Origin of the sequence: Planktothricoides raciborskii GIHE-MW2 (genome assembly GCF_040564635.1) — a bacterium.
Taxonomy (GTDB): Bacteria; Cyanobacteriota; Cyanobacteriia; order Cyanobacteriales; family Laspinemataceae; genus Planktothricoides; species Planktothricoides raciborskii.
Map to the genome: position 1 here is coordinate 800343 of NZ_CP159837.1, position 230686 is coordinate 1031028.

Consider the following 230686-nt stretch of genomic DNA (forward strand, 5'->3'; position numbering starts at 1 on the left):
CCGACATAGCCAGAAGTCTTGTTAGGTCTTAAATCCCCAGCGCGAAAGACCTGGAGATAATCCAGCTATTCTCCCGGTCTTTCGCCGCTCTTGCTTCAGTTTTCGGTTACTGGAGTTTCTGGATTTTCCTCTGCGGCTGCCACCGGTTCTGGTGCCACCGCCACTTTCACCATTGCATGGCGCAAAATCCGCGAATCCAGAACATAACCGCGCATCAGTTCTTCAACCACGGTGCCTTCCGGATATTGATCCGTTGTTTCTCGCATAATGGCCTCGTGCAGATTCGGATCAAACTCTTGTCCTTCGGGACGCATGGGAGAAACGCCGAGTTTTTTCAGCGCATCTACCATTTGTTTGTAAACACTTTGATAGCTTTTGTGAATGTTCATTTCCGCATCATTTTGAGGCTTGATCTGCGATCGCGCCCGTTCAAAATTATCGATCACGGGCAACAGTTCGCGGATCGTCGCACATTTAGACAGAAGGTCGAGTTCTTCTTTTTCTTTTTCGGTCCGCTTGCGGAAATTATCAAAATCGGCACCTAACCGGGCATATTGAGCTTTCAGTTCTTCAACTTGTCCTTTAAGCTCTTCAATTTGGGCCTGGTATGCCTGGTTAGACATCATCAAGCTTTCTACGGCAGCCGCTTGTTCTGCGGCCCTCGCCACTGCGGCGGCCATTTCTGCCGCCGAAACCGTCCGGCCTTGATTTCCATCGTCCGTGTCAAATTCTTCTTCTTCAGAAAGATCCTGGTCTGGAACTGAGGGCGCTTGTTTGGCCTCGGTAGAGGTAGTTGGTGCTTCAACCGAGGTCGCATCACTCTGGTTCGATGACTGTTCTAAAGAGTCATCCTGTTGATTGTCCAGATTTTCTTGCTGCTTGTCCTCTTCGATCATGATTGGCTATTTCCCGTTGCTCAAAATTGCGTTCCCAGGCTGATTCTAAGATTTCTTACGATTGTATCTATGGGGCTGAAGGATGTGCCTAGTTTCATCCGCTCGGCCCTAGCATTTAGGATCATATCGCGTTCCGCGAGATTTTTTACTCACTGGATCGACTGATCTGTAGAGGAGAGAGGTTTTTCGGTTCGTAGACTCGAGGTAAGGCTGACCAAAAATCACTTTTTGGATGTTTTTTGTCCGCCGCCTGCCCTCGTTTTGGGTGTAAGCATATCGGTGTAAAGCATATCATAGATATGAATGACTAATGACTAATGACTAATGACTAATGACTGAGAGTAAATCACCAATAAATAATAAGCAATTATTAGTCATAAGCCATGATTAACCATGATTAACCATCATATATAACTTGTTGCAAACTAGCAATAATATAAAAGAGTCAAATCTTTAGGAAGATTAGGGTTTTTGTGAAATCAGGCTATAGTGAAGTTGATGTCCAGATGTTTTGGCAGCAAATCGGTTTGTGCTGGTGTGGGGTTGGGTATTTTTTGCTTCTATGGGTAAAATGCTGACTGCGATCGCACATGATAAAATGTGGCGATTTCGTGATGGACAGGCTCTCGTTGAGACTCATAGAATTTCTCACATAACCCATAAAGCCTTTTGGGATTAGAGCTTTTGATTAGCATCCTTAACCATCAGTGCAAATCCTTAATCAGTTGGAGCGATCGGATTAATGATTGCCATATTAAAAATTAGTAAGATTAGTAAGCTCGATGCGGTCTTATTTTTGCCCGCCCTCCAAGATCCCTACTCAAAAATCCCAGGAGGTTAATAAATTTCTGCCAAAAGGCCAATGTCGTCACAAGCTGCCGCGAAGCGTTGCCCTCAAAGTCCTAATTAAAGAGGAAATCCTTTGCTTAGGACTTTACCAAAATTGATCGTTCACTATCCTATATTTGCTTGAGCAATTATGACTTACGCATCCCAACGACAGGCTCTTGTCGTCCAAAGTAATTTTTCTCCCTTTGGGAATAAGCTTCTTTCATCCGGTTATGTGGATCATAACCAGATGAAAGAAGCAATTAAACAAAGCCGGGACATGAAAAAGCCCCTGCTAGAAGTTCTCCAAGAACTGACAGACAAACCACTGCCCCCGGAATTACTGCGCCAGTACAAAGTGCAGCAACTCTTTGAACTGAAGCTGATTTATGCGATCGAAGCCTTCGATCCCGAACTAACCGAAATTAGCCAAGAACAGCTAATTGATCTGATTGACAATTTGCTGCCCATTGAAACCTGTCGCCTCCATCGCATTCTGCCGCTATATAAAACCGAAACGAATCCCGCAGCTTTGGTCGTAGGGATGGTCGATCCAGACAAGTTGGATGCACAGGATGACCTCAACCGAATCTTGAAATCCCATTCCCTGGGATTCCAGCGTCGGGTAATTACCCTCGAAGATTATCAACACTTCCTGAATCAATACATAGAAGAAAAAGCGCAGGAAGAAGCCGCCCGGAAAAAGCAGGCGCAAGATAAAGCCAACCAAGTCGATCTCACCGTCGATCCGAATGCCTTCGCCGATGTGGATATTCAGGAAGCTGACGCTGAGGATCAAGATGACATGGACCTCAACAAGTCTCTGCACGCAGCCGAGTCAGCGCCGATTGTGAAGACCGTGAACCAAATCCTGGCTAAAGCCTTGAGCGATGGGGTATCGGACATCCACGTCGAACCCCAAGAAGAATTTCTCCGGATCCGGATGCGGAAAGACGGGGTACTCCAAGAAATCTATAGGCTGCCCTCAAAAGTGGTCAACCCCTTGGTGGCTCGCTTTAAAATTATTGCCGACCTGGACATTGCCGAACGCCGGAATGCTCAAGACGGTCGGATCCGCCGGATCTTTCAGGGACGCACGGTGGATTTCCGGGTGAATGTTCTGCCCAGCCGATTTGGGGAAAAAATCTGTATGCGGATTTTGGATAACTCCTCCACCCAACTCGGTTTGGATATGTTAATCAGCGATCCGGAAGCTTTGGCCAAAGTGCGGGAGTTCGCCAGTCGTCCTTTTGGCATGATTTTGGTGACGGGGCCGACGGGTTCTGGGAAGTCCACCTCTTTGTATTCGGTGTTAGCGGAACGCAACTCCCCAGAGGTGAATATTTCCACGGCAGAAGACCCGATTGAGTATGCGTTGCCGGGGATTACCCAATGTCAGGTGATTCGGGCGAAGGGTTTGGATTTTAACGCGCTGTTGCGGGCGTTTATGCGCCAAGACCCGGATATTATTCTGGTGGGGGAAACGCGGGACCATGAAACGGCCAAAGCAGCTATGGAAGCGGCGTTAACCGGCCACTTAGTGTTAACCACTCTGCATACTAACGACGCCGCAGGAGCGATCGCCCGTTTAGATGAAATGGGCATTGAACCCTTCATGGTGGCAGGGGCGCTGATTGGCATTTCCGCACAGCGCTTAATGCGTCGGGTTTGCAGCAATTGCAAAGTTCCCTATCAACCCAGCCCAGAAGATTTGGCTCGATATGGTTTATCCGCCGCCAAAGAATCCGGGGTGATATTCCACAAAGCCAATTTTATTGCTCCGAGCGATCGAAAAGCCGCCGAAGAAGCGGGCACCCTTTGTCCCAAATGTCGCGGTGGTGGCTACAAAGGTCGGGTTGGCGTCTATGAAGTGCTGAAAAACAGTGATGAAATCTCGGCCTTAATCACTCAACGGGCTCCGACCGCTTTGATTAAAGAAAGAGCAGTCCAAGAAGGGATGGTATCCCTACTGCCCTATAGCCTCAATCTCGTGCGGGAAGGCCATACAACTTTTGAAGAAGTAGACCGGGTGACTTTTACCGATACGGGCTTAGAGGCGGAACTCAAAGCCAAGCGGAAAACAGGTCTGACCTGTCAGGGTTGTGGGGCGGGTTTACAGCCAGAATGGTTAGATTGTCCCTACTGCATGACCCCTCGCTTTAAAGATTAAAGATGAAAGTTAGTCGGAAAATTGACGCTTACCTTCATGCCATCCTATTCACAATCAAGCAAAATTTCGCTAGATAATATAGATAAATAGCGGTAATTGGGGGATAAACAACAATGCCACCACAAGGTTTAGTCATTGAAGATGTTCTGGAAGCCTTGATCGAGTCAGGGGGTTCCGATATCCACATCCAAGCGGGAGCACCGATCTACTTCCGAATTAGTGGTAAATTAACCCCTCAGCCTCAATTTGGTGAAACCCTAGCACCAGAAGAGTCGCAGGCTTTAATCTTCCAGATGCTGAACAACCAGCAACGGAAAGAATTAGAACAAAACTGGGATTTAGACAGCGCCTATGGGGTGAAAGGATTAGCTCGTTTCCGGCTGAATGTTTACCGAGAACGAGGCTGCTGGGCGGCTTGTATGCGAGCGTTGGGGGCGAAAATTCCCAATGCGGACAAACTGGGGGTGCCACAAATTCTCCGGGATCTGACTCACCGTCCTCGGGGGATGGTGTTGGTGACGGGACAAACGGGTTCTGGGAAAACGACGACTTTAGCGGCTCTGCTGGATTTGGTTAACCGCACTCGTTCAGAACATATTCTCACGGTGGAAGAACCGATTGAGTATGTTTACCCAAATATCAATAGCTTGTTTCACCAACGCCAAAAAGGTGAAGACACGAAGAGTTTTACCAATGCTCTGAAAGGAGCACTCCGTCAAGACCCAGATATTATTGTCGTGGGCGAAATGCGGGACTTGGAGACGATTTCTCTGGCTTGTTCTGCGGCAGAAACGGGTCACTTGGTGATGGGAACTTTGCATACCAACTCCGCTGCGGGTACTGTCACCCGGATGCTTGAGGTGTTTCCGCCTCAAATTAAACCGGCGATGCAAGCTCAGTTGGGTAACTCTTTGCAAGGGATTTGTAGCCAAAACTTGGTGCAGAAAATTGGCGGCGGTCGGGTCTGTGCCCAGGAAATTCTGGTGAATACGGCAGCTATCAGCAACCTGATTAAAGAAGGTAAGTTTAGTCAGATTTATTCGATGATCCAAACCGGCATGAAATTAGGAATGCAGACAATGGAAATGGCTTTGGCTAAACATTACAAAGATGGCAAAGTTAGCTGGAGTGATGCGATGGGTAAAGCGGTGGTGCCCGATGAATTGGTACGATTGATTGGGCCTAATCCAGAGTTGACTGGAGCCCAGAAAAATTAGAAATCGGTGATTTCACCAACTTGAATGCGAAGAGTGAGATTGGAAATTTCCCAGTGAAAATATGCAAATGATCATATCAGATAGCCAGGAAAATCTCCAATCTCTTTACTATAGCAAGAAACGAGTTGGTTAGGACGGTTATTTTTTTAGGGAATAGGGAACAGGGAATAGGGAACAGGGAAGAGAAGTTGTCCTAAATATCCCTAACATTGGTATAATAAAATTCTATTAAACCAAGGGAAAAGATTGTTGAGCGCAAATGTCTGATATTAATTTGGCTTAAATTTTATGGTTCAAGTAGTTTAGTCAAATTCACTGGTTTTTTCGCTGGTTAAACATCCGACCCTAATAGGGAATAGGGAACAGGGAATAGGGAACAGGGAAGAGAAGTTGTCCTAAATATCCCTAACACTGGTAATTGAATGAATATTGATTAAACCTTTGATTGATTTTCATCAAAGGTTTAATCAAATTTGTTCGATCGCTGTTATCCTCAATTATCCAGAATTTAGCGAAAATTTAAGCGGGTAAATTTCCGCCATCAATGTGATTTTCATTGGATTATAATTGATGGCGGATTTTTTTGGCAGGCAAAAAAATTAGGGCTCAATTTGGATTTAGACTATTTTAAATTCTAAAAGGTTCTAACGATCGCTCCCCCTGAGATGAACGAAGTTTTTTTGGTTCATTTTTGTTGACAATGAATCAGCCCCATTGATTCCCAGTATTGGCGCGATCGCCAACTACCGGGCTAATCCGATCCAATGGTGGTTTTTTTCCTAGATTGTCAGCCAGTTGGTCAAGCGTCTGCCAATCCACGGCTTCAACAATTTAGGAACAGTGACCGGAACCGATCCAGTTGGAAAAGCGACACAAATCCCAAACAACTCTCTACAAACAACAATTAGATTTAAATTGTTGAACGCAAAGGAAAACCACCATGAAATTCTCTCACCAATCTAATCAAGTTTCTTCTTTCTCTGGCAACGCTTTCTCTCAAGGTCGTCAATTTGGTAATATGACTCTGGCTGCGAGTTTGGCTGCTTTACTGCTCTGTGGCAGCGGTGCGACGTTTAGACCAATGGCAGCGAAAGCGCAAACCAATCTCGGCCCGATCGCCCAAGCCACAGCCCAAGCCACAACTGAGCAAACTGTAATCTATGTGAACTCGGCGCAAGGCAGCGATCGCCCTGGGGCAGGGTTGAGTGAAGCCACCGCTTATCGCACTATTTCTTATGCGCTACAACAAGCAAAGGCGGGGACGATTATTCAACTGGCTGACGGCACTTACAGTGCAGAAACTGGGGAAAATTTCCCCCTGAATATTCCCTCTAAGGTGACATTGCGGGGTAAGACTTCCAGTAAGGGTCAAGGGGTGATGATTGTTGGGGGCGGTTCTCATGTGAGTGCTTCCTTTGCCCGTCAAAACGTGACTGTTGTGGCTTTAGATGAGGCGATCGTGGAAGGGGTGACGATTACGAATACCCTATCTCGTGGGACGGGACTGTGGATTGAACAAGGCAAACCTACCATTGCCAACAATACTTTTGCTAATAGTTTGCGAGAAGGTATTTTTGTCACCGGCAATGCACAACCCACGATTTCTAGTAACCTTTTTATTAAAAATGATGCCAACGGAATTTCTGTGGCTCGTGCGGCTAAGGGTGTGATTCGCGATAATACTTTCCAAGAAACTGGATATGGGATGGCGATTAGTGATACTTCCGCCCCCTTGGTGAGTAACAATGGTGTGTTTAAAAATAAGGCGGGTATTGTGGTGTCTAATTCCGCTACGCCAATTCTCCGCAATAATGTGATTGAAAATAATTTGGCTGGTGGGGTGGTGGTCATTGGCACCGCGAATCCGAATTTAGGCACCGTGAATGACCAGGGAAATAATCGCATTCGCAGTAATGGCAGTTCTGATGTGTTGAATAGCACCTCGAATTTGCTGTTGGCGATCGGTAATGATATCAACCCCAATGGGATTCAAGGGAATGTCAACTTTGTTCCCGCCGATGTTCAAGTTGCCTTTTCTGATGTGCAAGGTCACTGGGCGCAATCTTATATTACCGCTTTGGCCAAACGGGGGGTGATTTCTGGTTTCCCCGATGGTACTTATCGCCCCAATGAACCCGTGACTCGTGCTCAGTTTGCGGCGATCGTGAATAAAGCTTTTGCTCCCAAACCCGTTCGGATTAATAAGGTGTTTGCCGATGTGGTCAGCACTTTCTGGGGGGCTGATGCGATTCAAACCGCCTATCGCGGTGGGTTCTTAGCTGGTTATCCTGGGGATATTTTCCGCCCCAATCAAGAAATTCCCAAGGTGCAAGCTTTGGTAGCGTTGACCAGTGGTTTAGGATTGCCTGAAGCCAGTCAGAGTCTGCTTTCTCGGTATTCTGATGCCGCGCAAATTCCTGATTATGCGAAAAATGCGATCGCCTCTGCAACGGCCAGTCAATTGGTAGTCAACTATCCCAACCTGAGTCAATTCAATCCCAACCAACAAGCCACTCGCGCTGAAGTCGCTGCCTTTGTTTATCAAGCACTGGTTAATGCCGGACAAGCGGAAGTTATTCCTTCTCCTTATGTCGTTGCCACTCCATAATCTTCAGTTATTTGTAGTTATTCGTATGGTGGGCAATATTTTGCCCACTTTACTACTCAGATGATTAAAACTAGAACCCAGGCGATCGCATCCCTGGGTTCTTTCTCATTAGTCCTCGCAGATAACCCAGAAACCGGGTTTCTTTGGTGAAAATTACAGTTATCTGTTTTAAGCAAACAAGAAACCCGGTTTCTTAGTCCTCCGCCCCTCCGCCCCTCCGCCCTTCCGCCCCTCCGCCTCTCTCATTGTGTACATTAATAGGGGCAGGAATGCGGGTAGCAATGCCCATCCTACTTTTACTTTTACTTTTACTTTTACTTCACCTGAAGAATGCAAAACAAAATTCATTTTATATCTGGTTTACCGCGATCGGGTTCCACCTTACTCGGTGCCATTCTCCGGCAAAATCCTCGATTTCATGCGGGAATGACCAGCCCCGTAGGGGGATTAGTCGAGCAAATGCTGGCAGCAATGAGCGATCAAAACGAATATTCCGTATTCATATCCGAAGAACAGAAACGGCAACTGATCCACAGCATATTTAACACTTATTATCAGCCGCAAGCGGACAAAGCCGTAATTTTTGACACAAATCGCTTATGGTGTGCGAAATTAAGCTTAATTAACGAACTATTTCCCGAAGCTAAAATTATCTGCTGTGTCAGAAATATCGCCTGGGTGATGGACAGCATCGAAAGACTAATTCGCCGCAACGCCTTTGACGTTTCTCGCCTATTTAATAATCTGGGAGAAAGAGCTACCGTATATAGTAGAACAGAAGCCCTAAGTCAGGGCGGCAGATTAGTCGGATTTGCCTACAGTGCTGTCAAAGAAGCATTTTACAGCGAAAATAGCCATAAACTACTCATAGTTGATTACGACCTCTTGGCCAAAGGACCCCAGCAAACCATCTCCTTAATTTATCAATTTCTTGGGGAAACACCGTTCAAACACGACTTTGAAAACATCGAATATGACGAGCCAGAATTTGACCTGAATCTGAATACCAAAGGGCTGCATAAAGTACGGCAAAAAGTAGCATTTCAACCGAGACAAACCATATTACCGCCCGATTTGTTTGAACGCTACAACAGCTTATCTTTTTGGGAACAACCCAGCCCCACCAGGGCTAACTTAATTGTTGCCAAACCGAATAATTATCCACGGGTTAAATAAAAACCAAAAAGACACAAAGATCACGAAAAATACCTCTTTGTGTCCTTTGTGTCTTTGTGGTAAAATCTATTCTAAAAAAACTTGACAATCTGTTAATAAATGGATAAGATATAAGTAGCAAAATAATTCAGGTTTATTGGGGCTGGAAAAACATCCAACAAGCCCAAACGATACCTGGGAGTACCCGGCCCGGAGTGGCGAAGAAAGTAAGAGCAAAAAGCCCCTACGCTCTCCGGGCCAGGTAAAATCCCTAACTCGTTTCCAAACTCACTTCGGGGAGCCCCGGTGAGGGGCTTCCTCCTGCCCAGAAATAAGAAAGCGGGTTTCTTTTCGGGAAATCTATCATGGAAGAAAAGAAAGGGAGTCAAAATAAATGACAGCTATCCAATCAATCACAACGGCAACAACATCCCTTTATGAACAAGATTTTTATCTGTGGCTACAGACAAATATCAACTTATTAAAAGAGGGAAATTTTGCCGAAATCGATTTAGAAAACTTGCTTGAGGAATTGGAGAGTATGGGGAGAAGCGATAAAAATGCTTTAAAAAGTAATTTAAAAATACTTTTAATGCACTTACTCAAGTATAAATATCAGAATCAAAAGCGCACAAATAGTTGGCTTTACACGATTCGAGAACATCGTCAACGCCTCCGAGATACTTTCAAAACCAGTCCGAGTTTATATCGTTTTTTTGAAGATATTTTTAACGAATCCTATCAAGATGCGAGAGAACTAGCCGCCGATGAAACGGGTTTATCCATCCAGATATTTCCTCCAGAGTCTCCCTTTAGTAAAGAAGAAGTGCTTAACCCTAATTTTTTACCGGCTGATGAGTGAGTTGTTGGTGGAGGTTCAGAAACCGGGTTTCTGTGGTGAAAATTACGGTTATCGGTGGGTGGCATAAAAGAAACCCGGTTTCTTAGTCTAAGCAGACCACCCAGAAACCGGGTTTCTTTGGTGAAAATGTAGGGGCGAATGGCCATTCGCCCCTACTGTTAAATCCCAACAAGAAACCCGGTTTCTTAATCCCCGCAGCTAACCCAGAAACCCGGTTTCTTAATCCCCGCAGCTAACCCAGAAACCGGGTTTCTTATCGGCATATCACAGTTATCTTTAGGTTTCACGACAGAAACCCGGTTTCTTAGTCTAAGCAGACCACCCAGAAACCGGGTTTCTTTGGTGAAAATGTAGGGGCGAATGGCCATTCGCCCCTACTGTTAAATCCCAACAAGAAACCCGGTTTCTTATTCCTCGCAGATAACCCAGAAACCGGGTTTCTTAATCCCCGCAGCTAACCCAGAAACCGGGTTTCTTATCGGCATATCACAGTTATCTTTAGGTTTCACGACAGAAACCCGGTTTCTTAGTCTAAGCAGACCACCCAGAAACCGGGTTTCTTTGGTGAAAATGTAGGGGCGAATGGCCATTCGCCCCTACTGTTAAATCCCAACAAGAAACCCGGTTTCTTCGTCCTCGCAGATAACCCAGAAACCGGGTTTCTTAATCCCCGCAGCTAACCCAGAAACCGGGTTTCTTTTCGGCATATCACAGTTATCTGTGGAATCCCAACAAGAAACCCGGTTTCTTAGTCCCCGCAGACCACCCAGAAACCGGGTTTCTTATTCCCCGCAGCTAACCAAGAAACCCGGTTTCTTATTTAGAGTATATAACGTATTGACAACATATCATACATAAAATAGTCACCAATACCCCCGCCAGCCCGTTGCCAATCTAATTAAAATAAGCCATAAAAACCGGACAGTTCTTTTTTATCTTTTCTATTCCCTATTGTCACCTCTAATCATCCCTATTGTTCCCTCTATTGTCACCTCTAATGATCCATATTGTTCCCTATTGTTCTCTCTAATGCTCCCTATAGTTCCCTCTATTGTCACCTCTAATGATCCATATTGTTCCCTATTGTAACCTATTGTTTCCTCTCCTAAATACTGGTGCTTCACCGTCCCTCGAAGTGAACAAAATTCATCGTAAAATCACCTAAAAGCGAAAAATAAAACTTAATAAATATTAAGCTATAAATAGCTATAACGCTTTGTAAATAAAGACTTTTGCTCCTCCTGACAAGTCAATATAAGCCGCTGAGATACTTTTGAACGAACCGCGATACTGGATGAAAAAAAAAATATCAAAGATTCTTGATGTAATCAGAAAAACCTGCTATAAATTTAAATAGCTTATTCCAGAGGAGCTTTGTCAAATAAATTGACATATAACAAACTCCTTATATATAGGTGTGTCTTGGCTAAATAAATTTATGGCTCTTATGCCTCACAAGGCGCGTTCAAATTAGTTAAAAATACATCAGTCATGTCTACAATCAATCACATCACCAACCCCAACTCATCCCAGGAAAAATATGGCCCGGGCGCCGCTGCCCACTAAGGTGGGCAGCGGCGCGAATTGGTCATCATTGACCCCACCGTATCCGACTATCAAAGTCTCGCTGCCGGAGTCAAACCGGCCACCTTTGTCCATATCCTCAACCCCAACCGGGATGGTATCGAGCAAATTACGGAAATCCTTGGGGCGAAGCATTCGCGTATAGATTGGCTGGAGAATCCACAAGATGTCGGCGCGAATGCTTTGCCCCTACAATCTATCCACATCATCTCCCACGGCAGTCCCGGCAGCCTGAAACTAGGCAACAGCACCCTCAACACCGAAAACCTGGCAGCATACCAAGACCAGCTACAACAATGGCAGGCTGCTTTAAGCGAGGATGCTGACATCAATATATATGGATGCAACGTCGCCCTAGGAGTCACAGGTCAAGCATTCATCCAACAATTAGCGCATCTCACCAAAGCGGATATCGCGGCATCCGATGACCTCACAGGTAACGGAGGCGACTGGGACTTAGAAATCGCCACCGGCAATATTGAATCAGAAATTGCCGTTAATGCCCAGACCGCTGAAGAATACGAATATAGTCTGGCCAACTTTGATGTCACCGTAGCCACCGATGATGGCACGGGGGGCACCGCAAACACTCTGAGTTGGGCAATTTTGCAGGCCAACCAGACCGCAGGGGATGACACCATTACCCTGAATACCGATGTCCGATTTACGGGAGTTCCCCAAGTTCTGATTGACAGCAATATCGCCTTTATTGGTGGCGGTTTCACCGTCAGCGGGGATGTGGATAATAACGGTACAAATAACGCCGGTGACATTCGTCCCTTTGTAATTAAGTCGGGAACTGTCACGTTCTCCGATATGACTATTGACGGAGGTCGTGCTCAGGGCGGTAATGGTGGAAATGGTGACACTGCCGCTGGCGGTGGTGCCGGAATGGGTGGCGGATTGTTCATCTACGACGGCACCGTCAATCTCAGTAATACCACGTTTAGTAACAATCAGGCGATCGGCGGTAACGGTGGTACTGGTCAATCCTTGTTTAGTGGCGGAGGTGGAGGTGGCCTGAGTGGTGACGGCGGGGCTGGCATTTTATTTGGTTCTGGTGGCGACGGTGGCGACGGTGGCATCTTTGGCGCTACTGGCGGCGCGGGCGGTTTTGTCCCTGGCGGCGCGGGCGGTTTTGGCGGTTTTGGCGGCGGTGGCGGCGGCGGTAGCGGCAGCTATGGCGGCGGTGGCGCGGGCGGTTTTGGCGGTTTTGGCGGCGGCGGCGGCGCGGGCGGTTTTACAAGTAGCGTTGGTGGTGCGGGCGGCTATGGCGGTGGTGGTGGTAGTTCTACTAATAATGCCGGTCTTGGCGGTTTCGGTGCTGGCGACAGTGGTATCGCTGTCACCTCTGGTGGTGGTGGTGCTGGCTTAGGAGGAGCAATCTTCATCCGTAGTGGCATCTTGAATCTATATAACGCCACCTTTAACAATAACTCTGCTACCTGCGGCACGGGTTTCAACAACGGTCAAGGCAAAGGCGGGGCAATATTTGCCATGCAGTCCCTCACCAATCCCAATGGCAACAACCAGGGGATGCCCACCACCCTGCCCACTGTCCGCACCCTGGGAGCCACCTTCAGCAACAACACCGCTGCCGAGCAAGCAAACACCCCTGGTGCCACAACTTCCAGCGGCGGTGTTGGCAGTAATCAGGACAATAATGATGTTTACGGCAACATCAGCCCTAACACTGCCCCTGTCCTTACTGATACCGTCGTCACCCTCAGCAGCATCCTAGAAGACGCGGCGGCTCCTTCTGGCGCTGTCGGTACGCTTATTTCTTCTGTTGCGGCCATTGGTACGGGGCAAAACAACATCACCGACCCCGACACAGGCGCAGTCGCGGGGGTCGCCATCACCGCCGCCGACACCACCAATGGCAGTTGGTTCTACACCATCGATGGCGGCACCACCTGGAACCCATTAGGAGCAGTATCCGATACCAGCGCTCGCTTGCTGGCAGCAGATGCCAATACCCGCATTTACTTCCAACCCAACCCCAACTACAGCGGCACCATCCCCAACGCCATTACCTTCCGCGCTTGGGATAGTTTCTCTTATCTCAACGGCAGTACCGCTGACACCAGCACCAATGGCAACATCAGTGCCTTCAGCACCGCTACCGACACCGCAGACATCACCGTTACTGCTGTCAACGACGCACCCAGTTTCAGCAACGCAGGCAACCAAACCCTCGCCGCTTGGACAAACACCCCCCAAACCGTTGCCAACTGGGCCAACACCTTCGTCTTCGGCCCCGCCAACGAAAGCAGCCAAGCAGTCCAAGACTTTATCGTTAACGTCACCTCTGGCAGCACCTTATTTACCAGCCTGCCAGACATCGCCAATGATGGCACCCTCACTTATACCCCCAAAGGCACCCCCGGCACTGCCACCATCTCTGTTCAACTCCAAGATAATGGCGGCACTGCCAACGGTGGCGCAGATACTTCCACTGCGGCCACCTTCACCATCACCATTCCCCCACCAACAGTCAACCTCTCCATCAGTCCCACCACCGGCACCGAAGCAGGCACCACCGCCATCACGGTGACAGCCACCGCCGCAGGCCCAGTATTTGGCAACCAAACCGTTGACCTGGCCTTAACCGGCTCTGCCACCGCCGCCGACTTCGCTGGCACCATTCCCACTCAAATTACCATTGCTAATGGCACCAGCAGCGGACAAGTCACCTTCACCATTGCTGATGACAAACTTGATGAAATCGACGAAACGGCTAATTTAACAATTAGTAACCCATCGGCAGGTATTCAGCTAGGAGCAACTACCACCGGCAGTTTCACCATTACTGACAACGACACCGCCGGATTTGATATCCTGCCCATCAGCGGCAACACCAGCGAAGATGGCACCCAAGCCACCTTTGACATCCGCTTAACCAGCGAACCAACCGCCAATGTCACCATTGGCTTAAGCAGCAGCAACACCGCCGAAGCGACCGTTGCCCCGGCTACCCTCACCTTTACACCAACCAACTGGAATACTTACCAAACTGTCACCATCACGGGTGTAGATGATGGGGTAGCAGACGATGACATCGCTTACCAAATTATCACCACTCCCGACACCACCACTACTGACACCAACTACAACAACCTCAACCCCGCCGATGTCACCGTCACCAACACTGACAACGACATCCCCGGAGTCACCATAGCTCAATCCGCAGGCAGCACCGAAGTCACAGAGGGCAGCACCACAGATACTTATACTGTAAAACTGAACACCCTCCCCACCGGCAACGTGGCGGTGACGGTGACAGCAGATGCTCAAGCCCAAGTGAGTCTCGATGGCACGAATTTTGCCGCCACTCAAACCTTAACGTTTACCTCCGTCAACGGCATCACGCCGCAAACGGTGACAGTTCGTGCTGTGGATGATACAGTAATAGAATCCAACCATACCAGTAGCATCACCCACGCTATTACCACCACTGCCGATGCCAACTATCCCACCACCATGACCGTGGGTGGTGTCAATGCCCATATCACCGATAACGATATCCGCTACACTCTCACCGACAGTAGTCCTACAATTACAGAAGGCAACAGCGGCACTCAGCAAATCGACTTTACCATTGAGCGAGCCGGGGCAATCAACGAAGCCAGCACCATAGATTTTAGCTTTGGCGGCACCGCAGCCAACACCATAGACTATAACCTGGTTTCTATTACTGGCACGGGAGTGACTACTACAGGCAGTACCATTAGTTTTGCTGCCAATGCCACCCAAGCCACCGTTACTGTGGAAATAGTCGGAGACCGAATAGACGAAACCGACGAAACCTTAATTTTATCTCTGCTTAACGCCACCGCCACGGGAACATCCACCATTGTCGGTTCTCCCGTCACTACTACCATTACTGATGATGACAAGGCAGGGATTACGGTGACTCCCACCAGTGGGTTAACCACCACCGAAGCTGGGGGAACTGCTACATTTACCCTGGTACTCGACAGTAAACCCACTGCTGATGTCACTATTACCGTTGCCTCTAGCAACACCGCTGAAGGAACCGTAGACAAGTCAACCCTGACTTTTACTTCTGCTAACTGGAATACCGCCCAAACGGTGACAGTCACCGGGGTGGATGACAATATTGATGATGGGGATATCGGCTACACCATAAGTACCACTGCCAATAGTAGCGATACCAAATATTCCGGCTTAACGGGTACTAATGTCAGCGTCACCAATACTGATAATGACAAGGCAGGCATTACGGTTACTCCCACCAGTGGGTTAACCACCACCGAAACTGGGGGAACTGCTACATTTACCCTGGTACTCGACAGTAAACCCACTGCTGATGTCACCATTACCGTTGCCTCTAGCAACACCGCTGAAGGAACTGTAGACAAGTCAACCCTGACTTTTACTTCTGCTAACTGGGATACCGCCCAAACGGTGACAGTCACCGGGGTGGATGACAATATTGATGATGGGGATATCGGCTACACCATCAGCACCACTGCCAATAGTACCGATACCAACTACAACGGTATCACCGCCGCCACTGTCGCCGTGACCAATACTGATAATGACAAGGCAGGCATTACGGTTACTCCCACCAGTGGGTTAACCACCACCGAAGCTGGGGGAACTGCTACCTTTACTGTGGTACTTGATAGTCAAGCAACCTCTGATGTCACCATTGGTATTACCAGTGATAATACTGCCGAGGGGACGGTTGCGATATCGGCATTGACATTTACCGCCGTAAACTGGAATCAACCTCAAACCGTCACTATCACCGGGGTAAATGATTATCTTGATGATGAAGATATCAGCTACAATATAATTACTGCCGCTGCCACCAGCACTGATGGCAAATATAATGGGTTAAATCCTAGCGATGTGTCGGTGACAAATCAGGATATTGGGGATTTATTCCCAATTCCTACTAATCAAATTCCTCCTTTCATGGGTCTGAGCAGTATTTTGCCCTCAGAAATTAGCAGTAATAATAGCCAAAATAATACTACTTTACCCGAACTTCCGGCTATTCCACCTGAACCCACGGTAGACTTAATCAATATTTCCTTTACTGCCGTAGGAACGGATAGTGCAGAGAATATTGATGCCACACCTAATGATGATGTAATTAGTGGTCAGGGTGGCAATGATGTTATCCGTGGTTTGCCCGGACGAGATGCCCTATTTGGAAATAGTGGAGATGATGAACTTTATGGCAACCAAGGGGCAGATTTATTGCTGGGTAATCAAGGTAAAGACATTATCTATGGTGGTCAAGGCAATGATTTAGCAATGGGTGGTCAAAATGATGACTTAATCTATGGCGATTTAGGTAGCGATACCTTGATTGGTGATTTAGGGAGCGATCGCATATTTGGGGGCTCATCTAGCCCTGGTTCAGTTGCTAGTGATGCCGGTGATTTGCTATTCGGAAAAGATGGCAATGATTTCCTGCATGGCCATGCGGGAGATGACTCAATTTCCGGTGGCAATGATAATGATACCGCCCGTGGTGGTCAGGGTGATGACCTAATTCACGGCGATGCGGGCGCTGATATTTTATATGGGGATAAGGGCAATGATAGCCTGACCGGAAATGCCGATAATGATGTGGTTTATGGCGGCGAAGGGAATGATTTCCTCTGGGGAGGAGATGGTGAAGATTTCCTCTATGGAGATGAAGGCGATGATACCCTAATTGGTAATGCAGACAAAGATTATTTTGTACTGCAATCTAGCTTTGGTTCTGATACAATTCTGGACTTTACTAACGGTATTGACCTAATTGGTTTAGCCGGTGGTTTAACCTTTGACCAGTTAAGTATTACTGGCAGTAATGGGAATACTTTAATAGCCCGTGGCAATGAATTGTTAGTCACATTAACGGGTGTTGATGTTAGTTTGATTACCAGCGCTGATTTCACCTTAATGGTGTAGGTGTTTATAAACCGGGTTTCTTCTCTTTGTGTCCTTTGTGCCTTTGTGGTTTATTTTCACCACAGAACTCTGCCGGACACGAATAAAAATATCTCTCTGTGTCCGGCAGAGTTCTGTGGTAAAATTATCTCTAATTTAAGCAAATAAGAAACCCGGTTTCTTAGTCTTGGGAAGCAAACAAAAAACCCGGTTTCTTGAAGAAACCGGGTTTTTTTGTCCCAAATTAGACGGTTACGACTTTCTTGGAAACGGCAGTCAGTTCACCTTTGGCATATTTAGCGGCGAACTCATCCAGAGTCATTTGCTTGATCTTGGTGCCGTTGCCAGAGCAACCAAAGGCTTCATAGCGATCGGCGCAAACTTTTTGCATATACTTCATGGCTGGTTTCATGAAGTGACGGGGGTCAAAGTTGGAAGGATCTTTGGCAGCCGCTTCACGAATAGCCGCAGTAATGGCTAAACGGTTGTCGGTGTCAATGTTCACTTTCCGCACACCGCTTTGGATACCTTTTTGAATTTCTTCGATAGGTACACCGTAGGTTTCGGGGATGTTGCCACCATACTGGTTGATCAGTTCCAGCAGGTCTTGAGGCACAGAAGAAGAACCGTGCATCACCAAGTGAGTATTGGGCAGACGACGGTGGATTTCTTCGATCCGGCTGATGGCCAGAATTTCCCCAGTGGGTTTGCGGGTGAATTTGTATGCACCGTGGCTGGTGCCGATCGCGACAGCCAGAGCATCCACTTGGGTGGCTTCCACAAACTGAACCGCTTCATCGGGGTCAGTCAGCAGTTGATCGTGGCTGAGGGTGCCTTCAAACCCGTGACCATCTTCTTTATCACCTTTGCCGGTTTCCAGAGAACCCAGGCAACCCAGTTCGCCTTCAACGCTAACACCCACAGAGTGAGCAACTTTTACCACTTCAGCGGTGACGCTGACGTTGTACTCAAAGCTGGCTGGAGTTTTGGCATCAGCTTCCAAGGAACCATCCATCATCACACTGGTAAAACCGTGGCGAATGGCAGAGTAGCAGGTAGAAGGAGCATTACCATGATCTTGGTGCATGGCAATGGGAATGTGGGGGTAGCTTTCCACTGCTCCCTGAATCAAATGACGTAGGAAGTATTCACCAGCGTAGGAACGAGCACCACGAGATGCTTGCAGAATTACTGGGCTGTTGGTTGCATCCGCAGCCTTCATAATTGCCAAGATTTGTTCCAAATTGTTGACATTGTAGGCAGGGATACCATAGTTGTTTTCAGCCGCGTGATCCAGCAGCAGTCGCATAGGTACAAGCGCCATATATAAGCCTCCTGATTACTTGGTTGTGAGCGAGTGGTTTTCGGACAAGTTTAAATATATACGGTCAATCTTAAGATATTTTTTACATTATGTCGAATTATATCTAAGATTTTTTTGCTAGATTTATTCTATAGCTACTATATTTCTTATTTGTTATTTGTTATTGGTTATTTGTTGTTTGTTGGGTAGGGATTCTTTGGCTGTGGGTGGTTGGGGAAAGTGAAAAGTCGTAGGGGCGAATGGCCATTCGCCCGTACAAGTGAAAAGTCGTAAGGGCGAATGGCCATTCGCCCTTACAAAAAAAGTATCACTATTCACTATTCACTATTCAATATTCACTATTCACTATTCACTTTTAAAAATGGGTCGCCCGGGATTCGAACCCGGAACTAATCGGTTAAAAGCCGAGTACTCTACCGTTGAGTTAGCGACCCGTTGATGTGTTATTTAACACACCTTAATTAACTTAACACAGGCTGCGAGAAAAAGCAAGTGTTTTGCTAAAAAATTTTGGCGACTAGCTTGGTGACGGTTTCAAAGGTGCCGCCCGGTTCTAGGTGAATCAGCCGATCGCCTGTATTTAATGCATTACGCAGCCCAGTCCAGGGTTCCAAACAATAGTAGTCTTTTCCTTGAATGGTCCAAAAGACTAAGGCAGAGTAGGGGGTGTCATATTCTAAGGTAATTTGCAAATTCCGACTGGGGTCGGTGACGGTGGCTGACCGATCGCTTAACTGAGGAAAGGCGACATCTATTTCGGGCTGGTTAAAGTCAAAGGTGCCATTGAAGGGGTGATTGGTGTGAGTGATGTGATCGATATACTCACTGGAGGGAAGGTCAATTTTTAGCTGGGATTTGTCCGCTACGGCAAAGTAGGGATGGAATCCGCAGGAAAAGGGCATCGGGTGGTTGCTGAAATTGCTGTAACTCTGGCGAATGGTTAAGGTGTTGCCTTCGAGGATGTAGGTAAATGCCAGTTGAAAGTCAAAGGGGTATAGTCTGAGGGTTTCTGGGTTGCTGACTAGGGTGATGGTCATGCCCGCAAAATTTTTGCTCATGCGTTCGGTGATTTGCCAGGGCAGATCCCGGGCAAACCCATGCTGTTTGAGATTGTATTTTTTGCCTTTATATATATAGGTGTTATCGGGCAAATTGCCGCAAATGGGGAAGAGGATGGGGATGCCCCCACGGACCGATAGTTCTGGGTTGGTAAATCTTTCCGCATCAAGATAGAGGATTTCTGTGTCGTTGATGCACCAACGGGTGATGATGCCGCCCCTTTCGGGGACAACTTCTACGAGGGCGTTGGCGTCACGATCAATGAGACTGTAGGTTTTATATTGTTTTTGTTCAGCAGCGATCGCAAACATTTGATAAGTCTGTATTGGTATTGGATGATGAAAAAATTGCGGCTGGCTATTTTTACTAGCCAACCGTGAGCATTACACAATTAATCCAGAACCGTCAACGGCAAGGATCGATTATCCACGAAGATTCGGCAATAGGGGCAGTTGAATCGGTTTGCGTCCCCCCTTTTTTTTGTTAGTCGCGATCGCTGCACCAGCAGCCACGGCAATGGCAACCGCTGTCCCCGTAGCCAATGCCAGGTAATTCGATGATTCCGGTTCAGGGCTGGTCAAAGCAGGATCGGAGGTGGCTGGGGTTTTTCCTGGTTCCGGTTCCGAGGGAATGGCAATTTCCAGTCCGTCTTGTGCGGATGTAAAGGAGCTTTGTGCAAAAGTGCCCGTCTCATCAGTGGTGTTGAGGGGAAATGTAATGGTTTCGCCATCAGGGGTTTTGGCTATGGTTGAATTGTTGATTGGATTGTTCCCCGCTGCATTGGGGATGTTTTCTGCGCTGCTGGTGAGGTTGGAGGCAAAGACGGAATTTTCTGGATCGGCAATAACTTGGGATGATTTCGCATCCAAAATCATGGGGGAACTCATCGCTTGCTCAAAGATATTGGAGAACATGGCTAGTTCTGCCAGAATGCGATCGCCCCGTTCTCCTTGAACGATTTTTGGTTGATATTTCCGCACTTCCACCGGCAAAAATTCCACCTTCATTTGTTTTTCCCGGACAGATACCTTTAACACAGCGGTATCGTAATCGCTGCGAGCATTGCCACCAAAAATAAAATTCCCTAAAGAATAGGCAATTGGACGACCGCGATAAATTTCTGAACCTTGCAACACATGAGGATGATGACCCACCACCACATCAGCCCCGCGATCGATGGCGAAATGAGCCAATTTACTCTGCCAAGTTTCGGGATAGTTGGACAATTCTACCCCCCAGTGAAAATTCACAATAATCCAATCCACTTGATCGCGAATGGCTTGGATATCTTCAGCAATTCGGGCTTCTAAGGCTGGGTTGGTGCCCGCTGCATGGTCCGTCGCCTGGTGATCTTCCCCGGTATAGTAGCCAAAATAAGCAATTCGTTGACCTTTGACTTCCAGAATTTCTGGCCGTCGGGCTTCGGTGAGGTTCATTCCCGCGCCCACAGAATGAATTCCCGCTTGTTCCAAGGTGGCCAAAGTTTCTTGTAAGCCCGTGTCGAGATAGTCCATTGCGTGATTATTGGCTAAATTGACAATATCAACCCCGCCATGAGTTAAAACCTCCACTTGTTCTGGGTGGGCTTTAAAGTTAAAGGTTTTTTCGTATTCCGTTTCGGCGGTGGTCAGGGTTCCTTCTAAGTTGACCATTGCCACATCTACGTCCCGATATTCCGGCATGGCATCAAAGGCCCACTGATAGTCTTGACCGATTAAGTCCTCGAAGGCGTAACCCAGGGTGACATCACCGGCAAACATCATTGTCACCGTGGGGTCAGATGGGTTTTTGACATCGGTATGTGGAACGACTTTGACTTCTTCTAATGCCGCTTTTACTTGGTTATCTTTACGTTGGTTTTTGCTTTCGTCGGCACGGTCAACGGAGACCGGTGATTTGGGGTTTTGGCGATCTAGGTTGCTGGCTGACTTGTGCTGAAGCTGAGAGGCGACTAGGGAAAAGCCGATCAGAAACGAGACGACAGAAAACCCGGTAAATAAAAATAAACGATTAATTTTAAAATTAAGTAATTTTCTGGCTTGGGCTTGCAAGGCGATCAGGTGCTTTTGTCGCCGTCGGTTGGCTGGGGTGACAATTCGCACGGATTGATGCCAGAGCACGTTGGGCTGTCCGTTGCCTGACCATAAACCGACAATCCGCACGCCTTCAATGACTTCTGAGTTGAGTCGCCACAGGTGATGACAGATGAACTGAATGATGCGATCGCGCATTACGCCGATCAGTTCCGGTTGGTCGGGCAAGGATTCAAACTCGACTTTTAACGGCAGGCAACCGGCATGAACGGGTTGGGCTCGGACATAGATGCCATAAGGGGCTAAGTAGCTATTGATGAGACAGGCGATCGCGCGAAAATTTCCGCCCCGCGCCAGTTGAAACATGGAAGGGTAAGCAATAGGATTGAAACTGGTCATTCTCGTTTACTCCGGCAGCGCAGTTCTCTATTTTAAGAGACTTTTTCTGAATTATAGGATTTATGATTTTTTCTGGTTGCTATCTTATCTCATATTCTTATTTCTTGGTTATTAATTATTCGTTATTATTTATTTGGAGCAAATCCGCAATGCTGGCTTTCGCCCCCCGCGACTGAAGCCTCCGCTGCTGAAGTCCCGGAACCAGCGATGGCGCATCCGCGCCGCTGTACGCGAGCGCCTGAAATAAAATATTTTCCATTAACCCTGCGGCATTGGCGATCGGTTCTGGGTCGATCCACCCCGGAAATATTCTCGCTTCAAAGGTATTTTTATCGGGAATTTCATAAATAAAATTTTTGAGATTAAAATCGCAATACTTAGAAAGATTTAATTTTTTCAGATGAATTTTAGCTTCTGCCCAAGACAGTTCTCTAAATCCGGGAGTGTTGACTAATTTCATCAATTCATCTGGCCATTTGCCTAAACGACGGCATTTAGGATTGGTGCCAACTTCTGTCCGTAAGCGATCGCCCTGTTGCCACAATATATCAACTAGATTACTAAATACTGGCGTTGAACATAAAGGTGTAGCATCAAAATGAAAATGAGTTGCCGCTTCTGCGGGAATGGTAAAGCCTAAATCGTGGGCAATTTTTAATAAGGTTTCCAGCTTATTAAAATGGTCGGTTTCAATGGGCGGAGTAATCAATTCACAAGGGCGTTCTCTTTCTCCGGGAAGAGGGGCAGCAATGGCAATGGGGGAACCAATTTCATCGGTGACGCGGCACATTCCCCCGGTTCCTGCTGTCAGTTCTGTGCCAAATAATTGAGCGATAGGTAGCAAAACTTCTGATAATTCAGCATCAGGATTTGCTTGTTGTTTGATTAAGTGCAATAATCGCAAATCATCGCTAACAATGCGATACCAACCGGGTGAAGGTGGGCAGCTTTTTTCTAAGTCCTCTTGCAGGGTGATATCATCGACACAACGGGCAATTAATTGCCCTTGTTGGTTGACTACTTCAAACCCCAGAGTCAGGTTATGAAATACAGGATTTCCCGGAACTTTACTGGGTTCCGACTGGGGGTGAAAAAAGCGCCGGACAATTCCGCCATATTGATGGGCGATCGCCAGGGCTAAACTTTGCCTACTTAATCCCTTTGGGGCTAATAGTTCGATTTCAAATCCAATTTTCCAGGTTAATTTTTTCATATTTTTTATCAAAAAAATATCCCAAAAATCAATTTTAGGATTGACTAGATCGCAGATGCTTTGTGTGATTTATAGGGTGTAGGGGCGAATGGCCATTCATTGTAGGGGCGAATGGCCATTCGCCCCTACGGAATGGGATGACCCATACGAATGGTGGGCAATGCCCCTAGGATGTTTCCCACTTAATCCTATTAACGTCTGGCCAATCTTAAGGCATTTTCTACAACTTCATCTTTGCCTAAGATGAAATTTTTTTCTGCCTGAATCTTCGCTTCCCACGGACTTTCTTTAAACCAAAATTCAGCCAAGGCAACCGCATCATCGTAGGTATATCCCTTTTCATAAAAAAAGCAAGCACTCGGTTCTGGATCCGATAAAGCTTGAACTTGAGCATCAACCATATACTGTTCTAAGTAGGCAAGGGATCGCTCGCCCGCTAAAATTTTTTGACCCATCAAAACTTTGGCGTCAACCACTGATTGACCCCAATAGTTGCCTAAAATTTTGGCATCACAATAAGTATATTTTCCCGAACTAAAAAAAGCATCTAATTTTTCCTGTAGGGTTTGAGCTAATAATATCTCTGCTATCTCTGCCGAATTATCCGCGATCGCCGAAATATTTTCTATCTCTGGGGCTGCTTGGGCGGCGGCTTTCGATGGGGTAGCAGCGACGATTAAAACTGTGGAAATAAACCAGGTAATAAACAGGCTGAAAAGTTTAGTATTTAGCATGATGGATTGTGCCTCACTTTTTTAGTTAGACCAACATACCTCAACCGGATGGCTCAGGCAAAAATCAGCGGCATAAAAGTTATTATAACCATTATTATAACCATTATTATAACCGATGCATCAATTGTCGGGGTTAAGTATTTATATTGTAGGGTGGGCAAAAAGTCACCATCATATATGGTAGGGTGGGTAAAATATGCATGCCCACCCTACGAATGTTAGGGGCTTTTGCATTAATTTTTGTAAATAGTATTAAAAAATATTTGATAATTTAAGAATGCGATCGCCAAAGTCAATACAATGAGCGATCGTAAGAAAAATACCCAAAATCAAACCGATCGAATGAGTTTAAATCGTTTACAAGTTGTGGTAATTGGCGGGGGGGCGGCTGGCTTTTTTGGCGCGAACGCCTGTACACAAGCCAACCCAAAAGCGAATGTAATTTTATTAGAAGCAGGACGGCAACCCCTGACTAAAGTGCGGATTTCTGGTGGGGGTCGTTGCAATGTCACCCATGCTTGCTTTGAACCGGCAGTTTTAGCCCAAAACTACCCCAGAGGGGGCAAAGCGTTACGGGGGGCATTTACCCGGTTTCAGCCTAAAGATATGGTGGCTTGGCTGAACCAGCAGGGGGTGGAACTGAAAACCGAAGCTGATGGGCGGATGTTTCCGATTACCGATAATTCTGCCACGGTGGTGAATTGTTTGTTAACTGCGGCAAAGAATGCGGGGGTGGAACTGCGGACAGAAACCCCGGTGATGGCGGTGTATCCTAGGGACAAAAACCCAGGGTTTGAAATCGAGTTAAAATCTGGGGAAATGTTGGAATGTGATAAACTTTTGCTGGCGACAGGTAGCAGTCCACGGGGCTATCAGATCGCTAAATCTTTGGGCCATACTATTGAACCGCCAGTTCCTTCTTTATTTACTTTTAAAATTCGGGATGCGAGATTGGAAGATTTGGCGGGAGTGGCGGTGAAAACAGCGCGAGTCCGCTTGCCAGAGGCGAAATTAGAACAAACTGGCCCAGTGTTGATTACTCATTGGGGACTTAGTGGTCCGGCAGTGTTGAAGCTTTCCGCTTGGGGGGCGAGATTTCTCCACGATCGCCGATATGATACACCCCTGATGATTAATTGGTTGCCGGAATATAAGCTAGAAGTTTTGCAAGAACAAATGCAAGCGGTGCGATCGCAACTTCCCCGAAAAGCGATCGCTACCAGTTGCCCTTTTCCCGTTCCCCGTCGTCTCTGGGAAAGGCTGCTTAATGTGACGGAAATTGACCATGAAAAGCGTTGGTCAGAGTTATCTAATAAAGGAATTAATCAATTAATCACCGAACTAACTCAAAGTCGCTATCAAATCGTCGGCAAAGGTGAATTTAAAGAAGAATTTGTCACCTGTGGGGGCATTTCTTTAAAAGAAGTCGAGTTTAAAACAATGGAAAGTCGCCGTTGTCCCGGTCTATTTTTTGCGGGAGAAATCTTAGATATTGATGGAATTACCGGGGGTTTCAATTTCCAAAGCGCTTGGACAACTAGCTGGTTAGCGGGGCAAGGGATGGCAAATTAGTTAGTTGTGGTTGGTTAGTGGTTGGTTGATAATAGATACCGGGTTGCTTTAAGAAACCCGGTATCTGCCAGATATAGCACTTTTCAGGGTTATGAAGTACAAAAATACTTGTCATTCCCGCTTCAGGCGGGAATTCAGAAAACCTCTGTAATCCAGATAATAACCGCTATAAAATTAGATAAGTAACTGCAAAAAAAATTAATTATTAACTTTAGTGCTAGACTAATTAGAAGAAAGTAAACCATAAAAAAGAAGTAATCATGCTCCAACTCCAATTTGATATAAATCTGCCAGATATCGCCAATCCTGTTAATCCTGTTTTTGCCCGCCATGAGACATTTCACCCCCGCTTTGGCTGGATTAAAAAAGGCTTTGATGCGGCGAACAAAGACCCCGGAGTATTTCTTGCTGATGATGCCACGGTGCGCTTAGGGGTGGGTAAAAATATGGTGAATTCTATTCGCTATTGGTGTAAAGCCTTTAAAGTGCTAGAAAATGATTCTCCTACCGAGTTTGGTCATAAATTATTGGGCGATCGCGGTTGGGATCCATTTTTGGAAGATCCAGCATCTTTGTGGCTATTACATTGGAATTTGCTTAAGCCAACTTGTGAGGCGGCGGCTTGGTATTTTACCTTTAACCACTTTCGGGCTGTGGAATTTTCCCAAAACGATTTGTTTCTAGGAATAGGCGATTACCGCGATACTTTAAAAAATAGTATCGCCGATTCTTCCATTAATAAAGATGTCACCTGTATTTTACGGATGTATGTGGAACAAGAAGAAAAAATCGGTGCAAGTGAGGATTCTTTGGACTGTCCATTTACGGAGTTAGGTTTAATTCATTCTGCCGGAAACTCTCGGCAATATAAGTTTAGAATTGGCCATAAACGTAATTTACCAGCGGAAATTATTGTGGCAACTTGTTTAGCTTATGCTAGTTCGGTCGGACAAGGGGCGAAAACGATGGCTATTTCTCGTCTTTTATATGATATTGGTAGTCCGGGGATGGTGTTTAAATTAACCGAAAATGCTGTTTGTGATGCGATTGAAACCGTAGCCCGTCGGGTAAATAAAATTAACCTGTCTGAGACAGCGGGTTTAATTCAATTTTCTTTTAACGATGATCCATTGTTGCTTGCAGATGATATCCTAGAAAAGTATTATCGCCCGTTAGCGGGATAAAGATGTAGGGTGGGCATTGCCCACCATGCTTGTGTCCAGAAATTATGACAAAAATGACTAATTATTTATCTGATTATTTTCAAATCAACCGGCGGTATTCGCGATCGATTAATTTAGAGCGAGATTTAGAAAATATTGATGCCCTAAATGGGTATATTTTCACCGAAAGATCCCTGGAGTCACTCAGACGAATTTTAACGGGATTTCAGGATGCCAAATCTAATCGCGCTTGGACTTTGACCAGTGTTTATGGCACGGGCAAGTCAGCATTTGCTCATTATTTATCGGCGGTTTGTGCGCCAGAAAATCAGCCGATACGCCAGCGGGCTTTAGAAATTGCTGCCGCATTAGGGCAGAGAAACCCGGTTGCCGATCATCTGCTGAAAAATACGATTCCTGATTCAGGTTTTGTTCGGGCAGTTGTGACGGCACAGCGAGAACCGTTGAGTCATACAATTGTTAGAGCATTGTATCGGGGTTGTCAGGTTTTTTGGGGTAGCAAAAAAGGCAAGAAACCAGCGATCGCCCAGGATTTAGCTGAGTTATGCGATCGCGTCAAAGCTGGAGAAATAATAGATAGTAAAAAAATTCCAGCTTTGGTTCAGGAAGTGGCGAAAGCAGCCCAAACCGGGGTGTTGTTGATTATTGATGAATTGGGGAAAAATTTAGAATTTGTTGCCCAAAATCAAGGGAATGACGATTTATATTTGTTGCAGCAATTAGCGGAACTACCCCGGTCAGGTGATTCGCAAATTTATATTATTGGTTTACTGCATCAAGCATTTGCGGATTATGGGGAAAGATTAGCCTCGGTGCAGCGGAATGAATGGGCAAAGATTCAGGGACGATTTGAGGATATCCCGTTTAAAGATTCGGCGAGTCAAATGTTACGTTTAATGGGGCAAGCTATTGAACATCCCCCAACCCCAAAGGTGATTGAAGCTATCTCTAATCAAGCCCAAAAATGGTTTAAAGTATTACCAAGTAATCTGGTCAGTGATGTGACTGACCAGGGCATTGCAGCGGTTTATCCTTTACATCCAGTTGCGGCGTTAGTTTTGCCGGAATTATGCACTCAATATGCTCAAAATGACCGTTCTTTGTTTACCTTTTTGACCAGTGATGAACCTTATTCGTTTCAGAAATATTTACGGGAAATTTCCTGGGATGTGGCGATATTACCCAGTCTGAAGTTAGACCGGATTTATGATTATTTTATTGAGTCGGTGGGGATGGGGATTACTTCTCGACCGAAGCTGCAACGATGGATTGAGGTTCAAGGTCTGATTAATGATGTGAGTAAGAGTCTTGATGCTGATAGTTTGCGGGTACTCAAAACCATTGGCACATTAAATATTGTGACGACTACGGGGGCATTAAAGGCTAATCGTTTTCTGGTGACAATGGCAATGTGCAATGACCCCAACGATCGCCAACAATTCGGTTATTGGGAAAAGATAATTGATGGGTTATTAAATAAGGGCATTATTACCCATCGTCGCCAAGTCGATGAGTTGCGAATTTGGCAAGGTTCTGATTTTAATGTGGATCGGGCGATCGCCGATATTATGCAGTCGGAAAGAGGGACTTTAGTTAGTCTTTTGTCGGAATTTCGACCATTAAAACCTTTGGTTGCCCAACGTCATAGTTATGAGACAGGAACGTTACGTTATTTTGAACGGCGATATATTGATGCCACCACAGATTTATCCCAACTCAATTGTGCGATCGATGGTTGTGATGGGTTGATCGGATATTGGGTTGATGAAGAATTGGCAACGGATGGCGCAACGGATGTGGCAACGGATGGGATGATGAATGGGGCAACGGATATTTTAGGAAAAAGGGATAAATTATCCGCTGTGTCTTCTATATCCGCTGCCAAAAAAGTACCCGCCCAAACCGCAGATGGTAAACCATTTATAATGATTTGTGCTGCAAAATTGGAGAATTTACGGTTATGTGTTCGGGAGTTTGTTGCCCTGAAAAAAATTCAAGAGTCTGCCCCAGAATTGCAAAGTGATGGGGTGGCGCGACGGGAGGTGAGATATCGTTTAGTTCAAGCAGAAGAATTGTTAGATGACAGCTTGAGTCAAGGGTTTGATGTGGTGGCAAATCATAGTCAATGTTGGATTGATGGTCAGCCGCAACTTTTAAGTCGAGTGACTGATTTGAATGCCAAGCTTTCGGAATTGTGCGATCGCATTTATCCCCGCAGTTTAATTCTATGGAATGAGTTAATTAATCGTCGAGAATTGACGACCCAAGGGGCGGCTGCCAGATTAAAACTGATTTCGGCGATGTTAGAACATCAATCAGAGGAAAAGTTAGGATTAGAAGGATATGGCCCGGAAGTGGCGATTTATTATTCTTTGTTAGCCGATACCGGAATTCATCGCCAAGAAGCTGGGGAATGGGGATTTTATCCACCGCAAGAAGAGTCTGGGGTGGGGAATGTTTGGCAGGCGATCGCGGATTTTTGTGGGGAAGCGATCGACAAACAACTGTCTTTAGATTTACTCTATCAGCGGCTTGCTGCCCCACCATTCGGGGTGAAACAAGGGGCGATTCCGATCCTTTTGGCTGCCATGATGTTGTATCGGGTGGATGATTTAGGGGTGTATAAAGATGGGACGTTTATCCCGATTTTGGGATTAGAACATTTTGAGATAAGAAACCGGGCTTTTGTCGTGGGTTTGACCCAGAATCTCAGGAAAAATAGTAAAAACCCTGTTTCTGGGATTCCTGTAAAAAATAGTAAAAATTTCTCAAGTTTTTAAGATGACTCAATCAAACTCGATGCCGAACGATCCGGTTTATACAGAAAGGGCTGCTGAGAGTAGTAGCAGTGAAGATTTATTTGTCAATATTTTTCAGGAAGCATTAGGCTTTGAACGCACTCAATTACTAATTCCTCAGTATCCAGCGATCGATATATATGGAACGGGACGATTAATTGATTTTGCCTTTATTTCCAGATTGGATAAATATGCTTTTGAGATCGATGGTGAGGTCTGGCATTCTCCAGGAGGTGAAATGGTTGATGCTGAAAGCTATCGCGATCAACTTCTGCGACAAAATAGCTTGGTATATCAGGGATGGAAAGTCTATCGATGGACAGATGTTCAGTTAGCGATCGATATAGAAAGAATCAAAGAACAATTGCTGCTATTTCTTGAACGCGAGATTGCCGAAGGAACCCTTGATGGTTTTTTGCCCCGACAAGAAGGGGGTGAAGTTTCTTTACGAGAACATCAAACTGATGCTTTACAAGAACTGCAAAAATTGAGAAATGAAGGCAAGACCATCAGCTTATTAACTCATGCAACAGGTACAGGCAAAACTCATATTGCCTTGTCTGATGCGAAGAGTTTAGGACTGAGAACCCTTTACCTAGCACATAGAACTCCTCTCCTATCGCAAACTCAAGAAAGATTTGCCGAAATATGGCCTGATGCTAGTTCCGCTATTTATCGCAAAAATCAGGGAAAACCAAATACACAGATTGTCCTGTCAACGATTCAAACAATGGCAGCCAATCTAAATAATTTTGAACCGAAGGAATTTGGCTATATTATTATTGATGAAGGCCATCATGCTGCCGCTGAAACCTATCGGAAAGTCATTGGTTATTTTCAACCTAAATTTATTTTAGGATTAACCGCTACACCAGAAAGACATGATGGCCAGTCATTGATTGAGATATTTCAAAATTATGCCCATCGCCTAGATTTGTCAGAGGCGATCGCACGAGGTTTACTCGTCCCAATTCGCTGTGTGCGAGTTCAAACAAATATTGACTTAACTAAAATTCGGTTTAACGGAGTTGATTACCGTAGCAACGATTTAGGTCAGTATCTTTTTATTCCTAGTCGCGATCGCCTCATTGCTGAAACTTATGTTAATCATGCTTTAGGCAAACGGGCAGTTTGTTTTTGTATTGATGTCAAACACTCAGAACAAATGGCTGAGGAATTCCAGAGACGAGGGGTTAAAGCTGCCCATGTTTCTGGCAGAATGAAACACGATCAAAGGCAAGAAATATTAAATGCATATCAAGCAGGTGAGATTCAAGTTCTCTGTGCCTGCGATATTTTAAATGAGGGATGGGACTCACCGGAAACCGAAGTGCTATTAATGGCACGCCCAACCCTGAGCAAAGTGATTTATATTCAGCAGTTGGGACGAGGAACTCGCCCTGCACCGGGAAAAAATTATTTATTAGTTTTTGATTTTATTGATAATACCAATCGCTATGCTCAAGCCATGAATGCCCATCGGTTATTTGGTGACAATTCCTATATTCCAGGGGGACTGGTTGCGGCTCCAGATAAAATGATAGAAGAAGAAAAACGACAGATAGATCAAGGAGAAAAGTCAGTGGTGATACTAAATCTTAATATCTGGGTAGATCGTTATGAACCTGTTGATATCTTTCGTTGGCAAGATGAAGTCAAAGAAATGTATCAAGCCAGTGAATTAGAAGCTGCATTAGGGATTGGAGAAAGCGTTGTTAGACGTTGGGTAGAATCCGATCGCATCACCCCAGACCACACCATTGAACTGGGGAATAGAGTCTATCACTATTTTAAAAAAGATCGACTAGAGGAAATTAGAAGCACCTTTAACATTGCTCCCCTAACCAATGAAGATATCAAAGAAAGGTTCTTTGATTTCGTGAGCAGAATGGATATGAATACTTCCTATAAACCTGTCCTTCTGCTAGGATTACTCAAACTCGCTGACGCGGCTGGTCGGATTAAAACTACAGAACTGACTGGATTTTTTCGAGACTTTTATCAACAAAGATTGACGGAAGGTTTAGTCGTGGAAGGAAAAAAGAAAAAAATGTCCCGTGTTGCTGAACTATCAGATAACGAAATTGAGGGGATTATGCTGACCAAACCCTTTGAAAAATTTGAGCGGCGCAAATTTGTCCGCCGTCTTAAAGAACTGACGATTTTAAAATTTTCAGAACCTCTATGGCGTAGCCTAACCGATCAAGATAAAGCCGAATTGCAAAAAATGGCTAAGGCAGCTTTGCAAAAATATTATGCGCGATATTCGCAGTAGTTATCGGTGCTCAGAAATCGGGTTTCTTGGTTAAATCTCAGCTATGTTGCATAACTTATCCCAAAAACCCGGTTTCTTTGTTGCTTGGTTGCTTGCTTGAGTGGTTGAAGCGCGATTCGCGAGAGCGGATCCCTTGCGCGATCGCACCTTCAGAGAATCGACAATTTAATCAGCAAATAGCTGCAAACATTCCTAATCTGTGGTTGGTGCGTTACGGGGCTATTAGAATTAGTCGGTTAGAATTGAGAATTAATTAAGCGCAAAGACACACCCTACCAATATGCTATAATGATTAAAAACATGGAGAAAAAGCTATGACAATTGTCATCTCTAATGAAGTTTTACAAAACGTAGAAATGTCTGAAGAGCAAATGCTCCAAGAAATTGCCATCATGCTGTTTGAACAAGAACGATTTACCTTGGCTCAAGCCAGTCGGTTTGCTCAGATGAATCAGCTTGAATTTCAAAAGTTACTTGCCAGTCGCCAAATTCCTCTACACTATGATATTGCTGAGTTAAGAGAAGATATGAAAAGTTTAGAAGCAAATAATTGGCGATGATTATTGTTAGCGATACTTCCCCCATTAGTAATCTGGCAGCCATTGGACAGTTGCATCTTTTGCAACAGCTTTATGGGACAGTGATGATTCCAGCGGCGGTTTATCAAGAAATTCTCAATTCTGGAGCCTCAGATTCCGCTACTTTAGCCGTAAAAAATTTTGATTGGATTCAAGTGAAATCAGTTAGCAATCTGGCATTGCTAAAAACTTTCCAATCTAACCTAGATCCAGGAGAGGCGGAAGCGATTGTTCTGGCAATAGAGTTGAATGCAGATCGCCTGATTGTGGATGAACGAAAAGGCAGACAAAAAGCGATTCAATCTGGGATTAAGGTGATTGGTTTATTGGGGATTTTGCTGGCAAGCAAAAAACAGGGATTGATTGCAGAGGTAAAGCCATTCTTGGATGCTTTAGTCGTGCATGGATTTTGGATTCGTAATGAGCTTTATGCAGAATTACTCCAATTATCAGGAGAGTAAGCGCGATCGCCTATATTTCAGAAACCGGGTTTCTTATTTAAATCTTGGTTATTGTGGCAACAATTATCCCAGAAACCCGGTTTCTTGGTTGCTTGATTGATTGCGTAGTTGAAGCGCGATTCGCGAGAGCAGATCCCGAAGCGGGAATCGCACCTTCGGGGAATCTACAATTTAATCAGCAAATATCTGCAAACATTCCTAATCTGTGGTTGGTGCGTTACGGCGCTATTAGAATTTGCTCGTTATAATTGAGAGTTTATTGAGCGCCTAACACACCCTACGAATATTGTTCGTGACCCCTTGTTGGATTCAAATCAATTAGCCAGATATCCCCTCGTGATGGTTTTAATAAATTCATGGTTCTAAACCATCAGCTAAAGTAACATCCCAGGCTTCTCTTTCTTCGATTTCTCCTGCCCAAGCTTCTGGATTATTGCGTAAAGCAGTGTAAGCTTGATTAGCTTCTTCCAAAAATTTCTGTTTTCGGTATTGCTCGATCGCCTTATCCAGAATTTGCGGGATTGATTCCCCAGAACGGGCAGCTAGTTCTTGCAGCATTTTATAAGATGTGTTGCCTATTTCGACTGTACAAAGTTCCATTGAATTCTCTGTTGTTTTTCAAATTATAAAATGATTTTCTTGATTATATGACAAATTCAGAAACCGGGTTTCTTGGTTCAATCGAGGGCGCTTGTTGCAGAAATTATCCCAGAAACCCGGTTTCTTGATGGGTTGCCTGGGATCGGAAACCGGGTTTCTTTGTTAAATCTCGGCTATGTTGCAACAGCAACGGAGAACCCGGTTTCTTAGTTTCTTGGTTTCTTACCAATTTTTTCAAATTGCCAACCCTACAAAATTGTTAAATAAGTTTCCGTGGGACTAATGGGCAACGGCTTCAATACTTGACGATTTAAGTCAACTTCTAACCCCAAAGATTCTAAGGGAATTACTCCCAAAAGCGGGTCATGTCCTCCCGGTAACTCCAAACACTCAAAAGTTCCTTCTCGGTCAAACATGGATATTTTTGCATCTTGGAAAATGCGGGCTTTACCAATCCCCATTGCCGTAGCTACATCGACTTCTTTGAGGATTTTTAAGCCTAATTGCGCGATCGCCTCTGGGGGTAAACATAAAGTCGTTGCCCCGGTATCAACTAAGACATTTTCCAAGGTGAGCGATCGCACTTCTGCCGGTGAAATTGTCCCATCTTCGGCGCGAATTTGGTCAGCGCGATTAATAATTGTCAGCGTTGTAAAAACTTTACCCATATCCTGCTGATTTGTTGCTTGCATAATCTCCTCCTAAAATAGTCGGAGTAAATTTTTATCTTTAGTCTAGCATATATTTTTATAAATTAGCATAAGCTTAACATTTATTTATCAATTTTATTGATAATAACTTGTTAAAATAATAGCGCTTTTATTAAAAAAATCATCCGAACCGAATATGATAATGAAATCTCAGCCAATTTATCTCGACTATCACTCTACTACCCCCGTTGACCCCAGAGTAGCCAACCGAATGCTACATTACATGACCAACGCTTATGGAAATGCCAGCAGCATCGACCATAGCTATGGAGATGAAGCCGAACAAGGGATTAAAAAAGCCGCCCAACAAATCGCCCAATTAGTCAACGCTAAACCCAAAGAAATTATCTTTACCTCTGGAGCCACCGAAAGCATTAATCTAGCTATACAAGGGCATATTTTATCGGTAAATCACCAACAATCTAAACTCCCAATTATCGCCGTTTCTCCGGTTGAACATAAAGCGGTTTTAGATACTTGTCAGGCATTAGCTAAAAAAGGACTATCGGAAATTATTTATCTGTCAATTGACCAACAAGGTCGATTAGATTTAGGCGAAATTGAACAAATCTGTCGCAGCGGTATTTCTCTAATCTGCGTCATGGCCGCCAATAATGAAATCGGCAATATTTACCCCATATTAGAGATTGGAAAAATTGCCCAAACTTATAATATCCCCTTTCTCTGTGATGCCTCCCAAGCTGTCGGAAAAATCCCGATTAATTTTTCCGCCTCTAATATCACTTATCTGGCCATCTCTGCCCATAAATTATATGGCCCCAAAGGTTCTGGGGCTTTAATCGTCAGAAAAGGAACGCACCTAGAACCGATAATTTTTGGTGGCGGGCATCAAAAAGGAATGCGATCGGGAACCCTGAATGTTCCCGGAATAGTCGGGTTAGGAGAAGCTTGTGAACTGCGACAGTTAGAAATGGCCAAAGATGAGGCAAAAATTGCTCATTTGCGCGATCGCCTGCAAAGCTTATTACAAGAAAAAATTCCTGGTTTAGTCATTAATGGCGATCGCGCCTCTCGACTAGCTGGTAATCTGCATATATCTATCCCTGGAATTCCCAACCATGCGATTATTGCCAGAGTCCGCCATCAATTAGCCATTTCCACTGGCGCCGCTTGTTCCTCTGGGGTAGAAACTCCTTCCCATGTTTTAACCGCATTAGGTTTACCTTCAGAAGCGATCGAAGGTTCCCTGAGAATTGGACTGGGAAAATTTACCACTGAATCCGATATTATTCAAGGGGCAGAACTTATCAGCAATGCCGTTGAACAAATCGAGATCATAAACCGAGTTTCTTAATTAAATCTTGGTTTAGTGGTTGGTGGTTGGTCGATCGTAGATACCGGGTTGCTTTAAGAAAGCCGGTATCTGCCAGATATAGGCAATAATCAAACTAACTCAATAAAATATTACAAATATCGATGATTTCAGACAGTTGGCTTGAACTTGGCTTGAGTCGATATTCTTGACTATCAATCCAATATCGCAGTGGCTAATTTGTATTGGTATTTAAAATCTAAACATAAGGAATTATAAGTTTGAGAGATGATTTAGGGCTGGAGTTTCCCTCTGAATTAATATAGGAATGCTATATTGTCCCTTGTGGCAATTTTATTGACTAATCGAGTTGAAATGTTTTTCTTTCTCTCAAAATTTCTACCCCTATTTTTCTATCCCCTAGGTTTAGCTTGCCTGCTGCTGGTCATTACCCTGGTTTTGTTTTGGCGGCGTCCTCGGTGGGTTCCCTATTTGCTGGGCGTGACTTTCATCGTCCTCATTTTAGGGGGCAATGGTTGGCTGTCCAGCGCCTTATTACGATCGCTGGAATTTCGGCATTTACCCCCAAATCCCATCCCACAAGCGGATGTGATCGTGGTTTTAGGGGGGGCAACCCGTCCTCATCTTGCCCCTCGTCCTTGGGTCGAAGTTAATGAAGCCGGCGATCGCCCCTTGTATGGGGCCAAACTCTACAAAGAAGGGAAAGCCCCTTTTTTATTGTTCTCTGGGGGTCGGGTGACTTGGCGGGGTGGCGTTGAAGGGTCAGAAGCAGCCGATATGACCGAATTAGCGATCGCAATGGGAGTGCCAAAATCCGCCATTATCCAAGAAGACTCTTCCCTGAACACCTATCAAAATGCGGTAAAAATCAAGCAAATTTTGCAGCAGTACAATCTGAAAACCGTGTTACTGGTGACATCCGCCACTCATATGCCGCGATCGTATTTAATCTTCAAAAAACAAGGCATCGACACCATCCCCGTTCCCACCGACTTTGTATTTATTGACAACCCATTAGCATCTGAGGGTGAGACCTGGGAGGCAACTGTGCTTAATCTGATGCCAGATGCGGAAAACCTCGTCATCACCACAAGAGTCTTAAAAGAATACCTGGGAATGTTCATTTATTTTCTGCGGGGTTGGCTGTAATCTTTTGTCGCGATCGCCTATTCCCTATCCGCTATTTCTGACTCGTTTTCTCCTCGCCTCCAGCTTGCTGACTCATCCCACGGACGGTTTTCCGGTGGAACAGGGGGGAAAACCGTCCCAGCTTGAATCTCTGAGGATTCATAGGTGTGGTAAGCACATAGAAAAAAGTAGGGTTTTCTGGATTTTCAAACTCTAAAATATTCGGCAATATAGAAACTGTAAAGAGCAAAACGCCAACCCAAAAGACCGAATCAAAACTTATTTTAAATCAAAAAAGCTCGGAGGCCCAACCATGATGAGATTAATGACTTTTCCTTTGAATGAACTGGATAAAATTTATCGTCAAATCGAGCAAACTTTAGATGACTCTTATAATGCCCCTGGACCGATTCCCGTTCGTCCTCTAGTCGAATTGGCAGAAACCGCCGATAGTTTGCTACTCCGAGCGATGCTGCCGGGAATTGACCGAGCCAAATTAAATATTGAAGTCACTAGAGAAGCGGTGTTAATTTCGGGAACTTATCTAGACAAACCCGAAACCGACAAATCCCAATTTTTCCGGTCTGAATTTCCTAGAGGGGCTGAGTTCCGCCGAATGGTTTCTCTGCCATTTGCTGTAGCCAATACCGCAGTAAAAGCCAATTATGAAGAAGGGATTTTGACTCTAACTTTACCAAAAGCCCCAGAAGTGATTAACAAAGTGGTGAAAGTTTCTGTCCTGGATTCCGATCAACCGGGTGCGGAAATTACCCCTAGAGGTGCTGAAGCCCAAGAACCAACGGATTCCGAAGCGTTGGATAATCCCTGGGAATCTTAGACCTAAGCTTGGTTACGCTGCCTGGTCATGGCGATAAAAGTGCAATTTTTAGGGGAATTATGATTGCTATGTAGAGATAACCCTTTCCACAGAACTGTGGAAAGGATTTTTTTTCTTTATAGCAATTTTCTATTGAATAAACCACAAATACTTGTAGGGGCGAAGCATTCTGGCAGATATTTCTTGCCTAAAATATTAATGTACGGGCGAAGCATTCCGGCAGATAGTTTATTGCTTAAAATATTGTAGGGGCGATTCGCGAATCGCCCCTACACCCTACACCCTACACCCTACACCCTACACCCTACACCCTACACCCTACACCCTACACCCTACACCCTACACCCTACACCCTACACCCTACACCCTACACCCTACACCCTACACCCTACACCCTACACCCTACACCCTACACCCTACACCCTACTGATACTTTGCCATGCTAATTTAGCGGCGCCGACAATACCCGCTTGGTTTCCTAATTGGGCTGGTAATAGTTGCAAACCGAGGCGACATTCTGGTAAAACCCGGCGTTCGATTTCCGCCCAAGTTGACGGTAAAAAATATTTGGCACTGGCACTAATACCCCCACCGATCGCGATCGCCTCTGGGCCAAGAACATAGATCAAATTGGCCAAACCTGCCCCTAAATAATGTCCGTAAGTTTCCCAAAACTCTAAAGCTTGGCGGTTGCCTGCTTCTGCCATGTGACCGAGTTTTTCCGGTTCCAGTCCCGTTTGGTGGCGAATAGCCGAAATACCGACATATTGTTCCAAAGAACCGCGATTTCCACTATTACATTCTGGGCCATAAAGATTGATGGTGATTAAGCCCAATTCACCAGCCGTACCCATTGGGCCGGTAAACAGTTGACCATCCAGAATCACTGCCCCACCGACCCCCGTGCCCAAAGTTAGGAGGATGAAATTCCGAAATCCTTGCCCTGCCCCTAACCAAGCTTCTCCCATTCCCGCGCAGTTAGCGTCATTGGCTAAAACCACAGGTTTATGAGTGTGTTTTTCCAGCAAATCAGCCAAGGGGACATTGTGCCAACCGGCTAGGTTGATAGCAACTTTGGCAATGCGTTTGCTGGCATCCACCGGGCCTGGAGTCCCCAGCCCAATGCCTAGACTTTCTCCTTGGGGGTCAATTTTGCTCACTGCTTGGGCGATCGCTGTTACAACCGCTTCCGGGGTGGAAGGTTGGGGGGTTGGCACAGATAATGAGGCCAGACAATTCCCTTCAGCCGTAAATTTTCCCAGTTTAATCGCTGTTCCCCCAAGATCAATCCCTAAAACTGTCTGCTTGGGGTCTTTTACTTCGGTTGCTGTGATATCTGTGGCCATAATTTTTTCCTGCAATTTTGAAATGTTGCATCAATGTTAAATCACTGTTGAATCATGGACTCTTCGATGAATCCGAAGATGATTATCACTGAATGACGCCGAGATAGTAAAGCCACATATCATCATTAGAATATAAATCACTTTCGCTGGTCAGTTCTAAGCCGGTTTTCCAGGAATAGATTTTAATGTCCCTAAAATTGGGGGTGATTTGCTGTACCTGTTCTTGGGGGCGGATATAATAAGTCTGCAAGCGAAAATTGTGGGATTCATCTCTGAGGATGGCATAGCCAGAAGATTTTAGGTGATCCCAGGTAATGCCCGGATTGCATAACCGCAAAAACCCCCACATAACTAAGTTGACATAAGTTTTGATCGGGTTAAAACTCAGGTGTTTTTGCCAATTAAATTCCGGTGCCATTGCTTGAAGATTATGGCTAGAAAAATAAAAATATCCTCCGGACTTACCGACGCGGCGAATTTGCTCAAATACCTGGAGGCGATCGCCGTGAGAAATATAGTCAATGCCATTAAAGCTAAATAAAATAAAATCAAAATAATTTTCGGGAAATTGACTTAAATTTCTGGCGTCACAAACTTCTAATTGGATGGTCTGAGAATAGGCCGAAAATCTTTTCTGACAAGCGGCAATCATTTGCGGCGAATAGTCGATGCCGATATATTCCCCGACCAGAGGAGCAAAGTGTTGAGTGGTGCGTCCTCCTCCTACCCCCATATCGAGCATTTTCATCTGCGATAGTCGCGGTTTCAGCCACTTCAGAATGGTGGTTTCGGCGGGTTGTAATTGTTTCAACTGGGCATAATGTTGGACAACTCCCGGAGTTGAATAGGTTTTATGATTATTTTGGTCAATCATGGGCAAGTGCTTGGGCAAGTTCTTGGACAAGTTGGTTCTCCACTTGGTTCTCCACGGGGCTTTTTTTAGCTTAACATCCTGGAGTCAAAGATTTAGAAATGTGGATTTGCTGTTTAGGAGTAGCGGTTAGAGGGCGATCGCTCATAACTATTGCCGATATTACCGACTACTGCCGATGCCGACTATTGCCGATGCCGACTATTGCCGACAAAAAAAAGCTAAGAAAACTTGATGAGTTTCCTTAGCCGTTGCTTAAAAATAACCAGAGTTTAAATCAGGTTTTCACCGAGAATCAGTTCACTACTCACGATGTCAAAATCAATGAAATCACCCCAATGCTTAAGGATAAGTCTAGGCCAATGATTTCAGTACCCTAGCCGAATTGATCCAAGCGGCAAATTCCCGATAGTTTTATTATGGCAAATTAATCAATCAACCGGCCAATAGTCTATTGCCAATATCCAATTTATCCAAAAAGCTATTCAAAAAGTTAGTCAAAAAGCCATGAGTTTTTTGGCGGAAAGGCAATCAAAAGCAATCAGGGGTGAGGATGGGCTGTTCCCCAGGGCGCGAACCGCGAATTTTCTCTCTGCTTGGGCTTCGGCTTTTATCGCTTATGCCTGATTTTTGGCAAAAAAAAAGCTAGAGGAAATCTGGCAGGTTTCCCTAGCTTTGGTTCAATAATCAACCAGAGGCAAACTTTATTTTTTTACCAAAAAAATTAATTTTTCATTATTATTTCGGCTTGTTTGAGTTGGGCAAATGACCCCCATGGTCTGTACAGACCGTTGACCAAACAACTGGTCTTAAAAGATGAGATAAGTGATTGCGCGGATTGTTTTCTGACTCATAGCTTAATTATTACAGATACACTGTGATGAATTCAAGTGGGCTATTGCATAGACCCATTTTTTCTGAGGAATTGAGAAGTCTTCTGAGATCAGCCCGTTGGGGTGAGACGTTAATCAATCGGTTTAAATGGCGATCCTGAGAAGTCTGACGCACAAAAATAGACACACGGCAAGCATAAGCACCCAGGGTCAATTTGAGTTAGTGCTCTTGCTGCTGCTAGGTCTTGTGTGCCCTGCCAGACCCTATGGGATGGGGGTGAGTTCTCTGATTTCCAGTTGTTCCTCAATGGTGGCTAATAATTTACGCAGACGCACGGGTTTACTTAAATAAGCATTTGCACCTAATTTTAAGGCGCGATCGCGCTCTTCCCATTCAGAACAACAAGATAAGAAGACAAAAGGAATTTTGGCGGTACTCCGGTGTTCGCGCAGAGTTTTTAACACCTGATAGCCCTCTAAATTTGGCAGTTTCAGGTCACAGATAATCAAGTCTGGCTCAAATTGTTGAGCTAATTTGATTCCCAGAAACTCGTCATCAGCCGTCTTAATTTTAAATTCAAAGCCTAAAAAATCCGTTAAGCAGGACAGAAACAGCCGATCGCGATCGATAATTAAAATTTTTTTCATGGGTGGTTTTTTCCAACAAATTGGCTAATTTTTCTAAAAAAAATGCCCCTTATTACCTGAACCAAAGAAGATAATGCTGAATATTTCAAAGCTCAATAAATTTATTTTTAAATAAATTAAAAATAAATTTATCTAAACCTTTGATTATTTATTATCGCCCAAAAAAACTGGAGATTAAGAGGTCTATTGCAATTATCCACTTTTGCCGGATTGACTGGTGCCTGACTGAAAGTTTTTATTAAATAAATTTAAATCGATAAATTTTCCTGAAAATTTTCATTTTCCGGGATTTATCGCGACTTTACTATAGCTTAACATAATTTGATATTGCCTGTGACCTGATTATCTCAGAATGTTTTTCCCCAGGGTCTGACTAGATTCAGCTTGTATAATTTTCTGAGGATATCCCGCAAATCCGGTAATGGGAAAAATTCAGATCGGGTTGGCGCGATTCCCTAGGGGATAGCTTCGCTTCATGCCCTCGTGGGAATACCAATCGGAACACCCAGGCATACACCTCTTCATATACATTACCCACCATCATAAAAATCGCAAACATGAAAATTCTTTGGGCACTTGTCGCAGTTCTTTCGTTCGCCCCGGCTGCCTGGGCGGATCCCCCTCCGGGATCGGGACGGCGTTTGACTGAATATGGCGACAACTTTGAAGAACCGGGGTGGACTTATAACTACAACAATCCCAAATTGCATAACCAATATTATGACCCAGGGTCAGGGTGGACAAATATTATTCCCGCAGGCAACCCACCCCTGGGAGTTTCGGCGAATGGCAGATGGCAAGAAGGGACAGTCCGGGGACATCCCGATATGGTGGAACAGGTGAACACACCGAGAAGGGGACTCCGTGGTAGCAATTTTGCTTTGCGGTTACAGACGCGGAATTCTGGGGCTCCTGGACGAACTGAAGGCACCTTACAGCAAGATGATTTGCTTCACGTTGCCAACGGCAGAACTGGCGCCAATACGCCAGTGGGTAAAGGATTGAGTGTCGTGACCCGGATTTATTTACCGCCCCTGAAAGATTGGGAAAAGCGCCAGGGGTATCATATCGGGTTTCGCGTCGGGGCAAGTGGTCATAAACCGGGGGAAAAGCCGGGGTCTGTGGACTATTGGCCCGGTATTTGGTTGTGGTTGAATCAAGATCAGAATGGCAATAACGATCATTTCCGCATCGTTGTGCGTTCTGATAACGAAGGTCAAGATGTGATGGCCACGGAAACACAATATACTCGCACCGGATGGTGGACTATCGGGATGTCTTTTAATGCCGATGGTTCAATTAGTTATTATGCTAGACCGGGAGTTGGTGATTTAAGAAGGAGTGATTTGTTGGTGTTTCGCCAGGGTTCTCGGAGTCGGGCGGCTACTTATACCCCTTACAACTTGTTGTTTAACGACCTGGATTATCTATTCTTTTCTCTGGCGAATATCGATGGCCAATGGTCAACGGAATTTATTATTGATGATATCGCGGTTTATGCTGTTGAATAATTTATCGCCATGTTGATATCGTTATGTTGATTCCGTAGTAGGGTGGGCAATGCCCACCCTACAGTTGTTGAATTAATCGGGAGTTTTATGCAAATCTTGGATTATGTGATTGTCATCGCCTATTTATTGGCGATTGTGGCGTTGGGATTGTTTTTCCAACGCAAAGCTTCACAAGGTATCGAATCTTATTTTTTGGGCGATCGCAATTTACCGTGGTGGGCTTTGGGGGCTTCGGGTATGGCTTCCAGTATCGATCTATCGGGAACAATGGTGATTGTTGCCTTGATTTACGCCTTGGGAACGAAAGGATTTTTTATTGAAATTCGGGGTGGCATTGTCCTGGTGATGGCATTTTTTATGATTTTTATGGGCAAGTGGAATCGGCGATCGCAAATGATGACCCTAGCGGAATGGATGCAGTTGCGGTTTGGTTCGGGAAAAGAAGGAAATTTTGCCCGTTTAATCAGTGCAGTAGCTAATCTAGTGATCTCGATTTGGATTATTAGTTACTTTGCCGTAGGTGGGGGTAAATTTTTTGGTCTATTATTGGGAATTGATGACCGTTTTGCCGCAATTTTTATGATCTTCGTATCGATGCTATACACTGCTGTTAGCGGTTTTTACGGAGTAATTTGGACTGATGTTGTGCAAGGGGGATTGATTTTTGCGGCGATTATTTATATCTGCACAGTGGCTTTACAAACAGTGACGTTACCCGCTGAATTTGCTATTTCTGTACCCTTAGCCCATGATAAATTTCAACAAATTACCACTACCTTGACGGATTGGAGTAATATTTTCCCCCCAATGGAACTCAGCTTACCAGGTCAATATTCCAGTTATAATTTGTTCGGTGTCACCATCTTTTTCTATCTGTTGAAAACCTCTCTGGAAGGGGTTAGCGGGGTGGGTGGCTATATGAGTCAACGGTATTTTGCCGCGAAGAGCGATCGCGAAGCAGGTTTACTTTCCCTATTCTGGATTTTCTTGCTTTCATTTCGTTGGCCTTTGGTCACGGCTTTTGCCATTTTAGGCATTCATTATGGCATAACCAACGAAGTGATTGCCGATCCAGAATTGGTTTTGCCCAAGGTAATTGAAGTTTATGCACCCGTGGGGATGAAAGGGTTATTGGTCGCGGCTTTGATGGCCGCAGCGATGTCTACTTTTAGCTCAATCATTAATGCGAGTGCTGGTTATTGGTTGAAGGATATTTATCAACGATTAATTAAGCCCGATGCCTCTAAAAATGAACTGATATTTCAAAGTCAATTGGCCTCAGTTGTCGTTGTATTCCTAGGCTTGCTGTTTAGTTTTCCCGTGGTGAATATTAATGATATTTGGGGCTGGCTGACCCTAGCATTTGCTTCAGGTTTGTTTATGCCTTTGCTACTACGTTGGTACTGGTGGCGGTTTAATGGCTACGGCTTTGCTGTAGGAACTTTAGCTGGTATGATTGGGGCGATCGCCATCAAATTAAGCGGCGTACAATTACCAGAATCACTCAACTTTCTGATTCCCTGTTCTATTTCTTTATTAGGCTGTATTCTCGGCACCTTGTTGACCCCTCCTACTGACCATGATGTCTTGGATAATTTCTATAAAATTACCCGACCTTTTGGATTTTGGCATCCCATCAGAAAAAATCTCCCAGACAACATTCAAGCCAAAATTAACCGCGAAAATCAGCGAGATATTTTAGCCACATTGATTGCGGTTCCTTGGCAGTTAGTTTTATTTATGACTGGCATGATGTTCGTGACCAAACAGTGGGAACAGTTCGGAATTTTACTCCTGGCATTAATTTTGCTCTCCATTGGTTTATATTTCACTTGGTTTCGCCACTTATCTAGTGAGGTAAAAGTAGATTTAGTGGATTCAGGGGAATAAAAATCCAATCATCCCACGGGTTAAAACTCCTGGGATGATTTAATTCTGCCATTAATTCTGCCATCGCTCAAACTTATTGATACAATAAGATTAAGTAGGGTGGGCATTGCCCACCAACTCTCCTAAACCTGATATAATTCTCAGACGAACTATTATGGTGATTAGGTAATCAGAATTATGGCTTTAACGGCTGGCACAATTGCTCCTGATTTTACGGTTAAAGATACCAACGGCAACACCGTGAAACTCTCTGACTTTAAGGGCAAAACTGTGGTGCTTTACTTCTACCCCAAAGATGACACCCCTGGTTGCACCAAAGAAGCCCAAAGCTTCCGAGATTCTTATGATGAATATAAAGGAAAAGATATGGTTGTGCTGGGGGTCAGCATGGATGATGAAGCCTCCCACAAAGCCTTTACGGAAAAATATGGTTTGCCATTTCAATTATTAGCGGATGTGGATGGGGCAATCACCAAAGCTTACGATGTAGATGGTGGAGGTTATGCCAAACGAGTCACCTATATTATTGATAGCGAAGGGAAAATTTCCCAAGTGATTGATAAAGTAAATACCGCCACTCATGCCCAAGATATTTTGGCAGAAGTTGGTTAATTTTATCCTTTGAATTTAACCACAGAGACACAAAGAACACAGAGATAATTTTATTTACTTTGTGTCCTTTGTGTCTTTGTGGTTAATCATCTGTGCTTAATAATTAAAAAAAGGATTAATTAATGCCCCATTCTTGATAGGGATGTTCGGCTAAATAGGCATTAAAATAACGCCTATCGCTCGTAACTTCGGCCCCGATCCAATCAGGAATGGTGATTTCTTGATCTTCAGAGTTTAGCTCGACTTCTGCTAAGATTAACCCTTGATTGTTGCCATGAAATTCGTCTACTTCCCAGATTAATTCTCCCAGGGATATTTTATATCGCGTTTTTTCAATTACCGGCTGGTTGCAGAGAGTTTCGATCATTTCTTGGGCATCTTTTATCGGGATGGGATATTCAAATTCTGGCCTTGCCCCACCCATTTTTCCTGGGCCTTTGATGGTTAGATAACCGCGATCGCCCACAATTCTAACTCTGACGGTTTTACCTGCTTCGTTGGCAATATATCCTTGGGCATACAATTCACCGGAACCGAGCGATCGCCACTCATCACTTTTAACTAAAAATTTGCGTTCAATTTCTATGGCCATATTCAATTAGATTTAAGGTGAAATTATCAAAGTAAAATTATCAATCAATCCCTAAAATCGGGGCAATATGGGGTGGGCAATCCCCAAGCTTCTGAATGGGTCATTCTTCTAGTTAATGAATTTGCTCAAAAAATCGCCCCGATCGCAACATCGTCAATGGTGATTAACGGTGATTAATGGTGATTAATGACTAGCTAAAAAAGCTTCCACTTCTGCCCGGGTTGGTTGGGCGGCGATCGCTCCTGGTTTCAGCGTCGTCATTGCTCCAACTGCCGTTGCAAATTGCACCATAAGTTTAACTTTTTCCGCATCTTGGAAACTGCTAATTCCATGCTGGCAAATTTGCTGCACAATTCCCGCAACAAAACCATCCCCAGCCCCAGTGGTATCGCTCGCATTCACATCAAAAGCGGGCAGGATTCCTTCATTTTCCCCCAAGCAATAAGCACAGCCTTTATTCCCATCAGTCACTAACACCCCTTCGATTCCATCTAAACGATAAGTAATCGCCCCCGGATCGGTGGTATTAAATAACCATTCCGCTTCTTCTACGGTGACTTTCAAAAAATCAATTCTTTTGAGCAATTCAGCAATCAATGCGGGGGACTCTTCGGGATTCGGCCAAAACACATCCCGTCGATTCACATCCAATAACACTTTGACATCATAAATATCCGCTAGTTTCAAAGCCCGATTAATGGCTTCACGGCTGTGGGGATAGGCCATTTCTAAAGTACCTAAGACCAGAAATTCAGCGTGTTCAAACAACTCCACCGACAAATCCTTGGCGCTGAGATAGGTATCCGCAAATTCGTCAGGGGCGGCATCCTTAAATCCGGCAAAGGTGCGATCGCTCCTCGTTGCGGATGCAATATCGCCTTCTGCCGATCGCAGCACATAAACTTGGCGAGTGGGTGCTGTCTCATGGCGTTGAATGCCTCGACAATCAACTCCCTCCTTTGCCAACAGTTGCACCAGAGACTCCCCTGGTTCATCTTTGCCCACACAACCGACAAATCCGGCAGAAACACCCAATTTCACCAAAGCACAAGCCACATTTGCCGGGGCTCCACCGGGATAAGGTGTCCAAGACTTCACTGTTTCAAGGGGTTGACCCGCTTGATCCGCCAACAAATCAAACAAAACTTCACCGAGACATAGAACACGGGGATAGTTCATGGCGATACTCCTGCATTGCAATACAGATTAAAGGTAACAGGTCATCGAGGAAAAGTTATTTGTTGGTTGTTGGTTGTTGGTTGTTGGTTGTTGGTTGTTTGTTGGTTGTTGATTGTTGATTGTTCTCTCCTCTGCCCCTGTGCTCCTCGGTCGGTGAGCGAAGCCTGTCCTGAGCGCAGCCGAAGGGCCGAACCGCCGCTCCCCCGCTAATTACTTCGCCTCTTGCAAACCAATGGCAATGCGTTCGCCAAATTCTGGATCGATGTTGGCTAAACTTAAAAGCTGTAGATACTCTTGCCTAGATAAGCCCGCTTGCTGGATAATTTCCTCAGCTTGGGTTTCAATTTCTTTCTCCAGACCCTGAGATGCTACTCCAGTCTCCGCAGCGAGGAGTTCTCCTTGGCGCCGGTCAATTAACTCTAAGACTTGTAAATAGGCTTGGATAAATTGGCTGACTTTTTCCGAGGGGATGCTGTTGATATCAAAAATCGGGGGACTGATTTCTGATTCCGTGACCACGGTTTGAGGCGGCTGGTTGATGGGGGATAACTCCTGAGCAAGGCAAACGGAAGCGGGCAACCAGAATAGGGCAGATAAAATTAAGCCCAGAGTTAAGCCCAGAATTCTTCTGAGTGCTTGTCTCCAAGATAAAGTGAAAGGATGATTAGGCAAGTGCGATCGCATCATCATTAAGTCCTGTGCCGTCTCTGTGATGGGAACCCCCGATCTATCTGGAGTTATGGAAAACGCCATCAGATCGTCAGGGCTTTACTTTATATTGTGCCGATATTGTGCCGATATTGTGCCGATATTTTGCCCGTTGGTGCGATCGTTTCACCGGAAATTTAGGGAATTCAACACCAGCCTTGCGGATACTAGGGTATAAATATTAAAATCTAAGCAGATATACAGATATAGAAAATGCTTATGCTTGACGGGGATTCTCAAAACAATGCAACCCTTTCTGACCGGGAATTACAAGTCATTGAACAGGTCGCGGCTGGTTTAACTAACCAAGAAATTGCCGAGCGGCTGGAAATCAGCAAACGAACCGTAGACAACCATATTAGTAACATTCTGAACAAAACCAAAACCAGCAACCGCGTGGCTTTGGTGCGGTGGGCCCTGCAAAGTGGCAAAGTTTGCATTGATGATGTGAACTGCTGCGTGCTGCCACAAACGGATATCAGTGATTCTACTGAGAATATGCCAGAGGAGTCAGACACCCTGACAACTCAAGCGGTGACTACCGAAGTCAGCCCAATGGATTCGTGAGCCAAATTCCCTGAATAAAAGTCAAATTCGACCTAGATGAGTGAGATGACCAATCAAACTGTCGGACAAAATCGTTTACAGTATCAAATTCCCCGACTGCCTTTGGCGGTTTATCGGGAAGTTTTAGCCCATATCCGTCAAGTGGTTGGGGTGCAAGCGGGTTTGATGCCACAAACTTCCCCACAATTTGATTATTCCCAAAGCCAGGTGGGGGGTTTGTGGATTTCTTATCCTCCAGAGATTTCCGCAGCAGACCGCCAACGGGTTGAGCAAATTTTGCAGTATTATGGCGATCGCTTTGGAGATTGGCAGGTTTGTTAATGGTTGATCGTTGATGGTTGATCGTTGATGGTTGATCGTTGATGGTTGATCGTTGATGGTTGATCGTTGATGGTTGATCGTTGATGGTTGATGGTCGAGCGACGTAAATGCTAAATGCTAATTGCTAATTGCTAATTAGTGAGGTAGATTTGCTAAACTTAGCTAATATTTTTTCGATATTTGGCTGGCAATCTCAAGCCGATCTCTGAAATCTACCGAAATCTTAAACATAAGAGTAAAAGTAATAGAATCTAACATTTGAATGGGTACGATTAAAGCTTTACGAGGAACGCGGGATATCCTGCCGGAAGAAATTGGCTATTGGCAACGAGTGGAGGCAACCGCGAGAGAAATTCTCAACCGCGCTGCTTATCGGGAAATTAGGACGCCGATTTTTGAGGAAACTGCCCTGTTTGAACGGGGTATCGGGGAAGCTACCGATATTGTGGGCAAGGAAATGTACACTTTTAGCGATCGCAAGGAGCGATCGATTACCTTGCGACCAGAGGGCACTGCTGGGGTGGTGCGTTCTTTTATTGAAAATAAGCTGCATGGTCAAGGTGGGGTACAACGTCTCTGGTACACTGGGCCGATGTTTCGTTATGAACGCCCCCAAGCAGGGAGACAACGGCAATTTCACCAAATCGGTGTTGAGGCGATCGGCACCGCAGACCCCCGCGCTGATGTGGAAGTTATTGCTATTGCTACGGATATTTTGCAAGCTTTGGGGCTGAAAAATCTGCATTTAGCCTTAAATTCTGTGGGCAATTCCCAAGACCGGCAGCGTTATCGGCAAGCGTTGGTGGATTATTTGACCCCATATAAAGAAGAATTAGACCCAGACTCCCGCGATCGCCTGACTCGTAATCCTTTGCGAATTTTGGATAGTAAAGATCAAAGGACTCAGGAAATTGCCCTAAGTGCGCCGAAAATATACGAGTATCTTGGCCCGGACTCGCAAAAACATTTTGAACAAGTGCAAACCCTGCTGAATGATTTGGGGATTTCCTACGAGTTGAATCACCGTTTAGTCCGGGGTTTAGATTACTATACTCACACCGCTTTTGAAATTATTTCTGATGACCTCGGTGCTCAGGCAACGGTCTGCGGGGGCGGTCGTTATGATGGTTTGGTGCAAGAGTTGGGCGGCCCAGAAACTCCCGCAGTGGGATGGGCGATCGGTTTGGAACGCTTGATTATTTTATTGCAGCAGCTTGATGCTACCCAGACAACGGCGATCGATTTTTATGTGGTGTCTCGCGGGACCGCTGCGGAACACCAAGCCCTGAAAATCGCCCAAAAACTCCGGCAGTCCGGCTTTTCCGTGGAGTTAGACCTGAGTGGTAGTGCTTTTGGCAAGCAGTTTAAACGGGCCGATCGCAGTGGGGCGGTAGTTTGCCTCATTTTAGGCGACGAAGAGGCGGCTAATGGCACGGTTCAGGTGAAATGGTTGAAAACTGGCCAACAAGAGGCGATCGGGCAAACAGACTTATTCAGCCAATCATTAAATATTAGAAACCGGGTTTCTTCGGCTGCTTTATAGAAAACACACCTCTGTAGGGGCGAAGCATTCGGGCAGTTAATTCTGGGTTATCACGGTAAAGATAATTACCCGAATGCTTCGCCCTTACGCGGCATTTAATCCTGGGTTTTCACGGTAAAAATAATTACCCGAATGCTTCGCCCTACAGCGGTTTTCAGATTACTGAACCACGGTAGGGCGAAGCATTCCGGTATCAGGCTAATCTTTTCAGCAATAATTTGTTTGCCGGAATGCTTCGCCCCTACAGAAATGGCGGGGGCGACTACGAGGCGATCGCCCCTACAATTACCACAACCCCGGAAAGAATTGCTATATAATAGTTAAAAACATGGATGAAAAGCTATGACCATTGTCATATCTAATGAAGTTTTGCAGAACGTAGAAATGTCTGAAGAGCAACTGCTGCAAGAAATTGCCATTATGCTGTTTCAACAAGAGCGATTTACCCTAGCTCAAGCCAGTCGGTTTGCCCAAATGAATCAGCTTGAATTTCAAAAGTTACTTGCGAGTCGTCAAATTCCTCTACACTACGATATTGCTGAGTTAAGAGAGGATTTCAAAAGTTTAACAGAAAATAATTGGCGATGATTATTGTTAGCGATACTTCCCCTATTAGTAATCTAGCAGCGATCGGACAGTTGCATCTTTTGCAACAGCTTTATGGTACGGTGATGATTCCAGTGGCGGTTTATCAAGAAATTCTCAACTCTGGAGCCACAGATCCCGCTACTTTAGCCGTAAAAAATCTTGATTGGATTCAAGTGAAATCAGTTAGCAATTTGTCATGGCTAAAAACTTTCCAATCTAACCTAGATCCAGGTGAAGCGGAAGCGATTGTTCTGGCAATGGAGTTGAATGCAGATCGACTGATTGTGGATGAACGCAGAGGTAGACAAAAAGCGATTCAGTCTGGAATTAAGGTGATTGGTTTATTGGGGATTTTGCTGGCAAGTAAAAAACAGGGATTAATTGCAGAGGTAAAGCCATTATTAGATGCTTTAATCGTGCATGGATTTTGGATTCGTAATGAGCTTTATGCAGAATTACTCAAATTATCAGAGGAATGCGATCGCGACTGATTTAGAAATCGGGTTTCTTATTCTCTCGTTTCTCTCGTTCTCTCGTTCCCAGGCTCTGCCTGGGAATGCCCTTCTAGAGGCTCTGCCTCGCGAACAAACCGTTGAATCTAATTACTCAGTAAACGCTTTTACTAACTCTGCTTCATCCCATCCCGTTTGTTCCATTACTTTGTCTAGGACGTTGGCTAATTCATCTTTTAGACACGGATTCTAAATCATTCATCGGATAAAAATAACCAATTACTTTGCCATCGTGAAAAACCGCGATTCGCGCAGCGATCCGCGCTTTGCGGAAGCGCTTCTTTTTGACTGTGTAATATAGCTTAGGTCAGTTGGTTAAGTTCTCCATTTCAGTCTTTAACTCGTAAACTCAAGCTGACCTTTTTCTATCAGTTTCCATTGATTCGACCCGAATTTGCTAACTTTAGCGGGTTTAATCAGGGTAAATTTGCTGAATCCACGCGTGTATTTCTGACAGTTAAATAATAATTCCATCGTGTTATATTCTGTTTCCTTGCCTATTTTGGATTTTTTGGGAAATAATACCACAATAGAAGAATCTCTATGTAAAGATACAACTACATAGCGAGCATCATCGGCCTCTTTTGTTCCCAGAATAGGGGTGACACCATTGTTACGGGCTTCGCTAAAATTTGAACACTTAACGTAAACAACAGAATATTCAGATTTTTTAAAGAATTCTTCTGAGGATTCGTTAAATGTTTTAACACATTCTATAACCTCCGGTGCTATAACCTCCGATGAACGTTTATAATTGTCAGCCGGTGGCGGATTAGGGTTTGTTTCTTGAACCCGGTTATATCCTTCTGGTTCGTCTTGTTCTTCCTCCTCTGCCTTGTCTATATTATTCAGGTCAGTCACTTCTGTATGGCGATCATCTTCTTCATTATTCAAGTTATTTTCATCTGGTTGAGATTGATCGGCCAAACTATTAAGCTTTTCATCCCTATCTCTTTGTGAATCTTCGTCATTTAATGTTTCACCAGGCGAGTCAGTTAAATCCTTTTCCTTGTCCCGATCATACTGCTGAGTTGGTTGTACATCGTCGGGTAAACTGTTTTCATTTTGATTAGAGGAATTTTGGTTATGATCTGAGCCTGGCTGTAATTTCGCCATTATTTGAGATGGCAGATCCCTCAACAGAGATAGCAGATCCTTTTGCTCTGGTTGCAATTTCTTCATTATGTCAGATACCCGAGTCTCTAACTGAGACGGCAAAGTCTCTACAGTTTCTAAAGCTTTTTGCAATTCCTCAATTTTAGGCAACAGGTCATCTAACTGAATTGACAATTCTTTAGACTTTTCATCTGGCTTTTTGTTTAGAAACTCAGAAATTTTATCAGCCAATTTTTTTTGTTGGCTGGTCAGTTCTTGCTCTCGCTGACTCAGCCCTTCAATTTTTTTATTTACATCTGAAATAGTTGAGGACAATAATTCTTTAATATCCTTTAAATTTTGTAGTGGTTCGCGCATCTGCGAAATCTCATCGATTGAAGTTTTCCAGGAATCTCTCTCCTCTTTAGTGATTACGCTACTCTGAAAGCTATTGTTTGATTCAGCTAAGTTTTTAAATTCATCTTTTAGTGAATTGATTGATTTATTTATTTCACTTAATTCACTCGTTTTATTCTCAGAATCAACATCTGGGGTTTTCTTGACTTCTGCTAACTTCGACTTATCCAATTGTTTCATCAGCAATATCAATAGCAATCCCAGAGAAATGGTACTACATATAAAAGTAGAAAATACCAGATAAACAAAATCATATTGTGCTGGCTTACGATTATTTTCCTCTAATTTTTTGAGTACCGTTTCTATAGAATCCAGTCGTGGTATTATGTTGGAATCGTTGGGTAATTGATCGCTGGCAGACGATTTACTCTCAGTGCTTGTTGCACCTGTTGTCCCCAGAGACAAAGCATTCAGTTTTGCTTCGATACGCTCGAAACTTTGGTTGAGTTTTTCTATAACATTATCGTCTGGCTTAACATCAGGATCTATAGACTTAACAGTTTTGTTAACCGTTTCTAATAAACTTTTAATTTCCGCAAGTTTAGCTTTAGATTGATTTTTCGGAATGTTTTTTTTAAAAAAAATCATTAAATTTTGTGTCAAATATTGTTAAATTTTTTGTGAAATTATCATAGGCAAAATCATCAAAACTTATTGTTTTTTGCACATTCTTAAGTTGCTCTTTTAATTCATCTAAATCAGATCCGATAGTGGGTTCTTTTCCCACAATTTCGTTAGCTGTAGGTGTTGCTGTAGTATCAGGATTCTTTTGTGTGGGCTTGCTGCCGGTATATCCGCAGCCACCCAGCAGACTTAATAGAAAGACTGCTAATAAAACATTGCTGAATTTTCCTTTTCTGATTTGTCTCATTAGTCTTTTCCCGCCAAACAACATAACAGACATTTTAATCCCAAAATAAACGGAGGCTCTCCAGTGCTGATATAGTCGCGTTCTCCATGAATGTCTTCCAGAGCAATTTTTACTTTTCTTTTGATTTTTGGCAAGATTTTTTTACGCTGATATTCTCCCAGAGGCGGGATAATTTCTTTCATTTTCAATTGCTCTACAGAATTGTCAAAAGCTGTCAGAAAAGCCTCAAGATTAGTTAGCTCTGACACCTCAAATTTATTAACTATCTTCGGGAAGCTAATTCGTTGGTTAGCCTCCACAGTGATGATTTCATTTGCTTTACCAGTTACTTTACATTGTTCCCCGGCAAATACCTTATTTTCATCTTCTGCATTCATGCCTGTCAGTTGTGTGTGCTGCTGATCTGCCACCAAGCCACAAGCGACTTCTGCTTTAGGTTGCTTGCTCAGACGAGTCTCTGTCTCTTGTTGAATATCATCAATACCGGCTCCTGCACTGAGCATTCGACTTAACAATTTATTGATATCGGAATTTTGGGTAAATTTACCTCCAGAATCAAGCCAGTGTAAGAGTCGAGAACCGTTGCCACCAATCAGAACAGGAGTAATTTTTAGACTAGCAATCTTCTTTTCTTCAAATAAACCTTTGAGGATAATACCCAGATAGTAGTACAGACCAGCAATCCCGATCGCGGCTCCCTGAATAATTTCCCCAAATTCCGTTATCGATTTGTTGCCGTCAGTGTTGATTGGCTCCGTCTTTCGTTTATCTTTCAGCCATTGCTCACTCTTTCGCCGTAGCGCAGTATCTACCTTGGCAGAGAATTTTTCCTCACCTTTGGCTTCTTCATCAGAAATTTTTACTTCTGATTGGTCGTCGTTAGCCTTATCAGCATTCTTAGGATCATACTTGATAACTTCTTCGAGAAACTTAGGCTTGATAAATTGGGAGAACAAGAGTCTCCCCCCTAACTTAATCGAACATTGATGAATGATACTATTTTTTTGCCAAATGGAGATATCCGCAGTGCCACCACCCAGGTCAATGCAAGTAGTATAACCTAACGATTGCTTTTCCGCAGACTCAAAGTAGTGAGCCAGAGCGATACTTTCAGAGCGGTAATACCTGCCTTTTTGTTTCGGCAAGCAGTGATGAGTCATCCCCGTTTTTTGACCTAACTCATTAATAATGTTTGCCCATGTTGCTTCATATATTCTTTTATAATTGTTGGAAAAAGCGGTAGGATAGGAAATCGTCCACTCGATTTTCCTAACACCATTTTTAGCCGCTTCTGCCGCAATCACTAAAGCCAAATGTTTTAAAAATAGCTCCTTGTAGGGGATATCACCAGTCCGCCATTTGAGTTCGGTCTCAATATGCTCTTGAGTCGAATCGAAATTTGAAATATCTTCAGGAATATAGATTCGTCCATCAAAAATAGGAATGGTGTTACCTCGATGTCCCTCGGTGGTGAGCACCGTCGCCAAAGGAAAATCTTCTTCTTTTGGCGAGCTAAAATATCTATAAAGTGCTGCCGCTCGCCCATTGTCATCAGTGTTGGTTACTTTAAGCAACAAAGGATCCCAAGTTAGTGGCTGGGCTAGTCCCCGATCTGGTTGATAGTAAACATGGGTGAACGAAGTGCCAAAATCCACTCCGACTCTCCAAGTTTTGTTTGGATCTAGAGAATTAAATTCTTCAGGCTTTGTTAGCAAAATCACTCCCACTGCTGCCGATTGATGACCTTTCTGGCAAATCATGTAGGAAGGAAATTTTGTCAACCGAGTGATTTGGAAATCGACCAATTTCTCCGGGTGGGCTTGGGAAAACACTTGGGGAAATACCACCTGAAACCTTGTTTTAATTTTATGATCTAAATCTCCTGATCGGTCATCATAGTAGAAAGCATAGTATTCAGACCATTGAGCAGGTTTATCAGGTTTATCAGATTTATCAGATTTATCAGATTTAGACTTCACGTCAAATTCAAAATTTGGCCAGAGTTCCAAAAAAGGGATGGCTTCTGTTTCTATGGCATTTTCTTTGCGATCGCATATTGTTTAGTCACCTTATATGTTCCCCCAGAGAGAGGAAGCTTAATTGTGACGCTAACTCCAGACCGCGAATCAATGACAACTGGTTGCAACTCCAGAATTTCGTTCAACTCTGTAGCGCTAAAATAATTCAGCAGTTTGGGATTAATCGGTAATAACGGAGTTAAGTTCTTCTCATTATTCTTCTTATTATTATCTACGTTATTATCTACGTTATCATCTACGTTATTATCTACTATGTAGGTTAGCTGTTCCGTTCCCTGGGGCAACTGTGCTCCCGGAAGTTGACTGTCTCCTTTAAGAAAATAGAACTCTGCTAAAAATAAGTCGGCTTCGGTCAAGTATTCTCCTTTATAATTGCGGAGAAACTCATCTCGATTAAATGCTTGCAAACTAACTTTATAAATCCAAATATCTTTGGCATTTTGATCGGACCATTGTCTAGCTAACTTCTTTGGATCTGGGATAAATAAAACTTGTGCGCCAGCCACTTGGCTCCCAAGCTTAAGCTGAACGCTGGAAGGTCTTGATGGCGGTACGATCGGTCTGTCCAGAGCTTTTTGCTCGGGTGCATCTCAGTTAGGCAATAAGTAATTATACTCAATGAAAAGTTCCCTCGAAACAGTCCATAATTGAGGCATTGTTGACAACCCTTGACCCATGAATCCCCAAAAGCAGGCGCTCACTCCAGCAACACCTTGACGCGATTGCCGAAATTCTCTACCAGGAAGCCAACCCCTCTGACCTCACCACCCTTGAAGGCATTGAGAAAAGTGTTCGCTCTCTTGCCCAAGAACACCTCTTGCCTCAACTGGGAATTTTTTTATCCACACGGCGACCGACCGCCACAGCGGAAAACAACGCACCCTGACCAGTATCCTCGGCAAACTAACCCTCACTACAGCTCAAGCTCAACAACTGCAAGTTAAACCAGGAACTCGTTGGAGTCCATACTTTGAAAAGTGCTGTTGGACGGTCAGTGCCAATAGCTCCTACCAGAGAGCCGAAGAAGATATTGCGATGCTTACAGGGGTGAAAGTCTCCCACAGTACGCTGCAACGCTTTGTGCAACGAGAGGATTGGTGTGAGCTAAAGATAACTGAACCAATTGAGGAACTGAGCGCCGATGGCGGCATGATTCGCCTTCGCACCGGGGCGGGTCAACCCGGAGAGTGGCGAGAATACAAAGCGTTAAATGTGCATAAGCAAGGGGGTGTAGCGTTCTTCAAGGATAATCAAGGACTACTGGAGTGGGTGAATGCCCAACCCCGTCAGGCACAGTTCACCTGCCTGGGAGATGGTCATGATGGGGTGTGGAACATCTTTAGTGGCATTGGTACGCCAGAGCAGCGGATTGAAATACAAGGGTTGGTATCACCTCATGGAAAATGCCCACAAGGTGCAGGGGACACCAGCCCAATTGAAGCCGATCCGAGCATTGCTGTGGCGAGGGGAGACCGAGAAGACGATAGACTATTTGCGCCAAGAGCAATTTCGGGGAGCCACAGGGTTGATCAACTACTTGTTGCATCACCAAAAGCGCATCATTAACTATGAGGCTTGGCAAGAAGCGGGACATTCGATTGGTTCGGGTCGGGTGGAGTCGTTGGTGAAACAAATTGGGTTGAGGGTGAAGTTGCCTTGGGCACTTCGGGCTACCGGAGAATGTGCCCAAGGTGCTGAAGCATCGCTGTGCGTACCTGAATGGGGCACTCGCTGCTTGGTTACCTCCAGCAATATAATATACTTTTCCTGAGTATATATACTTATCTCATAACTGAGATGCACCCGTTCTAATCCAATGGCAGTCATGGTGATGGCGCATCTAAAAACCCAAGCGACCAGCGGCAACTCCCAAGAAAGATTACAATGGAAAATAGCGGTAGCTAAAAGCCTTTATCAAAAAGGATATAGCCGCCAGCAAATTTTGGAGCTATTTCGGTTAATCGCCTGGATGATGACCTTACCAGAAGAACTGGAGAAGTCTTTTAATACAGAAATCACGAATTATGAGGAGGAAGCTAAAATGCCCTATATCACCCCCTTGTAACGCTTTGCTATAGAAAAAGGACGGCAAGAAGGAATTCTTGCAGGAATGTTAAAAAACCGTCAAGAGGATGTAATTGAAATCCTAGAAACCCGGTTTTCTCCGGTGCCCGCCTCCCTAGCTGAGACAATTAATCTGATGGAAGATGCGGCGTTATTAAAAACTCTGCTTAAGCGGGCGATTACTATTGGTTCGATCGCTGAATTTGAGCAGTTAATTCAAGAACTAACTCAGCAATAAGCGATTCTCCCTTTAAACCCAGAAGCCAAAACCCAGAAACCGGGTTTCTTGTTTGGTATCACAGTTAACTGTTATGCCCACAACAGAAACCCGGTTTCTTTTTCGGCAGCAACCCGTTTTTGTTCCTTGAAGCGATCGCACCAAGCGGATACCAAAGCAGCGATCGCCCCCATAGCAAATTGAACCATAGAGAAATTACTTCAGCACTGGCATTTCAGGAGTCTTGACAATATGGCTATTCAGTATAATGGCTTGTTAGCAAAGTCGTTGACCACCAAGACGCGGGCAGAGTGGACATTGCCCACTTGCTGCTCTGATTAAATCGCCCTGAAACTATCAGCAGTAATTAGGTTAGATGAAACGCCATTGAGGGTGACGAGAACCTCTCCGCCAAAGGAGATTAACGTTTCCGCCGAGTCTTGGGTAATCGAAAGTTGGGCGAAAGTTAAGCCGTCTCGTAATCCCAAGAAATCAACCCCATTCTCAAAGTCAGTCACCACATCGCCACCGCCACCAGAGCGCAAGACAAAAGTATCGCTACCGGAACCACCCGTTAAGATGTCGCTGCCTAAATCCCCGAAAAGGATATCGTTGCCTTCGCCGCCATCGAGAACGTCGTTGTCTTTACCCCCGAACAGAGTATCGTCGCCACCTAGTCCGGAAATAGTGTCGTTGCCGCGATTGCCGTTGATGATGTTAGGATTGGCGGAACCCGTTACGACATCGTTACCATCGAGCGATCGCAGTCCACCCAGTCGTCCGGCGAGCAGTCCTGACGCCACTGTAAAGACATTATCAGTCTGATTTAAGTTAAAGAACTCCGAGGCTAGAGCCGTATCGCGGCGAACCGTCAAGTTTTGAATGCGATCGTCTTCGGCTGGGGGTACATCCGCTTCGTTAAACGAGCCGATCGCCGTCAGATAATCCGCCACCGCCTTTTGCTCCCGACCTGGGGTATTAAAAGTTGAGTCAGATCCTGCTGCTGCGAGGCTGACGGGGTTAGAGGTGGCAGCAAAGTCTGGGAAAGGATAGCCATCGCCTCCATCTGCCAGGAATTTCAGAGTGACAGTGCGGAAGGAGCGGTTTGGGTCGCCGACTAACTGACCATTTTCTACCACAATATCCGTAACACTGCCCGATTCATCTCGCAGGGAGAGAGAACGCAAGCGCTGTCCAGAGGGTAAAGTGGGATCGAAGCTAAACGCCATCCCCCCAACTTGTGGGAACTGACCCGGAGTTGCCCCGGCTGCTGTTTTCGCCAAGCCATGCTCGATTACTTGTTGCAGTTGCGATGCCGTTAGGGTCAGCACCGTTAACTCATTATTGAATCGCATGACGTTTTCAATATCGAGTTGGGAAACTTGTCCCGCTTCCTTCCCAGCAATAGAATTGGCGAGCGGTGGGGTTTTTTCGCCCTCGCTACTGATGGCCCCGATGGAGTAGCGGATACTCCCCCCATTTTTAATCGAGATCACCACGCTAGGATCGACTTGGCGAGCCGCAAACAAATTAGCATCCGCACCGAGATTACCCAGGTTGGTTTCTTGGGTGCGGACATCGCTGGTGCCGCCGTTGAGAAATACCTCGCTGCGACCAAAGGTATTCCCGTCTTTGGGGGCGGTGGAAAGTTGTGCCACAGCCAAGCCTACCGACAATTCCTCAAAGGGGGGGACGTTCCCGGTCTCGATCACCCCAGTTTTGTCCGTTGCGTAGGCTCCACTGATATTGGGGTCAATGCTTGAGGGAATCAGAACCCCATTATCGTCGAAATCCGCTACCAAGCGACCCACATACTTATAGTTGCCCTTGGTATTAACAATGGCAACGGGTTGCCCGGTGGCAGAGGTTGTGAGAATTGGGTAGAGACCTCCAGAGGTATCTCCGACTCGCAGGCGATCGGTAGCATCTGCCAAGATATCGTTAGATCCCCCCGCCACAATCACATCCACATCCCGCAGGCGAGAGGCGAGTTCCTGGTCGATATTCAGGTCTCTCATGTGAGACAACAGAACAATTTTGTTAATACCTTGGGCGGTGAGGGCATGAATGGAGGGTTGAATGGTGGCCGCCAGAGCATCGAGATCGTTGGGGTCTGAGGGGGATATACCGACATTGCCAGGAGACGAGAGGCTGCCCAGCAGAGGAGTCGTAGCCCCAACAATGCCGATGGGTTGCCCTTGCAAAGAAATCACCGTGCTTTTAGCAATGCTGTTGGGTTGGGGGGCTGTCCGTCAGGCACGACGAATTTTGCTAAATTATTGTCGGTGCTGAAGTCGAGGTTCGCACTCAAAAATGGGAATTTAGCACCTGGATAGTTATAGACTCCTTCGATAACGGGGTCTGCGGGAATCAAGGAGGCGAGGATACCCGTACCGAGGTCAAATTCATGACTGCCGAAGGTGGCGGCGTCAAAGAACAAGCCATTGTTAGTTTCAATATCGGCTCGTCCTGCACCGGGTTTACCAATTACAGCGCTCAGTGCCGGATCGCTACTGGCGAAAAAAAACGGGCCAGGAATGTATAAATCTCCTGAAGTTAGGGTCAGGGTTTGTTCAGGAAATTGAGAACGCAGAGCGTTGATGACGCTGGAAAAAGGGAGGATATCTTCTAGTGCTTCAACACCTGCCTCTTGGTCGGATGTATGCAGTATTTGGAGAGTGAAAGTCATAATTTAATTTTCCTGATCAGTGACAATGATTCTTTATACTTCGGGATTGTAACAGATTCAGCCCAATTTAATAAAAATCTCGGCTCGATGACGCTCAACGCGGTGCCCCTAAATTCTTTTATATTTATATTAGTTTAATAAAAACTTTTATTGTCATATGAAAATAAAAGAATTTAGGATTTATCGGCTTTTTCAGAAACCGGGTTTCTTGGAAAAATCTCGGATCGATGACGAGAAATCGAGGGTAGAAACCCGGTTTCTATCCCCCGGTTCAGAGGACCAGAAGTCCCCTAGGTGGTGACAGTTCTCGTGAGGGGGAAGAGGCAGAAGCCGCCGTCTTGATGGGAATGCGACCGGCGAGATAAGCTAAACGACCCGCTTCTCTGGCAGAAAACCGGTTTCTTTTTTGGCCTGGGGCGATCGCCTGTATATAGCCGCTGATTTCCCCACATTACCATCTTTTATCTTCTATTTAAATTTTGATAAATTTTCCTTTTTAGAATTATGATTTCACTACCACCGCCCGCGCATCCACCGCAAACAGATAGGGGGCAGCCACGGAGGGATTGCCCCCACAAACATTGCCACGAATCGCGATCGCAGAATCAATCATAAAAAGCCCCTTGTCATCCCCTGGTTTCAAATAGATTTCATACCTATCCCGAACAATTTCCAATAACTCGGCAAAATTGGTCGGGTCTGCTTCAAAAGATGGCATAGTACGCTCCTGATTTATAGCGCGGTATCTCAGCAATAAAGGCGATCGCCTCTTGGTAAAAATCTCATCCTACTACTATAAATAACTCAGAAACCGGGTTTCTGTTGTGGATATCAAAGTTATCTTTGGCAGCTAAAAAAGAAGCCCGGTTTCTTAGTCCCCGCAGACAAACCACAGCCCAGAAACCGGGTTTCTGTTGTGGATATCAAGGTTATCTGTGGCAGCCAAAAAAGAAACCCGGTTTCTAAGTCCTCGCAGATAATTGGCAGCGGATATTGGCAGCGGATAGATCGCGGATTGGCAGCGGATAGATCGCGGATAAAAGAATTATCTCATACAGAAAATAGTCACCCCATCCGCTGCCAACCACTATTCTCAAATAAAATAGTCACCCCATCCGCTGCCAACCACTATTCTCAAATAAAATAGAAGAGTCCATCCGCTGCCAATTATCTGTGGTGCGTTACGGCTGGAATTAAGGTTAATTGTTACCCCCCAAAGTCAATCGCCAGCCTAACACACCCTACCAAACTACCAAACTAATTTTCCCCCCTCCGCCTTACTATTACGATGTAGTAAATCAAAATAACAACCAACAAGAGAAAATCTTGACACCCCCTAAAAATCCTGCTATCGTACTATTACGATGTAGAAAGAGAGGCCAAAAAAATGAGTACCCCAACCAACAACCAAACCAGCACCCCAATCAGCACCCCAACCCATATCGGCACCACCGAAGCCGCCCACTACCTAGGCATTTCCACCGTCAGACTCCGCATTCTCCTCCAGCAAGGGCGGGTTAAGGGAGCCGAAAAGCAAGGCCGCAACTGGGTTATCCCCTTATTCAACGGAATGCCGGTCATCGAAGAACGGGGCAAAGGGCCCAAAGCCACCTGGTATAAGCGCCGCCGGGAAGCGGAAACCTGCATCCTGGTGAACCGGCAAATTATTGGCAAAAACGCCAAAGAAGGTCAGAACGAGCCGCCGATTGTGGTTAAAGAAGGCAAAAACCAACATGAATGCCACGAATTAGAAATCAACGGCCCCTGCCGCATCGTGTACACCCCCCATGAAACAGGCCCATGCGGTGCTCGGCTGTGGATTGAAGCAGCGGCTAATGTACCATTAGTGAGAAAGATTTTTGCCACTTTTCAGCCGGTAAGTCAAGAACCAAAAGCGGTTTTTGAACTTTAGTTTTTAGGCTTAGTTTTTAGGCTTAGTTTTTGGTCAATAACACCAGAAAAATACCCGATCGCTAATTGGCTGAAATTCTCGCCCACAGTGCCAGTCCCCCTCCGCGTCCTCTAGCCGCGATCGCCTGTTTTGTCAGCAAAAAATAAGCAAAAAAAGCTTGTTGATTAATTTTTCTTTGATAAAACTTTGCCTCGCTATTTTTGCCATCTCTAATATATCCGTTATAAAGAGTAATGCCAAACATTTGCACTTTCATGCGGGTAAAATCAAAAGCTAAAAGGCTTTTTTTCGGGTAGAATTTAGCCGGGCCATTGATGGTGAATTTAACCGAAGCAACTTGAATAATATTTTGAATGCTCCCTGGGGTAAAGTCTGGATCGTTGCCCATTTCTAATTTTTCCAGGGTTGTGGGAGAGTAACTCAGTTGAATATTGAGAAAAATTGGCAGATATTGTCCAGATTTTTTAACAGTTTGAGCGGTTTGTTTGCTGCTAACAAAGCAGAGTCGCCAATTACCGATTAATTGGCTAAAGTTAGCTTCAGGTTTATCTTTTTTTGCCGTAGACTCACTTTCTAATAGTGCAGTAATCAGGTCGGCACTTGGCGGTTTTTTTATGGTTCTATCGGTGACAGATTTAGCCGCTTGTTCTAGGATTTGGGTTGGTTCAATTAAGTTAGTCATTTTGACAGATTATGAATATTTTTTGAAAAATGAACGAGCTATCCTTAATTGCTGATTAAGGCATCTAATAATAAATCAGCGCCAAAGCGCACTACATCACTGCAAGGTAAGCCGGTTTCCGCTTGAATTTGAGCGATCGCATCTTGGGCAGCAGTTTCATCTAAATGCCCGGTATTTAAAGCGATCGCCGCCACCCGCGAACGCTCCATTGTCCCGGCAGCATTTGCCACCATTTCATACAATTTAATCACTTCTGGTAACGGTGGAATCTTCACATCAGGACAATGCTTGATCGCCGTTTGCCCCACCTTGTGAACTAACAGCAAATGAGTGGGTTGACTGCCCCGCAACAAGGGCAAAGTTGCCGTAGAACCGGGATGAAATAGCGATCCTTGACCCTCAATAAACAGAATTTCCTGGTCAGGGCCAAACTGCATCACCATTTTTTCGATCGCCCCAGCAGCAAAATCCACCCGCACCGCATCCAAAGGCACCCCATCTCCGGCAATCATTAATCCGGCTTGACCTGTCGCTAAGAATTTCGCCCGGATACCTCGACGTAAAGCACAGCGTTCTAACTCAATACTGGCGGACATTTTGCCAATCGCCATATCTGTCCCCACCGCCAACACCCGACGACAAGACAGCGATCGGGCTTTACCTCCACCCACTCCGAGTCCGGGGGGTTCCTGACGCACGTCCCAAATCCACTGACCTTCCCGCAGCATTTGCCGCAATGCCGGTTTTTGGCCAAAAAAAGTATGTAAGCCATTCACCAAAGAAAGTCCAGAGGCGATCGCTGCCTCAATTTCTTGCACCCAATCATCGGGCAAAGCGCCCCCAGATGGGGCAATCCCAATCGCCAAAACATTCGGCTGATAAACTAACGCCTCACCCACCGATGCCACAATCGGCACATCCTGGGCAACTCCTGTCAGTTCAAACAAATTTTTTCCCGCACAATCGCGATCGATCGCCGCCACAATTTGCGCTTGACTATAACGCAGTAGGGTTAAACCTGTTTTCCCTGTCTGCCCCAAAATGCCGCCATGCAGCAGAATCGCCACCCGATGACTACTGGTTAAAAACATCTCTATTTCACTCCTAAACCTGGTAAATAATTCGGCATCAAACACCCATTATCCATAATCGCGCCGGTAAAAGGATCGTCCGTTAAATTCATATGACTATCCAAATCTAGATAATCCGCCAAAGGGGACAGATGCGCCATAGCCGTATTCGCCAATATACTATCAGAATAACAACCAAACATCACCTTTAACTTACAAGCTTTTGCCGTATAAATTGCTCGCATAGCTTCCGTTAAGCCTCCACATTTCATTAACTTAATATTCACCCCATGCACCCGGTCAGCCAACTTGGGAATATCCACACTGGTAAAACAGCTTTCATCCACAAAAATCGGTAAAGGGGCTTGTTCATAAAGTTCTAATAATTGCTTTCTCTCTTTCACCGGCAGCGGTTGTTCCACATATTCCACCCCATGAGTGGCTAACCACGCACACATTTTTTTCGCATCTTTCAGATTCCAACCGGCATTGGCATCAACACTAATTTTCGTCCCTTCTGGGGCGGATTCCAACACTGCCATAAACATCGCTTGATCCGCAGCAATTCCTGCCGGAGAACCCAGTTTAATTTTTATCGCTTTTACCGGAGTAACATTCAGCCAATCTCGCAATCTTTCTTTTGCCCCTGCGGGGGAATTAATCCCAATAGTGACAGAAGTAGGAACAATATTTGCCAGTTGTAATCCCCACAATTTCCACAAAGGCATTCCGACTTTTTTGCCTAACCAATCATGTAAAGCCACATCAATGGCTGCTTTCGCCGCTGAAGGCATTTTCATGGTCTTGATAATTCTTTCTATTCTTTGGCGATCGCAGGGATCAAGACTATCAGCAATCATTGACATTCGTTGCAAACCATCGACGATATCCGCCGTTGTTTGCTGCATTTCTCCAATAGAAAAAGGAGTCGCCTCTCCCCAGCCTGAAATTCCATCTTGTTCGATTTTCACCAAAACATTTTGACTCTCAGCCGTCGTGCCCCGACTAATCGTCAAAGCAAAGCGTTTATGCACCGTAAAAGTTTCGATGGAAAGTTTCATAATTTGAATCAATTTGAAATACAATAATCATATCGGGCATCAGATCGGGTTTTAATCGCTGATGTAGGGTGGGCATTCCCCACCCATTCCCTATATACAGGTTTTAAATATAGAGAATAGAGAAAGGGTCAGTCTTTTGTAAATCAGTCCCTAGCAAATTTGCATAAAACCGATTATCTTTAAACTAACCTAAGTTTAAATCTCCATTAACCGCCAGTATGATTGCCCTTTTATCTTCTGTCATTCCCGTAGCCTTGATTGTCCTGATGGGGTTTTATGCCGGTAAAACCCTAGAATTAGATCAGCCGACTCTCTCTCGTGTAGTCCTCTATGTTCTTTCTCCCGCTTTAATTGTGGATAGCTTATATCGTACCACAATGAATACCGAAAATATGCTGGGCATTTTTGCGGGATTTATCCTCACTTATCTGTTATTATGTTTGTTGGTATGGGTAGTGGGAAAACAATTTAGCTTATCACCAGCCACCCAAAAAAGTTTACTAGCTACCACCTCTTTTCCCAATACCGGAAATCTGGGTTTGCCGGTCAATTTATTTGCCTTTGGGGAAGCAGGTTTAGAACGGGCGATCGTCTATCTTATCGCCTCTAGTCTTGTCACTTTTAGCACCGGCCCAGCTTTTTTGAAAGGGGGAAGTTTTTGGTCTGGATTGCGGTTTACCCTGAAACTGCCGCTAATTTGGGCGATGGTTTTTGGCGTATTGTTGCGGTTATTTGGTAGTGAATTACCGTTTAAATTAGATCAGGGTTTACATCTGGTAGCCCAAGCCGCAGTGCCGATCGCCTTATTACTATTAGGAATGCAAATTGCCAATAGTACCTGGCAATTTTCCCCCTATGAAGGGGCGGCAAGTTTTATGCGTTTAGTGGTGGGTTCAGTGGTGGCATACTTATCAGGCAAACTCTTAGGATTAACCGGCTTAGATTTGCAAGTTTTGGTCTTACAAAGTTCAATGCCAGCGGCAGTTAATTCCTTTTTAATGGTAAACGAATTTGGCGGCGATGCCCCCAGAACTGCTAGAGTAGTGGTGGCTTCTACTTTATTGGGATTTGTCACCTTGCCCGTGGTAATTTGGGCGATCGCTGACTTATAGCGCTTCGCGCTGGGAGGGAATAGGTAATAGGGAACAGGGAACAAGAAAAACGTCAACGGCGTTTTGAGAATTAAACTGTAATAGCAGAGGAAAATGTACAATTACATAACATTAGACTCCTGGCAAAATACCGATATCGCTCCCCCCAACCCCCCTTAAAAAGGGTGGTTTTTAGAATAAAAGCAATAATTTTATTATATTATCATATAACCTTATACAACCAATAAATTATCTACTAAAATCTAAGCAATATGAATTTTGCTCCCGCATTTCCAAAAGAAAAAATTAATCAGATTCTCTGTATTGTCTTATTATTCAGTTCCACCCTATTTCCTTTACGGATTTTACCAGGAAATACCCGGATTGATAGTCTGCTGATTCCCATCGCCGCTTGCTTATTAATTTTTCAGAATTTAACCCACTGGCAAACGGTCTGGAAAACCAATAGAAAAATATTATTAACTTTGACCTTATTTTATGGCTGGATTTGGGTTTGTGCGGCGTTTAGTCTTTATGTAAAAACGGCGATTAAATATAATATCATGTATTCGATTGATATTTTAATATTTTTAGCATTTTTGCTAATGACTGTCGCTCATAACCTGACCAACATATATCACAAATATCATAGAATTATTTTTAATTTTTTAGCTTTGCTGGGATTTATCGGATTGGTCGAATATTTTTTTCCAGAGAACTGGTTTTTTGAAGTATTCGGAGCCTATAACTATCTGGGTCACTATCCCCAAGTCAGTTCATTAATGCAAAATCCCAATCAGTTTGGCACAGTTATGGCGATTGGGTTGGGTCTGGGGATGATTTTAAAAAAAGCACGAGTAATCCAGGATTATGAGTTTTATCCAGGAATGTTTTGCTTATTTATGTCCCTGGCTTTAGCCGCGAGTCGGAATGCCTGGATTGTGTTTGTTTTATTGATGGTATTGGGATTAATTTATCGGCTACTAACCCTGAAGGAAGCAATTATTTATAGTGCAATTTTTATCTTTACCTTACTATTTTTTCCGATTCCCACCTACCGCTTGGGACTCAAAGGTAGTGAGATTTTCCCCTTGATTGATTGGTTGACCCAGACTCAGGCAGAACCCAGGGGTTCAATTCCCGATCCTCAAAGTACCGCCATGTCCAGATTTCTCCTGTGGAAAACCGCGATCGCGCAAATTATTCAGCATCCGATTACGGGCATTGGCATTGGGGTTTTTGCCGAACATATTAGCCCACAAGTGATGGGACGGGTGGGATTACACGCCCATAATATTTTTCTAAATATCGGCGCCGAAACCGGCATTCCTGGATTGTTGATTTTTTTAGGTTTGTTAGGCCAAATTATGCTTCAAGCCACTCTGAAAAATGGGCCGGTGATTATTTTTGTAATTCTCTTATTAGTGTCACAATTACCCGACTTTTTTATCGCCGATTTCACCTTTATGATAGTGGCGCTATATTTCTTGGCGATCGCCTGTCAGCAGGGGAGCGAGGGTGTAGGGTGTAGGGTGTAGGGTGTAGGGGTTTGAGGGGGTGTAGGGTGTAGGGTGTAGGGTGTAGGGGTTTGAGGATGCATAGGATGCATAGGATGCATAGGATGCATAGGATGCATAGGATGCATAGGAAAATTCTCTCTTTTCTTTTCTCTATTCTCTTTTCTCTATTCTCTTTTCTCTCTTCCCCCCACACCGATGGCGGCCGATGGCGGCCCCCCAATTAAAAACCCCCAGCGATCGCCGGGGGTTTTTAACTTTGACATTATTTTATAATAACTGCCAGATTGATCGTCAATTAAACTGGATTAAATGACTAACTCATCGAGGCACCAGAGCGATCGTAGCTCGTCCGCACATCTGAGCGGATTTGGCCTTGAATGGTGGTGCAACCGTCGTCCGTGGTATCAAGACCCACTTCTTCATTAGTGCGAGCCAACATTGCTTGTTGACGATTTTTAGCCGTGTGATGGTGACGCATCATTAAATCGCGGGCTTGATCTTCAGTAGACATAGAACGTTTCTCCAAAAAATGTATTGATAATGTTGCTTAATTGACGGCTGTAATCAAGGATAATTGTTAGCTCATGGTCGAGCCAGAACGGTCATAACTGCTGCGGAAATCCGATCGCACTTTGCCTTGAATTTTGGTGCAATAGTCAGCGGCATCGATTCCCACTTCTTCAGCGCTACGGGTCAACATAGATTGTTGACGATTTTTGACCATTAAAGAATGACGCATCATTAAAGCGCGGGCTTGATCTTGAGCAGACATAGAATTATCCTCCAGGAAATTTATTATTGTTTTTCTTCAACTCAAAAACTTAAAGTAAGGTCATCGCGGGGCTAAATTTTGCGAAAACCCGATTACATTTTGCCTTGAATCTTGCTGTTATCAGGGGCATTCAGACCCACTTCTTCGGCACTACGAGCTAACATAGCTTGCTGACGATTTTTGGCTAAATGAGAGTGACGCATCATTAAAGCGCGGGCTTGATCTTGTGTAGACATCGAATTAATCTCCAGAAAATTTATTATCGTTTTTGTTCAACTGAAATAGCGGTCAGATGGAATTAAGATGGATTAAGATGGGATGAATCCCTAGCTCATGGTGGATCCAGAGCGATCATAGCTAACGCGGAAATCCGATCGCATTTTGCCTTGAATCTTGCTGCAATAGTCGCCGACATCAACACCGACTTCTTCAGCGCTGCGGGTCAACATGGACTGCTGGCGATTCTTGACCATTTGCGAGTGACGCATCATTAAAGCGCGGGCTTGATCTTGAGTAGACATTCTAATTGCCTCCTACTTCCTGAGTGGTGCTCAGTGGGTTGTTTGTCTTGACTCTTTTACTATAAACCATAATTCTGTATTAAAAAATACTATTTTTGTTTTTGTAATAAAACTTAACATTTGACCATAAAATGACTCAAATTCTTGAATGGCAAGTGTTTTGAGTTTTTTCTGCCCCCAAAATATAAGAAAATATCAGAAAACCCTGACAATTTTTTTTCGGGAAAAAATCCCTTGATTCCGTAGCGGTACAGAGAGTTTTAGCCAAAAATATGCAAATTAAATGAATTTAAAATTTATTTTGCGCCGCTACTGCTCAAAAATTGGCTCAAAAAGCTGTGGCGCGATCGCCTCTGGTCAACCCAGAAGATGCTAGAAAAGAACCGGGGATGGTGGGATGGGGGGTTAATTCCCGCCAGTGAGTCCCATGATTCTCCGGCTTGAAATTAACTGCGAAAATTAACTGCAAACGATATTGTCTTATGGGTTTTCGGCAACTGGCAACCGGGCTACTGATTTTACTGACGCTGTTTTGCCCTTTACCAGCTTGGGCACAAGCCACCAAATACTATCCGCCGCCTGCGTCCTACTCCCACTCCGTGCAAACCGGCAAGGACTTTTCTGGGCAAAATCTGCGATCGGCGGAGTTTGCTAATTCTAGCTTACAACGGACGAATTTTAGCCAAGTCCAAGCAGAAGGGGCGATTTTCAGTGGTTCCGTAATGACTGAAGCCTCTTTATCTAGCGGTGATTTTACCAATGCCATGCTGGATTTAACGGATTTTACCGGGTCGGATTTTCGTGATGCGGTGTTTGTGGAGGCGATTTTCCTCGGTTCTACTTTCGATCGCGTGGATATCACTGGGGCTGATTTCACCGATGCGCTTTTAGATGGGGCACAGGTAAAACAACTCTGTGCGATCGCCACTGGGGTAAATTCTAAGACGGGTGTAAAAACCCGCGATTCTTTATTTTGTCCTTAAGTTATGAAACGAATCGGAGTCATCGGTGGCGGACAACTTGCTTGGATGATGGCAAGTGCGGCCAAAAAATTGGGTGTGTCCTTAGTGGTGCAGACACCCCATCTCACAGACCCCGCAGTTCCCCTTGCTTCAGACGTAATCCAAGCCGCGATCGCCGATGGGTCAGCCACGGCCCAGTTAGCCAAAATCTGTGATGTGATTACCTTTGAAAACGAGTTTGTGGATCTCGATGCTTTAGGGAAACTCGAACAACAGGGAATTTGTTTTCGACCCAAGCTATCCGTCTTAGCCCCTTTGCTGGATAAATACGATCAGCGATGCTACTTACGAGACATTGGGCTACCCGTCCCCAAATTTATCGCCGTGGAAAACCGGGAATCCTTCGCCCAACTAGGGGCGGAAATTGGTTGGCCATTGGTAATGAAAGCCCGACGCCACGGCTATGACGGCCAAGGGACGGTGATTCTGCGGGATTTGCCTGCCTTAGAAGCCGCTTGGGAAAAATGGGGCTGTCCGTCAGTATTAATAGAAGAGTTTGTGCCGTTTGAGCAAGAATTAGCGATCGTTGCGGCGCGATCGCCCTCTGGGGAAATAGCCATTTATCCCATTGTCCAAACCCAACAGGAAAATCAAGTCTGTCACCGAGTCATTGTTCCCGCAGACATTTCCCCTGCCTTGGCGACAGAGTGCCAACAGATTGCCCAAACCTTACTCAATAGTCTAGAAGCCGTGGGCATCTTTGGCATTGAACTCTTTTTAGCCCCAGGCGATCGCCTATTAGTCAATGAAATCGCCCCACGGACGCACAACTCCGGCCACTTCAGCCAAGACGGGGCAAAAACCTGCCAATTTGAGCAACATCTCCGGGCCGTCAGTGACTTGCCCCTGGGCAGTACCGAACTCATCGGCCAAGGCGCCCTCATGGTCAACCTCTTGGGATATGAATCCTCCCATGACGACTATCAAGCCAAACGACAACAACTGGCGCAAATTCCCAGCGCCCGCGTCCACTGGTACGGCAAAAGCGAATCCCGTCCGGGACGTAAACTCGGTCATGTCAATGTCGTCCTTGACCAAAAAACCGACCATGAACCCGTATCTGCCACCCTGAGTAAAATTGCTCAAACCATAGAATCGATTTGGTATCCTCATCAGGATTAGCAAACAGGATTAGCAAATATTTTTGTTGGGACTATTGCAATAAAAACCAAATTCGGTACAATAGAAACAGGTAAAGCTGCAACGTTGGTGACTGCCAATACTGTTTTATGATCTATGCTTTATCTATAAGGGAACCAAAAATAGATCCAGTGGCAGTAGACCGAGCTTGTACTCGGAAACTTTAAACAGGACATAATGTTCCCACCTGACGTTCGTCAGGTCAAAAACTGAGGTAAAACGGCGTTGCGGTGAGCCATTTCCCCTTAACTAGCAGGTGCTAGAAAGGGGCTTTTTTTTATCTTGGTTTGGGAAGAGAGGGTGTGGGGCCGCCATCGGCCGCCATCGGCCGCCATCGGTGTGGGGGGAAGAGAGAAAAGAGAATAGAGAAAAGAGAATAGAGAATTTTCCTATGCATCCTATGCATCCTATGCATCCTATGCATCCTATGCATCCTCTCTTCCCCTACACCCTACACCCTACACCCTACACGACGGCGGCTTCCCCCTACACCCTACACCCTACACCCTACACCCCGCTCCCATGCAAATAACAAATAACGAATAACAAAATTAACCGATCTTCCGTTTACGGTTCGGTAAGATTATAATCTTGGATGTTCTATCGCCGAAAAAAATTGCTTATGGCTCGGTACACTAGCTTTTATCGTATTGCCTGCGATCCAGACCGTCTTGGACTATTGGTGGCAGATATTTTGCAGTCTTGTCATTTTCATATTCTTTATGAAAGTGATGATTACATCATGGCTAGAGAAATCTCAGCCGATGTGCCATTTTCTAAGCTAGTCACCGTAGAAGTTACCCTAACAAAAAAATACAAATACGATGAGGAAGTCCGGATGAATGTGGTAGTAAAAACTGATGCTTTACCTTTGCACGCAGATAATCATTGTCGGCAAATCTTTGATTTGATTTGCGAGGTGATTCACGATACTAGGCAGTGGCAAATTCTGGAACAAGCAGTGGGATAAAATTAAAAGAGAATGATATGAACGAGCCTCTCTCATTGATTGGATCGCAAACCCTGTTTAAAAAATTGGTTTAATAGGAAGTAGAGACGTTATCGCTAACGTCTCTACATAAAATCAGAAAGATGGTTCAAGGTGGCTAATTTTTCTGGGTTGTGATTGGTGAAAGTAATTTTGCCCGCCGCAATAGTAAAGAATTGGTGACAACACTCACGGAACTAAAGGCCATCATTGCCCCGGCTGTTGAGGGGCTGAGAATGATGCCCCATTGGGGTAAAAGTAGCCCCGCCGCAATGGGAATTCCTAGGGTATTGTAGACGAATGCCCAAAATAAGTTTTGGCGAATTTTGTTAAAGGTGGCGCGACTGAGTTGGATAGATTTCACTACATCAATTAAGCTGTTACGCATTAACACAATGCCCGCAGTTTCTACGGCTACGTCGGTACTGCCATGTAAGCTAATGCCAATGTCCGCTTGGGCTAAGGCTGGGGCGTCGTTGATGCCGTCGCCAACCATTGCTACTATATGACCGGCAGTTTGTAAGGTGCCGATCGCCTGGGCCTTGGCTGCGGGAAGGACACCGGCAAATACATCATTTTCCTCAATTCCCAGTTGTTGCGCGATCGCCTGGGCAGTTTCGGGGCGATCGCCGGTCAGCATGACGACCCGCAAACCCATGTCCTGTAAATTTTTTACGGTTTCTTTAGCATCCGGTCTAAGTTGGTCTTTGAGGGCAATGCATCCTCGCAGTTGATTTTCCAGGGCAACATAGACCAAGGTTTTACCTGAGAATGACTCATTTTCTGACTCATTTTCTGACTCATTTTCTAACTCATTTTCTACAGGTTCTAAGGTAATCCCATGCTGTTGTAACCATTGGGCAGTCCCCACGAGAACCTTTTCCCCGGCAACGGTGGCAGAAATCCCTAAACCCGGTTCGGTATAAAAGTCTTTAGCATCGAGAAGCGGTAAACCTTGCTGTTCGGCGGCTTGTAAAATTGCGATCGCCAGGGGGTGATTTGTCCCTTGTTCCGCGCTGGCAGCCAGTTGCAACAGTTTTTCCTGACTTTTCGCCCCTTCGCTAACTTCCCCTAGTAAAATACAATCTGTCACCACGGGATAACCAGCGGTGAGGGTGCCGGTTTTATCAAAAATTACGGTATCTAATTGTTTGACTCGTTCGAGAATATCTCCGCCGCGAATCAGTAAACCCTGTTCTGCCCCCACCCCAGTCCCGACTAAGATCGCGGTGGGTGTGGCAAGACCGAGGGCACAAGGACAGGCAATGACTAGGACGGCGATCGCTAATTTTAAACTTAATAATAGCGGTGAGGGGTGAACGGGCATTTCGGCGACATGGGTGAGGGAATGCCCCACAGCGATCGCGTCTGGCCAAATTTTGCTGCCTGCAAAGTACCAGAATAAAAAGGTGAAAGTGGCAATGGTCATTACCCCATAAGTAAAATAACCGGCCACTGTATCGGCTAATTGTTGAACTGGGGCTTTGCGAGTTTGGGCTTGTTCTACCAAACGGATAATTTGGGCCAGGGTGGTGTCCGACCCGGTACGAGTGACCCGGAAGGCGATCGCCCCGGACTGATTCAAACTCCCCCCGGTGACTATATCTCCTGGTTGTTTGGCTACGGGGATAGCTTCCCCAGTCAGCATCGATTCATTAACGCTGGTATTGCCGAGAACCACTTCCCCATCTACGGGGATTTTTTCTCCGGGCAATACTTGCAAAAATTCCCCAACTCGGACACGGTCGGCGGGAATTTCTATGGCGGATGCGGGATTTTGCAGGGTTTGGGCGTCGGCTGATTTGCCCAAAAGTCGGGCGGTGGTTGGTTTGAGGGTCAGCAATGCTTGTAATGAAGCAGCGGCGCGGTGTCTCGCCAGTTTTTCCAGGGTACGACCGAGGAGGATGAAACCCAGTAACATTACAGGTTCATCAAAGAAACATTCCCAGCCGAGTTTTGGATAAAGCAGGGCAACGGTACTGGCAAAATATGCACTCAAAGCGCCCAAACCCACTAAGGTGTTCATGTTGGGGCTGCCATGCCACCAACCGCGCCAACCGTCGAGGACGATCGCCCGTCCGGGAAGTAATAGGGCGGCGGTGGCGAGGCCAAAATGAAACCAAATTCCCCCCAGCCAAGGGAAATGAACGATATGTCCGACGCCAGAAAGGACGATCAGCAAGGCAGCGATCGCTAGTTGGGCAATAGTGGCGCGAATTTCTTGCTGTTGGCGTTTGATGACTTCCGTGTAGGGGCGATCGCCCATTAGTGGATTAAACGCCGGACGCGGTTGGGTGGGAAAACCCGTGGCGGTGAGGCGATCGGCCAGTTCCACGGGGTTGACTGCCCCGACTTGGCATTCCACCGCAGCCATTTCCGTCACCAGGTTCACACAAGCAGAAATCACCCCAGACTGTTGGGTTAACTGACGTTCCACCGCTTTGACACAGCCCGCACATTTCATTCCCCCCACGTCCAGGACGATGGTTTCTACAGGAATTTTTAGATTTATTTCCGAATTATTCACCATTAAATTTGCAAATTTGCGATATTTTGCGATCGATTTAAGTTTCTATTGCAGTTATAGCAACCTGCTAATTATAGATGCAAATCATCTAGAGAATTTGACGATAAAATTTTAAGGGTAATCCGGTGCGCCGCTTCACATCAATTACGGTTTTATAGTCGCCCCTTTGTTCGCGTTCGTTGACAATTTTCATGGCTACAGCAGAGTCAAGTCCGCAAGCGACTAACTCGGAAATTGAATGGGTATTTAACCGCCGCCAAGATAAGTCTAATTCTTTTTTATAGTCGTAAGTAAAGGTAATCAACGGGGTAATTCGCTTGACGGTACTTTCGGGAATTCCCACCAAGTCGGTTAATTCCTCTGGGTCGGTAAAAATATAGCCTTCATTGCGTAAAGCTTCAATATCATTGGCATAGACAATGGGCAGTTCTAATTGATAAACCAGTTCGTTTTTAGAACATTGATTGATGTCAAGTTTGTCCCGCAAACCGGCAATTATTGACGAGGTTACTGCATCCTCTGGTAAGGGCAAGTGCTTGGGATAGGTTTTAATCAAAAAGGGTTTTCTGAGATAAAATGCTAACCCAATTTGCGTCAACCAAATCGGCAGAAACCAGGGAGTTTCTGTTAAAAATAATGCCCCCCCGGTTAACGTTAATCCCAAGGCGATCCAAGAGTTGGTCTTGGTTTTTTCCCCGGCAAAGGCGATCGCCAATCCGCCAAACCCTGGAACCGCAGACCACCAGACCCATTTGGGAATTTGTTGAAACCAATTTGAATTATTTTGTGGCACTTTCACTTAATCTATTTGATTCGCTATATTCTACAAGTTATTTAATAATTTTTGGCGTTTTTCTTCATATTCTTCCGCCGTAATCACTCCTTCCTCATATAATTTTTTCAATTCAAATAAGGTTTGGGTAACCCGATCAGCAGAAAGTCCGGGCTGGGAATTGCTGTAATTCTGAGGCAGCATTGACCAATTATATTTTCGGTTAAAGGCTTCTTCAGATGTGAGGACTAACCCAATAAAATCAAAAATTGCTAAAATCGCCGGAATAAATGTCCAACTAAATAGGAAGTATAGCAAACCGGCTACATTATTTCCTAAGTAAAATTTATGAATGCCAATCCCACCTAAAAAAAAGGCAAGCAGAGCAGCAACCCATTTATTTTTCATAACCTTTCCTTGCAACTGTCAGTGATTGATTTTGGACACACTCCCGATGGTGCGGACGAAGCATTGGTGACTAAATCTTTGGCAGCCAATTAAAGATGATGGCGGCCAATAGTCCCCCCTCTACTTGATTTTATTAAATTTGCTTGATTTAGCTAAAAGAAAATAAATCCCCAGCAGACCAACGGGAATTTCCAGAATAATAAAATAACTTTTTAACAGAACAGATAGTCCGGTGGCGGAAGTTAAAGAAAACGCCAAGATGCCAAACCCTGCGTAGGGGATAAACCGCCAGAAGTTTAGATAGGCTTGGGTTAGGGGATGATGGGAGTCTGCCATATTGTTGCGCGACCAATTCTATATAAGTAGGACTTACGCAAATTGCTTTATACAACTGTTATTCAACCCTTTTAGGTTGGGGTGAGAAAGCGCGATCGCGCCCTACCAGATATAGAGGTAATGCGTAAGTCCTAATAATAATATTGTGACGCTCAACTGGCTGAAACGTCAAGGGATCCCCCCTGGGCGGTAGGGGCTGGGGGGATGAGGGGCTGGGGGCTGGGGGGCTGGGGAGAGTGAATAGTGAATAGTGAATAGTAAATAATGAATAGTGAATAATGAATAGTGAATAATGAATAGTGAATAGTGATAATTCTTTTGTACGGGCGTCCTTGCGAAGCATAATCCGTCAGGCTATATGGCCAGAAAGCCCCTACGACTTTTCACTTTCCCCGCGCCCCTGCGGGAATCAAAGGATTTGCTGTTAAGCCTTGGTTTTCCTATTTTGATTAGCTAGTTTTGATTAGCTAATCTGACCCAAAAATTCATTTTTATTTCACGGTTATTTCATTTTTATTTCATTTTTTGCCAATAAAAAAATTGCCTAAATTCAGAAAAAATTTGTGTTAGATTTATAGCAGAATAAAACCAGAATCAAACTTGAGTAGGGCATCGGTAATGGATCTCGTTAGTAGTATATTAATTGCTTTTGGTTTATCCGCAGATGCTTTTGCGGTGTCTGTGAGTAGTGGCATGACCCTCAAAGGGGTGAGAATTGAGGACGCCGTAAGAATTGCGACGTTTTTTGGCGGTTTTCAAGCGTTTATGCCGGTGGTCGGATGGTGGGCAGGGATGGGATTTCGCGATGCGATCGCCACCTTTGACCATTGGATTGCATTTGGTTTACTAGCTTTCATTGGTGGTAAAATGATTTATGAGGCGCTGCATCCCGATACGGATGAAGATAATGTTCGGGATACCCGCAATCTTTATACGTTATTGCTGTTAGCGATCGCCACCAGTATTGATGCGTTAGCGGTGGGTTTAGGATTTTCTTTGCTATCAATTTCTATCTCTTTGCCAGTGATTCTGATTGGTGTGATTACGTTTATGATGTCATTTTGTGGCGTTTTTTTGGGCAAAAAATTTGGCGAATTGTTTTCTAGTCAAGTAGAAATTATTGGCGGCTGTATTTTAATTTTGATTGGCACAAAAATTTTATTTGAACATCTATAATCATCGAAGCTGAAGTTTTAGGCAGAAGAATCAGAAACCGGGTTGCCTCGGCATCACCCATATGTTACGCAAAAGGGATAAAAAAGCCGGTTTCTGAGAACACTACATCAAGGAATTACGATTAACTGGAAGATTAATTTGGCTTGGGAGAATCTTTAGGTTTATCCACTTTTGTGGATGCCTTATTCATTCCAGATAACGTCCAAACCAAATCAACCATAAGTCCTTTGGCCAATGCTTTCATTTCCGCTTCAGATTCTTTCTCAAAATCTATAGAACCATTAGAATCAGAAAAATCTTGATTTCCTTCACTAGATTGCTGGTTTTGATTTATTTTTTCAGACATATTAGACATTTTCCTTTTGCTTGTTTGGAAATAGGTGATATTTCATCAGGAGGATTCAATGATGAAATTATGACTCGATCCAAGGGTTATCAGAGATTTATGCTAACCAAAAAAAGGTTTAGGTGAATTGCAACTGAAAGATGCGACCCTTTTGTAAAAAGAAGATAAAAACCCGGTTAAGTAAGAACGATTTAAGGGTTTTACCTTTGATAGGTATCCCCCTTTACTTCGCCTTTACCCCGAAGGGGGGAAACCGATCGCGGCGATCTTTTTACGACCATTTACTCCAATTGTATCAGTTCTGCCACGGGTTGACATTTACTCTTAACAATCATTCATTAACCTATCAGGACAAGATTATCTTGGGTTAATGAATCAACGTGAACCCCGATTAAACTGGCAATAGTTTGACCACCAACCAGAAGTAATGTACTGTTATGGTCTTGGGCAATTGTCAGTTGATCGAACGTTAGACCAGGGGCTAAATCAATCAAGTCAATGGCACTTTCATAGTCAGCGATGGTATCAATTCCCCCTTGGGTGTTTAAGATAAAAGCATCGCTGCCAGCACCGCCGATTAAACTATCATTACCGATGTTGCCAGCGAGAAAGTCGTTGCCATCACTACCTATGATGGTATCGTTGCCATGACCACCACAAATGGAGTCGTTACCCAAGTCCCCAGAGAGAAAGTCATCGCCAGCATCCCCATGAATAAGGTCATCGTCTTTGCCCCCGTAGACCGTATCATCACCGTCGTCCCCGGAAATAGAATCGTTACCCTCGCTGCCAAAAATCACGTCATTGCCAGCCCCCCCATAGATTAAATCACGACCATCTTGATCTCCCACATTAATATCGCTGACCCCACCAAAGATGGTGTCATCCCCCTGGTCGCCGATGACGGTATCGTTGCCGCGATCGCCATAAATTAAGTCTTCATCTTTGCCCCCAAAGGCAATATCATCATCTTTTCCGGCGTAAATAGTATCGTTGCCCTGATTACCATTAATAACATCATTACCTCGGTTGCAAAAAATTAGGTCTTGTTCCCCAGCCAAACCTATGGGAAATTCGCTGCCATTTCCCCCCGGAAATGGTATCATTATTTAATTCACCAAAAATGATGTAATTGTCATCATCACCGGAAATGCAATCATCATCTTTGCCCCCATTAATAAAATCATTGCCCTTGCCGCCATAGATAGTATCTTTGCCCTGATTTCCGTTAATCCAATCATCACTTGGCCTAGTATTTGTCACCGTAATGGTATAAGCGATCGCCTCTCCCGGCCCAGGAGTAATATTATTGACGGTTTTACTAACTTCTAAATCCGTACCAGGGGAAATCGTCGTAGTCAGGGTGCTGTCATTATTATTAATAACCGGATCTTCTGTGTTAGAAATGCTACTGGCAATATCCGTCAGTGAAGCCGCACTAGGAACCGTTAAAGCAATCACCGGGTCAATACTCTGAATTTTTATATTCTGTAATTCGTGAATGTTAGTAAAAAAGCCAGTAGTAGCCGCAAAGCCAAACTTGAAGGTCTCAGGAATTAGGCCGTTATTCGCTGCCGTAAGCTGAAAATTGATTAACTGTTCACTCAAGTCGGTAAAAACTCCATTATTATTAAAGTCAATGGCAACGATGATGCGATTGTCGGTGGTTAACTCGATTTGAACGCTTCGTTTAATGGCATTAGAGCGAGTAATGTTTGACCCCGGAAAATCTAAAGTCTAAGCCGGGTTAGGCAGATTAATTGTTTTGAGGTCTGGAGTTCCGGCTAAGTATCGATATTGTGTACTTTGACTCCCACGAATTGCTACAGAATCAGGAATTCTTCCGGTAGCTATACCCCCGGCATTTGTGGATAAAGTTGGCGATCGCCCTACCCGCAATTCATTATCATTAGAAAAATTCCCAAATTCATCAAATCCAACGCCTAAATAGCCACCGACTAACCCTGGGATTAAAGTTGGATTCGTACTGGATGTTTGTTTTTGGGCATAGCCCAAAGACCCACCAAAAGCACCGGCAGTTGTAGGGGAAGCTGTACCATCAATCAGAAAGAAACTAAAGCCATCCCCCGCATAATTAGGGCTGCCACCATAAGCAAACAAATCAAATGTAATCTTTAAACCAGCCCCAGAAGGAAATGGGGTATTATTAATCGCAAACGCGGACTGAAATGTACTATTATTAGTTAATCTTAAAACTCCAAAACCCTCTGCATCTTGCCCAGTCCCTTCTAACCCAGGAAAACCAGGAATAAGCCCTGCCGGGGCTGCGGTCAATTTGGGTGGTTGCGATCTTAAACCACTACCAAATATCCACTCCCCTTGTGGGATACTTCCGTTAAAAATTTCAGCCACATAAGTAGCCGCTAAAATACCAGAGTAGGCTTGGATAATTGGCAATTCAAAAGCTAAACTATCGGGAATTTCGCCCGGTTTAAATTCTAATGCCCAATCGCCCCCAAGTTTGGCAGAACCAGTTAGGTTTTTCGAGGCGACAATCTTGGCATTGGTTAACGCCGCAAGCTGATATAAAAAGTCTTGGTTTTTTGGGTTAGACTCATTAGCTATTTGGCAGCCGATGAATTACGGCATTTTATGTCAGGAATTTTTGCCAATTTTGTAGGCGATCGCTGTATTGGTTTTTGCCGCACTTAACTGGGTTTTGCCTAGATGAATAAGAATAACTCCGGATCTGCCATGAGAAACGATATAAAGTGTATAAATGTACCGAATATTTGCCTTTTTTTAATGAAAATAAATTCACATATTCAAGAAAAATTAATTTTTTTATTTATCTTAATCTTGAAAAAAAGTGTGAAATAGACATCGATTAAATGGATAATTTAAATAATAGTATATTTTCAATTTTTAACCATTAGCAAAATTATTTTTTACGTTAAATATTCCTAGCAATTTAAGTCGATAATTAACAGAAAAATCACGTTAATTTAACCAACATATTAATTAATTTGCTAAAAAATTTATATTTATGGTGTAAAAAAAGAGGTAAGCGAAGATATCCTAATAGGCGATATAGAGGCGATTAATCTTTATTTTTCAAAAATAATTTTAATTTATGTTTAACATAATCCAGCATTTTGCTCTAATCAAATTACCATCATGTTTCTTAAAACATAAAACAATGATTATGCAAGCTAAAATAGCGATAATTATTATTTTTTTCACGATTTTAATCGTTAAAAAAAACAATAATTATCAGCGATCGCAGGCAATTGAATGGCTGTAAATTTGCCTTACTCATATTTTTCTTGATATAAAGATTATGCTCGATTGTACTCAATTTTTTGAGGAACAACAAGTTTTATTAAGATTTGTTACAGGAAACTTGTCCAACGGAGTCTCGATCCGTCTGTTGAACCGGCACAAGGAAAAAACCGCATCCAAATGCCGGGTCAAACAGTCAAAATCGTTTATAATCCAAACTCAAAGCGAATCAATATGAAATTAACCGGAAATCCAACAACTATTGATCTGAGTTAGATCTGAATTAGAGATGAAACCCTACCAGCAAATAGCGATCGCCGAATGTGGGGAACCATTAATCCCCATTCCTGTGGATATTTTGGCCGTGGTGTCTCCACACCCGTATCAGCAACTCGGTGCTGACTATGGAACGCGATCACCCTACATGATGCGGCAGAGTGTCGTAGAAAAACTAATCGTCGCCCAAAACCAACTCCAACAAAAACTAGGATGGCGACTGCAAATTTTCGATGCCTATCGCCCTGTAGCGGTGCAACAATTCATGGTAGACCATACCTATCAAGAATTAATCCAAGCCCAAGGACTAACCGAAACAGAATTAACGGGCGATCGACAGCAAGCAATTCTCAAACAAGTTTATGAATTTTGGGCGCCTCCGAGTTTAGATCCAGCCACTCCCCCACCTCATAGCACCGGCGCCGCTGTGGATCTCAGCATAATCGATTCAATGGGTGAGCCGGTTAACATGGGTTCGCCAATTGACGAAGTATCCCCGCGTTCTTACCCAGATTATTTTGCCACAAGTGATAATTGCATCGAGCAACAATATCATCTACACCGCCAACTCTTATCTGAAGTGATGCAGTTTGCGGGATTTGTGCGTCACCCAAATGAATGGTGGCACTTTTGTTTCGGCGATCAAATGTGGGCTTGGTTGACGGGAAAGTTAACCGCAATATATGGGCGAGTGCAATAACCCAGTTCCCCTAATTCAATAAAACCTCATGTAGAAGTTCCTGGTGCATTCTTGCCCGGTCAACGATGGATTTAATTTTTATATCCGAAAGGGCTTGGCCATTGGTGTAATGTTCCAGCCAACTTTGGCTAATCAGATTCGGATCTTCCGGCAAGTTAGATAATTCCCAGCCAGGGATATTTATTTCTTTCATTAATTGACTCACTTTGGGGTCATAACTGAGCGCAAAACAGCGACATCCTTCGGCAGCGGCCATAATCAAACTGTGATAACGCATCCCAATGACCATTTCGACTCCCGGAAATAGACCTTTGATTTCTTGAGGGTCTTCTAGGGAGAAAATATGACTTTTACCGGGCAGTTGAGCATGAATTGATTGGGCAATTTCTTGGTCAAGAGAGGCTTGAAAAGGCACCAAAAGAATGCCGGTGTTTGTGGCTTTTTGAAAATCAATTAAGGCGCGGGTTAAGGTGGCTAAACGGGCAGGGGTGAGTTGGGGGTGCGATCGCAAATTTACCGCCACACGAGGCGCAGGTAAATTGATGGCGGGTTGGGGTAAAGGTTTGGCGGCCAGTGCCCACACAGGATCCGGCGCCATGACCAGCGGCGGAATTTGCCATTCTGATAATAACTGCGCTGACCCCGTATCTCGGACACTCACGGCATCACAACCGGCAAAAGCTTGTCGGGCTAAATTCCGGATCGCCGGTCGATTTAAAGGGCCGACTCCTTGGGCCCAAGCAATCGTTTTCAGACCCATTTGCTGGGCTAATCCCATCAAGCCAATATAATAGAGGGGGCTCAGGGCGCTAGTGACATCTTGAATTAAACTCCCACCGCCCCAAATAAAGGCATCGGATTGGCGCAATACTTTAAATACATCAAAGGCAGACATCCGATTACAAGCCGCGACTTGGTAGCGATCGCGGGTCTGTTGCGGATTGCCACTCAGCACACAAGGGGTACATTCTGAGGGCAACATTTGCAACAACGACGCCATCAAAGCCTCATCCCCCGCGTTGCCCTTACCGTAATATCCACAACAAACCACCCGCATTTTCATTTCTTCGACTTGCCCTTACTGCATGAATCAATTTCCGTTCGCGGACTTCGTGCCGGAGGGCACTTTACCACTCATATCATGTTGCGGGAACAGAAATTTTTTTTCCAGCGAATCTTTACGAGCTTTTGCCCGATGGTATGATTAATGGTTTGAATCGCACCAACAAAGAGTTAACATTATCATGCACGCTTTATCAATTCCTACTTGGATTATTCACGTCTCTAGCGTGATTGAATGGGTAGCAGCCATTTGGTTAGTTTGGAGATATGGCGAATTAACCGGCGATCGCTACTGGTGGCCTTTATCTTTTGCCATGTTACCCGCTTTCGTCAGCGCCTTATGTGCTTGCACCTGGCATTATTTTGACAATCCCACATCTTTAGAATGGCTTGTCACCCTGCAAGCTGCCATGACCGTCTTGGGGAATTGCACCCTTTGTGCCGCAGCCTGGTGGATATGGCGTTCCGTTCGCTTATCAAAATAGTAATTTAATAGGAATTTAATCGGAAGTAAACAGTAGTTAAATACTAATTTAGCATTCACCTTTCCTAAACAAACATTCATGGCATCCATGATTTTTCCAGAATCAACCATCATCAGAAATGAAAAATTTACCGGAAATTTACTGATATTTATGTGAGTTAATTATGATTTCTAAAGATACTTTATTTGCGGTTTCTCTGCTTCCTTATCTCGGTTTTTTATGGTTGATCACGCGATCGCGTCAGATGCCGCGTTTAGCATTAATTGGATTCTATGGCACTCTTGTATTTGTCGGAGTCACAATTCCAGCGGGAATTTATGCCAAAGTTGCTTACGGGGAAGCCTTAGCCAATATCGACTGGTTACATGGAAGTGCCGAAGTATTTCTTACCTTGGCAAATATTTTAATTGTCCTGGGATTTAGGCAAGCAGTAAAACGCCTGGAAAATTCAAACCAATCATAAATCACCAAAAATCACCAAAAATCACCAAAAAAAAGAGCGTGTCATTCGCTCTTTTTTTGGATGAATTCACTTAAATTCACACTAACTAATTACCAATCATTCATCCGACATCATTCACGAGGTAAATAGGCCATAGGATTCACTGCACCTTGCCCTGGGGGATGAATTTCAAAATGTAAGTGAGGGCCGGTACTGAATCCCGTGCTACCCATTTCGGCGACTTGTTCTCCCTGATCGACTTCTTGGCCTTCCCGGACTAAAATCCGACTATTGTGGGCATAGAGGGTGAAACTGCCATCGGGGTGAGAGATTTCCACGAGGTTGCCATAACCGCCGTCGTTCCAAGCGGCATAGGTGACAACCCCGGCAGCCGCAGCGAAAATCGGTGTGCCCACAGGAGCGGCAATGTCAATGCCATTGTGCATCCGTCCCCAGCGCCAACCATAGCCAGAGGAGAGCAGCCCCTGCGCTGGCCAGATATAGCCATTGAAAATCGCCGGACTGTTCGGCAAATAAGCTTCCGGACCATTCAGAGGAGGCAACTGCGGGGAAACCATCTGTCCCGTAGTCGGCTGTAGCAGAGGCTGGTAGGCAGTGGTTCCGGACGAACCAGTGGCCAGTAAATCCTGGCTGTTTGCCTCTTCGTCTCTGTTGGGTTTGGCGTTTTCTGGGAATGGAGTCCCAGGACGTTGCCGTTTTTTCGGCTTATCTTCCACGGAAGCCTGCAAGAATTGCGGCGATTGCTCAGAAGAATCTTCGGAAGAAGCTTGATTAGACCGACTAGGGTCTGGCGATCGCCCGTTGGCCAATTCCTGATCGGGATGATTCTGGCGTAGCCGCTCAATGTCCGCTCTCAATCCCTGGACATAGCCATTGGAAACGGTTTCGGTGGCAGCACCTTGGCTGGCTTGTGAAATTTGATTGGGCGCTACCGTAGATGGGCGATCGGTCGGCAAATCGGGAACTGTCACCATTAATTGATTGGAAAACTTCGCCGCCGACTCAATGGGCAGTTCGGGCTGAGACTGATATTGGCTTTCCGGTTGGCCAATGGGATATTTTTCGCGTAGTTTGAGCAGATCGGACTTCAAACTATTGACAGAAGGGGTTTTGCCCTGAGATGCACTGGGTAATCCTGCCCTGTTATGGCCGTAATCTATTGGCACAGGAGTAGAATCTACCGGATTTAAATTTCCTTTGCTTCTGCGGGTTGGGGCTAAAGGATAAATCGCATCTGTACCAAGGACAACCGGAGCAGAAACTTCATTGACAAAGGCTTCTGAAGTGAATTCAGCAGTCTGAGGCTGTTCAACTTTGGCGGATTCGTTCAGACTTGTGCTGTTTTCTTGGTTAATCAGAGGAATTTTAATTTTTTGGTTGGCTTTAATGAAGTGCGGATCACTGATCTGATTTGCTTTCATCAGATCGGAGACAGACACATTATTTTTCTGAGCGATTATATCCAAAGTTTCGCCCACACCTACTTGATAAATCCTAGAGGCTGATGACACAGCGGTCGGTGAAATCACCACCGTATTGGTTAAATCAGGGGAAGCGACGACCGATGACTCTGGGGTGGCCTCTAGTGGTAAAGGCTGGGCGGTGAATTGAAATTGTGCGGGCTTGACGGTGAGCGGGAGATCGCGCTTCGGCGTTGCGGATGCAACATCGCTGGAAACTACGGAATTCATTTCCTGAATCTCGCTGTCCGTCGAAACTGTTGCCTCCGAATCGCTAGTGACTTCTAGTTCGGCTGCGGCAACTGATGTTTCTGATGTTTCTGATGTTTCTGATGTTTCTGAAATAGACTCCACGGGTGCGCTGGCGGATCCTTGTGGATGCCATAGCGCTTCTGTCTGCCCTGACAGGTCGTTAGCCGGGACTGGATTGCTAGATTCAATGCCAACCTGGGGAGAATCCAACCGAGGATTCAACTCCACGTCCGTTGCCCCTACATTTTGATAATTGGTGACTAATGGATTAGCTACTTCCATCAGCATTTCTTGATTTTCCGTGGGCGCACTTTGATGGGCTGTATAGCTGGGGGAACCGGGAATGATGGTTCGGGTTGAGGCCGGCGCTGAATTCGGCAGCGTTGCTTCGGAACCGCCCACTTCCAAGCTTTGACTGGACCACTGATTGGGCGAGGGCAAACTGACTGCCAAGCTATGGGTGCTGGGTTGGGTAGCAGAAAAGAAATATTCTGGCTGACTCGATGCACCGGGCGTCACCACGAATGAAGGTTGAGGTTTACCGATTTCCGTTGCCATTGGGACTCCGGGGTGAATCGCCGATAGATTTTCTGTGAGTGACTCTGGCTCATCGGTTTCGGCAATTTCCCCCTGGGTATCCCCGTCGGGGATAGCACCAGTTTCCCTGACATTTAGACTTATCCCTTGATTTTCGGCAATGACAAGCTGGTTGGTGTTTTCTGACAAGTCCTGAGCCAAAGAATCCTCTGAACCAGACAGGGAAATTTCACTGTCATGTCGCGGTAATGTATCCGCGATATCCAGGTCTGATGACAAATCAGGCTGGGGCGAAGTGGTCAGCCAATTTCCGCGATCGCTTGCCGGAATATGATTGGTGACAGCCGCTTCGCTTTGTTGAGGTACTAGCATATTTGACGCTCCCATTGAGATGGCCAATCCTAGCATGGCAGCAGAAGTACAAGCTTTGCTGCGGTTAACCTCTGTAAGCGCCTGTCTTGTTTGTCCGGCTACTGCATCACTACCGGCTGCACAGGAAGGAACAGGCTTCATATTGTCCTCAAATGCTCCTTTCAAAAAAAATACCTCCTAATTACCAGTAAAACTACATCTTGAATCAATCAATGTACTACCAGTCGTATGATGCTTAACATCTTCAGCCAGAGACAAGGGTCGCTGACAGATTATATCCTTTGGTCAGATTACCGTGATTTTTTAATTTCGGCAAGCGGTGAGACATGGAAAACATTGTTAAAGTATCATCGATTTTTTTCTTGGGTGTCTTTAAGACCGGGTTGAAAACTGCCTATCTGGATAAACTTACTCATTTTTGTAGCATAGTAGCAAATAAAATGCAGGCGATCGCAGTAGCATTTCACACACAATCGTGGTCTTTGTTCTCCTGATGGTGGTTCTGACCCCTCACCCCAATGGGCGGTAGATGCTTTGAATCATTGATGATAAAGTATTTCGGTCTTTTGATCCCCTTCATCTAGTTTTGTTCAACCCCAGAAAAATTTATTTTGACATTTCTGGGGATCGATCATTTTTTTATAAGTTTTGCTTATCTTTTCGCTCGGTGAATAGAGAATTTCAACGAGGATTTGCCTAGGGGGTTAATTGCCTGAATTGACCATACATAAGCTTTTCGGGATAATTGACTGGCATAGAAATCGGGTTAACGATTGCCAAAAAAATTAAAAATTGTCAAACTCTGATGAGATCGAGAGTTTGACGGTTCCCTGGTAGGGCGAAATTTTCTTTGGTGAAGCGATCGCCGCTTCACAAAACAATCATTCAATCGAATCATAGAAACACCATATCAGACAATCTAGATTAATCCTTCAGTAGAGATTTTTTGTCATCGACCAAACCAGCGATCTCCTGCGTTCTCCTGAATATATAAAACCCTCAGTCAACCGGGCTGACCGAGGGAGGAGATCGAGCTAGATTTCACAGTAAGCCCAATTGACGACGGGCTTCAAATAAACCAATCGCCACACTGACAGAAAGGTTCAGACTCCTTACTCCGGGCTGTGTCATGGAAATCGATAAAGTTGCATCGCAAGCAGCGAGAACTTCTGGGGACAGACCCGTGGTTTCACTGCCAAATAACAACCAGTCATCGTTGTGAAACTCGAATTGAATGTAATTGATTTGACCACGAGTGCTGAACCCAAGCAACCGACCACCGCGCTGTTGATGGAATGCTTGAAACTCTTCTATGGTCGAATGATAAGTGAGACGAACATAAGGCCAATAGTCTAAACCAGCACGTTTCAGATAGCGATCGCTAATTTCAAATCCCATTGGCCCAACTAAGTGTAGTTCAGTTCCGGTAGCGGCACAGGTGCGAGCAATGTTGCCCGTATTTGGGGGAATTTGTGGGTGAACTAAGACAATTTGTGGCATTGAGTCCCTAAAAATTGCAGCAATAAACCAGCAGCGGATACACAAAGACCCCACCACTGGGAATTTATATCAGAATTGGACTATAACAAAAACTGTGCTACCGCCCACCAAAAATATCTTTGGGATGTCATCTGAGGCGGCGAGGAGAAATTGTCATGGTCTGCTGACTTTTTCTGATTCGGGGCGGCGCAATTTCCCAAGTTATATCCCAGACTTTTCCCACATAAATTTATGTTTAACCAGTAAATCTCACTGGGTAATCAATTAGTTAATTCAGTAAATTTTACGCAACCCTCGCTCCCTCGCTCGACATCTATTTTTATGCCAGGGATCCGCGTAAAAACTTACGGCTATTTTTACCACGGAGGCACTTGAAAGACTAATGGCATAATGCCCCGACCTTGTTTAAAAAATGGATCGCATACCTCACTATAATCATTGCCAACCCCCACCACATGACCTTGCTCAATTGCCACAGTTTTCCCGGCATATTGATGGATCAGTTCATCCAAGTGATCGTTGAGCCACTTTTGTTCTTCTTGTATAAGTTTAGAAAATTCTTGCGGAGATATTTGTTGTTCCAATGGTTCTTTTAGGTCATGTAAGGGTTCTGGTTTAAATCTGGAAAATTCTGGCGGAGATAATTGAGTCATGTCCGATTCTCCTGTGATTTTTGCTAAAAAATCTGATATTTTTTGGCTTATGATTATGGTAACACATATTTCCAAACCCAGTAAAAAAAAATATAAAAATTTAAGATATCAATGGTCAGTTTAAGCATGGCTGTCCGTGACCCTGGGCGAAGTAAATTCTCCAATTCCATATCCAGAAACAACCCTAGTCATTCCAATTGTGCCGATATTTCATTACTGAGGCGGTTTTTTCCTCTTGAGGGCTGTTTGTGATTTAAATCATCAAAATCCCTTGGACGTCTCTACTCAAATTTATCAAACCCAGAGAATTTTGTCCCATAAGTCCCATAAGTCAGACCGGACAATTTTCCCGCACGGCGGCTCCCAATATAAATCAATCACAAGAGCAAATCCCCCTTGGGGCAGTTTTGGCAAAAAAATCTGCTGATTTGTGAGGAGTGAGTCCGGGCGATCGCCTTTTAAATGCTAACAGTTATACTTTTGGTCCCTTTGGCGTGGCTGATGTATTGCTTTCTGTATAAATACTAGCTAGATAAATACTAACTAGGCGATCGGCTTTATACCTCTAATTAAGTAGATTTACTTACGTAATTTTACTTACTAAATCAAAGAAAACCAACTATCAAAAATTGTATTTTCTGAAAATTTTATCAAGGTTTATGCGGGTTTGCTAATAATAAAAATATTGCTGCTATTTGCGCGGAATAATTAAGTCATATTTAATTATGAAAATCAATTAAATATATTTAAATATATTTAAATATATTTAAATATATTTAATCCGTAAAAAAATCCTGCAAAAAATCAGCCACTTTTTCAGGAAATTGACCAATAGCAGTCTCATCGGAGAGTACCATCCCATCAAATCCAGCTATTTTTAAATCATATAAATGGACAACTTCGCTTCTGGTAGGTTGAGGAAAATAGGTCATATATTCCAGCACTTGGCCGGCGATGAATTTGGGTTTAGATAACTGGGGAAACTGGGCGACAAACTGTGCTTGCAATGCTCCCAAAACCCGCAAACCAGCTTGGGTTCCTAAATCCCCACGACAAAACCATAAGTCGTCAAAATTCCCATCGATATCCTGAAGAAACTGCATGGATTCAGGGCGTTCTATTTTGGCAATTAACTGGCGGTCTTGAGTCAATGGTCTGAGGTGTTCGGCTTCGGTGCCATCCAAAACAAATGAGCAAGCAAATTGAACATACTCATACTGTAATCCTAACTCAATGGCAGCGCGATCGCGTTGTCCTACCTGTGTAAAAGGCACCGGATGATCCAGTCGATTAATCCCTTTATAAGCACTTAATGAACCATTGACTAAAACTTCAGCGGTGGCTTGCCTTTGACCAACTTCTGTAACTTTAATTTTGAGGCGATCGTCATTCAGGGAAAGGATATCCCCGACTTGCAAAACCTGGAATAGATCGAGATGTGGCACAGGTAAATAATCAGGAGATGCAGAAACTTCTCCAAAAAATAAGCAAACATTTGCCGGAATTTCTGCCTGGGATGGATACTGACCAATTCGCATTTTAGCCCCTTGCAAATCTAAAATCACCGGCCAGACTTTTCCCTGGTTGTAAAAAATGCTCGACAGCCGATCCAACCATGTTTTTAATCCTTCTAAGCTAAGATGAGCCACATTCAGGCGAAAGCCATCAGCGGTTTGACAAAAATACTCAATGATTTTCGGCGATTCACTGGCAGGCCCCAAGGTAAAAACTCGTTTCATCGGTCAATTTCTCCCCAATCAATAGATTTATTTGTTTACGACTTTTGACTGAGAAATGGGAATTTGAATCAAAAACTCAGTTCCTTGACCAAGCTCTGAATGACATTCAATAATCCCGCCATGTTTCTCCACAATAATTTTATAACTAATCGACATCCCCAGACCAGTTCCCTTACCGACGGGCTTCGTGGTAAAAAATGGATCGAATAACCGCTTTTGTACATCCTCACTCATGCCAGGGCCATTATCCTGAATGCGAATCGCCACCTGAGAAGGTTTGATGCATTCGGTGGGTTGAACTACCTCGGTGGTAATGGTAATAATATGTGGATTCGGTTGATTTTCCAGTGCATCCATTGCATTGGCCAACACATTCATAAAGACTTGATTGAGTTGACCGGCATAGCATTCTACTTTCGGTAAATCTCCATAATTTTTAATGATTTCAATTCCGGAATTTTTGCCTTTGGGTTTGCAGCGATTCTGTAAAATCAACAGAGTGCTATCAATTCCTTCATGGATATTCACCGGCTTCATTTCCGCCTCATCCAAACGGGAGAAATTGCGTAAAGATAAGACAATCTGACTAATTCGTTCCGCGCCAATTTCCATCGAGGCTAAGATTTTGGGCAGATCCTCCATTAAAAAGTCCAGATCGATATTTTCCGCTTCTTCTTGAATTTCTGGCACCGGATCCGGGTAATTTTTTTGATACAATTCCATCAAACCCAGCAAGTCTTCCACGTAGTTTTTGGTGTGAACCAGGTTGCCGGTAATAAAGTTGACGGGGTTATTAATTTCGTGGGCAATTCCCGCCACCATTTGCCCCAAACCAGACATTTTTTCCGTTTGAATTAGCTGGCTTTGAGTTTGTTTGAGGTTTTGTAAGGCTTCGCTGAGTTGTTGGGCTTGGGTTTGGGCAGCCAAGGCTGCGGCATGAGTTTGGGCGTAGAGTTCCGCTTGGTCAATGGAGAGGGCGACTTGATCGATAACGGCGTGTAAGAGTTCCACTTCGCTATCAGTCCAAGGACGCGGCCCGCTAGAATGACTACAAACCACAGCCCCTAGCTGTCCCGATCGCGTTTCCAAGGGTAAAAGCAGAACGGAAGTAATGCCCATTTCACTCATCAGCGATCGTGTATCTTCATCTAAATTGTCCTGGGTCATCACTTCGTCTACGCGCAAGGCTTCGAGACGCTTAATTCGATACGCCAAAGGCCCTGTTTTTTTCGGCGGATATTCGCACAACAAGCTGGGCAGTTCGGGAAGTCGTGATTCATGGGTGACGGTGAGAGAAGATTGGATCGGATTGTGGAAATACCAGACAAATTGGCAGCGGTCAATTTTTAATAAGCTGCGAATTTCCGTCACGGCGGTTTCCAGAATCGTATCCAAGTCCAAAGAATTGCGAATTTGGCTGGCTAGTCGGAACAGCAAGCCTTCCCGACGAGAGAGTAACGCTTCCCTAGCCCAAGCCCGGTCAATGGCCACGGCGATCGCCTGAGCCACCCATCCCAAGGCACTTTGAATCGAATCGGTAAACGGTTCACGACTACATAAAATCATCACTCCCGCTAACCGATCTTCAAGGATTAAAGGATAACCGGCGAAATTGGCTTGCAGTAAACAACTATTAGAAAACAGTTCTTTTAAAGCCCCACTCATGTTGGAAAAATTTCCCATCACCAGTTCACGTTTTTGGCCAATATTCCAGACTAAAGAATCACCGGGAGGACAGCGTTTGGGAAAGATGCTCTCATCTAACAAATGTCCGGCTTGGGCGCGTAGTTCTAGCAGGTTGGCCACGGAATTAAAGATCCAAATATTCGCCGAACTGATTTCCAAATATTTCACCATCGCATCGACACAATGTTGCAATAGGTTTGCTAAAGATCCTCCTTGTCCCAAGGTTAGACCCATTTCCGCGCTAAATGCACTCAGGTGGGCGCGTTCCCAAAGCATTGCTTCGGTTTTTTTGCGTTCTGTAATATCCTGAAAATAAACCGACAATCCCACGGTATGAGGGTTGGCTCGGATATCTAACCAAATCCCAAGTAAAGGTTCAAAGACTTCAAAATGAACTTTGGTGTTATCCGCGATCGCCTGGTGACATTGTTGGCCAATGGTTTCTAATAAACCAGGAAATTCTTGCCAAATATTTTGGCCGATTAATTGTTCGCGATCGAGCATAAATATTTCTTCGGCTCGTAGATTAATGTAGCTAAAATTCCAGTATTTATCTACTACAAAAAAACCATCACTAATACTTTCTAGAATATTGATTATTTTTCGATGAGATTTGACTAATTGTTCTTCGGCTTCTTGGCGAGCGTTAATTTCAAAAATTGCCCCATCAACATACAGCATTTCCCCCGACTTATTAAAGATTCCCCGGCCTTGGTCATGGACCCATTTAATTTGACCATCGGCGGCGATCAACCGATAGTCGATAGAAAATGATGGATTTTTGGGACTGATGTTGTTAAAAGTTTGTTCGACCACGATTCTATCTTCACCATAAATCAAATCATAATAATTATGATTTTCTTGACGAATAATTTCTTCGTTTGAATACTTAATAATCTCAAATATTGCTTCACTGATAAATTCTATTTTAGGCTTTTTTTGAATTTTGGATCGGTAAATAGCTCCAGGAATGTTAGAAATCCAATTGCTGAGTAAGTGTTCTGGTTCTGGCCAGGTTTGGGATAATCTATAGACCGATAAACCTGACGGGGGGGTTTGGCTATATATTTGAGAATTTACTGGTTTATGATTAGCAGAAATTAAGGATGTTTTGGCAGAAGTTTCAGAACTGTTCTGAGCCAACCCTAAAGTAATTCCAGAAATATTAATATTGACGATTAAATAGGCGAATGGTTCACCTTGACTATCTCGTTTTACCGTCCAGTGACTCGCCACGGTAATTTCTTGCAAATTTTCCTGGCGTTCGCGAAGCGGCGCGGATGCGCTATCGCTTTTATTAGATGGGGTTTGGATGCGATTTTTTTTAAGTGTTTTAGGTCGGGATGGGGGGGATGAATCTTGTTTACATTGAAACAGTATCCCTTCCCAATGACCCTCACTGAATAAGTGTCTTTTTACCTCCGCTTCGGCGATCGCAAAACGGGTTTTCAACAACAGATCCGCATTTTGACCAAGCACTTCAGCGCTGGACCATCCATATAGCCTCTCACAGCCATGATTCCAATGAATAATTCGCCCATTGAGGGCAACACCCATCATAGCTAAATGTCCCAAGTCTTGTGCCCCTGATAATAAGAGCGAACTTGGCGTTGATGGAAACTCAATAGAATGATGATTTGGTTGCTGATTTCGCATGACTTATTCCTAGTAAATATGCAAAGGTTGTCACCGTTTGCTATTCTCCTTGATCCAACATTGTCCGCTCTGCCGATTCATGGTCTCGGTGAGATATCTACATCGGTGAATGCCCGATCGATCTCTAACAGGAATTAAAGCATTAAAGATGACTGACGATCTCTTGACCAATCCGCCCATATGACCCTGATTAAGTCCAAGGGAAAATAATTCTGGGTGCGATGTTTTATTCCTATGAGAGAATTTTTTTCGGTTTTTGTTCAGAATCGGACTAAACCTATACGGTTCCAAAGAAGCTTTATCTTCCAAAGAAGCTTTATCTTCCAAACTATAGCTGCCTTGTTCATTTGTTTGCCATCAGACCCAAAGTTCTAACTTTCACCTGAGAGAAGGTGATTCGGAAGCTATCCGTATCCGAGCATTGTTTTTGGGGTGCTGTTATCCCAGGGGTTGCAGAGTCGCCGACCAAAATTATAAAAAATCGCCAACGATAACCCCCTTACACTCACAACTGACTCAAGGTGTGACGAGAATATCTCTTACTTCGATTGTAACTGTCCACTTCCCTAATCGAACAGTTGGCAACGAATAAAGGTCTGAAGTGTGGTGTTACGATTTTATGACTCGGATGGTGAATTTTACTCATGCTGAGTCAAGGGGCATCGAACTATGGACTTAACCAGGGGGCATGGATCCTTTTTGGGTTGGCTCATTGTTTCTCGGTAGGCTGAGATTCAATTGGGATGAGTGTTTTGCTGCTTTTTTCTGTTAAAAATCAGTTGAGGAAATTTTTCCTCGACTCCTAGGAAGGAGATTTTTTCCCGCTTTTTTTTTGGGGATTTTTCGTTAAAAAAATTCCCTTGAGTGGGTGATTGCAATAATCCATTTTTCCCGGTAACTATGGGAGTCAAAACCCTAACTTAAACGCTAACTTATGAGAAAATATATCAGAGATTATATCAGAAGATTATATCAGAGATTGTGAGTCTCGGTTTTTGGTTATGGGATGCCAAGACGCATTTAGCAATCGTTACTTGTAGCGGTGCTTTTGTGCAGGGAAGCGGCGGCGTGGGGATCGGGGGAGCGAGGCAAGGAGGACAGAAGGGATCGAGGCAGCGGGCAGCGGAGGAGTAATCACGAGTAATCACGAATAATCGCCAATAATCGCCAATAATCGCCAATAATCGCCAATAATCGCCAATAATCGCCAATAATCGCCAATAATCGCCAATAATCGCCAATAATAAATAAACTATGGAATAAAACTTAGTAAAACTTAGTAAATTTTGTTATAGAGAGCGATCGCACCACGCGGTTAAAGCCACGGCTAAAGCATCGGCGGCATCATCAGGGCGGGGAATTTCCGGGAGGTTTAGTTCTCGGGCAACGGCGGCTTGAACTTCATGTTTTTCCGCATTGCCATAGCCGGTTAAGGCTTGTTTAATTTGGGCGGGGGTATATTCAACTAAGGGCAGTTTATGCTGGGCTAAAACTAATAGGAGAACTCCGCGAGCTTGGGCGACTAAAATGGTGTTGCCCATGCGGTAGAAAAAGAGTTTTTCAGCGGCAACTAGGTTGGGTTTTATTTGGTTGATTAAAGCGTGTAAATCTTCATAAATGGTGCAGAGGCGATCGCCTAATTCTTGGCTGGATGTGGTTTGAATAATGCCAAAATCAATCGGTGATACCTGGGTTAAATTTGGACTTGCTTGATTTGCTTGATTTTCTTGACAAAGAATTGCCCCGAACCCTAATCTGGCTAATCCCGGATCTAATCCTAAGATACGTTTTTGCATCATTATGTTATTAGTTATTAGTTGTTCGTTATTAGTTGTTCGTTATTAGTTGTCCGTTATTAGTTGTTGGTTATTAGTTATTAGTTATTAGGGCTAGATGCCCGAATAAATAACTAACAACCAATAACCAACAACTAACAACCAATAACGAACAAAAGAATCCCTACCCACCAATAACTCCTTAAACCCCCCTTTCAAAGGGGGGCAATAACCAACAACTAACAACGAATAACAATTAACAATTAACTTTCTTCCGCCATTTCAATGCCAAAGACGCGACAAAATACTTTCTGTACTTTATAGCCAGAGTCAATGGATTCTAGGGGGTCTTTACGCAGACGGTGACGTAAGCAGAGGGTGACAACCCGACGAATATCATCTACGGTGACTGTGGTGCGACCTTCATAGGCGGCGATCGCCTTCGCGGCGCGGTTGGTGACTAAATCTCCCCGTAAACCGTCTACATCTAATTCAGCACAAACCTGAGAAATTTGGACTCGCAAATCATAGTCAATGGTCACGGAAGATAAAAGTGTTTGGGCTTCTACCAGCCGTTTTTGCAAGGCTTCTTGTTCGGTGACGTGCTTTTCCAGATAGGTTTGGGGATTTTGGTCAAAGCTTGACCGTTCTTCCACAATTTGCACTCGCAAGGCCGGATCTTTGACGGTGCGAATTTCCGCGTGCATTCCGAAGCGATCGAGCAGTTGGGGTCTGAGCTCTCCTTCTTCGGGGTTGCCAGAACCTACGAGGACAAACCGGGCTGGGTGACGAATGGAAATCCCTTCCCGTTCTACGGTGTTCCAACCAGAGGCGGCGGAGTCGAGGAGGACATCCACCAGGTGATCGTCCAGCAGGTTGACTTCATCGACGTAGAGGATGCCCCGGTTGGCTTTGGCTAGTAATCCTGGTTCAAAGGCTTTCACCCCTTCGGATAGGGCTTTTTCAATGTCAATGGTGCCGCAAACTCGGTCTTCTGTGGCGCCTAGGGGCAGGTCTACCATTGTGACTTTTTTCTTAGCGATCGGCAGTTCTTCGTGGTGGGCTAGGCGATCGCGCACCATATCGCTCATCATTTCAGGATCTCTGGGATCGCTGTTAAAGGGATCGTCAGCAACCACATCGATTTCCGGTAGCAGATCGGCTAAGGCGCGGATAGTGGTCGATTTGCCCGTGCCGCGATCGCCCATAATCATCACACCGCCAATTTTGGGGTCAATCACGTTTAACAGGAGCGCTAATTTCATCTCTTCCTGACCGACAATGGCGGTGAAGGGAAAAACAGCGCGACGGGAAGTTGTTGTCGGGTTGGGGCTTGCTAGGGCTGTCGGACTCACGAAATTACCTAAATCTTACAATATATATAATTAGTCGTTCTCATTGTGCCATAGAGTCAGACACAACAATCAATCGGATTGTTGGCGGCTGACTTTTGGTGGTTTAGCGGTTGACCCCATCCCCTTTTCCTGTGTAGGTTGGTTAAAAGAAACTGGGAAGGGAAAAATCACCGTAAGCCAAGCAATGGTGTTTGATGCCAATACGAAAACAGAATCACAGCCCAAGACGAACCAAAGACAACGAACGTAGCAACACAGCTATCTAATCCCACCAAGCGCGAAGGAAGTTGGGGTCAATGTCTAATTCATCCGCATCTTGGGCGATCGCCTCAAAATCGGCAATGATTTGATAACAAGCATCCCCACGCCATTCAATGCCATCAATACTGACGCGATAATCTTCGCGATCTGGGGAGATGACATAGCCTTGAAAAGTCCACTCAAACCCTTTACTTTTTTGGGCTTGACCAAATTGAAAAATTTCCCCAATGGTGGGTGAACAATTTTGTCTTTCTGCGGGATCGGCAAAGCCGCGATCGAGCAATTCTTGCAACTGATCCACGGTCAATGCATCAAAGTAATGAAGTCCACCCAAGCGCTGATTTTGCCAATCAATCGGTTGGCCAAAAATAATTGTATCTCTGGTGGCATAATCCCGATTGTAGTTAAAGCACTGTCTGGGGGAAAATGAGGAAAAAATAAAACTCGGATTTAAGGGGTCGATTTGAATGTTGATATCTTCAGGGCTGACCCCCAAGTTGAGAAAGTAAAGCCGCAGGGCTTCTTTTCTATCTAGCGGCGAATTCTCTAGGCATTGTTTCACATTCGGGCAATTGTGAATTACCCCGGTCATGGATTGACAGTCTAGTTGCATTGGGCAATACATGAGGACTCAGTGCGATCGCGCTTGTAGGACTATATAAAATATAAACCCAATCAGCCCGGTTTTTGCCATAAGTTTTGCCCAAACCCCAAAATTTAATTAAAAAACCGGGTTTCTGAACCCGCTGTTTTACCTCTCTTTATGCAGGACATAGCACAACTTAGCAATTTTACCATCGGGAGATTCGCTAATTTTTTGAAAAGTGATTGCTTGCAAGTTCTCTAAAAATGGCAAGACATTATAAGTTTTTGAGCCATCAAATTTATCTTTTTCGGCTAAATTCCATTTCGGCCACCAATTTCGTCCGGTGATTGATGTTGGCACAACATCCACAGTAATTTTGTAAACACCTGTTTCCATCTTTGGGGAATTAAACAACATAGAAAAATCTATGGTATTTTCTTGAATATTCCAATTACTGGCTTGCATAAATTCTGCTACGGCATTTTGATCTATATCCTCAAAATCGGGGCTATCATTATTAAATGTTCCGCCTAATTTTAGCTGAAAATCAGGGGATACAGATAAAACGTAAGGTAAAGGATTGTGTGCAAATTCGTACTGAATATCTTGCCATTGTTCAGCGGAGTCGGTATTTTTGAACATCAGCCGTTCGATGTTTCGCTCGTTTTGCACCAGGAGCATCACGTTGCCATCATTAATTGTGACTTGACGTTCAATTCCTGCTAGATTTGATTCCAAGATATCCGATTCAATGTTTAACAATGAGGGTTGTTCTACTAGGCGATGATAAAAAATTACAAATTGGTCATCGCTAAAATTGAGTCCGTCACTTTGGCTGGCTTGTTTGAGGCGAGCGAAGTAACTGGCGACATTTTCGTAAGTCCCCAAAACCATTACATAGAAGGGGTGAAAGGTTTCCGGTTTATTAGGCGTTGTCGTATAATCAAAATACTCATTGGTTAAACCCACGTCGTAAACAATGCCATCAAATTCGCTCCGCACTCCCAAAATTCCTACGGCATACTCTTTGTCTAAATAGTTGGTTTTTAAGCTATTGAGTACCGCCGTCATTTCCCCTTCTTGTTGATACAAATCGGTGACAACAATATAAACTTCGTTAACTGGTGTGTCGTCTATCGGTTCCACCGCTTTGTCAATTCGCGCATCAAGAAAGGACTCGCTGCTGCCGTCATAAAACCAAGGACTTTGGGCAATTCGAGTAGATGTTTCTTTGCTTAAGCGCGTTCGGTTGATGCCAAAACGATAGTATCTGGGGGGTTGAGACTGGGAAAAGGCAGTGGTGGTCGCCATGTCCAGCAGACGGAGGGTGCGGATATAGCGGCTGTCGGGAATGTTAACAAACCCTTGCATGGATGGGGTGCCGTCTATTTGAACGATCGGGGTGATTGATACTGATGTTGATGCCTGGTTTTCCAGTTCCCCGGTGGTCGGCAGGGTGCATTCCCAGTTATCTTGCTTGATACAGCCAGTCAGAGTTAAGGACAGGATGGTGATTCCTACAGCATAGATGGCTTTGTTCATGGTAATTCCTTGCTCCCTCGCAGGCAGCGATAAATTTTAAATGTAAATTTTTGTAAAATGTAGCAAAATATACAGAAGAAAAAAAAAAAATATGAATACTCTCTAAAAAAGAATAACAAATTCATCAAATTTATTGCATAAAAGAATCATTAAAAAAAATCAGACTCGATAATCACAAGTCAACATGATTTCAAAAAATGACCGATGATATTCAAGCGCGAGGGTGGGAAATATGTCGGCTATTCGGGGCAATTTTTTTGGGATTTATTTTGCTCCAGATAGGTGGTTGGTTATTTTCTACCGGCATGATTCCTTTGACAGCAATCAAACCTGATGAATTTGTGAAGAATAATTATGGTCCTGCCGCTTTGATTGTATTCTGGGCTTCATCGATCGCGGCAGCAATCTGGTGGGCGATCGCTGTTTTTTATTTCCGACCGAAGTTCTATCCTAAAGAAGACACCAGCATTGGTCAATTGATTTGGTGGGTAATCTTCATATTTACCATCTGTATTGCCGGTTTATCTCTACATTCTTATGGAAAAACTATTCCTGAAGCAATTCCCTCAATGTTAGGGAGTTTAGTCATCATTATGGCGATCAATTTTTGGTTAGCTACAGCAGTGAGTACGCCTTTGCTGCTGACTTATGTAGTTCCTGGTGCTCAATGGTTGCAACGTTTTTTGAGGATAAACTAGACTGATGACTCTGTATATTATCGCTATTGGCGGAACTGGTGGTAAAATTGTCGAAGCTGTTGCCCATTTAGCGGCAGCAGGAATTTATTCAGTCAGTGGATCAGATAATTCAGAAAACATTAACGTTTTATTTGTAGATCAAGATCAAGCGAACGGCAATATAGCGGCGTCCAAGAAAACTATTGACAACTATGAAAAATGCTCCAAAATTTTTGATGGCAATAATGATCTGCCTTTGATGCAGTCAAAAATCGAATACCTTGAAGAATGTTTACAGTCTACATCGGGTGAAAACAAGGTTAAGCTTCAAGAAGAGTTTTACCATAGTTATCCTGAAAATGATCGAGTGCGTAACTTATTTCATGTTTTATATTCTTCAGACGAAAGAGATGACGAGCTTGGGGGGGGATTTCATGGCCGTCCCGCAGTTGGTGCGGCGTTTATAACTCGGGTCATTGGAGATCGGCATAACCAAAGTAATTGGCAAAAGTTTATTGACAAAATTTTAGCAGATGTAGCTACAGGAAAAGCACCGAGGGTGTTTCTCTGCGGTTCGATTTTTGGTGGCACCGGAGCGGCTGGATTTCCGACTTTGGGTCGATTACTGTTAAATAAGTTGCAAGCAGAAAAACTGCGGAATAGTGTGAAGGTGGGCGGAGTGCTTATGTTGCCTTACTTTCAATTTACAACATCAGAGCAACAAAAGTCTCCGCAAGCCAAAATCTGCGCGAAGTCTGAAGAATTTATTCTCAGAAGTGAGGCCGCTTTACGATATTATGCGACGAATAAAGATTTAAAATTCGATCGATTCTATCTGCTGGGAACGCCGGGACTTACTCAGGTTTCTAACACTGAGCCCGAAGGCAGTGAACAGCGCAATACGCCTCATTTTCTAGAACTTTATGCAGCCTTAGCGTTGCTAGATTTTTTGCAAATTGGCAACAACAATCAAAACGACAATCAACGAAATCAGGTGTTTCTGATCAGCCGCGAAAAAGCAAACGCGGTGACATGGAGCGATATTCCAGATGAAGATAAAGTTAAGAAGAAGCTGGAAAATGCGGCTCGATTTGCTTTTGTCTGGAATTATGCGATCGCTCACGATTTGGAATATGCGATCGAAAGCAAGGGACCGAATGTTGTCCCTTGGTCGTTAAAGTTTTTCGATCGCGCTAAACTGAAGAGTGAGCATAAGCAGATCGAGGAAATTAATAACTGGTGTCAAGATTATTTGCGATGGCTGGCGATGATTCATTCGGAAACCGGAGTAGAACTGTTTAATATCGATTATTTTGTGCAGGATAAAGCTGAAAAAACACTCAAATCAGACAGCAAAGAAGTAAGAAATGAGTTCAGCAATTTGCTAAAAAGCAGTAGTAGCGTGTTGATTAACAATATTTTGGAACGGCTACCTCGAATGGCTAAAAAGATTAAACCTCCCAATGGCGGCGTCGTGCGATTAGCCAAAGCACTGTACCTCACAATTGATGAAAAATAATCTTAGAAAGGGTGCATCTCAGTTATGAGATAAGTATATATAAGTAGGTAGGTACAAAAAATCCAAAGTATGTAAAGATAAGTAAAGACCAGTCAGCTCGTTGGAGGAAAAAATTATGGGCGCTCGTCTGAGAGTATTTCTGACCCCGGAAGAAGATCGAACCTTGTTTGAACTTAGAAAGGCAACCACTCTACCTCAAAGGGTAAAAGATAGAGCCTCCGTTGTCCGGTTGAATGCTGATGGATGGTATGTTGAAAAGATTGCGAGTCACTTTAACTGGTCTGTTGAGAGAGTCAGGGACACACTGCATCGTTGGGAGAAGAAGGGACTAGGGGGACTGTGGGACAAACCGGGGCGCGGAAACAAACCGAAGTGGAAAGAGGCTGATATAGCTTATGTAGAAGAATGTCTTAGGCAGGAGCCACGCACCTACAACAGTAAACAACTGGCTAAAAAACTGGCGGCAGAACGGCAAGTTTACCTAAGTCCAGATCGCCTCAGACGGGTTCTAAAAAAAAAGGGAATAATTTGCAAACGAACAAGAATCAGTCATAAAAGTAAGCAAGACCCTGAAGAAAAAAAGATAAAACAAGCCGATCTAGATATGCTGGAATTCGCCGCAGCAGCGGGAGAAATTGACTATCAAGTATTTAGACGAGTCGGGGTTTTGTTTATGGAGTTCAGTCGGTTATACCTATTTTCCGTCCAAGGAACAGAAACGTCAGGAACAAACGCCAAGACGAGGGAGAAGACTGAGCATTTTAGGAATAATGCAACCAAAAGTGAGCTTTAATTATGGCCTTGCTATTGGAAGTTTTACCAGTAAATCTTATATGAAAATGATGGAAATAGAAGCGGATGAAGCGGCGGAAGCGTTAACCAAAACCGGACGAATTAGAGTAATAGTGCAAGACAATGGTCCGATTCATAAAAGTTTAGAAGTTCAAAAGAAATGGTCTTCATGGGAAGAGAAAGGATTGTACATTTTTTTACTCCCTAAATACTGTTCTGAAATGAACGAAATTGAATTAGAGTGGCAGCATTTGAAACGTGATGAATTGGCCGGACGTATGTTTGAAGATGAACTAGACCTAGCTTATGCGGTTATGGCAGGTGTAGAGACCCGAAGCGCAGAGGGAAACTATACAGCCAAACGGGTTAAGTTTAAGTCTGGCCTATCTTCTTAACATATCTTTACTTAGTTTTGATTTTTTTCACCTACCTACTTACTCAGGAAAAGTATATTATATTGCTGGAGGTAATTAAGCAGCGAATGCCCCATTCAGGTACGCACAGCGATGCTTCAGCACCTTGGGCACATTCTCCGGTAGCCATTAGACATCTCCGAAAATCCCTAAATACCCTCTATGGCTACTTTTGAGGTTTCTATAACTACTGTGCCTGGTTCTCCAAAAGTAACGAATTCATAGGCTTTTTGATTTTTGTTGATAATAATTAATCAATTTTGTTTCTGAATGCCAAGCATTTATTACAAAATTTATTCACAATTCTTAGCTCTAATGACAATGGCTCCTATTCGCCATCTTATTAGTCCACATACTGTTAAGATAACTCATTCGTAATTTTGGCGATTTAACCGAAATCTTTCTGACGCAACTCGATAAATTTTTATCAGCCTTATTAAATGTTCGACCACAATCCTTTCTTTGGCTTTTAATCGGTTTTCTTCTTTTTTTTCCACCGATATCTTTTGATGAATTGGTTTTTTATGCGGTGTATTAATTGCTGCTTCTCCTACATAAGCTAGATCCCCTATGTATTTTTGCTCTTTTCCTAGTTCCTTCCTTCTTTCTCTCCACAATGTAATATCACTTGTTGCGCCGGGATAACCAACAACTACATCTACTATTTCTTTCCCGTTTGGCATGACAATTACTTGATTTTTAAAGCTATGTGTTTTTTTCTTTCCCGAATAATATTTTTTCTGCTCTTGACTGTCTACAGGTCTTTCCCGAGGCTGTTCATAGCTATCTACTACTAACTCAACTTCCAGCAGAATTTCTTCGATCCACTCCCAGTCACTCTCGTTTTTTTTGACTTGTTCTAATAAACTGGCTGGCAGTAAGTCTCTCAAAATTTTTATCCAAGGATGGAAAATATCATTCGCTGTCGATTCACTTACGTCAAAAATCCTAACATTTGAAATGTCGGCATTTGATGCAGATAAATTAGAGTTAGTAAGATTTGTGACTCTACAGATAATTTCTGGCGACGCCCCCCACCTCCTTTAATTAACCTGATTTTAGTTTTTTCTTTTTCCTCTCGGATTTTTTCCTCTAATAACTGCGCGGCTTGAATCAGTTCTATAAGTTGCTCATATTCCATCCCTAATAGCCTTTTTGCTTCTTGGGGATTTTTGTCCAGATAGTCTTTTAATTTACTCATCTATAATCCTCGCTAAAATTCTATTGTACCATAAATCATCCCGCATAGTTTTTATTTCGGAGATGTCTATTGTGCCCAAGGCAACTTCACCCTCAACCCAATTTGTTTCACCAACGACTCCACCCGACCCGAACCAATCGAATGTCCCGCTTCTTGCCAAGCCTCATAGTTAATGATGCGCTTTTGGTGATGCAACAAGTAGTTGATCAACCCTGTGGCTCCCCGAAATTGCTCTTGGCGCAAATAGTCTATCGTCTTCTCGGTCTCCCCTCGCCACAGCAATGCTCGGATCGGCTTCAATTGGGCTGGTGTCCCCTGCACCTTGTGGGCATTTTCCATGAGGTGATACCAACCCTTGTATTTCAATCCGCTGCTCTGGCGTACCAATGCCACTAAAGATGTTCCACACCCCATCATGACCATCTCCCAGGCAGGTGAACTGTGCCTGACGGGGTTGGGCATTCACCCACTCCAGTAGTCCTTGATTATCCTTGAAGAACGCTACACCCCCTTGCTTATGCACATTTAACGCTTTGTATTCTCGCCACTCTCCGGGTTGACCCGCCCCGGTGCGAAGGCGAACCATGCCGCCATCGGCGCTCAGTTCCTCAATTGGTTCAGTTATCTTTAGCTCACACCAATCCTCTCGTTGCACAAAGCGTTGCAGCGTACTGTGGGAGACTTTCACCCCTGTAAGCATCGCAATATCTTCTTCGGCTCTCTGGTAGGAGCTATTGGCACTGACCGTCCAACAGCACTTTTCAAAGTATGGACTCCAACGAGTTCCTGGTTTAACTTGCAGTTGTTGAGCTTGAGCTGTAGTGAGGGTTAGTTTGCCGAGGATACTGGTCAGGGTGCGTTGTTTTCCGCTGTGGCGGTCGGTCGCCGTGTGGATAAAAAAATTCCCAGTTGAGGCAAGAGGTGTTCTTGGGCAAGAGAGCGAACACTTTTCTCAATGCCTTCAAGGGTGGTGAGGTCAGAGGGGTTGGCTTCCTGGTAGAGAATTTCGGCAATCGCGTCAAGGTGTTGCTGGAGTGAGCGCCTGCTTTTGGGGATTCATGGGTCAAGGGTTGTCAACAATGCCTCAATTATGGACTGTTTCGAGGGAACTTTTCATTGAGTATAATTACTTATTGCCTAACTGAGATGCACCCATTAGAACTGGCTTCTAAGGCTGACCAATTGGCTTCATAATCTAGTAATTTTACCACGGGAAACTGTATGCTTGTCTGAGTTCCCCAAATTTGATAGTCATAGTTTTGGGGACGCCAAGCGGGGCGTTCGTCCGCTAAAATTACTAAGGTAGCAACGGGCAGACGATAGCGGTCAAAGATGCGGTAATTGTAGACAAAAATCCGCTGCTGAAAATCTGTTTCATATTGACTTTGGATTTCAATATGTATCAAGACTAAGCTTTGAGAGTTATCTCGCCGCCATACTTTTACCAGTTTATCCGCTAGACGCTTTCCTACTTCCGCATCTCGGACTATTTTTGGCAGTTCTTTGTCGAGAAATTCATATCCTCGTGACCAATCAATGTCGGCGTAAGCTTCAGGCAGAAAGAATGCCATGAATTCGGGAAAATATAAATCCAAGGCTTCTTTCCAAGGACTGTCATATTCGGCTGGGGTTGAATTAGCCATGTATGATTTTGATTGATATTCTGAGACTATTTTAGCATTAATATTTTAGGTATTTTAAATAAAAAATAAATTTTTACTTTGAAAAAATATTCGACTTTACTTATTAATTAATATGGGCGATCGCGCCAATCAAAAAACCGGGTTACTGGGTTCTGGTTGCTGCTGTGCAAAAAGAAACCGGGTTTCTGTTAGGCATACAACAGTTAACTGTGATATCAAACAAGAAACCCGGTTTCTGATTTCCGGTTTATGGGTTCTGGTTGCTGCCGAAAAAGAAACCGGGTTTCTGTTGTGGACATAACAGTGATCCCGTAGGGTACTGCCTTCGGAACGAAGTGCAGCGTAACGCACCATTAACTTATATTTGGCAACGGATTGGCAACGGATGGGATAACGGATGGGGCATTTAAGAAACCGGGTTTCTGGGGATGGGGGAAAGAAACCCGGTTTCTGAGTCTAATTCCCGGTTCCCTCATCTAAAATTGAACTTATTCCACCACCCAAGTAATCAGATGCAGGGCCAACTCCTTAAAGGACGCTATCAAATTTTACAACCACTCGGTCAAGGTGGGTTTGGTCAAACCTATCTTGCTGCGGATACCCAACGCCCCAACCACCCCCAATGCGTAGTCAAGCATTTACAAGTTCAGCCCCCGTCCCCTGGGGCAACAATTTCTCCCGCTGTTTTAGCCAAAGCCCAGCAGCTATTTGCCCAAGAAGCGGAAATCTTAGAAAAATTGGGCAAACATGACCAAATCCCGCAGCTTTTGGCCTATTTTGAAGAAAACCAGGAATTTTATTTAGTTCAAGAATTAATCACCGGCAACACTCTCAGTCAAGAAATTATTCCCGGTCAGAAACTCAGCGAAACTCAGGTGATTTCTTTGTTAAAAGATACTTTAGCAGTTCTCGCTTTTGTTCACCAGGAAAACGTGATTCACCGGGATATTAAACCCGCTAATTTAATCCGCCGTCAAGCTGATGGAAAAATCGTCTTAATCGACTTTGGGGCGGTGAAAGAAATTAGGAGTTTGTCCACTCATCAGCAGACTACATCTCTGACAGTGGCGATCGGTACTCCAGGCTATATGCCCAATGAACAAGCCGGGGGTAAACCGCAACTGAATAGCGATGTTTATGCCCTGGGGATTATTGCCATTCAAGCCTTAACCGGGTTAAATCCTGACCCCAGAGTTGGGGGACTGCCCCAAGATAGTAATACCGGGGAAATATCCTGGCAAAATCATGCTACAGTCAGCGACGATTTAGCCCATATTATTGATACAATGGTACGCCAAGATTATCGGCAAAGATACACTAATGCCGCCAAAGCTTTAAAAGCTATTATAGGTTTATCTCAGCCGAATGTTCCGACAACAGCGGTATCTTTACCCGCTGCTTCTGGGACTAATGCTACTGTGAAAGTAAATCAATCTACTCTTATGTCAATCTTACAATGGCCACGGGATCATAAAATTGGATGTGCTACATTAATCGTGACAATTGTGGGGATAATAGTAGCAGTTCGTGTCCCAGAAGTGCGAAACTTTTTCCACTTAGATGACATAAAAGATGTCACCTATACAACAGAAAAAGGGATTATCCTCCAATATCCCGGTAATTGGGAAGTGCAAGAAATTAACCCGCCTGTGGGAGGAGACAGAGCCGTTTTTCAATTTCCTAAACAAGACTCTTCTGACCCCTACCAAGAAAACATTACTTTGACCATCATTGACTTACCTCAACCCCTGAGTAAAGAGCAATATTATGAGCAGTGGTTGCGCCCGCAACTGGAAAGCGAATATAATATTAAATTAGTGAATACTCCCAATAGCACTACTCTGGATAATCGGGATGCAAATACGGTCATCTATACGATTAAAGAGGGAGGAATTGAACTGAAACGTCAAGCTTTTTGGACAGTGAAAAATGGCACGGTTTACCAGCTTACTTATAGTGGCGAAGTGGCTAATTTTCCCACTGACCAGCAGGTAATGAAAAAGGTGCAAGACTCTTTTAAAATCCCGTAAAAACAAAAGCCCCCCTTTTTAAGGGGGGTTGGGGCGATCGCTCACCATATAGTATTCACGGTGGAAAGTTGAATTTTTCTATCGCGGCTGATTAGTGGAACCCCACAATATAAAGCGGTAGCCGCAATGATGCGATCGGGAAAGTCGGGAATTTGAGTGCGATCGACACTTAGCATGGTTTGAGCAATTTTGCGATCGAAAGGAATTTCAACTAACACCGGATCCTGTCTGTCAACTTCTCCCAACAAGCGAGTCAAAGTCGAAGAGGGAATTCTACTTTTCTCGATTAAATAAATAATTTCAGCTAGGGTAATTGATGAAAAACCTACGATGTCACCATCCGCCGCTATCTGTTCTATTGTGGCTTGGGCAGTGACAGAAAGACGAGGGTCAGCAAAAATATACCAAATCACCGCATGGGTATCTACGATGGCTCGCAACATTAGATATCCTCCCGAGGAAAATTTGCCCAAATATCACGGCGAGCATCATCAATTTCCTCTGCCGAAGGTGCCGTTCCCAAGTCCGCACAAATCCCCCACAAAGAGCGGCGGGGTTGGGAATGGTTAGGCGGCAATTCTCGCTGGATTTCTGGGGCAAGTTGCTCGATTAAACGAACTTTGTCACTAAGAGAAAGTTGTTTGGCTAATTGTAAAACTTGTTCTAGGGTCATAGGAATAAATATTAAATGCGGCTAAATATTACAGCGTTTTTCAGATTAGTGAACCAAAAATCTTGGGTTCGGGCGAAGCATTCCCGTAAAAAATTTACGCTTTCAGAAACCGGGTTTCTTGTAGCCCCCTAAACGATATGCCTCCGGCACGCTGCGCGATTCGCGTTCGGGATCCGCTTTGCGGAATCGCCCCGGTATGAACCTAGAAACCCGGTTTCTTCTGCGGGAATGCGTTCATCCCCTACGGATATATTTTTCTCGTTTCTAGGCTTTGTCTGGGAACGAGTCAACACACATTATGTTTGGGGAAGATTTTACGCCGCGATTATTTTATTCTAGAGGTCGCTTTAAAATTTGCTTGACAGATCCGTACATCTCACTGGTCAAACCATCTAGTTCATGCTCTATATCTTCCCAACGTCCCAGTTTACTGGTCCACTTGCCATTAGGTAATTGTCTGGCAGCGTGTGTGGGTTCTCCGTCAGGGGTCGCATAGATCGCTATTTTCTCAAAGCCCGATTCTAGGTCGGCATTCTCGCAAGGTTCATATCCCAGGGTTTGATCAGCCTGGATAAAAGCAGCGATCGCCATTTCCGCAGGCACCCCATCAGGCCAATAGTAGGAATTATTTGATTCTAGAGGATTCCACCAGCGGTCATCTTCACCCGCAGCCCAAGCAAAACAGTTATACAATCGCGATCGCTTGCTGGTGATGCAATATCCCGTAGCAGCTAAATTAGGAAAATCTTCTTCTTGGTACGGTTCAAGCCTACCATCTGTAGCCATTTTCTCTGCCCCATTGTATCCAAGCCGCCGCCATCTGGGTTAACCGTCCCCGCTGTTCTGGCTGCACCGGATTAGCCCCTGTAATTGCTTGCAATGCCCAAAACCAATGGTCCGGCTCCTGTTCTAATTCCCTTAAAATCAGCGGGACAACGGGTTGACCCATGCCAATTATTCTTTGGTAAGCTGGGTGCATGGACATTTTTGTAACTAAAGACATCATGCCGGTTTCCCGTCGCCACTGTTCCGCCAGTTCTAAAAATCGGGTTTCTATATCCGTTGTTGCTAAAATCGGATAAGCCCAATTTGCATTGACCCTTGAAACTGAGTAATAATTTTCCATTTCTCCTGCCTTTTTTCTGCTAACATCAACAATTATTGAAAATTTGCCCAAATATCACGGCCAGCATCATCAATTTCCTCTGCCGAAGGTGCCGTTCCCAAGTCCGCACAAATCCCCCACAAAGAACGACGGGGTTGGGAATGGTTATGCGGCAATTCTCGCGCTCATTTCTGGGGCAAGTTGCTCGATTAAGCGAAATCACTAAGAGAAAGTTGCTTGGCTAATTGTAAAACTTGTTCTAGAGTCATAGGAACAGGACCACCGCAAAAATCGGATTTATAATCTATATATGGCGTCAGGTGGGCAATGCCCACCCTACATATAATGTCAATGCGTAAGTCATAAGGAAGTTTAACTTATTTTATACAATAATCTGGCCGGTTATCCTCATAATTTATTCTCGTTCCTAGGCTATGCCTGGGAACGGTTATTTAGAGGCTGTGCCTCGTGTGAATTTGAATTTGTAAAAAAACCCGATCGCCTCTATTTGGGGAACTATAATTTGGGAAAAAATACTTTTTTATATATGTTGTTAATCTGGAGGCAGAGCCTCTAGACAAGCATTCCCAGGCGGGAGCCTGGGAACGAGAAAACGAGGAAATTTGGGTTTTTCTAATTTGGGGCAAAAACGCGATCGCAAAACTCCGATGGCGGCTTTCCACAATTTCCACACTTCAACCCCATACCTCACGCAAATCCAACAGAAAACCGGGTAATACTTCTTCGCCGGATAATTCGGAGGGATTTGCCAAGACTTCCACCTCCAAACCCGCTCGATAAATTTCCACGGTTCTGTTTTGCGGGTCAATTAGCCAACCAAGGACAGCCCCATTGTCCATATACTCGCGCATTTTTTCTTGCTGGGAGATGAGACTATCGGAACCGGAACGCAACTCCACTACAAAATCGGGACAAATATTAGCAAAAGTTCCCTTTTGTTCTGGAGTCAGGGCATCCCAACGTTCTTGGCTAACCCAACAAGCATCGGGAGAACGATTGGCACCATTGGGTAAAATAAATCCAGTAGAGCACTCAAAAACCTCTCCAGGTTTGCCTGCATTCCGCCACCATATATACAACTCTCCAGAAATGCTTCTATTGCGTTTTCCGGTTTCCCAACCCGTTGGTGGATTAACGATTAACTCTCCTTGCGCGGTTCTTTCCAATCGCAATTCTCGATTGCTGGCTGCCAGGGCAGCAAACTGTTCTTGGGTAACGTAAAGCCCAATGGTTTTGGGCAGGTAAATTAAGTATTCTTCCGTTTCCGGCTTAATGAGCGTCTGTACCATGTTGACCTCTTCGACGAGTCATCGCCACAACATCATTAACCCACACTTCCCACACCGCCCACACTGCGATGGCGGCTTCGATGGCGGCTTCCCACCCTTCGATGGCGGCTGCCCACCCTTCGATGGCGGCTTCCCACCCTTCGATGGCGGCTGCCCACACTGCCCACACCCCCCACACTCCCACACTCCCAAAACCTCATCTCCCAGCTTCCATCTTTTTGAGGTCATCTTTTGCTGTTTGGCATTGCGGGCTCCCCTGCTGGCAAAATAGCTGTTCCGCTTTCTGCATATCCTCTATGCCACCCTGTTTATCTCCTGAGTCATAACGAGCCCACGCCCGACTATCGTAAGCCTCGGCTAACTGGGGATTGAGTTTAATTGATTGATTGCAGTCAGCGATCGCCCCCGGCAAATCTCCTGACTTATAACGAGCCCAACCCCGACCGTTGTAAGCCTCGGCATACTGGGGATTGAGTTTAATCGCTTCGGTGTAATCTGCTATTGCCCCCTGCTTATCTCCTGAGTCATCACGAACAACACCCCGGTTGAAGTAAGCCAAGGCAAACTGGGGATTGATTTTAATCGCTTGGTTGTAGTCAGCTATTGCCCCCTGCTTATCTCCTGAGTCATAACGGGCAAGACCCCGACCTAAGTAAGCCCAGGCATCCTGGGGATTGAGTTTAATCGCTTCGGTCCAGTCATCCATCGCCCCCTGCTTATCTCCTGAGTCATAACGGGCAAGACCCCGACTTAAGTAAGCCAAGGCTAACTGGGGATTGATTTTAATCGCTTGGTTGTAGTCATCCATCGCCCCCTGCTTATCTCCTGAGTCAAAACGGGCAAGACCCCGGCTGAAGTAAGCATTGGCAAACTGGGGATTGAGTTTAATCGCTTGGTTGTAGTCATCCATCGCCCCCTGCTTATCTCCTGAGTCAAAACGGGCAAGACCCCGGTTGAAGTAAGCATTGGCAAACTGGGGATTGAGTTTAATCGCTTGGTTGTAGTCATCTATTGCCCCCTGCTTATCTCCTGAGTCAGAACGGGCAAGACCCCGGTTGAAGTAAGCATTGGCAAACTGGGGATTGAGTTTAATCGCTTGGTTGTAGTCATCTATCGCCCCCTGCTTGTCTCCTGAGTCAGAACGGGCATTACCCCGGTTGTAGTAAGCATTGGCATCCTGGGGATTGAGTTTAATTGCTTGGTTGTAGTCTGCTATCGCCCCCTGCTTATCTCCTGAGTTAGAACGGGCAAGACCCCGGTTGAAGTAAGCCTCGGCATACTGGGGATTGAGTTTAATCGCTTGGTTGTAGTCAGCTATTGCCCCCGGCAAATCTCCTGAGTCATCACGGACAAGACCCCGAACGAAGTAAACATCGGCCTCCTGGGGATTGATTTTAATCGCTTCGGTGTAGTCATCTATTGCCCCCTGCTTATCTCCTGACTGATAACGGGCAGTACCCCGACCGACGTAAACCACGACAAGCTGGGGATTGAGTTCAATCGCTTGGTTGAAGTCAGCTATTGCCCCCGACAAATCTCCTGAGTCAGAACGGGCACTACCCCGACCGACGTAAGCCTCGGCAAACTGGGGATTGAGTTTAATCGCTTGATTGTAGTCAGCGATCGCCCCCTGCTTATCTCCTGACTGATAACGGGCATTACCCCGGTTGTTGTAAGCATCGGCATACTGGGGATTGAGTTTAATCGCTTCGGTGTAGTCTGCTATTGCCCCCTGCTTATCTCCTGAGTCAGAACGGGCAGCACCCCGGTTGTTGTAAGCCTCGGCTAACTGGGGACTGAGTTTAATCGCTTGGTTGTAGTCAGCTATTGCCCCCTGCTTATCTCCTGAGTCAGAACGGGCAGCACCCCGGTTGACATAAGTCTCGGCAAACTGGGGATTGAGTTTAATCGCTTGGTTGTAGTCTGCTATTGCCCCCGGCAAATCTCCTGAGTCAGAACGGGCAACACCCCGGTCGTTGTAAGTGAAGGGATCGGGTTTAATATCAATGGCTTTGGTGTAAGCCGCCACCGCTTCCTGATGGCGGTTTAACTCTTGCAGTATTATCCCACGGTTTATATAAAGTAAGGCATCCTGATTTTGGCGTTGAATGGCTTGGTCAATAGATGCCAGAGCTTCTGGGTGTTGTTTTAAAAGTGACAGCGTAACACTCTTCTCCCGCCATGCTTCATAGGCTGTGTTGTCAATGACAATGGCTTGCTCAAAAGACTGCACTGCTTCTTTATACTTGTCTGCTGCCCTCAATGCTAAACCCCTGGCGTACCAAGCCGCATAAGATTTACGGTCAAGCTGGATAGCTTTATCAAATGCTGCTACCGCCTCCTCGGAGCGACCCACCCGCCAGAGTTGGTTGCCATAATTTATCCAATCCCTAGCAGGGGCATTTTTTTTAGGGGGTTCTTTTAAGGTGACAAGCTGAGATTGAATCAAGTCGGTATTATTCTTCACCTCTGGCGGTGGGGTGGTTTCTACTTGCAACCACCGCCGCTTGATTCCCCACAGTTGCAACTGACCTAACAGAGTATTTCCGGGAATGCCCAAACTCAGCCCCAGTTGCACCCCGCCAAATTCTGCGCTTTCCACCCGTCCGTGAATCCCCACTACTCGCCCTTGGGTATCCAACACCGGCCCACCGCTCATCCCTCCTTGGGTCATATTGGTATAAACCATCTCATAACCCTCGGTGAGGGATGCGGTGTTTTGAGCAATCAACGAGCTTGCTTCTGAACTGAATCGCAGCCCTACAGTAAACTGGAATCGCTGATTTATCAGAGATTCTCCCTTGGGCCATCCGGCTGTAAAAACCCACGGGCGGTCATCTGCTTGAAGCCGATAATCGGCAATAGTAGCCACAGAATAGGTGGCGTCACTGGTGAACTGCACCAATGCCAGGTCTTGACCTTCCTGTTGTTTGATTTGGCTATAGTCGAGGGCGTAGCGGCGACCATCCGGGGTGATGAGTTGATAGTTTTGGTCTGAGTATTGCACCACATGGCGAGCCGTCACCACATAATAGGTTTTCCCTTTTTTGGCAATAATCACCCCAGAGCCTTGGTCTGCATCCAGTTGCTGGGATTTTGACCGGGACTCGATGCGAACTGTCACGGCTTTGGCATTGTCATAAACTTGTTTTACCAGACCCGTGAAAGCTGGTTCTACTTCTTTCATCATTTCTGGGGCTGCTTGGGCCAATACGGACAGGGGCAAACCCCAACTTAGTCCTACCATTTTTTGCCGTTCCGCGTCCGTGGGTTTGCTGCCATCGGCATATACAAACGGGTCGCCAAATAGGGGATTCCCATGTCGTCCATTAAAGCCGATGACATCCCCTTGGCCGTTGATAATCGGGCCGCCGCTCATGCCGTTTTGGATGGGATTTGTGTATCCCAGTTGATATCCTTGTTCTAAGGCTTGGTTGGGGATGAGGGATATTTCCCCGGTGGTGACGATAACCCCCCCTTGCCCCCCCTTAGCAAGGGGGGGTTCTGAGAGTTTCCCTTCGGTGACTAACCCCCCCTGCCCCCCCTTGCTAAGGGGGGGTTCTGAGGAGGATTCGGAGGAGAATTGCTCCCCGTTACTAAGGGAGATACCCTCCTGCCCCTTAGCAAGGGTTTGACTTTGTTGGCTTTGCCCCCCCTTAGCAAGGGGGGGTTGGGGGGGTTCCGCCGGGGGTTCTGAGGGGAATTGCCCCCCCTTAATAAGCTAATCTTGTAGGGGTTTGCTCAACACACTCACGGTCTTAAGCAAACCTCTGCGTGTAGATCCGCGATTGATCCGATATAGCAGTCCTATATCAGTTGTGGAATTGTAGGGGTAACAGGTTTGGCAAGCGTGAGCTTACCCCTAAACGCGCAGGGGCTTGCCACCGCGCAAAAGGATTTGCCCCGACAAAAATATTACGATTGAAATAGGATTGCTATATCAGCTAAGATGAAAATTCCCGGAGTGCTTGAGGCAATCATCCCATGACAGAGTTTATCACCCAAGGAAAATTTCGACCCCAGGTAAAAAAAGTCTAGAAAAAGCATACAACTTGGCGATTAACAAGCCGAATCTATCTTTTTCCCAGTGTATGGGTAACAGTTTTCGTCAAACAGTAGCGGGTATATTTGCTCATCCAGAAATGAATCAAGAGATCATGTTGTCAGGACACATTCAGGCAACGATGGAACGAGCCGAAGCAACGGTTGGGGAATATGTGATCGCCGCGCAAGACACAACTTATTACAACTACTCAGGACATAAAAAAATGTCTGGGTTAGGGGTAATACAAGGGAATGTCCGAGGATTGATGCAACATAATGTACTACTGCTCAATGAACAAGGTTTACCCCTAGGACTCTTAGGACAACAATACTGGACTCGAGACGGAGGTTTAGACCTGCCAGAAGGAGAAAAAGAAAGTAGTAAATGGCTCAAGGGGTTGAATGCCATCAATCAGCAAGCCAGTCAATCGAGCAAACGCTTTGTGACCGTAGAAGATAGAGAAGGAGATGTTTTTAGTTTTTTTAAAGCCGAACGAAAGACAAATGTAGATCTGCTCGTCAGGGTATATCAAGCTCGTAATTTGGAAATCGTCAGCAGTAATATAGTCTGCCAATTGCCCGATGTGTCGTCTCACTTGCCCGACTATGGAACCCAACGAGTACGCATTTATCGTCAAAACCGGGAAGTAGAACTGATTCTTCGCTTACGGGCAGGGGCAGTCAATGTTTATCCAGATAAAAATTTGAGTGCCAACAAGCATAAAACCCAAGGTTTATCTTTGGTGGTCGCCCAAGAGATCGGTTGTATCGATCCCAAAACAAACGAAGATATCTTCTGTTCAGAAGATGCAGCCACATGGTATTTACTGACCAGTCTTCCGATTGCCACTACCAGTAATGTCCAAAGGGTGACTCGATTTTATGCCCTGCGATGGCGGGTAGAACGCTTTCATTACACTCTTAAGTCTGGTGCTTTACAGGTGGAAAAATTACAAGCAAGATGATATTCAGACATTGATTAACTCCTTGGCTTTTTATTCGGTCGTGGCTTGGCAGATTCTCGCTCTTACTTATGCCGTCAGAGAAAACCCAGACCAAAGTGCCAGTATTCTGTTTGATGAGTCTGAGGTGATTCTGTTAGAAAAAGTATCTTCTAAAAAAATCATCTCTATACGTGATGCTGTCTTAGCTGTGGCCAAAATTGTCGGCTTTGCACCTACCAAAAAGCAACCATACCCTGGGGTTAAAGTCCTAGCTACTGCAATCGAAAGATTTTTCTTTATTAAGCTTGGTTCTACTGCATGAATCAAAACCCCTACAAGATTAGCTTAATAAGGGGGGGTTGGGGGGGTTCCGCCGGAAAACCCGCTGCCCAGACTTTTTCCCCTGGTTTTAATGCCACATCGGGTTTAGCAAATGTGCCCACGTCATAAGTTCTATCCGCGTTAAATTCCAGTAAGCCTAAATCTTTATCCTGAAAGTTGATATTTTCCCCTTTAACAATAGTAGCGGGATAATCTAATCCGTCTGAGGTTTGAATGCGGATATTTTTCACAAAAGTTAATTCATCATCGCTGTTAGTTTCAGCGCGATATTTACTGGTTCCCTGGACTGCCTGCAAAACGTGCTGGTTAGTGACTACGGTGTAAGTCGAGCCGACTTTTCTGATAATAGTTCCCGAACCACCAGCCTCACCACCGATGATTTTGACCGTAATAGCTGAGGCAAGTTGCTGTAATTCTTCTGGGGTTAATTTGGGGTTAATTTGTTGCTGGGAAATACTGGGCACGATGTTGCAGCTTTGCAGGGTTGGGGTGATGAGTAGTAAAGCACCCAGGAGGATGATTGCTGATGGTTTTTTCATGGTTCGTTATTTCAATTGGGGGTTTTGGGGCAACCACCGCCATCGGATTGCCCCTACCGTTATTTTCTCGTTCCTAGGCTGTGCCTGGGAACGGTTGTCTAGAGGCTCTGCCTCGTGTCGCAATTAATCAATCACAGGAGGCAGAGCCTCTAGTTGGGCATTCCCAGGCAGAGCCTGGGAACGAGGGTATCGAGGGTAGGAGGGTGCGAATCGGGGCGATCGCCGCCATCGGATTGCCCCTACGGTTTGCCATCATTCCACGGGCAACTTTTGCAGAACCTCGCTCATGGGGATGTAAACCTTGTAATTGCCACTTTGAGGAATTGGCCCCATCGCCACACCTTTGCCCAAATCGATTAACATTTGTCTCACGATTTCGGGGTCATCTTCGGGCCGCAGGGTAAACAACATCATGCCGCATGCTTCAGTTTTGTTACTGGCGGAGCAGACCACTGGCAAGTTATTCTGGGTGCTGTTAGTGATATGCTCTAGCTGGCCATTGTCGGCGGCTTGCTGGAATCTGGGAGAGGCTTCTTTACACCGCACTTCGGGAGTATATCCCGATTTGCTGAAATATTCCGACTTCCAACGAATGATGGCTTGTTTTCCCTTGGGGGTTTCCGCGTAGGTGGTATAGGTCCCTTGGGCGTCTTGCCCGCAGAAGTAGCGCGGGGTCACTGTTGGTGGGGATGTTGTGGTTGCGGTGGGAGACGGAGGGACTGATGTGGTTTTGGTGTTGCCGCAGCTAACCAAACCGAGGGTGAGTAATGCTAAACCGGACAAGCGGAAAAGTTTGCTGGTGAAAGGCTGAGTTGACATAGGGGTAGACTCCCTTAGCGATGGGAAGATTCTTCTATAATAGACTTCTGGCAAAATTCCGGATCGATCCCCCCAACCCCCCTTAAAACCGCCATCGGCTTTTAAGAATTCTGCATTTTTGTCTAATATTTGATTCATGTTGCCCGGTAGGAATTCCCGTCCAGGAACCGAGTTTTTACATAAGTTTATGACCCAGAAATTATGAGCCAAGACCCCCCAAATAATCGACCCAGACCAGAAAGACGAGAACCAGGGGAAAACCCCAGAGTTCGCAGAAACTCGCCCCAGCCTTCGGTGGTGAAGTTGCAAGTTATTAAATTGCTGCGGGGTGCGATCGCTGTTTTAGAAGGGACGGTGGAAAAACTGGAAGCTGACCCCACTGCCCCATTGTTGCCACCAGCCCCGATCGCTGTGCGCCAGGTTTTAAGACCGATTCGCGCCCTTTTACCCGCAGGGATAAATCGGCAATTTTCCGACTGGGGTTTAACAAGTGCGATCGCTGGTTTATTGTTGGTAATTCTGTTGACAACTACCACATTAATGCCCCCAGAACCCGCCGAACAAATCGCCCAATTACCGCCAGAAACTCCGACAGAAATCACCGAAAATCCGCCCCAGGAATCGGAAATACCACCGGAAGTACAAGAGACAGAATCCACCGAACGGGAAATCCCCGAAAACACCTCAGAAAAAGCCGAATTACCGCCGGAATTACCGCCGGAAACCAAAACGGAAACAACGCCGGAATCCGAGCAGGCGATCGCGGAATCTGAGCCAGAACTATTCGATGATTCTATCACAGAGGAAATATTACCATTAACTCCAGAACAGATTTTAATTGCGTCAATTGAGAATCAAGTTAATCAATTAACTCGTGAATATTCTCAGGACTTAATTAAATCAATTAATCCCGATTTTAAACGCAGTTTTTTGCAGGTGCAGCTAAATGATATTTGGTATAATTTAACTACGTCACAGCAGGATAAATTTGCTAGTAAACTGCTGGCAGAAGTCAAAGGATTAGACTTTAGTATCCTGGAAATTAGAGATGGAGCAGAAAATTTAGTGGCTCGCAGTCCGGTGGTGGGTTCACAGATGATTATCTTACGGCGTTCTCTGGTGAATATTTCCTAAAAAACAGTTGATATTAGTTGATTTTTTACGGAAATCAGCTAATAAGTAGGTGAACATAATTAATTGCACTTTTCGCTTCCCCCTGATAGGCTGTGGATTCCCGCATTCGCGGGAATGACAGTTTTTTTCTCATGGGGTCTTTGGTGCATTTATTTCTGCCGGTCTACTTATAATATACAAGAGTGATTTCCTTATAAAAATCATCCCTTAAAAAGAGGGTTGGGGGGATCGATACGTTATTTTAGAATAGGTCTAATATCAGCATTCAGCGGAATTTGTTAGGGGTAAATTTACCGCAGCGATCGATAAAAACCTCCTAAAAAACCTCCTGGTCTAGAAGCGATTCCCCTTGGTTGTTCTTCGCTTCACCCATGGTTGGGGAGTGAGTCATCGGCAACCGGGTAGGGATGAAGAGTGCGATCGCTGGTCTATCAGGGTTGGCGATGATTCAGTCACAGCAGGTCAAGGCTATGGGTCATCTGGGTTAGCCGACCCTAGCAGACTATCGGTGTAATCGGGCAAGATAGTGCTAGAATTAAATTCGATGTCAGGCAGAAGCTATCAGCGATCGTAAAGATCGTTCCGGGCTATTGTCAAGAGTGACTTCTTCTTCCCATCAGCTTTTAGCTGTCTAAGTCAGGGTTTTTGGGATATTCCTAGGAACCAATAAGATCGGAAAACCTGAGAGGAGAAAAATCACTCAATTAAACATAGTCTGAACCTCACATAAGCGGTGAGTAAACTTGACACCATTAACCCCTACAACCTATAATAAATTGCGATACCATGCTTAAAAGTATTCTAGGAGATCCTAACGAACGGAAAGTCAAAAAATATAAGCCCTTGGTGATTGATATTAACCTCGCCGAGGAACAAATCCAGAAACTTAGTGACGATCAATTAAGAGGTAAAACCGCCGAATTCAAACAAAAGTTAGCCAAAGCTAAAACCCTCGCTGACGAAAAGGAAATTTTAGACGAAATTCTCCCAGAAGCTTTTGCCGTGGTACGAGAAGCCGGGAAACGGGTTTTAGGAATGCGCCACTTTGATGTGCAATTGCTCGGTGGAATTATCCTCCATGAAGGACAAATTGCGGAAATGAAAACCGGGGAAGGTAAAACCCTGGTGGCCACTTTACCCGCTTATTTAAATGCCCTTAGCGGTAAAGGCGTTCATGTGGTGACAGTGAACGACTATTTGGCCCGTCGGGACTCGGAATGGATGGGTCAAGTCCATCGTTTTTTGGGCTTAACTGTAGGTCTAATTCAGCAAGGAATGTCCCCCAATGAACGACTGAAAAACTATGCTTGTGACATTACTTATTGCACGAATAGTGAGTTAGGATTTGACTATCTCCGGGATAATATGGCCACTTCAATGGCGGAGGTGGTACAGCGTCCGTTTAATTACTGTATTATTGACGAAGTGGATTCAATTTTAATTGATGAAGCGCGGACGCCTTTGATTATTTCTGGTCAGGTGGAACGACCAACAGAAAAGTACAACAGAGCTACGGAAATCGCCAAAAAACTGGAAAAAGATCAGCATTACGAGGTGGATGAAAAGGCTCGCAATGTGATTTTGGCTGATGAAGGTTTTGAGAAGGTGGAAGAAATTTTGGGGGTGAAGGATTTATACGACCCCAAAGACCCTTGGGCTCATTATGTTTTTAATGCGATTAAAGCCAAAGAGTTGTTCATTAAGGATGTGAATTATATCGTCCGTAATGAAGAAGTGGTGATTGTGGATGAGTTTACCGGACGGGTGATGCAGGGTCGGCGCTGGAGTGATGGTTTACACCAGGCGATCGAGTCTAAAGAAAATTTACCGATTCAACCGGAAACTCAAACTTTGGCGACGATTACTTATCAAAACTTTTTCTTGCTTTATCCCAAGTTGGGTGGGATGACGGGAACTGCCAAAACGGAAGAACCAGAATTTGAGCGGATTTATAATCTACAAGTGACGGTGACTCCGACGAACCGGAAATCACAACGCCGGGATATTTCCGATGTGGTTTATAAGGCTGAACAGGGGAAATGGAAGGCGATCGCCCAAGAATGTGCAGAGATGCATGAATTAGGTCGTCCGGTGTTGGTGGGTACGACTTCGGTGGAAAAATCAGAACTGCTTTCTCAGTTGTTAAGTCAGTTAGAAATTCCCCACCAATTACTGAATGCTAAACCAGAGAATGTGGAACGGGAATCAGAAATTGTTGCCCAAGCAGGTCGCAAGGGTTCGGTGACGATCGCTACTAATATGGCAGGTCGGGGGACTGACATTATTTTGGGTGGGAATGCGGAGTATATGGCCCGCTTGAAAGTGCGCGAGTATTTGATGCCCAAAATTGTCAAACCGGAAACTGAAGATGAGTTAAGTTTTGCCAAAGTACCGGGTACGCAAAAACGTTCGGCGGCGAAAGGCTTTGCTCCCGGTCAAAAAGTGAAAACTTGGAAGGTTTCTCCGCAAATTTTCCCCACGGGATTATCCGCAAATGCGGAAAAAATGCTGAAAGAAGCGGTAGATTTTGCGGTGGCTACTTATGGAGAACGCAGTTTAGAAGAACTGGAAGCGGAGGATAAAGTGGCGATCGCTGCGGAGAAAGCCCCGACCCAAGATCCGGTGATTCAAAAGTTGCGGGCGGTTTACAATAAAATCCGCGAAGAATATGAGGAATTCACTCATAAAGAACATGAGGAAGTTGTCAACCTCGGTGGCTTGCACGTGATTGGTACTGAACGTCACGAATCACGGCGCATTGATAACCAATTGCGCGGTCGCGCTGGTCGTCAAGGCGACCCCGGTTCGACGAAGTTTTTCCTCAGTTTGGAAGATAATTTACTGCGAATCTTTGGGGGCGATCGCGTCAAAGGCTTGATGCAAATGTTCCGAGTAGATGAAGATATTCCCATCGAATCTGGGATGCTGACTCGTTCTCTGGAAGGGGCGCAGAAAAAGGTGGAAACCTATTACTATGACATCCGAAAACAGGTGTTTGAGTATGACGAAGTAATGAACAACCAGCGGCGGGCAATTTATGCCGAACGCCGTCGGGTTCTCGAAGGGCAAGACCTGAAAGAACAGGTGATTACTTATGCGGAAAAAACGATGGATGATATCGTAAATTACTATATCAATCCTGACTTACCTTCGGAAGAATGGGACTTGGAGAAATTAGTCAGTAAAGTGAAAGAGTTTGTCTATCTGCTGCGGGATATGGAACCGTCTCAGTTAGAAGATTTATCAATGGACGAAATCAAAACTTTCCTCTATGAACAAGTCCGCATTGCTTATGACCTCAAAGAAGGTCAAGTGGATCAAATTCGTCCCGGTTTAATGCGAGAAGCGGAACGGTTCTTTATTTTGCAGCAAATTGATACCCTTTGGCGCGAACATTTGCAGCAAATGGATGGCTTGCGGGAAGCGGTCGGTTTGCGGAGTTACGGTCAGAAAGATCCGTTAATTGAATACAAGAGCGAAGGTTATGAATTGTTCTTGGATATGATGACGGATATTCGACGGAATGTGGTTTATTCCTTATTCCAATTCCAGCCGCAATTACAATCAGCCCCTCAACAGCAACCTGTGGGGTAATCTGATGATTTGTTGACGGTTGACCAGTGATAATTCTTTTGTACGGGCGTTAGGCGAAGCCCATGCCGTCAGGCTATATGGCCATTCGCCCCTACGACTTTTCACTTGTACGGGCGAATGGCCATTCGCCCCTACGACTTTTCACTTTCCCTCAACCAACAACCACCAACCACCAACAAACAACAAACAACAAACAACAACCAACAACAAACAACCAATAACAATCAACCAATAACAATCAACCAATAACAAAAAAATGGATATTTACAAAAGTGCAATTCGTCCCATTATTTTCTCTGGATTACAACCAGATCCAGAGTGGTGGCATCATCAAACAATGGAAGTTTTGAGCGCCTGGGATAGTACCAGTAATCTGCCATTTAGTAACTGGATTCTGGGACAAGTGGCGAGTTCTTTTCAGTGCAGCGATCGCCGCTTAGAAATGTCTTTATGGGGGGTGAATTTTCCCAATCCCATTGGATTAGCGGCGGGGTTTGATAAGAATGGCACCGCTGCGCGGGTTTGGTCAAAGTTGGGCTTTGGTTTTGCGGAATTGGGAACGGTGACATTTCACGGGCAACCGGGTAATCCTCGTCCCCGAATGTTTCGCTTGCCAGAGGATTTAGCAGCGATTAATCGGATGGGTTTTAATAATCAAGGGGCGGCAGCATTAGCCACCCGTTTATCGGAATGGAAAAGAAGTCAATTCAGCGATCGAACTACCGATAAACCCAGAGAAAATTGGCCGATTTTGGGAATTAATTTAGGCAAGTCTAAAGTCACTCCCTTAGAAGATGCCCCGGCTGATTATTTGGGCAGTTTTCGCCTGTTAAAAGATTTAGGGGATTATTTTGTGGTGAATGTTTCCTCACCCAATACTCCAGGTTTAAGAACTTTGCAAGGGGCGGAACAGTTGTCAGCAATTTTGGATGTTTTGCAACAGGAAAATCAGGGAATTAAACCTATTTTAGTTAAGATTGCTCCCGATTTAGAATGGGACGCGATTTCTGAGGCGATCGCGGTGGCGAAAAATTACCAAATTTCCGGGATGATTGCCACAAATACGACCATTCGCCGCGAGGGTTTAAAAACTCAAATCATTCGGTTAACGGGTCAACCTGTGACAGCAGAAGCGGGCGGTCTGAGTGGCGCACCTTTAAAACAGCGTTCTACAGAGATTATTAGATTTATTTGGCAGGAAACAGGCGGACAAATGCCGATTATTGGTACTGGGGGAATTTTTACCGCTGAAGATGCTTGGGAAAAGATTACTGCTGGGGCAAGTTTGCTAGAAATTTATACGGGGTTAATTTATGAAGGCCCCTGGATGATTCGGCGAATTTGTGAGGGGTTATTAGATAAATTAGCGGCGCATAATTTAACCAGTTTGAGTCAGGCGATCGGTATGGCTCATTCAGTGGGAAAATAAAATTAACTTTTCAACTCCTGCCTTCGCGGGGGTCATTTTGCTTTCATTAGCAAATAACCAACAACAAACAACAAACCAGCAAAGAATCCCTACCCAAAGAATCCCTACCCAACAACGTCTTTTTAGGAGTGCAACATGAGCGGTGAAAAACGGCGGTATATCAGAGTAGATGAAACAGAATTACGGCGTTTGCGGGAACAAGAAAGCCGTTTACGGTCGGTGCAGCAAGATTTACCAGAGCGATTAAGTGCGGTGGCACAGCAAACCAGGCAGGAGATGCAGCAACGGTTAAGATATTTGGCAGAACGGGAGGAAAGACAAGCGGAACAAACTAAACAACTGAGAAGTTATTTAGAAAATTTAGAAGAAAATACTCATCAATATTTACAGCAACAGCGAGAGCAATTTAAATCCGCTTTGCAAGAGGCACAGTTGCGCCAAGAACAAGCGATCGCCCGTCAAAAACATGACCTACAATTGGCGATGCACGCGGGGTTTGAGCAACAGCGCGAAGAATATTTACGGCTGACTAGAGAACAGCGTCAAGAATATCAGCAATTATTCACCCAGGAACGCCAAGCGAGAGAAAAAGGTCAGCTTCAGCTTCAGCAACAAATCGATCGCATGGTGCAGGATATTCAGGATATCCATAAAAGTCAAGAACGCAAAAATCAACTAGCTCAGGATTTGTTGGCGGATGTGCGCGAAATTTGGTTAGCCATAGATCGCGATTATCAACATCAACGGTTTGCTCCCGGTGCGTTGGCAAAGTTACAGCGATCGCTGGATATGGCGAAAAATAATATTGCCGCCGGAGTCAGTGAAGCCGGGATCGCCACCAGTCAAAAAACCTATCTAGATTTAGTCGATTTACGGTTAGAAATAGAACAAAAAGAACAAGAATGGTTGCTACTTTATAATGCTGCCTTACAAGATATTAGAAGTTTAATTGCCGAAGTCCAAGCTAACCGACAATGCACCATTGAAATTGGCAGTGATGAAGATGCGGAAGCCTTTAAATTAGAGGTGGATTACTGGAGTGCTGGGGCGCTGACTGCTTATGAACAAAAACTCGCCGCAATAGAAAGTCAACTGACTACCAATGAAGGGAGTTTAACCACCGAAATTCTCCAAGAATTAGGGGCAAAAATTGAAACCTTGCAGCCACAACTCGGAGAGATTGTGGAACAGGCAAAATTGGCGATTTTGAGTTCTCAATTACGAGCAGAAATAGGCGATCGCGTAGTAGAAGCGCTTTCTGCCCTCGGTTATAGTTTGGTCGATCCACAAGCGGATTCTTGCTATGCGGCAGAAGATCCCCGCCAAGCTTATGGAGTGAAAGTGAAAAATATTGCCGGGGATGAAGTGGTCACGGTCATTACGCCCGATCGCGATTTTGGGGTAAATTCAATTTCGATTAACACTTTCAGCCCCACATTGCTGGATGAAAAAGCAACTCAACAAAATTCTCAGGCAATTTTTGAACTTTTAGACCAAGAAGGCGTCAGACAAAGCGGTGAGTTAGTCTGTAATCCTGAACCGAAGCCGGAATATCGAGAATTACAGCAGTTCAGACAACAGAACACTCAAGTTGAACAAGAAACCCGGTTTCTGGGTTAACTCATGTTAAGTAGGTGAACATAATTAATTGCACTTTTAGTTCCCCGCCGATAGGCTTTGGATTCCCGCCTTCGCGGGAATGACAGTTTTTTTCTCATGGGGTCTGTGATGCATTTATAGCAATTGTCATAGTGATGAAGTACAAAAAAACCTGTCATTCCCGCGAAGGCGGGAATCCAGAAAACCTCTGTACTTCCGAAGGGACAATAACCGCTATATTTCTGCCCGTCTACTTAAACCACCAAAACTTAAATTAAGAAACCGGGTTTCTGCGTGAACCTATGCCAAAAAACCAAGACTTAAACCAAGAAACCCGGTTTCTGATTATGAGACAATTAACAAAAATTATCGCTGCGGGAGACCCAGCGCCTTTATTTGTTTTGCCCACAATTGAAGAACAGGAGGTTTTTCTCGCACAACAAGCAGGGACGCCCATTGTTTTATTATTTTATGGCAATGATGATTTCCCTTCTTGTCGTCAAGTTGCGGCAACTTTTCGCGACTGTATGCCCGAGTTTAAGCAGTTAAATACTCAAGTAATTAGCATTAGTTCAAACTCTCCTTTAGCGGGGCAAAAATTTGCTCAATATTACCAGATTTTTTTTTCTTTTCTCCGAAATAAATTGATGATTATGATGTAATTTTGTTTGATGTTCTAAAAACAATAGAGACGCGAGCGATCGCGTCTCTATATGCTAACAATTAAAGAAAATTTTAAGGATTAGAGGAAAAATTTCCGGGAGTAGATTCGCTGGCATTATTGGAATAAGGAGCGTCTACAAATCCCAATTCATACAACTGTTGATAAGCTTGTTGTCCCAGTTCGCGAGTCGGCTGTTGAGAGCGAATGATTTGAATCAGTAAAGGAATGGCTAATTCTGGCTTGTTGTCAGCGCGATGAACCAAGGCAAGCTGATAAGTAGCTTCATCTCTCATTTGGGCAGTTTCTACGGCTCGATCTCTATAAAAATCCGATTTGTCATTATCAATGCCGGAAAAAGCTGCCGCTAGTTGTTCTGAGAAATTAGACAGTTGATTGAGCATCCCACGGGTTTGTTGTAGTTGTTCAATAGCGCCAGCATAGTTTTCTTGAGCGATCGCTTCTCTTGCTTTTTCCAATAACCGCTTTCCCGCTTCGATACCGAGTAAACTATTTTCCCGTGCCAAGGGCGGAATGGTTTCCGGATCCGAGTTGGCTTCTGAAGTTCTCGGCCCAAACCCTAATTCTAATAGTAGCTGATCCGCTTGTGCGCCTAATTCTCGGCCAATTCCTTGAGATTGAATCACTTGAATCAGCAAAGGAACCGAAAGTTCCGGCTCATTTTGACGGCGATGAATTAAGGCCAATTCATAAGTGGCTTCATCTCGTTTTTGGGCGGTTTCCACCGCTTGATAACGGTGCCATTCCGCAACTTTATTGTCCAATCCTGAGAAGGTGCTGGAGAGTTGTTGATGAAAATTAGATAGCTGATTAAAAATTTGACGGGCTTGTTGTAGTTTTTCAGCGGCCAGGGCATAATTTTCTTCAGCGATCGCACTTTTAGCCTCGGCCATCAAACGATTTCCCCCCACTAGGCTTAACACACTGGTTTCTTGCGCTAAAGGACGAAGATTTTGTGGCCTAGTCGGATTCTCTGAATTTGGGGAGAAACCGAGGGGATTTGTGGTTGGGTTAGACTGTTGAGAATTAGCAGAATTATCAGAATTAGCAGAATTATTCTCCGGCATGGCTTCCTGGGCAGCCGCAGAGGGCATCAAACTTAATGAAGCCACTAAAGGAAGGGAGAATAAATGAATCAAAGCAAAAAGCCGAATTGAGGCAAAAGATACCAACATGGAGATCATCCCGCTAACAACTACCGTGAACTAAAGCATGCATCTAATGCTTCAGAAACGATCGGGGGAAAGCGGGGCGGGGAATACCGCTTCCCAGGACACAGACAAATAATCAACGGTTCTGACTGTTAGATCAAGAAAGAGAAACGTTCATCGATCGCAACCGGCAACTTGTTAATATCTTACGAAGATATTTTGATTGTCCAGGATCTTCGCTCCAAGACTGTCTCCGGTTGAGTCAGCCATTGACCGCGACTGGTTGGATGAAAACAATTTGGTAAATGCCAAATTTTTAGATATCTTAACATTCTTGGTTAAAGCCGCAAGGAATAATCACGAATTCCGGCCTAAAATTCCTCAATTATGTTTGTGTCAATTGTTTTGTGGATCGCCGAAGATATACCATAGGATTCGGAGCGTGGAGAGCGAAGGGGCATCGAGATTAAGCGGTTTCTCAAGGAGTTCATGTAATGACAAATATCGATCTTTCCTACAAAGGCGTTGGCTTGGCTGATGAAAATCTCGGCATTTTCTTACAACGAGGTGGGGAAGAAATTCCCCTGGTGAAGGTGCGCGATCGCTTCACCATCTGTCCGGCCACCTCAGAGGCGATGGACTGGGACAGAATTATTCCCGCCAAACAACATAAAACGGTTACTCGCACTAATTTAGAAGTATTCATAGTGGAACCAGAAAACCTGGCAGCCGCAATGGAACAAGCCCGATCCTTGGACGTAGTGGAATTTGTCAGTCATGTATATCAAGGACAAAACGATCCGGGATTCTTGGTGTATTTGGGCAATGAAATCACCATTCAATTTGCGGACTATGTAGACCCAGCCACCCAACAGGCGATCGCCACTGCCGTCGGACTCAAACTCCTTCGACCCCTCGAAGGAATTCCCCACACCTTCATCTTTGAACTAACCCGCGAATGTCGGGAAAATCCCATCAAAATTGCCAACCGGCTGATGCGTACCGAACAAGTCCTCATCGCCGAACCCAACATCATCACGGAAACCCAGGCACACTACCGCCCCCAAGACAGCCTTTATCACAAACAATGGTATCTCAACCACACTGGCGGCGCTCAACTTGCCGCTAACTCCCACATCAACGTCGAATCAGCCTGGGACATCACCAGAGGGCTGCGTTCCGTGGTCATCGCCATCACCGACGACTCTATTGACCTCAACCACCCAGACTTTCAAGGTCTAGGAAAAATCGTCGCCCCCCGCGACCTCAAAGACAAAGACTTCCTCCCCCTACCCGGTACAGCCGAAGACAATCATGGCACCTCTTGCGCCGGAATTGCCTTAGCCGAAGAAAATGGCACCGGCATTGTTGGCGTTGCCCCTGGTTGTGCCATGATGCCCATTAGAACCACCGGCTATTTAGACGACAAATCCATCGAGGATCTATTTGACTGGGCATCCACCAAAGGCGCCTCAGTCATATCTTGCAGTTGGGGGGCTTCCGCCGTCCACTTTCCCCTCTCCCTGCGGCAACAGGCGGCGGTCACTCGCGCTGCCACCCAAGGTCGGCAGGGCAAAGGTTGCGTCATTGTCTTCGCCGCTGGCAATTCCAACCGCCCCACCTCCGACACCGTAAATGAAACCGGCTGGCCGAACAATGTCATCTCCGGGCGCACTCAATGGCTGAGTGGTTTTGCCACTCACCCCGACGTAATTGCAGTTTCCGCCTCCACCAGCTTGAACAAAAAAGCCGCCTACAGTAATTGGGGCAAATCCATTTCCGTCTGTGCCCCCAGCAACAACGCCCCTCCTGGCATTTGGTTGCCGGAAACGGGCTATATTGCCACCGCCCCACAAATCACCCAATCTCTCAGCGGTCTAGGAGTTTTCACCACAGACCGGGTAGGGGCTGCGGGCTATGACCAAACCGACTTTACCGGATACTTTGGCGGCACCTCTAGTGCTTGCCCGGTGGTTGCCGGAGTTGCCGCCTTAGTCCTTTCGGCCAATCCCGATCTCACCGCCAAACAAGTTAAGCAAATACTCGAACAAACCGCCGATAAAATCGTTGACCCTGACCCTGATCCCCAATTAGGGATTAAATTAGGCACTTATGACAGCAACAGACATTCTCAATGGTTTGGCTATGGCAAAGTCAATGCCGGAAAAGCCGTGGCTTATGCCCATCAACTTTATGCGGTGCAACGGTGGATTTCCCGCTGGACAAAACAGCGCATCTCTCAAATCTTTAAAATTCCTGACTACCAAGCGTCTGCTAACAGTTTATTTCCTTTAAATGTCTTCGGCACCACCAATGCCCCAGGCATCACCAGTGAAGTGTCAATTTCTGACAGTAACCCTGTTAAGGATATTGAAGTTACGGTGAATATTCAACATCAATTCTTGGGCGATATTGAAATCTATTTAATGGCACCAAACCAAAAAATCGTCCAACTCCAAAGTCGGAATTTAGGCAGTCAAACTCAGCTAAACAAATCCTATAATTTGCAAAATACTCCCCTGCTTCGCCAATTTGCCGGATTGTCCGCCAAAGGCACCTGGAAATTAATCGTTGTTGATTGTGTTCCTGGGGATACGGGAACTTTGAATAATTGGGAATTAAACTTAGGATTGTAAGGGCAAAGCATTCCGGGATAAATATAGCGGTTATGATCCCGATGAAGTACAGAGGTCTTCTGGATTCCCGCCTTTACCCCCGCGAAGGCGCGAAGCCTGCGCGAAGCGAGCTTAGGCGTGGGGCGGGAATGACAGATTTTTTTGTAATTCATAACTCTGACAATATTCTGACAATATATTATATTATATGATCCAATAATTATAGGATAATATTTATGTCGGAATGCGGCGGATTTTTCTGTCCAAATATGTATTCATACCCAAAAAATTATTCCTATAATTTATAGGTAAATTTGGGCGCAATGCTTGCGCCCAAATTTTAATGGTATAGCTATTTCAATTGTAGTTTAGACAATACATCAGGGGCGCTTTTCCGTAGCGCCCCTACAGCAGATCAATCTATATCGTAGGGGCGCAATGCGATCGCCCGCAATGCGGAAGTACAGAGGTTTTCTGGATTCCCGCGCGGGAATGACAGGGTTTTTTGTAGTTCACAACTCTGACAAGTGCTTTATCTAGATTTCTCAAAAATTGTCAGTAAAACTGGGGTAATTAAATAATAATGTCCCAAACAAGTTAAGCCCGCTGTGGCTCCCATTTTTTCCCGGAGTTCGGGGCTATACAGTTTAAAGCCTTTGGGAGAAAATGAAATATGTATCGGTTCTTTTTGATACTTAAAACTTGAATCAACTAGATAAAAACGCCCCCCTGGACGGAGCACTCGCTGCACTTCCGATAAAAACTTTTTCGGGTGCTGATAATGTAAAAAACTAATGGTATTAAATACCGCATCAAACTGTGATTCCGCAAAGGGCAAAGACTCGGCGTTGCCTTGAATGAAGATTAGTCGAGGGCGATGGTTTCTAGACTGTCTTGCTTGGGCCAACATTCCCGGAGAAAAATCTAATCCGGTTCCCCGTAATTCAGGAAAGTGACCGGCTAAACGGTTTAAAAGTTTGCCTGTCCCACAGCCAATGTCCAAGACATTAGGTTGGGGCGGCAGGGTGACATATTTTAGCAATCTTTGGTGAACTGCTTGGTAAAAAACTGAGGGAAATGTCCAATCATAGCTGAGTGACCAGGTGTTAAAAAAATCTTCTTTTTTCATTGGCGATGATTCTCCCAAATCTCCGATTAAATTAGGCGATCGCTACATCAAATATAATCATTTCAAATAAGAATAGGATTTTAGTCAGCCCTCAGCCTAAATCCCTCTCCCAAGTTGGGAGAGGGATTTGAAAAGCCGCCACTCTGACATAAGTCTTACTCCCCTCCTCTCCCCCTCTTCCCCCCTATCCCAACTATGGCCGCCCCCCGCGAGGGGGCAGGCGTCGGTTGGGGGTGAGGGGGGGTGAGGCAATATCCAGTGTTTCATTTATTTCTCCGTCTCTTTCCTAGTGAATTCCTAGGATTTCTCCAGTCACTTTTTGTGCGCGGCGTATCAAGCAGTTTCGCCACTTAGTTACTAGGAGGGTTCAAGACGATGGTTCCCATAACGCTATCCATGAGCAATTGACTCATATGCCAACTTTTTTGACCATCTGCTTAGGTCTTATCGGCTTCGGGAGAGCTCGCTTCACAAGATTGATAGGTATTCCGCTCCGTGGGGCTGATGTCGATGACAAGAGTGGATGGCTCCACAGAAGTCTTTGTCTGTGGGACTGTCTCACACATCTCAAGAGTTATCTTTCTTTCAGACGGCTGGAAGAAATACCCCGCGCACGTTTTGAATATTATTCTCCACTTTTCACGGGAACGAATCGCACATTTGAATTAACTATATAATGATTAACTTATCATCATTAATCAAGATTTTGTGTCAACATTTGTAAATTAAAAAATAACTTTATATAAAGGCTTGATGGCGCATCCGCGCCGCGAGAGCGAACGGACTGGAGTAACAGGCAATTAATTATTGGAGATGTCTATTTAAATCTCGGTGACAATGCCAAAGTTACCTCAGTTATCTCAGTTATCTCAGTTATCTCAGCAACCCGGTCTCTTGGTGAGTTTCTTGGGTTAAATGTGCGATGCGATCGCCTCTTTTAATAACGGCGGATTATAGCCCAAACCAAAAGCTTTAGAACTATCCAAAGACACATCTGGAGGACGCGGGGCTGACATTTGCACATTTTTTTGCAAACAGGGTTTCAGCTTCGCGGATTCTAACTTCCGTACTTCCACTAACAAGCGGAAAAAATCATAACGAGAAATTCGTTCTTTCCCCCCTAAATGGATAATTCCTTGCCACTGATTTTCCACGGCCAATAATAACCCCTCTGCCGCAGTTTTGCCGCTGACCGGAGTCCTAAACTCATCCATAAATAAAGACAACTCTTCCCCCGCTTGCAATTTCGCCAACATCGGTTGAATAAAACTTTCGGCTACCGGGCCACCATTGCCAAACATTAACGGCATTCGACAAATTGCCGTCAAAGGATAGCGGGATAACATAGCATTTTCAGCCATAACTTTTTGTTCCCCATAAAAACTCACGGGACACACCGAATCGGTTTCTTGATAAGGCGGATTTAACCCATCAAAAACCAAATCCGTGGAAGTAAACACACAGGGTATTTCTGCATCAGCACATAATCCGGCAATATTAGCAGAAACGGTCACATTAATTTCCTGAGAAATTTGCGGATGGTTTTGACAAAAATTCGGCTGGGAAGCCGCCGCCGCGTGAATCACCGCATCGGGTTTTACCTCTTGAAATAGGTGTTTAAGTTCCTGGTAATTAGTTAGGTCAAATTGGGATAAGTTCACCCCAGGGATTACTAGGGGATGAGCCAAGTAAGTCCCATATACTTGCCATTTTTTGCCCGCTATTTGGCAGATATTCCAGCCCAGAAAGCCACTACAACCTGTAAGTAATAGTTTTTTCATAATCTAAACAACATCTAAACAAGTTTTTTTTATTTCCTTAACCGGGTTTCTTTAGACAATTTCGGCCAGACATAAGTTTTGCCAGAAACCCGGTTTATTTTCTTGGTTCTCGGTTTCTCTTCGTGTCCTATGTGCCTGGTGAAAAGCATATCCTAATTTTGCCTAAAAAAATCTGGCGCTACCGTGACAACCCCTCTATTACTTTTTTCCTGTGCCAATAGCATATCTACCAGTTGTGTCTGGGGCAACTGTTAAAAAGTCTTTCGGTATGGTAGCTTTGGCAAGTAATCTATCAAGTAATCTATATTGATATCACAACTTTACTCCAACATATGCCCCGGTCAAGCCCTTGACCTGAATCCTTGCAGGGGATAAATTCCCCGGATCTATTGAGCAAGCAAATTTGATATAACTAAGCATGGGGATTTTCTTATGGAACCAAATTCTGTGTTATTTACTACGGAAGAGTTAGAACAGTGGCGAAAAAATTTAGCAGTTGCTAATAGAAATAATATTTTTTGTCATTGTCGCAATTGCGAGGCTGAATGGGTTGATTCTTCGGAGGATAATCTTTGTCCCGAATGTGGCAGCAGAAATATTGAGCATATTTCCTGTTGGCAATTTCCTGATGATTAGTTGATGGTTGTTTGTTGTTGGTTGGTGGTTGTTGGTTGTTTGTTTTTGTTTGTTGTTGGTTAACCCAGAAACCCGGTTTCTATTTTAGTTTAAGTTTTCCGCAAGGGTTGACGCAAGAAACCGGGTTTCTTAGCCTAAAAGTTAAGCCAGAAACCCGGTTTCTATTTTAGTTTAAGTTTTCCGCAAGGGTTGACGCAAGAAACCGGGTTTCTTAGCCTAAAAGTTAAGCCAGAAACCCGGTTTCTATTTTAGTTTAAGTTTTCCGCAAGGGTTGACGCAAGAAACCGGGTTTCTTAGCCTAAAAGTTAAGCCAGAAACCCGGTTTCTATTTTAGTTTAAGTTTTCCGCAAGGGTTGAGGCAAGAAACCGGGTTTCTTAGCCTAAAAGTTAAGCCAGAAACCCGGTTTCTATTTTAGTTTAAGTTTTCCGCAAGGGTTGACGCAAGAAACCGGGTTTCTTAGCCTAAAAGTTAACCCAGAAACCCGGTTTCTATTTTAGTTTAGGTTTTCCGCAAGGGTTGACGCAAGAAACCGGGTTTCTTAGCCTAAAAGTTAACCCAGAAACCCGGTTTCTATTTTAGTTTAAGTTTTCCGCAAGGGTTGACGCAAGAAACCGGGTTTCTTAGCCTAAAAGTTAAGCCAGAAACCCGGTTTCTATTTTAGTTTAAGTTTTCCGCAAGGGTTGACGCAAGAAACCGGGTTTCTTAGCCTAAAAGTTAAGCCAGAAACCCGGTTTCTATTTTAGTTTAGGTTTTCCGCAAAGGTTGACGCAAGAAACCGGGTTTCTTAGCCTAAAAGTTAACCCAGAAACCCGGTTTCTATTTTAGTTTAAGTTTTCCGCAAGGGTTGACGCAAGAAACCGGGTTTCTTAGCCTAAAAGTTAACCCAGAAACCCGGTTTCTATTTTAGAAAAAGTTTTCCGCAAAGGTTGACGCAAGAAACCGGGTTTCTTAGCCTAAAAGTTAAGCCAGAAACCCGGTTTCTATTTTAGTTTAAGTTTTCCGCAAGGGTTGACGCAAGAAACCGGGTTTCTTAGCCTAAAAGTTAACCCAGAAACCCGGTTTCTATTTTAGAAAAAGTTTTCCGCAAAGGTTGACGCAAGAAACCGGGTTTCTTAGCCTAAAAGTTAAGCCAGAAACCCGGTTTCTATTTTAGTTTAAGTTTTCCGCAAGGGTTGAGGCAAGAAACCGGGTTTCTTAGCCTAAAAGTTAAGCCAGAAACCCGGTTTCTATTTTAGTTTAGGTTTTCCGCAAGGGTTGACGCAAGAAACCGGGTTTCTTAGCCTAAAAGTTAACCCAGAAACCCGGTTTCTATTTTAGTTTAAGTTTTCCGCAAGGGTTGAGGCAAGAAACCGGGTTTCTTAACTGCATCGTTTAATTGAATGGAGTTTCCAATCAATTAATATCCCCAACGAGTGGGGATTGGGTTTGCTATTCCACCAAAGCCCTTAAGAGGTTCTCCTGTTTCCAATCAATTAATATCCCCAACGAGTGGGGATGCAACTTCTGCCAATCTTTAGGATTGGTCTTACCGGCCTGTTTCCAATCAATTAATATCCCCAACGAGTGGGGATGTATCGGTGTTAAGACCAACGGGTCAAAGGTCTCTATCTGTTTCCAATCAATTAATATCCCCAACGAGTGGGGATTATGATGGATATTTGTATTTAACCTAACCCTTTATCTGTTTCCAATCAATTAATATCCCCAACGAGTGGGGATTTACTCCAAAGCTGGCGTCCTTCTACCGATAAGATATGGAGTTTCCAATCAATTAATATCCCCAACGAGTGGGGATTTAAATGCTGGCTTCGTTGAATTGATTGAGGAAGCTCAGTTTCCAATCAATTAATATCCCCAACGAGTGGGGATCCTATGAAGATGGAAGCGTTTCTCGTGTGACTGAGAGTTTCCAATCAATTAATATCCCCAACGAGTGGGGATATAATTTGGGAGCAATTAAGCTGCTCCCACGAAGTAAGTTTCCAATCAATTAATATCCCCAACGAGTGGGGATTGAAACTTGAACTCAAGGAGAAACAAGAAGAGTATGCGGTTTCCAATCAATTAATATCCCCAACGAGTGGGGATTTGCTCACCAGATAGGAGGAGCTACTGTCAATATCCGGGAGTTTCCAATCAATTAATATCCCCAACGAGTGGGGATCAAATATATATAGTCTCTTCCCTTTAAAGGGAGGGTTTCCAATCAATTAATATCCCCAACGAGTGGGGATGGAGGGAGAGGGAATGAGAGAGGTGGGAATCGAATTCAGATTCAAGTTTCCAATCAATTAATATCCCCAACGAGTGGGGATAGGATGGAAGTCCCATCCTTGAATACGGACGGGGAGTGTTTCCAATCAATTAATATCCCCAACGAGTGGGGATTTTTAAGGTATTGAACTACCTTACTTACAAAGCTTGTTCCTGTTTGTTTCCAATCAATTAATATCCCCAACGAGTGGGGATTTTTCTAGTGCTTGTTTTTTTGTATAGCAATAATTTTGTATTTGTTTCCAATCAATTAATATCCCCAACGAGTGGGGATAAATATTGATCGCACAATTGCTTTATTGGAAGCAAGAGAGAAAAGTTTCCAATCAATTAATATCCCCAACGAGTGGGGATTCGATCGCACAATTGCTTTATTGGAAGCAAAAGAAAAGACGTTTCCAATCAATTAATATCCCCAACGAGTGGGGATACGAAACAGGATGGCAGCCGCCATTCTACATCACGGATTTGTTTCCAATCAATTAATATCCCCAACGAGTGGGGATAATAATCTAGTAACTTAAAACCGCGATCGCGCATATTGGATGCGTTTCCAATCAATTAATATCCCCAACGAGTGGGGATTTAGAATATCAACGAAAAACGAAATCAGAAGGATTTTGATGTTTCCAATCAATTAATATCCCCAACGAGTGGGGATAGTTAATAAAGGGAGCAAAAATTGATAATCTTAGTGTTTCCAATCAATTAATATCCCCAACGAGTGGGGATTCTTCCCCGTGAGTTGTCCAAAATTCACCCACATCCCTGTTTCCAATCAATTAATATCCCCAACGAGTGGGGATTTGATGAAAACTCCGAAGGCCAAGAATGGATTTTTGACGGTTTCCAATCAATTAATATCCCCAACGAGTGGGGATGACATAACATCCAATAACATATCGCCCACTTCTCTGTTTCCAATCAATTAATATCCCCAACGAGTGGGGATAATTATTTAAAGAGGAGGATTCCTACCCTGAGTGGGAACTGTTTCCAATCAATTAATATCCCCAACGAGTGGGGATAACAACCTTTTTCCATGCGCTCTTCTTTCTGAAGAAGAGTTTCCAATCAATTAATATCCCCAACGAGTGGGGATTGGACTACAGACCCAGAAATCAGGGCTGCTATTCATAGTTTCCAATCAATTAATATCCCCAACGAGTGGGGATCGTCAAGAGAAAAAGGCGTTGCTTGCATTAGACCCGACGTTTCCAATCAATTAATATCCCCAACGAGTGGGGATAGCTCTCTAAACAAGAGCTACTCGATTTCATCAATAACGTTTCCAATCAATTAATATCCCCAACGAGTGGGGATGGTTCGTGGGGTATGGTTAGCAGTTAGCCAAGCTGAGAAGCGTTTCCAATCAATTAATATCCCCAACGAGTGGGGATGCTCGGCTGGGATGCAATGCGGTTCCCGTAATATATTGTTTCCAATCAATTAATATCCCCAACGAGTGGGGATAATCCAAACAATAATAACGAAAAGCCCATTGCTCCATGTTTCCAATCAATTAATATCCCCAACGAGTGGGGATATCTGATTGGGTGGAAATTTTTAAGGCGGGGAAGCAAACGTTTCCAATCAATTAATATCCCCAACGAGTGGGGATTCTTCTTTCTGTAGGAGATGAAAGTAGCTCTTATGAGTTTCCAATCAATTAATATCCCCAACGAGTGGGGATTCTATTGCACGACAAATCGTGCAGCGATACCAGCAAGCAGGTTTCCAATCAATTAATATCCCCAACGAGTGGGGATTTTACTTGGCCCCGGCGCGATCGCATTAGCCAAGGGTAATGGTTTCCAATCAATTAATATCCCCAACGAGTGGGGATTATGGAATACACAGAAGCATTGTCTAGTATTGCACGAGGTTTCCAATCAATTAATATCCCCAACGAGTGGGGATTATGGCTTTAATTTTAAACCCAGAAAAGACCAAAGCATTGGTATTGTTTCCAATCAATTAATATCCCCAACGAGTGGGGATAAAGTCTCTGGTCAATTCGAGTCCGATTCAGCTATCTCTTCCGTTTCCAATCAATTAATATCCCCAACGAGTGGGGATATATCTTTTTCTGTAAGCATAGCTTTTTCCTCGTTGTTTCCAATCAATTAATATCCCCAACGAGTGGGGATAAGGTATACCGACCTCTGAGTGAGGATTGGGAGTGGTACGTTTCCAATCAATTAATATCCCCAACGAGTGGGGATAGATTAATCGTTTAGAGAAAGAGATTCAATCAGTGATGGTTTCCAATCAATTAATATCCCCAACGAGTGGGGATGTACTTACTCGTGAAGCCTCCCTTCAAAGGTAAGGGACATAAGGAAAGTTTCCAATCAATTAATATCCCCAACGAGTGGGGATATTGGTATGGTTGCCCATGAAGTAGGTAAGATTGTGTGGAACGTTTCCAATCAATTAATATCCCCAACGAGTGGGGATGTCAAGGTGTCTATGGTGCAGGTGGCTTGACAGTAGAAGATGTTTCCAATCAATTAATATCCCCAACGAGTGGGGATTCCAAGGTGGGTGTTGGTCACATTGCTCTGCTCATGCAGTTTCCAATCAATTAATATCCCCAACGAGTGGGGATTATGGGCTCTCGGTTAGGAAACATTGCTTCAATAGGTCGTTTCCAATCAATTAATATCCCCAACGAGTGGGGATACCTGTCTCAAGTACCAATTATTTCGTTGCTCCCGGAATTTGCAATAAAATGTTTCCAATCAATTAATATCCCCAACGAGTGGGGATGCTCAACAAGGAACGGATACCCTCTTGAGTTATAAAGGTTTCCAATCAATTAATATCCCCAACGAGTGGGGATTGAGGGAGGTAAATCTAATCCTCAATTCAAAGAGGGTTATGGTTTCCAATCAATTAATATCCCCAACGAGTGGGGATTACTAACCTAGCAAGTAAGCTGTTAGGTTTCTAATCAAGTTTCCAATCAATTAATATCCCCAACGAGTGGGGATATACAGTGAGGACCCTATGTTCTCCCAGGAAGTACAGAAAGATTTAGTTTCCAATCAATTAATATCCCCAACGAGTGGGGATACTCTGACTTCATGTCAGTCCTTCAAGCTTACGATGACAAAGTTTCCAATCAATTAATATCCCCAACGAGTGGGGATGGTAAGAACCGCAAAGAGTTAGACATCCATAAACAGTTTGTTTCCAATCAATTAATATCCCCAACGAGTGGGGATAGGAGAGTTGACTGGTACTCCAGGAGCAGGGTTTATATAAGTTTCCAATCAATTAATATCCCCAACGAGTGGGGATGCAACTAGCAATTGGACAGTTTTTAGTGGATAAAGCCACGTTTCCAATCAATTAATATCCCCAACGAGTGGGGATGGTAATCGTAGGATTAGCCCTTGATGCTACTGAAGAAGTTTCCAATCAATTAATATCCCCAACGAGTGGGGATCAATGCGATCGCATCAAAGTAACCTTCAACTAAAATTACACTGGTTTCCAATCAATTAATATCCCCAACGAGTGGGGATGGGGAGTAGCACCTCGCTGGGAGCGCTGGAAGAAGTCCAGTCAGGTAGTTTCCAATCAATTAATATCCCCAACGAGTGGGGATTAGTTACTAAGTACAAGGAAGTCCAATTACAAGTCGTGTTTCCAATCAATTAATATCCCCAACGAGTGGGGATAAGCCATTGGACAATCAAAAGGGATGAAAGGGTAGGTTTCCAATCAATTAATATCCCCAACGAGTGGGGATCCCACCTTGGAGGTGATGACCAATTCACAGCTACCCGTTTCCAATCAATTAATATCCCCAACGAGTGGGGATATGAAACAACAGGCATTAATATCTGGGTTGAAGAATCTAGGGTTTCCAATCAATTAATATCCCCAACGAGTGGGGATTTTGTATCCCATCTATCTCTTCAATTAAAAAGGAGAGTATATGTTTCCAATCAATTAATATCCCCAACGAGTGGGGATGGGGTCTCTCTGTGGAACCCAGAAGCTACTCTTCTGGTGAGTTTCCAATCAATTAATATCCCCAACGAGTGGGGATTAATAAAGAAGTAATAGAGTATAAAGGTTTAAGTATTGAACTTCGTTTCCAATCAATTAATATCCCCAACGAGTGGGGATGATTGACATCGCCGAAGGAGTCTGGGGAACTCCTGACTGTTTCCAATCAATTAATATCCCCAACGAGTGGGGATAAAGAAGTAGAAACTTTCATCAATTGGTATGAGGAGCGTTTCCAATCAATTAATATCCCCAACGAGTGGGGATATGCTGAGTTCTGCTCCTTCAAGGACGCATGGACTAAGTTTCCAATCAATTAATATCCCCAACGAGTGGGGATCTGGGAGTTAAGGAATTGATGGGCTTGCTTGGTGCCGTCAGGTTTCCAATCAATTAATATCCCCAACGAGTGGGGATGATACATCCCGGATGTACTCAAATGAGTACGTCACCGTTTCCAATCAATTAATATCCCCAACGAGTGGGGATGGGTTCCTTGCAACCTGACAATACTAATCCCAATCATATGGTTTCCAATCAATTAATATCCCCAACGAGTGGGGATCGTTCTCCTCCAGCACCGGACATACTCTTCTAATGGGAGTTTCCAATCAATTAATATCCCCAACGAGTGGGGATAGCAAAAATTATAACCCTTATCCTGTGGGATGTCTAGAGGCGGTTTGCGAGGCTCAGGAATTTTGTTGCTACAATTTTGCTAAACCCCGAAAAAAAAATCGCTGAAACCGTTACCCAGAGAGGGTGCGAGGCTCCCGACGAATTAGCTAAGTTTCAGGGATTTTTGGCCAGCCTCGCAAGACCAGGTTACTAGCTAGTTATTTATTTTATCGGGAAATCCGGTCTCTATTTTGAGTTTTTGGTAAAGGTTGACGCACAAAACCGGGTTTCTTGGGCTGGGAGTTAACCCAGGAAAACCCAGAAACCCGGTTTCTATTTTGGTTTAAGTTTTCGGCAAAGGTTGACGCAAGAAACCGGGTTTCTTGGGGTAGGGGCGAAGCATGACCGCAGACAAGTTATTGCTTAAAATATTGTAGGGGCGATTCGCGAATCGCCCCTACGGTGGTTTTCAGAGTTAACCCAGAAACCCGGTTTCTATTTTAGTTTATAGCGGTTTTCAGGTTAATAAATCGCGATCGGGCGAAGCATTCCGTAGGGGCGAAGCATTCCGGCAGTCCATTTAATATTCCAAGCAGTAGGGGCGAATGGCCATTCGCCCCTACACTGCCGGAATGCTTCGCCCGTACAATCTTTTAAGTCATAATTTATCTGCGGTCATGCTTCGCCCCTACAAATCATTGTGGTTTATTTAATAGAAAACCGCTGTAAGTCTTCGGCAAAGGTTGAGGAAAGAAACCGGGTTTCTTAGTACAAGGGTTGAGGAAAGAAACCGGGTTTCTTGGGCTGAGTAACCCAGAAACCCGGTTTCTATTTTAATTTAAGTCTTCGGCAAAGGTTGACGTAAGAAACCGGGTTTCTTACACTCCACCGACTACTACGTTGCTAATGCGGAGACTCGGCCCCGCACAGCCGACGGGTAAACCACTTTGGCCCCCTTTGCCACAACCCCCGGACTCATCCCAGTAGTAGTCATCCCCGATCGCTTCTATATCTGCCAAAGTGCTGAACACATTGCCGGAAAGGGTGACATCCCGCACAGGTTCCGCGAGTTGACCATTTCTAATCATCCACGCTTCCCCAGCGGTAAAGGTGAACATTTCCCCGTTGGTCATGCCTCCTAACCAATTTCGCGCATAGACTCCCTCGGAAATATCACTAAATAAATCTCCTGCGGGAGTTTTACCACGGGCAATCCAAGTATTCGTCATTCTCACAATGGGCGCATAGTGATAATTCAAACACCGGGCATTGCCGGTAGGGGCTTCATCCAGTTTCCCGGCAGTTTCGCGGGAATGTAGCCTGCCCACTAATACCCCATCCTTAATTAATTGAGTAGTAGTGGCTGGGGTGCCTTCATCGTCGTAGAGGTAGCTGCCGCGATGCCCTTCTGGGGCTGCCCCGTCAAAAATTTGCAGGTCTTCTGGGCCAAACCGCCGCCCCAAGGTCATTACTTCTAATAAGTCGGGGTTTTCATAAGCCATGTCCGCTTCGGAAAGATGGCCAAAGGCTTCGTGAACAAATAAACCGGAGAGAATAGGGTCAATTACTACGGTGTAGGTGTTGCCCTTAACTGGAGGTAAGGATAAGGCATTCACAGCCCTTTCCGCAGCCCCGCGCACTTGCTGATCCAAGTTGGTCAGGTCTTCGTAACCCTGACGAGATCCGGTGGTTTCTCGCCCGGTTTGCACCATTTCTCCGTCGCGGGCGGTGGCGGCAAAGCGCATTTCCATGTCTACCCAAGATTGTTCTAATAAGGTGCCGTCGGAGGTGGCGAGGATAAGTCGCTGAGAAATGTCCCCGTAGCGGACGGAAGTGGTGGCGATCCGAGGGTCAACGCTATGGAGAATTTCGCTGTAGCGATCGCAGAGTTGCTTTTTCACCAACAGGGGCAAAGTTCTGGGGTTGGTGCCACTTCTATGTAAATGATAAGTGCCGACCACGGGCTCCACATAAGCCAGACAAGTGGTGTCATCCCCGACTAAACGGGCAGCAGCGATCGCTTCTTCCACTCTGGCTTGGATATGTTCCAAATTATTGAAACTGGCAAAACCCCAGCCTCCCTTGTAACAGGCCCGAACTTGTCCCCCAGTGGACACCCCTTCGCTGAGGGTTTCAATCTTTTCCCCGCGCAAAAAGATATCGGTGCCCTCGGCGGCTTCTAGGCGAATGGCCAAATAATCAACTCGGTGGGCAAATCGCCGAATTAAGTCTGAAAGTAAATTCTTGGCGTCATCGGTGACAATCATTATTTTTTAACCCAGAAACCCGGTTTCTATTTTATGTATGAATGAGTTTATCGCAAAGGCTGACGTAAGAAACCCAGAAACCCGGTTTCACGCAAGAAACCCAGAAACCCGGTTTCTATTTTAGTTTGAGTCTTCGGCAAGGGTTGACCCCAGAAACCGGGTTTCTGACTCAAGCAACCTGGTTTCTGGTACGCAGAATTTTAGCCGCTAACATCGCCGCCCCAAAGCCATTGTCAATATTCACCACCCCCAGACCAGCAGCACAGGAGTTAAGCATCCCCAATAAAGCGGCCAACCCATTAAAACTAGCCCCATAACCGATACTGGTGGGAACAGCGATCGCGGGGGCTTCCACCAAACCCGCCACCACACTGGGTAAAGCCCCTTCCATCCCGGCGACCACAATCAACACATCGGACTCCATCAGGATATGGCGGTTGGCCAATAAACGGTGAATTCCCGCCACTCCCACGTCCCAAAGACGTTGGACGCGAAAGCCGCAAAGTTCGGCGGTGACTGCCGCTTCTTCCGCTACGGGCAAGTCGGCAGTTCCGGCACAAACTACCCCAATGGTGCCCGGATATTCCGGTTCTATGGGGGGAATAGCGGTGGCACAAATCCGCGCACTGCGGTAATAGACCAAACCGGGCAATAGTTCATCTAACTGCAAATAAACCTCTGGGTCGATGCGAGTTGCCATGACCACGGGATGGCGATCGCGCATCACCTGCATAATTTGCCCAATTTGCTCTGGGGTTTTCCCCGGCCCCCAGATAACTTCGGGAAATCCCGTGCGGAGGCTGCGGTGATGATCGATGCGAGCAAATTCCGTTTCTCCGTCCCTGGTGACAGGTTCAAAGGCCATAATTTTGAGATTTTCCAAGGCAGCATCGGGCTTGAGGGTGCCGTTGGCGACGGCTTCGAGTAAGGTTTGTAAGGCTTGTGAGTTCACGGCTAGATGTTTGTTGAAATTTGCTGAAATTTGTTGAAATTATTCGCTAATTGTTAGTTCATAGATATTCCAGAATGCACCACCGATGGCCGAATATTGCACTCCTTGAATGCGATCGCGCACTGCGGACATACTCAAAGGATTCACCAAATGAATCACCGGCAAATATTCTTGCACTAATTTCTGGGCTTCGCTATAGATAGCCTTGCGTTTTTCCTCATCTAATTCTTGGGCTCCTTGGACATACAAATCACCGAGTTTTTGTTCCCAATCAGCGATTTTTCTGCCCACCAAAGGAGTTTGCCCCGGTTGGCGTGATTGATTAAAAACGTGCAATCGACCATCAGGAGCCCAAAGATTTGCCCCATTATTGGGTTCGACTCCGCCGGTAAATCCAATCAAATGACATTCCCAATCCAAAGAATCCGTCAGTTTGGCAACCATAGCATTAAAAGCAATCGGTTGAAAATCAACGGTAATGCCGATTTCACTCAAATCTTGTTTAATTTGTGCGCCCATTGCCTCTCTAATTTTATTTCCCGCGTTGGTAATCAAAGTAAAGCGAACTCGGTTGCCGTCTTGGTCTAGGAGTTCATTTCTCTCGTTATATTTAAACCCCGCACTTAATAATAACTCTTTAGCTTTTTCGGGATTGTAATCATAGACGGGTAAGCCTTTTTCTGGGGAAAGATAATAAGGGCTTTGGATGGAAAGATGAGAATTTTGAGGTGCTCCTAGCCCGCGAAATGTATTGTTAATCATTCGGTCCCGGTTCAGACTATAGGCAACAGCTTGTCGAAAAGCCACATTACTAAACCACCGCAATTTAATCGGGTCTACCACAGGTTTTTGAGTATCCGCATTCCGACCTTGATTCAGATTAAAAGCCATAAAGGTGGTTCCCGGTGCTTGACCACCATTATAAATGGTAAAATTATTCCGATTTTCTTCCTGCTTGAGTAACTCAAAATTGTCTGGAGAAACCGAAATAGAATCTAAATTACCAGAGCGAAACTTCAGCAATGAGGTATCTTGAGATTCGACAATTTCCCAAACTACCCTTTCAATATAAGGCTGAGAATTACCTTGAGCATCTTTGCGCCAGTAGTAGGGATTTTTTTGAAAAAATAAGCGCTCGCTGGTAGTATAACCGGCTAATTGGTATGGGCCATTGCCGATAATTTTTTCCGGTGGTGTATTGGTATTCCAAGTGGAGAGAAACCGCAGATTTCCATCAGATTCTTCCTTGAGGGTAGAACGCAGAATATGGGCGGGTAAAATTTCTTGGCTAGTGGTGCGTAAAAAAGGCGCAAAAGGTTCCGGCAGAATGAATTCAACCCGGCGATCGTCTAGTTTTCTCACTTGGGCTAAAGCGCCACTTTTGCCAATGCGTAAAGTATCTCTAGCACTGGTAGGAATTTTCTCGTTATAGTACAATTCATTGTAAGTAAATACTACATCATCAGCGGTCAAAGGTTGCCCATCAGACCACTTTAAATCCGGCCGCAAGGTGAAGATAAATCTTAGTTTGTCTTCAGAAATTTTCCAAGATTCTGCTAGTCCCGGTTCTACCATCGCGGTGATACCATTTTGCGTGGTTAAGCCCTCAAAAGTTAGCCCAAAAATATTGGGAGATTCTGTACTGAGAACTGGGTTAAAAGTTTTGGGATCGCTGAGTACGCTCAAGACTACTTGATTCACACTTGCGGCTTGACTTTTGAATTGAGCGGGATTGCACCCAGAAAGAGCGATCGCGCATAAAATCGCACATACAAAAGTTAGGGCGATTCCCGTGAGGGATCCGCTTCGCGGAATCGCGAAACACCGTCGCCAATAATTACTCAGGAGTTGCATATATTTATTGTCTTCCTTATATTGCATATATTTTATTCATATATTCTATTAATTTATAGCGTTTTTCTGCTGAATAGATCACATATGCTTAGTAGGGGCGAAGCATGACCGCAAATAATCTCTGGAACCAAATAAAAAATTTTGTCCCGGAATGCTTCGCCCCTACGGGTATTTGTGGTTGACCAACGTGAAAACCGCTGTAATCGCATTTGTCATGGTTAAATCGGCTTTGTAATTTTTTTTGATTTTTGAGATTATCATTAATGCCCAGATTTAAGCAACTATAATATAGCACAATTATCACTTTAATTAAAATATTTTTCAGTGAATTTTCATCAAATTTTACTGAATTAATGTAAACTAAAAATCAGCAAATTTAATGTTATTTAACATATAAATAAATAGCTAATCAATCAGCCTTAATTATTTCTTGTTTTATCTAGCTTGAGTCGATTGCGAATCCGACTCATGGTGGCTTGGCTGAGTCTAACTTGGGTCATTTCATCGAGGCGATCGCACAATTCCAGCAAAGTAGCATCCTGATATGCTCTCAGCAATTCAGCCACGATTTCCATTTGCTTCGCTGTTAACTTCGGGGTCGAACCTCCACTGTGGGGTAGGGGGTCAACCTGTCCGGTTTCCCGATATCGTTTCATCAAATTTTGCACAAAACCAAGACTGACACTAAAACGCTTGGCTAATTGACGATAAGAGCCTTCCTTATTTTCATAAGCCTGAATAATTTTTTGGCGCAAGTCATTAGAATAAGCTTTCATTTAGTGGTTTCATCTTTCCAGCTTTAGATAAGGTAAATTGTACCAGACTTACCCGAAAACTGTCTGAATAGTCCCTGGGTGTGGGGTGTGGGGTTTGGGGTGCAGAGGAGCCGAGGAGCCGAGGAGCCGAGGAGCCGAGGAGTCCGCCGTCGGCTTCCGGTGTAGGGGCGCTTCGGCTTGCGTCCCTACACCGGAAGCAATGCTGACGTCTCTGCTCCGGAAGCATCTCTGTGAACCTCTGTGTCTCTGTGGTTCAATTTACTTATTTCTCCCTTAACTACATCGTAATAGTAAACCCCACTGCCCCACACCCTACACTCCTCCATTTCTCCATAAATCTACTTAGGTAAACCTTCTAGGTGATATTTAAAGTTAGGAGCGATCGCCAACAAGAAACCCGGTTTCTCCGAGAAAAGAAATCGGGTTTCTGGGAAGGTTTCTAAGCCAAAGTTTTCACCACTTGACCTGTGAGAGTTTGTCCCAACCAAGGGGTATTGTGCGATCGCGAAGCTAAATGATTAATCTCTACTTTCCAAGTTTTCTGCGGATCGAATAATATCAGTTCTGCGGAACTTCCCTGGGTAAAAGTTGCCGGTTTTTGTTGGAAACATTCAGCGGGATTGGTACTTAAAACTCGCCAGAGTTGTAGGGCGGTTAACTTGCCAGTTTCTACTAAGTTGTGCCACAATAAAGGTAGGGCTAATTCTAACCCGATCGCTCCTGGGGGAGACTCAGCAAAAGCCACATGAGTTTCTTCATAAGAATAGGGACTATGGTCGATCGCCACCACATCGATCGCCCCATCTTCAACCGCAGAAATCAAAGCTAATTGGTCTTCAATATTTCCTAACGGGGGATCGAGATGCATCGCGGCATCGTAGGGAATTTCTGGGGCTGGATGACATAAAGAAGAATTGGGGTTAAGATGGCCGCGAATATTTTGCACATTTAATAATAAATGCATCCAAGTGGTACTAGCAGTAATCGGCAATCCTTGGGCTTTGGCAGCGCGAATTAATTCCACACTGCGGGCGGTGGAAATTCGCATCAAATGCACGGGAGTCCCTGTAGCGGCGACAATTTCCAAAATTGCGGCTAGGGCAGAAGTTTCCGCGATCGCTGGGGAACCGACTAACCCCAAACGAATGGAAGTGCTGCCTTCCCGGACGGAACCATTGCCCCCTAAATCGCGATCGCAAGGCCACAGGGCGATCGGTAATCCCAGGGGTTGCAAATATTCCAAACTCCGACGCAACAAACCCAGCTTTTTCACCGGCTGACCATCGGTAAATCCCACCACCCCAGCATTGGCTAACTCTGCCAACTCGGTCATCTGTTCTCCTTTTGCCCCCAAGGTCAGCGCCCCCCAAATGTAGAATTGAGGCAGCTTTTGGGGTGACTGTTGGGGTAACAGGTTGAGGCAACGGTGCAACCCGGTGACAGCGGTAGCATTATCAATCTCTGGGTGAGTATCTGGCAGAATCCCTAACCGGGTAAAACCCCCAGCAGCAGCGGCTTGCATCAAAGATACCAGGGTTTCCCGTTCCTCAAATCCTGGTTCCCCGCTATGACTATATAAATCGACTAAACCCGGCCCCAAGATTAATCCCCGACCATCGATCACTTCTGTATCAGCGCCGATCGCTTCAGACAAGTGGGGGGCGATCGCCTGAATGGTGCGATCAACAATCAGCACATCAGCGATTTCGTCTGTATTGGCAACTGGGTCTAATACGCGGACTTGTTGGATTAATTGACTGTTCACAGATTGTTACTGGTTACTGGTTACTGGTTATTTGTTATTGGTTATTTCGCTCAAATAACGAATAACGAATAACCAGTAACTAATGTTATAATGCCCCGGCTGCGGTTCGATCCAAAATCCCACCGAGGTGAATCGTAATATTGGCAGCTTCTATCACCGGCAGACCATCAGGCCCATCAGGATAGTCAATCACCGTCACACTGCCGTTACCTTGCTTAAAATTCCAGAAATGTTCTGGACCTAAGCCAGACAGATAACACATCACCGCCTTATTAATTGCATCGTGACCGACCACCAAACAAGTGGTATTGGGTGGCGTAGATGCCACGATCTCCTGCCAAGCGGGGATACTGCGATTCCAGACATCCTGCAAATTTTCACCCTCTGGCATTTGCACCGTTTCCGGGGCAATTTTCCACTGCTGCAACATCCCTGGAAAAGCTTGCTCAATTTCCGACTCAAACTTACCTTCCCAGAGGCCGTGGGAAATTTCTTGTAACCGCTCATCCAGTTGCAGCGTCACCCCTGGATGTGCTTGTAAAATAATTTCCGCCGTTTCTTTGGGACGCAACAACGGACTGCTGACTGCTGAATCGATCTGCACACAGGCGAGAAAATCTCTCGCTTGTTGGGCTTGGATTCTGCCGTTATCATTCAGGGGAATATCAATTTGTCCCTGAAACTGCTGCTGACGGTTCCATTCCGTCTCCCCGTGGCGCACCAATAACAAACGCGGGCCATGATGACCAGGGCGGGGTTTGGGGAGTTTATGTCCCACATGGGCGGTTAAGTTCATCGACTCTAACTGCACCGGATCGGCCAAGGTTCCGGCAAAATTGAGCACGCTAATGCCACAGTTAGATTGCTGAATCGAATGATAGCGGTCTGGGGAAATCCCTAAAGCGGTACTAATTAAGCAACGATTAATCCCATTATGGGCTACCACTAAAATCGTTTGATTCGGGTGCTGAGTCAGGATGTCTTGCCAGAATTGCCTCGCTTGGTGATGCAATGCTAACACCGGGAAATGTTCTCCCTCTGGGGTCATCATGCATAACTGATGGGGGCGTTCTTTCCAGAGTCGGTAATCTTCAGAATACTTCTCTTGGACTTCCGTGCGCCGCAAACCTTCCCATAAGGGCAAATCAATTTCTCTTAAAAGGTCAATTGGTTGAGCAGCAGGAGCAGGGTGCGCCGTGTTTGCCGCCGTTTTTTCTGATAGGGCAGCAACGATAATTTCGGCGGTTTCTTTCGCCCGTTGCAGGGGACTGCTGTAAACGGCATCAAATGCAATGCCTTGTAAGGCTACAGCAACTTGACGAGCAGTCTCCCGACCGACATCCGTTAACACGGATCGATCTAGGCGGCCTTGGATCCGCTGCTCTACATTATAGGTGCTCTGGCCATGACGAACTAAAATAACGCGAGTGGTCAGGGTTCTATCCTCCGGCTGCGACTTCTAAAATTTTGCGCCCTTCCAGGGCGACTTTTAAAATTTTGCGCCCTTCCAGGGCAACGGAGTCCGCAACCCTGGTGCAAGCGGCAGTCTGAATAAAATAATCAGCGAGAATCGTTATGGTTAAAAATATAAATAACGATGCTTTTGAGAATCTCTTTGGGGTAGATCAGAAGCATTTTACCCCTAAAGAGTGTCTCTTGATAAGTTGAAAATTGTGAACTAATCATATGGCAACGGATCCCTGGGATCGCTGCCCGGGGATTGGTTTGCGTTCAGTTCAGAAGTCGCCCTTCCAGGGTAAAGAACTGTAACAAGATATCTACTCATATCTTTTCAAATCTTCCGGGAGTGAGGTTTTACCTGACAGACATAAAACGCATAACACCAAGAGGGCGAAGTCAATTAGATGAGCGCATAACTATAAACTATGCTCGTGTCAGCAGTTATGACCAAAAAGAAGACGGCACAGCACTTGGAGATGCTTAACTACACATTGGGGGTGGTTTGGTCGTTGGGTATCCGCAGCGAGATAGGTTTGACCAAATCCGCCTTGCCCCAGTGGTTGTAAGATTTGATAGCGTCCTTTAAGGAGTTGGCCTTGCATTTGATTGCTTCGGTGGTGGAATATATTTCAATTTTAGATAAGACAACCGGGAATTAGACTCAGAAACCGGGTTTCTTTTTCCCAGAGAAGAAACCCGGTTTCTTTTCCTGGCGATAGCGATCGCTTACCAAGAGAAAACTTTTTGTTATACAATATTGACTCGGTATTTACTCGGTGAATCTCTGTGTCTCTGTGGTAAAAAAAAGACAAGATACCAGGTTTATTTTAGCAACCAGGTATCTATGATTCTCATAGTTAATTAGTATTTGATGAATATCACCGGATATCGGCCAAATATTTTGAGGGTTTCGGTGCAAGCATTGAGTTCATCTAATGCCGAATGAACTAAAGGATCTTCCGCATCCGCTTCGATGTCAATAAAGAATAAATATTCACCGATCGCCCGTTTAGTGGGACGGGATTCAATCCGACTCATATTAATCCCTCTTTCTGCAAAAACTTGCAACGGTTTGACTAAAGCACCGGGGATATTTTTTGGTAAACTAAAAGCCAGAGAAGTGTGAGTTCCCTCTTGAGAAGGTTGCAAGCTCACTACCCAAAACCGAGTACAATTATCTGGGCGATCGTTAATAGGATAAGCGAGTACGGGAACCTGATATAATTCTGCGGCTCGCATAGAAGCGATCGCCCCGCCAAACTCATCTTGATCTAATTGCTGAACTGCCTCAGTAGTAGAATTAGTCGCAATCAATTTCACTGCGGGCAAAGACTTTTCTAACCACTGCTGACATTGCCCCAAAGCCTGGGGATGAGAATACACAGTTTTAATCCCTTCATAATTACTGGTTCTTGCCAGCAAAGCATGAGCAATAGGCAACAATAAAGCTTGCTGAATTTGCAACTGATCTAACTGCCAAATCGTATCCAAAGTTGTGGCCACACTGCCTTCAATGGAATTTTCCACCGGCACCACTGCCAGAGAAACTTCACCCTCTGCCACTGCCCGCAAAGTTTGGGCGATCGTCGGATAGGGACACAACGAACATTCCCCGGAAAATTTTACCGATTGTTGATTCAGATATGCCAGGGCAGCGGCTTCACTATAAGTCCCCGCAGGGCCTAAATACGCAATTGATTGATTCATAAGAATTTTTGATTCTACATTCAATAATTATTGATGCTGGTATTGATCCTGGAAATCATCGCAATTTATTTAAGTATTTGTACTGATTTAATCCCGGAAATTCAGCAAATTTTCCCCGCCGTCTCAGAAATCAAGGGAAAGCCGATCGCGAATTTTTTAGGGATATGCCCGGATATTTCGATTTAGTCATTGCTGATTCAGTAATCAAGAGATTTTTTTCATTACCTGGGAATTTCTGGGGAATTATCACCATAATGCCCTAGGATGATCGGGAAAAAGTCTGATGGTGAGGTGAAAAATATCACCCAAGTTTATCCGCCAAGTTTATCCGCCAAGTTTATCCGCCAAGTTTATCCGCCAAGTTATTTAATAGTTTCAGTTGCCAGCGCTGATTGACGAGCAAAAAATTCCCACAGCCGAGATCGCCTCTTCATACATTATTAATATTTGTTACAATTTATCACAAATTATTTGAACAATGATTACTGGTTTCTCATGTTGACTCATTTTTTTGCCTCACAATCTGTGGAAATCGTGGTTCCAGAGCAGCCCATACCAATCAGTCACTATTTACGCCAACCCCAGCGTCTGGTACATAGCCTGGTCGAACCCAGTCGGATGGAACAGTTAAGCCCAGAAAAGTTTCGCCTGAAAATGCGTCCTCGCGAGTTTATGATGTTTCGGCTTCAGCCAACGGTGGATCTGCGAGTCTGGGCAAAAGCTGATGGCACCATTCATTTAGCCTCCGTGGGCTGTGAAATTCGCGGAGTGGACTATATCAACCAACGGTTTGCCTTAGATTTAGTGGGTCAATTGTCCCCTTGTGAAGTCAACGGTATCACCTATCTCAAAGGAAAAGCGGATTTAATTGTTCAAGTAGATGTACCCCCTCCGTTGGATATCACCCCACCGATGATACTAGAAACCACCGGCAATGGTTTGCTGCGGAGTATCTTGCTGACGATTAAACAACGGTTAACCCAGCAACTATTACTCGATTATCGTCGTTGGGCTTCCGATGAAATTGAGGCAACGAATTTCTCTCAGCAGCCAGTATTTTCCCCCAATGGTCAAAGTGCGTAATGTTATTGGCTATTGGCTATTGGCTATTGGCTATTGCTTGTTGCTTGTTGCTTGTTATTTATTGGTTATTATTTATTCGTTATTTGATGAATAAAACTAACAAATAATAACTAATAACCAATAAATAACAAAATTTATTCCTGAGAATCTTGCAACATTCCTTAAAGTATTGTAAATTTTATCAAATCATCAAAACGTCCCTGTGTTTTTGCGTAAATTTATAAAATGTATAACAATTTCTTTGCCTCTCAGTCCGTAAAACTAGCGGTGCCCCAGCAAGCTGTACCGATTCATCATTATTTACGGCAGCCAAAGCGGATTGTGCGGGCGATCGCCGACTCCAGCAGGATCCACCAAATTGGCCACGATTCCTATCGGCTGACCATGCGACCATTAAAATTTTTTACCCTAAAAATAGAGCCAACGGTGGATTTAAAAATATGGGCTGATTCTAATGGGACAATTCATTTAAAATCCGTCGGTTGTGAACTGAAAGGCATTGAGACAATTAACGAACATTTTGATATCCAACTTCAGGGGACGATGCAGCCGTGTAAAGTTGACGGAGAAACTTACTTAAAAGGTGGGGCTGAGTTGGGATTAAAGATTTTTCTACCCCCGCCGTTTTCTATGATGCCAAAGCAAATGGTACAGTCTACGGGCAATAGTTTGCTGCGGAGTATTTTGCTGAAAATGAAGCAACAATTAATGCAGCAGTTGTTGTTAGATTACAGTAAGTGGGCGATCGCCCAACCCGAAGAGGCGATCGCCGCTTAATTGATTGCAGGGTGGAGGTTGTAGGGGATCTTCTAGAGCGGGGGTGCAGGGGAAGTGTGGGAAGTGTGGGGAGGATGCATCCTATGCCTAGGATGCATAGGATGCTAATGAAAGAGGTGAACCATGAAAATTCTCTCTTCTCTCTCCTCTCTCCTCTCTCCTCTCTCCTCTCTCCTCTCTCCTCTCTTCTCTCTCCCCCCTCCCCTTCAGCCCCCTGCCCCTCATCCCCCCTCTGCCGACGGGGGGTTCCCTAACGTGGCCTGTCACCAATACCTCGTAGGCCGACACGGACTCCGATTATATCTTGATAATATTATTTTGACATAGCTTGGTGAAATTGTCAAGATCAAAGCTGATTTTTTTCAGAATTAGTGATAGCAACTGGTCTTTAGGGTTTATTTGGTATTGGTGGTTGCCCCTGCTATGATAATCAGTAAATACGTGGATATTTTTCAAGGATAAAAAAGTAATACAAATTATCGTGTTATATCAAATAGTGAAAGCTGATTTGGGGCGGAAAGATTGGGCTGGCAAGGACTAAAAGAGAGTCGATGTTGAGGCGATGCACCATACAAAGCTAAGGCTTTTTTGTGGGCTTTTGTGCCATAACCTTTATTATTAATTAAGTCATATTCAGGATATCGATCTGCCAAGCGAATTATTAATTGATCGCGCCAAACTTTAGCCAGAATACTGGCGGCGGCGATCGGCAAACATTGACTATCTCCTTGAACAATGGTTTCTTGGGGTAGAGATAATCCCGGAATGCGCTGATTCCCATCCACTAAACAAAGTTCTGGCTGGGGATAAAGTTTCAGGAGAGATCGCCTCATGGCCAGCAGAGACGCTTGTAAAATATTTAATCGGTCAATTTCTGCCACCGAAGCGACACCAATCTTACAATCAATGGCCACTTTTATAATCAACTGAACCAAGGATTCTCGTTGATTTGCGGACAATTTCTTACTATCTGTAACCCCGGCATTTTGTAACATTTCCCAACCTGAGTCAGGCAAAATCACTGCCGCTGCGACCACCGGACCAAATAAACAACCCCGGCCTACTTCATCGACCCCAGCCACCGGGCGATCGAATGATAGCTTCTGTCTTTGTACCTGTTGAAGTACCTGTTGAATATTCACAATTGTGCTGCTACGTCATATCTGGTGGAATTAAAAGAATATAAGGTTAACAGTTAATCATTAACCGTTAACCTTATCGTCGGGAATTTGCCAGGAGTATAGCAATATTAATCGTTCAAACTAAATCCCTGAGAACTTACGCATCACCTTGAGATATAGTCAACCGTTGGTGTCCTAGGAGCGAACAACCAGGTGGCACTGATATTCTTTAAATCTGATAAATCTGAAAATTGGCGTAAGTTTTCTCACCATTACAAAGCCGAAGAGCGTCGGCGGCGGCGCCGACTCGTCGGTGCGCTAGTACCCAGGGTGAGATCGGACTTTTCAGACTGATCAACATCGTCGGACTGGTCGGACTGGTCGGACTGGTCGGACTCATCGATGTCATCAGAGAAATCCATCGCCTCAGACCGATCAAAATCATCGGACTCATCAAAATCATCAGACTCATCAGACTCATCAGACTCATCAGACTCATCGATGTCATCCATCTCGTCGATCTCATCCATCTCATCAAGTGCGATCGCCGGGTTATTCTGCACGACTTGCACAACTTCCAAGGGTTTAGATGCAGAACTGACCGAAGCGATCGGGATATTCGGTGTGGTTCCGGGTTCATAAACCGCAATCACTGCTGATTTAGGATTTTTCACCTCACCATCAAACAAAACCAGGGGTGAAATTCCCATCAAGGCATAAACATCTTGTTCATCTTCGGTCATTTGTACCGGAATAATTTCCGGGGGTTCTGCGGATGACTTGTTATAGTCACGCTTAGAGCGGCGATCGGTTTTTTCCAGACGTTCCTCTTTATGAATTGGTCCCGTAGGGGATAAAGATTCACTGGGTTCATCCCATTCCCCTTTACTTTCCCGCAAAGGGGAGAGAGTGGGAGCCGAAAGCCGTCCCCCCGATCGCAGACCCAAGTCCTCGGTGGCATCTTTTTCCCCAACTTCCAGGCGACGGCGGCGACGACGACGACTGGCAGCCCCACCAATTTCCTGATAGCTGGGATGATTCAACAAATCAAGCTCTTGTAAATCACTGGTCGATTCCAAATCCAGCAAATCACGGGCGGGGGACTCCAGGGGTGGAACTTCTCGACTGGGAAGTGAAACCGAACGTTCTCGTTCTTGGGCCAACTGAGCCAGGGACTCGCTGGGAACCACCGGGCGACTGATGGGGGGGAAGGGTTCAGGGGCGATCGGCTCCCCTTCACCGGGCAAATGAATCACATGGCCTAAACCGCCACAAGTTGGACAAACCCGACCAAACAACTCATAAATATTTTGGCCTTGGCGTTTCCGAGTCAGTTCAACTAAACCTAGTTCAGACAATTGGGCAATTTGGGGTCTAGCTTTATCCGCTCGTAGGCATTTAGTAAAATGCTCCAACACCTGCAACTGATCCCGCCGGGAGTCCATATCAATGAAGTCCACAATAATCACACCGGCAATATTGCGTAATCGCAATTGACGGGCAATTTCTGTAGCCGCCTCACAGTTAGTCCAGAGAACCGTTTCCCGCGCTGTAGACGAACGAGTAAAAGAACCAGAGTTCACGTCAATCACCGTCAGTGCTTCCGTGGGTTCAATGATAATGTAGCCCCCAGACGGTAAATCCACTCTGGGTTTCAGGGCTTCACGAATAGCCGCATTCACCCGGAAATATTCCAAAATCGGCAAGCGAGGATCTCGGTGTTCGTCAACCAAGACCCCTTGGGGTGACTTGCCACCACTCCAGTTAATTAACTGTTGCTTCACCCGACTGACGGCGATCGGCGAATCCACCACAATTCGATTCACATCAGTGCTGTACATTTCTCGCAGCACCCGTTGAATAAAATCATCATCCCGGTTTAGCAGGGCGGGAGGTCTAATGGACGCCGCTTCTACCTGAATTTCTTCCCATTCTTTTTGGAGAAATTCCAAATCTTCCATAATGGCTTCTTCGGCCATCCCTTCCGCTTCGGTACGGATCAACAAACCCATCCCCGAAGGCTTAATCAGAATTCCCAAAGCGCGTAAACGGCTGCGTTCCGCTTCCGAGCGAATTCGCCGCGAAAGATTCACCCCTCGACCGTAGGGCATTAAGACCAAATAGCGACCGGGTAGAGTGATATTACCCGTGAGTCTAGGACCTTTATTGCCCGTTGGCTCTTTCATCACCTGTACCAGCACTTTTTGCTGAGGTGCCAACAGTTCGGTAATGGCGCCCGCAGAACGTTTCAAGCGCAGGGGACCGAGGTCGCTGACGTGAATAAATCCATTGCGTTCGGCGTCGCCAATATTGACAAAGGCAGCATCAATTCCAGGAAGTACATTTTCCACAACGCCCAGATAAATATCACCAACCTGATGTTGTCCTGTGGCAACAACCAGTTCCTGGATTTGATCTTCAGAAAAAACGGCAGCAAGTCGATATTGCTCCGCGATAATAATTTGTTTCGGCATTCAATTTCCTCAAAACTTGGCTGAACAGTAATTCACTATCAGCTATTTGTTTTTTGTGGGCGGAGGCTGTCACCTTACATCAGCATTGATTTGATTACTGTGTGGTAAGAGCCTCCGGTTGTCCGTGGTCTAACCAGGGGAAACCATTTCTTTCTAATCAACACAGAATCTTGATGGTAAAAATCATTACCCAATCATCAATGGAGAATGTCAACAACCATGACCCAAAAACCGATCCATCGCGCCGGAAAAATTTCTTGTTAAAGAATTCAAGCTTAGGGACTTGATGGGGTACATTGGACTCCCTGATCGCGAACAAAGGAGCCGATGGTTGGATGGAACCAAAGGACTGTCCATGCTTTTGGAATCGATGTTCCCAATGGCCGGAAGGCTAATACTGGGATACAACCGTGATTTTCCCAATTTTACCAAGAATCGATCAAAAGCTTGAAATTCTTTATTAGTTGGAATTACGCCCAGTTTCTCTAACTGCGAAAGCTTGAGTGAGATCGGTTTAATTGGCTTCTCAAGCCACAACAACTTCTTTCTATTCGGAATTATACCCGATGCTAAGGCTGAAAAAAAATCACGCTCAAAAATTTCGGCATTGGGGAATTGAGTGGATTAGACTCAGGAAAAGGCTCTCTGCTTAGGATTCAAGCTTTTTGAGGGCTTAAACAAGATTCTGATTAACCTTGTCACCGATTAATCACTGTCAAGGAATTGGTGGATACCATCGGTTTACATGACGAATAAATCGATTGGCCATTTTCCGGGTTAATGTTCCGTCTCTAGTCTGAAGTTGAAGTGGCTAGATTGATTATAAATATTCACCCTCGTGGTGAAAACAAGGGTTTTAGCCAGATCCCTGGTTTTTTAGAGCGGACTGATCGGATCACCTTTCTCCCTAATAGGGGAAATCGATCAATTCCCCCTACGGAAACGGGTGAGATTACAAAAATTCTTTCAATCCCGATCCTAATATGAGTTGTTGCCGATGGATATTTAAAAGTTGAAATTGCTCCTGGGTGACTTGTTCCAATAAATAGATGATTTGATGGGGACGCAGGTTGGTGCCATCATTGCGGCAAATGCCACGATACCGGATCTGGCTGGTTTGAGCATCGGGATTGACTTCTAGCAATTCTAGTTCCAGGAGGCGATCGCGCAGATTTACCTGTTTCACCTTGCCTTTTTTCGTGGTCTGTTCCCAGAGAATTTCTGCGGTCCCTAAAATCTGGTCAAGCCACTGCTGCCACTGGGTTGTACTCAATTGCTCATCAACCGGATTTGGGGACTGGTCTGGGGACGGCACCCAAGCCACCGTCAATAAATACTCCGCTTGTTCTAACAACTGGGTGGCGGACGGCGACTTAACTTCCACTTCCTCTACCCGATAAATGGGAATTTCAGCGGGCAGTTGAGCCGCCAATTTAGTTTGAAAATCCCCCAGATCCATAGTCTGAGTCAGTTCAAAATCGACAATTTCGCCGCTAGAGGTCGCACCTAAACTCAGGGCATTCGCGGGAGAGATTCTTGGGCTGGGGTGATAGCCCCCAGAGTAAGAAATGGGTAATCCGGCTCGTCGGACTGCCCGGTCAAAGAGACGCATTAAATCTAAATGGCTGAGAAATTTCATCTCGCCGAGTTTGCCTAACCAGACGCGCAGCCGTTGGGTGCGGTCTTGTAGGGGTTGAACTTGACCGATAAATGGGGGAATTGGTGGGGCTTCAAAGACAATATTATGGCCAAAATCTGTGCCACAAACCCCACAGTGAGAACAGCCATCAAAAGAACAATCGGGGACGGTGGTCGCCGCGATCGCTCGTTTCAGGTCTTCTCTGAGCCAATTTTTATCAATGCCCGTATTAATATGATCCCAAGGTAGTGGGGCATCTAACTGGGCATCGAGGATTTCTGGAGTCTGAGTAGATTCTGGATGACTGGATCCGGGAATTAAATTCCATTCCCCATTTTCAATTTGCCGGTATTTCCAGGTTAGGCCCGATTGGGCGATCGCCTCAGTCCAGGCTTTAAAAGCATTATCCAAACTTTCCCACCAGGAATCCATCCCGGCGCCCAACTCCCAAGCCCGACGCACCACGGGGGCGAGACGGCGATCGCCTCGACCAATAAAATCTTCCATCGCCGAAATCCGCACATCCGTAAAATTGGCCTTAACTCCTCTCATACTGCGAAAATAGGAGCGCAACATTTCTTGTTTGCGCTGAAACTCTGCGGTAGAGACAGAATGCCACTGAAACGGCGTATGGGGTTTCGGCGTAAAGTTAGAAATGGTCAAATTAACACTCAGTGGGCGGCGTTTGGGGGCGCGGCATTCCTGCTGTAACCAGCGCACCGTTTCGGCAATGCCCAGAACATCCGCATCGGTTTCTCCCGGTAAGCCAATCATAAAATAGAGCTTGACTTTATCCCACCCTTGCTCAAAAGCGGTTTTCACCCCGCGCAAGAGTTCTTCATTGGTCAGCCCTTTATTAATAATGTCCCGCATTCGCTGAGTTCCGGCTTCCGGGGCAAAGGTCAGACCGCTTTTGCGGGTGCCGCCAATAATATTAGCGATATTCTCATCAAAGCGATCGACCCGTTGGGACGGCAAAGAAAGGGAAATATTTTGGTCTTTCAGGCGATTCTTGATTTCCATCCCCACTGCGGGCAGGGACAGATAATCAGAACAACTCAAGGAAAGTAAGGAAAACTCATTATAGCCCGTGGCTCGCATTCCTTGCTCGATCGCCTCCACCACCACCGTTGGTTCTACATCATGGGCTGGTCGGGTCAGCATTCCGGGCTGGCAAAAACGACAGCCTCTGGTACAACCGCGCCGAATTTCCATCGTCAGCCGGTCATGGACGGTTTCCGTATAAGGCACCAAACCAATGGAATAAGCGGGAATGGGAGTAGCCACGCGCCGCAACACCCGCGCAGGCACCCCAGGGCGGTTGGGGTAAACGGCGCCATCGGCAGCTAAATCATAGAACTGAGGCACATAGACCCCAGGGACTTGGGCTAAATCTAGCAGCAGTTCTTCCCGACTGAGGCCAGCATTTTTGCCTTCTTCCAGGACTAAGCCGATTTCTGGCAGGAGTTCTTCCCCGTCTCCCAGGGCAATAAAGTCAAAAAAGTCGGAGAAAGGTTCTGGGTTGCCGGTGGCAGTTTGACCCCCGGCAAAAATCAGCGGCCATTGTGGTTGCCCTGCCCCTGACTCCCCGGTGGCTGGGGGGTTTTCCGCTCGTTCTTTCCAGGTGAGGGGGATGCCTGCCAAGTCCAACATTTCTAGAATATTGGTGGCGCCCAGTTCATAGCTTAAGCTAAAGCCGAGAATATCGAAATCCGTTAAATAACGGCGAGATTCCACGGCAAATAAGGGGGTTTGGCTGTCTCGGAGTTTTTGGGCTAGGTCGCGGGCTGGGAGGTAGGAGCGATCGCACAGTTGCCTCGGTTGTGCATTTAAGATGTTATACAAAATGATATGACCGAGATTAGATGCCCCAACTTCATACACTTCTGGGTAGGTCAAAACCCAGCGCACCGTTGCGGATTCCCAGGGCTTGTGAACTGTCCCTAGTTCTTTGCCCAGATAACGAGCCGGTTGTAGGATTTCAGTGGAAATAAGTTTTTCGATTGCGATCGCCACGATATTACTCTACCTTCTCTATGCTGCTAAATCTCAAGTTACTACCGAGTCTATGGCCGATTTAATTGCACATTTAATTTATATAATCTATCTTTTATATATTTTTTGTCCAGTTCAATGAGAGCGCGACATCAAAAATCGTTCCAGACAAAGAAGACTCGGTGGCGTGATGAGTATTATATCGTGAACTTCAAATTTATCCTACGGTGGATGAGGAGATCGCGATCGGGGCGATCGGGGCGATCGAGGCGATCGATCTATTAACAGATTCAGGCGTCCAGGCCAAAATTGACGGCAAAACTAAACGGCAGCCCCAAATATGCCAACTTTCCTGATGGGACTGCCCGGTGTTTTTTTATTCACTTGAAGCGTTAAGCACTTTCATTGCCGTTTTTGATTTGCCAAACAAATGATTTAAAAATGACCCATCAAAAAAAATAATGATTTTACCAGGTGTCACCTCCAGCCGAACACCACCATCATCATTCGGTGGTGTCTTCAGCTTTGGTTAGAAGTCATGGATTTGAACCTTAGCCAAATTTAATCAATTGCAGCTTCAAAAGCGGCACGGCTTTCATACAGTTCAAAGACTCTCTCCAACTGGGTCAACTCAAAAATCATCTTGATTGCTGGATCAACGGAACAAAGACCAAATTTCCGCTGCACTTTTTGAGCGCGACTCAGGGCACTAACTAAAACCATCAGTCCGGCACTGTCGAGAAATTCTACCTTTTGCATATCGACCAGCAATGGAGAATCGACGGCTGATTCTACTGCCCAATGCAACTCAGACCTAAATGCAGCAGCATTGGCGGCATTAATTGGCCCAGAAGGCTGAACCACCGTAATTTCTTTGGCTGAAACACAAGCCGTTCCGTACATAATGAAACTCCCAAGAGAAAGCTAAACCACAGATCAACTTAAATACAGCAAGCCTGTGCCGATCAAACAATATTTTTTAATAACTGTGTTGCCATATTGGCAATACGTTACAAAAGTTTATCGGCTTAAGGCTTATAAGCGATCGACACCGACTAATCATCGCCACTACCTCTGAGCATAATCGCTTTTTGCCTAGTTTGGCTACAAAATAGAGTATATTTTGCCAAATCTTTAAAAAAAAGGGAGCTTTTATATCAAAATCTTATAGTTTATAAAGATTTGGCTAAAAAAAATAATTTGTATTCTACTTGACAAACAGAACTATAAACCCTTGCTGGCCATTAACATCCCCGCAGAATCGCCAACACTTTCGGCTGAAGCCACTCCGATAATTTTAAATAATTTTGTATAATTTTGCATAATTTTGGAGATTGTGCAAAATTATCCGTGAATTTACGGAAGTGATTTAGATCACTGATCTAATACCGATAATTGTCTAAAATTCAGACATAGATTATAAATTGGCAAAAAACAGTTTTAATAAACCTTAAGCATTCAGTTATTAGCTATCAGCCTTCAGCTATTAGCTTTTTAATTGTTGACTGATAGCTTAATGCTGATAGCTTACATTCATTGATTTCAACACGGTAAAAAAAATGATTCGTCATTTAGTCGAAAAAGCTCTTTACATTAAACGATTAACCCCTGAGATTGAGAACGCAATTAATGTAGAGCTTACCAGGCTTGGTTATATTGATGATGCTGATTATGAAGCCCTCGAATTATTGATGAGTGAAATGGATGCTGGGCAGATTGAGTTGGTGGCTAATTTTTCATCACTCAAATCACTCAGCTAATTTGTCAAACTTATCCCATATGCTCTGCAAATATCAAGACCAAGCCTGGGACGAAATTCCATCGAAAAAGTTTCGCCATCACCGCTGTTTTAGTAAAATAGTCCTCTCGTGGGTGACGATTTGACACATTACAGGTTGTAAATGACAAAATTAACCCATAAAACGAGAAAAATTCCGGCCATACTATTTATCCATCAGCTTACCCATCAGCTTGAGATGCGGGATTGGCGAATCTGCTAGGGATGGCAGTCCCGATTCTCTGATAGACACCTTGGATCCTAAACTTGGCATTTTGAGGATTTACGCAACATTTATATATTTAGCGCAATATTGGGCAAAAACGGGGATATTGCCCATACATATAGTTTCTGTGGGTAACTCCTGATTTTATCTTGGCCGTTTGACGATCCAGGAGACCACTTGGCGGTAAACTTTGCAAAGGCTTGATTCTCGTTACCATCTGGAGTGGGTTGTCACATTGTCATGCAGTTTGCCAAACGTTTAGAAAAAATTCCCCCTTATCTCTTTGCGGAAATGGACCGCAAACGCCAGGAGCTAATCGCTCAAGGGGTTGATATTATCAATATGGGAGCCGGAGATCCAGATAAACCCACTCCGGAACGGATCCTCAAAGCGATGCACGCAGCCCTGGATGATCCGTCTAATCATAGTTATCCGCCTTATCAGGGCATCCTTGAGTTTAGAAAAGCGGCTGGTCAGTGGATGGAACGGCGGTTTGGGGTTTCTGGATTAAACCCAGATACGGAAATTATTTCTTCTATTGGGGCGAAAGAAGCGATTCATAATACTTTTCTGGCATTTGTGGAATCCGGTGACTATACCCTGATTCCCGATCCTGGGTATCCGGTATATCGGAGTGCGACGATTTTTGCCGGTGGGGAGCCTTTTGTGATGCCCTTGACGCCAGAAAATCATTTTTTGCCGGATTTGAAAGCTATTCCTGAGTCGGTGGCGCAACAGGCGAAATTGCTGTGGGTGAATTATCCCAATAATCCCACGGGGGCTTTGGCAAGTTTGGCTTATTTTGAGGAATTGGTGGCATTTTGCCGTCATTACGATATTTTGCTGTGCCATGACCATGCTTATTCTGAGATCGCTTATGACGGGTATCAGCCTCCTTCGGTGTTGCAAGTTCCGGGGGCTAAGGATGTGGCGATCGAGTTTCATAGTTTGTCGAAATCCTATAATATGACCGGCTGGCGGATTGGCTTTGTGGTGGGTAATGCCGTGGGGATTCAGGGTTTGCGACAGGTGAAGTCGAATGTGGACTCTGGGGTGTTTAAGGCAATTCAAAAAACCGCGATCGCCGCTTTTGATTCTACCGAGGCAGAAATCCAACCGATGATTTCTCTGTATCAAAAACGCCGGGATTTGGTGGTGGCAGGATTAAAATCTCTGGGTTGGCCGATTTCACCCCCTGGGGCGACTCTTTATATCTGGGTGCCGGTTCCCCCAGGTTATACTTCCCAGGAGTTTGTCTCGTTACTGTTGGACAAATGTGGGATTATTGTGCCTTCGGGTAATGCTTATGGCAAAAATGGTGAGGGTTTTTTCCGTATTGCCATTACCCTGGGAGAAGAACGGATCCAAGAGGCGATCGCTCGCATGAAAGCGGCAGGAATTCGCTACCAATAGATTACAGATAAATTACAGATATCTGGAAAACCAATCACTTTATTCACTTTATGGCGATCGCTCCCATGTCCTTTTTGGTATTGGTAGATATTAGACGGGTTCAGAGGAGGCTTGCCAAACTCGATCCACAAAATCTCTCAGTTGACGATGGGCCAAAATCGGATGATCTGGGGATTTTTCCAAAGTTTCCAACTGCATCAACAGAGGAATCACCTCCGTGTCCCAGGCTAACCGAAATCCGGTAGTAGGCCAAACCAGATCGGCCCCTTGACGCAGATCGTAGAGTTCTTGAGGAGGTTCGGTAAAACGGAGATCATCCTTAATTGGCCAAATGCCCAGCATCAAGGGTCGCAGCCAAAAGCGACCCCGTGATGGCAAAACTTGAATAATTTCGGCGTATAAACAGCGATTTTGATGTTCTAGGCAAACAATCTGACAAGGTTGAAAAGCTTCGGTGTCAGAGTCCATCGTTCCTAAGTTGGCGATCGCACACATCTTTGCTTGATTTCTTTAAATCTGATCTAAACTTATCTAAAATTTTTACAGAACCCGAACCGACCAACGGCTAATATCTGAGGCACTAGCCAGGGGCGGCTGAATATTGGTCAAGTAGAATCCCACACACTATATATACTAGGATAAATCACATCAACGTCCATTTTTGCCAAAGAGGTTATCAGCCGTGTCAGTTGAAACCATTGAAAAACGTTCAACAGTCAGGAAGTTAGCACCGCGTTATCGGGTGTTGCTCCATAACGATGATTTCAACTCAATGGAGCATGTCGTACAAACCTTGTTGACCACAGTGCCGAGTCTGACTCAGCCCCAAGCGGTCAGCATTATGATGGAAGCCCACACCAATGGCCTTGCCTTGGTAATTACTTGTGCCTTAGAACCGGCAGAGTTCTACTGTGAAACCTTGAAAAACCACGGGCTAACTAGCACAATCGAACCGGACGAGTAACCATTTAAGCATTAATCCTGTGAAACTTATTTCCACCAGTCTCAGTGAATATTCAGCACCGCTGAGGCTGGCAATTTTTGTGCTGACTCTGCTGTGCCTCTGGGCACCCTTAGCTATCCCCATTTATTGGCTTGTCAGTGACCCGAATTGGCAAAGCATCCTGACAATGGCTATTTTATATGGTGAATTTATTTTTCTAGTCAAATATTGGGGCAAGCACGTTTACCAAGAACCCAAACTTCTCCACTCATTAGGGCTGGAATTTACCAAACGCAATGGCCAAGAATTAATCAGAGGCTTGGCTTTTGGTTTGGTGGTTGTGATGAGTTTGTTACTTTTAGAATCCGGGTTAGGTTGGTTAACCTGGCAGTTGCCAGAACCAAGCAATTTACCCAAGGTAATTTTAGAAGGCTTTTTAGTGTCTCTGGGGGTGGGATTTGCCGAGGAACTGTTATTTCGGGGTTGGCTGTTGACTGAGTTGCAGCGGGACTATAGTTTGACCGCATCCCTGTGGGCTTCGGCAACAATTTTTGCCTGTTTGCACTATATCAAACCTGTTGAAGAAATGGTGCGAAATTTACCGGCTTTTCCGGGTTTATTGTTGTTGGGTTTGACCTTAGTCTGGGCAAAGAGAAGTAGTCAAGGTCGGTTGGGTTTGCCGATGGGTTTTCATGGCGGTTTAGTCTGGGGTTATTATATTATTAATACGGGTCAGTTAGTGGTTTATTCTGACCAGGTTTCTGAATGGCTGACGGGAATTGGCAAAAATCCGATCGCCGGATTAATGGGTATTTTATTTTTGGGTATAATTGCGGTGTTTATGCGGCGTGGGGCGACGCGAGGGTAATTTGGCAAAATTACCAAAGGAATAGGCAACAGGGTGTAGGGTGTAGGGTGTAGGGTGTAGGGTGTAGGGTGTAGGGTGTAGGGTGTAGGGTGTAGGGTGTAGGGTGTAGGGTGTAGGGTGTAGGGAAGAGGGAAGAGGGAAGAGGGAAGAGGAATAAGGTTAAAGGCAAAGTCTATTTACAAATATGTCTGTATTATTTTGAACTAAAATATTGATCTAAAATAGATAATACCATTTACAAAAATTCATCCAACAGCCCCTAACATTCTTCGGGTGGGCAAAAAATGCCTAGAATAGAGAAGAGAGAAGAGAGAAAAAAGAATTTTCCTCTTTCCTATTTCCTCTTTTCTCTTTCCTCAGTGTGGATTTTTGCCCACCCTAAAATATAAATACTAAAATATTGAGCTAAAATAGATAATATCGGGTTTTAGGAGAAAAACATCATGGAAACCGCAGGCATTTGTTTACCCCCAAGATTAGAGCTAAAACTCAACCTGACTGACGAACAGTTTTGGCAACTCTGCCAGGAAAACGACGATTTAAGATTTGAAGCTACCGCGACCGGAGAATTAATTATCATGCCACCGACTGGAGGAACCACTAGCGATCGCAATGCCGATCTAACTTATCAATTAAGAGCTTGGAGTCGCCAGAATAATCTTGGTAAAGTCTTTGATTCTAATGGCGGATTTCAACTTCCCAATGGAGCAAAACGTGCCCCGGACTCGTCTTGGTTAAAGATGGAGCGTTGGAATGCTTTAACTCCCGAAGAACAAGATAAATTTCTCCCTTTATGTCCTGATTTTGTGGTGGAACTGATGTCGCCAAACGATACTTTAGCAGAAACCCGCGAAAAGATGGCAGAATATATGGCCAATGGCGCCCAGTTAGGTTGGTTAATTAACCGAAAACAGCGACAGGTAGAAGTTTATCACCCGGATAAAGAGGTAGAAATTTTGGATAATCCCGATACGGTATCGGGCGAGAATATTTTACCCGGTTTTGTCTTAGACTTATCGACAATTTGGTAATAGTTCGATCGCTCCTTGTGTTCTATCCAGCCCTAGTCCATATTTCACTGATTAATAATTATTAATCAGGATTTTTTTCTGATTATTAAAATAGGCAATCAAGAGGCAAAAAAATGAAATATAGTATTATTCCTTTAATCAGTTTGATGCTTTGGGTGGGGAGTAGTTTGCCGGGGCGATCGCGCATCCTCGCCGCTGCGCGATCGGAGCAAATTTCCCCAGAAAACCCTGAAACAGTGGCACAAAATAACCCGCAGCAAGGAGAACTTACCAAAGCAGAAATTCTCAACGCTTGTATTCAAGAAAGAGCGGAAACTTTGCCCCAACTATACAGCGATGTCCCGGCGAATCATTGGGCATTTAAAGCCGTGCAAACAATGGCTTATTGTGGGGCGTATCGTTCCGCCACACCCCCCGCTTTAATTGAGGAACTACTCAACAGCGAACCGAACGAACCGCTTAATTTTGGTGACAATTTTGGTGACAAGTTTGGGGATAGAATCTTTCCCGGTTCACCGGAATAATCTTGGGAGGTGAAAACCATAATTTTGATGGCCAATCAATCAGGAAATAAAATAAGGACACGGCAGTGCCGTGTCCCTACAAAAAAACCATAATGGAATTAAACAGTCACCAGTTGTTTAGGCGGATTTTTACTTTCAATCGGGGCAGACAAAGCCTCTTCTAAATCTGCACATCCGAGACGTTCTTCGAGAATTTGCATCACTTCACGGCCAAAATCATTGGGATTTCGGCGCCAAGCTTCCAGACAAACTTCCCCAAAGAAAGACCCTAACGGTTCAGGATTCCAGAGTAATTTCCGGGCTGTCCAAGGCATTAAACTCATTGGATTGTAACCCGGTTTGATCATATCGTTTTTGAAAGCGTATTCCTCTAAATGGGTATGGGGTTGTAACCCAATAAAGAAAATCGCTGGTTCAACTTTATCAGCCCCAAAAATTCGTTCCAGTTCGCGATGATAGGCGATGGTTTGGCGAATAGTTTCAAAGGTTTCATCAATCACATTAAACGAGTAATTGACGGAAACTAAGTCATTAAATCCAGCGGCTTTTAGGTCGCGGCAGTTTTCCAAGACCACCCGTAAGTTATAGCCCATCCGCATTTTTCGCACCAATTCTTGAGAACCACTGGTAATGCCAATCTCAAAATAATTCATCCCCGTTTTGACCATCAGATCACACAATTCGGGCGTCAGGTTGTCAGCGCGGATATAGGCAGCCCAGTGGATATCATCCATCCCCGCATCGATGATTTTTTGCAGCAGTTCCACCGCATCATCAATAAATCGACGGGCGGGGATAAATTGAGCATCGGTAAACCAGAAGTTACGGATACCTCGGTCATATAATTGGCGGATTTCTTTGACTACTTCATCCGCAGGGTTAATGCGGACTTGTTTGCCTTCAATGACGGTGTAAATGCAGTAACAGCAGTTATGGGGACAACCGCGCTTGGTTTGGACGCCAATATAGAAGTCTTCTTCTTGGAAGTAATAGGGGAATTCTGGCCAGATGCTTTCGATATAGTCGTAGTTACAGGCGCTTTTTTCAATGTTGGCGGGTTGTTCGTGAATTAGCCGATCGCGTGGTTGAGTTTCTCCCACCACATAACAGCGTTCATCACTCAAATCTTGACCCCGCAACAGTTTTTCTAACAGAGCCTCCCCTTCACCTACGGAGATAATCGTCCCGTTTGGCAGGCTTCGCCCTAGCTGTTCATAAAACACACTCACGGCGCCACCCCCAACCACCGCCCGAACTTCAGGATGATATTGGCGAGAACGGTTCAATCCCCGTTTGATCAAGCCAATGTTGCGCCAAAGTTCCCCATAATACGCGGTGGCGACTTTTAAGCCTCCCAGGGCTCCCCGTAGTTTAATCAAGGGGTTTTTGGCGTAGTAGAACTCAAAAGCGTTTTGCAACGGGTTGCCAGCGCGTCCTCCCACTGGGGCGTAGATTTGAATATCTCGCCAGGAGAACACCAACAGGGTTGGTTTAAATTCATCGATGCAAGCATCCAGGGCTTTCCCAAAGTCTAGGGGAGGAATAGTCCCCAGATCGAAAATGCGTTGCTCAACTTCGGGAAAAAGTTTGTGGACATGATCCGAGAGATAGACCACCCCAATGGGAAAGATCGGATTACACGGAAGGCGAACGTAAAGGATACGATTTTCCATACTGTCTCAACTGTCACAGTTTTATGAAAGCGCGGTTCATATAACTTAACAATACCACTCTATTCTTGACACAAGCATGATTTTGGCGGCGCTTTCCGCTCCAGATCCCCAGAGGCTCGCGATCGCTGAAACTATCTCTAATCAAGAGTTTGCCGGTATCTTGCCCCGTCCGGTGCCAACACAAGAAAATCTAATGATCCCTATCAGAATCCCTCAAGCCTAAAATCCTTGAATCAATGATTCTCAGATTTTTGAGAAAAATTTTGCCGATTTATTGGCAGTTGGTATTCCTCTTTACAGCGATTCGGGATCGGTGAATGTTATTTCTTTTATACGATAAGAGGTTTTACAATAAAGATTCCTGTGCAGATATGTCTCAAATACTAGATCCCGTTCCATCCGATCGCCCGAATCACATTCTTTGCTGCTATGTGAATGCCACCAGCAAGATTCAGATTGCTCGCGTGACAAATATTTCTAATTGGTATTTTGAGCGCGTGGTCTTCCCTGGACAGCGGCTGATTTTTGAAGCGTTGCCAGAAGCTTTGTTGGAAATTCATACAGGGATGATGGCTAGTGCGATTTTATCAGATACGATTCCCTGCGATCGCTTAATCATCGGCAGACCCAATGATGCTCATCAGCAACCTGACTCAGAAAAAACCCTAGAGTCCGTTGCCAAATCACTTTATAATTCCAAACCTTTTGCCACACCGAATAAGGTAAAAGAGATCGCAGAATCCTTCATGGAACCGGCTCTAACCTTGGTGGATTGATGCCAATCAACCGTTTTTTTTGGTTTTGAGATTAGTCCTACCAGTGCCGGGAACGTTCTCCGAGAAACGGATACATCTGCTGAGTGCATCTTTTATCAAGCTTTGATGCTTGACAATTATCAAAGAAAATTTAGATCTAAAGATCGGACAAAATTCCAGGATCAATCTGAAGGGTCACGCATTTTTGTCAGGATTGATCTTGCAGTAATCAGCCTTCATTCACCAGAATTTTATCTAACAGTGATTTCGCGGATTAAATGGTAAGCTGTTAGTTAATTTGTGGGTTTATTGATGTGATGTGCTGTAGATTCGCTGTCAAGTAGGACGCTGATTCCTCATAATCCCGGAATGCTGAGAAATTTTTGACCGAGGTTTTAGTGAAAGTCCTAGTTAAAATAGTCATCATCGATGTTTCAGGTTTGATTGACCTGAATTTTAGATGATTAAGTGACGAAAAACTGGGATTATAGGTTGATACTAATCTGGGGTTTGGGAGAAACATCTCCTCATTGAATATCCCTTAAAGCAAGACAAATGAAAAAAATAGGTGGCTCAACTCAACGATTGTTGTTTGTGCAACCTAAGAATGAAAAATCAGCTTGAAAAATCAGGAGAGTCGTTGGTGGAAAACCCCAATGACTCTTCTTTTTTTTGTGTTGCTACGTCTAATTTGTGCTGCTACGTCTCAAAATTGACGACGGGAATTCGCTCAGGAGGAATCCCGCAGGCTATGATTAGTGTAGGTTTGTTAATCGTTTTTTTACATTTGTTTACATTGGATCTGCCTTCTTTTCTTTGGTTGTGGAAAATCGCCGCTTGGTCAATGGGTTTGTCTGTGTTGGCTTATGTTCTGTTGGCTGCCAGTGGCGGATTGATGTTTTGGATGAGAAAATTCCCCACAGCAGCCAATCCCCCAGCAGTCCGTCCGCCAAACCCCATTAGGGTCGGAGTGGTGCGATCGCTTCATTATGCGATCGGCTGGATCCTAGTCGCCCTAGTCTTACTACTGCTGGGCATAGGCATCGTCGGCACTTTGGGTCACTATGGAAACCTGGGACATTCCCCACATTTGCTGGCTGGTTTGATGGTAGTGGCTTTGGTCTTATGTTCTGCGGGGGCTGCCAGCCAAATTTCCCCAGAACGTCCTTGGGCAAAACCGCTACATATCAGTATTAACGCTTTACTATTTTTCGGTTTAAGTTGGGTTTCCTGGACTGGTTGGACGGTGGTACAGAAATATTTACCTTAATGTTGGTTGTTGGTTGTTGGTTGTTGGTTATGTGTTATTTGTAGGGTGGGCAAATTTTGCCCACCCTACCGATGAAACGATCGGGAACAAACAACAAACAACAAACAACAAACAGGGAACAGGGAACAGGCAACAGGCAACAGGCAACAGGCAACAGTGGTGAATAGTGAATAGTGATACTTCTTTTGTACGGGCGAATGGCCATTCGCCCCTAAGACTTTTGTACGGGCGAATGGCCATTCGCCCCTACGACTATTCACTTTCCCCGTTCCCTGATAACTGTTCCCCGTTCCCCAAACAACAACCAACAAACAACAAACAACAAACAACAAACAACAAACAACAAACAACAAAAGAACCAATTAATCCCGTGAATCCTCAGAAAATGAACCAAGAAATCTCTACCATGACCAGTGATTTTCCGGCGGTTTTCCGTCTTTCTCCATTAATTAGAATCACGCTGTTATCTTTGTATGTGGCTTTAACGGTGCCGTTGCCTTTTCTGGCGGAAGTCACCGCCGCGCCCGTGGATCCTCGGATGTTATGGGTGGGCTTAGGATTGGGTGCCGTGGCTTTGTATGGGGCGCTGACTGAGCGGGTGATTTTGGATGACCAAGGAATTCAGGTGACTTATGCTCAATGGGTGCCGCGTTTTTTTCGCTCTGGGTGGTCCCTACCTTGGGCAGAGGTGAAAGAGTTGAAACCTCGCACCACAGGTCAAGGGGGATTGGTTTACTATTTTTTGAGTGAGTCGGGTAAAGGATTTTTGCTGCCCATGCGGGTGGCTGGTTTTGCTAAGTTGGTGAAGCTGGTGGAAGCCAAAACCGGAATTGATACAAGGGATGTCCGTCCTTTGGCGCAACCGTGGATGTATCTGATTTTGTTGGGCTGTACTTTGTTGTTATTGCTGATGGATGTTTGGACAATTTCCACGGCGATCGCCCATAATAGCCCATAATATATGAACCAATATTTAAGCTATGGTTGTTATTAGTTATTAGTTATTAGTTATTAGTTATTAGTTATTGGTGATTCTTGACTAGAATCAAACAACAAATAACCAAGAACCAAGAACCAAGAACAAATAACCAACAACAAATAAATTATGAATTTGCCAAGTTCTCCGAATTCTTCTTTACTCCGCTTAGAGCAAGTGAGCTTAACCGCAAAAATCGGCAATAGCTATTTGCTGAAAGATATTTCTTTTGAGGTGTGTAGAGATGATGCCTCGACTAGGGAGGGTGAGTTTATTGCGGTTGTGGGGGCTACGGGAGCGGGCAAAACTTCTTTATTACGGTTGTTAAATCGGCTGAATGAACCAACGTCGGGAGCGATTTATTGGAAAAATCGGGATTACCGCCAGATCCCCGTGATGGATTTACGGACTTCAGTGACTCTGGTACTTCAAGAGTCGAAGCTGTTGGGGATGCCGGTCAAAGAGGCGATCGCCTATCCGTTGAAATTACGCGGAATGGCGGCTCCCGATATCAAGCAAACACTTGCCCTAGGGCTGGAAAAGTGGCGCATTCCCGATCAATGGTTGGAAAAAACAGAATCCCAACTATCGGTGGGTCAACGTCAACTGGTCGCTTTGTGCAGGGCTTGGGTGATTCAACCGCAGATTTTGTTATTAGATGAACCGACTTCTGCTTTAGATACGGGTCGCTCCGCTCATGTTTTAGCAGTTTTAAAAGAATTGACCACTAATGGTCAAACCACAATTTTAATGGTGAATCACCAGTTAGAATTTGCTGCACAATATTGCACCCGTGTCTTGCATTTAGCACAAGGATCATTGATTCAAGATGTGCTGGCAGCACAAATGGACTGGAACCAATTACGGCAAAGCCTGAAAATTGCCGAAACTCAAACGGTGGATGAATGGAATTAAATGATCCCAATGATTCCCAGTCATAGAAATATCCACCTCAGTATTAAGCCCGAAATTAACTCCGGATTGCTGAAGTGGAACCCCACACTTAAGAGCAGTGCGTCATATTTTGTTTGCTTTTTTATCGAGGGTTATTCCGGCTGCCAACCTCAGAAAAATGACGCATGGACATTTTTTGTTGGCCGTGGGAATTCACCTGCAAGGATTCCACTTTCGAGATGACGCGATCGCTGAGAATCTCCATATTCAAGCGATAGCCCACATTTCGCACCGTCTGAATCAAACTCGGTTGCCGAGGATCGATCTCGATTTTCTTTCGCAACGACAAGACATGAGTGTCTATGGTGCGGGGATTATCAATGGCTTCGGGCCAAGCTCTCCGCAGCAGTTCTGGACGACTCATGGGCAGTCCTCCGGCTTGAGCTAACACATAAAGCAAGCTAAATTCCTGGGGAGTGAGTTCGATGAGATCCCCCTTATAGCGAACCCGACGATGCACCAAGTCAATTTGCAAATCCCCATAATCCAGCGAAATCGGTGGGGCAATGCGTTTTTGCCGTCGCACCAGGGCTTCGACTCGAGCCAGGAATTCTTGCATCCCAAAAGGTTTTTTCAGATAATCATCCGCGCCTGCTTTTAAGCCGTTGACAATATCCGCTTCGTTATTGCGAGCGGATAAAATTAAAACCATGCTTTGTTGCTGCTGATACAGCCACTGACAAAATTCCAAACCATCCCCATCGGGAAGTTCCGAATCAAGCACGATCAGATTTGGCTGATGATTGGAAAATAAATCGCGTCCCTGCCGGATATCATTGGCTTGATAGACACTGTAACCGACTTGCTGCAAATGCCAACCTAATAGCGATCGCAGGTGAGGATTTCCCTCAACAATCAAAATAGAAATTGATCCCACCACTACCTCCTAATTGTCGGCATGACCGACTATGTACACCTAGACAAATTTATTTATACAGAAGACTTGCGCCTTCTGAGAACTGGCTAGTTCGCAGAGATGTTTCATTCAAAGGGTACTGTGTTTGAGTCATCTCCGATGATTTGGTTCGCGCTCATGGCAACTCAAGAAATTACAGGCCAAGTATGCTTGATCCTTTGGATGGGCAACATCATAACTAACCTTGGGTTTACCTTACTGTATGAAAATAGGTTCTGCCTAGGATCAATTACAAGCGCCTGTTTTTTAGAGTGCTGACCCAACTTTTCTGAATTGGGCTGATAGAGCGGATGCTTCAAACCCTTAATATCAGACAATTTATCGCGGTTATGGGAGCGATCGCCATTGCTGGTTGACAAATTGCCTGTAAAACCCTCTTTGTTTATATTTCCCTAGGCGCAAATTTCCCATAAGGGTTGCTCACACAAGACTTTCGCTTGGCAAAATAGTGATTTTCACGTTAACAGAGCTTTTGTCAAGGTTTTGTCACATTTGTTACTCTAAATCTTAATTTATTATTAAATAATTGGCAGAAGACGCATAAGATTCATCTTGATCTTCGGCTTAAATTTTGAGAATCAGTAACCATCCGATTCAGAGAGCAATCTCCGGTAAACGCCTCGATTTTCCGGGGATTCTTGCCCCCGATCGCCGCCGATTTGCTGCCATCTCCACGAAAATCCCTTACGGGAGGAGAAAGCGAATCGCCCCTACTTAAGACTAATGCACCATCTCTATATTTGGTGTAAGATTGGGGTATTTAAGGGAACAATTACCCTATAGCTAGGGTAATTCGCTCATTTTTAAAGGGATAGCCATCTTTAATGATTGCCTCATCTGAATTCTGGCTAAAATGGGTATAACAGATTAACATACCCAGAAAACCCCATTTCTCGGTGCCATTTCCGGGTGCCATTTCCGGGTGGCATTTCCGGGTCAAATTCTGCCACAGCTTACAATTGATGCCTCTTGATGACGATCCACTCTCCTTGGCTCAACAATTCGGGTACGGATCATTGTAGATTCGCTGTGTATATTCGCTGTAAATGCGATCGTTCAGACCAGAGCATTTTCATAACCTGGATCGCTGCTGCTGATATCTTTTAAGGTTCTCGTTTTTTCAGACGAGTTTTGTGGAAAAAGTTACCCAAAGCGATGGCTACAGGAGACTAAGCCCAATGTTTTAAATCCTTAGAGCGATCGACGGCTATGTTTGAGCTTGACAGCGAACAATTTTGAGAATTTTTTCGTCTTTTGAGTCAAGTTCATTGATTCAATTTATCACTTAGCTAATCTATTTTAGCATTCTCAATGCCATCGGCGATTACCTACGGTAGGCTACGCCAACCCCTGCAAGCTGTTAAATTTGGGTTCGAGGAAATCACTCTCATTTGAACAATCTCTGAAGATGTTCAACCAGAAATAAACCTACCGATCCCCGTTGATAAAAATCCACTTCTAATTTTATATCTACCCAATCTTAAGAGGCTACCATGCTACAAGATACCGCAACTATCCGTCACTACCAAAAACTTTCTGACGCCCTCGTAGAATTATGGAATCGGGGCTATCGTTATGACGATATGCGAATGTATTTAGACGGCTATTTAGCTGCATTGCGACAGACCAATACGATCGAAGCCTATCTAGTTAACAGGCTAGAAGAAGAAATTCATCGGTTTATTTACGATCCTTCTAATTTTGCCATGCCTGAACTTCAGCCAGAAACTGAAGTAAAGTATTATTGACGACCGGGCAACAATTCTTATAGCAATTGTCATAGTTATGAAGTACAAAAAAACCTGTCATTCCCGCGCAGGCGGGAATCCAGAAAACCTCTGTACTTCCCGAACGACAATAAGCGCTTTAATCTGATTAATCTTAAACTTTAATCTTGAAAAACCGGGTTTTTTTAGCCAAAACCCGGTTTTTATTTGTTTGCACATTTTTTTGAGTATTGCGGTTAATTTTGTTGACGGTTAATTTTTTTTAAACCGTTCTTGGGCGGCTTTAAATGCTTCTTGCATGGCTAGTTGAATTTTCTGGGGATCGGGTTTTTTGCCCCCCATTAAATCACCGAAATAGACACAAGCCCCTTCCCCTAATGCCCAGGTGTAAGCAGCAGCCCAAGAAGCAGCGATCGCACTACCAAGTACCGGGACAAATTTCACCAATTCTCGTCCTACTGCTTGGGCTAAAAATCCCCCAGCGATCGCGCTGACCACCCCTCCCGCTTGAGATGGGGTCAAGGTTTGGCCGTACAATTTGCCCAATAAACCCACCATTGACACTTGCAATGCGGTCAATACGGGCATGGTGGCAAAAGGCAGGGGGACTGCTGCTAGGGTGGCCGCCATCACGGAAAAGGCCAAAATATAGCGCCGACCGACATCTCGGTAAAGATTGCCTAACTGTTTGCTGGCATTTTCATCTAATAGTTGATAAATCGCTTGGGCTTCAGCTTTTGGCAGCATTTCCGCCAAGGTATCTCGGAGATTTTCTAGGCCATAAAATACCGGAGTGTAACCGTCTTCTTCTAAAGTAAAGTCAATTAAAATAGCGCGATCGCACAAGTTACCAAAAGCCTCTTGCAAACTAGCAAATGCTCGCTGTATTTCTGGATCTTCCGGGGGATAAATCGGATGATTATCAACTTCCGGGGGATAAATTTCATGGAGGCAAGTAACCACCAGCAAACAAGGAATATTTGCATCAAATTGTCGCAATTGCTGCACAATTTTTTTTAGAGTATTTGTGGCAAAATCGTTAATTTTTACCGTGACGATTAAAATTTTTGCCCGCTGACTAGGTTGTTGCAAATCTCCCACTAATTCTTGAATAATCTCTTCTGTATTTTGACTCACATCACCGAGTCCGACCGTATCAGTAAAAATCAGCAACGGCAGGTCATTAGAAGGATAAGCATAGCGTTGAGTATGTTGGGTGTGGGGACGAAAACCTTGACCGACAATTTCTGAGGAAACCCCGGTTAGTCCCCGGACAATCGAACTTTTTCCCGCTTGGGGTTTGCCAATTAACGTCGCTTCTGTAGTTGGTAATTCTGCCCTAACTTTCTCTAAAATTTCGGCAATTTCTGCTTCACTGACTGTTAATGATTGTAAAATTGATTGCAACAGTTTTTGGGCAGCGGCTTTGCCCACGGGAAAAAGTTGTTTAATTCGGTCAGTGGAGTTATGCCAAATCCCACTTAGGCGATTTTTCCATCCTAGGGGCGATTCGCGAATCTCTCCTACTTTTTCATCATTCCTAGATGGGTCGGAAATTGGTGCCGGGGACGGCTGAGAATTGTCAGTTTGGGAGTTAGGCTCATGTTGCTGGTTCATAGGTATCAACACCACATATGCGGCTGAGATTACATCTTATTTATCACATTTTATTTATCACATTAGACACGAGTGCTTTGATTCGCGCAAAGCCCCCAGTTTTTATATTTTCAGATTAGTGAACCACAAATATCCGTAGGAACGAAGCATGACCGCAGATATTTCTGGTTAAAAGCTTCAGTTTATTCCCGGAATGCTTCGCCCCTGGTGGATTATACTGCATTAAACGCCATTTTTCGCGATCGCCTCCCGATACCAAAAAGCACTTTCTTTAGGAATGCGTTTGCCCGTTTGCGGGTCTATTCTAACCAGTCCAAAGCGCGGGAAAAAACCATGCGCCCATTCAAAGTTATCCATTAATGTCCAGACATAATAACCATTCACGTTCGCGCCCCCTTGAATCGCATCATGGATCGCGATTAAATGTTCTTGTATGAACATAATTCTTTGGCGATCGCACACATATCCCTCCGCATTGGGAATATCTTTGATGGCACAACCGTTTTCCGTAATGTACATTTTCGGATTGCCATAATTTTCTTGAAAATTCCGCAGAATTTTGGTAAACCCAGCGGGATTAATTCCCCAGCCCATCTCCGTTTTGCCCCAACCGGATGCGGAAATTGGCGTCGTCTCCAGTTTCAGCAAACCGCCCCAGGGTTTAAAGGCGATCCCCTCGGTAAAATAATAATTTGCCCCTAAAAAATCAATGGGTTGACGAATGATTTCTAAGTCCCCATCGTGAATTTTTGGCTGATGAGTACCGATCCAATTCCATAACATTTCTGGATAGTGACCCTTGAACAGCGGATCCATAAATAAAGCGGTGCCATTTTGATCAGCGCGATCGCAGGCAGCAACATCTTCCGGGCGATCGCTGGCCGGTTCATAATGGGACACACTGAGGACAATGCCAATTTCCCCCGCATATCCCCCTTGGCGAAATAGCTGCACCGCTTTGCCGTGGGACAGCAGCAAATGATGGGCGGTTTGGTACGCTTGAGAATAGTCCGCAATTCCTGGGGCAAAAACCCCGTAAGCGTGGCCCAAAAACGCAATAATCCCCGGTTCATTATGGGTACACCACAGCGCCACCCGATCTCCGAGGCGATCGAACACCACCCCGGCATAGTCTGCAAACCAATCCGTACAATCCCGATTGGGCCAGCCACCCAAATCTTGCAATGCTTGGGGCAGGTCCCAATGGTTCAGAGTCACATTCGGCACAATCCCCGCATCCAATAGGCGATCGACCAACTGGTCATAAAAATCTAATCCCTTCTGGTTCACCATTCCTCGTCCTTCGGGCAGCACTCGTGGCCAAGAAACCGAAAAACGATAAGATTGCAGCCCCAATTCTTGCATCAGGGCCACATCTTCCGGCATTTGATGATAATGATCGCAGGCGATATCCCCCGTATCCCCATTTAAAATCCGCTGAGGTTGGTGAACAAATCGATCCCAAATACTTTCACCCTTACCATCTTCATTCCATGCCCCTTCAATTTGATAAGCAGCAGTGGCTGCCCCCCAGAGAAACTTTGCCGGAAATTGTCGCAATATCATCTGATTTATGATCGATAAACCAATCTCATATTAGCCTTTTTACCGGACTTACGCTTCTTGCTGGGGGGTTCTCTCCGCCAAAACACACCAAAATTTGATACCAATTTTTTAAAATTTTGCTACCATTCCAAGGCTTATTTGGGCGTTTTTCCGCCGCGCCCAAATTGCATGAATTTTTGTAAATGGTATAATTTGGTATAATTTTTTAGGGGCAAAGCATTCCGGGAAATAACTTATTGCTTAGAATTTGGTTTCAAGTGAGGGCTTTTTTATTCGCGGCTAAAATTTGTCTATTTTTCCTAAAAATATCTGCGCGGTAATTTCGATGCCGTAGACGCGAAGCAGCATCCGGGTAAGCTATACGCTTTGCCCCTATTGACAATTTTCCCTATTTCTGGCAAAATAATCTTATAAAAATATAATGGAAATCCGTGTCAGCCTACAAGGTATTGGCGATAGGCTAAGAAATAAGCAATATAAAGCAATATAAAGCAATATAAAATAGACGAGGGACGCAATGCAAATAACTCTAGAAATTTCTGATGAGGCGATCGCCCAAGCAAGTCAATTAAGTGATGCTGACTGGTTAAGAGAAATTGCGATCGCGCAGCGTCTCGGAACGAGAATCGCGCTATTTCAACAAGAACTGATTACCCTGGGTCGAGGCAGCAAAATTGCCAGAATGCACCCCATTGAATTTCAGCAGCTTTTAGCGAGTCGAGGCATTTGTATTCATTATGATGTGGAAGAATTTGAAGAAGATATTCAGCATTTGCGCGATCGAGGTTGGTTATGATTGTCGTCAGCGACACATCACCTTTATCGATAACCATTGAATTAATTGCAGATGATTTGCTAATTGATGAACGACTCGGACGCAGAGAAGCCTTGAAACTGGGACTATCTGTAATTGGCATATTGGGTATTTTGATGATCCCTAAACAAAGAGGCTTAATTCCTAGAGTACAAACTCTCATGGATGATCTGGTAAAACAAGCGGGATTTCGGATTAGTCCCCAACTATACGATCGCGTTCTTGCCTTATCAAACTAAAATAATTCTCTCTGTCTCTGTCGGGACACGGAAGCCTAAGTTTTTACGGTGGTGATGATTTTTTACCACAGAGACACAGAGAAACACAGAGAATATGTCGCCTTTGTGTTCCTTTGTGTCTTTGTGGTGATGATTTTCCCTATTAGCCAAGGGGGGTTTTAATCCCTGCGGGAATGACAGGTTTTTTGTACTTCATGACCATGACAATTGCTATAATTATATAGCAATCCGTTTAGAGGTTTTGGTAGGGGTAATTCATAAAATACCCCTACGATATGGGTTAAATTTCCCAAAATATTACAACTTAAATAGGATTGCTATGTCTCACCCGTTGAGATCCGTCCTTCACGCTGACCAAACAGCAAAAAATGCTCAAAGGCACTATCAAAAGCCCCATTTTGAATTGCTTGAGCCACATCAGGATTTTGATTCAGATAGAAATTGCTATCAAATCCTGGGCCTGGGTTGCGTCCTTCATCTAAGCCATGTATGAGAAAGTGCTCTACTCCAGATTGAAAAAACCCGGATATTACTGCCCGATCGACATCAGGATTTTGAGTCAAATAATCCGTTTCATCAAAAAATGGGTTACTCGGACGACCTTCTTTTTGGCCAAATAAAATAAAGTGCTCTAGACCACTTTTCAAGAATCCTTGAGCGATCGCTGCATCCACATCGGGATTTTGCTGCCGATACCACTGCTCATTAAAATAGGCTAATAAGTTTTCTTGAACGTTGGGATCCGCTAAAAAATCATTGAAAGGAGCGCCAGTCAGGGGATCGATATTTTCCTCAATATTTTCCTGAATATTTTGCTGATTCCCAGAGGTGGTTTGCTCTTTTTCAGAACTATTGTCACCAACAGATTCCTTTTCTGTTTCATTTACTTGAGAATCTCTGGTGAAGTTTAATATGTCTGAATCTCCAAAAAAATCCTCATTTAAGTCCCCAAAAAAATCTGGATCTACGACTGAACTGCCTGAAACATCATTTTCAGAAACCTCGGTGATTTGACGATCGCTCATAAGATTGTTGGCCACAGGATCCTCGTTCAGCCCTGGAATATCAATGCCCTGTCTCTCAAAAAGTTCGGGGTTGAATGATTGTTGACTCTCTACCACGCTAGTTTGAACGGGTGAATCCCAAAAATAATCCTCATCTGCGAAATATTGATTATTATTCGTTCTAGATCCGGTTTCAGGATTGTCGCGATCGCCATCACTATTAGACATCAATACTGATAAATCTTCATCAATGAAATTATTGGCTGGGGCAAAATTGCTTGGATTAATGAAGTTATTATCAAACAAATCGTTCGCACTTTCTAACTCGTCAATGCTTCTGATATCAGGATCGTCCTCTTCCTCATCATTCAGCAAAACTGAAGCTAAAACCCCATTAATATTCAACTCTGAATTCATAAAATTTACCTCCAGCTATGCATGATTATTACTGAATATTATTTTGCCGATCAAAATTCATCAACAATCGGCTATGATATTTTTTGTCAAACCAACGAAATATCATAATATTTTTCTGGATTTTTCTGGGAAATAACTTATGCTTTTATCGAAGGTTTTCCCATTTTTGAAAAAGCGGGATTTCCATTGACTTTACTCGATGGTTTGAGTCTCGTTCTTACCCGATCGTCCCTGACCTCATTATGACATAATAAGTAATTTCTGGCAAATCACTAGATCGGGCAGCGATCGCGTCGCGGGTTCTCAGTTCTCAACAACCTTCTCATCTTCCCGGCATATTTCCAGCTAGATTTATGGTAAATTTTGGCTGTCTAAAGCTTTTAGAGGCAATCACTGCCAGCCGATTGCCTCAAGAATGCCCATAAATGAAGGCTTGCAGACAATTTCCGCCGCAAGATGACCGAAAAATCGCCAAAAAAATCTCAAAAAATCTGGACAAAAACCTTGACCGATTTGTATTTTAATCTTTAATATATCAAGAGAATAGCTAAAATTGAGACTGTCATTAATATGTTATCTCAGAACCGGATTTCCGGATCGGTCGGTTCTCTCCTGAAACCTGTTACTTTTTTTACCTGGACGCACTGTTTAGGTTTTCTGATTGGCTGTGGTTTCGCTTCTAGTATAATTGGGTTAGTGGCTTACCTGATTTTCGGCTCCCAGTTCGGGCAAAACTTTTTGGCCATAAATTCTGCGGTGGAAACCAAGCCATCAGACAAAAAATCTGTGGTATTTCCGGAATATTCTAATTCTAAGTATTCTAATTCTAAGTATTCTAATTCTAAGTATTCTAATTCTAAGTATTCTAATTCTAAGATATTAGATCAAATTGCCCAAACAAGTGGCTTATCAACCAAAGTGAAGATTACCGTTTGTAATCTCCAGAGAACCTGTTCGCACCTCCGAGGAAACCAAATCCCAATCAGTTTAGCCAGTTTAATGAAAGTACCGATCGCCGTCACTCTTTTAGATCAAGTGAATCGGCAAAAGATTCCTCTGAATAACCAGATTTATATCAGTAAAGGTAACTTTACCGAAGATGCCTCCGATTTAAAAGTAGAAAGAAAATATCCCCTGGGTAAATTATTATTGGAAATGATTGTCAACAGCAGTAATATTGCTCCCAATCAACTGATAGACTACTTAAGCAGAAATTATATTAACCAAGTGTTAGAAAGTCGCGGCTACCGAGCCACCCGTGTGTATGCTAAATTTATTGGGGATATTTTCATCCCTGATGATGCTGGAGAAAAGTTAAATACTTCAACGACCAATGAACTGACGGAAATGATGGTGCAAATTTATAATCGTCAGCATCCTGGAGATGATAGATTAATTTCTCTATTTGGGCTACAACACGATCGCGAATTAGGATTTGCCGCATTAAAAGGTTCCTCTGCCAAGTGGTTGGGGGAAAAAACCGGGCAAAATTCCTGGGTCATTGGCACCACTTTAGCGATGGAAATTTCGGGAAATAAATATATTTTAACAGTGATTGATGATGGGGTATATTCCGATCAGGCGATTCGTGATGCCATCAGGAAAATTTCTGAATATCTTGCCCAAAAAGGTCATTTTTAGGTTTATAACAATCCAGTAATGGGTATTTTTGGGTTAATATTAATGAGTTGCTTACAGAAACAAATATGTAAACAAATATGTAAACAAATATGTAAACAAATATGTAAACCAACAAATATCGGAGTCAGTTCAAATGAGTTTAAATCGTTTACAAGTTGTGGTAATTGGCGGGGGGGCGGCTGGCTTTTTTGGCGCGAACGCCTGTACACAAGCCAACCCAAAAGCGAATGTAATTTTATTAGAGGCAGGACGGCAACCCCTGACTAAAGTGCGGATTTCTGGTGGAGGTCGTTGCAATGTCACCCATGCTTGCTTTGAACCGGCAGTTTTAGCCCAAAATTATCCCAGAGGGGGCAAAGCGTTACGGGGGGCATTTACCCGGTTTCAGCCTAAAGATATGGTGGCTTGGCTGAACCAGCAGGGGGTGGAACTGAAAACCGAAGCTGATGGGCGGATGTTTCCGATTACCGATAATTCTGCCACGGTGGTGAATTGTTTGTTAACTGCGGCAAAGGATGCGGGGGTGGAACTGCGGACAGAAAGCCCGGTGATGGCGGTGTATCCTAGGGACAAAAACCCTGGGTTTGAAATCGAGTTAAAATCTGGGGAAATGTTGGAATGTGACAAACTTTTGCTGGCGACAGGTAGCAGTCCACGGGGCTATCAGATCGCTAAATCTTTGGGTCATACTATTGAACCGCCAGTTCCTTCTTTATTTACTTTTAAAATTCGGGATGCCAGATTGGAAGATTTGGCGGGAGTGGCGGTGAAAACAGCGCGAGTCCGCTTGCCAGAGGCGAAATTAGAACAAACTGGCCCAGTGTTGATTACGCATTGGGGACTTAGTGGTCCGGCAGTGTTGAAACTTTCCGCTTGGGGGGCGAGATTTCTCCACGATCGCCGATATGATACGCCCCTGATGATTAATTGGTTGCCGGAATATAAGCTAGAAGTTTTGCAAGAACAAATGCAAGCGGTGCGATCGCAACTTCCCCGAAAAGCGATCGCTACCAGTTGCCCTTTTCCCGTTCCCCGTCGTCTCTGGGAAAGGCTGCTTAATGTGACGGAAATTGACCATGAAAAGCGTTGGTCAGAGTTATCTAATAAAGGAATTAATCAATTAATCACCGAACTAACTCAAAGTCGCTATCAAATCGTCGGCAAAGGTGAATTTAAAGAAGAATTTGTCACCTGTGGGGGCATTTCTTTAAAAGAAGTCGAGTTCAAAACAATGGAAAGTCGCCGTTGTCCCGGTCTATTTTTTGCGGGAGAAATCTTAGATATTGATGGAATTACCGGGGGTTTCAATTTCCAAAGTGCTTGGACAACTAGCTGGTTAGCGGGGCAAGGGATGGCAAATTAGGATGGCTAGATACCGGGTTTCTTAAAGAAACCCGGTATCTGCCAGATATAGCACTTTTCAGGGTTATGAAGTACAAAAAAACCTGTCATTCCCGCGCAGGTGGGAATCCACAAAAAATCTGTAATCCAATAAAAACCGCTATTATAAGTTTACGGGCAGAAATAAATGCACCACAGACCCCATGAGAAAAAAAACTGTCATTCCCGCGTTAGGCGAAGCCCATGCCCAAAGGGCTATAGGCGGGAATCCAAAGCCTATCGGCGAGGAACGAAAAGTGCAATTAATTATGTTCACCTACTTATATGTTAAAATTTATCTAGTTAAATTACAGATAAATTATGAAATTGGTAAAAAAATAGGTACACCATGAAAAATATCAAATTAAACCAGTTATCAGAACAAGTGCTATTAGCAAATAACGAGGCTCTGTCTGTAGAGCATAATGGCAAGTTGCTGGGATATTTTTACCCGGCATCTTTACAACCAGTTGAACTCGATGCTGTTTGGGAGCGGTTGGATCAAGTTTTGGCTCAAGCTGTAGCAGAAAGTGGGATTGATCGAGAAGCTTTAATTGATGCTTTAGATCCTAGTCAACCTTTTCCATTTGAAGAAAATTCGCAGCTTATTACCGATTAATCCGAAATTTAAGAGTTGACCCAGGCGATCGGAGTTAGATAAAATTATGAAATTAGTCGTGGATGCTAATATTATGGTCGGGGAAATGCTGCGAATTCGGGGGCGGCATTTGGTGCAAAATCCCGAATTTCAACTATATGCAGCTAAAACGGTTTTAAGTGAAACTCGCCACGAATTAAGACGACGAATGATCGCCATGAGAAATCAAGGCAAGTTGACTGAACAGACCGAGCGCGAATTGTTCGAGTTAGTCAATCGTCTAATTGAAAATTATATTGAAATAGTCGAGCCATCTTCTTACAATTCTCTGGAGATAGAGGCGAGAAAACGCATTCCTAGGGACACCGATGATTGGCCAACAGTGGCAGTTGCTTTGGTGCTACCGGCAGCAATTTGGACGCAAGATTATGACTTTTTGGGATGCGGTTGTCCCACCTGGACGACGGAAACTTTGCTCTTACAGTTGAGAGACGAATAATCGCGATCGCCGATCATTATAAACGCAGACCCACACCAACGGGTTAAAACCCGTGTCTACAGAAAATAAGCTCGCCTGGATGATAGCAATGTAATTATTTTATTACTTAGCAAGGCTTTGAGCCTATTTATTTCATAACAGGTCTGGTAGAGCCAGAATGAGCAAGATATAGACACTCTTCAGGTAATCGAACTATAATATTATCAGAGTTTTTGAGACTTAGGAGAGTGCAAGATGCAGTCTGTAATTTCACGGACAAAAAGACTTCTATGCGTTTTATTTTTGTGTATTTTTACATACATCAGTATTTCCGCTAACGTTGCTCAGGCGGGTGATTATAGTTGCAATCCAAATTTAGGTGGTAAATGTGGAGATAACAACGATAATCGTATAACTATTACACACAACATCTATAATTATCCTAATGATGATGTGGGTCGCGCAGAAGCTTTTGCCGGTGGAGTGATTGTTGGAGCGATAGGAGGCAGTGCTGTTACTATTGCAACTGTTTCCAGTGCAGGAAGTGTTGCTGGCCTAAGTGCGGCGGGAATCACATCAGGTCTTGCTGCAATAGGAAGTATGGTTGGTGGTGGAATGGCAGCAGGAATCGTAGTTTCAGCAACCGCTCCTGTCGCCACAGCCGTAGCAGTTGGATATACTGCCTACAAAACCTGGGACTGGTTGACAAATAAGAAAGAGGATCGGGAACATTCTTTGTAATCGCATGAACAAACATTAAGCAAATTACTCATAAGTATTAACTTGCTGATTTTTAGTTAGATTAATTGTCAACTCGGAATTGTCAAAATAATCTTTTGTAATTCCGAGTTACTTGTAGTACATAGTAAAAGATTATCTCCTAAATATGAAAACAAGCAAAATAGTTTAACCTTTTTTAATTACTGAATTCACTGTTGTCATCTTTTTTCATAGGTAAAAATAACTGATTATGAGTAATAATTTTCAAAACATTGAATTTAAAACAACCATCATTATTTGGATTTTTGCGTTGGCTGGTTTAGTGATTAGCATCCCACTAATTTCGATCTCTGAAACAATGAATTTACTTCCTTTTGCAATTATTATTTCTGCAACAACGCTCACAATTTTTATCTGGAATAAAAGCGATCATAAAAAAATAGCTGATTTGCAAAAACGAACTGAAATCTTAGAAGAAGCATTAATACAGCATGATTCAGATAAAAAATATTAAATTAATTTAAAATCAAATTCGATTTATTTATTGCTGATGTTTTACCGTAAACATTTGGCTAAATTGTGTATTTTAAGTATAAACAAGTAAAATTGAAACTTAGAATTTATATAATGAATATTTTCCGGGCATAACTAATGCTTACCCCATCGATAAATAAATTATTATGAACGAAATCAAAGAATACGATATTGTGGCACTTCTGGAAACTGTCAGCGCCATTCATCAAAACACTCACCAACTCATTCAACTCATATCAATTTCAAAAACTCTTGCTACACAATTCCGAGGTTAATTTGGGCGTATGTAGAGGCGATCCCCCCGCCCCGTGTACTGTTGCATTTTTAATTGAAAACGGTATTAGTTGTTGGTTGGTGGTTGGTTGATCATAAATACCGGGTTGCTTTAAGAAACCCGGTATCTGCCAGATATCGGCAATAATCAAACTAATTCAATAAAATATTACAAATATCGATCATTTCAGACATTTGGTTTGAACTTTGCTTGAGTTGAGCTTCTTGAGTATCAATCCAATCTTTCTCAGCTTTGATCATTTCTGGGGACTCTTGACTATATCTTTGGTGTTGTTCCAGCAAGTAATCATAAAACGATAAAATATCTTCTAAAATCACTGTGGTGATTTCTACTCGTTCGTCAAATATCGATTCAATGGTTTTTAAAATGAGTTGATAAATCTCTTGCTCAAAGCGCTCGTAAGCTTCAATTTTTGCATTTGCTTGAAATCCAATAAAGTTGATGGATTTAAACTTGTCAATCACTTCTTTTTGAAGCTTGCTTAAATAGATTTTAATAATGTCACTATTATTTTCCCAAGAGGCATTTAATTCACGTTCCGCTAAATTTAAACTGGCTTGAAATTTTTCTTGGCTTTTCGGATCCTCCCAAAACAGATATTCAGTAATTTTTTGCCGATTAATTCCGCGATCGTATAAATCGAAAATTTCCTGTAATTGCTCTAGGATTATCTGAGAACAAAATAGAGAAATATCGGCGATCGCCTCAGTAATTTTATTTTGCAATTTAGGGACTTCAAACACAGATAAAAACTTAGGATTTCCTTGAGAATCTCTGAAAAATTGTTTTTTGATGAGAATAAATTGAGAATTACATTTGGTTTTCACGGCATCTACTGTGAGAATTCTTAATCGGCTTTTTTCTAATTTAATTTTTTGAATAAACCCACTAACACTTCCAATTTCATCCCAAATCTCTAGGTAATTAATTTCACAGATTCTTTGTTTAGCTTTCCACGTTTCTCTAGCCAGCTTTATTTTTTCAAAGCTAACCGATAAACTCTCTTGGATTTGACTGATTGATTCCTGGAATATTTTTAAGACAGGACGCAGCGATTCATCAATTTCTTGGGCATATACTTTTAACTCTGAGGAAACTTCAGGCTGTGCAGGCTCCGCTTGAACTTGACGCAGTGATTCCGTAATTATACGGATAGGGATGAGGGGATTGGTAGTCATTGTATTAAAAGCATAGTCGGAATAACTATCGATCTATAATACAGTAAGAATTAGCCAATATCTAGACTCAAAAGCAAAAACAATGAACTACTCTTTCAGCGCAGCCAGTCAAGCTTTGCTTCACGCAGGCAAGCTAGTGCAAGCACATACAGCCGATGGAACTTTATTACCGATATTGCGAGATGTCACCACAGGTCGAATGGTCGAGATAGCCAAAGCTACCGCCGGATTTTCCCTGGAATCGATCGCCGCTCCTGCTCAACTGATCATGGGGCCAATTCAGATGGTTCAAACTCACCTGGGATTCCAAAAAACCTATCAAATGCTGGATACTTTGCAGAAGAGTGTAGCAGTGTTGCAGGGGACAACGGCGGTGATTGGGGTGGGGACTTTTGCCGGAGTCGCTTTATCTGGCGTAAATTTACATCAAACGCTGAAAATTAGAGAAAGTCTCCAAAAAATCGATTTAAAAATCGATCAAGTTTTAGATAAAATTAGTTCAGAGTCGGAGGATATCAAACAAAGAATCGATCAAGTGGCGCAGGATGTTGAATTTAAGATGCACCGCACCATATTAGATCAAGCTTATGGGCGATTTCAGCAAAGTATTTTTAGTCTTAAAAATATTTTAGAAATCCAAGATAGTCATTCTCGCCTGAGTAACTTGGCAAACATATACGGAAATTTAACTCAAGTTTTAGCTGACTACAAAAATCCCCAAATATACAGTCAAAACACAAATGCTCCAGGGCGACTAAGACGGCATGAATGTGCATGGCAAATGGAACAAGCAATGGCGATGATTTTTATCTGGAAAGGTGAGTTTGGGGCAGCGAGTAGTCAAATGCAGCAGTTGCGGGACAATATTTATCAAGATACATGGGATATCTTGTCTTGTTGTGAAACCGAGGAAGAAGTTGATTTTATTTATCCTGAACTGATGCGAATTCACACTCAAGATTTACCGGCGATCGCTGGGTGGCACGCTCAAGTGGATTATTTGAAAACGGCACCGAAGGAAGAATTAGAAGCAATTAAAAATCTGGTAAATACCGAGGAAAGCCCGCAAGAAACCTTAGCCGCATCTCCAAACAATGAACTAATCGAACAAAACAATGAACTAATCGAACAAACTCAATATGAACAGTTGAAAAATACATCTCATTTTCTGGCTTTGCGCGACCATCTGAAATTTACCATTAATCCCCAAGCGCGGCAGAACTACGAAAGCTATATTTCTGCGCGATCGCCCCATCACGGATATCGAGCCCTGGCTGCATCTAACTGGCAGGAAATCTCCGATATTACCGTGGCTAATTTGTATTGGTATTTGAAGTCTAAAGACAAAGATGAGAAACAGACAATAGCATAATCTGGGGTAGCAAAAACCGGGTTTCCCCTGCATTCCCCCGTCTTCACGGGGGCAGGCTGCATGGGGGCAGGCTTATTTACATCTTGGTTATTGTGGCAAAAGCAACGGATAACCCGGTTTCTTTGTTGCTTGATTGGTTGCGTAGTTGAAGCGCGATCGCCCCTAATTCAGAAACCGGGTTTCTTCTTTAAACCTCGATATTGTTGCAAAAGCAACGGAAAACCCGGTTTCTTGATGTTTACAAAATTGTTAAATAGGTTTCCGTGGGGCTAATCGGCAACGGCTTCAATACTTGACGATTTAAGTCAACTTCTAACCCCAAAGATTCTAAAGGAATTACCCCCAAAAGCGGGTCATGTCCTCCCGGTAACTCCAAACACTCAAAAGTTCCTTCTCGGTCAAATATGGATATTTTTGCATCTTGGAAAATGCGGGCTTTATCAATCCCCATTGCCGTAGCGACATCGACTTCTTTGAGGATTTTTAAGCCTAATTGCGCGATCGCCTCTGGGGGTAAACATAAAGTCGTTGCCCCGGTATCAACTAAGACATTTTCTAAGGTCAGCGATCGCACTTGATCTGCGGTTTTTACCCCAGCTTCGGCCAAAATTTGGTCAGCATTTGGTCAGGGCGATTAATAATTGTCAGAGTTGTAAAAACTTTACCCATATCCTGCTGATTTGTTGGTTGCATAATCTCCTCCTGAAATAGTCGGATTAATCTTTTACATTTAGTAATGCATATATTTTAATAAATTGAGATTAAATTAACATTTATTAATTAATAAAATTTACGCTAAACTATTAAAATAATAGCGACTTAATTTAAACAATCAACCGAAGCGAATATGATCGTAAAATCTCAGCCAATTTATCTCGACTATCACTCTACAACTCCCGTTGACCCCAGAGTAGCCAACCTGATGCTACATTACATGACCACCGCTTATGGAAATGCCAGCAGCACATAGCTATGGAGATGAAGCCGAACAAGGGATTAAAAAGCCGCCCAACAAATCGCCCAGTTAGTCAACGCTAAACCCAAAGAAATTATCTTTACCTCTGGAGCACAAGAAAGCATTAATCTAGCGATTCAAGGGCATATTTTATCGGTAAATTACCAACAATCTAAACCGCCGCGCATTGCCGTTTCTCCGGTTGGACATAAAGCGGTTTTAGATACTTGTAATGCATTAGCTAAAAAAGGATTAGCGGAAATTATTTATCTGTCAATTGACCAAAAGGGTCGATTAGATTTAGACGAAATTGAACAAATCTGTCGCAGCGGTATTTCTCTACTCTGCGTCATGGCCGCCAATAATGAAATCGGCAATATTTACCCTATATTAGAGATTGGGAAATATAATATCCCTTTTCTCTGTGATGCCTCCCAAACTGTAGGAAAAATCCCGACTAATTTTGTCGCCTCTAATATCACTTATTTAGCCATCTCTGCCCATAAATTATAGGGATCTAAAGGTTCTGGGGCTTTAATCGTCAGAAAAGGAACTCACTTAGAACCGATAATTTTTGGTGGCGGAGATCAAACAAGAATCCGGTCAGGAACTCTGAATTTTCCCGGAATAGTCGGGTTAGGAGAAGCTTGTGAACTGCGACAGTTAGAAATGACCAAAGATGAGGCAAAAATTGCCGATTTGCGCGATCGCCTGCAAAGCTTATTACTAGAAAAAATCCCTGGTTTATTCATTAATGGCGATCGCGCTACTACGAGGATTTATTAAACCGCAGGTGTTAGTTATGTAGTTAGTTATGTAGGGTGGGCAATTGCCCACCCTACGCGGATTTATTAAACCGCAGGTGTTAGTAATTCCCGATCTTTGGCGGGTTGAACGATGACTTTTCCTTCCTCGTTGATATCCACTAAGGCGGTGTCTCCTTCGCTGACGCGACCGGAGAGAATTTCTTCCGCGAGGACATCTTCCAGTAAGCGCATGATCGCCCGACGTAAGGGACGCGCCCCATACGCAGGGTTATATCCTTCTTCGACTAACCGTTCTTTGAAGCGATCGCTGACTGTTAAGGTAATGTCTTTTTCGGTTAACCGTTTGAAGACATCCCGTAACATAATTTCGGCGATTTCTTTGACTTCTTCTTTGGTTAATTGACGGAAGACAATAATCTCGTCCAGACGGTTGAGAAATTCGGGACGGAAGTATTGTTTCAGTTCTTCATTCACCAAGTTGCGAATCCGATTATATTGGGCATCCGCTTGGTTTTCACTGAATTCAAATCCGAGGCCACCGCCACCTTTTTCGATGACTTTGGAACCGATGTTAGAAGTCAAAATAATTAAGGTGTTTTTGAAGTCTACGGTGCGACCTTTGGCATCGGTTAAACGGCCATCTTCGAGGATTTGCAATAGCATATTGAAGATGTCCGGGTGGGCTTTTTCGATTTCATCAAATAGCACCACGGTGTAAGGACGACGACGGACCGCTTCGGTTAATTGTCCGCCTTCGTTGTAGCCTACATATCCCGGAGGAGAACCGATGAGTTTGGAGACGGTGTGCCGTTCCATATATTCGGACATATCTAACCGAATCATGGCTTCTTCAGAACCGAAGAAGTAAGCGGCAAGAGATTTGGTCAGTTCGGTTTTGCCCACCCCGGTCGGCCCAGAGAAGATAAAAGAGGCGATGGGACGGTTGGGGTTTTTCAGTCCGACCCGGGCGCGACGAATGGCGCGGGATACGGCTTTGACCGCTTCGTCTTGTCCGATCATCCGCTGATGCAAGGTGTCTTCCATGTGCATCAGTTTCTCGGATTCGGATTCGGTCAGCTTGTTGACCGGGACGCCAGTCCAGGAGGAGACAATGTGGGCAATGTCTTCTTCGGTGACGACTGGGGCAATTTCCGGGGTTTGGCTGCCGTCTTTCTTTTTGTTTTGCGCGATCGCCCGAATTTGTTCTTTTATTTCCAATTCGCGATCGCGCAGTTCTCCGGCTTTATCGTAGTCTTGAGAACGCACCGCCTCATCTTTTTCTTTCAGGACTTGGCGCAGTTCTTTGTCCAATTCCTTCGCAGCAGGAGGCAACTGGGAGTTAATTAAACGGACTCGGGAACCGGCTTCATCAACTAGGTCAATGGCTTTATCCGGGAGATAGCGGTCGGAAATATAGCGATCGGACAGTTTCGCCGCTGCGTCCAGGGCTTGATCGGAAATTTTCAGTTTATGGTGTTCTTCATAGCGATCGCGCAAACCAAAGAGGATTTCGATCGTTTCTTCTACGGTCGGTTCGCCTACCATCACCGGCTGAAAACGACGTTCCAGGGCGGCATCCCGTTCGATATGCTTGCGATACTCATCCAGAGTGGTTGCCCCAATGCATTGGAGTTCGCCCCGGGCTAAAGCCGGTTTGAGAATATTCGCCGCATCGATCGCCCCTTCCGCTGCCCCAGCCCCAATCAGGGTATGGACTTCATCAATCACTAGGATAATATCTCCCTGAGAGCGAATCTCATCCATAATGCTTTTCAGCCGTTCTTCAAATTCGCCCCGATACTTGGTTCCCGCCACCAGCAAGCCGATATCCAGAGTGACAACCCGCTTGTTTTCCAGGATGTCGGGGATATCTCCCGTGACAATGCGTTGGGCCAGACCTTCGGCGATCGCGGTTTTGCCGACCCCCGGTTCTCCAATCAACACCGGATTATTCTTAGTCCGGCGACCGAGAATTTGAATCACCCGTTCAATTTCTTTCATCCGACCCACCACGGGATCGAGTTTGCCCTCGACGGCCAATTGGGTTAAATTCGTGCCAAACTCGTCCAGAGTGGGAGTTTTTTGTCGGCCTTTGCTGCCACCAGCCCCAGGGGTGACTTCGGCAGTTTCTCCCAGCATCCGAATCACCTCAGTGCGGACTTTGCTCAGGTCAACTCCCAAATTTTCCAACACTCGTGCCGCCACCCCTTCCCCTTCGCGGATCAACCCCAGGAGCAAATGTTCTGTGCCGATATAATTGTGACCTAATTGGCGGGCTTCTTCTAAGGATAGTTCTAAAACCCGCTTGGCGCGAGGAGTGAAGGGAATTTCCACCGCCACGAAGCCAGAACCGCGACCAATAATTTTTTCTACTTCAATCCGGGCATCTTTAAGATTTACCCCCATTGCTTTGAGAACTTTGGCCGCGACCCCAGTTCCTTCTCCAATGACACCCAGTAAGATTTGCTCCGTACCCACGAAGTTATGGCCCAGACGGCGGGCTTCCTCCTGAGCGAGCATAATCACTTTAATTGCTTTTTCTGTGAAGCGTTCAAACATGGCTTTTTTTCCCTCAAGAGACACTTATGGCACTAAATTCCCTGCGAAGGTACAGAGATGACTTTTCATATAGTGCTTTAAATTTAGCTCAAATTACAAGGCGGATTACCTCACTGCTTTTAGATATGTTTACCGAAGGCAAACCTACTTTCCATGAGATCGATCCCTGTTGTGCCACATTATAGAGTCAATTTGTGTTTCTGGGGGCACGAAATCTGAATGGCTGGTTTTTGGTCGTCCAGGGAGAATCCGGCGCCGGGGAGTCAGAGCAGGCGATCGCACCGAGCCTTCCCTTATCCTTACCATAAAACCTGATGAGCTTCTAAGTTTACAGGCAGGAATAAATGCACCACAGACTCCATTAGAAGAAAAACTGTCATTCCCGCGCAGGCGGGAATCCAAAGCTTATCGGCGGGGAACGAAAAGTGCAATTAATTATGTTCACCTACTTATGTGATATTTCTGAATAATAAATCGTTGATTCCTGGTTAATCTATGGCTACACATCAAACATTAAATTTAGGGGATATTCAGCTTTCTTATTGGGAATGGAACCAAGGGAAAGAACCATTGCTGTTGTTGCATGGGTTGGCTAATCATGCCCTGGTTTGGGCAAGTTTGGCCGAATATTTGCGCGATCGCTATCATATTGTGGCGGTGGATATGCGCGGACATGGTGATAGCAGTAAGCCCAAAACTGGCTATACCTTTAAAGAAGCGATCGCGGACTTAGAAGCATTATTAGACCATTTAGGGTGGCAATCTACCCATATCGTCGCTCATTCTTGGTGTGGCAAACTAGCCCCAATTTGGGCAGTAAAATCCCCCCATCTAATTCGCAGCATGGTATTAGTTGACCCGATTTTCATCACCAAAATGCCAGCGGCCATGAAACTCACCTTTCCTATTTTATATCGAGTCTTACCATCCTTAAAAGAAATTGAACCAGTCCCCACATATCAAGCCGCAGAAAACCGCGCCAAAGCATTACCCCTTTATCAAGGATGGAGTCTGGAACAACAACAAATATTTCAAACCGGAATAGAACAAAAACCCGACGGAACTTGGGCAAGTAAATGTACCATTGAAGCCCGAAACGAGATATTTGAAGAAGTAATGCGCGTCCCCGGGCTTACCGAACCGATTCAGATTCCCACTTTATTTGTGCAACCGGAAAAAGGGGTTAATCGGATGGAATGGCAACTCAAACCTTACAAAACGTACTTAAAAAAATTACGCATTTGCCAAGCCCCAGGCAACCATTGGCCATTCTTAGTAGAACCGGCAGCATTTAACCGCATTGTCGAAGAATTTCTAGCCGAACAACAACCCCAGAAACCGGGTTTCTTCAGATAAACTTTGCCACCAACCAACAACTTTTATAGAAACCCGGTTTCTTCTTTGCCGAAGTCAAATAACCCAAAAACCCAACCCCAGAAACCGGGTTTCTTCAGACAACCTTTGCCACCAACCAACAACTTTTATAGAAACCCGGTTTCTTCTTTGCCGAAGTCAACTCCCCAGAAACCGGGTTTCTGCTGTAAATATCAAAGTTATCTGTTTTTAGCGAAAAAGAAACCCGGTTTCTTGAGGTTACTTGCGGGGGTAGAGAAACCGGGTTTCTGTTGTGGATATCAAGGTTATCTGTTTTTAGCGAACAAGAAACCCGGTTTCTTGAGGTTGCTTGCTGGGGTAGAGAAACCGGGTTTCTTTAGACAAACTTTGCCACCAACAAACAAATGTCATAGAAACCCGGTTTCTTTTTTGCCGAAGTCGAAGCGCCAGAAACCCGCTAGAATAAAATAGCCCTTACCCACATCAAGCAGATGAGTCTGTGCATCAACCCCAACTGCCAAAAACCGCAAAACCCTGACAATCAGCTATTTTGCCAAACCTGTGGATCGGAACTTCTCCTCGCAGGACACTACAAAGTCACTCAACTCCTCAGTGACAAAGGAGGTTTTGGCAAGACTTACCAGGTGGAAGATTTATATGACAATAACAAAGTCAAAGTCTTAAAAGTGCTGACTTTGAACGTTGCCAAAGCGGTGGAACTGTTCCAACAAGAAGCAGCAGTTCTCAAGCAACTACGGCATCCAGGAATTCCCCAGGGAGATGGATATATTGAATTTTTTCCCAAAAATAGCCAAAATCCCGTGCATTGTTTTGTGATGCAATATATCGAGGGGATGGACTTAGAAGAATATCTCGGGCAACGGGGGCGTCCCATCGATCAAAAGATGGCTTTAAAGTGGTTGAAAGAAATTGCGGAAATTCTCCAAGTGGTGCATGGAGAGAATTTTTTCCACCGGGATATTAAGCCTTCTAATATTATGCTCCAACCTAATGGCAAGTTGGCCTTAATTGATTTTGGCACAGTCAGGGAAATGACCGGGACTTATATGGCTAAACAAAATAGTGGGGCAATTACGAAAATTAGTTCCGCAGGGTTTACCCCACCGGAACAAGAGAATAACCGGGCAGTTCCCCAGTCGGATTTTTTTGCCTTGGGGCGAACTTTTGTCTATTTGCTGACGGGGAAGCTGCCCACTGACCCGGCAATTTATGATTCCTATAATAATGAGTTAAAGTGGCGGGGGTTTACTAAAGAGATATCGCCACTGTTGGTAGATTTTATTGATGAGTTGATGGCAGGAAAAGCCAGTCAGCGACCGGATAATCCCGGAGTGATTTTACAGAGATTAGCAGAAATAGAATATCAGCTTTATCCGCCACCAAAACCGATACCAAAACCGCAGCCACCAAAACCAAAGACTCAAACAGTTCCTCCTACTCTTGTTTCTCAGCCATTTTTGAGTCGCCGCAAGTTGATTAAAATTGCGGGGTTTGCGGGAGTGGGAATTATGGGAGGGTATGTGTGGCAGGAAGTTTGGTCAGATCCCCCCCAACCCCCCCTTAAAAAGGGGGGGCAAGAAGATTCTCCCCCCGTTTCAAGCGGGGGGCAAGAAGATTCTCCCCCCGTTTCAAGCGGGGGGCAAGAAGATTCTTCCCCCTTTTCAAGGGGGGCAGGGGGGGATCGCTTTTCTTTTACAACGGTGAAAGTAAATGATCGAGGAGAAAAAATTAACTCCGAATCACTGCAAGCAGAATATTCCAGAGAAGACTTAGGTAATGGTGTCACTCTGGATATGGTGGCTATTCCAGGGGGGACATTTATGATGGGTTCCCCAGAAACAGAGAAAGAGAGAAGTAGCAGCGAAGGGTCGCAGCGTTCGGTGACAGTACCCGCTTTTTTTATGGCTAAATACCCCGTGACTCAGCAGCAGTGGCAAGCAGTGATGGGAAATAATCCCTCTAATTTTAAAGGGCTAAATCGTCCGGTGGAAAATGTTAGCTGGAATGATGCAGTGGCATTTTGCCAAAAGTTATCGCAAAAAACGGGTAAAAATTATCGTTTGCCTTCGGAAGCAGAATGGGAATATGCTTGTCGCGCAGGAACTACCACCCCTTTTTATTTTGGGGAAACGATTACTACGGATTTAGCGAATTACGACGGAAACTACACTTATGGTAATGGGCCAGAAGGGGTATATCGTCAGCAAACCACTGATGTAGGCAGCTTTCCGCCCAATGCTTTTGGACTCTACGATATGCACGGGAATGTCTGGGAATGGTGTGCAGACCATTGGCATGAAAATTATAATGGTGCGCCGACCGATGGCAGTGCTTGGACATCTCGGGGAAATTCTAATCTGAGGCTGTTGCGTGGCGGAAGCTGGTACGGCAATCCCAGGCGTTGCCGTTCGGCGCGTCGTTACTTCCGCGATCCGGGCTATCGGGGTCACGATATTGGCTTCCGTTTTGGGATCTCCCTGCCGAGAACTTAATTTCCCTCTGCTCTTTTTCCCTCTTTCCCTCCCCCCTTCGCGCTTTGCGCGAAAAATTTTTTTTTCAAAAATGGCTGCCAACCTTATCCGAAAATAAAATATATCCGCGTTTGTCCCTAAGAAAAGAAACCGGGTTTCTGTGGTGATATCCGCAGTTATCTGTTTTTCGCGAAAAAGAAACCCGGTTTCTGGGGGTTTCTTGCGGGGGTAGAGAAACCGGGTTTCTTTTGTGGATATCCGCAGTTATCTGTTTTTTGCGAAAAAGAAACCCGGTTTCTGGGTCCCAACAGGAGGCGATCGCGACACAAGAAACCGGGTTTCTGTTGTGGATATCCGCAGTTATCTGTTTTTTGCGAAAAAGAAACCCGGTTTCTAGGGGTTACGATAAAAACCTGTAGGGGCGAAGCATTCGGGCAGTTAACTTTAGGGAGAAACGGGGAATTTATTATCCGAATGCTTCGCCCTGGCTTTGGGGTTGGTGGGTTTGTTCACAATATCAGGGCAAAGCATTCGGGTATGAGGTTATTTGGTAAAAGCCGAGATTAACTGCCCGAATGCTTTGCCCCTACAGACTATCCCAGAAACCGGGTTTCTTTATCCGTTGCCAAATCTCAGAAACCGGGTTTATTCAGTAAACCACAATTATCTGTAGGGGTGAGGCATTTTAAATATCATTTTAAATATACCGAACCTGATTTTGCATCTCATCTGAGGTCACTTGATTGAGAATAATTAGTAATCGTTGGGCAATTTCTTGGGGAGAACGACGAACCGCAAAAATGACACCATAATGCATCTGCCCTGAATCAAAATAAGCTTGTACCAGCGATTCAAAGTCAGTTCTATTGTGAGTAATCATAGTTCTTTCTTGACTGACAGCATAGGCAAATTGCTCGGCATCAGTAGCATGAAGTTGTTCGGCATCTCTGGCAGTAATAGCATCAAATCCTCTGGCTTGCAGCAATTCTGCCACCAAGACATTAACATCTTCATCTAAGTACAAACGAATAAATAAACTATTCACAATACTATTCACAAATCTCTCACTAATGGATCAATCAGTTCATCGGGAATGCGGTTTTGCTCGATATAACGATTAATTTCCGCTTGATGATCGCTGTAGTAAGTTAATGCGCCAAAAACTTGTGCTAAAGTTAAATGAGGCATTCCTTTGGAAATTTCTTCTGGTGCGACACCCATGCGCCAAGTTTCTACAATTGCTCTAACGGGTGTACGAGTGCCTCGGACAATTGGTTCTCCGTGCAAAATCTCATCATCTCGTACAATGTAAAGATACTCTGTTGCTTGAACCATGATTACCTTCAAAATTCATAAATTATTGATGGGTTAAGGCTCGGTTTTAATTCGCTTTTGAAACCCTAAATTTAGGGCAAGCTAACGCACCATACCACTGGCATTTTTATTTTACCATAAAAACTATCCCAGAAACCGGGTTTCTGTTATATCCGCAGTTATCTGTTTTTTGCGAAAAAGAAACCCGGTTTCTGGGGGTTGCTTGCGGGGGTATAGAAACCGGGTTTCTTTAGACAACCTTTGCCACCAACTAACAAATTTTATAGAAACCCGGTTTCTTCTTTGCCGAAGTCGAATAACCCAAAAACCCAACCCCAGAAACCGGGTTTCTGTTATATCCGCAGTTATCTGTTTTTCGCGAACAAGAAACCCGGTTTCTTTGTCCGCTAAATTAATTCACTAGGAGTCATAATGCGGGGAGTTTCTACGGGAAAATCCTGGGGATTTCGGGTGACAATAACTTCTAATTGATTCACCACTGCCGTTCCATATTGAATAGCATCTTCAAAATCCGCAAAATTTGCCGATAAAGCCACCCGAATTGCTTCATCATTCACCGTAGCAATTTGGCAAACGTTGACTAACCAGTTTAAAAAATCTATAGTCCAGTCTTTGCCTCTTGCTTTACGAACGATATAATAAATGTCGCTCAAAATAGAAGGGGAAACATATCCTTCAATTTCTTTTTGTTCCACCTTTAATAAAACTTGTTGACTTGCAGCAAAATAAGGCTGACGTTCTACGGCTACATCTACAATTACATTGGTATCGAGTAAAACTTTCATAGGTCGTATTTTTCCTTGAGGGCTTCCCATCGTGCTTCATCTGGATTAAAATCTGGGGGAACGGGTGGGGCATTATCTAATAAATCCCGCAATGATTTCAGTTTAGATGCCGGTTTTTTTGGCTGTTCTGCTGATGGTTCGGGGGCTGACCCGTTAGGTTCTGGATTTGCTGTCACCGATCGCAATAAAATAATTTCTACTTCTCCTGGGGGAATATTCAGCGGTTCCGCTAAAATTAAATTACCGGCGCGATCGATGGTTCCTGTGGTTTTGTAAGCTTGCATATTTTATCTCCTTATTTTACCTTCTATTGTAGCACTTGGGGGTAGAGAAACCGGGTTTCTGTTCTGGAAATGTAGGGGCGAATGCGAGAACGCCCCTACTGTTTTTAGCGAAAAAGAAACCCAGTTTCTGGGGTGTTGCAGGGGGTTGCTTGCGGGGGTAGAGAAACCGGGTTTCTGGGGTGGATATCCACAGTTATCTGTTTTTAGCGAAAAAGAAACCCGGTTTCTGGGGGTTACGATAAAAACCTGTAGGGGCGAAGCCATGCCGAAGGCTTTATGCTTTGCCCCTACAGACTATCTCAGAAACCGGGTTTCTGTTGTGGAAATGTAGGGGCGAATGCGAGAACGCCCCTACTGTTTTTTGCGAAAAAGAAACCCGGTTTCTTGAGGTTTCTTGGGGTTTCTCTATCTTATATCTGATTTACTCTCAATAATTCCCTCCGCTTCTAATACCATATTCCGCAATCCTGAAATCATTGAATCCGGCGCATTTTGCCATAAACCCCGTTCTTTTGCTTCTAACAACCGTTCCGCCATATCCCGCAATGCCCAAGGATTTTTCTGCTGGATAAAATCCTGCACTTTCTCATCAAAAATATAGGCATTTGCTACCCCTTCATACATATAGTCTTGCACGCAATTTGCTGTAGCATCGTAGGCAAATAAATAGTCTACAGTCGCGGCAATTTCAAACGCCCCTTTATATCCGTGACGCATTACCCCAGCGATCCATTTGGGATTAATTACTCGCGATCGATACACCTTGGCAATTTCTTCCCGCAATTGTCGCACTTTCGGTTTTTCGGGAATGGAATTATCCCCAAAATAAGTTTGCGGATTTTTGCCGGTGACAGACCGAACCGCTACCGTTAAACCTCCTTGAAATTGATAGTAATCATCGGAGTCTAATAGGTCATGTTCGCGGTTATCTTGGTTATGTAATACTATTTGCATTTCTTTTAACCGCTGGTTAAATGCTTCGGGGGCAGAATGCCCTTCCACATTGCCAGTAGAAGTGCCCGTATAAGCATAGCTACTCCAATTAATATAAGCCCGGGCTAAGTCTTCATCAGTTAACCAGTTTTGTTCTTCAATTAACCCTTGCAGTCCAGCCCCATAAGCCCCCGGTTTACTACCAAAAACCCGATAGTGCGATCGCGCCTTTGCCTGTTCTGAATTAAGTCCTAATTCTTGCCAAATTTTAGTTTCTGTTTGTACTTGAAAAGCCAAAGGATTTTGGTCTGCGGGTTCCTCCAAACTTGCCACCGCATTTACTGCGCGATCGTATAAATCAATCAAATTCGGAAAGCCATCCCGGAAAAAACCAGAAATTCTTAAAGTCACATCAACCCGAGGACGACCTAACACCGATAAAGGGATAATTTCTATATCCACTACCCGACGAGAAGGGCCATCCCAAACCGGACGAACGCCTAATAATGCTAACGCTTCGGCAATATCATCTCCCCCGGTTCGCATGGTGGAAGTTCCCCAAATTGATAACCCTAAAGTTTTGGGATATTCGCCATTTTCTTGAGTATAACGTAAGATGACTTCATCCGCCGCTTTGCGGCCAATATCCCAAGCGGTTTCTGTGGGAATAGCGCGAATATCTACGGAGTAAAAATTGCGTCCGGTGGGCAATACTTCCGGTCTGCCTCTGGTGGGAGCACCAGAAGCCCCACTAGGCACATATCCGCCATTTAATCCATGTATTAATTGGCTAATTTCTTGCGGAGTTTCTTGTAGGGCTGGAAAGAGAAACTGGCGAATCCAGTTTAATTCTTGTTCCGTGGATTTTCCCGGTATTTTTGATAATTTTATTTGGCGATTATCCTGTAGGGGCGATTCGCGAATCGCCCCTACATTTAGGGTAAAATTAGAATCTGTTAGGGGCGATTCGCGAATCGCCCCTACATGGTTTTTAATCACCTGTTCGACTAATTCGGCGGCGATATTTTCTAACTGTTCGATCGCTTCTCCAATATGCCCATATTGGGGATGGATGAAAGCGGGATCGACGGTTAACGGGTCAAAATCTAGCCCTAAATCTTCTGCTAATGCACGAGTTAATCCCAGACGACCCACACCAGGACAACGGGCGATCGCGACGATTAAATCTCGTAATTGTCTGCCTTGGGGACATTGACCAAATATATGCAGCCCATCGCGAATTTGTGCCTCTTTTAACTCACAGAGATATCCGTCTAAATTGGCAATAATATCGGTAATTTCATCATCCTTAGTGGCGGATTTTGACTGATTTACATTATTATTATCCGATAAAGATAACTCCTGGTGTAAATTTTGGTCAAAAATCAACTTACTGAGGCGATCGCGAATAATTGAAACCCGTTTTGGGTCTAAATTTTGGGCTTCGTAATACTCATCAATCAATCTTTCCAATTCCAACAGCGGCCCATACAACTCAGCGCGAGTCATTGGTGGGGTTAAATGGTCGATAATCACCGCCTGGGCGCGGCGTTTTGCCTGGGAACCTTCCCCTGGGTCATTGACAATAAACGGATATAAATTTGGCCAAGGCCCAAGGGCAATTTCGGGATAACAATTTTCCGATAAAGCTACCCCTTTACCCGGTAGCCATTCTAAATTTCCATGTTTGCCGATATGCACCATTGCATCAGCCTGAAAATGCTGTTTTAGCCAATAGTAGAACCCTAAATAATGATGAGTCGGTTCTAAATCCGGTGCATGATAATTGAAACTAGGGTCAAGGTCATAGCCTCTAGAGGGTTGAATTCCCACAAAGATATTCCCCAACTGAATCCCAGAAATGGGAATATCACTATTTAATATAGTCTCTGGATTTTGCCAGCGATCGCTAATTTGGGCTTGCACTTCTGGCGGCAATGTGCTAAAATAATTCTGATACTCTCCCTGGGGTAACTGTTGCCAAACCGGGCGAAATGTTTGCCCTTCTGGGTCATTAGTAATCCCCGTAGTTAGTCGAGTAATTAACTCATCTCCATCAGCGGGAATATCGCTGACAAAATAACCCGCTTTTTGCAAAGCTTTGAGGATTTCCACACAGCTTGCGGGGGTATCCAAACCCACCCCATTCGCTAAACGACCATCACGGGTGGGATAATTAGCTAAAATTAAAGCAATTCGGCGTTTTTCTGGAGGAGTTTGCCGCAATTTTGCCCAATTTTTTGCCAAGTCAGCCACAAATTCAATGCGATCGCGCACCGGCTGATAAACTACCACGGGAGTTTCAATATTATTATCCTGAGTTTGGACTAATTTAAAAGAAATTGCCCGACTAATAATCCGTCCATCTACCTCTGGCAATGCCACATTCATCGCCAAATCGCGAGGGGAAAGTCCTTGAAATCCCGATCGCCATTGTTCCTCAGTGCCACTACTCAAAATAACTTGCAAAACTGGCACATCAAGCTGTTGCCAAAATGAGATATTATTTGATGATTTAGTATAATTTTGATCGTTAGACTGAGAATGAGACTGAGAATTACACTGAGAACTAGACACAGACTCTTGAGCGATCGCAAATCCGGTAGTATTCAAAATAACTTGAATATCTTGAAAATAAGATAAAATTTCGGCTTGCACATCGCGATCGCGCAAGGAAGAAACAAACAAAGGCACCGGGTCTAAACCTCTTTTAGCCAATGCCGCACAAAGGGCATCAATGGGGGCCATATTCCCCGCCAAATAATGAGCACGATAAAATAAAATGCCTATTTTAGAGGCAAGAAACGGGGCAAGAAACCGGGTTTTTTGAAAAAACCCGGTTTCTGAGGTTTCGGCAAGATCCCCGGTTTTTTCAAAAAACCGGGGATCTAAAAACCCGATATCTGGATTTGTTGACAGCCAATCATATCGACCCACCCTGGGCACCGAAACCGGCGCCGGAGGTTGATAATTTTTGCCCAAACAATTGTCAGCAATAAATTTCAGGGCATTCCGGGTATTTTCCACCCCGCCCTCGGTCAAATAGCGCCAAACTTGGTTAACCACCCGCAGGGGAACCGTGGAATGACCCATTAAATCTGGATCCGGGCGATCGTCTCCCGGCAACACGATCAAATAGCCGCCGGTTTGTTCCACCGTTGCTTTCACCACTTCCAACCCATAAGACCAATAAGCGCGACCCCCCAGCAGCCGCAAAATAATCGCCTCAGCCTTAGCCAAAACCTCCTCAGCATAAGTATCAATACTCAACTGCTGCTGAAGCTGTAACAAATTCGTCACCCGTAACCCAGGGAAATCCTTGGGCAATTGGGTGATAGCGGCAGAAAACACTTGAATATCCGTATCCGCAGCAGTGAGGAACACCACTGGCGCCGGGGTTTGTTCCACAAAAATGACCCCTTCCGTTTCAGAATTCCAGCCTCCGGGAATTGCAGCGAGACGGTGCATAATAATTGAATCTCCGAAAGTACAGCAATTCAGTTTAGACCATTTTTGCTGAAGCGGTAGAAAGGAGAAAGGGAAACCAGGTTTTTTCGCGATCGAGAATTTGGCAAAAACAAGAAAAAATCTGGTTTCTGGGACAAAGACCCCAGACAGATGTGGATAAGTCCTAATTTCTGAAATCTGACCAAAATATTAAAACTTTAGATAGATTTTTAGATTTTTCTGGATCGATATGGTATATTAAACAGCCAAAATTTACTAAAAACTACTCTGTGATACTCAGAACCCAAACAGGAACTACAATTAATCTGTATAATCTATAATAGACATTCATCCATCCCATTTACTCGCACTCAAATTAATTCTTTAGGAATAAGTCAGCCATTATCGAAGCGAAATCATTGGCGAAATCATCCCTCGACGGTTATATAAATTTAGAATAACTTAATAAATATTAAGGTTTTTTTGCGATCGCCTAAGCTACAATCATTCATTAAATAAAATTATTTGGTGCTATAATCAATCCAGGTTAAATTTTTCATGGCCTAAATATATGACTTAAAAATTAAAATTTATGAATTATTAATGCTAACCATAATAAAAATCAATCCCGGAAATTTTTAAGTTAATTATTTTTTTAGATTTTTGCCAGGGTTTGAGAAACTATTCTTTATGGTGTTTTCGCTTTAAATGTAAAATAAGATCGTTTTTGAGATATGCTAGATTTCGAGATAAGTTGTGAATTAAGTGGTGATGTAATCCCTCGGTTGTTCCGGGCTTTTGAGGAAATGATTTCCCCTCTAAATGCTTTATGGATTAGGGAACATTTGGCGTGTGATTTAGTGGCGACGGTCACCGCAACAAAATGTGAAGATTTTACTTTATTTTTGTCAGAAAAATTTAAAGCCCTAGTCTTGATTGGTGAAAAATCATCCGCCACCAGCCACCCAAGACAGCGAATTCAGATCGGTTTAACTTTTGAAACCGAGGCGATCGCGAGTTTTTGTAATCAATTAAGCAGTTTATCAGACTTATCCGGCGATCGCATAGCCGAAATAAAAGCAGCCTGTCAGCCCCTTGAACCCAACGATGCTAAAATCCAAAGTCAATTTACGATCCGCTTACTAGAACTTATCTCCAGCGAGGGAGCGAGCGAAGCCGAAACATCGCTGCTGAGTTATGAAAATGAATATCCATATGTGTCAATTTGTCAACCAATTGAAAATGCCTTACAGCAACAGATTAAACAAGAAAAACTCCTGTATCAAGTCACCACTCAAATTCGCCAAAGCCTAGAATTACCAGTTATTTTGTCAACAGCGGTTGAAGAAGTGCGGCGGTGTTTAGATGTGGATCGACTTTTAATCTATGAATTCGCTCAAAACCACCTACTTAAAAACTCAGACAAGTCATGCAAAAAAGAGCATTCGGCTGTCCCACCGAGTCAGACCGAATCTAATCATTATTGGGGTTGCACAACCTATGAATCGAGAACCTCATCAGAGATTCCTTCGATTCTAGAGTTAGAATTGCAAAACGATTTAGTCTCCCATTTAGACTTAAACAATATAACATCTAACCCATTGACTTTAGCCATTAGTGATATTAATATCGCCTATAAAAATCAAAAAAAATTATTAGAATTTATGCAAAAAGCTCAGGTGAAGTCTGAGCTATTGTTGCCAATTGTGGTCGAGGAAAAACTTTGGGGTCTCCTGATTGCTCATCAATGTTCTACAATTCGTGAATGGCAAGAAAACGATCGGCGATTTCTCCGAGATATTGCCGATCATTTGGCGATCGCTATTAGTCAAGCCTTGCTATATCGTCAGCTACAGGAACACAAACAAATTTTAGAAGAAAGATTTCACCATCAGAACCAAGACCTACGGGATGCCTTGATTGCCGCCGAAGCAGCCAGCCGATCTAAAAGTGAATTTTTGGCGGCGATGAGTCACGAATTGCGGACTCCTTTAACTTGCGTAATCGGGATGTCTTCCACCTTGCTCCGTTGGTCATTTGGTCAACTGAGTGATAAGCAACGCCATTATCTAAAAACCATCCATGATAGCGGCGAACATCTCCTAGAATTGATTAATGATATCCTGGAAATTTCCCAACTCGAAGCGGGCAACGCTGTGTTAAATCTGCAAAAAATTTCTTTAATTCAAATGGCGGATCAAATGTTGAGTAAAATGTCAGAAGAAGCCCGTGATAGCGAAATTTCTTTACAGAGAGACTTTCAGCTTAAACCAGAAGAAGACCAGCTAATTGCTGATTCCCGGCGAATTCAACAAATTTTTTATAACTTATTAAGTAATGCCATAAAATTCACGCCTGCTGGAGGCAAAGTGACTGTCAGAGTTTGGCGAGAATCTCATCATATGATTTTGCAAGTTGAAGATACCGGGGTTGGCATTTCTCCAGAGCATAGACCGCTGATTTTCAATAAATTTCAACAGTTAGACAGTTCATATCATCGCCGATATGAAGGAACGGGACTTGGTTTGGCTTTAACCAAACAACTCGTAGAACTACATGGCGGTTGGATTAATGTCACTTCAGAAGTGGGATTTGGGTCAATTTTTACCGTAGGATTACCCATTAAAAAATTTAACCATAATCCATCGGTCAGCGACATGGAAATGAATCATAATCCCCTAGGGGGAATTGTTTTAATTGAAGAAGATGAAGAAACTGCCACATTTTTTTGTGACTTGCTCACCAATGCTGGTTATCAAGTGGTTTGGCTGGTTGATGCCATTCATGCTCTAATGAATATAGAAGTGTTACAACCTAAATTAGTGATTATTGATACTCCTTTATCGGACATTGAAGATTGTGAACTCATCGAAGAGTTACGCAGCAACGACTCAACCAGTTTATTAAAAATATTAGTATTAATGAGTCCTGAGTTGCTCCCAGAAGATTTGACAAATTTTTGGGAAGCTGGGGCTGATGACTATTTACTTAAACCCATTAATCCAGAGTTTTTTATAAATAAAATAAAGGCTTTTTTTGCAAGTTAATTTTATGGAGATGGGGAATGTTTTTGAGGGGATATTACGGCGGTACAATATGACAGGTTCACCGAAGAGTAACATCCGGCGAAAACGCCCCTTTTTGCCCTCGTCCGATTCCACTTCCTTTAGCCTACCGGCAACCAAATAGTAGTTAAAGAGGCGATCGCGCCTCTGGATCCGATCAAAGCGGCATCGCGCTTTTTAAAGTATAGGGAAGTGGTGCGATCGCGCCTCACCACCTTCCGATATTTTCTCAGCAATATATTATGCTTAAACTAGACAGTATGTTAACGGTCAAGCCTGAACATCAGTTAGTTGAGTTATGAACAAGATTCAAAATTTCTGATGGTTTCAAAGGATTTACTTTTGGGATTCCCTGAAAATGAGTAATATTGTAAGTAGCCAAATAATCAATTTTGTAAACATCAAAGCCGCTATCCGAATATCGAATATTTTAGCTGAAGTGATGTTATGATTTACTGCTAACTCTAAGACTTTTTATACTCTCTCTTCAGTAGAATAAAGAATTTCAAAATTACTGTTCAAAATTCTGGCTAAAATAAGTAGCTTGAATTAATTCTTTTCTATCCAAAAATAAATTTTTTTCATATATTTTTTCCCGATTCAGATATTCGTCTTTAACTCCTAACTGAAATGTAGGAAAAGGATATGTTTTCTGTGGTTTGATGGCAATTGAAACATCTACTTCATCACCTTCTCGGAGATTTTCCGGCAAGGGTTCTATGAGAATAATGGTTTGTCCTTGTATGTAGCCTTTCATGGGGTTGAGGATATGATAAGGTTTAACTTCTATGATTATAGAACAGAATTTACCAGCGATCGCGCCTATAAGATGGAAGGGCAAAGCATTCGGGTAATTATTTTAACTGTGAAAACGCGATTAACTGCCGGTAAGGGCAAAGCATTCGGGTAAAAAATTACCTGTAAAAACCGAGAATTAGCTGCCCGAATGCTTTGCCCCTACACCCCTACTATCCTACCTCAGCAATATCGTCCATCAACAATCAACCAACAACAAACAACAAACAACCAACAACAATCAACAATTAACTATCGCCCTAACTTTTGCCGCACACGGTCTACAAAAATATCCACTTCTTCTAACTTTAATTGGGTGGCAATTAAGGCAAACACCCCTAAACCTCCTAAACCCGCGATCGCTAATTCTAAAATCACAATTAGAAAACCCTGAGTGCCTAAAATTTGCTCAATACCCCACAAGATGCCCCAACTGGCAGCCCCGGCAACGAAACTGGCAGCAGTTAAAGAGGCGATCGCGCCACTCCAACTTAAAATCGGCAACCCATTTAATTTCCGATCTAGCAACCACAACAATGCCACCATTGAGGTAATATTCACCCCAACTGTTGCCAAGACCAAACCCGGTGCGCCAAAGCTTTGGACTAATAAATAATCCAGCACCCCGTTAAGGAAAATATTTACCATACTGACGCGAAACGGCGTTTCCCCATCTCCCAGGGCATAAAACACGCGCACCACCACATCACGACCGAGATAAAAAAACATCCCCACCCCATAAGCCATCAACATGGGGGCGACAAATGCCGAAGCTTCTGGATTAAATGCCCCCCGTTCATACACCACCCGGACAATGGGCACTGCCAAAACAATCATTAAAATGCCCATTGGTAGCATGGTAATTCCCGTTAACACTAACCCTTGGCGAATGCGGTCTTTTAATTCCGGCCAATTTTGCGGGTCAGCTAACCGGGAAAACACCGGCATCAAGGGCACCAACAGCATATTAGAAATAATTCCTAACGGGGTTTGCACTAATAAACCGGCATAACCCAACGCGGCAGCCGCTTGAGGAATAAACGAGGCAAACCATAAATCCGTATAAACGTTAATATGCAGCATCCCGGAGGAAAGGGTGGCCGGACCCATTACCTGCATGACTTCTTTCACTCCCGGACGGTTAAATTCAAACCGTGGCCGCACGGTGCCCAAACCGCTACGCCATTGGGCAATTAACTGGACTAACCATTGCAAAATTGCCCCAGCGAGGGTGCCCCAAGCCAAGACTCTACCACCGAGTAAGGCATATTCTGGGGCAGTAATTTGGCTACCGAGATCCAAGGCTAAAATCCCGATCGCGCCAATTAAGGCCACACTAGAAAATAGGGGACTAATGGAGGGCAACCAATATTGATCCGCAGCGTTTAATGTGCCAAAGCCAATGCCAATTAAACCCGCTAACATGGCCAACGGTGCCATAATTCTAAATTGTTCAATGGCAATATCTTTGGTCATTTGTAGGGTTTGAAAATTTTCCGGGGTCATGCCCTGGGCTAATGCTTGGGCTTCGGTAATATTCAATCCGGGCGCTACCAAAGTCATCAGGGGTTCGGCAAATATGACTAAGGCGATCGTGACCACCAGCAATAAGCTAGTGACTAAGGTATTAATGGTTTCCACCAATGGTCCGGCTTCTTCTTTGTCCCGCTTCGCCAATACACTGATGATGGCACTGTGAAATGGGCCATTAATTCCACCGAGGAGGATTAACAAAAATCCGGGAATTACATAGGCGTAATTATAGGCATCGAAGGCGGCGCCTACCCCAAAAGCAGCGGCGATCGCTACTTGACGGACTAAGCCAAAAACTTTACTAATCAATGTGGCTATGGCCACAATTCCGGCAATTCCCGCTAAAGAACGAGCGGCTTTTTTTTGTTCAGACACGAATGGTTACGAGTTCCTATAGTGGTTTCCCTTATTTAAGCGTTAATTGGCAGTATTCTGATGGGTGAAGGGAGAAATGTTTATGATTAGTAATGTGATATGAATTACTCTTGGGGTTTTATTATATAGATATAGGGCGTTGTCCGACTTGGCGGTTTATGATATCTTCTCTGTGGAGCGAATGCCTAAGTTGGGGGATGCTTTGGTTTAGTATAATAGTAGGATGGGTCTTAATTTTAGGACTTATTTTAGCAAAAAAATAAAAAATCGAGGGAAATAATGATGAATAACTATAAAGTTACAGCAACCAAACAACGACTTGATTTATTAATGGAAATTGAGCAGACGCCCGAAGAATTTATCCCAGAATTATTAAACTTTGTGCGTTTATTTCGTGAAATTTTGATGACAAACCAGACATCTATTAATGCTTGGAATCATGCTATTAATCAAATTAATAATAGTGACAAAAATCAAGAAAAAATTAAAAATTTATTTGAGTCTTGGGCTGAATTAGATGATGAAAATGAACAAAAAGAAACTTTAAAAATTATTGAATCTCTTGATGGGGTTTCAATTGAATGAGTAAAGTTATTTTATTGGATTCTGCACCAGTGGGATTAATTACTAATCCTAAAGCGAATCCTTTAGCATTGCAATGTCAACAATGGTTTTTAACTCTTTCTCTCTCAAAGAGGTTATCAAGTAATTTTACCCGAAATTATAGATTATGAAATCAGACGGGAGTTATTAAGAGCGAATAAACTTTCAGGTATCAGAAAATTAGAGCAACTAAAATCAGCAATTATCTATCTTCCTCTGACTACAGAAGTAATGTTAAAAGCAGCCGAATTATGGGCTGAAGCTAGAAAACAAGGTAAGCCAACCGCCGACAATAAAGCCTTAGATGGTGATGTTATTTTAGCATCTCAAGCGATTTTAGTGGCTCATCATGGACATGAGGTAATTGTGGCAACAAGTAATAAAAAGCATTTAGCTTTATTTGTTGACGCTAGAGAATGGCAAGAAATTTAATTAAAAATGCTATTTGCACAATCCTTCGATTAAAAATTTTACAATTAATGCTGATAACAAAGTTACTAACTGTTCTTCTGTGATTAAAATTTGTCCATCGATAAATAACATTGCTAACCCATGAACAATTGACCAACAAGCTAATGCTTGAGTTTTGGGATCTTCATCTTTAATTAATCCAGCTTCTTGACATCGAATAATCGTATTAAGTAGCACCATAAAAGCTTCTCCTTTAACATTAAAACCCATTTCTTGAGACTCCACACCTTGAATTAGTTGGTCAACCAATATATTTGACATTGTTTCTAGTGTTGGTGATAAGAAAGGCGATTTTTGCGTAGGATTTGTGCGATAAGCTCCAAACATTAACCGAAAATAAGCCGGATATTTCAAGGCAAATTTAACATAAGCAATCCCAGTATTTTGTAACTGTAGCAGAGGGCGATCGGGATATTTATTAACTTCGGCTTGCAGTGCATCTCGAAATATTGTAAAACCTTCTTCAGCGACGGCTTCTAAAAGTTTATCTTTATCAGGAAAGTGTTTATAAAGGGCATTGTGAGAGACTCCTATCATCTTGGCGACTTTTCTCATGGAAAGTTGACTAATTTCGCCCGTTTTCAGTAATTCTACGGTGGCATCAATCAAACGGCGAGGTAAATTACCACGATGATAGGGTTTTGGTTCATCGATCGACATAAATCTTAACAAATATGATGGTTGACAGTGACAACTTTTTGAAGTAGAGTAAGAATTAATCATATTAGTGCATAGTGGGGGCGGCTAGAACTGAGATTTCAAATAAAAAATCGCCTAAAAGCTTTGTCAAGTAAACTTTTGCGCCTAATTTTTGCAATTGGATTTGCATAATTTTGGCTACTATCCCCGATATAAGAATAAGGAGGATTTTTTACCCCCCATGTCTTATCGTTCTATTTGTAAAGTTTTGTAAGTTTTGTAAGTGTTGTAATTTTAATCCGCCAACCTCAATAGTGTAGCCCTAGACTATCAGATTTTACCAGGAGAGGAATTTTAACTATGTTTTCACCAATTCCCCTGACTCCCGTCTTTTTCAATCCCAATGATTCCCAAGATGGGAATAGTTCACCGGATTTTGGACATGATAATCATACACATATCGATACTTCTCATAACCTAAATGAACAGCATAGTAATCTGCTGTCTAATAATGACTATTATGGAGATAGCTATGGACTAAACCATAATAGTTTTAATGATTTAGCGGCTCATCAACATTTTGATCCCAATCATCCTCATGGGAGCGTTATCGGTCATCCAGCGGAAGAAATGAACCATTGGCATCAACAAATATCGTCAGATGCTTGTGGTATTGCTACTCAACAAAGTGCGATCGAACATATTAATCATCAATCTTATTCTCAAGAACAGTTGCTAAATCATGCTCAAGAAAATCATTGGTATAGCTCCCATATTGGTACACCTGCGGAAGATTTTGGTAAATTAATTACTGAACAAACTGGTGTAAATGTAGAGCATCATTATCACGGTACGATTGATGAAATAGCTACTAAATTAAGTCAACATGAGGAAGTTTTTGTAGGAGTAAGTGCCGATATAATTAACTTACCAGATCGTAACTCAATTCTAGGACAAACCGCGCCTGATTTATTTGATCCTCATCAATATCAAGGAGCAGAAGCTAATCATGTTGTGCAGGTAATTGGTGTTGAAATTGACCCAATTAATTCTCATAATTCCTACGTTATTGTTAATGATTCTTCATCACCAGATGGACGAGGTTTAGAAATTCCTTTCGATCAGTTTCAGGAAGCAATGAACGCTAGTCATGGTTATATTGCTTCTACTGAAATTCATCACAATAATTTAGCAGGAAACCACGATCATGGTATGGCTTTCAGAGGCTGTGATGATTATGGATTTGATAGCGATCGCAAGGATTTCTATATAGATGGACATATTCGGGGTCATTGTGTAGGACGCAAATTTTATACTGATTCATCATATCATGGTACTTATACTACTTACAAAGGTCGTATTGGTACAGATATGAATATTTACGATTCTCAAGATATTAAAGTTGGCTATATAGATGATTGTGGTCGTATTCATAATGCTCAGGGAGTAATGGTAATTTCAGACACTAATCATAGTGGTTTTGCTAATGCAGCTTATTACTTACTAAATTTGATAGGATAGGTGTATAGTTATGTTTTATTTCTCAATGTTTTTTTGATAAGATTAGGACTAAAACCCTAGAAAAATCTCAGCTAATTATATTTTAGAAAATAGGTTGGGTTAAGCGTAGCGCAACCCAACACCAAAACAAAACAAAAAAAGTTTTAATTTTATGAGTCTTGGTTCTATTATTAATGGTATTGCTAAAGTAGCAAGCGCGATCGCCCCCGGATTAATGGCAATTAATCAAACCCGCTCTATAACTACTCAAGCTAAATCTGTAGAATTAGCTCAACAGCGAGATCATGCTAACTTTGAGCTTGGTATTAAACGCATGGAATTTGACGCTAAAATGGAATTAGCACGTCAAGCAGTGAGAGCAAGAGAGCGTCAAGAAGACAAAGAATTTAGCTTACAACTTAAACAAATTGAAGCAGAAACCCTAATTCAACAAGAAAAAATGCGTCAAGTATTTAACGCATTAGAAGCCCAAAAACAAAGGGAATTTACTGAGTCGATCGAACAATTCAAAGCAGAATTACAAATAGCACTCCAAGCTGATAGTATCGCCTTTCAACGCTGGAAAACCGAAACAGATCGCCAATTTTCCCTAGAAATTACCTTACTTAATGCTCAAATTAACCGTCAAAGAGACAAACAAAACCGAGATGATCAAAGGCGCGATCGCAATAATCCCGTCTTTTCTGTAGCTGATGACATCCTCAAAACCGTTGAAAATCGCTCAGAAATTCCCTTAACTGTCTTCTTTTCTCCACCCGTCTTACGTTACGATCCCCTACCTAATGCTACCGCCCAGAGTCAATTTCCTATGATGGAAGCCACCCTTTCAGGAGCATTACGGGAATTATTCGAGCAATATACCCAGAAACAACGCCCCATTAAATTTATGGCGGGGGAATGGGTGACTAAAAATCGCCGTGCGGAGTCAGCAGTTAATGATATCTTCAGGGAATTAAATTCTATTCCCGTATTAGTCTTAGAAACGGAAGTAGAAGAATCATTTTTCAACATTAATATCGGTTTTTGGAATAATGACTTTGATGACGCAAGATTTAAAACCGTAGTGCGTAAATTCCGCTGGCAAGATACAATTAGCGAAATTTCCCAGAATCTCCTCAAAAAATGGCAACTTGAAGGGCGACAAATTCAAACAGACTACGATCGCGCGGAATTTAGTCGCCGTAGTCGAGAAACCTTCACCCATTATATGGAGCTTTTACACTGTATTCATGTAGGGATGGTGACAGATGAATATTTCTTAATTTACGCCCCAAATCGTCAATTACCCCTCTTACCTAGCCTATTGTCTGATTTATTCGATGAAGCTAATCTTCCTGATGAGGAGCGTTTAAATCTCACTAAAGCCGTGATCGACTATTCTAATCAATTGTTTGATGCTTTAGAGCAAATAGAACCAGCGATTATGATAGATTTACGTTTACAATGGGCAAATATTCTCCAAAATATTCGTTCTCGTTATACCTTTGAGGAGCAGGTAGAAAAAATCATGCAAACTTGGTTAAAACAAAGAAAGTAGAAAGTAGGTTGGGTTAAGCGACAGCGCAACCCAACAAAAAACGCCCAAAAAACTTTGGAGGTCAAAAATGACTAATCAACTTACTAGAGAGGAGCTTATTACTGAAATTAGCAAGAATCTCTTACCAGAAGATGCTAATTTTGTCAAGTCTCTTAATCAATTGTTGCAAAACTTAGGAGAAACCCATTTTCTCAATATTGCTACATCCTGTTATCAGCGTGGTTTGGAGCATTTACAAGCAAAAAACTATGATTTTGCTCGTCTTGACTTCGATCGCACTATTAAACTTAATCCTCAAGCGGATGTCTATTACCAGCGTGCTAAGGCTTTCTATGGTTTAGAAAACTATCAAAATGCGATCGCAGATTTAGATAAAGCCACTACTTTACAACCCCAACGAGCAGAATTTTACGATTTACGGGGAGATGCTTATGTAAAATTAAGGAATTATGAGATGGCTTTAGCTAACTATAATCAAGCGGTAACTTTAGGATATTCTAGTCAGAAATTGACTGATTTACAACAAAAATGGAATAATAAACTCCGTCAAGAAGAGGAAAAACGTCAAGCTGAGGAAAAACGTAAGGCTGAAGAAGAAAAACGCAAACGAGAAGCAGAAGCTAAACGTAAGGCTGAAGAAGAAGCAAGACGTAAGGCTGAGGAAGAAGAATTAAATCAGTTAAAATCAGAGAAAGGCATTGATTATCGTCCATTACGGGATTATTTGAAAAATGGTGAATGGCAAAAAGCTGATGAGGAAACCTCAGCCCGAATGTTAGAAGCTATGGGTGAGTCTGATTGGGGTAGTGTTTATAGTAGCGATCTACAGAATTTTCCTCGCACTGATCTACGCACTATGGATAAGCTATGGCTTAAGTATAGTGATGGTAAGTTTGGTTTTTCTGTGCAAAGAGATATCTGGACTTCCCCGCAAGTTGGTGGTAAAGTAGGTGAGTTAGATTATGATAAATATTGTAAACTCGCCGATATCGTTGGTTGGCGCAAAGCAGGAGATTGGTTGAGCTATCCCTCTGGTTTCACTTTCAATACAAATGCACTACCCGGACACCTCCCTTTGTGGGGGTTTGTGGGTGTGGTGGACTGGGCGCGGCGCGTGGGGGCGTGTTCGTCGTTCGTCTGGGTGTCGAGGGACCAGATTCTCTTTTCTCGTCTCTAGACTATAGCACATAAAGCTTTTACAGAAAAATAAGTATTTTTTATCAAAGGTTTTGGCACGGTGGGATCAGGTTTTGAGAAATTCATTACCTGTTAGGGGGGTGTTAGGGGGGCGTTATAAAGTCGGGGATTTGCAAAAATTTTTGCTTCCAAAATTAAGCTATTTAAAATCTCCGACTTTTTAAAGTTAAATTGTAGCGAAATACACAGTAGGATTTGTAGGTTGGGTTAAGCGAAAGCGAAACCCAACACCATCAATATTTTGTTGGGTTTCGTACCTCAACCCAACCTACTAAAAATACTGAATATTTGTAGGTTATTAGTAAGGCGATCGCTTTTCTGGTAGGAAGATAGGCGATCGCTATTTTATTTTTGGATAAGCGATCGCTTTTTTATTGGGCAGTAAGCGATCGCTTGTGGTTCAGAAACCGGGTTTCTTAAATAGACCTCTTGCAAAATAAATATTTCGACCCCCCCAACCCCCCTTTTTAAGGGGGGCTTTTAGGAATTTTGCAAGAGGTCTAATAAATTTAGGTATTCTGCCAAAAATCGTCGCAGAAACCCGGTTTCTTGGTTTGTGGGCAAAGAGGCGATCGCTTATTGGCTAAATTCTCTGTGTCCTTCGTGTCTCTGTGGTTCAATTCTTAAAAAATTATCTTGGCGATCGCTATTTTATTTTTGGATAAGCGATCGCTTTTTTATTGGGCAGTGGGCGATCGCTTTTTTATTGGGCAGTAAGCGATCGCTCTTTGGGGAGTTTGAGGGGCGATCGCGTGTGGTTCAGAAACCGGGTTTCTTATTTTAAATCTCGGTATTGTGGCAAAAATTGGAGGCAGTTACCCGGTTTCTCGGTTTGTGGGCAAAGAGGCGATCGCTTTTCTGGTAGGAAGATGGGCGATCGCTATTTTATTTTTGGATAAGCGATCGCTTTTTTATTGGGCAGTGGGCGATCGCCTGTGGTTCAGAAACCGAGTTTCTTTTTGGAATTCTCGGTCGGGAGGCAAAAACAACGGAGAACCCGGTTCTCTCCTTGTGGGCAAAAAGGCGATCGCTTATTGGCTAAATTCTCTGTGTCCTTCGTGTCTCTGTGGTTCAATTCTTAAAAAATTATCTTGGCGATCGCTATTTTATTTTTGGATAAGTGATCGCTAGTCAGAAACCGGGTTTCTTATTTTAAATCTCGGTATTGTGACAAAAGTTATCTCAGAAACCCGGTTTCTTTTCTTTCTTGTCCCCTATGAAACCCTCCTGCCGCAGCAGAAACCCTTATTTCCTGCTCCTGGTACTCTTTTGTTTAAGAAAATAATAGCTGATTCAATAAAAAACAGAAAGCGGCACTACCCAGAGGCACAGTCAGGTTATCAATCCCAATTTTAGAAAAAGCTTCTAAGACTGTCGCAAGAAAGGCAACCGCGATCGCACTGAGCCAAATTTGCCAATGATTTCCCTGCACCGAGCATAAAATTAACACCGTAAGTCCATAACTAATCAAAGCCATCGTTAGTGACCCTTCAATACTCTTTTTTTCCCCCCACAATTGATAGGGATGTTTACCAAATTTTCGACCAATTAAGGCGGCAAAACCATCCCCAAACGCCATAATTAAAATCCCGATCGCCGCATAATAGGGTTTTTCCAAAGGCCAAAACCAGGCAATTAATAGGCCAATACTCACCGCATAGAAAAAAGTCCCCCAACTGTGGCGACCGACACTATTAATCCCAGGAAATAAGGGTAAAATATAAGATAATAAGGCGATCGCTGCTGCAAAAACCGAGGCAGCAATCCCCACCCAAGCGGGAACCTGCAACCACCAGGCGAAAAGAATCACATTACCAGTGCCAATGTGAACGATTTTGCGGACAATTTCTGACTCTGCATCGGTGACTTGATACAGCGCTTCCGCTAAAACCAACACAAAACCCAACCAAATACCGACCACGGTAATTTGTACCCATAAACCGGGAACCGATGGCAATTCCAAGAGTGAAGTGAACAAGGTAAGAATTAAACTAATAACAACCACAAACATTATCACTCTATTAGACTATTTAGACTATATTAGACTATGGGGCTGAGGCTATGAAAAAATTAATGATTACCTTGATTCACGGTTATCGATCGCTCATTTCGCCGCTATTTCCACCCAGTTGCCGATTCCATCCCACTTGCTCTCAATACGCGATCGAGGCGATCGAGCGTTTTGGCGCTATCCGTGGCGCTTGGTTAGCCACGAAGCGGATTTTACGGTGTAATCCGTTCCACCCAGGGGGCTATGACCCAGTGCCAGAAAAGTTGGATTGATATTTGAAGAGAGGGTGTAGGGTGTAGGGTGTAGGGTGTAGGGAAGCAGGGGTGCAGAGGGGCGGCGGTTCGGCTTCGCTCACCGACCGAGGAGCTTCTGGAGCAGAGGCGAAAAAGAACACCCCAGCACCCCAGCACCCCTTCCGGTTCCCTGTTCCCTGTTCCCTGTTCCCTGTTCCCTGTTCCCTGTTCCCTGTTCCCCAACCAACAACAAACAAATAACAATTATTTTCGCTATGATGATACGGTCAAAAAAAAGTGAAAAAAAGAGTTTTACCACGATCGCTGGTAAACTTGATCCCAGATTATGTGGCGATATTCATGGTAAAAAACTAAAACGATTATCGGTAACTTTGTTATTTCTATATTTAATTATAGCTGGGAGTAGCGTAAAAGCATCAAATGCTCAAATTGCTAACGGGGAAACACTCAGAGAACCTCCTTTAGATTTGAGATTTTTAGAACTGGGTATTCCCACGGAACCAGAAAATGTTATCACTGCTAATAATATTGCCGAAAGTGGTTTAACAATTCCTAGTTTGTGGTGGGTGAAAGAACAATTTGCAGGTAAACTTTTAGATAATTGGTTAGCGTATCCCAATAGAAATCAACCGGGAGGTCGTGTGGATTTGGTGGTGAACCGACAAGTTTGGAGTTTGTTGGATTATTTACAGCGCTATGAATTCGTAAACCATTTTGGCACGGCGGCTAAAGAACAGCAGTATAATACGAGAGTTTTTAACCGACAGGGCGGACTGTTGGCGGCTTATACTTGTGATTTTAATGTAGAACCTTCGGTTTGTGAAATTTGGCTGGATTCTTCGGGTTTCCAAGGCACTCGTCAACCACTCAGTCCATAAATGAAGTATTCTAGAAAATTGGCATTTTGATGGCTCGGAAAAATTTCAGACAAAACCTAAAATAAAGAAGCAAATTATAATGATTAAATCTTGGATGGCGATCGCGGCAATAACTGTTTTAGTAGCGATCGCGGTAAATCGACTAAATGTGGATGATGTTCGCTGGTTTAATCGGCTACAACGACCAAAATGGCTGACTTTTGAACGCTTAATTCCTTTAATTTGGACAATTATTTTTATTTGCGGGGCTTGGTCAGCGGTGATTGTGTGGGAAAGCCGCCCTGGAACCCTAAGAACTTGGGTATTTATGGCCTTTTATTTAGGGTTAGAAATGGTGACAATTGCCTATACTCCCGTGATGTGTAAACTCCAAAGTTTAAAAGCCGGAACAATTATTGGGGGAACCGGGGCAATTTTAAGTGTAATGTTAGCGGTCAGCGTTTTTCCGGTGTCTTCTTGGGCATCTATTTTACTCTTGCCTTATGTGCTTTGGAGTCCCATTGGTACTTATACAACTTGGGCAATGATTGGGTTAAATCCTGATAGTGAATAAGCATCTATTAATGTTATTCTTTATTGGTTATTTTTTACAGCGTTTTTCATCTGAATAGAATAAGTAAGGGCGAAGCATGACCGGATTAAATGTCTGCTTTTAAGCCACAAATATCTGCGGTCATGCTTCGCCCCTACGAAAATTTGTGGTTTAGCAACCTGAAAACCGCTGTATTCGGCTCGGCAAACAACAAACAACAAACAACCAATAACCAATAACCAATAACTATTAGATAAAAGTTCTTTTAATTTCTACCTTCTTCTTCTTGCTGTTCGTGTTCGACGACAAAAACATTAGAATAAAGGTTGGCAATAATTTGTTGGCCGTGCTGAGTTAAGGAGAGATAACTTAAAGCATCTTTGACATAAGGATAAACCCCATGCCAATAAAACTTAGCATAATTTTTTCGCAAGTCTCCGGGATGCCGATACCCTAAAGCTTTGTTGGTTCCGGTTTCTTCAAATTCATAAAATAATGCGCCAATTTTCTTTAAATAACGGGGATCGCTGAGTTGACCAATTAAATCAGCGGCTCGGACTAACCCCGGAGAGTTGATGGTATCTTGATGATCTTCGGCTTTGGGAACGGGAAAACGAGTCAGTTCTATATTTTGTTTAATTAATTCCGCATCGATTAATTTATGACCGCCAAATCTTTCATCAATAAACAGTTTCGCCCGGTCTACATGATAAGGAGTTAAGCTGGCATCGGATGCCCCCGGTTGAAGATAAACCATGTCGCCATTTTTTCCGGTGGCATAATATCCGTTTTTATCTTGGCGACAAACTCCCTTGACATAGCCGATGTCATGGCAGACTAAGGAAATAATATAGTGTAACCAATCTTCGCAGGAAATGCCCCCTTCCCGAATATGTTTTCCTCGGAGAATTTCCTGACCCACTAGGGTGACTAAAATGGTGTGTTCGACATTATGGTATAAGGCGTCACTATTGGCAATATTTTCTAAGGCCATAGACCCAGCCCAGGCAATAATTTCCGCATAGTCTGGTTTGTAGCCTCCGTAGGTTCGACGGTAGCCATCTTGGATTTTTTGCACAAAGGAGTCAATCAGTAGTTCAGTCGCGTTAAAAAACATATTTTTTGACAACGAGAAATTGTGACGATAGACGATCGCAGAGGCGAGACCTTTCCCTTTTTTTGGGTGATACCAAATTCGCTGGCTCAATAAACCATTTTATTATAATCCCCTAAAATACTTATGGATTCCCGCTTTCGCGGGAATGACATATTACTTTATCAGTGGGTTTTGCGAACCGTATTTGGTACGGTTTATTCGGGAAATTATGCCATCTCTGGATCTAATTTAACAGAGAAACTGTGATGCCGGTTTGGTGGGATTGGGGGTTGGGGTCTTTACCCCTCAATTGCCCGATCGCCCATAGCGTCCCGTAGGAAATCGCCTCTTGCTTCTGGGATGGCTTTACTGGTTGTTCAACCAGCCACTTGACACTGTTGAAAGCCGACGAAGAATCCCTACCCGATTTACTGGGCGATCGCCTCTAAGTTTTTCTGCTTACGGCAATCGATGCCAGACGGCACAGGACTGAATATGAACAATCTAAAATTTTGGCAACTTTTCTTTACATTACGTTAATATTAGTTACATGGTCGTCAAGGGAAAGAATCATGGGCTATGAATCTTTATCAAATCTAGAAGACGCAGTTAAAGAGGATCCTAAGCGTCAGGAAACTGCCGATTCCGCGATAGCGGAGGCTTTTGCGAATCGCACTGAGGATCTAGCCGCAACATCCGAGATTGATGGGGATGAAATAGGCGATTCCCTACCGGGATCCGCTTTGCGCCATCGCGCCGCTGATGTAGCGGAGGATGAAGACGAAGCGGAGGATGAAGTCGAGAAAAAATCAGAATGGTTGTTACGATCGCTGCCGACAATGGCGGTAGGCATCGTCATTGGGGTGGCGATCGCCCTTGGTGGCATGGGTTTTGCCGATACAGGTAAGGGTAATGCCCCCGCAACTAATTCCGATGGGAAAGTGGCTGCTGCCGGTGCAACCGGGGCAGCACAAGTAAACCTTCCAGGAGCCAGCCAAACTGTCACCGTGGCAGGGGTGAAAAGCGATCGCATTGCGCGAGCCCTGGAAGCCACTGGAACGGTTCAAGCCTTAGATTTGCTGCCGATTTTGCCCCAATCTCCTGGCTTACAAATTCAACAAGTTTTAGTCGATGAAGGGGATTTTGTCACCGCTGGTCAAGTCATGGCCATTTTGGATGACTCCGTAGTGCGATCGCAGATATTAGATGCCCAAGCCCAGGTAGAATCCCTGCGTTCTAGCCAAATCCAAACCGAAGCCGGGGTATGGCAGGCGAAATCCGCTTTGGAACAAGCGCAAGCCGGTGAAAGCGAGGCACAGGCAGCAATTTCCCAAGCACAGGCGGCGAAATCAGAAGCGGAAGCAGGACTAAGAAGCGCGATCGCTGCCAAGTCGGAAGTTGAAGCCGCCCTAGCTGGAGCACAAGCGGCGAAAGTGGAAGCCGAAGCCGGACGAGCGCAAGCGGTGGCCAATCTTGCCAGAGCCAAAGCCGAATTAGCCCAAGCAGAACGGGAGTTACAACGCTATCAATCATTAGCCAGTGCGGGCGCCATTTCTCAACAAGAACTCGATAACCGCCTGACTACAGTGGAAAATGCCCTGGAAGCGGTGCGGGTGGCGGAGGCCAATATTAAAAGTGCCGATGCCCGAATTCAAAGCGCCGTGGCTAATATCAGCAGTACCGAAGCGCGGGTCAAGAGTGTCGAATCCAATGTCAGCAGTGCCGCCGCCAGAGTAGAAAGTGCCGTGGCTAACATTCGTAATGCCGAAGCCCGACTGGAAAGAGCCGCAGCCAACGTCACCAGCGCTCAGTCCCAGGTAGAAAGCGCCCGCGCTACGGTCAACAGTGCGGCGGCCAATGTTATAAGCAGTCAAGCCAGGGCAGAACAAGTCCAAACTCAGGGCGATCGAACCCTGGTTCGGGCTCCCGCCAGTGGCATTGTGGCCGAACGAATTGCCCGCGTGGGGGATGTCACCAGTGGCTCTGGCAAACTTTTTTCGATTATTGCTAATGGTGAGTTAGAACTCCATGTCAAAGTCCCGGAAACCCAGTTACCTCTGGTCAAAATTGGCGCTAGTGTCAAAGTGACATCGGATGCAGACTCGCGAATTGACCTACAGGGAACCGTGCGAGAAATTTCCCCTTTGATTGATGCCAATAGTCGTCAAGCCACGGTCAAGGTTAGTTTACCAAGTAGCGATTTGTTGCGATCGGGGATGTTTTTGCGGGCGGCTTTAACCACCAGTACCACGGAGGGATTAATTGTCCCGGCAAAAGCTGTGTTACCTCAAGCCGATGGCAGTTCGATTGTTTATCGCCTTAAGGACAACGACATCGTAGAAGCACAACCTGTTCAGGTTGGTCAAGTCATTAACGCTGTGGGTAATGACCTATCCAAGGCCACTATAGAAATTCAGTCGGGTTTAGAGGTAGGCGATGCCATTGTAGTTGATGGGGCGGCTTTTGTGAAAAATGGCGATCGCGTCAAAGTAGTTGATAATTGATAATTGATAATTGATAATTGTCAATTATTAATTATTAATTATCAATTAATGCCAACCACCAACAATCAACCACCAACCACCAACAAATAATAAATGTCATTTAATATTTCTGCTTGGTCGATTAAAAAACCCGTCCCGGTCTTGGTCATGTTTATGATCATGACCGTTGTTGGCTTAATGTCCTTTGGTCGATTGGGCATTGATTCTAATCCCAATATTGATATCCCGATAGTCAGTGTCACTGTCACCCAACCAGGGGCAGGCCCGGTAGAGTTAGAATCCCAAGTCACGAAAAAAGTTGAAGACGCGGTGGCGGGCTTGGGTAATATTGACGAACTGAGTTCAACAGTCACCGATGGGGTTTCTACCACGGTGATTAATTTTGTCTTGGGAACGGATACCGATCGCGCCACCAATGATGTTCGCAATGCGGTTTCCCAAATTCGTCAAGAATTGCCCCAAGATGTGAATGACCCGATCGTGCAACGGTTGGAATTTGCCGGTGGGCCAATTATGACTTACGCGGTGGTGTCGGAGCGGCGATCGGTCGAAGAACTGAGCGATTTAACCGATCGCACCATCGCCCGCGCCTTATTACAAGTATCTGGTGTGGCACAAGTCAATCGCTTAGGTGGATCTGACCGAGAAATTCGGGTGAATTTAAACCCCAAACGGTTGCAAGCCTTGGGCATCACTGCCACCGATGTGAATAATCAAATTCGGGCGTTTAACATTAACTTACCCGGTGGGCGATCGGACAGTGCCGGAGTCGAACGCAATATTCGCACCCTGGGGTCTGCCCCCACCGTGGACACCCTGAAAAGCTACGGCATTATCTTACCCAGTGGGGAGTCAGTTCCCTTGGAAAGTTTAGCGCAAGTCGAAGATGGGGTAGCGGAAATTCGCCAATCCGCTCGCTATAATGGTCAACCCGTAGTCACGTTCTCCGTATTGCGGAGTAGTGGCAGCACCTTAGTCAGCGTAGAAGAAGGGGTGCGCGAGGCAGTGGCGGAATTAGAAAAAACCCTGCCGGAAGATATTAAATTAGAGTTAATCTTTACCCGTGCCAACTCCATTCGCGAATCCTATCAAGCCTCCATTGATTCTTTGATTCTCGGATGTGTACTCACTACTATAACGGTCTGGATATTTTTACGAGATTGGCGAGCCACTTTCATTACTGGCGCTGCCTTGCCTTTGTCGATTATTCCCACCTTTGCGGTGATGCAAGCCCTCAACTATACCCTCAATGGGATGACCTTACTGTCCCTATCTTTAGCGGTGGGTAACTTGGTGGATGATGCCATCTGCATGATTGAAAATATCGACACTCACCTAAATATGGGCAAACGTCCCTTTCAGGCGGCCCTGGATGCCGCATTGGAAATCGGGTTAGCGGTGGTGGCGACCACCGCGACCATTGTGGCGGTATTTTTGCCCGTAGCATTTATGGGTGGAGTTCCTGGCCAATTTTTCCAACCCTTTGGGGTGACATTTGCCGTTTCTACCATGTTTTCCACCCTGGTCGCTACCACGGTCGTTCCCATGCTGAGTGCCTATTTGCTCAAAAGTAAACCCCTCGTAGGGGCGAAGCATTCGGGCAAATCATCTCTGAATCACAACCAAGAATTGACGCCCCGAATGCTTCGCCCTCTCTCGGAGGCAGGGGAGCAGAGGATCGCAGGGGCGGAGGAGTGTGGGAGTGTGGGAGTGTGGGAAGCCGCCATCGAAGGAAATTCCCCCTCTTCCCCCTCTTCCCCACACCCCACACCCTACACCCCACACCCTACACCCTATAAAATTCAGCCCTATCGATCGCTCCTCAGTTGGGCTTTGAAACATCGGATTACTACCTTATTAATTGCCATAGCCTTTTTTATCGGCAGTTTGCAGTTAGTCCCGTATATTCCTAAAGGGTTGTTTGACAACGGCGATATTGCTTTTAGTACCGTCAATATTGAATTACCTCCCGGTTCCACATTGCAGGATACGGAAACCGTGGCGCAACGGACTACGGCATTGTTGCAGCAACATCCAGCGGTTAATACTATTTTGGAAACCGTCGGCGGTGGTGGCAGCGATCGCGGTGTGAATAAGGGTGTCCTCTATGTGAATTTAGTGCCTAAGAGTGATCGACCCATGTCTCAAAAAGAATTTGAGCAGGAAATGCGATCGCAATTTACGCAAATTCCGGGCGCCCGAATTAGTTTTGCATCTACAGGTGGGGCTGGTGGCCAAAGCAAGGATTTATCCATTGTCCTCAAAAGTAATAATCCCCAAGAACTGAAGATGGCGGCGGATGCGTTGGAAATTCAAATGCGGCAAATCCCCGGATTAGTAGAGGTTTCCTCTTCCGCTTCTTTGGTCAAACCAGAGATTTTGATTAAACCCGACCCCAAACGAGCCGCCGATTTGGGGGTTTCCGTACAGGCGATCGCCCGGACTGCCTCCCTAGCTACCATTGGCGACATTGAATCCAACCTAGCCAAATTTGATTTGAGCGATCGGCAAATTCCCATCCGGGTGCAGTTAGCCCAGGAATATCGCGACAATCTCGAACTGCTGAAAAACTTGCAAATCCCCAGCCAGCGGGGCACTTTAGTCCCCTTATCTGCGGTAGCCGATATTACCCTGGGCAGTGGACCGGCACAAATTCAGCGCTTTGACCGATCTCGCCAAGTCACTCTGGCTGCCAACTTACAAGGGTTATCTTTAGGAGAAGCCCTCGAAGCAGTCCGCGCATTGCCCGCGATGAATCCGTTACCCTCCAGCGTAGAAGAACAACCTTCGGGAAATGCCGAAATTATGCAAGATATTTTCGGTCGTTTCTTAGGCGCACTTTCCCTAGCGGTACTTTGTATTTATGCCATTTTAGTCCTGCTTTACAACAATTTCTTCCATCCTTTCACTATTTTGGTCGCCTTGCCGTTATCAATTGGTGGAGCGTTGTTAGCATTATTAATTACCCAAAAAGAATTAGGGTTATTTGCCCTAATTGGGATTGTTTTGTTGATGGGATTGGTGACAAAAAATGCTATCTTATTAGTGGATTGTAGTTTGGCCAACCAAGAGCAAGGATTAAAACAGTTTAAAGCGGTGTTAGAAGCGGGTGTTTCTCGCTTACGACCGATTTTTATGACCACTATTTCTACTGTAGCGGGAATGATGCCCATTGCCTTAGAACTTGGCGCGGGGGGTGAGGTGCGTTCCCCAATGGCGATCGCTGTTCTTGGCGGCTTTTCCACTTCCACCCTACTAACTTTAGTGATCGTGCCGGTTTTATTCACTTATATTGATGGGTTCCAGCGGTGGTTTTTTGGTCTATTTACTGGTAAAAATCGGCGGCGTCGCTTAAAATCTGTAGCGAAAGCTAGGAAAAAACAGGTCAAACAGAATGCTTGAGTAGGGGGCGGGTTCATGCCCGCCTTTACCCAGTTGTAGTTGTAGTTGTAGGTTGGGTAGAGCGAAACGAAACCCAACCTCCGCTCCTTTGTGTCCTTCGTGTCTTTGTGGTGAATCATTCATTATTGAAGGAATAATTTATATTTTAAGTTGTAGCAGTTTCCGCTCCTTTGTGTCCTTCGTGTCTTTGTGGTGAATCATTCATTATTAAAGCAATAATTTATATTTTAAAATGATCAAATGGTCATTGTTTCCATACGACTAAAATTACCCCATTGACAATCAAACTCAAGCCGAGAATACGAGTGAGGGGAATGGTTTCTTTGAAGATAAAATAACCCAGTACCACGGCAAAAACATAGCTGAGGGCAGTACATGGGCCAACAATACTCAGTTTGACGCGGGTGAGGACTAAAATATAGGCGATCGCGCCCAAACCGTAGCAAGTCAAACCCACCATTAACTCTGGAATTGTCACGATATTTAATACATGAGTAAATAAATTACTCAGATTAACTTTTCCCAGTTTCAAAGCCCCAGACTTTAAAAAAAACTGTCCGGATACGTTAGCGATAATAGACATTAATAATAAGCAAAATTCGGCAAAATTCATAGAAATAAATATCTCTTTTTTTCGTGTTTTTTTGTGGTTACATTAAGCAAATAAATACCAAAAAACCACTTATTCGGATTAAGCAAAGAAACCGGGTTTTTGTTGTGCTAATGTAGGGGCGAATGGCCATATAGCCTGACGGCATGGGCTCCGCAAGGACGCCCCTATGTTGCCAAAAAGAAACCTGGTTTCTGATGAAATTATACCATTAATGCTTTGGTAAAGCATACGCCAGATAGACCATCCGTTTAAATTCCCTCCGACCGCGAGCCACTGAATCTAAAATTAACCCACAAGTTAAGCTTAAAAAAGCTAACAACATAATCGAAGCGGCCAAAATTGCCGTAGGAAATCTGGGTACTAATCCGGTTTCCAGAAAGGTGGCAATCACCGGAAAACCCAGTATCAAGGAAATGAGTGCCAAAACGATAGCAATGATACCAAAAAACAAGAAAGGCTGAATTTCTTTAAAAAGCAATAAAGCCGTTCCTAAGACACGAAATCCATCGGTAAAAGTTCTGAGTTTGCTACTTGAATCGGGATGTCTTTCTGTGTAAATCGTGGGTTCTTCCCCAAAGGGAATCCTTAATTCTAAAGCATGAATGGTTAACTCTGTTTCCGTTTCAAATCCACTGGATAAAGCGGGAAAAGATTTCACAAATCGATGGGAAAATACTCGATAACCGGACAGCATATCTTGTAGTTTAGCGCCAAACAGAAATTGCACGCAGCCGGTTAAAAATAAGTTGCCCGCCCGATGACCGGGACGAAAGGAAATAAAGTCCCCTGTGAGCGATCGCCTGATACCTACTACCATATCTAATCTTTCATTTAATAGACGTTGGATTAGTCGGGAAACTGCGGCGACTTCATAAGTATTATCCCCATCGGCCATAACATAAATATCCGCTTCAATATCCGCAAACATTCGCCGAATTACATTCCCTTTTCCCTTTTGGGGTTCAAAGCGGACGATTGCGCCCGCTGCTGCTGCTTGGGTGGCTGTATCATCCGTGGAACGGTTATCGTAAACATAAATCTTGGCTTCGGGAAGTACCGCCCGAAAATCATTGACCACTTGGGCAATGGTTAACCCTTCGTTATGGCAAGGGAGCAAAACCGCAATCTCCTTTTCTGTCATTTTTACCTCATGTAGGGTTGATTCGCGAATCAACCCTACAATATATTTGTGGTTCACTTGAATAGAAAGCGCTGTAGGGGCGAATGGCCATTCGCCCCTACATGATTCGTTGCATCATATCAAGGGCTGCTATTACTCAGGATGATTAGTGCTGTTTCATTTATTAATTTTCTGTAATATTACTTAAGAAAAGTTATTACAATATAGTAGGGGCAAAGCATTCGCGTAACAATCTTGGCGATTCTCCAATCAAATTTCAGCGCGGTAAGCTTTGCCTTTACGGTGGGCGATCGCCGTTCAGGAAACGTCCCGTAGGGAATCGCCGAAAAATCATAACCGTTGGATGAGGTGGATGCTTTGAAGGTTTTTAGTCAGTTGGAGCCGCACTTGCGCCGCAGCTTGTTAACCTTATTTGCTGCGGGCTTATTATTTTGGTCAAGTATTGCTGCTTTACTGCCCACGTTGCCTTTGTATATTCAATTCGTGGGGGGCAACAGCCAGCAAATAGGTATTGTCATGGGTTCCTTTGCCATTGGACTGCTGCTGTTTCGTCCCATGTTGGGGCGCATGGCAGACGATCGCAGTCGCAAGTTAGTCCTATTAATTGGCGTTGCGGTGGTAGCGATCGCCCCCTTGGGCTATCTATTTATCACATCCATTCCCTTATTAATGGTCTTGCGGGCATTTCATGGCATCAGTGTCGCCGCTTTCACCACCGGGTTTAGTGCCTTAGTTGCCGACCTCTCACCGCCAAACCAACGGGGTGAATTAATTGGCTATATGAGTTTAGTCAATCCCATCGGAGTGGCGATCGGGCCTGCCCTGGGCGGATTTATCCAAGCTGGTTATGGCTACCCGCCATTATTTATCACTTCATTTGCCCTAGGAGTCGTGGGGTTGTTTTGTGCCAACCAAATCACCGAAGTCAAAGGGGAACCAAAAGATAGCCATCTTTCCCCTCAGCAGCAGCCATCATTTTGGGGACTGTTGCTGACCGACCGACTCCGCATTCCGTTTGTGGTCATGCTAATGATTGGCTTAGTCTTCGGAATTATCAGTACCTTTATCCCCTTGTTCATCCAAGAGAGCAAAATTGACTTAAATCCTGGATTATTTTATAGCGCTGCTGCGGTTTCCAGTTTTAGCCTGCGGTTTGTTACGGGTCGTGCTTCCGATCGCTACGGTAGAGGACTATTTATTACCGCCAGCTTAGTCTGCTACACCATCGCCATGATCGTGCTCGGTTTCGCCCATTCACCCCATAGCGTGCTGGCAGCAGCGGTCATTGAAGGAGCGGGGGCGGGTACATTGATTCCGATGATGGTAGCACTAATGGCCGATCGCTCCTTAGCCAAAGAACGGGGTCAAGTCTTTTCTCTTTGTATTGGTGGATTTGATTTGGGAATTGCCTTGGCAGGGCCAATTTTAGGCTCTTTTGCCGATCTGTTGGGGTATCGGACTTTATTTGCGATCGCTGCTGGTCTAGCGGTGGCAGCATTAATCGTTTTCCTGACTCTATCCAGCAAAGACTTGCGACATTCTTTTAAGTTTGCGCTGGGTCGAGAAAAAGATATCTATGCTTTGAGCGAATAAACCTAACCATAAACCTAACAATAAAAAAGCCAAAACAATATAATGCTTTGGCTTTTATCAATTATCAATGATCCATAATCAATTATCCATTATCCATATTTCATCAATAGGGTTAGAGCTAAAATAGACAGATGCGACGATGTAAACCCAACTCTTTCGTTCATGGTTAATCTTTAGTGGCTGAACCCCGCAACTCGCTATCTCCTCGACATAGGTGAATACCTCTGGAGAATACGTTCGTAGGATATTGAGGCTACGGTTAATATCGGCATTAATGACTCGATTAGTAATTGTCGGTATTTCTGCCAGTCTAGAATTGCTCTTGCTTCGCCTTTGGGGAGTTTTTATGGTTGTCGATCGCCCGAATCAATTTTTCTGTTGCCTGTTGCCTGTAAATTCGGGAAATCTCTTTTTAAATTCATTAATAATATTCTGTTGTTTGCTAGTATCTAGAACAGAAAACAATACGGTTTTAAATTTATTGGCAAATTGACCGTTGGGTAATAAGTAATCGCCGAACATTTGAGCGACGATCACCGGGTCATTTCTAAAGACTCCACAGCCCCAAGCGCCTAATATTAGAACATCGCATTGATAACTAGCAGCTAAACTTAAAATCTTGGCACCGCGATCCCGCAATACTTCAGGGATTTTGTTCATATCTTCCGGTTGATTTCTAGCAATCATTCCCGCATTCGGGGCGGCACTGGTAATAAAATCAACCCGATAAGGGGTTTCTAATAAAGTTCCGTCATCTTTACGGAATACTGGACAACCGGGAGAATAAATCATCCGATTAGAATATAAAAGCGATCGATTAGCCCGATGAAATTCATAGTATTGAGGACAGTTTAAAAGGCTTGGATAAAGTGCGGAACTTCGGGCTAAACTTTCTTCTTGGGCTTAGGCTCCATTGAGAAATCCACCGCCCGGATTTTTCGCCGAAGCAAAATTCAGGACAGCAATTTTCCTGATTTGTTTTTCAGTGAGCGATCGCGCCATCCGTTCTGCACCCATCAGGGTAGTTTCATTTCTCACCTCAAA

189 protein-coding genes, 1 tRNA gene, 1 other RNA gene, 6 pseudogenes and 1 CRISPR repeat array (1 of these 198 running past the window's edge) are annotated in these 230686 nt (G+C 44.3%); of the genes and pseudogenes, 95 read left to right on the forward strand and 102 right to left on the reverse strand.

Annotated features, from left to right (window positions below):
- Positions 1 to 95 precede the first annotated feature (95 nt).
- Positions 96 to 896 (reverse strand): nucleotide exchange factor GrpE, encoded by an 801-nt coding sequence (gene grpE / locus ABWT76_RS03255; RefSeq protein WP_082348982.1) that lies wholly within the window; start codon positions 894 to 896, stop codon positions 96 to 98.
- 979 nt (positions 897 to 1875) lie between these two features.
- On the opposite strand from grpE, the gene ABWT76_RS03260 reads away from it, so the two are divergent.
- The 5 genes from ABWT76_RS03260 to ABWT76_RS03280 all read left to right on the forward strand — a co-directional run bounded on the left by ABWT76_RS03260 (position 1876) and on the right by ABWT76_RS03280 (position 9736).
- Positions 1876 to 3894, forward strand: a complete 2019-nt coding sequence (locus ABWT76_RS03260) for a GspE/PulE family protein (protein WP_054468852.1) — start codon at positions 1876 to 1878, stop codon at positions 3892 to 3894.
- A gap of 113 nt (positions 3895 to 4007) precedes the next feature.
- On the forward strand, positions 4008 to 5111 hold the full coding sequence (locus ABWT76_RS03265) for a type IV pilus twitching motility protein PilT (RefSeq protein ID WP_054468850.1): 1104 nt from the start codon (positions 4008 to 4010) through the stop codon (positions 5109 to 5111).
- A gap of 940 nt (positions 5112 to 6051) precedes the next feature.
- Complete coding sequence (locus tag ABWT76_RS03270) at positions 6052 to 7719, forward strand: DUF1565 domain-containing protein (protein ID WP_354635623.1); 1668 nt, start codon at positions 6052 to 6054, stop codon at positions 7717 to 7719.
- A 330-nt stretch (positions 7720 to 8049) separates the two neighbouring features.
- Complete coding sequence (locus ABWT76_RS03275; protein WP_354635624.1) at positions 8050 to 8895, forward strand: sulfotransferase; 846 nt, start codon at positions 8050 to 8052, stop codon at positions 8893 to 8895.
- Positions 8896 to 9268: 373 nt separating this feature from the next.
- The gene (locus tag ABWT76_RS03280; protein ID WP_054468842.1) at positions 9269 to 9736 is read left to right on the forward strand and encodes a DUF29 domain-containing protein; all 468 of its coding nucleotides are present in this window, start codon (positions 9269 to 9271) and stop codon (positions 9734 to 9736) included.
- Positions 9737 to 9921: 185 nt separating this feature from the next.
- Here ABWT76_RS03280 and ABWT76_RS03285 read toward each other — a convergent pair whose 3' ends face one another.
- Positions 9922 to 10104: a hypothetical protein gene (locus tag ABWT76_RS03285; protein WP_354635625.1), complete on the reverse strand. Its 183-nt coding sequence runs from the start codon at positions 10102 to 10104 to the stop codon at positions 9922 to 9924.
- Positions 10105 to 10143: 39 nt separating this feature from the next.
- On the reverse strand, positions 10144 to 10326 hold the full coding sequence (locus tag ABWT76_RS03290; protein WP_354635626.1) for a hypothetical protein: 183 nt from the start codon (positions 10324 to 10326) through the stop codon (positions 10144 to 10146).
- A gap of 994 nt (positions 10327 to 11320) precedes the next feature.
- On the opposite strand from ABWT76_RS03290, the gene ABWT76_RS03295 reads away from it, so the two are divergent.
- Complete coding sequence (locus tag ABWT76_RS03295; RefSeq protein WP_354635627.1) at positions 11321 to 17257, forward strand: DUF4347 domain-containing protein; 5937 nt, start codon at positions 11321 to 11323, stop codon at positions 17255 to 17257.
- A 223-nt stretch (positions 17258 to 17480) separates the two neighbouring features.
- Here the strand turns inward: ABWT76_RS03295 and fba are convergent, their stop codons facing one another.
- The 6 genes from fba to ABWT76_RS03325 form a co-directional block, all read right to left on the reverse strand.
- On the reverse strand, positions 17481 to 18560 hold the full coding sequence (gene fba / locus ABWT76_RS03300; RefSeq protein ID WP_054469590.1) for a class II fructose-bisphosphate aldolase: 1080 nt from the start codon (positions 18558 to 18560) through the stop codon (positions 17481 to 17483).
- Positions 18561 to 18922: 362 nt separating this feature from the next.
- Positions 18923 to 18994 (reverse strand) — tRNA-Lys (locus tag ABWT76_RS03305).
- Between the two features lie 66 nt (positions 18995 to 19060).
- Positions 19061 to 19930, reverse strand: a complete 870-nt coding sequence (locus ABWT76_RS03310; protein WP_354635628.1) for an aldose epimerase — start codon at positions 19928 to 19930, stop codon at positions 19061 to 19063.
- Between the two features lie 111 nt (positions 19931 to 20041).
- Positions 20042 to 22051 (reverse strand): CapA family protein, encoded by a 2010-nt coding sequence (locus tag ABWT76_RS03315; protein WP_054469588.1) that lies wholly within the window; start codon positions 22049 to 22051, stop codon positions 20042 to 20044.
- A gap of 115 nt (positions 22052 to 22166) precedes the next feature.
- Positions 22167 to 23264 carry an amidoligase family protein gene (locus ABWT76_RS03320; protein WP_054469587.1) on the reverse strand — a complete coding sequence of 366 codons (1098 nt, stop codon included), beginning with the start codon at positions 23262 to 23264 and terminating at the stop codon, positions 22167 to 22169.
- A gap of 191 nt (positions 23265 to 23455) precedes the next feature.
- Entirely contained in the window at positions 23456 to 23998 is a 543-nt protein-coding gene (locus ABWT76_RS03325) for a hypothetical protein (RefSeq protein WP_354635629.1), read from the reverse strand.
- Positions 23999 to 24340: 342 nt separating this feature from the next.
- Between ABWT76_RS03325 and ABWT76_RS03330 the strand changes: the two genes are divergently transcribed.
- The 6 genes from ABWT76_RS03330 (at position 24341) to ABWT76_RS03355 (ending at position 32866) form a co-directional block, all read left to right on the forward strand.
- The gene (locus ABWT76_RS03330; protein ID WP_190883132.1) at positions 24341 to 25570 is read left to right on the forward strand and encodes an NAD(P)/FAD-dependent oxidoreductase; all 1230 of its coding nucleotides are present in this window, start codon (positions 24341 to 24343) and stop codon (positions 25568 to 25570) included.
- Between the two features lie 260 nt (positions 25571 to 25830).
- A complete protein-coding gene (locus ABWT76_RS03335; RefSeq protein ID WP_354635630.1) occupies positions 25831 to 26754 on the forward strand; it encodes a DUF4007 family protein in 924 nt (307 codons plus the stop codon).
- A 44-nt stretch (positions 26755 to 26798) separates the two neighbouring features.
- Positions 26799 to 29534: a hypothetical protein gene (locus ABWT76_RS03340; RefSeq protein ID WP_354635631.1), complete on the forward strand. Its 2736-nt coding sequence runs from the start codon at positions 26799 to 26801 to the stop codon at positions 29532 to 29534.
- A gap of 1 nt (position 29535) precedes the next feature.
- Complete coding sequence (locus ABWT76_RS03345; protein ID WP_354635632.1) at positions 29536 to 31827, forward strand: DEAD/DEAH box helicase family protein; 2292 nt, start codon at positions 29536 to 29538, stop codon at positions 31825 to 31827.
- Between the two features lie 314 nt (positions 31828 to 32141).
- Positions 32142 to 32387 carry a UPF0175 family protein gene (locus ABWT76_RS03350; RefSeq protein WP_354635634.1) on the forward strand — a complete coding sequence of 82 codons (246 nt, stop codon included), beginning with the start codon at positions 32142 to 32144 and terminating at the stop codon, positions 32385 to 32387.
- Positions 32384 to 32866 carry a DUF3368 domain-containing protein gene (locus ABWT76_RS03355; protein ID WP_354635635.1) on the forward strand — a complete coding sequence of 161 codons (483 nt, stop codon included), beginning with the start codon at positions 32384 to 32386 and terminating at the stop codon, positions 32864 to 32866. Before ABWT76_RS03350 ends, ABWT76_RS03355 begins: the two co-directional genes overlap by 4 nt.
- A gap of 354 nt (positions 32867 to 33220) precedes the next feature.
- On the opposite strand, the gene ABWT76_RS03360 is transcribed toward ABWT76_RS03355, so the two are convergent.
- Positions 33221 to 33466, reverse strand: coding sequence for a hypothetical protein (locus ABWT76_RS03360; RefSeq protein WP_354635636.1), 246 nt, complete (start codon positions 33464 to 33466; stop codon positions 33221 to 33223).
- A 248-nt stretch (positions 33467 to 33714) separates the two neighbouring features.
- Positions 33715 to 34158 (reverse strand): retroviral-like aspartic protease family protein, encoded by a 444-nt coding sequence (locus tag ABWT76_RS03365; protein ID WP_354635637.1) that lies wholly within the window; start codon positions 34156 to 34158, stop codon positions 33715 to 33717.
- Between the two features lie 160 nt (positions 34159 to 34318).
- On the opposite strand from ABWT76_RS03365, the gene ABWT76_RS03370 reads away from it, so the two are divergent.
- The 3 genes from ABWT76_RS03370 (at position 34319) to ABWT76_RS03380 (ending at position 37436) form a co-directional block, all read left to right on the forward strand.
- Positions 34319 to 35491, forward strand: a complete 1173-nt coding sequence (locus ABWT76_RS03370; RefSeq protein WP_354635638.1) for a cysteine desulfurase family protein — start codon at positions 34319 to 34321, stop codon at positions 35489 to 35491.
- A gap of 315 nt (positions 35492 to 35806) precedes the next feature.
- A complete protein-coding gene (locus ABWT76_RS03375; protein WP_313890689.1) occupies positions 35807 to 36619 on the forward strand; it encodes a YdcF family protein in 813 nt (270 codons plus the stop codon).
- A gap of 292 nt (positions 36620 to 36911) precedes the next feature.
- Positions 36912 to 37436, forward strand: a complete 525-nt coding sequence (locus tag ABWT76_RS03380; protein ID WP_082349058.1) for an Hsp20/alpha crystallin family protein — start codon at positions 36912 to 36914, stop codon at positions 37434 to 37436.
- 416 nt (positions 37437 to 37852) lie between these two features.
- On the opposite strand, the gene ABWT76_RS03385 is transcribed toward ABWT76_RS03380, so the two are convergent.
- Together ABWT76_RS03385 and ABWT76_RS03390 are read right to left on the reverse strand one after the other, a co-directional pair.
- The gene (locus ABWT76_RS03385; RefSeq protein ID WP_354635639.1) at positions 37853 to 38782 is read right to left on the reverse strand and encodes an ROK family protein; all 930 of its coding nucleotides are present in this window, start codon (positions 38780 to 38782) and stop codon (positions 37853 to 37855) included.
- Positions 38783 to 38867: 85 nt separating this feature from the next.
- Positions 38868 to 39686 (reverse strand): class I SAM-dependent methyltransferase, encoded by an 819-nt coding sequence (locus ABWT76_RS03390; RefSeq protein WP_354635640.1) that lies wholly within the window; start codon positions 39684 to 39686, stop codon positions 38868 to 38870.
- Positions 39687 to 39754: 68 nt separating this feature from the next.
- On the opposite strand from ABWT76_RS03390, the gene ABWT76_RS03395 reads away from it, so the two are divergent.
- Positions 39755 to 39901: a hypothetical protein gene (locus ABWT76_RS03395; protein WP_156332030.1), complete on the forward strand. Its 147-nt coding sequence runs from the start codon at positions 39755 to 39757 to the stop codon at positions 39899 to 39901.
- A gap of 849 nt (positions 39902 to 40750) precedes the next feature.
- Here the strand turns inward: ABWT76_RS03395 and ABWT76_RS03400 are convergent.
- Positions 40751 to 41134: a response regulator transcription factor gene (locus tag ABWT76_RS03400; protein WP_190880359.1), complete on the reverse strand. Its 384-nt coding sequence runs from the start codon at positions 41132 to 41134 to the stop codon at positions 40751 to 40753.
- Between the two features lie 557 nt (positions 41135 to 41691).
- On the opposite strand from ABWT76_RS03400, the gene ABWT76_RS03405 reads away from it, so the two are divergent.
- The 3 genes from ABWT76_RS03405 (at position 41692) to ABWT76_RS03415 (ending at position 45147) form a co-directional block, all read left to right on the forward strand.
- The gene (locus ABWT76_RS03405) at positions 41692 to 42645 is read left to right on the forward strand and encodes a hypothetical protein (protein ID WP_054469574.1); all 954 of its coding nucleotides are present in this window, start codon (positions 41692 to 41694) and stop codon (positions 42643 to 42645) included.
- 87 nt (positions 42646 to 42732) lie between these two features.
- Positions 42733 to 44535, forward strand: coding sequence for a sodium:solute symporter (locus ABWT76_RS03410; RefSeq protein WP_054469573.1), 1803 nt, complete (start codon positions 42733 to 42735; stop codon positions 44533 to 44535).
- 177 nt (positions 44536 to 44712) lie between these two features.
- A complete protein-coding gene (locus ABWT76_RS03415) occupies positions 44713 to 45147 on the forward strand; it encodes a peroxiredoxin (RefSeq protein ID WP_054469572.1) in 435 nt (144 codons plus the stop codon).
- A gap of 115 nt (positions 45148 to 45262) precedes the next feature.
- On the opposite strand, the gene ABWT76_RS03420 is transcribed toward ABWT76_RS03415, so the two are convergent.
- From ABWT76_RS03420 to ABWT76_RS03430, 3 genes are all read right to left on the reverse strand, one after another.
- On the reverse strand, positions 45263 to 45739 hold the full coding sequence (locus tag ABWT76_RS03420; protein WP_054469571.1) for a CYTH domain-containing protein: 477 nt from the start codon (positions 45737 to 45739) through the stop codon (positions 45263 to 45265).
- Positions 45740 to 45922: 183 nt separating this feature from the next.
- Positions 45923 to 46918, reverse strand: coding sequence for a carbohydrate kinase (locus tag ABWT76_RS03425; RefSeq protein WP_054469570.1), 996 nt, complete (start codon positions 46916 to 46918; stop codon positions 45923 to 45925).
- A 210-nt stretch (positions 46919 to 47128) separates the two neighbouring features.
- Complete coding sequence (locus ABWT76_RS03430) at positions 47129 to 47671, reverse strand: DUF4168 domain-containing protein (RefSeq protein ID WP_242050080.1); 543 nt, start codon at positions 47669 to 47671, stop codon at positions 47129 to 47131.
- A 174-nt stretch (positions 47672 to 47845) separates the two neighbouring features.
- On the opposite strand from ABWT76_RS03430, the gene ABWT76_RS03435 reads away from it, so the two are divergent.
- The 5 genes from ABWT76_RS03435 (at position 47846) to ABWT76_RS03455 (ending at position 51136) form a co-directional block, all read left to right on the forward strand.
- Entirely contained in the window at positions 47846 to 48193 is a 348-nt protein-coding gene (locus ABWT76_RS03435) for a helix-turn-helix transcriptional regulator (protein ID WP_190880372.1), read from the forward strand.
- A gap of 45 nt (positions 48194 to 48238) precedes the next feature.
- Positions 48239 to 48514 (forward strand): hypothetical protein, encoded by a 276-nt coding sequence (locus ABWT76_RS03440; RefSeq protein ID WP_054469568.1) that lies wholly within the window; start codon positions 48239 to 48241, stop codon positions 48512 to 48514.
- A 262-nt stretch (positions 48515 to 48776) separates the two neighbouring features.
- Positions 48777 to 50057: a histidine--tRNA ligase gene (gene hisS / locus ABWT76_RS03445; RefSeq protein WP_190880362.1), complete on the forward strand. Its 1281-nt coding sequence runs from the start codon at positions 48777 to 48779 to the stop codon at positions 50055 to 50057.
- A gap of 342 nt (positions 50058 to 50399) precedes the next feature.
- Positions 50400 to 50645 carry a UPF0175 family protein gene (locus tag ABWT76_RS03450; protein ID WP_054469566.1) on the forward strand — a complete coding sequence of 82 codons (246 nt, stop codon included), beginning with the start codon at positions 50400 to 50402 and terminating at the stop codon, positions 50643 to 50645.
- A complete protein-coding gene (locus ABWT76_RS03455) occupies positions 50642 to 51136 on the forward strand; it encodes a DUF3368 domain-containing protein (RefSeq protein ID WP_054469565.1) in 495 nt (164 codons plus the stop codon). The genes ABWT76_RS03450 and ABWT76_RS03455 overlap by 4 nt, the downstream gene beginning before the upstream one ends.
- Positions 51137 to 51493: 357 nt before the next feature.
- On the opposite strand, the gene ABWT76_RS03460 is transcribed toward ABWT76_RS03455, so the two are convergent.
- From ABWT76_RS03460 to ABWT76_RS03475, 4 genes are all read right to left on the reverse strand, one after another.
- The gene (locus ABWT76_RS03460) at positions 51494 to 53272 is read right to left on the reverse strand and encodes a hypothetical protein (protein ID WP_354635641.1); all 1779 of its coding nucleotides are present in this window, start codon (positions 53270 to 53272) and stop codon (positions 51494 to 51496) included.
- Positions 53244 to 53540, reverse strand: a complete 297-nt coding sequence (locus tag ABWT76_RS03465) for a hypothetical protein (protein WP_354635642.1) — start codon at positions 53538 to 53540, stop codon at positions 53244 to 53246. The genes ABWT76_RS03460 and ABWT76_RS03465 overlap by 29 nt, the downstream gene beginning before the upstream one ends.
- A complete protein-coding gene (locus ABWT76_RS03470) occupies positions 53540 to 55261 on the reverse strand; it encodes a hypothetical protein (protein WP_354635643.1) in 1722 nt (573 codons plus the stop codon). Before ABWT76_RS03470 ends, ABWT76_RS03465 begins: the two co-directional genes overlap by 1 nt.
- Before the next feature lie 308 nt (positions 55262 to 55569).
- Positions 55570 to 56085, reverse strand: coding sequence for a hypothetical protein (locus ABWT76_RS03475; RefSeq protein WP_054469561.1), 516 nt, complete (start codon positions 56083 to 56085; stop codon positions 55570 to 55572).
- Between the two features lie 173 nt (positions 56086 to 56258).
- On the opposite strand from ABWT76_RS03475, the pseudogene ABWT76_RS03480 reads away from it, so the two are divergent.
- From ABWT76_RS03480 to ABWT76_RS03490, 3 genes and pseudogenes are all read left to right on the forward strand, one after another.
- A pseudogene (locus tag ABWT76_RS03480) lies at positions 56259 to 57336 on the forward strand (ISKra4 family transposase).
- Positions 57337 to 57410: 74 nt separating this feature from the next.
- Positions 57411 to 57644 (forward strand): hypothetical protein, encoded by a 234-nt coding sequence (locus ABWT76_RS03485; RefSeq protein WP_354635644.1) that lies wholly within the window; start codon positions 57411 to 57413, stop codon positions 57642 to 57644.
- A 45-nt stretch (positions 57645 to 57689) separates the two neighbouring features.
- Positions 57690 to 57881, forward strand: coding sequence for a hypothetical protein (locus tag ABWT76_RS03490; protein ID WP_054469268.1), 192 nt, complete (start codon positions 57690 to 57692; stop codon positions 57879 to 57881).
- A gap of 317 nt (positions 57882 to 58198) precedes the next feature.
- Here the strand turns inward: ABWT76_RS03490 and ABWT76_RS03495 are convergent, their stop codons facing one another.
- From ABWT76_RS03495 to ABWT76_RS03505, 3 genes are all read right to left on the reverse strand, one after another.
- Complete coding sequence (locus ABWT76_RS03495; protein ID WP_354635645.1) at positions 58199 to 60073, reverse strand: 5'-nucleotidase C-terminal domain-containing protein; 1875 nt, start codon at positions 60071 to 60073, stop codon at positions 58199 to 58201.
- On the reverse strand, positions 60070 to 60549 hold the full coding sequence (locus tag ABWT76_RS03500; RefSeq protein ID WP_054469266.1) for a hypothetical protein: 480 nt from the start codon (positions 60547 to 60549) through the stop codon (positions 60070 to 60072). Before ABWT76_RS03500 ends, ABWT76_RS03495 begins: the two co-directional genes overlap by 4 nt.
- Before the next feature lie 502 nt (positions 60550 to 61051).
- Positions 61052 to 61267 carry a hypothetical protein gene (locus ABWT76_RS03505; protein WP_054469265.1) on the reverse strand — a complete coding sequence of 72 codons (216 nt, stop codon included), beginning with the start codon at positions 61265 to 61267 and terminating at the stop codon, positions 61052 to 61054.
- A 669-nt stretch (positions 61268 to 61936) separates the two neighbouring features.
- Between ABWT76_RS03505 and ABWT76_RS03510 the strand changes: the two genes are divergently transcribed.
- Positions 61937 to 62461, forward strand: coding sequence for a helix-turn-helix domain-containing protein (locus ABWT76_RS03510; protein ID WP_072160896.1), 525 nt, complete (start codon positions 61937 to 61939; stop codon positions 62459 to 62461).
- A gap of 61 nt (positions 62462 to 62522) precedes the next feature.
- On the opposite strand, the gene ABWT76_RS03515 is transcribed toward ABWT76_RS03510, so the two are convergent.
- Genes ABWT76_RS03515 through ABWT76_RS03525 form a run of 3 tightly spaced genes read right to left on the reverse strand, consistent with a single transcriptional unit; the run spans position 62523 to position 65274 of the window.
- Positions 62523 to 63143, reverse strand: a complete 621-nt coding sequence (locus ABWT76_RS03515; RefSeq protein WP_054469264.1) for a hypothetical protein — start codon at positions 63141 to 63143, stop codon at positions 62523 to 62525.
- Positions 63144 to 63187: 44 nt separating this feature from the next.
- Positions 63188 to 64234, reverse strand: a complete 1047-nt coding sequence (locus tag ABWT76_RS03520; protein WP_054469263.1) for a DUF1611 domain-containing protein — start codon at positions 64232 to 64234, stop codon at positions 63188 to 63190.
- A 2-nt stretch (positions 64235 to 64236) separates the two neighbouring features.
- Positions 64237 to 65274 carry a mandelate racemase/muconate lactonizing enzyme family protein gene (locus tag ABWT76_RS03525; RefSeq protein WP_054469275.1) on the reverse strand — a complete coding sequence of 346 codons (1038 nt, stop codon included), beginning with the start codon at positions 65272 to 65274 and terminating at the stop codon, positions 64237 to 64239.
- Between the two features lie 218 nt (positions 65275 to 65492).
- On the opposite strand from ABWT76_RS03525, the gene ABWT76_RS03530 reads away from it, so the two are divergent.
- Both ABWT76_RS03530 and ABWT76_RS03535 read left to right on the forward strand, forming a co-directional pair.
- Complete coding sequence (locus tag ABWT76_RS03530; protein ID WP_054469262.1) at positions 65493 to 66386, forward strand: AEC family transporter; 894 nt, start codon at positions 65493 to 65495, stop codon at positions 66384 to 66386.
- Between the two features lie 251 nt (positions 66387 to 66637).
- Positions 66638 to 67903, forward strand: a complete 1266-nt coding sequence (locus ABWT76_RS03535; RefSeq protein WP_354635646.1) for an O-antigen ligase family protein — start codon at positions 66638 to 66640, stop codon at positions 67901 to 67903.
- A gap of 295 nt (positions 67904 to 68198) precedes the next feature.
- On the opposite strand, the gene ABWT76_RS03540 is transcribed toward ABWT76_RS03535, so the two are convergent.
- The 4 genes from ABWT76_RS03540 to ABWT76_RS03555 all read right to left on the reverse strand — a co-directional run bounded on the left by ABWT76_RS03540 (position 68199) and on the right by ABWT76_RS03555 (position 69178).
- Positions 68199 to 68396, reverse strand: coding sequence for a hypothetical protein (locus ABWT76_RS03540; protein ID WP_054469260.1), 198 nt, complete (start codon positions 68394 to 68396; stop codon positions 68199 to 68201).
- A gap of 66 nt (positions 68397 to 68462) precedes the next feature.
- On the reverse strand, positions 68463 to 68657 hold the full coding sequence (locus ABWT76_RS03545) for a hypothetical protein (RefSeq protein WP_054469259.1): 195 nt from the start codon (positions 68655 to 68657) through the stop codon (positions 68463 to 68465).
- Between the two features lie 92 nt (positions 68658 to 68749).
- Positions 68750 to 68893, reverse strand: a complete 144-nt coding sequence (locus ABWT76_RS03550; protein WP_190880075.1) for a hypothetical protein — start codon at positions 68891 to 68893, stop codon at positions 68750 to 68752.
- A gap of 90 nt (positions 68894 to 68983) precedes the next feature.
- Complete coding sequence (locus tag ABWT76_RS03555) at positions 68984 to 69178, reverse strand: hypothetical protein (RefSeq protein WP_190880073.1); 195 nt, start codon at positions 69176 to 69178, stop codon at positions 68984 to 68986.
- Positions 69179 to 69660: 482 nt separating this feature from the next.
- Between ABWT76_RS03555 and ABWT76_RS03560 the strand changes: the two genes are divergently transcribed.
- The 4 genes from ABWT76_RS03560 to ABWT76_RS03575 all read left to right on the forward strand — a co-directional run bounded on the left by ABWT76_RS03560 (position 69661) and on the right by ABWT76_RS03575 (position 72310).
- Positions 69661 to 70161: a pentapeptide repeat-containing protein gene (locus tag ABWT76_RS03560; protein WP_190880071.1), complete on the forward strand. Its 501-nt coding sequence runs from the start codon at positions 69661 to 69663 to the stop codon at positions 70159 to 70161.
- A 3-nt stretch (positions 70162 to 70164) separates the two neighbouring features.
- Positions 70165 to 71322, forward strand: a complete 1158-nt coding sequence (locus ABWT76_RS03565; protein ID WP_190880069.1) for a 5-(carboxyamino)imidazole ribonucleotide synthase — start codon at positions 70165 to 70167, stop codon at positions 71320 to 71322.
- Between the two features lie 70 nt (positions 71323 to 71392).
- A non-coding RNA gene (ssrS, locus tag ABWT76_RS03570) (6S RNA) lies at positions 71393 to 71578 on the forward strand.
- 384 nt (positions 71579 to 71962) lie between these two features.
- On the forward strand, positions 71963 to 72310 hold the full coding sequence (locus ABWT76_RS03575) for a hypothetical protein (protein WP_054469274.1): 348 nt from the start codon (positions 71963 to 71965) through the stop codon (positions 72308 to 72310).
- Between the two features lie 136 nt (positions 72311 to 72446).
- Here ABWT76_RS03575 and ABWT76_RS03580 read toward each other — a convergent pair whose 3' ends face one another.
- From ABWT76_RS03580 to ABWT76_RS03595, 4 genes are all read right to left on the reverse strand, one after another.
- On the reverse strand, positions 72447 to 74858 hold the full coding sequence (locus ABWT76_RS03580; protein WP_190880067.1) for a cation-translocating P-type ATPase: 2412 nt from the start codon (positions 74856 to 74858) through the stop codon (positions 72447 to 72449).
- A gap of 85 nt (positions 74859 to 74943) precedes the next feature.
- Positions 74944 to 75654 carry a helix-hairpin-helix domain-containing protein gene (locus ABWT76_RS03585; protein ID WP_313890680.1) on the reverse strand — a complete coding sequence of 237 codons (711 nt, stop codon included), beginning with the start codon at positions 75652 to 75654 and terminating at the stop codon, positions 74944 to 74946.
- A 24-nt stretch (positions 75655 to 75678) separates the two neighbouring features.
- Positions 75679 to 76035: an NINE protein gene (locus ABWT76_RS03590; protein WP_054469254.1), complete on the reverse strand. Its 357-nt coding sequence runs from the start codon at positions 76033 to 76035 to the stop codon at positions 75679 to 75681.
- A 120-nt stretch (positions 76036 to 76155) separates the two neighbouring features.
- Positions 76156 to 76371: a hypothetical protein gene (locus ABWT76_RS03595; RefSeq protein ID WP_054469253.1), complete on the reverse strand. Its 216-nt coding sequence runs from the start codon at positions 76369 to 76371 to the stop codon at positions 76156 to 76158.
- Between the two features lie 618 nt (positions 76372 to 76989).
- Between ABWT76_RS03595 and ABWT76_RS03600 the strand changes: the two genes are divergently transcribed.
- The gene (locus ABWT76_RS03600) at positions 76990 to 77547 is read left to right on the forward strand and encodes a manganese efflux pump MntP family protein (protein ID WP_054469252.1); all 558 of its coding nucleotides are present in this window, start codon (positions 76990 to 76992) and stop codon (positions 77545 to 77547) included.
- 133 nt (positions 77548 to 77680) lie between these two features.
- Here the strand turns inward: ABWT76_RS03600 and ABWT76_RS03605 are convergent, their stop codons facing one another.
- The 4 genes from ABWT76_RS03605 to ABWT76_RS03620 all read right to left on the reverse strand — a co-directional run bounded on the left by ABWT76_RS03605 (position 77681) and on the right by ABWT76_RS03620 (position 80491).
- Positions 77681 to 77893, reverse strand: coding sequence for a hypothetical protein (locus tag ABWT76_RS03605; RefSeq protein ID WP_054469251.1), 213 nt, complete (start codon positions 77891 to 77893; stop codon positions 77681 to 77683).
- A gap of 338 nt (positions 77894 to 78231) precedes the next feature.
- Positions 78232 to 78999, reverse strand: coding sequence for a calcium-binding protein (locus ABWT76_RS03610; RefSeq protein WP_190880066.1), 768 nt, complete (start codon positions 78997 to 78999; stop codon positions 78232 to 78234).
- Positions 78914 to 79501, reverse strand: a complete 588-nt coding sequence (locus tag ABWT76_RS03615) for a DUF11 domain-containing protein (protein ID WP_190880064.1) — start codon at positions 79499 to 79501, stop codon at positions 78914 to 78916. The genes ABWT76_RS03610 and ABWT76_RS03615 overlap by 86 nt, the downstream gene beginning before the upstream one ends.
- A gap of 129 nt (positions 79502 to 79630) precedes the next feature.
- Positions 79631 to 80491 carry a DUF4347 domain-containing protein gene (locus ABWT76_RS03620; protein WP_190880087.1) on the reverse strand — a complete coding sequence of 287 codons (861 nt, stop codon included), beginning with the start codon at positions 80489 to 80491 and terminating at the stop codon, positions 79631 to 79633.
- Between the two features lie 934 nt (positions 80492 to 81425).
- Between ABWT76_RS03620 and ABWT76_RS03625 the strand changes: the two genes are divergently transcribed.
- Positions 81426 to 82112 carry a M15 family metallopeptidase gene (locus tag ABWT76_RS03625; protein WP_054469246.1) on the forward strand — a complete coding sequence of 229 codons (687 nt, stop codon included), beginning with the start codon at positions 81426 to 81428 and terminating at the stop codon, positions 82110 to 82112.
- Between the two features lie 10 nt (positions 82113 to 82122).
- Here the strand turns inward: ABWT76_RS03625 and csaB are convergent, their stop codons facing one another.
- Positions 82123 to 83169 (reverse strand): polysaccharide pyruvyl transferase CsaB, encoded by a 1047-nt coding sequence (csaB, locus tag ABWT76_RS03630; protein ID WP_369817797.1) that lies wholly within the window; start codon positions 83167 to 83169, stop codon positions 82123 to 82125.
- Between the two features lie 187 nt (positions 83170 to 83356).
- On the opposite strand from csaB, the gene ABWT76_RS03635 reads away from it, so the two are divergent.
- Both ABWT76_RS03635 and ABWT76_RS03640 read left to right on the forward strand, forming a co-directional pair.
- A complete protein-coding gene (locus ABWT76_RS03635) occupies positions 83357 to 83659 on the forward strand; it encodes a DUF2499 domain-containing protein (RefSeq protein WP_054469244.1) in 303 nt (100 codons plus the stop codon).
- Between the two features lie 163 nt (positions 83660 to 83822).
- A complete protein-coding gene (locus ABWT76_RS03640) occupies positions 83823 to 84122 on the forward strand; it encodes a DUF3593 domain-containing protein (RefSeq protein ID WP_190880062.1) in 300 nt (99 codons plus the stop codon).
- Between the two features lie 110 nt (positions 84123 to 84232).
- Here the strand turns inward: ABWT76_RS03640 and ABWT76_RS03645 are convergent, their stop codons facing one another.
- The 9 genes from ABWT76_RS03645 to ABWT76_RS03685 all read right to left on the reverse strand — a co-directional run bounded on the left by ABWT76_RS03645 (position 84233) and on the right by ABWT76_RS03685 (position 99496).
- Positions 84233 to 86884, reverse strand: a complete 2652-nt coding sequence (locus ABWT76_RS03645; protein ID WP_354635647.1) for a peptidoglycan DD-metalloendopeptidase family protein — start codon at positions 86882 to 86884, stop codon at positions 84233 to 84235.
- Positions 86885 to 87784: 900 nt separating this feature from the next.
- Entirely contained in the window at positions 87785 to 88243 is a 459-nt protein-coding gene (locus tag ABWT76_RS03650) for a tRNA (cytidine(34)-2'-O)-methyltransferase (protein ID WP_054469242.1), read from the reverse strand.
- Positions 88244 to 88599: 356 nt separating this feature from the next.
- A complete protein-coding gene (locus ABWT76_RS03655; RefSeq protein ID WP_054469241.1) occupies positions 88600 to 88896 on the reverse strand; it encodes a DUF5678 domain-containing protein in 297 nt (98 codons plus the stop codon).
- Between the two features lie 776 nt (positions 88897 to 89672).
- Complete coding sequence (locus ABWT76_RS03660) at positions 89673 to 90635, reverse strand: pyruvate kinase (protein WP_354635648.1); 963 nt, start codon at positions 90633 to 90635, stop codon at positions 89673 to 89675.
- A 27-nt stretch (positions 90636 to 90662) separates the two neighbouring features.
- Entirely contained in the window at positions 90663 to 93977 is a 3315-nt protein-coding gene (locus ABWT76_RS03665) for a PAS domain S-box protein (RefSeq protein ID WP_082349020.1), read from the reverse strand.
- 1289 nt (positions 93978 to 95266) lie between these two features.
- Positions 95267 to 95773 carry a crossover junction endodeoxyribonuclease RuvC gene (gene ruvC / locus ABWT76_RS03670; RefSeq protein WP_054469270.1) on the reverse strand — a complete coding sequence of 169 codons (507 nt, stop codon included), beginning with the start codon at positions 95771 to 95773 and terminating at the stop codon, positions 95267 to 95269.
- A gap of 242 nt (positions 95774 to 96015) precedes the next feature.
- Positions 96016 to 97107 (reverse strand): magnesium chelatase ATPase subunit I, encoded by a 1092-nt coding sequence (bchI, locus tag ABWT76_RS03675; protein ID WP_054469239.1) that lies wholly within the window; start codon positions 97105 to 97107, stop codon positions 96016 to 96018.
- Between the two features lie 262 nt (positions 97108 to 97369).
- Positions 97370 to 97981: a hypothetical protein gene (locus tag ABWT76_RS03680; RefSeq protein WP_354635649.1), complete on the reverse strand. Its 612-nt coding sequence runs from the start codon at positions 97979 to 97981 to the stop codon at positions 97370 to 97372.
- 138 nt (positions 97982 to 98119) lie between these two features.
- Positions 98120 to 99496, reverse strand: a complete 1377-nt coding sequence (locus tag ABWT76_RS03685) for a hypothetical protein (protein ID WP_354635650.1) — start codon at positions 99494 to 99496, stop codon at positions 98120 to 98122.
- 197 nt (positions 99497 to 99693) lie between these two features.
- On the opposite strand from ABWT76_RS03685, the gene ABWT76_RS03690 reads away from it, so the two are divergent.
- From ABWT76_RS03690 to ABWT76_RS03700, 3 genes and pseudogenes are all read left to right on the forward strand, one after another.
- A complete protein-coding gene (locus ABWT76_RS03690) occupies positions 99694 to 100194 on the forward strand; it encodes a hypothetical protein (RefSeq protein WP_054469236.1) in 501 nt (166 codons plus the stop codon).
- A 4-nt stretch (positions 100195 to 100198) separates the two neighbouring features.
- Positions 100199 to 101692: a tubulin-like doman-containing protein gene (locus ABWT76_RS03695; RefSeq protein WP_054469235.1), complete on the forward strand. Its 1494-nt coding sequence runs from the start codon at positions 100199 to 100201 to the stop codon at positions 101690 to 101692.
- Between the two features lie 115 nt (positions 101693 to 101807).
- Positions 101808 to 102879: pseudogene (locus ABWT76_RS03700) on the forward strand (IS630 family transposase).
- A 386-nt stretch (positions 102880 to 103265) separates the two neighbouring features.
- Here the strand turns inward: ABWT76_RS03700 and ABWT76_RS03705 are convergent.
- The 4 genes and pseudogenes from ABWT76_RS03705 to ABWT76_RS03720 form a co-directional block, all read right to left on the reverse strand.
- On the reverse strand, positions 103266 to 103787 hold the full coding sequence (locus ABWT76_RS03705) for a transposase family protein (protein ID WP_354635651.1): 522 nt from the start codon (positions 103785 to 103787) through the stop codon (positions 103266 to 103268).
- 44 nt (positions 103788 to 103831) lie between these two features.
- Positions 103832 to 104098, reverse strand: coding sequence for a transposase family protein (locus tag ABWT76_RS03710; protein ID WP_354635652.1), 267 nt, complete (start codon positions 104096 to 104098; stop codon positions 103832 to 103834).
- 69 nt (positions 104099 to 104167) lie between these two features.
- A pseudogene (locus ABWT76_RS03715) lies at positions 104168 to 105154 on the reverse strand (ISKra4 family transposase); the annotation flags it as partial.
- A 74-nt stretch (positions 105155 to 105228) separates the two neighbouring features.
- Positions 105229 to 105741, reverse strand: coding sequence for a hypothetical protein (locus ABWT76_RS03720; RefSeq protein WP_190880476.1), 513 nt, complete (start codon positions 105739 to 105741; stop codon positions 105229 to 105231).
- A gap of 112 nt (positions 105742 to 105853) precedes the next feature.
- On the opposite strand from ABWT76_RS03720, the gene ABWT76_RS03725 reads away from it, so the two are divergent.
- Together ABWT76_RS03725 and ABWT76_RS03730 are read left to right on the forward strand one after the other, a co-directional pair.
- Positions 105854 to 106042 (forward strand): hypothetical protein, encoded by a 189-nt coding sequence (locus tag ABWT76_RS03725; RefSeq protein WP_054469779.1) that lies wholly within the window; start codon positions 105854 to 105856, stop codon positions 106040 to 106042.
- Positions 106043 to 106253: 211 nt separating this feature from the next.
- Entirely contained in the window at positions 106254 to 107771 is a 1518-nt protein-coding gene (locus tag ABWT76_RS03730) for a serine/threonine-protein kinase (RefSeq protein ID WP_354635653.1), read from the forward strand.
- 41 nt (positions 107772 to 107812) lie between these two features.
- On the opposite strand, the gene ABWT76_RS03735 is transcribed toward ABWT76_RS03730, so the two are convergent.
- The 8 genes from ABWT76_RS03735 to ABWT76_RS03770 all read right to left on the reverse strand — a co-directional run bounded on the left by ABWT76_RS03735 (position 107813) and on the right by ABWT76_RS03770 (position 114238).
- Entirely contained in the window at positions 107813 to 108214 is a 402-nt protein-coding gene (locus ABWT76_RS03735; RefSeq protein WP_354635654.1) for a type II toxin-antitoxin system VapC family toxin, read from the reverse strand.
- A complete protein-coding gene (locus tag ABWT76_RS03740; RefSeq protein ID WP_199246823.1) occupies positions 108214 to 108444 on the reverse strand; it encodes a hypothetical protein in 231 nt (76 codons plus the stop codon). The genes ABWT76_RS03735 and ABWT76_RS03740 overlap by 1 nt, the downstream gene beginning before the upstream one ends.
- A 330-nt stretch (positions 108445 to 108774) precedes the next feature.
- Entirely contained in the window at positions 108775 to 109230 is a 456-nt protein-coding gene (locus ABWT76_RS03745) for a hypothetical protein (protein WP_354635655.1), read from the reverse strand.
- The gene (locus ABWT76_RS03750; RefSeq protein ID WP_190880484.1) at positions 109214 to 109570 is read right to left on the reverse strand and encodes a hypothetical protein; all 357 of its coding nucleotides are present in this window, start codon (positions 109568 to 109570) and stop codon (positions 109214 to 109216) included. Before ABWT76_RS03750 ends, ABWT76_RS03745 begins: the two co-directional genes overlap by 17 nt.
- 32 nt (positions 109571 to 109602) lie before the next feature.
- Positions 109603 to 109725 (reverse strand): hypothetical protein, encoded by a 123-nt coding sequence (locus ABWT76_RS03755; RefSeq protein WP_354635656.1) that lies wholly within the window; start codon positions 109723 to 109725, stop codon positions 109603 to 109605.
- A 519-nt stretch (positions 109726 to 110244) separates the two neighbouring features.
- Positions 110245 to 110859, reverse strand: coding sequence for a Uma2 family endonuclease (locus ABWT76_RS03760; protein ID WP_354635657.1), 615 nt, complete (start codon positions 110857 to 110859; stop codon positions 110245 to 110247).
- Complete coding sequence (locus ABWT76_RS03765) at positions 110840 to 111028, reverse strand: hypothetical protein (RefSeq protein ID WP_354635658.1); 189 nt, start codon at positions 111026 to 111028, stop codon at positions 110840 to 110842. Before ABWT76_RS03765 ends, ABWT76_RS03760 begins: the two co-directional genes overlap by 20 nt.
- 27 nt (positions 111029 to 111055) lie before the next feature.
- Positions 111056 to 114238, reverse strand: coding sequence for a tetratricopeptide repeat protein (locus ABWT76_RS03770; protein ID WP_354635659.1), 3183 nt, complete (start codon positions 114236 to 114238; stop codon positions 111056 to 111058).
- Between the two features lie 712 nt (positions 114239 to 114950).
- Here ABWT76_RS03770 and ABWT76_RS03775 point away from each other — a divergent pair.
- Both ABWT76_RS03775 and ABWT76_RS03780 read left to right on the forward strand, forming a co-directional pair.
- Positions 114951 to 115868 (forward strand): IS4 family transposase, encoded by a 918-nt coding sequence (locus ABWT76_RS03775; RefSeq protein WP_054470481.1) that lies wholly within the window; start codon positions 114951 to 114953, stop codon positions 115866 to 115868.
- 10 nt (positions 115869 to 115878) lie between these two features.
- On the forward strand, positions 115879 to 116169 hold the full coding sequence (locus ABWT76_RS03780) for a hypothetical protein (protein ID WP_054470484.1): 291 nt from the start codon (positions 115879 to 115881) through the stop codon (positions 116167 to 116169).
- 10 nt (positions 116170 to 116179) lie between these two features.
- Here the strand turns inward: ABWT76_RS03780 and ABWT76_RS03785 are convergent, their stop codons facing one another.
- Both ABWT76_RS03785 and ABWT76_RS03790 read right to left on the reverse strand, forming a co-directional pair.
- On the reverse strand, positions 116180 to 116728 hold the full coding sequence (locus ABWT76_RS03785; RefSeq protein ID WP_354635660.1) for a serine protease: 549 nt from the start codon (positions 116726 to 116728) through the stop codon (positions 116180 to 116182).
- Positions 116729 to 116980: 252 nt separating this feature from the next.
- Positions 116981 to 117547 (reverse strand): COP23 domain-containing protein, encoded by a 567-nt coding sequence (locus tag ABWT76_RS03790; RefSeq protein ID WP_354635661.1) that lies wholly within the window; start codon positions 117545 to 117547, stop codon positions 116981 to 116983.
- A gap of 201 nt (positions 117548 to 117748) precedes the next feature.
- Between ABWT76_RS03790 and ABWT76_RS03795 the strand changes: the two genes are divergently transcribed.
- The 6 genes from ABWT76_RS03795 (at position 117749) to ABWT76_RS03820 (ending at position 125965) form a co-directional block, all read left to right on the forward strand.
- Positions 117749 to 118681 (forward strand): hypothetical protein, encoded by a 933-nt coding sequence (locus ABWT76_RS03795; protein ID WP_354635662.1) that lies wholly within the window; start codon positions 117749 to 117751, stop codon positions 118679 to 118681.
- A gap of 382 nt (positions 118682 to 119063) precedes the next feature.
- Positions 119064 to 119195, forward strand: a complete 132-nt coding sequence (locus ABWT76_RS03800) for a hypothetical protein (RefSeq protein WP_354635663.1) — start codon at positions 119064 to 119066, stop codon at positions 119193 to 119195.
- Positions 119196 to 119467: 272 nt separating this feature from the next.
- Positions 119468 to 122275: a preprotein translocase subunit SecA gene (gene secA / locus ABWT76_RS03805; protein ID WP_354635664.1), complete on the forward strand. Its 2808-nt coding sequence runs from the start codon at positions 119468 to 119470 to the stop codon at positions 122273 to 122275.
- A gap of 256 nt (positions 122276 to 122531) precedes the next feature.
- Positions 122532 to 123704 (forward strand): quinone-dependent dihydroorotate dehydrogenase, encoded by a 1173-nt coding sequence (locus tag ABWT76_RS03810; protein ID WP_190880504.1) that lies wholly within the window; start codon positions 122532 to 122534, stop codon positions 123702 to 123704.
- A gap of 135 nt (positions 123705 to 123839) precedes the next feature.
- Positions 123840 to 125324, forward strand: a complete 1485-nt coding sequence (locus ABWT76_RS03815) for a hypothetical protein (RefSeq protein WP_190880505.1) — start codon at positions 123840 to 123842, stop codon at positions 125322 to 125324.
- A gap of 281 nt (positions 125325 to 125605) precedes the next feature.
- On the forward strand, positions 125606 to 125965 hold the full coding sequence (locus ABWT76_RS03820; RefSeq protein WP_190880507.1) for a redoxin domain-containing protein: 360 nt from the start codon (positions 125606 to 125608) through the stop codon (positions 125963 to 125965).
- Between the two features lie 73 nt (positions 125966 to 126038).
- Here ABWT76_RS03820 and ABWT76_RS03825 read toward each other — a convergent pair whose 3' ends face one another.
- Positions 126039 to 127160, reverse strand: a complete 1122-nt coding sequence (locus ABWT76_RS03825; RefSeq protein WP_072160926.1) for a hypothetical protein — start codon at positions 127158 to 127160, stop codon at positions 126039 to 126041.
- A 470-nt stretch (positions 127161 to 127630) separates the two neighbouring features.
- Here ABWT76_RS03825 and ABWT76_RS03830 point away from each other — a divergent pair, with 470 nt between their 5' ends.
- The gene (locus tag ABWT76_RS03830; RefSeq protein WP_054469762.1) at positions 127631 to 129772 is read left to right on the forward strand and encodes a S8 family serine peptidase; all 2142 of its coding nucleotides are present in this window, start codon (positions 127631 to 127633) and stop codon (positions 129770 to 129772) included.
- A gap of 511 nt (positions 129773 to 130283) precedes the next feature.
- Here ABWT76_RS03830 and ABWT76_RS03835 read toward each other — a convergent pair.
- Together ABWT76_RS03835 and ABWT76_RS03840 are read right to left on the reverse strand one after the other, a co-directional pair.
- Positions 130284 to 130880, reverse strand: a complete 597-nt coding sequence (locus tag ABWT76_RS03835) for a class I SAM-dependent methyltransferase (RefSeq protein WP_054469760.1) — start codon at positions 130878 to 130880, stop codon at positions 130284 to 130286.
- A gap of 911 nt (positions 130881 to 131791) precedes the next feature.
- Entirely contained in the window at positions 131792 to 132661 is an 870-nt protein-coding gene (locus ABWT76_RS03840; protein ID WP_054469759.1) for an NAD(P)-dependent oxidoreductase, read from the reverse strand.
- A 432-nt stretch (positions 132662 to 133093) separates the two neighbouring features.
- Here ABWT76_RS03840 and ABWT76_RS03845 point away from each other — a divergent pair, with 432 nt between their 5' ends.
- On the forward strand, positions 133094 to 133297 hold the full coding sequence (locus ABWT76_RS03845) for a hypothetical protein (protein ID WP_054469758.1): 204 nt from the start codon (positions 133094 to 133096) through the stop codon (positions 133295 to 133297).
- Between the two features lie 1385 nt (positions 133298 to 134682).
- A CRISPR array of direct repeats spans positions 134683 to 140234; the repeat unit is 36 nt; unit sequence GTTTCCAATCAATTAATATCCCCAACGAGTGGGGAT.
- A gap of 857 nt (positions 140235 to 141091) precedes the next feature.
- Here the strand turns inward: ABWT76_RS03845 and ABWT76_RS03850 are convergent.
- The 9 genes from ABWT76_RS03850 to pheA form a co-directional block, all read right to left on the reverse strand.
- A complete protein-coding gene (locus ABWT76_RS03850; protein ID WP_354635665.1) occupies positions 141092 to 142480 on the reverse strand; it encodes a TldD/PmbA family protein in 1389 nt (462 codons plus the stop codon).
- A gap of 47 nt (positions 142481 to 142527) precedes the next feature.
- Complete coding sequence (locus tag ABWT76_RS03855; protein ID WP_354635666.1) at positions 142528 to 142653, reverse strand: hypothetical protein; 126 nt, start codon at positions 142651 to 142653, stop codon at positions 142528 to 142530.
- Positions 142650 to 143432, reverse strand: a complete 783-nt coding sequence (gene larB, locus ABWT76_RS03860; protein WP_054469014.1) for a nickel pincer cofactor biosynthesis protein LarB — start codon at positions 143430 to 143432, stop codon at positions 142650 to 142652. The genes ABWT76_RS03855 and larB overlap by 4 nt, the downstream gene beginning before the upstream one ends.
- 39 nt (positions 143433 to 143471) lie before the next feature.
- Positions 143472 to 145313 (reverse strand): ABC transporter substrate-binding protein, encoded by a 1842-nt coding sequence (locus tag ABWT76_RS03865; protein WP_354635667.1) that lies wholly within the window; start codon positions 145311 to 145313, stop codon positions 143472 to 143474.
- Positions 145314 to 145705: 392 nt separating this feature from the next.
- Positions 145706 to 146062 (reverse strand): helix-turn-helix domain-containing protein, encoded by a 357-nt coding sequence (locus ABWT76_RS03870; RefSeq protein WP_054469015.1) that lies wholly within the window; start codon positions 146060 to 146062, stop codon positions 145706 to 145708.
- Between the two features lie 439 nt (positions 146063 to 146501).
- Positions 146502 to 147827, reverse strand: a complete 1326-nt coding sequence (locus ABWT76_RS03875; protein WP_054469016.1) for a dihydroorotase — start codon at positions 147825 to 147827, stop codon at positions 146502 to 146504.
- Positions 147828 to 147912: 85 nt separating this feature from the next.
- A complete protein-coding gene (locus ABWT76_RS03880) occupies positions 147913 to 149262 on the reverse strand; it encodes a histidine phosphatase family protein (protein ID WP_072160883.1) in 1350 nt (449 codons plus the stop codon).
- A 460-nt stretch (positions 149263 to 149722) separates the two neighbouring features.
- The gene (locus ABWT76_RS03885; RefSeq protein ID WP_156331960.1) at positions 149723 to 149890 is read right to left on the reverse strand and encodes a hypothetical protein; all 168 of its coding nucleotides are present in this window, start codon (positions 149888 to 149890) and stop codon (positions 149723 to 149725) included.
- Between the two features lie 259 nt (positions 149891 to 150149).
- The gene (gene pheA, locus ABWT76_RS03890) at positions 150150 to 150995 is read right to left on the reverse strand and encodes a prephenate dehydratase (protein ID WP_054469018.1); all 846 of its coding nucleotides are present in this window, start codon (positions 150993 to 150995) and stop codon (positions 150150 to 150152) included.
- A gap of 33 nt (positions 150996 to 151028) precedes the next feature.
- Between pheA and ABWT76_RS03895 the strand changes: the two genes are divergently transcribed.
- The 3 genes from ABWT76_RS03895 (at position 151029) to ABWT76_RS03905 (ending at position 152855) form a co-directional block, all read left to right on the forward strand.
- Positions 151029 to 151181 carry a hypothetical protein gene (locus ABWT76_RS03895; protein ID WP_156331961.1) on the forward strand — a complete coding sequence of 51 codons (153 nt, stop codon included), beginning with the start codon at positions 151029 to 151031 and terminating at the stop codon, positions 151179 to 151181.
- 309 nt (positions 151182 to 151490) lie between these two features.
- Positions 151491 to 152078, forward strand: coding sequence for a DUF1997 domain-containing protein (locus ABWT76_RS03900; protein WP_054469019.1), 588 nt, complete (start codon positions 151491 to 151493; stop codon positions 152076 to 152078).
- 225 nt (positions 152079 to 152303) lie between these two features.
- Positions 152304 to 152855 (forward strand): DUF1997 domain-containing protein, encoded by a 552-nt coding sequence (locus ABWT76_RS03905; RefSeq protein ID WP_054469020.1) that lies wholly within the window; start codon positions 152304 to 152306, stop codon positions 152853 to 152855.
- 476 nt (positions 152856 to 153331) lie between these two features.
- Here the strand turns inward: ABWT76_RS03905 and ABWT76_RS03910 are convergent, their stop codons facing one another.
- From ABWT76_RS03910 to ABWT76_RS03920, 3 genes are all read right to left on the reverse strand, one after another.
- Complete coding sequence (locus ABWT76_RS03910) at positions 153332 to 153991, reverse strand: ribonuclease HII (RefSeq protein ID WP_197285363.1); 660 nt, start codon at positions 153989 to 153991, stop codon at positions 153332 to 153334.
- A gap of 257 nt (positions 153992 to 154248) precedes the next feature.
- A complete protein-coding gene (locus tag ABWT76_RS03915) occupies positions 154249 to 156450 on the reverse strand; it encodes an Rne/Rng family ribonuclease (protein WP_054469023.1) in 2202 nt (733 codons plus the stop codon).
- Between the two features lie 952 nt (positions 156451 to 157402).
- Positions 157403 to 160105 carry a TIGR03960 family B12-binding radical SAM protein gene (locus tag ABWT76_RS03920; RefSeq protein ID WP_190880427.1) on the reverse strand — a complete coding sequence of 901 codons (2703 nt, stop codon included), beginning with the start codon at positions 160103 to 160105 and terminating at the stop codon, positions 157403 to 157405.
- A gap of 206 nt (positions 160106 to 160311) precedes the next feature.
- Here ABWT76_RS03920 and ABWT76_RS03925 point away from each other — a divergent pair, with 206 nt between their 5' ends.
- A complete protein-coding gene (locus tag ABWT76_RS03925; protein WP_255353241.1) occupies positions 160312 to 160440 on the forward strand; it encodes a hypothetical protein in 129 nt (42 codons plus the stop codon).
- A 205-nt stretch (positions 160441 to 160645) separates the two neighbouring features.
- Here ABWT76_RS03925 and ABWT76_RS03930 read toward each other — a convergent pair whose 3' ends face one another.
- Positions 160646 to 160987 (reverse strand): STAS domain-containing protein, encoded by a 342-nt coding sequence (locus ABWT76_RS03930; RefSeq protein WP_054469025.1) that lies wholly within the window; start codon positions 160985 to 160987, stop codon positions 160646 to 160648.
- A gap of 656 nt (positions 160988 to 161643) precedes the next feature.
- On the opposite strand from ABWT76_RS03930, the gene ABWT76_RS03935 reads away from it, so the two are divergent.
- The gene (locus ABWT76_RS03935) at positions 161644 to 161844 is read left to right on the forward strand and encodes a hypothetical protein (RefSeq protein ID WP_054469026.1); all 201 of its coding nucleotides are present in this window, start codon (positions 161644 to 161646) and stop codon (positions 161842 to 161844) included.
- A 483-nt stretch (positions 161845 to 162327) separates the two neighbouring features.
- A complete protein-coding gene (locus ABWT76_RS03940) occupies positions 162328 to 163500 on the forward strand; it encodes a pyridoxal phosphate-dependent aminotransferase (protein ID WP_054469027.1) in 1173 nt (390 codons plus the stop codon).
- A gap of 90 nt (positions 163501 to 163590) precedes the next feature.
- Here the strand turns inward: ABWT76_RS03940 and ABWT76_RS03945 are convergent, their stop codons facing one another.
- On the reverse strand, positions 163591 to 163968 hold the full coding sequence (locus tag ABWT76_RS03945) for a hypothetical protein (protein ID WP_054469048.1): 378 nt from the start codon (positions 163966 to 163968) through the stop codon (positions 163591 to 163593).
- A 214-nt stretch (positions 163969 to 164182) separates the two neighbouring features.
- Between ABWT76_RS03945 and clpS the strand changes: the two genes are divergently transcribed.
- From clpS to ABWT76_RS03965, 4 genes are all read left to right on the forward strand, one after another.
- Complete coding sequence (gene clpS / locus ABWT76_RS03950) at positions 164183 to 164464, forward strand: ATP-dependent Clp protease adapter ClpS (protein ID WP_054469028.1); 282 nt, start codon at positions 164183 to 164185, stop codon at positions 164462 to 164464.
- Between the two features lie 19 nt (positions 164465 to 164483).
- On the forward strand, positions 164484 to 165311 hold the full coding sequence (locus ABWT76_RS03955) for a CPBP family intramembrane glutamic endopeptidase (protein WP_054469029.1): 828 nt from the start codon (positions 164484 to 164486) through the stop codon (positions 165309 to 165311).
- Between the two features lie 443 nt (positions 165312 to 165754).
- A complete protein-coding gene (locus ABWT76_RS03960) occupies positions 165755 to 166342 on the forward strand; it encodes a Uma2 family endonuclease (RefSeq protein WP_054469030.1) in 588 nt (195 codons plus the stop codon).
- A gap of 113 nt (positions 166343 to 166455) precedes the next feature.
- Positions 166456 to 166866: an S-layer protein gene (locus ABWT76_RS03965; protein ID WP_190880431.1), complete on the forward strand. Its 411-nt coding sequence runs from the start codon at positions 166456 to 166458 to the stop codon at positions 166864 to 166866.
- Between the two features lie 98 nt (positions 166867 to 166964).
- Here ABWT76_RS03965 and ABWT76_RS03970 read toward each other — a convergent pair whose 3' ends face one another.
- Complete coding sequence (locus ABWT76_RS03970) at positions 166965 to 168539, reverse strand: photosystem II high light acclimation radical SAM protein (RefSeq protein WP_054469031.1); 1575 nt, start codon at positions 168537 to 168539, stop codon at positions 166965 to 166967.
- Positions 168540 to 168910: 371 nt separating this feature from the next.
- Between ABWT76_RS03970 and ABWT76_RS03975 the strand changes: the two genes are divergently transcribed.
- The 4 genes from ABWT76_RS03975 to ABWT76_RS03990 all read left to right on the forward strand — a co-directional run bounded on the left by ABWT76_RS03975 (position 168911) and on the right by ABWT76_RS03990 (position 172455).
- Positions 168911 to 169315 (forward strand): DUF1830 domain-containing protein, encoded by a 405-nt coding sequence (locus ABWT76_RS03975; RefSeq protein ID WP_054469032.1) that lies wholly within the window; start codon positions 168911 to 168913, stop codon positions 169313 to 169315.
- A gap of 775 nt (positions 169316 to 170090) precedes the next feature.
- A complete protein-coding gene (locus ABWT76_RS03980; RefSeq protein ID WP_054469049.1) occupies positions 170091 to 170564 on the forward strand; it encodes a DUF4079 domain-containing protein in 474 nt (157 codons plus the stop codon).
- A gap of 385 nt (positions 170565 to 170949) precedes the next feature.
- Positions 170950 to 171522: a hypothetical protein gene (locus ABWT76_RS03985; protein ID WP_054469033.1), complete on the forward strand. Its 573-nt coding sequence runs from the start codon at positions 170950 to 170952 to the stop codon at positions 171520 to 171522.
- A 147-nt stretch (positions 171523 to 171669) separates the two neighbouring features.
- Positions 171670 to 172455, forward strand: coding sequence for an ATP-binding cassette domain-containing protein (locus tag ABWT76_RS03990; RefSeq protein ID WP_054469034.1), 786 nt, complete (start codon positions 171670 to 171672; stop codon positions 172453 to 172455).
- 121 nt (positions 172456 to 172576) lie between these two features.
- On the opposite strand, the gene ABWT76_RS03995 is transcribed toward ABWT76_RS03990, so the two are convergent.
- Positions 172577 to 173371 (reverse strand): response regulator transcription factor, encoded by a 795-nt coding sequence (locus tag ABWT76_RS03995; RefSeq protein WP_082348999.1) that lies wholly within the window; start codon positions 173369 to 173371, stop codon positions 172577 to 172579.
- Positions 173372 to 174903: 1532 nt separating this feature from the next.
- Here ABWT76_RS03995 and ABWT76_RS04000 point away from each other — a divergent pair.
- Positions 174904 to 175158 (forward strand): DUF6761 family protein, encoded by a 255-nt coding sequence (locus tag ABWT76_RS04000; RefSeq protein ID WP_054469035.1) that lies wholly within the window; start codon positions 174904 to 174906, stop codon positions 175156 to 175158.
- A 231-nt stretch (positions 175159 to 175389) separates the two neighbouring features.
- Here the strand turns inward: ABWT76_RS04000 and ABWT76_RS04005 are convergent, their stop codons facing one another.
- Together ABWT76_RS04005 and ABWT76_RS04010 are read right to left on the reverse strand one after the other, a co-directional pair.
- The gene (locus ABWT76_RS04005; RefSeq protein ID WP_054469036.1) at positions 175390 to 176754 is read right to left on the reverse strand and encodes a GTPase family protein; all 1365 of its coding nucleotides are present in this window, start codon (positions 176752 to 176754) and stop codon (positions 175390 to 175392) included.
- A gap of 222 nt (positions 176755 to 176976) precedes the next feature.
- Entirely contained in the window at positions 176977 to 178320 is a 1344-nt protein-coding gene (locus ABWT76_RS04010; RefSeq protein WP_054469037.1) for a GH1 family beta-glucosidase, read from the reverse strand.
- 517 nt (positions 178321 to 178837) lie between these two features.
- Here ABWT76_RS04010 and ABWT76_RS04015 point away from each other — a divergent pair.
- Together ABWT76_RS04015 and ABWT76_RS04020 are read left to right on the forward strand one after the other, a co-directional pair.
- The gene (locus tag ABWT76_RS04015; protein WP_054469038.1) at positions 178838 to 179116 is read left to right on the forward strand and encodes a UPF0175 family protein; all 279 of its coding nucleotides are present in this window, start codon (positions 178838 to 178840) and stop codon (positions 179114 to 179116) included.
- On the forward strand, positions 179113 to 179373 hold the full coding sequence (locus tag ABWT76_RS04020; RefSeq protein WP_054469039.1) for a DUF3368 domain-containing protein: 261 nt from the start codon (positions 179113 to 179115) through the stop codon (positions 179371 to 179373). Before ABWT76_RS04015 ends, ABWT76_RS04020 begins: the two co-directional genes overlap by 4 nt.
- Positions 179374 to 179690: 317 nt before the next feature.
- Here ABWT76_RS04020 and ABWT76_RS04025 read toward each other — a convergent pair whose 3' ends face one another.
- Positions 179691 to 180794, reverse strand: coding sequence for a hypothetical protein (locus ABWT76_RS04025; RefSeq protein WP_354635669.1), 1104 nt, complete (start codon positions 180792 to 180794; stop codon positions 179691 to 179693).
- 570 nt (positions 180795 to 181364) lie between these two features.
- Here ABWT76_RS04025 and ABWT76_RS04030 point away from each other — a divergent pair.
- The 6 genes from ABWT76_RS04030 to ABWT76_RS04055 all read left to right on the forward strand — a co-directional run bounded on the left by ABWT76_RS04030 (position 181365) and on the right by ABWT76_RS04055 (position 186125).
- Positions 181365 to 182435, forward strand: coding sequence for a serine hydrolase (locus tag ABWT76_RS04030; RefSeq protein WP_054469041.1), 1071 nt, complete (start codon positions 181365 to 181367; stop codon positions 182433 to 182435).
- A gap of 133 nt (positions 182436 to 182568) precedes the next feature.
- Positions 182569 to 183798, forward strand: coding sequence for an NAD(P)/FAD-dependent oxidoreductase (locus ABWT76_RS04035; protein ID WP_054469042.1), 1230 nt, complete (start codon positions 182569 to 182571; stop codon positions 183796 to 183798).
- 366 nt (positions 183799 to 184164) lie between these two features.
- Positions 184165 to 184434 carry a hypothetical protein gene (locus ABWT76_RS04040; protein ID WP_354635670.1) on the forward strand — a complete coding sequence of 90 codons (270 nt, stop codon included), beginning with the start codon at positions 184165 to 184167 and terminating at the stop codon, positions 184432 to 184434.
- Between the two features lie 46 nt (positions 184435 to 184480).
- The gene (locus ABWT76_RS04045) at positions 184481 to 184912 is read left to right on the forward strand and encodes a PIN domain-containing protein (protein WP_354635671.1); all 432 of its coding nucleotides are present in this window, start codon (positions 184481 to 184483) and stop codon (positions 184910 to 184912) included.
- A 234-nt stretch (positions 184913 to 185146) separates the two neighbouring features.
- Complete coding sequence (locus ABWT76_RS04050) at positions 185147 to 185632, forward strand: hypothetical protein (RefSeq protein WP_354635672.1); 486 nt, start codon at positions 185147 to 185149, stop codon at positions 185630 to 185632.
- A 229-nt stretch (positions 185633 to 185861) separates the two neighbouring features.
- Positions 185862 to 186125: a hypothetical protein gene (locus ABWT76_RS04055; RefSeq protein ID WP_354635673.1), complete on the forward strand. Its 264-nt coding sequence runs from the start codon at positions 185862 to 185864 to the stop codon at positions 186123 to 186125.
- Positions 186126 to 186571: 446 nt separating this feature from the next.
- On the opposite strand, the gene ABWT76_RS04060 is transcribed toward ABWT76_RS04055, so the two are convergent.
- Positions 186572 to 187618 carry a hypothetical protein gene (locus tag ABWT76_RS04060; RefSeq protein ID WP_354635674.1) on the reverse strand — a complete coding sequence of 349 codons (1047 nt, stop codon included), beginning with the start codon at positions 187616 to 187618 and terminating at the stop codon, positions 186572 to 186574.
- A gap of 82 nt (positions 187619 to 187700) precedes the next feature.
- Between ABWT76_RS04060 and ABWT76_RS04065 the strand changes: the two genes are divergently transcribed.
- Entirely contained in the window at positions 187701 to 188990 is a 1290-nt protein-coding gene (locus tag ABWT76_RS04065) for a hypothetical protein (RefSeq protein ID WP_354635675.1), read from the forward strand.
- A gap of 238 nt (positions 188991 to 189228) precedes the next feature.
- On the opposite strand, the pseudogene ABWT76_RS04070 reads toward ABWT76_RS04065, so the two are convergent.
- Positions 189229 to 189683 (reverse strand): annotated as a pseudogene (locus tag ABWT76_RS04070) (retroviral-like aspartic protease family protein).
- Between the two features lie 154 nt (positions 189684 to 189837).
- Between ABWT76_RS04070 and ABWT76_RS04075 the strand changes: the two are divergent.
- Complete coding sequence (locus tag ABWT76_RS04075; protein WP_255353242.1) at positions 189838 to 189960, forward strand: hypothetical protein; 123 nt, start codon at positions 189838 to 189840, stop codon at positions 189958 to 189960.
- A 45-nt stretch (positions 189961 to 190005) separates the two neighbouring features.
- A pseudogene (locus tag ABWT76_RS04080) lies at positions 190006 to 190731 on the forward strand (cysteine desulfurase family protein).
- A 65-nt stretch (positions 190732 to 190796) separates the two neighbouring features.
- On the opposite strand, the gene ABWT76_RS04085 reads toward ABWT76_RS04080, so the two are convergent.
- The gene (locus ABWT76_RS04085; RefSeq protein WP_354635676.1) at positions 190797 to 193271 is read right to left on the reverse strand and encodes an ATP-dependent Clp protease ATP-binding subunit; all 2475 of its coding nucleotides are present in this window, start codon (positions 193269 to 193271) and stop codon (positions 190797 to 190799) included.
- Between the two features lie 495 nt (positions 193272 to 193766).
- On the opposite strand from ABWT76_RS04085, the gene ABWT76_RS04090 reads away from it, so the two are divergent.
- Positions 193767 to 194627: an alpha/beta fold hydrolase gene (locus ABWT76_RS04090; protein WP_054467648.1), complete on the forward strand. Its 861-nt coding sequence runs from the start codon at positions 193767 to 193769 to the stop codon at positions 194625 to 194627.
- Between the two features lie 470 nt (positions 194628 to 195097).
- The gene (locus ABWT76_RS04095; RefSeq protein WP_354635677.1) at positions 195098 to 197119 is read left to right on the forward strand and encodes a bifunctional serine/threonine-protein kinase/formylglycine-generating enzyme family protein; all 2022 of its coding nucleotides are present in this window, start codon (positions 195098 to 195100) and stop codon (positions 197117 to 197119) included.
- 676 nt (positions 197120 to 197795) lie between these two features.
- Here the strand turns inward: ABWT76_RS04095 and ABWT76_RS04100 are convergent.
- The 5 genes from ABWT76_RS04100 to cobN all read right to left on the reverse strand — a co-directional run bounded on the left by ABWT76_RS04100 (position 197796) and on the right by cobN (position 203903).
- Positions 197796 to 198143 (reverse strand): DUF5615 family PIN-like protein, encoded by a 348-nt coding sequence (locus ABWT76_RS04100; RefSeq protein WP_190879945.1) that lies wholly within the window; start codon positions 198141 to 198143, stop codon positions 197796 to 197798.
- An 8-nt stretch (positions 198144 to 198151) separates the two neighbouring features.
- Positions 198152 to 198433: a DUF433 domain-containing protein gene (locus ABWT76_RS04105; RefSeq protein ID WP_054467654.1), complete on the reverse strand. Its 282-nt coding sequence runs from the start codon at positions 198431 to 198433 to the stop codon at positions 198152 to 198154.
- 386 nt (positions 198434 to 198819) lie between these two features.
- Positions 198820 to 199218, reverse strand: coding sequence for a PIN domain-containing protein (locus tag ABWT76_RS04110; RefSeq protein WP_354635678.1), 399 nt, complete (start codon positions 199216 to 199218; stop codon positions 198820 to 198822).
- The gene (locus ABWT76_RS04115; protein ID WP_354635679.1) at positions 199215 to 199502 is read right to left on the reverse strand and encodes a hypothetical protein; all 288 of its coding nucleotides are present in this window, start codon (positions 199500 to 199502) and stop codon (positions 199215 to 199217) included. The genes ABWT76_RS04110 and ABWT76_RS04115 overlap by 4 nt, the downstream gene beginning before the upstream one ends.
- A 405-nt stretch (positions 199503 to 199907) precedes the next feature.
- A complete protein-coding gene (gene cobN, locus ABWT76_RS04120) occupies positions 199908 to 203903 on the reverse strand; it encodes a cobaltochelatase subunit CobN (protein WP_354635680.1) in 3996 nt (1331 codons plus the stop codon).
- A gap of 713 nt (positions 203904 to 204616) precedes the next feature.
- On the opposite strand from cobN, the gene ABWT76_RS04125 reads away from it, so the two are divergent.
- The gene (locus tag ABWT76_RS04125) at positions 204617 to 206929 is read left to right on the forward strand and encodes a GAF domain-containing hybrid sensor histidine kinase/response regulator (protein ID WP_082348931.1); all 2313 of its coding nucleotides are present in this window, start codon (positions 204617 to 204619) and stop codon (positions 206927 to 206929) included.
- Positions 206930 to 207048: 119 nt separating this feature from the next.
- Here the strand turns inward: ABWT76_RS04125 and ABWT76_RS04130 are convergent, their stop codons facing one another.
- The 3 genes from ABWT76_RS04130 to murJ all read right to left on the reverse strand — a co-directional run bounded on the left by ABWT76_RS04130 (position 207049) and on the right by murJ (position 209650).
- Entirely contained in the window at positions 207049 to 207183 is a 135-nt protein-coding gene (locus tag ABWT76_RS04130) for a hypothetical protein (RefSeq protein ID WP_255353221.1), read from the reverse strand.
- Between the two features lie 275 nt (positions 207184 to 207458).
- Positions 207459 to 207788 carry a hypothetical protein gene (locus tag ABWT76_RS04135; RefSeq protein ID WP_354635681.1) on the reverse strand — a complete coding sequence of 110 codons (330 nt, stop codon included), beginning with the start codon at positions 207786 to 207788 and terminating at the stop codon, positions 207459 to 207461.
- A 206-nt stretch (positions 207789 to 207994) separates the two neighbouring features.
- Complete coding sequence (murJ, locus tag ABWT76_RS04140) at positions 207995 to 209650, reverse strand: murein biosynthesis integral membrane protein MurJ (RefSeq protein ID WP_354635682.1); 1656 nt, start codon at positions 209648 to 209650, stop codon at positions 207995 to 207997.
- Between the two features lie 279 nt (positions 209651 to 209929).
- Between murJ and ABWT76_RS04145 the strand changes: the two genes are divergently transcribed.
- Positions 209930 to 210235, forward strand: a complete 306-nt coding sequence (locus ABWT76_RS04145; protein WP_354635683.1) for a hypothetical protein — start codon at positions 209930 to 209932, stop codon at positions 210233 to 210235.
- 249 nt (positions 210236 to 210484) lie between these two features.
- Positions 210485 to 210685, forward strand: coding sequence for a hypothetical protein (locus tag ABWT76_RS04150; protein WP_354635684.1), 201 nt, complete (start codon positions 210485 to 210487; stop codon positions 210683 to 210685).
- A 9-nt stretch (positions 210686 to 210694) separates the two neighbouring features.
- On the opposite strand, the gene ABWT76_RS04155 is transcribed toward ABWT76_RS04150, so the two are convergent.
- A complete protein-coding gene (locus tag ABWT76_RS04155) occupies positions 210695 to 211384 on the reverse strand; it encodes a TetR/AcrR family transcriptional regulator (RefSeq protein WP_354635685.1) in 690 nt (229 codons plus the stop codon).
- Positions 211385 to 211723: 339 nt separating this feature from the next.
- Between ABWT76_RS04155 and ABWT76_RS04160 the strand changes: the two genes are divergently transcribed.
- The 5 genes from ABWT76_RS04160 (at position 211724) to ABWT76_RS04180 (ending at position 216749) form a co-directional block, all read left to right on the forward strand.
- Positions 211724 to 212884, forward strand: a complete 1161-nt coding sequence (locus ABWT76_RS04160; RefSeq protein WP_354635686.1) for a hypothetical protein — start codon at positions 211724 to 211726, stop codon at positions 212882 to 212884.
- Between the two features lie 151 nt (positions 212885 to 213035).
- Complete coding sequence (locus ABWT76_RS04165; RefSeq protein ID WP_242050042.1) at positions 213036 to 214421, forward strand: hypothetical protein; 1386 nt, start codon at positions 213036 to 213038, stop codon at positions 214419 to 214421.
- Positions 214422 to 214488: 67 nt separating this feature from the next.
- Entirely contained in the window at positions 214489 to 215598 is a 1110-nt protein-coding gene (locus tag ABWT76_RS04170) for a GUN4 domain-containing protein (protein ID WP_242050043.1), read from the forward strand.
- 576 nt (positions 215599 to 216174) lie between these two features.
- The gene (locus ABWT76_RS04175; RefSeq protein ID WP_190879940.1) at positions 216175 to 216402 is read left to right on the forward strand and encodes a hypothetical protein; all 228 of its coding nucleotides are present in this window, start codon (positions 216175 to 216177) and stop codon (positions 216400 to 216402) included.
- An 11-nt stretch (positions 216403 to 216413) separates the two neighbouring features.
- A complete protein-coding gene (locus ABWT76_RS04180; protein WP_190879941.1) occupies positions 216414 to 216749 on the forward strand; it encodes a hypothetical protein in 336 nt (111 codons plus the stop codon).
- A 142-nt stretch (positions 216750 to 216891) separates the two neighbouring features.
- On the opposite strand, the gene ABWT76_RS04185 is transcribed toward ABWT76_RS04180, so the two are convergent.
- On the reverse strand, positions 216892 to 217629 hold the full coding sequence (locus ABWT76_RS04185) for a diacylglycerol/polyprenol kinase family protein (protein ID WP_054467673.1): 738 nt from the start codon (positions 217627 to 217629) through the stop codon (positions 216892 to 216894).
- Between the two features lie 50 nt (positions 217630 to 217679).
- On the opposite strand from ABWT76_RS04185, the gene yidD reads away from it, so the two are divergent.
- From yidD to ABWT76_RS04200, 3 genes are all read left to right on the forward strand, one after another.
- Positions 217680 to 217901 (forward strand): membrane protein insertion efficiency factor YidD, encoded by a 222-nt coding sequence (yidD, locus tag ABWT76_RS04190; protein WP_190879942.1) that lies wholly within the window; start codon positions 217680 to 217682, stop codon positions 217899 to 217901.
- A 236-nt stretch (positions 217902 to 218137) separates the two neighbouring features.
- Positions 218138 to 218761 carry a hypothetical protein gene (locus ABWT76_RS04195; RefSeq protein ID WP_156331871.1) on the forward strand — a complete coding sequence of 208 codons (624 nt, stop codon included), beginning with the start codon at positions 218138 to 218140 and terminating at the stop codon, positions 218759 to 218761.
- Positions 218762 to 218840: 79 nt separating this feature from the next.
- A complete protein-coding gene (locus ABWT76_RS04200) occupies positions 218841 to 219314 on the forward strand; it encodes a TspO/MBR family protein (protein WP_054467677.1) in 474 nt (157 codons plus the stop codon).
- A 244-nt stretch (positions 219315 to 219558) separates the two neighbouring features.
- Here the strand turns inward: ABWT76_RS04200 and ABWT76_RS04205 are convergent, their stop codons facing one another.
- Positions 219559 to 220410, reverse strand: coding sequence for an Npun_R2479 family HD domain-containing metalloprotein (locus tag ABWT76_RS04205; protein WP_054467679.1), 852 nt, complete (start codon positions 220408 to 220410; stop codon positions 219559 to 219561).
- Between the two features lie 551 nt (positions 220411 to 220961).
- Here ABWT76_RS04205 and ABWT76_RS04210 point away from each other — a divergent pair.
- Together ABWT76_RS04210 and ABWT76_RS04215 are read left to right on the forward strand one after the other, a co-directional pair.
- Entirely contained in the window at positions 220962 to 222893 is a 1932-nt protein-coding gene (locus tag ABWT76_RS04210) for an efflux RND transporter periplasmic adaptor subunit (protein WP_354635687.1), read from the forward strand.
- A gap of 93 nt (positions 222894 to 222986) precedes the next feature.
- A complete protein-coding gene (locus ABWT76_RS04215; RefSeq protein WP_354635688.1) occupies positions 222987 to 226295 on the forward strand; it encodes an efflux RND transporter permease subunit in 3309 nt (1102 codons plus the stop codon).
- Between the two features lie 244 nt (positions 226296 to 226539).
- Here ABWT76_RS04215 and ABWT76_RS04220 read toward each other — a convergent pair whose 3' ends face one another.
- Together ABWT76_RS04220 and ABWT76_RS04225 are read right to left on the reverse strand one after the other, a co-directional pair.
- Entirely contained in the window at positions 226540 to 226908 is a 369-nt protein-coding gene (locus ABWT76_RS04220) for an EamA family transporter (RefSeq protein ID WP_354635689.1), read from the reverse strand.
- A 208-nt stretch (positions 226909 to 227116) separates the two neighbouring features.
- Positions 227117 to 228049, reverse strand: coding sequence for a glycosyltransferase family 2 protein (locus ABWT76_RS04225; RefSeq protein WP_354635691.1), 933 nt, complete (start codon positions 228047 to 228049; stop codon positions 227117 to 227119).
- Positions 228050 to 228406: 357 nt separating this feature from the next.
- Between ABWT76_RS04225 and ABWT76_RS04230 the strand changes: the two genes are divergently transcribed.
- On the forward strand, positions 228407 to 229642 hold the full coding sequence (locus ABWT76_RS04230) for an MFS transporter (protein ID WP_054467743.1): 1236 nt from the start codon (positions 228407 to 228409) through the stop codon (positions 229640 to 229642).
- Between the two features lie 366 nt (positions 229643 to 230008).
- Here ABWT76_RS04230 and ABWT76_RS04235 read toward each other — a convergent pair.
- Positions 230009 to 230686: pseudogene (locus tag ABWT76_RS04235) on the reverse strand (TIGR02452 family protein); it runs 198 nt beyond the window's last position.

Coding starts and splice junctions, on each gene's coding strand:
- ABWT76_RS03275 (WP_354635624.1), top strand. CDS start 8,050: ATGCAAAACAAAATTCATTTTATATCTGGTTTACCGCGATCGGGTTCC.
- hisS (WP_190880362.1), top strand. CDS start 48,777: ATGGGTACGATTAAAGCTTTACGAGGAACGCGGGATATCCTGCCGGAA.
- ABWT76_RS03970 (WP_054469031.1), bottom strand. CDS start 168,539: ATGGAAAATCGTATCCTTTACGTTCGCCTTCCGTGTAATCCGATCTTT.
- ABWT76_RS04155 (WP_354635685.1), bottom strand. CDS start 211,384: ATGTCGATCGATGAACCAAAACCCTATCATCGTGGTAATTTACCTCGC.
- ABWT76_RS03450 (WP_054469566.1), top strand. CDS start 50,400: ATGACCATTGTCATATCTAATGAAGTTTTGCAGAACGTAGAAATGTCT.
- ABWT76_RS03400 (WP_190880359.1), bottom strand. CDS start 41,134: ATGAAAAAAATTTTAATTATCGATCGCGATCGGCTGTTTCTGTCCTGC.
- yidD (WP_190879942.1), top strand. CDS start 217,680: ATGAAAAAATTAATGATTACCTTGATTCACGGTTATCGATCGCTCATT.
- ABWT76_RS03540 (WP_054469260.1), bottom strand. CDS start 68,396: ATGTCTACTGAAGATCAAGCCCGCGATTTAATGATGCGTCACCATCAC.
- ABWT76_RS04205 (WP_054467679.1), bottom strand. CDS start 220,410: ATGTTTTTTAACGCGACTGAACTACTGATTGACTCCTTTGTGCAAAAA.
- ABWT76_RS03810 (WP_190880504.1), top strand. CDS start 122,532: ATGGATATTTACAAAAGTGCAATTCGTCCCATTATTTTCTCTGGATTA.
- ABWT76_RS04215 (WP_354635688.1), top strand. CDS start 222,987: ATGTCATTTAATATTTCTGCTTGGTCGATTAAAAAACCCGTCCCGGTC.
- ABWT76_RS03365 (WP_354635637.1), bottom strand. CDS start 34,158: ATGCAAGCAACAAATCAGCAGGATATGGGTAAAGTTTTTACAACGCTG.
- ABWT76_RS04085 (WP_354635676.1), bottom strand. CDS start 193,271: ATGTTTGAACGCTTCACAGAAAAAGCAATTAAAGTGATTATGCTCGCT.
- ABWT76_RS03285 (WP_354635625.1), bottom strand. CDS start 10,104: ATGGCCATTCGCCCCTACATTTTCACCAAAGAAACCCGGTTTCTGGGT.
- ABWT76_RS04110 (WP_354635678.1), bottom strand. CDS start 199,218: ATGAAAGTTTTACTCGATACCAATGTAATTGTAGATGTAGCCGTAGAA.
- ABWT76_RS03990 (WP_054469034.1), top strand. CDS start 171,670: ATGAATTTGCCAAGTTCTCCGAATTCTTCTTTACTCCGCTTAGAGCAA.
- ABWT76_RS03330 (WP_190883132.1), top strand. CDS start 24,341: ATGAGTTTAAATCGTTTACAAGTTGTGGTAATTGGCGGGGGGGCGGCT.
- ABWT76_RS03575 (WP_054469274.1), top strand. CDS start 71,963: ATGGCTCGGTACACTAGCTTTTATCGTATTGCCTGCGATCCAGACCGT.
- ABWT76_RS03455 (WP_054469565.1), top strand. CDS start 50,642: ATGATTATTGTTAGCGATACTTCCCCTATTAGTAATCTAGCAGCGATC.
- ABWT76_RS03710 (WP_354635652.1), bottom strand. CDS start 104,098: ATGAGTAAATTAAAAGACTATCTGGACAAAAATCCCCAAGAAGCAAAA.
- csaB (WP_369817797.1), bottom strand. CDS start 83,169: ATGCGGGTGGTTTGTTGTGGATATTACGGTAAGGGCAACGCGGGGGAT.
- ABWT76_RS03290 (WP_354635626.1), bottom strand. CDS start 10,326: ATGGCCATTCGCCCCTACATTTTCACCAAAGAAACCCGGTTTCTGGGT.
- ABWT76_RS03690 (WP_054469236.1), top strand. CDS start 99,694: ATGACCGATGATATTCAAGCGCGAGGGTGGGAAATATGTCGGCTATTC.
- ABWT76_RS03550 (WP_190880075.1), bottom strand. CDS start 68,893: ATGTCTACACAAGATCAAGCCCGCGCTTTAATGATGCGTCACTCTCAT.
- ABWT76_RS03505 (WP_054469265.1), bottom strand. CDS start 61,267: ATGCCATCTTTTGAAGCAGACCCGACCAATTTTGCCGAGTTATTGGAA.
- ABWT76_RS03555 (WP_190880073.1), bottom strand. CDS start 69,178: ATGTCTACTCAAGATCAAGCCCGCGCTTTAATGATGCGTCACTCGCAA.
- ABWT76_RS03895 (WP_156331961.1), top strand. CDS start 151,029: ATGCTGGTATTGATCCTGGAAATCATCGCAATTTATTTAAGTATTTGT.
- ABWT76_RS03935 (WP_054469026.1), top strand. CDS start 161,644: ATGATTCGTCATTTAGTCGAAAAAGCTCTTTACATTAAACGATTAACC.
- ABWT76_RS04025 (WP_354635669.1), bottom strand. CDS start 180,794: ATGAATTCAGAGTTGAATATTAATGGGGTTTTAGCTTCAGTTTTGCTG.
- ABWT76_RS03645 (WP_354635647.1), bottom strand. CDS start 86,884: ATGAAGCCTGTTCCTTCCTGTGCAGCCGGTAGTGATGCAGTAGCCGGA.
- ABWT76_RS03965 (WP_190880431.1), top strand. CDS start 166,456: ATGAAATATAGTATTATTCCTTTAATCAGTTTGATGCTTTGGGTGGGG.
- ABWT76_RS03790 (WP_354635661.1), bottom strand. CDS start 117,547: ATGTCAACTCAGCCTTTCACCAGCAAACTTTTCCGCTTGTCCGGTTTA.
- ABWT76_RS04125 (WP_082348931.1), top strand. CDS start 204,617: ATGCTAGATTTCGAGATAAGTTGTGAATTAAGTGGTGATGTAATCCCT.
- ABWT76_RS03830 (WP_054469762.1), top strand. CDS start 127,631: ATGACAAATATCGATCTTTCCTACAAAGGCGTTGGCTTGGCTGATGAA.
- ABWT76_RS03835 (WP_054469760.1), bottom strand. CDS start 130,880: ATGAAAAAAGAAGATTTTTTTAACACCTGGTCACTCAGCTATGATTGG.
- ABWT76_RS03590 (WP_054469254.1), bottom strand. CDS start 76,035: ATGAAAAATAAATGGGTTGCTGCTCTGCTTGCCTTTTTTTTAGGTGGG.
- ABWT76_RS03265 (WP_054468850.1), top strand. CDS start 4,008: ATGCCACCACAAGGTTTAGTCATTGAAGATGTTCTGGAAGCCTTGATC.
- ABWT76_RS03405 (WP_054469574.1), top strand. CDS start 41,692: ATGAAAATTCTTTGGGCACTTGTCGCAGTTCTTTCGTTCGCCCCGGCT.
- ABWT76_RS03655 (WP_054469241.1), bottom strand. CDS start 88,896: ATGACTCAATTATCTCCGCCAGAATTTTCCAGATTTAAACCAGAACCC.
- ABWT76_RS03840 (WP_054469759.1), bottom strand. CDS start 132,661: ATGAAAAAACTATTACTTACAGGTTGTAGTGGCTTTCTGGGCTGGAAT.
- ABWT76_RS04020 (WP_054469039.1), top strand. CDS start 179,113: ATGATTGTCGTCAGCGACACATCACCTTTATCGATAACCATTGAATTA.
- ABWT76_RS03915 (WP_054469023.1), bottom strand. CDS start 156,450: ATGCCGAAACAAATTATTATCGCGGAGCAATATCGACTTGCTGCCGTT.
- ABWT76_RS03900 (WP_054469019.1), top strand. CDS start 151,491: ATGTTGACTCATTTTTTTGCCTCACAATCTGTGGAAATCGTGGTTCCA.
- cobN (WP_354635680.1), bottom strand. CDS start 203,903: ATGCACCGTCTCGCTGCAATTCCCGGAGGCTGGAATTCTGAAACGGAA.
- ABWT76_RS03610 (WP_190880066.1), bottom strand. CDS start 78,999: ATGATACCATTTCCGGGGGGAAATGGCAGCGAATTTCCCATAGGTTTG.
- ABWT76_RS03960 (WP_054469030.1), top strand. CDS start 165,755: ATGGAAACCGCAGGCATTTGTTTACCCCCAAGATTAGAGCTAAAACTC.
- ABWT76_RS03635 (WP_054469244.1), top strand. CDS start 83,357: ATGCACGCTTTATCAATTCCTACTTGGATTATTCACGTCTCTAGCGTG.
- ABWT76_RS04105 (WP_054467654.1), bottom strand. CDS start 198,433: ATGGTTCAAGCAACAGAGTATCTTTACATTGTACGAGATGATGAGATT.
- ABWT76_RS03870 (WP_054469015.1), bottom strand. CDS start 146,062: ATGAAAGCTTATTCTAATGACTTGCGCCAAAAAATTATTCAGGCTTAT.
- ABWT76_RS03740 (WP_199246823.1), bottom strand. CDS start 108,444: ATGACCCTAGAACAAGTTTTACAATTAGCCAAACAACTTTCTCTTAGT.
- ABWT76_RS03770 (WP_354635659.1), bottom strand. CDS start 114,238: ATGAGCGGCGGCCCGATTATCAACGGCCAAGGGGATGTCATCGGCTTT.
- ABWT76_RS03785 (WP_354635660.1), bottom strand. CDS start 116,728: ATGAAAAAACCATCAGCAATCATCCTCCTGGGTGCTTTACTACTCATC.
- ABWT76_RS03825 (WP_072160926.1), bottom strand. CDS start 127,160: ATGTTGGTATCTTTTGCCTCAATTCGGCTTTTTGCTTTGATTCATTTA.
- ABWT76_RS03325 (WP_354635629.1), bottom strand. CDS start 23,998: ATGCTAAATACTAAACTTTTCAGCCTGTTTATTACCTGGTTTATTTCC.
- ABWT76_RS03660 (WP_354635648.1), bottom strand. CDS start 90,635: ATGAAACGAGTTTTTACCTTGGGGCCTGCCAGTGAATCGCCGAAAATC.
- ABWT76_RS03940 (WP_054469027.1), top strand. CDS start 162,328: ATGCAGTTTGCCAAACGTTTAGAAAAAATTCCCCCTTATCTCTTTGCG.
- ABWT76_RS04210 (WP_354635687.1), top strand. CDS start 220,962: ATGGGCTATGAATCTTTATCAAATCTAGAAGACGCAGTTAAAGAGGAT.
- ABWT76_RS03440 (WP_054469568.1), top strand. CDS start 48,239: ATGACCAATCAAACTGTCGGACAAAATCGTTTACAGTATCAAATTCCC.
- ABWT76_RS03360 (WP_354635636.1), bottom strand. CDS start 33,466: ATGGAACTTTGTACAGTCGAAATAGGCAACACATCTTATAAAATGCTG.
- ABWT76_RS03845 (WP_054469758.1), top strand. CDS start 133,094: ATGGAACCAAATTCTGTGTTATTTACTACGGAAGAGTTAGAACAGTGG.
- ABWT76_RS03720 (WP_190880476.1), bottom strand. CDS start 105,741: ATGGCTAATTCAACCCCAGCCGAATATGACAGTCCTTGGAAAGAAGCC.
- ABWT76_RS03595 (WP_054469253.1), bottom strand. CDS start 76,371: ATGGCAGACTCCCATCATCCCCTAACCCAAGCCTATCTAAACTTCTGG.
- ABWT76_RS04050 (WP_354635672.1), top strand. CDS start 185,147: ATGCAGTCTGTAATTTCACGGACAAAAAGACTTCTATGCGTTTTATTT.
- ABWT76_RS04075 (WP_255353242.1), top strand. CDS start 189,838: ATGATCGTAAAATCTCAGCCAATTTATCTCGACTATCACTCTACAACT.
- ABWT76_RS03355 (WP_354635635.1), top strand. CDS start 32,384: ATGATTATTGTTAGCGATACTTCCCCCATTAGTAATCTGGCAGCCATT.
- grpE (WP_082348982.1), bottom strand. CDS start 896: ATGATCGAAGAGGACAAGCAGCAAGAAAATCTGGACAATCAACAGGAT.
- ABWT76_RS03310 (WP_354635628.1), bottom strand. CDS start 19,930: ATGTTTGCGATCGCTGCTGAACAAAAACAATATAAAACCTACAGTCTC.
- ABWT76_RS03850 (WP_354635665.1), bottom strand. CDS start 142,480: ATGATTGTCACCGATGACGCCAAGAATTTACTTTCAGACTTAATTCGG.
- ABWT76_RS03600 (WP_054469252.1), top strand. CDS start 76,990: ATGGATCTCGTTAGTAGTATATTAATTGCTTTTGGTTTATCCGCAGAT.
- ABWT76_RS04045 (WP_354635671.1), top strand. CDS start 184,481: ATGAAATTAGTCGTGGATGCTAATATTATGGTCGGGGAAATGCTGCGA.
- ABWT76_RS04010 (WP_054469037.1), bottom strand. CDS start 178,320: ATGATATTGCGACAATTTCCGGCAAAGTTTCTCTGGGGGGCAGCCACT.
- ABWT76_RS03395 (WP_156332030.1), top strand. CDS start 39,755: ATGTGGATTTGCTGTTTAGGAGTAGCGGTTAGAGGGCGATCGCTCATA.
- ABWT76_RS03560 (WP_190880071.1), top strand. CDS start 69,661: ATGGGTTTTCGGCAACTGGCAACCGGGCTACTGATTTTACTGACGCTG.
- ABWT76_RS03815 (WP_190880505.1), top strand. CDS start 123,840: ATGAGCGGTGAAAAACGGCGGTATATCAGAGTAGATGAAACAGAATTA.
- ABWT76_RS03490 (WP_054469268.1), top strand. CDS start 57,690: ATGTTAAAAAACCGTCAAGAGGATGTAATTGAAATCCTAGAAACCCGG.
- ABWT76_RS03680 (WP_354635649.1), bottom strand. CDS start 97,981: ATGCAACTAGACTGTCAATCCATGACCGGGGTAATTCACAATTGCCCG.
- ABWT76_RS03640 (WP_190880062.1), top strand. CDS start 83,823: ATGATTTCTAAAGATACTTTATTTGCGGTTTCTCTGCTTCCTTATCTC.
- ABWT76_RS03580 (WP_190880067.1), bottom strand. CDS start 74,858: ATGGTGAATAATTCGGAAATAAATCTAAAAATTCCTGTAGAAACCATC.
- ABWT76_RS04030 (WP_054469041.1), top strand. CDS start 181,365: ATGTTATCTCAGAACCGGATTTCCGGATCGGTCGGTTCTCTCCTGAAA.
- ABWT76_RS03465 (WP_354635642.1), bottom strand. CDS start 53,540: ATGAGACAAATCAGAAAAGGAAAATTCAGCAATGTTTTATTAGCAGTC.
- ABWT76_RS03425 (WP_054469570.1), bottom strand. CDS start 46,918: ATGAACTATCCCCGTGTTCTATGTCTCGGTGAAGTTTTGTTTGATTTG.
- ABWT76_RS04015 (WP_054469038.1), top strand. CDS start 178,838: ATGCAAATAACTCTAGAAATTTCTGATGAGGCGATCGCCCAAGCAAGT.
- ABWT76_RS04220 (WP_354635689.1), bottom strand. CDS start 226,908: ATGAATTTTGCCGAATTTTGCTTATTATTAATGTCTATTATCGCTAAC.
- ABWT76_RS04115 (WP_354635679.1), bottom strand. CDS start 199,502: ATGCAAGCTTACAAAACCACAGGAACCATCGATCGCGCCGGTAATTTA.
- ABWT76_RS04195 (WP_156331871.1), top strand. CDS start 218,138: ATGATGATACGGTCAAAAAAAAGTGAAAAAAAGAGTTTTACCACGATC.
- ABWT76_RS03335 (WP_354635630.1), top strand. CDS start 25,831: ATGCTCCAACTCCAATTTGATATAAATCTGCCAGATATCGCCAATCCT.
- ABWT76_RS03545 (WP_054469259.1), bottom strand. CDS start 68,657: ATGTCTGCTCAAGATCAAGCCCGCGCTTTAATGATGCGTCATTCTTTA.
- ABWT76_RS03945 (WP_054469048.1), bottom strand. CDS start 163,968: ATGGACTCTGACACCGAAGCTTTTCAACCTTGTCAGATTGTTTGCCTA.
- ABWT76_RS04160 (WP_354635686.1), top strand. CDS start 211,724: ATGTTTTCACCAATTCCCCTGACTCCCGTCTTTTTCAATCCCAATGAT.
- ABWT76_RS03760 (WP_354635657.1), bottom strand. CDS start 110,859: ATGGTACAGACGCTCATTAAGCCGGAAACGGAAGAATACTTAATTTAC.
- ABWT76_RS04040 (WP_354635670.1), top strand. CDS start 184,165: ATGAAAAATATCAAATTAAACCAGTTATCAGAACAAGTGCTATTAGCA.
- ABWT76_RS03820 (WP_190880507.1), top strand. CDS start 125,606: ATGCCAAAAAACCAAGACTTAAACCAAGAAACCCGGTTTCTGATTATG.
- ABWT76_RS03260 (WP_054468852.1), top strand. CDS start 1,876: ATGACTTACGCATCCCAACGACAGGCTCTTGTCGTCCAAAGTAATTTT.
- ABWT76_RS04150 (WP_354635684.1), top strand. CDS start 210,485: ATGTTAAAAGCAGCCGAATTATGGGCTGAAGCTAGAAAACAAGGTAAG.
- ABWT76_RS03380 (WP_082349058.1), top strand. CDS start 36,912: ATGATGAGATTAATGACTTTTCCTTTGAATGAACTGGATAAAATTTAT.
- ABWT76_RS04095 (WP_354635677.1), top strand. CDS start 195,098: ATGAGTCTGTGCATCAACCCCAACTGCCAAAAACCGCAAAACCCTGAC.
- ABWT76_RS03535 (WP_354635646.1), top strand. CDS start 66,638: ATGAATTTTGCTCCCGCATTTCCAAAAGAAAAAATTAATCAGATTCTC.
- ABWT76_RS03345 (WP_354635632.1), top strand. CDS start 29,536: ATGACTCAATCAAACTCGATGCCGAACGATCCGGTTTATACAGAAAGG.
- ABWT76_RS03410 (WP_054469573.1), top strand. CDS start 42,733: ATGCAAATCTTGGATTATGTGATTGTCATCGCCTATTTATTGGCGATT.
- ABWT76_RS03975 (WP_054469032.1), top strand. CDS start 168,911: ATGTCTCAAATACTAGATCCCGTTCCATCCGATCGCCCGAATCACATT.
- ABWT76_RS03905 (WP_054469020.1), top strand. CDS start 152,304: ATGTATAACAATTTCTTTGCCTCTCAGTCCGTAAAACTAGCGGTGCCC.
- ABWT76_RS03525 (WP_054469275.1), bottom strand. CDS start 65,274: ATGAAACTTTCCATCGAAACTTTTACGGTGCATAAACGCTTTGCTTTG.
- secA (WP_354635664.1), top strand. CDS start 119,468: ATGCTTAAAAGTATTCTAGGAGATCCTAACGAACGGAAAGTCAAAAAA.
- ABWT76_RS03730 (WP_354635653.1), top strand. CDS start 106,254: ATGCAGGGCCAACTCCTTAAAGGACGCTATCAAATTTTACAACCACTC.
- ABWT76_RS03885 (WP_156331960.1), bottom strand. CDS start 149,890: ATGCAAGGCCAACTCCTTAAAGGACGCTATCAAATCTTACAACCACTG.
- ABWT76_RS03695 (WP_054469235.1), top strand. CDS start 100,199: ATGACTCTGTATATTATCGCTATTGGCGGAACTGGTGGTAAAATTGTC.
- ABWT76_RS04055 (WP_354635673.1), top strand. CDS start 185,862: ATGAGTAATAATTTTCAAAACATTGAATTTAAAACAACCATCATTATT.
- ABWT76_RS03605 (WP_054469251.1), bottom strand. CDS start 77,893: ATGTCTGAAAAAATAAATCAAAACCAGCAATCTAGTGAAGGAAATCAA.
- ABWT76_RS04005 (WP_054469036.1), bottom strand. CDS start 176,754: ATGAACCAGCAACATGAGCCTAACTCCCAAACTGACAATTCTCAGCCG.
- ABWT76_RS04035 (WP_054469042.1), top strand. CDS start 182,569: ATGAGTTTAAATCGTTTACAAGTTGTGGTAATTGGCGGGGGGGCGGCT.
- ABWT76_RS03320 (WP_054469587.1), bottom strand. CDS start 23,264: ATGAAAAAATTAACCTGGAAAATTGGATTTGAAATCGAACTATTAGCC.
- ABWT76_RS03520 (WP_054469263.1), bottom strand. CDS start 64,234: ATGTTTTTAACCAGTAGTCATCGGGTGGCGATTCTGCTGCATGGCGGC.
- fba (WP_054469590.1), bottom strand. CDS start 18,560: ATGGCGCTTGTACCTATGCGACTGCTGCTGGATCACGCGGCTGAAAAC.
- ABWT76_RS03370 (WP_354635638.1), top strand. CDS start 34,319: ATGAAATCTCAGCCAATTTATCTCGACTATCACTCTACTACCCCCGTT.
- ABWT76_RS03725 (WP_054469779.1), top strand. CDS start 105,854: ATGGGCGATCGCGCCAATCAAAAAACCGGGTTACTGGGTTCTGGTTGC.
- ABWT76_RS03500 (WP_054469266.1), bottom strand. CDS start 60,549: ATGACTTTCACTCTCCAAATACTGCATACATCCGACCAAGAGGCAGGT.
- ABWT76_RS03420 (WP_054469571.1), bottom strand. CDS start 45,739: ATGGCCATAGAAATTGAACGCAAATTTTTAGTTAAAAGTGATGAGTGG.
- pheA (WP_054469018.1), bottom strand. CDS start 150,995: ATGAATCAATCAATTGCGTATTTAGGCCCTGCGGGGACTTATAGTGAA.
- ABWT76_RS03350 (WP_354635634.1), top strand. CDS start 32,142: ATGACAATTGTCATCTCTAATGAAGTTTTACAAAACGTAGAAATGTCT.
- ABWT76_RS04065 (WP_354635675.1), top strand. CDS start 187,701: ATGAACTACTCTTTCAGCGCAGCCAGTCAAGCTTTGCTTCACGCAGGC.
- ABWT76_RS03795 (WP_354635662.1), top strand. CDS start 117,749: ATGAGCCAAGACCCCCCAAATAATCGACCCAGACCAGAAAGACGAGAA.
- ABWT76_RS03750 (WP_190880484.1), bottom strand. CDS start 109,570: ATGGAAAATTATTACTCAGTTTCAAGGGTCAATGCAAATTGGGCTTAT.
- ABWT76_RS04170 (WP_242050043.1), top strand. CDS start 214,489: ATGACTAATCAACTTACTAGAGAGGAGCTTATTACTGAAATTAGCAAG.
- ABWT76_RS03510 (WP_072160896.1), top strand. CDS start 61,937: ATGAGTACCCCAACCAACAACCAAACCAGCACCCCAATCAGCACCCCA.
- ABWT76_RS03930 (WP_054469025.1), bottom strand. CDS start 160,987: ATGTACGGAACGGCTTGTGTTTCAGCCAAAGAAATTACGGTGGTTCAG.
- ABWT76_RS03315 (WP_054469588.1), bottom strand. CDS start 22,051: ATGACCAGTTTCAATCCTATTGCTTACCCTTCCATGTTTCAACTGGCG.
- ABWT76_RS03515 (WP_054469264.1), bottom strand. CDS start 63,143: ATGACTAACTTAATTGAACCAACCCAAATCCTAGAACAAGCGGCTAAA.
- ABWT76_RS04145 (WP_354635683.1), top strand. CDS start 209,930: ATGATGAATAACTATAAAGTTACAGCAACCAAACAACGACTTGATTTA.
- ABWT76_RS03665 (WP_082349020.1), bottom strand. CDS start 93,977: ATGCGAAATCAGCAACCAAATCATCATTCTATTGAGTTTCCATCAACG.
- ABWT76_RS04165 (WP_242050042.1), top strand. CDS start 213,036: ATGAGTCTTGGTTCTATTATTAATGGTATTGCTAAAGTAGCAAGCGCG.
- ABWT76_RS04225 (WP_354635691.1), bottom strand. CDS start 228,049: ATGACAGAAAAGGAGATTGCGGTTTTGCTCCCTTGCCATAACGAAGGG.
- ABWT76_RS03530 (WP_054469262.1), top strand. CDS start 65,493: ATGATTGCCCTTTTATCTTCTGTCATTCCCGTAGCCTTGATTGTCCTG.
- ABWT76_RS03985 (WP_054469033.1), top strand. CDS start 170,950: ATGAACCAAGAAATCTCTACCATGACCAGTGATTTTCCGGCGGTTTTC.
- ABWT76_RS03270 (WP_354635623.1), top strand. CDS start 6,052: ATGAAATTCTCTCACCAATCTAATCAAGTTTCTTCTTTCTCTGGCAAC.
- ABWT76_RS03745 (WP_354635655.1), bottom strand. CDS start 109,230: ATGGCTACAGATGGTAGGCTTGAACCGTACCAAGAAGAAGATTTTCCT.
- ABWT76_RS03865 (WP_354635667.1), bottom strand. CDS start 145,313: ATGCAATATAAGGAAGACAATAAATATATGCAACTCCTGAGTAATTAT.
- ABWT76_RS04090 (WP_054467648.1), top strand. CDS start 193,767: ATGGCTACACATCAAACATTAAATTTAGGGGATATTCAGCTTTCTTAT.
- ABWT76_RS03650 (WP_054469242.1), bottom strand. CDS start 88,243: ATGCCACAAATTGTCTTAGTTCACCCACAAATTCCCCCAAATACGGGC.
- ABWT76_RS03340 (WP_354635631.1), top strand. CDS start 26,799: ATGACAAAAATGACTAATTATTTATCTGATTATTTTCAAATCAACCGG.
- ABWT76_RS04000 (WP_054469035.1), top strand. CDS start 174,904: ATGCTACAAGATACCGCAACTATCCGTCACTACCAAAAACTTTCTGAC.
- ABWT76_RS03685 (WP_354635650.1), bottom strand. CDS start 99,496: ATGAACAAAGCCATCTATGCTGTAGGAATCACCATCCTGTCCTTAACT.
- ABWT76_RS04185 (WP_054467673.1), bottom strand. CDS start 217,629: ATGTTTGTGGTTGTTATTAGTTTAATTCTTACCTTGTTCACTTCACTC.
- ABWT76_RS03485 (WP_354635644.1), top strand. CDS start 57,411: ATGGCGCATCTAAAAACCCAAGCGACCAGCGGCAACTCCCAAGAAAGA.
- ABWT76_RS04060 (WP_354635674.1), bottom strand. CDS start 187,618: ATGACTACCAATCCCCTCATCCCTATCCGTATAATTACGGAATCACTG.
- ABWT76_RS03415 (WP_054469572.1), top strand. CDS start 44,713: ATGGCTTTAACGGCTGGCACAATTGCTCCTGATTTTACGGTTAAAGAT.
- ABWT76_RS03430 (WP_242050080.1), bottom strand. CDS start 47,671: ATGGCGTTTTCCATAACTCCAGATAGATCGGGGGTTCCCATCACAGAG.
- ABWT76_RS03385 (WP_354635639.1), bottom strand. CDS start 38,782: ATGGCCACAGATATCACAGCAACCGAAGTAAAAGACCCCAAGCAGACA.
- ABWT76_RS03280 (WP_054468842.1), top strand. CDS start 9,269: ATGACAGCTATCCAATCAATCACAACGGCAACAACATCCCTTTATGAA.
- ABWT76_RS03625 (WP_054469246.1), top strand. CDS start 81,426: ATGAAACCCTACCAGCAAATAGCGATCGCCGAATGTGGGGAACCATTA.
- ABWT76_RS03735 (WP_354635654.1), bottom strand. CDS start 108,214: ATGTTGCGAGCCATCGTAGATACCCATGCGGTGATTTGGTATATTTTT.
- ABWT76_RS04200 (WP_054467677.1), top strand. CDS start 218,841: ATGATTAAATCTTGGATGGCGATCGCGGCAATAACTGTTTTAGTAGCG.
- ABWT76_RS03775 (WP_054470481.1), top strand. CDS start 114,951: ATGGGTAACAGTTTTCGTCAAACAGTAGCGGGTATATTTGCTCATCCA.
- ABWT76_RS03565 (WP_190880069.1), top strand. CDS start 70,165: ATGAAACGAATCGGAGTCATCGGTGGCGGACAACTTGCTTGGATGATG.
- ABWT76_RS03435 (WP_190880372.1), top strand. CDS start 47,846: ATGCTTGACGGGGATTCTCAAAACAATGCAACCCTTTCTGACCGGGAA.
- ruvC (WP_054469270.1), bottom strand. CDS start 95,773: ATGCAAAAACGTATCTTAGGATTAGATCCGGGATTAGCCAGATTAGGG.